Source organism: Plasticicumulans lactativorans (assembly GCF_004341245.1).
Taxonomy (GTDB): Bacteria; Pseudomonadota; Gammaproteobacteria; order Competibacterales; family Competibacteraceae; genus Plasticicumulans_A; species Plasticicumulans_A lactativorans.
This window is the reverse complement of sequence record NZ_SLWY01000002.1, coordinates 57672-259967: the sequence shown is the minus strand read 5'-3', so window position 1 is coordinate 259967 and position 202296 is coordinate 57672. Positions and strand designations below refer to the sequence as shown.

General features: G+C 71.1%; 173 protein-coding genes, 8 tRNA genes and 3 pseudogenes (1 of these 184 cut by a window edge). 60 read left to right on the top strand and 124 right to left on the bottom strand.

The window, feature by feature from the left end; genetic code table 11:
• Positions 1-176: 176 nt before the first annotated feature.
• The 5 genes from kdsA to rdgC form a co-directional block, all read right to left on the bottom strand.
• A complete protein-coding gene (gene kdsA / locus EV699_RS02300) occupies positions 177-1010 on the bottom strand; it encodes a 3-deoxy-8-phosphooctulonate synthase (RefSeq protein WP_132538526.1) in 834 nt (277 codons plus the stop codon).
• The gene (locus EV699_RS02295; RefSeq protein ID WP_207922983.1) at positions 1007-2638 is read right to left on the bottom strand and encodes a CTP synthase; all 1632 of its coding nucleotides are present in this window, start codon (positions 2636-2638) and stop codon (positions 1007-1009) included. The genes kdsA and EV699_RS02295 overlap by 4 nt, the downstream gene beginning before the upstream one ends.
• A gap of 108 nt (positions 2639-2746) precedes the next feature.
• Positions 2747-4132, bottom strand: a complete 1386-nt coding sequence (gene tilS, locus EV699_RS02290; protein ID WP_165903994.1) for a tRNA lysidine(34) synthetase TilS — start codon at positions 4130-4132, stop codon at positions 2747-2749.
• A gap of 26 nt (positions 4133-4158) precedes the next feature.
• Positions 4159-5121, bottom strand: a complete 963-nt coding sequence (accA, locus tag EV699_RS02285) for an acetyl-CoA carboxylase carboxyl transferase subunit alpha (protein ID WP_132538522.1) — start codon at positions 5119-5121, stop codon at positions 4159-4161.
• Between the two features lie 97 nt (positions 5122-5218).
• Positions 5219-6130, bottom strand: coding sequence for a recombination-associated protein RdgC (rdgC, locus tag EV699_RS02280; RefSeq protein ID WP_132538520.1), 912 nt, complete (start codon positions 6128-6130; stop codon positions 5219-5221).
• A 204-nt stretch (positions 6131-6334) separates the two neighbouring features.
• On the opposite strand from rdgC, the gene EV699_RS02275 reads away from it, so the two are divergent.
• On the top strand, positions 6335-6709 hold the full coding sequence (locus tag EV699_RS02275; protein WP_165903993.1) for a phasin family protein: 375 nt from the start codon (positions 6335-6337) through the stop codon (positions 6707-6709).
• A 110-nt stretch (positions 6710-6819) separates the two neighbouring features.
• Here the strand turns inward: EV699_RS02275 and glgC are convergent, their stop codons facing one another.
• The gene (glgC, locus tag EV699_RS02270; RefSeq protein WP_132538516.1) at positions 6820-8112 is read right to left on the bottom strand and encodes a glucose-1-phosphate adenylyltransferase; all 1293 of its coding nucleotides are present in this window, start codon (positions 8110-8112) and stop codon (positions 6820-6822) included.
• Between the two features lie 187 nt (positions 8113-8299).
• On the opposite strand from glgC, the gene EV699_RS02265 reads away from it, so the two are divergent.
• Positions 8300-8497: a helix-turn-helix domain-containing protein gene (locus tag EV699_RS02265; protein WP_132538514.1), complete on the top strand. Its 198-nt coding sequence runs from the start codon at positions 8300-8302 to the stop codon at positions 8495-8497.
• A 65-nt stretch (positions 8498-8562) separates the two neighbouring features.
• Here the strand turns inward: EV699_RS02265 and purL are convergent, their stop codons facing one another.
• From purL to EV699_RS02220, 9 genes and pseudogenes are all read right to left on the bottom strand, one after another.
• Entirely contained in the window at positions 8563-12444 is a 3882-nt protein-coding gene (gene purL / locus EV699_RS02260; protein ID WP_132538512.1) for a phosphoribosylformylglycinamidine synthase, read from the bottom strand.
• Between the two features lie 90 nt (positions 12445-12534).
• A pseudogene (locus tag EV699_RS02255) lies at positions 12535-12675 on the bottom strand (excalibur calcium-binding domain-containing protein); the annotation flags it as partial.
• Positions 12676-12853: 178 nt separating this feature from the next.
• Positions 12854-13714: a prephenate dehydrogenase gene (locus tag EV699_RS02250; protein ID WP_132538558.1), complete on the bottom strand. Its 861-nt coding sequence runs from the start codon at positions 13712-13714 to the stop codon at positions 12854-12856.
• Positions 13715-13797: 83 nt separating this feature from the next.
• A complete protein-coding gene (hisC, locus tag EV699_RS02245) occupies positions 13798-14919 on the bottom strand; it encodes a histidinol-phosphate transaminase (protein ID WP_132538510.1) in 1122 nt (373 codons plus the stop codon).
• A 224-nt stretch (positions 14920-15143) separates the two neighbouring features.
• On the bottom strand, positions 15144-16238 hold the full coding sequence (pheA, locus tag EV699_RS02240) for a prephenate dehydratase (RefSeq protein WP_132538508.1): 1095 nt from the start codon (positions 16236-16238) through the stop codon (positions 15144-15146).
• Between the two features lie 19 nt (positions 16239-16257).
• Positions 16258-17340, bottom strand: a complete 1083-nt coding sequence (serC, locus tag EV699_RS02235) for a 3-phosphoserine/phosphohydroxythreonine transaminase (protein ID WP_132538506.1) — start codon at positions 17338-17340, stop codon at positions 16258-16260.
• Positions 17341-17396: 56 nt separating this feature from the next.
• The gene (gyrA, locus tag EV699_RS02230) at positions 17397-20033 is read right to left on the bottom strand and encodes a DNA gyrase subunit A (protein ID WP_132538504.1); all 2637 of its coding nucleotides are present in this window, start codon (positions 20031-20033) and stop codon (positions 17397-17399) included.
• A gap of 104 nt (positions 20034-20137) precedes the next feature.
• Positions 20138-21187, bottom strand: coding sequence for an S-methyl-5-thioribose-1-phosphate isomerase (gene mtnA, locus EV699_RS02225; RefSeq protein ID WP_132538502.1), 1050 nt, complete (start codon positions 21185-21187; stop codon positions 20138-20140).
• A 129-nt stretch (positions 21188-21316) separates the two neighbouring features.
• The gene (locus tag EV699_RS02220) at positions 21317-22015 is read right to left on the bottom strand and encodes a response regulator transcription factor (protein ID WP_132538500.1); all 699 of its coding nucleotides are present in this window, start codon (positions 22013-22015) and stop codon (positions 21317-21319) included.
• 237 nt (positions 22016-22252) lie between these two features.
• On the opposite strand from EV699_RS02220, the gene EV699_RS20400 reads away from it, so the two are divergent.
• The 7 genes from EV699_RS20400 (at position 22253) to EV699_RS02185 (ending at position 28130) form a co-directional block, all read left to right on the top strand.
• Complete coding sequence (locus EV699_RS20400; RefSeq protein WP_132538498.1) at positions 22253-22810, top strand: OmpA family protein; 558 nt, start codon at positions 22253-22255, stop codon at positions 22808-22810.
• A 129-nt stretch (positions 22811-22939) separates the two neighbouring features.
• Positions 22940-24256 carry a TRZ/ATZ family hydrolase gene (locus tag EV699_RS02210; protein WP_132538496.1) on the top strand — a complete coding sequence of 439 codons (1317 nt, stop codon included), beginning with the start codon at positions 22940-22942 and terminating at the stop codon, positions 24254-24256.
• A gap of 51 nt (positions 24257-24307) precedes the next feature.
• Positions 24308-25021 (top strand): bifunctional 2-polyprenyl-6-hydroxyphenol methylase/3-demethylubiquinol 3-O-methyltransferase UbiG, encoded by a 714-nt coding sequence (ubiG, locus tag EV699_RS02205; RefSeq protein WP_132538494.1) that lies wholly within the window; start codon positions 24308-24310, stop codon positions 25019-25021.
• Positions 25022-25711 carry a phosphoglycolate phosphatase gene (gph, locus tag EV699_RS02200; protein WP_132538492.1) on the top strand — a complete coding sequence of 230 codons (690 nt, stop codon included), beginning with the start codon at positions 25022-25024 and terminating at the stop codon, positions 25709-25711.
• Positions 25704-26423 carry a squalene/phytoene synthase family protein gene (locus EV699_RS02195; RefSeq protein ID WP_165903992.1) on the top strand — a complete coding sequence of 240 codons (720 nt, stop codon included), beginning with the start codon at positions 25704-25706 and terminating at the stop codon, positions 26421-26423. Before gph ends, EV699_RS02195 begins: the two co-directional genes overlap by 8 nt.
• Positions 26424-26462: 39 nt before the next feature.
• Positions 26463-27302: a squalene/phytoene synthase family protein gene (locus tag EV699_RS02190; protein WP_132538488.1), complete on the top strand. Its 840-nt coding sequence runs from the start codon at positions 26463-26465 to the stop codon at positions 27300-27302.
• 84 nt (positions 27303-27386) lie between these two features.
• Positions 27387-28130: a YciK family oxidoreductase gene (locus tag EV699_RS02185; RefSeq protein ID WP_132538486.1), complete on the top strand. Its 744-nt coding sequence runs from the start codon at positions 27387-27389 to the stop codon at positions 28128-28130.
• On the opposite strand, the gene EV699_RS02180 is transcribed toward EV699_RS02185, so the two are convergent.
• The 10 genes and pseudogenes from EV699_RS02180 to EV699_RS02135 all read right to left on the bottom strand — a co-directional run bounded on the left by EV699_RS02180 (position 28099) and on the right by EV699_RS02135 (position 39245).
• Positions 28099-28623: an SRPBCC family protein gene (locus tag EV699_RS02180; protein WP_132538484.1), complete on the bottom strand. Its 525-nt coding sequence runs from the start codon at positions 28621-28623 to the stop codon at positions 28099-28101. The genes EV699_RS02185 and EV699_RS02180 overlap by 32 nt on opposite strands.
• 791 nt (positions 28624-29414) lie before the next feature.
• Positions 29415-30485, bottom strand: a pseudogene (gene rluB, locus EV699_RS20490) (23S rRNA pseudouridine(2605) synthase RluB); the annotation flags it as partial.
• An 88-nt stretch (positions 30486-30573) separates the two neighbouring features.
• Complete coding sequence (gene scpB / locus EV699_RS02170) at positions 30574-31143, bottom strand: SMC-Scp complex subunit ScpB (RefSeq protein WP_132538480.1); 570 nt, start codon at positions 31141-31143, stop codon at positions 30574-30576.
• Positions 31140-31928 carry a segregation and condensation protein A gene (locus EV699_RS02165; protein ID WP_132538479.1) on the bottom strand — a complete coding sequence of 263 codons (789 nt, stop codon included), beginning with the start codon at positions 31926-31928 and terminating at the stop codon, positions 31140-31142. Before EV699_RS02165 ends, scpB begins: the two co-directional genes overlap by 4 nt.
• A 15-nt stretch (positions 31929-31943) precedes the next feature.
• Positions 31944-32957: a tryptophan--tRNA ligase gene (locus tag EV699_RS02160; RefSeq protein ID WP_132538478.1), complete on the bottom strand. Its 1014-nt coding sequence runs from the start codon at positions 32955-32957 to the stop codon at positions 31944-31946.
• A 13-nt stretch (positions 32958-32970) separates the two neighbouring features.
• The gene (locus EV699_RS02155) at positions 32971-33654 is read right to left on the bottom strand and encodes a site-2 protease family protein (protein ID WP_132538477.1); all 684 of its coding nucleotides are present in this window, start codon (positions 33652-33654) and stop codon (positions 32971-32973) included.
• 72 nt (positions 33655-33726) lie between these two features.
• Positions 33727-34803 (bottom strand): TAXI family TRAP transporter solute-binding subunit, encoded by a 1077-nt coding sequence (locus EV699_RS02150; protein ID WP_165903991.1) that lies wholly within the window; start codon positions 34801-34803, stop codon positions 33727-33729.
• Between the two features lie 52 nt (positions 34804-34855).
• Positions 34856-35482 (bottom strand): hypothetical protein, encoded by a 627-nt coding sequence (locus EV699_RS02145; RefSeq protein ID WP_132538475.1) that lies wholly within the window; start codon positions 35480-35482, stop codon positions 34856-34858.
• On the bottom strand, positions 35483-38491 hold the full coding sequence (locus tag EV699_RS02140) for a tubulin-like doman-containing protein (protein ID WP_132538474.1): 3009 nt from the start codon (positions 38489-38491) through the stop codon (positions 35483-35485). It abuts the gene before it with no gap.
• A gap of 118 nt (positions 38492-38609) precedes the next feature.
• Entirely contained in the window at positions 38610-39245 is a 636-nt protein-coding gene (locus tag EV699_RS02135; protein WP_132538472.1) for an L-threonylcarbamoyladenylate synthase, read from the bottom strand.
• Between the two features lie 134 nt (positions 39246-39379).
• Here EV699_RS02135 and EV699_RS02130 point away from each other — a divergent pair, with 134 nt between their 5' ends.
• The 4 genes from EV699_RS02130 to EV699_RS02115 are packed head-to-tail and all read left to right on the top strand — an operon-like array spanning position 39380 to position 41404.
• A complete protein-coding gene (locus tag EV699_RS02130) occupies positions 39380-39934 on the top strand; it encodes a septation protein A (RefSeq protein ID WP_132538469.1) in 555 nt (184 codons plus the stop codon).
• 5 nt (positions 39935-39939) lie between these two features.
• Complete coding sequence (locus tag EV699_RS02125) at positions 39940-40239, top strand: YciI family protein (RefSeq protein ID WP_132538467.1); 300 nt, start codon at positions 39940-39942, stop codon at positions 40237-40239.
• Positions 40236-40517, top strand: coding sequence for a BolA family protein (locus tag EV699_RS02120; protein WP_132538465.1), 282 nt, complete (start codon positions 40236-40238; stop codon positions 40515-40517). The genes EV699_RS02125 and EV699_RS02120 overlap by 4 nt, the downstream gene beginning before the upstream one ends.
• Positions 40514-41404 carry a peptidylprolyl isomerase gene (locus EV699_RS02115; RefSeq protein ID WP_132538463.1) on the top strand — a complete coding sequence of 297 codons (891 nt, stop codon included), beginning with the start codon at positions 40514-40516 and terminating at the stop codon, positions 41402-41404. The genes EV699_RS02120 and EV699_RS02115 overlap by 4 nt, the downstream gene beginning before the upstream one ends.
• 33 nt (positions 41405-41437) lie before the next feature.
• Here the strand turns inward: EV699_RS02115 and ligA are convergent, their stop codons facing one another.
• The 7 genes from ligA to EV699_RS02080 all read right to left on the bottom strand — a co-directional run bounded on the left by ligA (position 41438) and on the right by EV699_RS02080 (position 53262).
• Positions 41438-43837, bottom strand: a complete 2400-nt coding sequence (gene ligA, locus EV699_RS02110) for an NAD-dependent DNA ligase LigA (RefSeq protein WP_132538461.1) — start codon at positions 43835-43837, stop codon at positions 41438-41440.
• A 61-nt stretch (positions 43838-43898) separates the two neighbouring features.
• Positions 43899-44816 carry a cell division protein ZipA gene (locus EV699_RS02105; RefSeq protein WP_132538459.1) on the bottom strand — a complete coding sequence of 306 codons (918 nt, stop codon included), beginning with the start codon at positions 44814-44816 and terminating at the stop codon, positions 43899-43901.
• A 49-nt stretch (positions 44817-44865) separates the two neighbouring features.
• Positions 44866-48369: a chromosome segregation protein SMC gene (smc, locus tag EV699_RS02100; RefSeq protein WP_132538457.1), complete on the bottom strand. Its 3504-nt coding sequence runs from the start codon at positions 48367-48369 to the stop codon at positions 44866-44868.
• Between the two features lie 129 nt (positions 48370-48498).
• A complete protein-coding gene (locus EV699_RS02095) occupies positions 48499-49632 on the bottom strand; it encodes a DUF1513 domain-containing protein (protein ID WP_132538455.1) in 1134 nt (377 codons plus the stop codon).
• Positions 49622-50716, bottom strand: a complete 1095-nt coding sequence (locus EV699_RS02090) for an imelysin family protein (protein ID WP_132538453.1) — start codon at positions 50714-50716, stop codon at positions 49622-49624. Before EV699_RS02090 ends, EV699_RS02095 begins: the two co-directional genes overlap by 11 nt.
• Positions 50716-52095 (bottom strand): di-heme oxidoreductase family protein, encoded by a 1380-nt coding sequence (locus EV699_RS02085; protein WP_132538451.1) that lies wholly within the window; start codon positions 52093-52095, stop codon positions 50716-50718. Before EV699_RS02085 ends, EV699_RS02090 begins: the two co-directional genes overlap by 1 nt.
• Before the next feature lie 9 nt (positions 52096-52104).
• Positions 52105-53262 (bottom strand): imelysin family protein, encoded by a 1158-nt coding sequence (locus EV699_RS02080; RefSeq protein WP_132538449.1) that lies wholly within the window; start codon positions 53260-53262, stop codon positions 52105-52107.
• A gap of 178 nt (positions 53263-53440) precedes the next feature.
• Between EV699_RS02080 and cysZ the strand changes: the two genes are divergently transcribed.
• A complete protein-coding gene (gene cysZ / locus EV699_RS02075) occupies positions 53441-54181 on the top strand; it encodes a sulfate transporter CysZ (RefSeq protein WP_132538447.1) in 741 nt (246 codons plus the stop codon).
• 48 nt (positions 54182-54229) lie between these two features.
• Here the strand turns inward: cysZ and EV699_RS02070 are convergent, their stop codons facing one another.
• Together EV699_RS02070 and EV699_RS02065 are read right to left on the bottom strand one after the other, a co-directional pair.
• On the bottom strand, positions 54230-55603 hold the full coding sequence (locus EV699_RS02070; RefSeq protein WP_132538445.1) for an aspartate aminotransferase family protein: 1374 nt from the start codon (positions 55601-55603) through the stop codon (positions 54230-54232).
• Between the two features lie 19 nt (positions 55604-55622).
• On the bottom strand, positions 55623-57122 hold the full coding sequence (locus tag EV699_RS02065; protein ID WP_132538443.1) for an aldehyde dehydrogenase: 1500 nt from the start codon (positions 57120-57122) through the stop codon (positions 55623-55625).
• Positions 57123-57409: 287 nt separating this feature from the next.
• Between EV699_RS02065 and EV699_RS02060 the strand changes: the two genes are divergently transcribed.
• Together EV699_RS02060 and EV699_RS02055 are read left to right on the top strand one after the other, a co-directional pair.
• A complete protein-coding gene (locus tag EV699_RS02060; RefSeq protein WP_132538441.1) occupies positions 57410-58210 on the top strand; it encodes a gamma-glutamyl-gamma-aminobutyrate hydrolase family protein in 801 nt (266 codons plus the stop codon).
• Positions 58211-58345: 135 nt separating this feature from the next.
• Positions 58346-59725 (top strand): glutamine synthetase family protein, encoded by a 1380-nt coding sequence (locus tag EV699_RS02055; RefSeq protein ID WP_132538439.1) that lies wholly within the window; start codon positions 58346-58348, stop codon positions 59723-59725.
• On the opposite strand, the gene EV699_RS02050 is transcribed toward EV699_RS02055, so the two are convergent.
• From EV699_RS02050 to EV699_RS02030, 5 genes are all read right to left on the bottom strand, one after another.
• Positions 59707-61044 (bottom strand): ATP-binding protein, encoded by a 1338-nt coding sequence (locus EV699_RS02050; RefSeq protein WP_132538437.1) that lies wholly within the window; start codon positions 61042-61044, stop codon positions 59707-59709. The genes EV699_RS02055 and EV699_RS02050 overlap by 19 nt on opposite strands.
• Positions 61041-61700, bottom strand: coding sequence for a response regulator (locus tag EV699_RS02045; protein WP_132538435.1), 660 nt, complete (start codon positions 61698-61700; stop codon positions 61041-61043). Before EV699_RS02045 ends, EV699_RS02050 begins: the two co-directional genes overlap by 4 nt.
• Before the next feature lie 183 nt (positions 61701-61883).
• On the bottom strand, positions 61884-62288 hold the full coding sequence (locus tag EV699_RS02040) for an EF-hand domain-containing protein (RefSeq protein ID WP_132538433.1): 405 nt from the start codon (positions 62286-62288) through the stop codon (positions 61884-61886).
• A gap of 241 nt (positions 62289-62529) precedes the next feature.
• Positions 62530-63300, bottom strand: coding sequence for a GntR family transcriptional regulator (locus EV699_RS02035; protein WP_132538431.1), 771 nt, complete (start codon positions 63298-63300; stop codon positions 62530-62532).
• A 52-nt stretch (positions 63301-63352) separates the two neighbouring features.
• Complete coding sequence (locus EV699_RS02030; RefSeq protein ID WP_132538429.1) at positions 63353-64690, bottom strand: glutamine synthetase family protein; 1338 nt, start codon at positions 64688-64690, stop codon at positions 63353-63355.
• Positions 64691-64958: 268 nt separating this feature from the next.
• Here EV699_RS02030 and EV699_RS02025 point away from each other — a divergent pair, with 268 nt between their 5' ends.
• Entirely contained in the window at positions 64959-66242 is a 1284-nt protein-coding gene (locus tag EV699_RS02025) for an NAD(P)/FAD-dependent oxidoreductase (RefSeq protein WP_132538427.1), read from the top strand.
• A 76-nt stretch (positions 66243-66318) separates the two neighbouring features.
• On the opposite strand, the gene prsT is transcribed toward EV699_RS02025, so the two are convergent.
• The 7 genes from prsT to EV699_RS01990 form a co-directional block, all read right to left on the bottom strand.
• Positions 66319-69108, bottom strand: coding sequence for an XrtA/PEP-CTERM system TPR-repeat protein PrsT (gene prsT, locus EV699_RS02020; protein ID WP_132538425.1), 2790 nt, complete (start codon positions 69106-69108; stop codon positions 66319-66321).
• Positions 69109-69159: 51 nt separating this feature from the next.
• Complete coding sequence (prsR, locus tag EV699_RS02015; protein ID WP_132538423.1) at positions 69160-70515, bottom strand: PEP-CTERM-box response regulator transcription factor; 1356 nt, start codon at positions 70513-70515, stop codon at positions 69160-69162.
• On the bottom strand, positions 70503-72635 hold the full coding sequence (prsK, locus tag EV699_RS02010; protein ID WP_243662524.1) for an XrtA/PEP-CTERM system histidine kinase PrsK: 2133 nt from the start codon (positions 72633-72635) through the stop codon (positions 70503-70505). Before prsK ends, prsR begins: the two co-directional genes overlap by 13 nt.
• Positions 72636-72653: 18 nt before the next feature.
• The gene (locus EV699_RS02005) at positions 72654-74126 is read right to left on the bottom strand and encodes a TIGR03013 family XrtA/PEP-CTERM system glycosyltransferase (RefSeq protein ID WP_243662523.1); all 1473 of its coding nucleotides are present in this window, start codon (positions 74124-74126) and stop codon (positions 72654-72656) included.
• Between the two features lie 127 nt (positions 74127-74253).
• Complete coding sequence (gene dnaQ / locus EV699_RS02000; protein WP_132538421.1) at positions 74254-74994, bottom strand: DNA polymerase III subunit epsilon; 741 nt, start codon at positions 74992-74994, stop codon at positions 74254-74256.
• A 20-nt stretch (positions 74995-75014) separates the two neighbouring features.
• Positions 75015-75494 (bottom strand): ribonuclease HI, encoded by a 480-nt coding sequence (gene rnhA / locus EV699_RS01995; protein WP_132538419.1) that lies wholly within the window; start codon positions 75492-75494, stop codon positions 75015-75017.
• Positions 75491-76240, bottom strand: a complete 750-nt coding sequence (locus EV699_RS01990) for a methyltransferase domain-containing protein (RefSeq protein WP_132538417.1) — start codon at positions 76238-76240, stop codon at positions 75491-75493. The genes rnhA and EV699_RS01990 overlap by 4 nt, the downstream gene beginning before the upstream one ends.
• A gap of 153 nt (positions 76241-76393) precedes the next feature.
• Between EV699_RS01990 and EV699_RS01985 the strand changes: the two genes are divergently transcribed.
• The gene (locus EV699_RS01985; protein ID WP_165903990.1) at positions 76394-77779 is read left to right on the top strand and encodes a transglycosylase SLT domain-containing protein; all 1386 of its coding nucleotides are present in this window, start codon (positions 76394-76396) and stop codon (positions 77777-77779) included.
• 13 nt (positions 77780-77792) lie between these two features.
• Here EV699_RS01985 and EV699_RS01980 read toward each other — a convergent pair whose 3' ends face one another.
• The 4 genes from EV699_RS01980 to EV699_RS01965 are packed head-to-tail and all read right to left on the bottom strand — an operon-like array spanning position 77793 to position 83295.
• Positions 77793-79415 carry an ABC transporter ATP-binding protein gene (locus tag EV699_RS01980; protein WP_132538413.1) on the bottom strand — a complete coding sequence of 541 codons (1623 nt, stop codon included), beginning with the start codon at positions 79413-79415 and terminating at the stop codon, positions 77793-77795.
• Positions 79408-80451 carry an ABC transporter permease gene (locus EV699_RS01975; protein WP_132538411.1) on the bottom strand — a complete coding sequence of 348 codons (1044 nt, stop codon included), beginning with the start codon at positions 80449-80451 and terminating at the stop codon, positions 79408-79410. The genes EV699_RS01980 and EV699_RS01975 overlap by 8 nt, the downstream gene beginning before the upstream one ends.
• Positions 80448-81500: a microcin C ABC transporter permease YejB gene (gene yejB, locus EV699_RS01970; RefSeq protein ID WP_132538409.1), complete on the bottom strand. Its 1053-nt coding sequence runs from the start codon at positions 81498-81500 to the stop codon at positions 80448-80450. Before yejB ends, EV699_RS01975 begins: the two co-directional genes overlap by 4 nt.
• Before the next feature lie 4 nt (positions 81501-81504).
• Complete coding sequence (locus EV699_RS01965) at positions 81505-83295, bottom strand: extracellular solute-binding protein (protein ID WP_132538407.1); 1791 nt, start codon at positions 83293-83295, stop codon at positions 81505-81507.
• Positions 83296-83401: 106 nt separating this feature from the next.
• On the opposite strand from EV699_RS01965, the gene EV699_RS01960 reads away from it, so the two are divergent.
• Positions 83402-84187: an enoyl-ACP reductase FabI gene (locus EV699_RS01960; RefSeq protein ID WP_132538405.1), complete on the top strand. Its 786-nt coding sequence runs from the start codon at positions 83402-83404 to the stop codon at positions 84185-84187.
• Between the two features lie 79 nt (positions 84188-84266).
• On the opposite strand, the gene EV699_RS01955 is transcribed toward EV699_RS01960, so the two are convergent.
• The 20 genes from EV699_RS01955 to uvrB form a co-directional block, all read right to left on the bottom strand.
• Positions 84267-86174, bottom strand: a complete 1908-nt coding sequence (locus EV699_RS01955; protein WP_132538403.1) for a SurA N-terminal domain-containing protein — start codon at positions 86172-86174, stop codon at positions 84267-84269.
• A 190-nt stretch (positions 86175-86364) separates the two neighbouring features.
• A tRNA-Asp gene (locus EV699_RS01950) sits at positions 86365-86441 on the bottom strand.
• 44 nt (positions 86442-86485) lie between these two features.
• A tRNA-Asp gene (locus EV699_RS01945) sits at positions 86486-86562 on the bottom strand.
• A gap of 10 nt (positions 86563-86572) precedes the next feature.
• Positions 86573-86648 (bottom strand) — tRNA-Val (locus EV699_RS01940).
• Between the two features lie 11 nt (positions 86649-86659).
• Complete coding sequence (locus EV699_RS01935; RefSeq protein ID WP_132538401.1) at positions 86660-86932, bottom strand: HU family DNA-binding protein; 273 nt, start codon at positions 86930-86932, stop codon at positions 86660-86662.
• 127 nt (positions 86933-87059) lie between these two features.
• Entirely contained in the window at positions 87060-89498 is a 2439-nt protein-coding gene (lon, locus tag EV699_RS01930; RefSeq protein ID WP_132538399.1) for an endopeptidase La, read from the bottom strand.
• A gap of 153 nt (positions 89499-89651) precedes the next feature.
• Positions 89652-90929: an ATP-dependent Clp protease ATP-binding subunit ClpX gene (gene clpX / locus EV699_RS01925; RefSeq protein WP_132538397.1), complete on the bottom strand. Its 1278-nt coding sequence runs from the start codon at positions 90927-90929 to the stop codon at positions 89652-89654.
• Positions 90930-91149: 220 nt separating this feature from the next.
• Positions 91150-91791: an ATP-dependent Clp endopeptidase proteolytic subunit ClpP gene (clpP, locus tag EV699_RS01920; RefSeq protein ID WP_132538395.1), complete on the bottom strand. Its 642-nt coding sequence runs from the start codon at positions 91789-91791 to the stop codon at positions 91150-91152.
• Between the two features lie 19 nt (positions 91792-91810).
• Positions 91811-93127: a trigger factor gene (gene tig, locus EV699_RS01915; protein ID WP_132538393.1), complete on the bottom strand. Its 1317-nt coding sequence runs from the start codon at positions 93125-93127 to the stop codon at positions 91811-91813.
• Between the two features lie 77 nt (positions 93128-93204).
• Positions 93205-93289, bottom strand: a tRNA-Leu gene (locus EV699_RS01910).
• Positions 93290-93820: 531 nt separating this feature from the next.
• Positions 93821-93897, bottom strand: a tRNA-Pro gene (locus tag EV699_RS01905).
• A 69-nt stretch (positions 93898-93966) separates the two neighbouring features.
• Positions 93967-94287, bottom strand: coding sequence for an integration host factor subunit alpha (ihfA, locus tag EV699_RS01900; protein WP_132538391.1), 321 nt, complete (start codon positions 94285-94287; stop codon positions 93967-93969).
• A gap of 5 nt (positions 94288-94292) precedes the next feature.
• Positions 94293-96671, bottom strand: a complete 2379-nt coding sequence (pheT, locus tag EV699_RS01895; RefSeq protein ID WP_132538389.1) for a phenylalanine--tRNA ligase subunit beta — start codon at positions 96669-96671, stop codon at positions 94293-94295.
• Between the two features lie 37 nt (positions 96672-96708).
• Positions 96709-97725 (bottom strand): phenylalanine--tRNA ligase subunit alpha, encoded by a 1017-nt coding sequence (gene pheS / locus EV699_RS01890; protein ID WP_132538387.1) that lies wholly within the window; start codon positions 97723-97725, stop codon positions 96709-96711.
• 103 nt (positions 97726-97828) lie between these two features.
• A complete protein-coding gene (gene rplT, locus EV699_RS01885; RefSeq protein WP_132538385.1) occupies positions 97829-98191 on the bottom strand; it encodes a 50S ribosomal protein L20 in 363 nt (120 codons plus the stop codon).
• 30 nt (positions 98192-98221) lie between these two features.
• A complete protein-coding gene (gene rpmI, locus EV699_RS01880; protein ID WP_132538383.1) occupies positions 98222-98419 on the bottom strand; it encodes a 50S ribosomal protein L35 in 198 nt (65 codons plus the stop codon).
• Positions 98420-98481: 62 nt separating this feature from the next.
• Complete coding sequence (gene infC / locus EV699_RS01875) at positions 98482-99003, bottom strand: translation initiation factor IF-3 (protein ID WP_132538381.1); 522 nt, start codon at positions 99001-99003, stop codon at positions 98482-98484.
• Between the two features lie 3 nt (positions 99004-99006).
• Complete coding sequence (gene thrS / locus EV699_RS01870) at positions 99007-100932, bottom strand: threonine--tRNA ligase (RefSeq protein WP_132538379.1); 1926 nt, start codon at positions 100930-100932, stop codon at positions 99007-99009.
• Positions 100933-101006: 74 nt separating this feature from the next.
• Positions 101007-101083 (bottom strand) — tRNA-Val (locus tag EV699_RS01865).
• A 71-nt stretch (positions 101084-101154) separates the two neighbouring features.
• On the bottom strand, positions 101155-103191 hold the full coding sequence (gene uvrB / locus EV699_RS01860) for an excinuclease ABC subunit UvrB (RefSeq protein WP_132538377.1): 2037 nt from the start codon (positions 103189-103191) through the stop codon (positions 101155-101157).
• A gap of 207 nt (positions 103192-103398) precedes the next feature.
• Between uvrB and EV699_RS01855 the strand changes: the two genes are divergently transcribed.
• The 3 genes from EV699_RS01855 to EV699_RS01845 all read left to right on the top strand — a co-directional run bounded on the left by EV699_RS01855 (position 103399) and on the right by EV699_RS01845 (position 104916).
• Complete coding sequence (locus EV699_RS01855) at positions 103399-104598, top strand: amino acid aminotransferase (protein ID WP_132538375.1); 1200 nt, start codon at positions 103399-103401, stop codon at positions 104596-104598.
• Between the two features lie 96 nt (positions 104599-104694).
• Positions 104695-104770 (top strand) — tRNA-Asn (locus EV699_RS01850).
• A 70-nt stretch (positions 104771-104840) separates the two neighbouring features.
• Positions 104841-104916 (top strand) — tRNA-Asn (locus tag EV699_RS01845).
• 128 nt (positions 104917-105044) lie between these two features.
• Here the strand turns inward: EV699_RS01845 and asnS are convergent.
• The gene (gene asnS / locus EV699_RS01840; protein ID WP_132538373.1) at positions 105045-106445 is read right to left on the bottom strand and encodes an asparagine--tRNA ligase; all 1401 of its coding nucleotides are present in this window, start codon (positions 106443-106445) and stop codon (positions 105045-105047) included.
• A gap of 125 nt (positions 106446-106570) precedes the next feature.
• Here asnS and EV699_RS01835 point away from each other — a divergent pair, with 125 nt between their 5' ends.
• Positions 106571-107347: a carbon-nitrogen family hydrolase gene (locus tag EV699_RS01835; protein WP_132538371.1), complete on the top strand. Its 777-nt coding sequence runs from the start codon at positions 106571-106573 to the stop codon at positions 107345-107347.
• A gap of 57 nt (positions 107348-107404) precedes the next feature.
• Here the strand turns inward: EV699_RS01835 and EV699_RS20060 are convergent, their stop codons facing one another.
• Entirely contained in the window at positions 107405-107989 is a 585-nt protein-coding gene (locus EV699_RS20060) for a hypothetical protein (RefSeq protein ID WP_132538369.1), read from the bottom strand.
• 127 nt (positions 107990-108116) lie between these two features.
• Positions 108117-108353 carry a sulfurtransferase TusA family protein gene (locus EV699_RS01825; protein ID WP_132538367.1) on the bottom strand — a complete coding sequence of 79 codons (237 nt, stop codon included), beginning with the start codon at positions 108351-108353 and terminating at the stop codon, positions 108117-108119.
• Positions 108354-108496: 143 nt separating this feature from the next.
• On the opposite strand from EV699_RS01825, the gene EV699_RS01820 reads away from it, so the two are divergent.
• The 3 genes from EV699_RS01820 to phaC are packed head-to-tail and all read left to right on the top strand — an operon-like array spanning position 108497 to position 112029.
• On the top strand, positions 108497-109936 hold the full coding sequence (locus EV699_RS01820) for a M48 family metalloprotease (RefSeq protein WP_132538365.1): 1440 nt from the start codon (positions 108497-108499) through the stop codon (positions 109934-109936).
• A gap of 47 nt (positions 109937-109983) precedes the next feature.
• A complete protein-coding gene (locus EV699_RS01815) occupies positions 109984-110961 on the top strand; it encodes a poly(R)-hydroxyalkanoic acid synthase subunit PhaE (RefSeq protein ID WP_132538363.1) in 978 nt (325 codons plus the stop codon).
• 3 nt (positions 110962-110964) lie between these two features.
• Positions 110965-112029, top strand: a complete 1065-nt coding sequence (phaC, locus tag EV699_RS01810) for a class III poly(R)-hydroxyalkanoic acid synthase subunit PhaC (RefSeq protein WP_132538361.1) — start codon at positions 110965-110967, stop codon at positions 112027-112029.
• Positions 112030-112062: 33 nt separating this feature from the next.
• Here the strand turns inward: phaC and EV699_RS01805 are convergent, their stop codons facing one another.
• The 12 genes from EV699_RS01805 to EV699_RS01750 form a co-directional block, all read right to left on the bottom strand.
• The gene (locus tag EV699_RS01805) at positions 112063-112410 is read right to left on the bottom strand and encodes a hypothetical protein (RefSeq protein ID WP_132538359.1); all 348 of its coding nucleotides are present in this window, start codon (positions 112408-112410) and stop codon (positions 112063-112065) included.
• A gap of 90 nt (positions 112411-112500) precedes the next feature.
• On the bottom strand, positions 112501-113001 hold the full coding sequence (gene phaR / locus EV699_RS01800; protein WP_207922982.1) for a polyhydroxyalkanoate synthesis repressor PhaR: 501 nt from the start codon (positions 112999-113001) through the stop codon (positions 112501-112503).
• Positions 113002-113266: 265 nt separating this feature from the next.
• Positions 113267-114448, bottom strand: coding sequence for an acetyl-CoA C-acetyltransferase (locus EV699_RS01795; RefSeq protein WP_132538355.1), 1182 nt, complete (start codon positions 114446-114448; stop codon positions 113267-113269).
• Between the two features lie 365 nt (positions 114449-114813).
• Positions 114814-115578, bottom strand: coding sequence for a class I SAM-dependent methyltransferase (locus EV699_RS01790; RefSeq protein WP_132538353.1), 765 nt, complete (start codon positions 115576-115578; stop codon positions 114814-114816).
• 12 nt (positions 115579-115590) lie between these two features.
• Positions 115591-116721 (bottom strand): flagellar motor protein MotB, encoded by a 1131-nt coding sequence (gene motB, locus EV699_RS01785; RefSeq protein WP_132538351.1) that lies wholly within the window; start codon positions 116719-116721, stop codon positions 115591-115593.
• A gap of 41 nt (positions 116722-116762) precedes the next feature.
• The gene (motA, locus tag EV699_RS01780) at positions 116763-117626 is read right to left on the bottom strand and encodes a flagellar motor stator protein MotA (RefSeq protein ID WP_132538349.1); all 864 of its coding nucleotides are present in this window, start codon (positions 117624-117626) and stop codon (positions 116763-116765) included.
• A gap of 73 nt (positions 117627-117699) precedes the next feature.
• The gene (locus tag EV699_RS01775; protein ID WP_132538347.1) at positions 117700-119700 is read right to left on the bottom strand and encodes an acyl CoA:acetate/3-ketoacid CoA transferase; all 2001 of its coding nucleotides are present in this window, start codon (positions 119698-119700) and stop codon (positions 117700-117702) included.
• A 35-nt stretch (positions 119701-119735) separates the two neighbouring features.
• On the bottom strand, positions 119736-120533 hold the full coding sequence (locus tag EV699_RS01770) for a substrate-binding periplasmic protein (protein ID WP_132538345.1): 798 nt from the start codon (positions 120531-120533) through the stop codon (positions 119736-119738).
• Between the two features lie 10 nt (positions 120534-120543).
• Entirely contained in the window at positions 120544-121929 is a 1386-nt protein-coding gene (locus EV699_RS01765; RefSeq protein WP_207922981.1) for a GntP family permease, read from the bottom strand.
• A 317-nt stretch (positions 121930-122246) separates the two neighbouring features.
• Entirely contained in the window at positions 122247-122987 is a 741-nt protein-coding gene (gene phbB / locus EV699_RS01760; RefSeq protein WP_132538343.1) for an acetoacetyl-CoA reductase, read from the bottom strand.
• A gap of 321 nt (positions 122988-123308) precedes the next feature.
• Positions 123309-124763 (bottom strand): sigma-54 interaction domain-containing protein, encoded by a 1455-nt coding sequence (locus tag EV699_RS01755; RefSeq protein WP_132538341.1) that lies wholly within the window; start codon positions 124761-124763, stop codon positions 123309-123311.
• A gap of 80 nt (positions 124764-124843) precedes the next feature.
• Positions 124844-125740 (bottom strand): LysR family transcriptional regulator, encoded by an 897-nt coding sequence (locus EV699_RS01750; protein ID WP_132538339.1) that lies wholly within the window; start codon positions 125738-125740, stop codon positions 124844-124846.
• Positions 125741-125861: 121 nt separating this feature from the next.
• Between EV699_RS01750 and rapA the strand changes: the two genes are divergently transcribed.
• The 10 genes from rapA to EV699_RS01700 all read left to right on the top strand — a co-directional run bounded on the left by rapA (position 125862) and on the right by EV699_RS01700 (position 140461).
• On the top strand, positions 125862-128675 hold the full coding sequence (rapA, locus tag EV699_RS01745; RefSeq protein WP_132538337.1) for an RNA polymerase-associated protein RapA: 2814 nt from the start codon (positions 125862-125864) through the stop codon (positions 128673-128675).
• 105 nt (positions 128676-128780) lie between these two features.
• On the top strand, positions 128781-129812 hold the full coding sequence (locus EV699_RS01740; RefSeq protein ID WP_165903988.1) for an HD domain-containing phosphohydrolase: 1032 nt from the start codon (positions 128781-128783) through the stop codon (positions 129810-129812).
• A gap of 34 nt (positions 129813-129846) precedes the next feature.
• Positions 129847-132885 (top strand): PAS domain S-box protein, encoded by a 3039-nt coding sequence (locus EV699_RS01735; RefSeq protein ID WP_132538333.1) that lies wholly within the window; start codon positions 129847-129849, stop codon positions 132883-132885.
• 359 nt (positions 132886-133244) lie between these two features.
• Entirely contained in the window at positions 133245-133553 is a 309-nt protein-coding gene (locus EV699_RS01730; protein ID WP_132538331.1) for a DUF485 domain-containing protein, read from the top strand.
• Entirely contained in the window at positions 133550-135247 is a 1698-nt protein-coding gene (locus EV699_RS01725; RefSeq protein WP_424450010.1) for a cation acetate symporter, read from the top strand. Before EV699_RS01730 ends, EV699_RS01725 begins: the two co-directional genes overlap by 4 nt.
• A gap of 108 nt (positions 135248-135355) precedes the next feature.
• Positions 135356-137173 carry a putative nucleotidyltransferase substrate binding domain-containing protein gene (locus EV699_RS01720; RefSeq protein WP_132538329.1) on the top strand — a complete coding sequence of 606 codons (1818 nt, stop codon included), beginning with the start codon at positions 135356-135358 and terminating at the stop codon, positions 137171-137173.
• Complete coding sequence (locus tag EV699_RS01715) at positions 137173-137760, top strand: 3'-5' exonuclease family protein (protein ID WP_132538327.1); 588 nt, start codon at positions 137173-137175, stop codon at positions 137758-137760. The genes EV699_RS01720 and EV699_RS01715 overlap by 1 nt, the downstream gene beginning before the upstream one ends.
• Positions 137757-137990: a MoaD/ThiS family protein gene (locus tag EV699_RS01710; RefSeq protein WP_132538325.1), complete on the top strand. Its 234-nt coding sequence runs from the start codon at positions 137757-137759 to the stop codon at positions 137988-137990. Before EV699_RS01715 ends, EV699_RS01710 begins: the two co-directional genes overlap by 4 nt.
• A 4-nt stretch (positions 137991-137994) precedes the next feature.
• On the top strand, positions 137995-138441 hold the full coding sequence (locus tag EV699_RS01705) for a molybdenum cofactor biosynthesis protein MoaE (RefSeq protein ID WP_132538323.1): 447 nt from the start codon (positions 137995-137997) through the stop codon (positions 138439-138441).
• Between the two features lie 25 nt (positions 138442-138466).
• Positions 138467-140461, top strand: a complete 1995-nt coding sequence (locus tag EV699_RS01700; RefSeq protein ID WP_132538321.1) for a ThiF family adenylyltransferase — start codon at positions 138467-138469, stop codon at positions 140459-140461.
• A gap of 58 nt (positions 140462-140519) precedes the next feature.
• On the opposite strand, the gene EV699_RS01695 is transcribed toward EV699_RS01700, so the two are convergent.
• Positions 140520-141827 carry a DUF1302 family protein gene (locus tag EV699_RS01695; RefSeq protein WP_132538319.1) on the bottom strand — a complete coding sequence of 436 codons (1308 nt, stop codon included), beginning with the start codon at positions 141825-141827 and terminating at the stop codon, positions 140520-140522.
• Entirely contained in the window at positions 141824-142513 is a 690-nt protein-coding gene (locus EV699_RS01690; RefSeq protein ID WP_132538317.1) for an ABC transporter ATP-binding protein, read from the bottom strand. Before EV699_RS01690 ends, EV699_RS01695 begins: the two co-directional genes overlap by 4 nt.
• Before the next feature lie 59 nt (positions 142514-142572).
• Here EV699_RS01690 and EV699_RS01685 point away from each other — a divergent pair, with 59 nt between their 5' ends.
• On the top strand, positions 142573-143334 hold the full coding sequence (locus tag EV699_RS01685; RefSeq protein ID WP_132538315.1) for an outer membrane lipoprotein-sorting protein: 762 nt from the start codon (positions 142573-142575) through the stop codon (positions 143332-143334).
• Positions 143335-143355: 21 nt separating this feature from the next.
• Here the strand turns inward: EV699_RS01685 and EV699_RS01680 are convergent, their stop codons facing one another.
• Together EV699_RS01680 and EV699_RS20475 are read right to left on the bottom strand one after the other, a co-directional pair.
• Positions 143356-144564, bottom strand: a complete 1209-nt coding sequence (locus EV699_RS01680; RefSeq protein WP_132538313.1) for an ABC transporter permease — start codon at positions 144562-144564, stop codon at positions 143356-143358.
• 10 nt (positions 144565-144574) lie between these two features.
• The gene (locus tag EV699_RS20475) at positions 144575-149386 is read right to left on the bottom strand and encodes an efflux RND transporter permease subunit (RefSeq protein WP_132538311.1); all 4812 of its coding nucleotides are present in this window, start codon (positions 149384-149386) and stop codon (positions 144575-144577) included.
• 120 nt (positions 149387-149506) lie between these two features.
• On the opposite strand from EV699_RS20475, the gene rnt reads away from it, so the two are divergent.
• Positions 149507-150151 carry a ribonuclease T gene (gene rnt / locus EV699_RS01670; RefSeq protein WP_132538309.1) on the top strand — a complete coding sequence of 215 codons (645 nt, stop codon included), beginning with the start codon at positions 149507-149509 and terminating at the stop codon, positions 150149-150151.
• Between the two features lie 16 nt (positions 150152-150167).
• Here the strand turns inward: rnt and pip are convergent, their stop codons facing one another.
• The 16 genes from pip to EV699_RS01590 form a co-directional block, all read right to left on the bottom strand.
• A complete protein-coding gene (gene pip, locus EV699_RS01665) occupies positions 150168-151142 on the bottom strand; it encodes a prolyl aminopeptidase (protein WP_243662522.1) in 975 nt (324 codons plus the stop codon).
• Positions 151143-151149: 7 nt separating this feature from the next.
• Positions 151150-151599, bottom strand: coding sequence for a cache domain-containing protein (locus tag EV699_RS01660; protein WP_132538307.1), 450 nt, complete (start codon positions 151597-151599; stop codon positions 151150-151152).
• A gap of 42 nt (positions 151600-151641) precedes the next feature.
• A complete protein-coding gene (locus tag EV699_RS01655) occupies positions 151642-151896 on the bottom strand; it encodes a DUF779 domain-containing protein (RefSeq protein ID WP_132538305.1) in 255 nt (84 codons plus the stop codon).
• 90 nt (positions 151897-151986) lie between these two features.
• Positions 151987-153507 (bottom strand): acetaldehyde dehydrogenase ExaC, encoded by a 1521-nt coding sequence (gene exaC / locus EV699_RS01650; protein WP_132538303.1) that lies wholly within the window; start codon positions 153505-153507, stop codon positions 151987-151989.
• A 258-nt stretch (positions 153508-153765) separates the two neighbouring features.
• On the bottom strand, positions 153766-154572 hold the full coding sequence (locus tag EV699_RS01645) for an ABC transporter permease (RefSeq protein WP_132538301.1): 807 nt from the start codon (positions 154570-154572) through the stop codon (positions 153766-153768).
• On the bottom strand, positions 154569-155744 hold the full coding sequence (locus EV699_RS01640; protein WP_132538299.1) for an ABC transporter substrate-binding protein: 1176 nt from the start codon (positions 155742-155744) through the stop codon (positions 154569-154571). Before EV699_RS01640 ends, EV699_RS01645 begins: the two co-directional genes overlap by 4 nt.
• A 58-nt stretch (positions 155745-155802) precedes the next feature.
• Complete coding sequence (locus EV699_RS01635; RefSeq protein ID WP_132538297.1) at positions 155803-156780, bottom strand: PQQ-dependent catabolism-associated beta-propeller protein; 978 nt, start codon at positions 156778-156780, stop codon at positions 155803-155805.
• Positions 156781-156793: 13 nt separating this feature from the next.
• Positions 156794-157540, bottom strand: coding sequence for an ABC transporter ATP-binding protein (locus tag EV699_RS01630; protein WP_132538295.1), 747 nt, complete (start codon positions 157538-157540; stop codon positions 156794-156796).
• A complete protein-coding gene (locus tag EV699_RS01625; protein ID WP_132538293.1) occupies positions 157533-158261 on the bottom strand; it encodes an ABC transporter ATP-binding protein in 729 nt (242 codons plus the stop codon). The genes EV699_RS01630 and EV699_RS01625 overlap by 8 nt, the downstream gene beginning before the upstream one ends.
• Entirely contained in the window at positions 158258-159013 is a 756-nt protein-coding gene (locus tag EV699_RS01620) for an ABC transporter permease (protein WP_132538291.1), read from the bottom strand. The genes EV699_RS01625 and EV699_RS01620 overlap by 4 nt, the downstream gene beginning before the upstream one ends.
• The gene (locus tag EV699_RS01615) at positions 159013-159993 is read right to left on the bottom strand and encodes an ABC transporter substrate-binding protein (RefSeq protein WP_243662521.1); all 981 of its coding nucleotides are present in this window, start codon (positions 159991-159993) and stop codon (positions 159013-159015) included. The genes EV699_RS01620 and EV699_RS01615 overlap by 1 nt, the downstream gene beginning before the upstream one ends.
• Entirely contained in the window at positions 159990-160562 is a 573-nt protein-coding gene (locus EV699_RS01610) for a rhodanese-like domain-containing protein (RefSeq protein ID WP_165903987.1), read from the bottom strand. Before EV699_RS01610 ends, EV699_RS01615 begins: the two co-directional genes overlap by 4 nt.
• A 5-nt stretch (positions 160563-160567) precedes the next feature.
• On the bottom strand, positions 160568-161521 hold the full coding sequence (locus EV699_RS01605; protein ID WP_132538287.1) for a quinoprotein relay system zinc metallohydrolase 1: 954 nt from the start codon (positions 161519-161521) through the stop codon (positions 160568-160570).
• Positions 161521-162273, bottom strand: coding sequence for a quinoprotein dehydrogenase-associated SoxYZ-like carrier (locus EV699_RS01600; RefSeq protein WP_243662520.1), 753 nt, complete (start codon positions 162271-162273; stop codon positions 161521-161523). The genes EV699_RS01605 and EV699_RS01600 overlap by 1 nt, the downstream gene beginning before the upstream one ends.
• Positions 162274-162275: 2 nt before the next feature.
• Positions 162276-163124, bottom strand: a complete 849-nt coding sequence (locus tag EV699_RS01595; RefSeq protein WP_132538285.1) for a substrate-binding periplasmic protein — start codon at positions 163122-163124, stop codon at positions 162276-162278.
• A gap of 89 nt (positions 163125-163213) precedes the next feature.
• Entirely contained in the window at positions 163214-164989 is a 1776-nt protein-coding gene (locus tag EV699_RS01590; RefSeq protein WP_132538283.1) for a methanol/ethanol family PQQ-dependent dehydrogenase, read from the bottom strand.
• A 383-nt stretch (positions 164990-165372) separates the two neighbouring features.
• Here EV699_RS01590 and EV699_RS19790 point away from each other — a divergent pair, with 383 nt between their 5' ends.
• Positions 165373-165711, top strand: a complete 339-nt coding sequence (locus EV699_RS19790; protein WP_165903986.1) for a hypothetical protein — start codon at positions 165373-165375, stop codon at positions 165709-165711.
• 33 nt (positions 165712-165744) lie between these two features.
• Positions 165745-166662 (top strand): ornithine carbamoyltransferase, encoded by a 918-nt coding sequence (argF, locus tag EV699_RS01580; RefSeq protein ID WP_132538281.1) that lies wholly within the window; start codon positions 165745-165747, stop codon positions 166660-166662.
• Positions 166663-166880: 218 nt separating this feature from the next.
• Here argF and EV699_RS01570 read toward each other — a convergent pair whose 3' ends face one another.
• From EV699_RS01570 to EV699_RS01560, 3 genes and pseudogenes are all read right to left on the bottom strand, one after another.
• Positions 166881-167171 (bottom strand): nucleotidyltransferase family protein, encoded by a 291-nt coding sequence (locus tag EV699_RS01570; protein ID WP_132538279.1) that lies wholly within the window; start codon positions 167169-167171, stop codon positions 166881-166883.
• A 124-nt stretch (positions 167172-167295) separates the two neighbouring features.
• Positions 167296-167535: pseudogene (locus EV699_RS01565) on the bottom strand (site-specific DNA-methyltransferase); the annotation flags it as partial.
• A gap of 103 nt (positions 167536-167638) precedes the next feature.
• Entirely contained in the window at positions 167639-168100 is a 462-nt protein-coding gene (locus tag EV699_RS01560) for a GNAT family N-acetyltransferase (RefSeq protein ID WP_243662519.1), read from the bottom strand.
• A gap of 328 nt (positions 168101-168428) precedes the next feature.
• Here EV699_RS01560 and rsxA point away from each other — a divergent pair, with 328 nt between their 5' ends.
• Genes rsxA through EV699_RS01510 form a run of 10 tightly spaced genes read left to right on the top strand, consistent with a single transcriptional unit; the run spans position 168429 to position 176013 of the window.
• On the top strand, positions 168429-169010 hold the full coding sequence (gene rsxA / locus EV699_RS01555; RefSeq protein ID WP_132538277.1) for an electron transport complex subunit RsxA: 582 nt from the start codon (positions 168429-168431) through the stop codon (positions 169008-169010).
• 3 nt (positions 169011-169013) lie between these two features.
• The gene (gene rsxB, locus EV699_RS01550; protein ID WP_132538275.1) at positions 169014-169550 is read left to right on the top strand and encodes an electron transport complex subunit RsxB; all 537 of its coding nucleotides are present in this window, start codon (positions 169014-169016) and stop codon (positions 169548-169550) included.
• 9 nt (positions 169551-169559) lie between these two features.
• Complete coding sequence (gene rsxC, locus EV699_RS01545; protein WP_132538273.1) at positions 169560-171251, top strand: electron transport complex subunit RsxC; 1692 nt, start codon at positions 169560-169562, stop codon at positions 171249-171251.
• Between the two features lie 27 nt (positions 171252-171278).
• A complete protein-coding gene (rsxD, locus tag EV699_RS01540; protein WP_132538271.1) occupies positions 171279-172316 on the top strand; it encodes an electron transport complex subunit RsxD in 1038 nt (345 codons plus the stop codon).
• A 3-nt stretch (positions 172317-172319) separates the two neighbouring features.
• Positions 172320-172955: an electron transport complex subunit RsxG gene (rsxG, locus tag EV699_RS01535; protein WP_132538269.1), complete on the top strand. Its 636-nt coding sequence runs from the start codon at positions 172320-172322 to the stop codon at positions 172953-172955.
• On the top strand, positions 172952-173653 hold the full coding sequence (locus tag EV699_RS01530) for an electron transport complex subunit E (protein WP_132538267.1): 702 nt from the start codon (positions 172952-172954) through the stop codon (positions 173651-173653). The genes rsxG and EV699_RS01530 overlap by 4 nt, the downstream gene beginning before the upstream one ends.
• Positions 173650-174288, top strand: a complete 639-nt coding sequence (nth, locus tag EV699_RS01525) for an endonuclease III (protein WP_132538265.1) — start codon at positions 173650-173652, stop codon at positions 174286-174288. Before EV699_RS01530 ends, nth begins: the two co-directional genes overlap by 4 nt.
• Positions 174289-174723: a DUF1841 family protein gene (locus EV699_RS01520; RefSeq protein ID WP_132538263.1), complete on the top strand. Its 435-nt coding sequence runs from the start codon at positions 174289-174291 to the stop codon at positions 174721-174723. It abuts the gene before it with no gap.
• A gap of 13 nt (positions 174724-174736) precedes the next feature.
• The gene (locus EV699_RS01515) at positions 174737-175303 is read left to right on the top strand and encodes a sigma-70 family RNA polymerase sigma factor (RefSeq protein ID WP_132538261.1); all 567 of its coding nucleotides are present in this window, start codon (positions 174737-174739) and stop codon (positions 175301-175303) included.
• On the top strand, positions 175300-176013 hold the full coding sequence (locus EV699_RS01510; RefSeq protein WP_132538259.1) for an anti-sigma factor: 714 nt from the start codon (positions 175300-175302) through the stop codon (positions 176011-176013). Before EV699_RS01515 ends, EV699_RS01510 begins: the two co-directional genes overlap by 4 nt.
• Here EV699_RS01510 and EV699_RS01505 read toward each other — a convergent pair.
• Genes EV699_RS01505 through EV699_RS01495 form a run of 3 tightly spaced genes read right to left on the bottom strand, consistent with a single transcriptional unit; the run spans position 176003 to position 178016 of the window.
• Positions 176003-176383: a VOC family protein gene (locus tag EV699_RS01505; protein WP_165903985.1), complete on the bottom strand. Its 381-nt coding sequence runs from the start codon at positions 176381-176383 to the stop codon at positions 176003-176005. The two genes, EV699_RS01510 and EV699_RS01505, sit on opposite strands and share 11 nt — an antisense overlap.
• A gap of 4 nt (positions 176384-176387) precedes the next feature.
• Complete coding sequence (locus tag EV699_RS01500; RefSeq protein ID WP_132538255.1) at positions 176388-177335, bottom strand: patatin-like phospholipase family protein; 948 nt, start codon at positions 177333-177335, stop codon at positions 176388-176390.
• Between the two features lie 18 nt (positions 177336-177353).
• Positions 177354-178016, bottom strand: a complete 663-nt coding sequence (locus EV699_RS01495; protein ID WP_132538253.1) for a fumarylacetoacetate hydrolase family protein — start codon at positions 178014-178016, stop codon at positions 177354-177356.
• Between the two features lie 338 nt (positions 178017-178354).
• Here EV699_RS01495 and EV699_RS01490 point away from each other — a divergent pair, with 338 nt between their 5' ends.
• Positions 178355-179113 (top strand): hypothetical protein, encoded by a 759-nt coding sequence (locus tag EV699_RS01490; RefSeq protein WP_132538251.1) that lies wholly within the window; start codon positions 178355-178357, stop codon positions 179111-179113.
• A gap of 234 nt (positions 179114-179347) precedes the next feature.
• Positions 179348-180244, top strand: a complete 897-nt coding sequence (locus tag EV699_RS01485) for an alpha/beta fold hydrolase (RefSeq protein ID WP_132538249.1) — start codon at positions 179348-179350, stop codon at positions 180242-180244.
• Positions 180245-180251: 7 nt separating this feature from the next.
• Here EV699_RS01485 and EV699_RS01480 read toward each other — a convergent pair whose 3' ends face one another.
• Together EV699_RS01480 and EV699_RS01475 are read right to left on the bottom strand one after the other, a co-directional pair.
• The gene (locus EV699_RS01480) at positions 180252-180749 is read right to left on the bottom strand and encodes a hypothetical protein (protein WP_132538247.1); all 498 of its coding nucleotides are present in this window, start codon (positions 180747-180749) and stop codon (positions 180252-180254) included.
• Between the two features lie 70 nt (positions 180750-180819).
• Entirely contained in the window at positions 180820-181026 is a 207-nt protein-coding gene (locus EV699_RS01475; protein WP_132538245.1) for a DUF1127 domain-containing protein, read from the bottom strand.
• A 121-nt stretch (positions 181027-181147) separates the two neighbouring features.
• Here EV699_RS01475 and gcvA point away from each other — a divergent pair, with 121 nt between their 5' ends.
• Positions 181148-182053, top strand: coding sequence for a transcriptional regulator GcvA (gene gcvA / locus EV699_RS01470; RefSeq protein ID WP_132538243.1), 906 nt, complete (start codon positions 181148-181150; stop codon positions 182051-182053).
• 1 nt (position 182054) lies between these two features.
• On the opposite strand, the gene EV699_RS01465 is transcribed toward gcvA, so the two are convergent.
• Positions 182055-182546, bottom strand: coding sequence for a GNAT family N-acetyltransferase (locus EV699_RS01465; RefSeq protein ID WP_132538241.1), 492 nt, complete (start codon positions 182544-182546; stop codon positions 182055-182057).
• Entirely contained in the window at positions 182543-183340 is a 798-nt protein-coding gene (locus EV699_RS01460) for an MOSC domain-containing protein (RefSeq protein WP_132538239.1), read from the bottom strand. Before EV699_RS01460 ends, EV699_RS01465 begins: the two co-directional genes overlap by 4 nt.
• A gap of 141 nt (positions 183341-183481) precedes the next feature.
• On the opposite strand from EV699_RS01460, the gene EV699_RS01455 reads away from it, so the two are divergent.
• On the top strand, positions 183482-184114 hold the full coding sequence (locus tag EV699_RS01455; protein ID WP_132538237.1) for a response regulator: 633 nt from the start codon (positions 183482-183484) through the stop codon (positions 184112-184114).
• A gap of 9 nt (positions 184115-184123) precedes the next feature.
• Here EV699_RS01455 and EV699_RS01450 read toward each other — a convergent pair whose 3' ends face one another.
• Both EV699_RS01450 and EV699_RS01445 read right to left on the bottom strand, forming a co-directional pair.
• The gene (locus tag EV699_RS01450) at positions 184124-185479 is read right to left on the bottom strand and encodes a hybrid sensor histidine kinase/response regulator (RefSeq protein WP_132538235.1); all 1356 of its coding nucleotides are present in this window, start codon (positions 185477-185479) and stop codon (positions 184124-184126) included.
• On the bottom strand, positions 185476-186639 hold the full coding sequence (locus EV699_RS01445; protein ID WP_165903984.1) for an FIST signal transduction protein: 1164 nt from the start codon (positions 186637-186639) through the stop codon (positions 185476-185478). The genes EV699_RS01450 and EV699_RS01445 overlap by 4 nt, the downstream gene beginning before the upstream one ends.
• Positions 186640-186955: 316 nt before the next feature.
• On the opposite strand from EV699_RS01445, the gene peaA reads away from it, so the two are divergent.
• From peaA to qhpE, 6 genes are read left to right on the top strand one after another with little or no spacing between them, the layout of a single operon-like run.
• Positions 186956-188539 (top strand): quinohemoprotein amine dehydrogenase subunit alpha, encoded by a 1584-nt coding sequence (peaA, locus tag EV699_RS01440; protein ID WP_132538231.1) that lies wholly within the window; start codon positions 186956-186958, stop codon positions 188537-188539.
• A gap of 10 nt (positions 188540-188549) precedes the next feature.
• A complete protein-coding gene (gene peaB, locus EV699_RS01435; protein WP_132538229.1) occupies positions 188550-189983 on the top strand; it encodes a quinohemoprotein amine dehydrogenase maturation protein in 1434 nt (477 codons plus the stop codon).
• The gene (gene qhpC / locus EV699_RS01430; protein ID WP_132538227.1) at positions 189983-190303 is read left to right on the top strand and encodes a quinohemoprotein amine dehydrogenase subunit gamma; all 321 of its coding nucleotides are present in this window, start codon (positions 189983-189985) and stop codon (positions 190301-190303) included. Before peaB ends, qhpC begins: the two co-directional genes overlap by 1 nt.
• A 26-nt stretch (positions 190304-190329) precedes the next feature.
• The gene (gene peaD, locus EV699_RS01425; RefSeq protein ID WP_132538225.1) at positions 190330-191427 is read left to right on the top strand and encodes a quinohemoprotein amine dehydrogenase subunit beta; all 1098 of its coding nucleotides are present in this window, start codon (positions 190330-190332) and stop codon (positions 191425-191427) included.
• A gap of 16 nt (positions 191428-191443) precedes the next feature.
• Positions 191444-193129, top strand: a complete 1686-nt coding sequence (locus tag EV699_RS01420) for an ABC transporter ATP-binding protein/permease (protein ID WP_132538223.1) — start codon at positions 191444-191446, stop codon at positions 193127-193129.
• Positions 193126-193806, top strand: a complete 681-nt coding sequence (gene qhpE, locus EV699_RS01415) for a subtilisin-like serine protease QhpE (protein WP_132538221.1) — start codon at positions 193126-193128, stop codon at positions 193804-193806. Before EV699_RS01420 ends, qhpE begins: the two co-directional genes overlap by 4 nt.
• Positions 193807-193830: 24 nt before the next feature.
• Here the strand turns inward: qhpE and EV699_RS01410 are convergent, their stop codons facing one another.
• The 7 genes from EV699_RS01410 to EV699_RS01380 form a co-directional block, all read right to left on the bottom strand.
• Positions 193831-194892, bottom strand: coding sequence for a porin (locus EV699_RS01410; RefSeq protein ID WP_132538219.1), 1062 nt, complete (start codon positions 194890-194892; stop codon positions 193831-193833).
• Positions 194893-195028: 136 nt separating this feature from the next.
• Positions 195029-196639 (bottom strand): amidase, encoded by a 1611-nt coding sequence (locus EV699_RS01405; protein ID WP_279389392.1) that lies wholly within the window; start codon positions 196637-196639, stop codon positions 195029-195031.
• A 230-nt stretch (positions 196640-196869) separates the two neighbouring features.
• Complete coding sequence (locus EV699_RS01400) at positions 196870-197649, bottom strand: helix-turn-helix domain-containing protein (RefSeq protein WP_132538217.1); 780 nt, start codon at positions 197647-197649, stop codon at positions 196870-196872.
• A gap of 42 nt (positions 197650-197691) precedes the next feature.
• Positions 197692-199026 carry a flavin-dependent monooxygenase QhpG gene (qhpG, locus tag EV699_RS01395; RefSeq protein ID WP_132538215.1) on the bottom strand — a complete coding sequence of 445 codons (1335 nt, stop codon included), beginning with the start codon at positions 199024-199026 and terminating at the stop codon, positions 197692-197694.
• Positions 199023-199361 (bottom strand): hypothetical protein, encoded by a 339-nt coding sequence (locus EV699_RS01390; protein WP_132538213.1) that lies wholly within the window; start codon positions 199359-199361, stop codon positions 199023-199025. Before EV699_RS01390 ends, qhpG begins: the two co-directional genes overlap by 4 nt.
• Positions 199362-199387: 26 nt before the next feature.
• Positions 199388-200911 carry an aldehyde dehydrogenase family protein gene (locus EV699_RS01385; RefSeq protein ID WP_132538211.1) on the bottom strand — a complete coding sequence of 508 codons (1524 nt, stop codon included), beginning with the start codon at positions 200909-200911 and terminating at the stop codon, positions 199388-199390.
• 116 nt (positions 200912-201027) lie between these two features.
• A protein-coding gene (locus EV699_RS01380) for an alpha-2-macroglobulin family protein (RefSeq protein WP_132538209.1) crosses the window boundary here: on the bottom strand, positions 201028-202296 show its final stretch. It continues 3906 nt past the right edge of the window; only the last 1269 of its 5175 coding nucleotides appear in the window; its start codon lies beyond the right edge, outside the window — the gene reads right to left on this strand; its stop codon occupies positions 201028-201030.

Here is a 202296-nt window from a genome sequence, read left to right as displayed (position 1 = left end):
CCCCCGAGGCCAGCTCGATCTCCACCTGCACGGTGGGGTTGCCGCGCGAATCCAGTATCTCGCGACCATGAATCGTCTTGATGGCGGACATGCGAAAGGCTCCTCGGTGTGTTTGTCGTGTGGACGGGCCGGGCGTCACCGGCACGGAGCGAACCGCCCCACGCCGGTGCGCACGGCTAGAGCTGCATTTCCGGAAAGCCGCAGCGCTTCACGGCGCGGTCGAGTTCGACCAGGGTTTCGAGCAGTGCCCGCATGCGGCCGAGCGGCCAGGCATTGGGGCCGTCGGACAGGGCCTGGTCGGGATTCGGATGGGTCTCCATGAACACGCCGGCGACGCCGGCGGCGACCGCGGCGCGGGCGAGCACCGGCACGAACTCGCGCTGCCCGCCCGAGGAGGTGCCCTGCCCGCCCGGCAGCTGCACCGAGTGCGTGGCGTCGAACACCACCGGGCAGCCGGTGTCGCGCATCACCGCGAGCGAGCGCATGTCCGACACCAGGTTGTTGTAGCCGAAACTCACGCCGCGCTCGCAGACCATCACCTGCTCGTTGCCGACGGCCTTGGCCTTGGCGGCGACGTGCTTCATGTCCCAGGGGGCGAGGAACTGGCCCTTCTTGATGTTCACCGGGCGCCCGGCGCGCGCGACGTTCTGGATGAAGTTGGTCTGGCGGCAGAGGAAGGCCGGCGTCTGCAGCACGTCGACGACCGCGGCGACCTCGGCGAGCGGGGTGTCCTCGTGCACGTCGGTGAGCACCGGCACGCCGAGCTCGCGCTTGACCTTCTCCAGGATCTTCAGCCCCGCCTCCATCCCCGGCCCGCGGTAGCTCGCGTGCGAGGAACGGTTGGCCTTGTCGAAGGAGCTCTTGTAGATGAAGGGCACGCCGAGCTCGGCGGCGATCGCCTGCAGCTCGCCGGCGGTGTCGAGCGCGAGCCCCTCGGATTCGATCACGCAGGGCCCGGCGATCAGGAACAGCGGCCGGTCGAGGCCGACCTCGAAACCACAGAGATTCATCGGGTCTCCTTGCGATACGTGGCCGCGCCCTTGACGAACGCCTCGAACAGCGGATGCCCGTAGCGCGGCGTGGAGGTGAATTCGGGGTGGAACTGGCAGGCGAGGAACCAGGGGTGATCGCGCAGCTCGATCATCTCCACCAGGTTGCCGTCGACCGAGAAGCCGCTGAAGCCCAGCCCCGCCTTTTCCAGCAACGGCCGGTAGCCGTCGTTGAACTCGTAGCGGTGGCGGTGGCGCTCGCAGATCTCGTCCCTGCCGTACACCGCGTGGGCGAGCGTGCCGGGCACCAGGCGCGCCGGCTGCGCGCCGAGGCGCATGGTGCCGCCGAGGTCGGAATCCTCGCTGCGCCGCTCGACCGCGCCCTCCTGCGTGGTCCACTCGGTGATCAGCGCGATCACCGGGTGCGTGGCGTTCTTGCGGAACTCCGTGGAATGCGCCCCGTCGAGCCCGGCGACGTTGCGGGCGAACTCGATCACCGCCACCTGCAGGCCGAGGCAGATCCCCAGGTAGGGCACGCGCCGCTCGCGCGCGAGGCGCACCGCGGCGATCTTGCCTTCGACGCCGCGCTCGCCGAACCCGCCGGGCACCAGGATGGCATCCATGCCGGCGAGGCAGGCGGTGCCTTCGCGCTCCACCGCCTCGGAGTCGACGTAGTGGATGCGGACCTTGTGCCCGGTGTGGAAGCCGGCGTGGAACAGCGCCTCGTTCAGCGACTTGTAGGCGTCGACGAGGTCGACGTACTTGCCGACCATGGCGATGTCGATCCCGTCCTGCGCGGCCTCGATCTGCGCGACGACGCGCCCCCACTCGCCGAGGTCGGCGGGGTCGGCGCGCAGGCCGAGCTTCTGGCAGGCGACGTCGTCGAGCCCCTGCTGGTGCAGCATCAGCGGGATGCGGTAGATGGTGTCGGCGTCGACCGCGCTGAACACCGCCTTGGCCTCGACGTTGGTGAACAGCGCGATCTTGCGCCGCTCCTCGGCCGGGATCTCGCGCTCCGAGCGGCACAGCAGGATGTCGGGCTGGATGCCGATCGAGCGCAGCTCCTTCACCGAGTGCTGGGTCGGCTTGGTCTTGAGCTCGCCGGCCGAGGCGATGTACGGCAGGAGCGTCAGGTGCATGAACAGCGCGCGCTCGCGGCCGAGCTCGACGCCCATCTGGCGGATCGCCTCGAGGAACGGCAGCGATTCGATGTCGCCGACGGTGCCGCCGATCTCGACCATGACGACGTCGGCATCGCCGGCGCCGAGGCGGATGCAGCGCTTGATCTCGTCGGTGATGTGCGGGATCACCTGCACCGTGCCGCCGAGGTAGTCGCCGCGGCGCTCCTTGCGGATCACGTTCTCGTAGATGCGCCCGGTGGTGAAGTTGTTGCGCCGGCTCGCCGTCATGCGCACGAAGCGCTCGTAGTGACCGAGGTCGAGGTCGGTCTCGGCGCCGTCCTCGGTCACGTACACCTCGCCGTGCTGGAACGGGCTCATCGTGCCCGGATCGACGTTGATGTACGGGTCGAGCTTGATCATCGTGACCTTGAGGCCACGCGCTTCGAGGATGGCCGCGAGCGAGGCTGCCGCGATGCCCTTGCCGAGCGACGAAACGACACCGCCGGTGATGAAGATGAATCGGGTCATGAGGAGGGTCCAGGCCCGCGCCGGGGCGGGCTCAGAGGGGCTCGGAAGGGCGCCGATGGTAGCGGAAGCGGCCCGCCAATGCCATGCGGCCGGCGCCGCCGCGACGGCTCAGGCGAGGTAGCACGCGCCGTCGAGGCCCGCCGCCGCCGGGTACCATTCGAGCACCCAGCCGGCCTCGCCGGCGCCCGCCGCCCACTCCGCGGCCACGCCGACCCCGGGGATCGCGATCGGCGCGCCGGTCGCCTCGGCGCACAGCAGGGGCCAGGCCTCGCGCCACCACGGCGGCACCCCCGCGGCGTGCAGCCATTTCTTCAGCGGCGCCCCCGCCCGCCGCGCCGGCCGGAACGCCACCGCGCCCACCGCGGCGCGGCTGCGCAGCCACAGCGCGGCGTCGCCGAGGCGCGCGGCGGCCAGGCCGGCGCCGACGGCGCGCCGCAGGCGCAGCTCGCCGACGCCGTCCCGCCGCCACGCCTGCCCGCGCGGCGCGTCCCAGCGCGCCCCGGCGGCGGCGAAGGTGCGCAGCGCCGCCGGCTGCGGGAAGGCGTACAGGCTCCCGCCGTGGCGGTGCAGCTCCCACCCCGCCCAGGCCGACACCGGCTGCGCATCGCGCCGCGCCGCGGCCACGTCGTCGAGCATCGCCTGCAGCTGTGCCGCCGACGGCGCGGGGGCGCCGAGCCCGGCGAGCCACGCCCGCAGGGCCGCACGCGCGCGCAGCGACGGCCATGGCCGCAGCCCCTGCAGCGGCAGCGACGCGCCGGCCCCGAGCGCCGCGAGGTCGGCCGCCGCCTGCGTGCGCAGCGCCTCGGCCGCCTCGGCGCAGAGGCCGGCGGCACGCGCCAGCGTGTGGCCGAGCGCGGGCCAGCGCGCCTGCAGCGCCGGCATCACCGCCGCGCGCAGGTAGCTGCGATCGTAGTCGGGGCAGGTGTTGGCCGGGTCGTCGATCCACACGAGCCCGCGCGCCGCGGCCCATCGATGCAGCTGCGTGCGCGGCACGTCGAGCAGCGGGCGCCAGTGCCGCCCGGTACCGAACGCGGCGTCGCGCGGCATCGCCGCGAGGCCCTGCGGGCCGGCGCCGCGCAGCAGTTGCAGCAGCACGGTCTCGGCCTGATCGTCCTGCTGGTGGGCGGTGAGCAGGGCCGTGGTGGCGTCGACGCCGGCGGCGAGCGCCGCGTAGCGCGCCACGCGCGCCGCCGCCTCCGGGCTCTCGCCGGGACGCGGGCGGGCATCGACGGCGAGCACGTGGCAGCTCACCCCGAGCGCGGCGGCGCGCGCCACGCAGTCGCGCGCCCACGCCGCCGACTGCGCATGCCAGCCGTGGTCGACGTGCACGGCATCGAGCGTGCATCCGGGGAACGCGTCGCGTGCCTGCGCGAGCAGGTGCAGCAGCACGCTGGAATCGAGGCCGCCGCTGAAGGCCAGGCGCAGGCGCCGCACCTGCGGGTGGGCGGCCAGCAGCGTGGCGAGGGCGTGCAGCGGCGCGGCGAGCGCGGACACGCCGTGCCGCCCGCCCGGGAGGCGGCTCAATCCTTCGTGGTGAACTGGCCGTAGCGCATCAGCCGCGCGTAGCGGCGTTCGAGCAGCGCGTCGGCGTCCAGCCGCTCGAGTTCGCCGAGCGCGGCGATCAGCGCATCGCGCACCCGCGCCGCGGTGAGCGGCAGGTCGCGGTGCGCGGCGCCGAGCGGTTCGGGGATGACTTCGTCGATGAGGTCGAGCTTCTTCAGGTGGTCGGCGGTGATGCCCATCGCCGCGGCGGCATCCGGTGCCTTGTCGGCGCTCTTCCAGAGGATCGATGCGCAGCCCTCGGGCGAGATCACCGAGTAGGTGCTGTACTGCAGCATCAGCACGCGGTCGCCGACGCCGATCGCCAGCGCGCCGCCGGAGCCGCCCTCGCCGATCACGGTGCACAGCACCGGCACGCGCAGCCCGGCCATCACGAACAGGTTGCGCGCGATCGCCTCGCTCTGCCCGCGCTCCTCGGCGCCCACGCCCGGGTAGGCGCCGGGGGTGTCGATGAAGGTGACGATGGGCAGCCCGAAGCGCTCGGCGAGCTGCATCAGGCGCAGCGCCTTGCGGTAGCCCTCGGGGCGCGGCATGCCGAAATTGCGCCTGAGCTTCTCCTTGGTGTCGCGGCCCTTCTGGTGGCCGAGCAGCAGCACCGGGCGGCCGGCGAGGCGCGCCAGCCCGCCGACGATGGCGGCGTCGTCGGCGTAGGCGCGGTCGCCGTGCAGTTCCTCGAAGTCGGTGAACACGTGCTCGATGTAGTCGAGCGTGTAGGGCCGCTGCGGGTGCCGCGCGATCTGCGACACCTGCCACGGCGTCAGCGACTTGAAGATGGTCTCGGTGAGCTCCTTGCTCTTGGCTTCGAGCCGCTGCATCTCGTCGGTGATGCAGAGGTCCTGGTCGGTGCAGAGCTTGCGCAGTTCTTCGAGCTTCGCCTCCAGCTCCGCGATCGGCTGTTCGAAGTCGAGGAAGTTCATGTTCATGATCGGATTCGCACGCCCGCGGCTCGAAACGAGCGCGCTAGTGTAGCGGCGTTTCGCCGGGCGACAACCGCCGCGCGGCGCGCCGCCGGGAATGGCGTCAGGCGCGTGGCGCCTCGCCGCCGAAGGCCTCGACCAGCGCCGGCAGGAAGCGCGCGAGCTCGCCGGTCATCAGCGCGAAACGGGCGTCGAGCTCCTCGGCGAGGCTCTCGGCGCGGGTGTCCTCGAGCTGCTCCTGGACCACGTCGAGGAAGCGCAGGCGGCGCACCGCGAGGTCGTCGCCGAGCACGCAGGCGAGGCGCTCGTTCCACTGCACGGCGAGGCGCGTGACCTGCTTGCCGGCGGCGAGGTGGGTCGCGATCTCCTCGCCGGCGAGGTCCTGGCCCTTGCAGCGCACCACGCCGCCCTCCTCGCCGCCGTCGCGCAGCTCGCACTCGTCCTCGAGCACGAAGCCCGCCGCCGGCCCCTCGCCGCGCAGCCAGCCCGTCATCACCGCGCTCGGCGCGACGGCGACGCGCAGCGGCGCCACCGGCAGCGTGCCGAGGGTCTTGCGCAGCGTGCCGGTGAAGTCGTCGACCTGCCTGGGCGAGGTGACCGACAGCACCAGCCAGCCGCCGCGCGGATCGAGGTAGGCGTAGGCGCGGCGGCGGCGCACGAAGGCGCGCGGCAGCAGTTCCTGGATCACCGCGTCCTTGAGCTCGGCCTTCTCGCGACGGCCGAGCTTGCGGGCCTCGCGCTCCTCGAGCTCCTGCACGCGCTCGTCGAGCACGTCGCGGATCACCGAGGCGGGCAGCAGCTTGTCCTCGGTCTGCAGGCAGACGAGCACGTAACCGCCGGCGGCATGCGCCAGCGGCGCGCCCTCGCCGCCGATAGGCGCGATCCAGCCGCGGCTGCTCAGGTCCTGTCCGCCGCAGGGGCGGAACGGCGCGCGCGCCAGCGCCTCGGTGAGTTCCTCGGGGCTCTGCGTGCAGGGTTCGGTGAAGCGTTGCAGGGCCAGGCTCTTGAACCACATCGGACGGGCTACCTCGATCGAAAGGGCGCGCATCATACGGATGCCGTCCCGCCATCGCCAAACCGTCACGCGCCCGCGCTAGTGTCTACCCACCTTTCCAGGCCACTGGAAAATTCCCTGACAGCGATATTGCAAAGCAGCATCGACCTGTCTATGCTGCTCCGCAACATGTTCGATCCACCCCCCCATAGCGAGGATGCAACCATGTCCGACGTGTTCGCCACCGCCCTGGAGCAGTACAAGACCTTCGTCGCCCCCGTCGTCAAGGCCAACAAGCTGGCCGTCGCCGGCTTCGAGAAGCTGGTCGCCTTCCAGTTCGCCACCGCCCAGAGCTATGCCGACCTGTCGCTGGCGCGCCTGAAGGCCGCCGCCGAGGTCGAGGACGTCAAGGGCCTGCAGGCGTTCTACACCGCGCAGCTCGACACCGTCGCCGCGCTGCGCCAGAAGCTGCTCGACGACGCCAAGGCGCTCACCGACCTGGGCAACGGCTTCAAGGCCGAGTTCGACAAGCTCGCCGAGGAAACCGCCGCCGAGCTGCCGAAGGCCGTGCAAGCGCTGGCCCCCCGCCAGGCCGCCTGAGTCGACGCGCCTGCGGGCGCGGCGTCTCCCCAACCGCCGCCCGGCCCCGCCGGGCGGCGGTTTCGTTTTGCGCGCCGCCCGCGCTGCCACGACAGGGGCGGCGCGGGCGCTCAGCGGCGCGTGATGATGTCCTCGGCGCGCACATAGTGCAGCGCCTGCCCGAGCATCTCGGGCGTCACCAGCACCACCCCCTTCGGGCTGACGATGAAGCGTCGCCGGTCGGCCTCGGCGTCGAAGCCGATCTCCATGCCGGTGGGGATCCGGCAGCCGCGGTCGACCACCGCCTTGCGGATCCGGCAATGCCGCGCCACGTCCACGCCCGGCAGCAGCACCGAGTCCTCGATGCGCGAGTACGAGTGCACGTACACCTTCGAGAACAGCAGCGAGTGCAGCACCTCGGAGCCCGAGATCACGCAGCCCCCCGAGACCATCGAGCGGATCGCCACGCCGGTCCGCCCCGGCTCGTGGAACAGGAACTTGGCCGGCGGCAGTTGCGCCTGGTGGGTGAGGATCGGCCACTCCTCGTCGTAGATGTCGAGCACCGGATGGGTCTCCAGCAGCTCCATGTTCGCCTCCCAGAAGGCGTCGACGGTGCCGACGTCACGCCAGTAGGGCTGGCGCCCGGTGCTCGGGTCGCGGAACGGGTAAGCGTGGACGCGGTGCTCGGCGAGCAGCGAGGGGATCACGTCGATGCTGAAGTCGTGCTTCGACTCCGGGTTGTCGGCGTCGCGGATCAGGTGCTCGAACAGGAACTCGGTGTTGAACACGTAGTTGCCCATCGACGCCAGCGCCACGCCGGGGCGGCCGGGGATGCACTCCGGCTGTTCGGGCTTCTCGGTGAAGCTCGTCACGCGGTTGTCGGCGTCGACCGACATCACGCCGAACGCGCGCGCCTCCTCGCAGGGCACCTCGATGCACGCCACGGTCATGTCGGCGCCCTTCTCGACGTGGTAGGCGATCATCGGACCGTAGTCCATCTTGTAGACGTGGTCGCCGGCCAGCACCAGCACGAAGCGCGGCTTGTGGTTCCGGATGATGTCGAGGTTCTGGTAGACGGCGTCGGCGGTGCCCGCGTACCACTCCTTCGAGTAGCGCTGCGAGGCCGGCAGGATCTCGACGAACTCGCCGAGGTCCCCCTTCAGCGAGCCCCAGGCGTTCACCAGGTGGCGGATCAGCGAGTACGACTTGTACTGCGTCAGCACGCAGACCCGGCGGATGCCGGAGTTCATGCAGTTGGACAGCGGGAAGTCGATGATGCGGAACTTGCCGCCGAAGTACACGCCCGGCTTGGCGCGCCAGCGCACCAGGTCCTGCAGGCGCCCGCCGCTGCCGCCGGCGAGGATCAGCGCGAGGGTGTCGCGGGTGAGACGGCTGACGTAGCGTGGATTGATGACGAGATCCATGCCCTTCCCCGGGGTGCTGGTGGGTGGGTCGCGGTGTGGCGGTCGCCGCATCTTAACAACCCTGTCGCCGCATCGCTGCGGGCGCGGGGCGCGGGAGCATGCCGGCGCGCGGCGATTCTGCTAGCGTGCCGCCCTTCGGCCGCCTCCGGGCCGAGCCCGCACGTCACGCCCCACAGGGATCCGTCCGATGCCGCCATCCCCCGACACGATCAAGCCCTCGGCCATGTACTCGCGCGCGAGCGCCGCGCGCCTGCTCGGCGTGCACCAGCACTCTGTGGACGCCTGGATCGCCGCGGGCAAGCTGCACGAAAGCGACCCCGGCTCCCCCTGGCCGCTGAGCGGCGCCGACCTGCTGCGCTTCCTCGACGAGAACGGCGCGGCCTGAGAGCCCGCGCACGCGCGGCGGCGGGGTGGCACGGCCGCCCCTGATGCCGCGGCGCGGCCGGGGCGTCAGCCGAGCCAGCGACGGGCGTTACGGAACATGCGCAGCCACGGCCCGTCCTCGCCCCACCCGGCCGGGCGCCACGAGTGCTGCACGCTGCGGAACACCCGCTCCGGGTGCGGCATCATGATCGTGAAGCGTCCGTCGCGCGTGGTGAGGCCGGTGATGCCACCGGGCGAGCCGTTCGGGTTGGCCGGGTAGCGCTCGGTGGCGCGCCCGCGGTTGTCGACGAAGCGCAGCGTGGCGACCTCCGCCGACAGCACCTTGCGGGCGCCCGAGTCGGAGCGGAACTCGGCCCGCCCTTCGCCGTGCGCCACCGCCACCGGCAGCCGCGAACCCTCCATGCCGGCGAGGAACAGCGACGGCGACAGCAGCACCTCGACCAGCGCGAGGCGCGCCTCGAACTGCTCCACGCGGTTGCGCACGAAACGCGGCCACAGCTCGGCACCGCTGATCAGCTCGCGCAGGTTCGAGAACATCTGGCAGCCGTTGCACACGCCGAGGCCGAAGCTGTCGCCACGCGCGAAGAAGGCCGCGAACTCGTCGCGCGCCCGCGCGTTGAACAGGATCGACTTGGCCCAGCCCTCGCCGGCGCCGAGCACGTCGCCGTAGGAGAAGCCGCCGCAGGCGACCAGCCCGGCGAAGCTCGCCAGGCTGACGCGGCCGTCGATGATGTCGCTCATGTGCACGTCGACCGCGGCGAAGCCGGCGCGGTCGAAGGCCGCTGCCATTTCCACCTGCCCGTTCACCCCCTGCTCGCGCAGGATCGCCACGCGCGGGCGCACGCCGCCCGCGAGGTACGGCGCGGCGACGTCGTCGGTCGGATCGAAGCCGAGCTGCGCGTGCAGGCCGGGATCGGCAGGGTCGCACGCCGCCTCGAAGGCCTCGCGCGCGCACTCGGGGTGATCGCGCAGCGCCTGCAGCCGGTAGCTGGTCTCCGACCACAGCCGGCGCAGCTCGGCGCGCGGGCGGTCGAGCACGGCGACGCCGCCGTGCAGCAGCGTGACGCGGTCGCTGGCGTTGGGGACGCCGATCACGTGGCTGCACGGCCCCAGCCCGGCCGCGGCCAGGCGCGCCAGCACCGCGTTGCGGTCGGCCGCGCGCACCTGCAGCACCGCGCCCAGTTCCTCGTTGCAGGCGGCGGCGAGCGGGTCGTCGCCGAGATCGTCGAGCAGCGCGGTGATGCCGCAGCCGCTGGCAAAGGCCATCTCGCACAGCGTCACCAGCAGGCCGCCGTCGGAGCGGTCGTGGTAGGCCAGCAGCTGGTCGTGGTCGTGGAAGTCCTGTACCGCGTCGAAGAAGTGCTTGAGGTCGGTCGGCTCGTCGAGATCGGGCACGTGCTCGCCGAGCTGCCCGTAGACCTGCGCCAGCGCCGAGCCGCCGAGACGGTTCGCGCCGCGGCCGAGGTCGACCAGGATCAGGTCGGTGTCGCCGCAGTCACGCCGCAGCTGCGGAGTCACGCACTTGCGCACGTCGGGCACCGGGGCGAAGGCCGAGACGATCAGCGACAGCGGCGCGGTCACCCGTCGCGCCTCGCCCTGCTCCTCCCAGCGCGTCTGCATCGACAGCGAGTCCTTGCCCACCGGGATGGCGAGCCCGAGCGCCGGGCAGAGTTCGAGGCCCACGGCGCGCACGGTGTCGAACAGGTGCGCGTCCTCGCCGGGGTGGCCAGCGGCGGCCATCCAGTTCGCCGACAGGCGCACGTCGCCGAGGCGGCGCAGGCTCGCCGCGGCGATGTTGGTGATCGCCTCGCCGATCGCCATGCGCCCCGAGGCCGGCGCGTCGAGCACCGCGAGCGGCGTGCGCTCGCCCATCGCCATCGCCTCGCCGCTGTAGCCGGTGTAGTCGGCGAGGGTCACCGCGCAGTCGGCCACCGGCACCTGCCAGGGGCCGACCATCGGGTCGCGCGCGACCAGGCCGGTGACGGTGCGATCGCCGATGGTGATCAGGAAGCTCTTGTCGGCCACCGCCGGCAGGCGCAGCACGCGCTCGGCGGCGGCGTCGAGGCTGACTCCCGCGAGCGCGAGCGGGGTGCCGGTGACGGCCTCGCGGCGCACGTCGCGCAGCATCTTCGGCGGCTTGCCGAGCAGCACGTTCATCGGCAGGTCGATCGGCGTATTGCCGAAGCAGGCGTCGCGCACCACCAGCTGCTCGCTCTCGGTGGCGCTGCCGAGCACCGCGTAGGGGCAGCGCTCGCGCGCGCAGAGCGCCTCGAAGGTGGCGAGGCCCTCGGCCGCCACCGCGAGCACGTAGCGCTCCTGCGACTCGTTGCACCAGAGCTCGAGCGGCGACAGGCCGGGGTCGTCGCTCGGCACCTCGCGCAGCTCGAAGTCGCCGCCGCGCCCGGCGCCGTGGACGATCTCGGGCACGGCGTTGGACAGGCCGCCAGCACCGACGTCGTGGATCGCCAGGATCGGGTTGGCCTCGCCGAGCGCGACGCAGCGGTCGATGACCTCCTGCGCGCGGCGCTGCATCTCCGGGTTGCCGCGCTGCACCGAGGCGAAGTCGAGGTCCTCGCTCGACGCCCCGGTGGCCATGCTCGACGCCGCGCCGCCGCCGAGGCCGATCAGCATCGCCGGCCCGCCGAGCACGACGATCGCGCTGCCCTCGGGCAGCTCGGCCTTGGCGACCAGCGCCTCGCGGATGTTGCCGAGGCCGCCGGCGATCATGATCGGCTTGTGGTAACCGCGCCGTTCGCCGTCCGGCCCGGTCGCCTCGAAGGTGCGGAAGTAGCCGCACAGGTTGGGGCGGCCGAACTCGTTGTTGAACGCCGCCGCACCGATCGGGCCTTCGAGCATGATCGAAAGCGCGCTGGCGATGCGCCCCGGGCGGCCGTGGTCGACCTCCCACGGCTGCTCGAAGCCGGGGATGCGCAGGTTCGACACCGAGAAGCCGCACAGCCCGGCCTTGGGCTTGGAGCCGCGCCCGGTGGCGCCCTCGTCGCGGATCTCGCCGCCGGCGCCGGTCGCCGCGCCGGGGAAGGGCGAGATCGCGGTGGGGTGGTTGTGGGTCTCCACCTTCATCAGGATGTGCGCCGGCTCGCGGTGGGCGCGGTACTCGCCGCTGCCGGGCTGCGGCGCGAAGCGCTCGGCGCGGAAGCCCTCGATCACCGCCGCGTTGTCGGCATAGGCCGAGAGCACGCCCTCGGGCGCGTGCCGGTAGGTGTTCTTGATCATGCCGAACAGCGACGCCTCCTGCGCCTCGCCGTCGACGATCCAGTCGGCGTTGAAGATCTTGTGCCGGCAGTGCTCGGAGTTGGCCTGCGCGAACATCATCAGCTCGACGTCGTGCGGGTTGCGCCCGAGCCGCACGAAGTTGTCGAGCAGGTAGTCGATCTCGTCCTCCGACAGCGCGAGGCCGAGCCCGCGGTTGGCCGCCTCCAGCGCCGCACGACCGCCGCCGAGCACGTCCACGGCGACCAGCAGGCGCGGGTCCGCGTGCACGAACAGCTGCGCCGGGTCGGCATCGGTGTCGAGCACCGCCTCGACCATGCGGTCGTGCAGCAGCGCCGCCACCGCGGCGCGTTCGCCGGCGGCGAGCGCGGGCTCGGCGTCCACCCACCACGCCACGCCGCGCTCGATGCGCGTGACCCGCGCAAGGCCGCAGGCGTGCGCGATGTCGGTGGCCTTCGACGACCACGGCGAGATCGTCCCCGGGCGCGGCACCACGCGGAAATCCGCCTCGCGGTGCGGCGCCTGCACGCTCGCGCTCGGCCCGTAGTGCAGCAGCCGTTCGAGCACCGTGCGGTCGTGGGTGGTCAGGGCACCGTCGACGAAGTGTTCGAACTCCGCGTACAGCCCGCGCACCGCGGGTACGCGCGCCTGCACGGTGCGCAGCAACTGCTCCAGACGGAAGGCGGACAGCGCGGGGGAACCACGGAAACGCAGCATGGCGGGCTCTCGGGAGACAGGGCCGGGAAGGCCGCGGATTGTAACGGAAGCGCCCGGCAGGCGCCGCTCAGGCGCCGAGCGCATCCTGTATCAGTGGCACCACTGGCTCTCGCACGGAATGCCGTCCCCGTCGCCGTCCATCTGCGTTCCAGGGCAGTTGCGCAGAAAGAAGGTCGCTTCGTCGCACGAGCGCATCTGCGAGCAGTACGTGCGACCGTCACAGCTGAAGGATGGCGTCGTCACACGCTTCAGAACCGGCGCAGCGGCAGGAACGGTCGCTGCCGCTGCGGGCGACGGCGGTCCCAGCAGCACGCGCAGGCCGCCCGTCGGGCGCGAAGTCTCGAAAGCGAACCACGCGCCGCCGCCAACGACGGCAATGGCGATCAGCGTACCCAGCTTCATCGCGCCCTCACTCGCGGTAGAAGTTGTCGCGCGCGTGCTTGGCGCGGCGGAAGGTCTCGAAGACCGTGCGCTCGTCGCCGCGGGCGAGGGCCTCGCGCAGGCGCGTGAGCGTGCCGATGTACTCGTCGATGACCTCGACCAGGCACTCGCGGTTGGCGAGGCAGATGTCGCGCCACATCGCCGGGTCCGACGAGGAGATGCGCGTGAAGTCGCGGAAGCCGCCGGCGGCGAAGCGGAAGATCTCGGCGCGGTCGTCCATGCTCGCGAGCGTGTCGACCACGGTGTAGGCGAGCACGTGCGGCAGATGGCTGGTCGCCGCCAGCACCTCGTCATGATGGCGGATGCCCATTTCGACCACCTCGGCGCCGGTCGCCTGCCACATCGCGCGCACCCGGTCGACGGCCTCCGCGGCGCTCTCCACGTGCGGGGTGAGGATCACGCGCCGGCGCTCGAACAGCTCGGCGAAGGAGGCCTCGACCCCGCTCTTCTCGGTGCCGGCGACCGGGTGGCCGGGCACGAAGCGCTCGGGCAGCGTGCCGAACACGGCTTCGGCGTCCGCGACCACGCAGCCCTTGGCGCTGCCGACGTCGGTGAGCACGGCGTGCGGCGCGAGGTGATCGCGGATCGCGCCGAACACGGCGCGCATCGCCGACACCGGCGTGCCCACCACGACCATGTCGGCGCCGGCGACCGCGGCCGCCGGGTCGTCGGTGTAGCGGTCGATCACGCCGAGCGCGACCGCGCGTTCGAGCTGCTCGACGTTGCGGCCGCAGCCGACCACCTCGCCCACCACCTGCGCACGCTTCAGCGCGCGCGCCAGCGAGCCGCCGATGAGGCCGACGCCGATGACGGCGAGGCGCGGGATCAGGACCTCGGTACTCACGGTAATTCCTCTCGTTGATGCGCCGCGGGGCGCCGGTCGCGGCCCCGCGGCGGGACGGGTGCGGCGGCTCAGGCGGCGAGCACCTCGGCGAGCGCGCGCAGGCACACGGCGTTCTCACGCTCGCTGCCGACGGTGATGCGCAGGAAATCCGGCAGCGCGTAGTTGTCGACCGGACGCAGGATCACGCCCCTGGGTAGCAGCGCCTGGAATACCTGCCGGCCGCTGCGCCCGACGTTCACGCACAGGAAGTTGCCGGCCGAGGGCAGCCAGCCCAGCCCGAGCGCGCGCAGGCCGTCCTGCAGCTGGCGCATGCCGGCACGGTTGAGCTCGACGCTGCGGGCGATGAACGCGGTGTCGTCGAGTGCAGCCGTGGCCGCGGCCAGCGCCGGCAGGCTGACGTTGAACGGCATGCGCGCGCGGTTCAGCAGGTCGGTGACCTGCGGGTGGGCGAAGGCGTAGCCGACGCGCAGCCCGGCGAGCCCGTAGGCCTTGGAAAAGGTGCGGCTGACGACGAGGTTGGGGTGGCGTTCGAGCCAGGCCAGGCTGGGTGCGACCTGCTCCGGCGCCATGTATTCGACGTAGGCCTCGTCGAGCACCACGACGACGTGCTCGGGCAGCTCGCGCAGGAAGCCTTCGAGTTCGGCCGGCGCGAGCCAGGTGCCGGTGGGGTTGTTCGGGTTGGCGATGAAGACGACCTTGGTGCGGCTGCCGATGGCCGCGCGCATCGCCGCCAGATCGTGCCCGTAGGCCATCGCGTGCCCGGCCGGCAGCGCCGGCACCGACACGCCGCGGCCGCCGGCGGTCTGCGTGGCGATCGGGTAGACCGCGAAGGCGTGGTCGGAGTACACCGCCTCGTCGCCGGGGGTCAGGAAGGCGCGCGCGACCAGGTCGAGGATGTCGTTGGAGCCGGCGCCGAGGGTGATGCGCGCGGTCTCGACGCCGTACTTCGCCGCCAGCGCGCGCTTCAGCTCGAAGCCGTTGCCGTCCGGGTAACGGGCGATCTCGGCCAGCGCGGCCTGCGCCGCGGCCAGCCCCAGCGGGCTCGGGCCCAGCGGGTTTTCGTTCGACGCGAGCTTGATCACCTCGGCGAGGCCGTACTCGCGCTTGATCTCGCTCTCGGGCCGGCCCGGCACATAGGGCGACAGGGTGCGCACACCGGGCGCGGCTTGGGCAAAGAAATCGCAGGACATCGGTTCCACCCGTTCTCGATGGTTGGCGCCCGCCGGTCGCGCAGCGCGCCGGCGGATCGGTCAGGTTTCGCGGCGCGCACCGGGAGCGGCGGCAGCGGACGCCCACACTACCCGAGCCGGCCCCGCGCCGAAGCCCCCGCTGCACGCCGCCGCGCGGCCGCGGCGACGCGCCGTCAAGCGCACGCTACGGCCGCCGGCCGCCCGGCGTGCCGCGCAAGCGCGCGTCAGAGCACGCCCTTGGGGTAGGAGCCGAGGATGCGGAACAGGCTCGCCTCCTGCTTCAGCTCGGACAGCGCGGTGGCGACGAGCGGCTCCTCGCAATGGCCGTCGAAGTCGATGAAGAACACGTAGTCCCACATGCCCTTGCGCGAGGGCCGCGACTCGATGCGCGTCATCGTCAGGCCGTGCTCGGCCAGCGGCGCCAGCAGCGCCTGCAGCGAGCCCGGGCGGTTGTACGAGGACACCAGCAGCGTGGTGCGGTCGTCGCCCGACGGCGGGATCGGCTGCTGGCCGATGATCAGGAAGCGCGTGGTGTTGTCCGGCTGGTCCTCGATGTTTCCGGCGAGGATCGGCAGCTGGTAGATGTCGATCGCCCCCTGCCCGGTGATGCACGCCGAGCCGGGCTCGTTCAGCGCGATGCGCGCGGCCTCGGCGTTCGAGGCCACCGGCACGCGCGGCACGTGCGGCAGGTTGAGGTCGAGCCACTCGCGGCACTGCGCGAGCGATTGCTGGTGCGAATAGATGCGCGTGATCGCCTTGACGTCGTCGACGAAGCCGCACAGGTGGTGATGGATGCGCAGCTGCACCTCGCCGCAGATGTTCAGCGAGGACAGCAGGAACATGTCGAGGGTGTGGTTGACCACGCCCTCGGTGGAGTTCTCGACCGGCACCACGCCGTAGTCGACCACGCCGCTCTCGACCTCGCGGAACACCTCGTCGATCGCGCGCAGCGGCACGGTGATCGCGCTGTGGCCGAAATGCTTGAACGCCGCCGCCTGGGTGAAGGTGCCCTCGGGGCCGAGGAAGGCGATGCGCAGCGGGCGCTCGAGCGCGAGGCAGGCCGACATGATCTCGCGGAACAGCCGCCCCACCTCCTCGCTGCTGAGCGGGCCGGGGTTGTCGTCCATCACCCGGCGCAGCACCTGGGCCTCGCGCTCGGGGCGGTAGAACACGGCGTCCTTGGCGCCGCCGAACGCCTGCTTGACCCGCGCCACGTCCTGCGCGCAGCGCGCGCGCTGCGAGATGAGGTCGAGGATCTGGCGGTCGATCGCGTCGATGCGGTTGCGGATCGCCAGCAACTGCTCCTGCTCGGTGGCCATGCGTCGTGCGCCCCCCGTTTCAGCCGTGCCGCTGCGCGAAATCGCGCATGTAGGCGATCAGGGCATCGACGCCGGCCTCCGGCATCGCGTTGTACAGGCTCGCGCGCATGCCGCCGACGATGCGGTGGCCGGCGAGGTTGTGCAGCCCGGCGGCCTGCGCCCCCTGCAGGAAGCGCGCGTCGAGCGATTCGTCGGCGAGGCGGAACGGCACGTTCATCCACGAGCGGCTCGCCACCTCGACCGGGTTGACGTAGAAGCCCGAGGCGTCGATGTACGCGTAGAGCTTGCGCGCCTTGCGGGCGTTGCGCTCCGCCATCGCCGGCAGCCCGCCCTGCGCCAGCAGCCACTCGAAGATCAGCCCGGCGAGGTACCAGCCGAAGGTCGGCGGCGTGTTGTACATCGAGCCGTTCCTGGCGAACACCGCATAGTCGAGCATCGTCGGGCAGGCCGCGCGGGCACGCCCGAGCAGGTCCTCGCGCACGATCACCAGCGTCAGCCCGGCCGGGCCGATGTTCTTCTGCGCGCCGGCGTAGATCAGCCCGAAGCGGCTGACGTCGATCGGCCGCGACAGGATGGTCGACGACATGTCGGCGACCAGCGGCCTGCCACCGACGTCCGGCGGTTCGTGGAACTCGACGCCGACGATGGTCTCGTTCGGCGTGTAGTGGACGTAGGCGGCATCCGGATCGAGCCGCCACGCCGCCCGCGGCGGGATGCCGGTGTAGTGCGTGGCACGGCTGCTCGCGACCACGTTGACGCGCCCGAAGCGCGCGGCCTCCTCGATCGCCTTGTCCGACCAGGTGCCGGTGTCGAGGTAGTCGGCCGAGCCGCCTTCGGGCAGCAGGTTCAGCGGCACCATCGCGAACTGCTGCGAGGCGCCGCCCTGCACGAACAGCACGCGGTAGTCGGCGGGCACGTCGAGCAGCCGCCGCAGGTCGGCCTCGGCCTTCTCGGCGATGCCGACGAAGTCCTTGCCGCGATGCGACATCTCCATCACCGACAGGCCGTGGCCGTGCCAGTCGAGCAGTTCGTCGCGCGCCCGTTCGAGGACGGCCTCCGGCAGCACCGCCGGACCGGCACTGAAGTTGAACACCCTGGTCATCACCGCTGGCCCTTCTGCTGTTGGGGCGACGGCCGCGCACCGGCGCCCGCGGCCCTTCATTTGCCGATGTCGCCGTTCGCCTCACCGGCGGGCTCGCCGTCGAGCGCCGCCTCGTCGTCGCCCTCGGCCTCGACCTTCTCGATCGCGATCACCCGCTCGCCGTCCTGCACCGCGATGAGCTTGACGCCCTGGGTGTTGCGCGACAACCGCGAGATCTCGGCGGCACGCGTGCGCACCAGGGTGCCGGCATCGGTGATCAGCATCACGTCCTGCGCCGACTCGACCTGCAGCGCGCCGACCACGCAGCCGTTGCGCTCGCTGGTCTGGATCGAGATCACGCCCTGGCCGCCGCGCCCGCGCAGCGGGTAGTCCTCCGGCGGCGTGCGCTTGCCGTAACCGTTCTCGGTGACGGTGAGGATGTCACCGTCGGCCCCCACCACCACCAGCGCGATCACCCGCGCGCTGCGGTCGACGGCATCCTCGTCGACCTCGCCTTCCTCGCGCTCCTCCTCCTTGAAGCGGATGCCGCGCACGCCCGCGGTGTTGCGCCCCATCGCCCGCACCTCGTCCTCGGAGAAGCGGATCGCCTTGCCGGCATCGGTGAACAGCATGATGTCGCGCCGGCCGTCGGTGATCGCGACGTCGACGAGCTCGTCGCCGGCGTGCAGGTCGATGGCGATGATGCCGGCGGTGCGCGGGCGCGAGTACTCGGACAGCGGCGTCTTCTTGACGGTGCCGGCGCTGGTGGCGAAGAACAGGAACTGCTCCTCGCCGAACTCGCGCACCGGCTGCACGGCGCTGATGCGCTCGTCCGCGGCGAGCGGCAGCAGGTTCACCAGCGGCTTGCCGCGCGCCACGCGCGAGGCCTGCGGCAGTTCGTAGACCTTGATCCAGTAGCAGCGGCCGAGGTTGGAGAAGCACAGCAGCGTGTCGTGGGTGTTGGCGATGAACAGCTTGTCGATGAAGTCCTCGTCCTTCATCGCCGTGGCCGACTTGCCGCGGCCGCCGCGGCGCTGCGCGCGGTAGTCGGTGAGCGGCTGCGCCTTGGCGTAGCCGGCGTGCGACAGCGTGACGACCATGTCCTCCTGGCTGATCAGGTCCTCGAGCGTGAGGTCGATCTCGGCCGGCTGGATCACGCTGCGCCGCGGGTCGCCGAACGCGGCCTTCAGCGCACCGAGCTCGTCGCGGATCACCTGCATCAGGCGCTCGACGCTGCCGAGGATGTCGAGCAGGTCGGCGACGCGCTCGAGCAGTTCGCGGTACTCGTCGTGGATCTTGTCCTGCTCCAGCCCGGTGAGGCGGTGCAGGCGCAGGTCGAGGATGGCCTGGGCCTGCACCGTCGACAGGCGGTAGCCGCCGGCGTCCAGGCCGAGCCCGTCGGCGAGGTCGTCGGGGCGCGAGGCCGCGGCGCCGGCGCGCGCGAGCATCGCGGTGACCGCGCCGGCCTCCCAGCGGCGGCCGAGCAGCCCCTCGCGCGCCTCGACCGGCGTCGGCGAGCGGCGGATCAGCTCGATCATCGGATCGAGGTTGGCGAGCGCGACGGCGAGCCCTTCGAGGATGTGGGCGCGTTCGCGCGCCTTGCGCAGCTCGTAGAGGGTGCGCCGCGTGACCACCTCGCGGCGGTGGCGCAGGAAGGCCTCGAGCACCTGCTTGAGGTTGAGCAGGCGCGGCTGGCCGTCGACCAGCGCCACCATGTTGATGCCGAACACGCTCTGCATCGGCGTGTGCTGGAACAGGTTGTTCAGCACCACCTCGGGCACCTCGCCGCGGCGCAGCTCGATCACCATGCGCATGCCGTCCTTGTCGGACTCGTCGCGCAGCTCGGCGATGCCCTCGAGCTTCTTCTCGCGCACCAGCTCGGCGATCTTCTCGAGCAGCCGCGCCTTGTTCACCTGGTAGGGCAGCTCGGTGACGATCAGCGCCTGGCGACCGCTGCGCTCGTCGGTCTCGACGTGGTGGCGCGCCCGCACGTAGACGCGCCCGCGGCCGGTCTGGTAGGCGTCGCGGATGCCGCGGGTGCCGTTGATGATGCCCGCGGTCGGGAAGTCCGGCCCCGGCAGGTAGTGCATCAACTCGTTGACGCCGAGCTCGGGGTGCTCGATCAGCGCGATGCAGGCGTCGACCACCTCGCCGAGGTTGTGCGGCGGGATGTTGGTCGCCATGCCGACCGCGATGCCCGAGGAACCGTTCACCAGCAGGTTCGGCACCCGCGTCGGGAACACCGTGGGCTCGCGCTCGGACTCGTCGTAGTTGGGCTGGAAGTCGACGGTTTCCTTGTCGAGGTCGGCGAGCAGTTCGTGCGCGATGCGGCTCATGCGCACTTCGGTGTAGCGCATCGCCGCGGGCGCGTCGCCGTCGACCGAACCGAAGTTGCCCTGGCCGTCGACCAGCATGTAGCGCATCGAGAACGGCTGGGCCATGCGCACGATGGTGTCGTACACCGCGGTGTCGCCGTGCGGGTGGTACTTGCCGATCACGTCGCCGACCACGCGTGCCGACTTCTTGTACGGCCGGTTCCAGTCGTTGCCGAGCTCCTGCATCGCGTACAGCACGCGCCGGTGCACGGGCTTGAGGCCGTCGCGCACGTCGGGCAGCGCGCGGCCGATGATCACGCTCATCGCGTAATCGAGATACGACTGCTTCATCTCGTCTTCGAGATTGACCGGCAGGACTTCTTTGGCGAAATCGACCATGGAGCGGGGTCCTGGAACACACGGGGCACGGGACCGTGGGGGGCCCGCGCGAAGGGGCGGCACTATAGCACAGGCGGCCCCGGCCGGCCGCCGCGGGGGCGACCTCAGCCCGCCAGCAGCGCCGCCATGCCGGCGGCATCGGGGGCGTGCACCACGCCGCGTTCGGTGACGATGGCGTCGATCAGCGCCGCCGGCGTGACGTCGAAGGCCGGGTTCCACGCGCCGGCACCGGCGGCGGCGACGCGCGCGCCGGCGAGGTCGAGTACCTCCGCGGCCGGGCGCTCCTCGATCGGGATGCCGGCACCGTCGGCGAGGCTCATGTCGATGGTCGACACCGGCGCCACCACCATGAACCCCACCCCGTGCTGGCGCGCCAGCACGGCGAGGCCGTAGGTGCCGATCTTGTTGGCGGTGTCGCCGTTGGCGGCGATGCGGTCGGCACCGACGATCACCCAGCGCACCCGCCCCTGGCACAGCAGGTACGCCGCCGCGCCGTCGGCGAGCAGGGTCACCGGGATGCCGTCCCGCACCAGTTCCCACGCGGTGAGGCGCGCGCCCTGCAGCCACGGGCGGGTCTCGCCGGCGTAGACCGCGTCGATGCGCCCGGCGGCATGGGCGGTGCGGATCACGCCGAGCGCGGTGCCGAAACCGCCGGTGGCGAGCGAGCCGGCGTTGCAGTGCGTGAGCACGCTGCCGCCGGCCTCGATCAGCGCCGCCCCCAGCGCGCCCATGCGGCGGTTGGCGGCGATGTCCTCGGCGAGGATGGCGTTGGCCTCGGCCAGCAGCCGCGGGCACGGATCGCCCTCCGGGGCGCGCTCGATGGTCGCGCGCATGCGCGCGACCGCCCAGGACAGGTTGACCGCGGTCGGCCGCGCCGCGGCGAGCAGGTCGAGGTCGGCGCCGATCCGCGCACGCCAGCCGGCCGGGGCCTCGGCGAAGCGTGCACGCGCGGCCAGCACCACGCCGTAGGCCGCCGCGATGCCGATCGCCGGGGCGCCGCGCACGACCATGTCGCGTATCGCCTGCGCCACGCCGGCCGCCGTGCCGAGGCGCAGCCGCCGTTCGACGGCGGGCAGCAGGCGCTGATCGAGCAACTCCAGCGCATCGTCGTTCCAGACCACCGCGCGGATGCGGTCGTGGGCATGCTCGGACATGGGGGCAGTTCCGTTAACGCGAGAGAAACCCGGTTCGCGTACAAAGTACGCCGGTTCCGAAAAGGCGACGGCCCCACCCCACCCGACGGTGGCCGGGGCCGTCGACAACAACAAGCGGGGACGGGCGGTTCAGTTCAGCGGGGGCTCCACGGGTTCGAGCCTGTAGCCGTGCTGATACACCGCCTTCAGTTGCCAGCCGTGCTCGGGGCGCAAATCCAGTTTGTTGCGAATGCGGCTGACATGAGTATCCACGGTACGCGTATTGATGTCGGGGCTGCGCCCCCACACGCTTTCGAGAATGTGGCCTCGCGACAACACCCGCCCGGCGCCGCGGAACAGGAACAGCGCGAGGTCGAACTCCTTCTGCGTGAGCTCGATGGCCCTGCCCTGGAGCGCGACGTTGCGCGTCAGCAGGTCGATCGAGTAGTCACCGAAGTCGAGCACCCGCACGGCGTCGTCCTGCGGGATCGCGCGCCGCAGCACCGCCTTGATGCGGGCGAGCATCTCACCGCGCTTGACCGGCTTGGTCATGTAGTCGTCGGCGCCGGAGTTCAGCGCCTCGACGATGTCCTTCTCCTCGTCCCGACCGGTCACGAACAGCACCGGCATGGGCCAGTCGACGTGCTCGCGGATCCAGCGCAGCACCTGCAGGCCGTCGGTGTCGGGGAGCATCCAGTCGAGCACCACCAAGTCATAGGAATCGCGACCAAGTTCGCGGATCAGGGCCTTGCCAAGGCCGAACACCTGAGTGTCGTGGCCCGCCTCGGCAAGCCACGCCCGCATCATCTCGGCCTGCGCACGATCATCCTCGAGCAGCGCAACGCGCACCGTAGACCTCCCGTTGGAAAGCAGCTAAGAAGCGTTATTTCCGAAACAACACCTTTTGCAATTCTGACACAGAGGTGTATCATTGCAAACTAGGCAGCCTTAAAGTTTCCGACTTAATCGGCCCCTGCTTGGATATACTGGTAGGGAACAACTTTAACCCTTGGACTTCGCTTGAAGTACTCATTCCGGCGGGCTCTCCCACCCGGATTTCGTTTGCGATTCATTGGAGGTTAGACGATGAAACTTGATCTGAACAAACTCGCCCTCGCCGTGGCCGCCGCCGTCGCGATCGCGGCCGCCCTGCCGGCCCAGGCCGCCGATCCGGTCGTCACCGACCCCTACGGCAAGCCGGTCAAGGATCCGTACGGCAAGTGCGTGCTGTCCATCGGCGGCGTCGAGCACCCCGAGTGCGGTGCTCCGCAGATGGTCAAGTCGCCGATCTCGATGAGCCTCAGCGCCGATGCCAACTTCGACTTCAACAAGGCGGTGCTGAAGCCCGCCGGCAAGGCCTCGATCGACAAGCTCGCCGCCGACATCAAGGGCAAGGCCAAGGTCAACAGCATCGAGCTCGTCGGCCACACCGACAGCATCGGCTCGGACGCCTACAACCAGCGTCTGTCCGAGCGTCGCGCCGACGCCGTCAAGACCTACCTGATCGAGAAGGGCGTCAACCCCGCGCTGATCACCGCGAAGGGCATGGGCGAGCGTCAGCCGATCGCCTCGAACAAGACCGCGGAAGGCCGTGCGCAGAACCGTCGCGTCGAGATCACCGTCGACGCCGAAGCGCTCAAGTAAGCGCCTCGCACCGCAACCAGCCCCGGCCCTGCGCCGGGGTTTTTTTTGCCCGTCGGCACGCGCCGGCGGACGGGCGCCCGGGCCGGGAGGATCGCTATACTCCTGCGCTTTCCGGCACCGGAGCCCCGCATGCTCACCATCGACACGCTGCTCTTCCCCCGCTGGATCGTGCCGGTCGAGCCCGCAGGCGTCGTGCTCGAAGGCCATGCGCTCGCGATCGACCAGGGGCGCATCCTCGACGTGCTCCCGGCCGTGGATGCCGCCGCCCGCTACCTCGGGCGCATCACGCTGCACCTGCCCTCGCACGGCCTGATCCCGGGCCTGGTCAACGCCCATGCGCACGCGGCGATGAGCCTGCTGCGCGGTCTCGCCGACGACCTGCCGCTGCACGAGTGGCTCACCGGCCACATCTGGCCGACCGAGGGGCGCTGGGTCAGCGAGGCCTTCGTGCACGATGGCACCCAGCTCGCGATGGCCGAGATGCTGCGCGGCGGCATCACCTGCTTCAACGACATGTACTTCTTCCCCGACGTGACCGCGCGCGCAGCGTCGGCGGCGGGGATGCGCGCCTGCGTCGGCCTGGTCGTCATCGACTTCCCGAGCGCCTGGGCCAGCGGGGTCGACGAATACCTGGACAAGGGGCTCGCGCTGCACGAGAACCTGCGCCACGACCCGCTGATCAGCACCGCCTTCGCGCCGCACGCGCCGTACACCGTGGCGCCGGCGACGCTGGAGCGCGTGCGCACCCTCGCCGACGAGCTCGAGCGGCCGATCCACATCCACCTGCACGAGACCGCCGCCGAGGTCGACGAATACCACGCGCGCCACGGCCGGCGGCCGCTGGCGCACCTCGACGCGCTCGGCCTGCTGTCGCCCGAGCTGCTGGCGGTGCACATGACCCAGCTCGACGACGCCGAGATCGCGCGCGTCGCCGAAACCGGCGTGCACGTGCTGCATTGCCCGGAATCGAACCTCAAGCTCGCCAGCGGCTTCTGCCCGGTCGCCCGGCTCCTCGCCGCCGGCGTCAACGTCGCGCTCGGCACCGACGGCGCCGCCAGCAACAACGACCTCGACATGTTCGGCGAGATGCGCAGCGCCGCGCTGCTCGCCAAGGCGGTCGCCGGCGACGCCGCCGCGCTGCCGGCGGGCCACGCGCTGCACCTCGCCACGCTCGGCGGCGCCCGCGCGCTCGGCCTCGATGCCGACATCGGCTCGCTGCTGCCCGGCAAGTGGGCCGATGTCACCGCGGTCGACTTCGGTGCGCTCGAAGCCCAGCCGCTGTACCACCCGCTGTCGCAGCTCGTCTACGCCAGCGGCCGGCACCAGGTCACCGATGTCTGGGTGGCCGGCCGTCACCTGCTGAAGAACCGCGTGCTGACCACGCTCGACGCCGATGCGATCCACCAGCGCGCCCGCGCCTGGCGCGACACCATCGCGAACGGCTGAGCCCCGCCCCGCCCCGGTCACAGCGTCCGACTCCGTTCCAGGTACCGCACCATGAGCACCGCCCACGCCAACGTCGACGATCGCGAGATCGCCAAGTTCGAACAGCTCGCCAGCCGCTGGTGGGATCCCGACAGCGAGTTCAAGCCGCTGCACGACATCAACCCGCTGCGCCTCGACTTCATCGACCGCCGCGCCGGCCTCGCCGGCAAGCGCGTGCTCGACGTCGGCTGCGGCGGCGGCATCCTCGCCGAAGGCATGGCCGCACGCGGCGCCGCGGTCACCGGCATCGACATGGGCGCCGCGCCGCTCGCGGTGGCGCGCCTGCACCTGCACGAATCGGGGCTCGCCGTCGACTACCGCCGGATCACCGCCGAGGCCTTCGCCGCCGAGCAGCCGGGCCACTACGACGTGGTCACCTGCATGGAGATGCTCGAACACGTGCCCGACCCGGCCTCGGTGGTGCAGGCGTGCGCGCGCCTGGTCAGGCCCGGCGGCCACGTGTTCTTCTCGACGATCAACCGCACGCCCAAGGCCTACTTGTTCGCGATCGTCGGCGCCGAGTACCTGCTGCGCCTGCTGCCGACCGGCACCCACGACTACGCCAGGTTCATCCGCCCGTCGGAGCTCGCCGACTGGACCGAGGCCGCCGGTCTCAAGCTGCGCGAGCTGACCGGCATGCACTACAACCCGCTCAGCCGGCGCTACTGGCTGGCGCCGGGGGTGGAGGTGAACTACCTCGTGCACGCCGATGCGGCCGAGGCGTGAATGAGCGCGCCCTCCCCGACTCCGATCCGCTGCGTGCTGTTCGACCTCGACGGCACGCTGCTCGACACCGCCCCCGACCTCGCCGGCGCGCTCAACGCGCTGCGCGCCGAGGAGGGGCTGGCGCCGCTGCCCTACGCCCGCCTGCGCCCGCTCGCCTCGCACGGCGCCGCCCGCCTGCTCGCCGCCGGCTTCGACCTCGGCCCGCAGCACGCGGCGTTCGAGCGCCTGCGCACGCGCTTCCTCGCGCTGTACCGCGCCATGCTGGCCGAGGCGACCGTGCCGTTTCCCGGCATCGGGGAGCTGCTCGATGCGCTCGACGCGCGCGGGCTCGCCTGGGGCGTGGTCACCAACAAGCCGGGCTGGCTCACCACGCCGCTGCTGGCCGCGCTCGGGCTCGCCGAACGCGCGGCCTGCGTGGTAGCCGGCGACACCCTGGCGGTCGCCAAGCCCGACCCGGCGCCGCTGCTGCACGCCTGCGCGCTCGCCGGGGTGCCCGCCACCGCCTGCGTGTACGTCGGCGACGCCGCGCGCGACATCGAGGCCGGCCGCCGCGCCGGCATGCGCACGCTGGTGGCGCGCTTCGGCTACATCGGCGCCGATGACCGCCCCGAGGACTGGCAGGCCGACGGCGGCATCGACCACCCGCTCGAGCTGCTCGACTGGCTCGCCGGAGCCATCGCACATGGCTGAACCGCGCCCCGACCTGCCACGGCGGCTGCTGCCGGATGCGGTGTTCGCGGCCCTGCCGCCACGTCTGCGCCAGGCGCTCGCCGAGCTCAGCGCGCTCGAACAGCGGCTGCGCGAGACCGCGCCGGCCGAGCGCGCGGCGCTGCTCGCGGGGCTGCCCGCCGGCCCGCTGCACGACTGCACCGAGGGCTGGCCCGACGCGCTGGTGGTCCCGCCGCTGCCCTTCGCCACGCTCGGCGACCTGCTCGCGCACGCGCAGCGCACCTGGGCGCCCTATGCCGCGCTGACGCTCGCCGTGCTCGGCCATGACGACGAGCGCGCGCGCGGCTATGCGCGCGCCATCGCCGGCGCGCTCTACCTGCTGACGCGCCTCGATCACCTGCGCGCCGACTGCCGCGCCGGCCTGCCCTACCTCGCCCGCGAGGACATGGCCCGCCACCGCGTGACCGTCGGCAGCCTCGCCACCGGCCTGCCGGCGCCCACGCTGGTCGACAGCCAGCTCGAACGCGCGCGCCGGCTGCTGCGCGCCGGCTCGCCGCTCGGCCGGGAACTGCGCGGGCGCAGCGGCTTCGCGCTGCGCCTGCTGATCCTCGCCGCCGACCGCTGGATCACCGCCAAGCGCCGCAGCGGCCTCGCCGACCCGCCGCCGTTCTCGGCCTTCGACTGGCTGGTGCTGGCGGCGCACGCCGTGCGCCACGGCTGGCCGCGCGACTGAGGCGCCAGCCCCCGGCCCCGCGCAACGACGAGCATCGCCATGAACCCCGACGATTACTGCGAAGCCAAGGCCGCACCCGCCGGCTCCGATCGCCACTACGCCCTGCTCGGGCTCGGCAGCCGCGAGCGCGCCGCGCTGAACGCGCTGTGGACGCTGGAGCGCGAGGTGCTGGACACCCCGGCCGACTGCCGCGACCCCGGCGTGGCGCGCACCAAGCTCGACTGGTGGCGTGCCGAGCTGGGCCGGCTCGCGGCCGGCGCCCCGGCGCACCCCGCCACCCGGGCGCTCGCGCCGCACCTGCCGACGCGCGGCCTCGACCCGGCGCCGCTCGGCGAACTCGTCGACGCCGCCGGCATCCTGCTCGACTACGACGCCTTCCCCGGCTTCGAGGCCCTCGCCGGCTGGTGCCACCGCAGCGGCAGCACCCCGCTGCTGTTCGCCGCCGAGCTGCTCGGCCTGCAGGACCGTGCCGCCGCGGTGTTCGCGCACGAACTCGGCTTCGGCCTCGCGCTGCTCGCGCGCCTGCGCGAGGTGCGTGCCGACGCGCTGGCGGGGCGCTTCTTCGTGCCCGAGGACGAGATGCGCGAGGCCGGCGTCACCCACCCCGACCTGTACGCCGGCAGCGGCAGCGCCCACACCCGGGCGCTGTTCGCCCGCCAGGGCGAGCGCATCCGGGCGACCTTCGCGCGCGCGCGCGCCGGCCTGCCGGACGGCGAGCACGCGCGCCTCGCGCCGCTGCTGGTGCGCCTCGCGCTCGCCGAAGCGCTGCTCGACGAGATCGAGCACGACGGCTGGCGCCTGCTCGAACACCGCGTCGAGCTGACGCCGCTGCGCAAGCTGTGGATCGCCTGGAACACGCTGCGCCGCGCGCGCGCGTGACGCCCGCGACGGCGCCGCTGGGCTAGAATCCGCGGCCCGATCCGATCCAGCCGCGGCGCCCGTGCGCCGACCGAGAGGCCCGTCATGCAGGATTACCAGCCCGCGCCCGACCTGCTGCAGAACCGCGTGATCCTGATCACCGGCGCCGGCGACGGCATCGGCCGCGCCACCGCCCGCGCCTGCGCGGCGCACGGCGCCACCGTGATCCTGCTCGGGCGCACGCTGAAGAAGCTCGAAGCGGTCTACGACGAGATCGTCGCCGCCGGCGGCCCCGAGCCGGTGCTGCACCCGATGAACCTGCTCGGCACCAACGGCAAGGAGTACTTCGACCTCGCCGACGCGATCGAGGAGAACTTCGGGCGCCTCGACGGCCTGCTGCACAACGCCGGCTGGGTCGGCGCGCTGACCCCGATCGCCAACTACGACGTGGAGCTGTGGTTCCAGGCGATCCAGGTCAACCTGCACGCCCCCTTCCTGCTCACCCACACGCTGCTCGGGCTGCTGAACGCCGCGCCCGACGCCTCGGTGGTGTTCAGCGCCGACGCGGTGGCCGATGCCGGCAAGGCCTACTGGGGCGCCTACGGCGTCGCCAAGGGCGGCACGCAGACGCTGATGAAGATCCTGGCGAACGAGCTCGAAGCCAACACCGCGATCCGCGTCAACAGCGTCGATCCCGGCGTGGTGCGCACCAACCTGCGCGTGCGCGTCTACCCCGGCATCTCGCCCGAGGACTGGGCGTCACCGGAGGCGGTGGTGCTCCCCTACCTGTACCTGCTCGGCCCCGACAGCCGCGGCGTCACCGGCCAGACCCTGCGCGCGCAGGGCTGACGCCACCCCCCTCGCAACGCGCGTGCCGCAGCAGCGGCACGCCGAGCCGGCGCGCGAGCCCCTCGCCACCGGCGCGCATCAGCGCATCGTGGTTCCACACGAACAGCGGGCGCGCCAGCGGTGCGAGCAGGCGCATCCACGGCTTGTCGACGTCCACGCTCCAGGCGTAGCGCACGCAGGTGCCGCCGGCGATCTCGGTGAGCTGCCAGCAGCCGCGGCCGCGCAGATCGCCGCGGGCCTCGCCGGCGAGCAGCCGCGGCGGCTCGACGGCGGTCGAGCGCATCTCGAAGGTGATCGTGTACGGCAGCCGCGTCGCCCAGCGGTAGCGCCGGCGCTCGCCGACGCCGCGGGCGTCGCCGGGGGAGAGGCACTCGACCGCGCGCAGGTACGGCCACCACTGCGGCCAGTGCTCGACCGCCGACAGCTCGGCCCACACCGCGTCGATCGGCGCCGCCAGGGTCCACTCGGTGACGAGTTCGAGGCGTGCGGCCACCGGCGCGGCGCTCAGCGCGGGCGCGGACCGCGCGGCCTGCCCTGGCGCGGACCGCCGCCGTGCGGCTTCGGCGCCGGGCGCGATGCGCGCGGCGGTGCCTCGCCGGCGCCGCCGCGCGGGAGCGAGAGCCGGGTGCGCGGTTCCGGGGCGGCGGCCGGCGCCGGCCGCCCGGCCGCGCGCTCGCGATGTGCCGCCGCGAGCGCGCGCGAACGCCGCAGCTCGAGCGCCTCCGTCCGCGCACCGCGGGTGGGCGGGCGAGCCGCGGTGGCACCGCTGCCATGCGCGCCGCGCCCGCGCGCCGCCGGGGCCTCGCCCGCACCGTCGCGATGGCCGCGCGACGGCGCATGCTCGGCGCCGTGTCGCCGCGCGGTGCCATCGGCGGCACGCGGCGGCGTGCGCTGGCGCCCGGCGTGCGCCGGCCCGGCGCGGTGCGGGGCTGCCCGCGCATCGTCGGCACCGCCCGCCGGGCGCCAGCGCGGTGCGTCGGTGTCGCGCGTGCGCTCGGGTGCCGCGGTGCGCGCGGGGCGCCGCCGTGGCGCCGAGGCGCCGTCGGCACCACCCGCCGGGCGCCAGCGCGGTGCATCGGTGTCACGCGTACGTTCGGGTGCCGCGGGGCGCCGCCGTGGCGCCGAGGCGTCGTCGGCACCGCCCGCCGGGCGCCAGCGCGGAGCGTCGGCATCGCGCGTACGTTCGGGTGCCGCGGGGCGCCGCCGTGGCGCCGAGGCGTCGTCGGCACCGCCCGCCGGGCGCCAGCGCGGCGCGTCGGTGTCACGCGTGCGCTCGGGTGCCGCGGGGCGCCGCCGTGGCGCCGAGGCGTCGTCGGCACCGCCCGCCGGGCGCCAGCGCGGTGCGTCGGTGTCACGCGTGCGCTCGGGTGCCGCGGGGCGCGCGGGGCGCCGCCGTGGCACGTCGGCCTCGGCGCCGGGTTCCGCGGCGCGGCGCGGGCGACCGTCCTCCCGCTCGAAGCGGGCGCGCGGCGCCTCACCCGTCGCGCGCCTGGCCGGCGGCGCCCCGCGCGCCGCGGCGCGCTGCGGGCGCTCGCCGCCGCTGCGTGCCCGCGGCGGCGCAGCGCCGGGACGACGTCCCGGGCGCCCGGCGGCCGGATGCGCCGCGGGCGCCGGGCGCTCCGGCGCCAGCCCCACGCTGAGCAGCAGGTCGTCGAGCTGTTCGGGCGTCAGGTCTTCCCAGCGGCCGGGGCGCAGGTGCCGGGCGAGGCCGACCGGCCCGTAGCGCACGCGCATCAGGCGGCTGACCGTCACCCCCTGCGATTCCCACAGCCGGCGCACCTCGCGGTTGCGCCCCTCGCGCAGCACCACGTGGTACCAGTGGTTGGCGCCGCTGCCGCCGGCGTCACGGATCGCTTCGAAGCGCGCGAGGCCGTCGTCGAGCTGCACGCCGGCGCGCAGCCGTTCGAGCACCTCGGGGCCGACCTCGCCGAGCACGCGCACCGCGTACTCGCGCTCGACCTGCGAGGACGGGTGCATCAGGCGGTTGGCCAGCTCGCCGTCGGTGGTCAGCAGCAGCAGGCCCTGGGTGTTGAGGTCGAGGCGCCCGACCGCGATCCAGCGCCCCTGGCGCAGCGGCGGCAGGTGGTCGAACACCGTCGGCCGCCCTTCGGGGTCGTCGCGCGTGGTGACCTCGCCTTCCGGCTTGAAGTACGCGAGCACGCGCCGCGCCGGCGCATGGCTGGCGAGCCGTACCGGCTTGCCGTCGACGGCGATGGCCTCGCTGCCCTCGGCCTGGTCGCCGAGCTGGGCGACGTGGCCGTCGACGGTGACGCGCCCGTCCCGGATCCACTCCTCGATCTCGCGCCGCGAGGCGAGGCCGGCGCTGGCGAGGAGCTTCTGCAGACGTTCGGACATGGTGGGGACTCCGGGGCGGTACGGACGGGGGGCGCATCGTAAGCCCTTGTCGGCCGCGCTGCCATCGCCGCGTGCCGCACCGCACCACTCAGGCGCCGGGGGCGCCGTAGAGTTCCGCGCCGATGGTGTCGAGATCGCGCAGTTCGGCCAGCGCCGGCAGCTCGGCCAGGCTCCTCAGGCCGAAGTGATCGAGGAACTCGCGCGTGGTGCCGTACAGCGCGGGGCGGCCGGGCACCTCCTTGTGGCCGAGCACGCGCACCCAGCCGCGTTCGAGCAGGGCCTTGACGATCGCGCTGCTCACCGCGACGCCGCGCACCTCCTCGATCTCGCCGCGGGTGATCGGCTGGCGGTAGGCGATCAGCGCGAGCGTTTCGAGCGTCGCGCGCGAGTAGCGCCCTGGCTTCTCCTCCCACAGCCGCGACACCCACGGCGCGAGCCGCTGCGGCACCTGCAGCCGCCAGCCACCGGCCACCTCGACGAGCTCGACGCCGCGGCCGCGGTAATCGGCGGCGAGCTCGGCGAGCGCGGCGCGCAGCGCCTCGGGCGACGGGCGGGCGGTGGCATCGAACAGGCTCTCCAGCCGCGCCAGGTCGAGCGGACCACCGGCGGCGAGCAGCGCGCCTTCGAGCACGATCTTCAGCGGCGGCGCGCCGTTCATCCCCTGAGCCTCACGTAGAGCGGCGCGAACGGTTCGTGCTGGACGAGTTCGAGCAGCGCCTCGCGGATCAGTTCGAGCACCGCGATGAAGGTCACGACCACGCCGCGCCTACCCTCGGCGGGCATGAACAGCGCGGTGAAGGCGGTGAAGCGCACGGCGTCGACGGTTTCGAGGATGCGGCTCATGCGCTCGCGCACCGACAGCGGCTCGGCCGCCACGTGGTGGTGGCCGTGCAGCTCGGCGCGCCGCAGCACCTCGCCGAGCGCCGCGAGCAGGTCGGTGAGCTCGACGCGCGGCGGCGTGCGCACGGTGCCGCTTTCGACCCACTCGGCGCCGGCGGCGAACACGTCGCGGTCGAGCCGCGGCAGCGCGTCCAGCCCCTCGGCGGCGGCCTTGAAGCGCTCGTACTCCTGCAGGCGACGGATCAGCTCGGCGCGCGGGTCGACCTCGGCCTCGCCGCTCGTGCTCGGCGCGCGCGGCAGCAGCAGGCGCGACTTGATCTCGGCGAGCCACGCGGCCATCACCAGGTACTCCGCGGCGAGCTCCAGGCGCAGCTCCTGCAGCAGCGCCAGGTAGTCCATGTACTGCGCGGTGATCGCGGCGATCGGGATGTCGAGGATGTCGAGGTTCTGGCGCTTGATCAGGTACAGCAGCAGGTCGAGCGGCCCCTCGAAGGCGTCGAGGAAGACCTCGAGGGCGTCGGGCGGGATGTACAGGTCCGCCGGCAGCGCGGCGAACGGTTCGCCGCGCACCCGCGCGATCGGCTCGTCGACCGTCAGGCTCACGGCCGCCGCGCGGCCTCAGGCCAGGCGCCGCAACCCCACCGCGGCGCGCAGCCGGGCGAGGAAGGGGGTGGCGATCGCACGCGCCTTGTCGGCGCCCTCCAGCAGGATGCGTTCGAGTCCCTCGGGGTCGGCGAGCAGCGCCTGGTAGTGCTCGCGCGGCCCGGCGAGCACGCCGTTGAGACGCTCGAACAGCACCTGCTTCATCTCGCCCCAGCCGATGCCCTCGGCATAGCGCACGCGCATCGCGGCGCTCTCCTCGGGCGTGGCGAAGGCGCGGTAGATCTGGAACAGCGTCGAGCCGTCGGGGTCCTTGGGCTCGCCCGGCGGCTGCGAGTTGGTGACGATGCGCATGATCAGCTTGCGCAGCTCCTTCTCGGGCACGAACAGCGGGATCGTGTTGTTGTAGCTCTTGCTCATCTTGCGCCCGTCGAGGCCCTGCAGGATCGCGGTGGCCTCGTCCACCACCACCTCGGGCAGCACGAAGTGCTCGCCGTACAGGTAGTTGAAGCGCTGGGCGATGTCGCGGGTCATCTCCAGGTGCTGGATCTGGTCGCGCCCCACCGGCACCTTGTGGGCGTTGAAGATCAGGATGTCGGCGGCCATCAGCACCGGGTAGCCGAACAGCCCCATGGTCACGCCGCGATCGGGGTCGGCGTCGCCGGCGTCGAGGTTCTCCTGCACCGCGGCCTTGTAGGCGTGCGCCCGGTTCATCAGCCCCTTGGCGGTGACGCAGCTGAGCAGCCAGGTGAGCTCGGGGATCTCGGGCACGTCGGACTGCCGGTAGAAGGTCACGCGCTCCGGGTCGAGGCCGAGCGCGAGCCAGGTCGCGGCCACTTCGAGGCGCGACTGCATCACGCGCTCCGGCTCCTGGCATTTCACCAGCGCGTGGTAGTCGGCGAGGAAGAAGAAGTACTCGGCGTCGCCCGAGCGGCTCGCCTCGATCGCCGGGCGGATGGCGCCGGCGTAGTTGCCGAGGTGCGGGGTACCGGTGGTGGTGATGCCGGTGAGGATACGGGTCTGGGTGCTCAAGCGAAGCCTCGATTTATCGCAGCAACAGGAGGACGACGGTCAGGAACAGGCGGTTGACGAGATCGACCAGCGGCCAGATCAGGCGCCCGAGGATGCCGCTGGCCGCGAGGATCAGCACCAGGATCATGCCCTCGCGCTCGTAGCGGTACAGCACCGCCGCGGCGCGCGGCGGCAGCAGCGCGGCGAGCACGCGCGAGCCGTCGAGCGGCGGGATCGGGAACAGGTTCAGCACCGCGAACAGCGCGTTGACCAGGATGCCCGCGGCGCCGACGTAGAACAGCGGCGCACCGGCCAGCGGCAGGAATTGCGCGAAGTACGCGCCGCCCGCCATCACCAGCGCCCAGCCGAGCGCCATCGCCAGGTTGGCGCAGGGCCCGGCGAGCGCCACCCAGGCCATGTCGCGGCGCGGCCGGCGCAGCCGGTGCATGCTCACCGGCACCGGCTTCGCCCAGCCGAACAGGAAGCCGGGCTGGCCAGTGAGCAGCAGCGGCAGGCCGAAGGTCAGCAGCGGCACCAGCACGGTGCCGATCGGGTCGATGTGATGCAGCGGGTTCAGCGACAGCCGCCCCTCCTGCAGCGCCGTGGTGTCACCGAAGCGCAGCGCCGCCCAGCCGTGCGCCACCTCGTGCAGCGTGATCGCGAACAGCAGGGGCAGGATCGAGACGACGAGACGCTGGATATCCGTGAGTTCTTGCATGGCCGCAGTATACGCAGGCGGGTCCGGCGACCGTGAGCGCACGCCGCGGCGCGCGCCGGTGCGCCCGACACCCTATTCGCAGAGTCCGAGCAGGCGCCGGTCCTGGTCACAGGGCCGCCCCGCGCCCTGCCCGGCGCAGTTGGCGAGGATCGGTTCGGTCACCGCGTAGTAGCGCCAGCCGGCGCGCAGCGGTTCGAGCCCGGCGCGCGGCGTCCACGCGACCTGCTTCCACTTCGGGTGGCCCTGCGCGAGCAGCGTGTCGTAGCGGCTGCACAGCGCCCGGGCGAAGGCGCCGATGGCGCGGCGGTTGACCTCCTGCGGGTAGTCGTAGGTGATCAGGTAGGCCTTGACCGCCAGCGTCGGCACGTCGGCGTCGAGCCAGCCGTAGCTCGCGTGCGCGATCTGTGCCGGGTAGTACACCGACAGCGCCTCGCGCAGCGACGGCTCGTCGGGCTTCAGCGCCAGCAGCCGGTAGTGCTTGCGCCCGAGCTCGGCCGGCACGTCGAGCTGCGCGATCGGCTGGCCGGCCACGAACACCACCACGTCGACCTGGCCGTCGCGGTCGAGCAGGCTGTTCAGCGCCTGCTTGTAGCCCTGCGCGGCGTCGGTGGCGGTGGCGAAGTTCACCCGGTTCGGGCGCTCGCCGCCGAACAGCAGGCCGTAGAGCGTGGTGGTCGACAGCGCCGAACCGCTGCCCTCCGGGCCCATGTAGAGCTTGCGCCCGCGGATCTCGTGGATGTAGTGCAGCGGCGAATCCGCCGGGACGACGAAGTGCATCTCCTCCAGGTACAGCGGCAGCACCACCCGCAGCGGGTCGATCAGCGCGCGCGCCTCCTTGTCGCCCTGCGCGGCGAGGGCGACGTAGGCCTGATAGACGTCGGACTGCACCAGCGCGAACTTGACCTTCTCGCGGTAGCGCATGTCGCGCACGTTCTGCACCGAACCGCCCGAACTCAGCACCTCGAGGTTCACGTTCGCGGCGGGGGCGACCAGCGTGGCGAGGTTCTGGCCGAAGGCGAAGTAGGTGCCGGTGCTGCCGCCGGTGACGATGCGGTAGTCGGCGATCGGCGCCGCGGTGGCGAACACCGATGCGAGCAGCGGGACGAGCGTGAGGGCGAGCGCACGGGCGCGGCGGAACAGTCGGTTCATGCGGGGCTCCGGGGGGTGAAGGGGGCGGGAAGGCGCAGCGGCGGCGGCGCGCTCACTCGCAGAGCTTGAGCCGGCGGCGCTCGTCGGCATCGCGCGCGCTGCACGGCGGCAGCCGCGCCGGCGGGCGTGCGGCATCCGCGGCGGGTGGGCGCCGCGCGGCCTCCTCCGCCTGCTGGCGGGCGAGCGCCTCGCGCTGCGCGGCCTCCTCCTGCGCGCGGCGCTCGGCCTCGGCGGCAGTGGCGGCCTGGCGGGCGCGCTCCTCCTCCTGCCGGCGGGCGACTTCGGCCTGCTGCCGGCGCGCCTCCTCCTGCTGCCGGGCGGCTTCGGCCTGCTGGCGCGCGAGCGCCTCGCGCTGCGCGGCCTCGTCCTGCACGCGGCGCTCGGCCTCGGCCTGCCGCGCCTGCGCCGCAGCCTGCGCCTCGGCTGCCTGGCGCGCTGCGGCCGCCTCCTCGTCCGCACCGCGGCCGAGGATCAGCCAGGCACTGCCGGCGAGCACCACGGCGAGCAGCCCGCCGATCACCAGCAGCGTCGCCGACGAGTTCTTCGGCTGGTGCAGGAACAGCGTCCTGCCGCAGCCGGGGCAGACGAAGTCCTGCCCCGGCCCGATCTCGACGACCTTCTTCGCGTTGGCGACCTCGCAGTTGCCGATGTTCGAACAGATGCCCTTGCGTACCGCCATTCAAGCCTCCTCCCGCTTCAGCAGGCGCACCGCACGCCGGCCGGCGTCGACGAAACGCTGATAGACCGCATCCTGGACGTTGCCGCCGCGCTCGGCCTTGACCGCCTCGACGCTGGCGAGCACCGCCTGCGCCAGCGCCTGGCGCGGATCGGCGTGACGCAGCCCGGGGCCGTCGAGCGCCTGCTGCACGGCCTCGCGGAGCGTGTCGAGCTTGTCCAGGTCGAGCGCCTCCCAGGCCTCGACGAAGCGCGCGCCGAGCCTGAGCGGCGCACGATCGAAGCCGTCGGCGTCCTTGCCGAGCAGCAGCACCTCGGCGGCGCCGGTGTCGGGGTTGCGCCCCTCCTGCAGGTAGCCGAGCGCGCGCGCGAGCAGCACGTAGGGCAGGCCCTCGCCGCGGATCTCCTCCACCCCCGGCACGTACAGCGAGGGATAGCGCCCGCCATCGCCCTCGGTGTGCAGTTCGAGCGCGGCACGCCGCGCATCGCCGCTGCCGAGGCGCCGCTCGTAGCGCTCGCGCAGGAAGGCGACCGGCTTCAGGAAGCGCAGCGGCAGCAGGTTGCTCAGCGAGATCAGGCAGATCTCGTTGTCGCGCTCGCCGCCCTCGAGGATCTCGACGTCGCCGCTGCGGGTGGCGCGGAAGTCGTCCTTGAGCCGCGCGGCGAAGGCGCCGTGCTCGCCGGGGCGCGGCAGGATCACGGTGAACTTGCCGAGCGCGGTCGGCACCCCGGCCGGGATGCCCGCCGCCACGCGCTGCTTCTCCAGCGCGTCGATGCGCGTGAACACCCCGGCGCTGCGCGCGAGCTCGCCGACGTACACGCGCAGCGCCTGCGGATCGGCGCCGTAGCGCTCCTCCAGCTTGCCGAGGATGGACACGCCGAGCACGCGGGCGCGGCGCTCGGCGACCAGCGCATCGTGGGCGAGCCGCGCGCCCTCGTCGCAGACCGTTTCCAGCGTGTCGAGCAGCGCCGAGGCATTGACGCGCTGGTTGAACACGCTGAACAGCGGCGTGTCGCCGAGGCGCTCGAACACCGCTCCGCGGGCGCGGCTCGCCTGGGTGCGCTGGGTCTCCTGGTCGAGCGTGAGGGTGCGGGCGATCGCGCGCACGTGCGCCGGGTCGTAGAAGCGGATCAGGTGGCGGCGCAGGTCGCGCTCGGCACCGGCGTCGACGCAGCGCTGTTCGAGCCGCACGCCGAAGCGCTTGAGGGCCTCCTGCACGGTCGCGTGGGCGCGCTCGACCTCGGCGGCGAGCGCGGTGAGCTCGTCGACGATCTCCGCCAGCACCGCCCTGGCGGTGGCGATCGCCACCGCGCGGGTGCGGTTGACGTAGAGCTCCTGCAGGTAGATGGCGTGGGCGTCGAGCACCTTGGCCGGGGAGCCGACGAGCCGGCCCATGAGCCCGATGCCCGCCCACTTGTGGCCGTTCTGGGCGAGCCGCGCCTGCGCCTCCTGTTCGGCCGCGCGCACCTTCGCGAGCGTCGCCTCGAAGCCGTCGTGGCGCTCGCGCAGCGCCTCGACCAGCGCCGCGAGCAGGCGCGCGCAGGCGTACAGCGAGCGCGCACCGATGCGCCACTCGTTGCACAGCTCGCGCTCCAGGCGCAGGCGCACCTCGCGGGCGATGTCCTTGCGGGCCTTGAATCGCGACTGGTAGAACGCCTGCACGCCGAGCGCACGCCAGTCCTCGTCGAAGCGCTTCTGGCACAGCTTGGCGAGCTCGTCGAGCCACGCCGCCTGCTCGAGCGTGCGCACCATGCCCTTGAAGTGCGGCAGCACCGTGTCCCATTCGGCGGCGAGGTTCTGCCACTTCGGCGACACGCCGTCGCCGGGCAGCAGCGGCGTCACCATCAGCAGGTGATCGTCGCCGAGCCCCCAGCGCGCCAGCGCGTCGGCCTGGCGCACCTGCGCGGCGAAGTCCTCGGGGCGCGCCTCCTCGATGAAGCCGGCGGCGTCCTGCCAGTGGTTGTAGGCGAGCTGCAGGAGCGCCTGGCGGGCAAAGCCGAAGCCCAGGAACTCACCGATCTCCTCCTCGGGGATCACCAGGCGCTTGATGCCGAAGGCGAGGAAGCGCTTCGAGCGCTCCGCGCGCCGGCCGCCCGGCGCGGTCTCGGGGGTGCCGTCGCCGTTCTCGGCGTTCTCCATGCGCGCGAGCGTCGCCCAGCCGAGCTGGCGGGCGCGTACGATCTTCTGGTACAGGAACTCGCCGACGATGCCCGGCAGCTCCTGGTCGACGTCGACGGTCAGCCCGTTCTCGTTCTCGTTGCCGAACACGTAGCAGCCGTTGAAGGGGTCGGCGAGGCGCAGGCGCCCCTTCACGCCGAGCACGTCCCAGGGCTGGTACTGCCCGGTCGACAGCGCGTTGAGCTCCAGCAGCGCCGCGTAGCCGTTGGCGTGGTAGTTGCCGGTGTCCCAGTTCGGCGGCGGGTAGGGGTCGGGCAGCAGCGTGTAGGCGAGGATGCGGTAGCGCGCCGACTCCGGGTAGAGCTCGCGCAGCTGCGCGAGCACGTCGATCAGGCTGCCGCTGCCGGTGCCGCCGGCGAGCCCGCAGAGCACGTGGAAGGTGACCTCGGTGATGCCCGAGGCCTGCACCTGGCGCACCTGCGTCTGCACCTGCTCGCGGAAGCGGTCGGCCTTGCAGGCGAACAGGAAGCGCCCGAGGCGGCGCTTCTGCCCGCCGAGCGTGACCCCGACGATGCTGTTGAGGATGTCGCGCCACTGCTCGCGGTCGCCGATCCACGGCCTGATGCCGGGGTAGTTGTCGAGGTTGTCGAGGCGCGCGCCGAGGTCGGCATCGGTGATCAGCAGCTGGCAGGCCGGCGGCAGCTGCGTGGAGACGCCGAGGATTTTCCAGCTCGGATCGTCGACCGCCATCATCTCGCTGCTCGAATCGACGTAGAGGTAGCCGATCTCGACGCCGTCGGGCTTCTCGCGGCGGAACTCCTGGTAGATCAGCTTGCGGAACGCGCGGATGATCTTGCCGCCGGTGCCGCCGAGACCGATGACGATGTGGTTCATGCGCGTGGGGTCCTCCCGTGGTCCGCCGCCGGCGGGGGGTGAAGGGAATGCGGGGAAAGGGGGCGCGGCGGCCACCGCTGCCGCCCGCGGGGGATCTGGCCGGTGCGGGCGCCGGCGCTCAGTCGCCGCCCGGCAGGAACGCGCTGGCGTCGCCGCGGCCCTGGCGCACCAGCACCGGCACGCCGTCGATCAGGTCGAGCACCGTGGTGGGCTCCACGCCGCAGGGGCCGGCGTCGACGATCAGGTCGAGCAGCTTGCCCAGGCGCGCTTCGATCTCGTCCGGGTCGTTCAGCGGCAGTTCGGCGTCCGGCAGCAGCAGCGTGCTGCTCATCAGCGGCTCGTCGAGCTCGGCGAGCAGCGCCGCCACCACCGGATGATCGGGCACGCGCAGGCCGATGGACTTGCGCTTCGGGTTCTGCAGGCGTCGCGGCACCTCGTGGGTGGCGCGCAGGATGAACGTGAACGGGCCGGGCGTCAGCGCCTTCAGCAGCCGGTACTGGCTGTTGTCGACCTTGGCATAGGTGGCGATCTCCGACAGATCGCGGCAGACCAGCGTGAAATTGTGCTTCTTCTCGTCGACGCGGCGGATGCGCTGGATGCGCTCCTGCGCGCCCTTGTCGCCGACCTGGCAGCCGAGCGCGTAGCAGGAGTCGGTCGGATAGGCGATCACGCCGCCGCCGCGCACCACCTCGACGACGCGGCGCACCACGCGCAACTGCGGGTTCAGCGGATGGATTTCCAGGCGTTCACTCATGTCCGTAGCGGCTCGCACGACGACGGCACGCACCTTGCCACCGGCCGCGCGGCGTGGTCAAACCCCACGCGCCGCCGCCCGCGCCGGATTGCGCTAGACTCGCCGCCTTCTTCCGGGGCCCCGCGTACGCATCGATGAGATTTCTATTCGACCTCCTGCCCGTCGTGCTGTTCTTCGCCGCCTACAAGCTCGCCGACATCTACGTCGCCACCGCCGTCGCGGTGATCGCGAGCGTGGCGCAGGTGGCCTGGATCTGGTGGCGCGAGCGGCGCGTCGAGCGCATGGCGCTGGTGACGATGGCGCTGATCGTGGTGCTCGGCGGGGCGACGCTGGTGTTCCACGACGACATCTTCGTGCTGTGGAAGCCCACCGCGGTGAACTGGGCCTTCGCGCTGGTCTTCGCCGGCAGCGCGGTGATCGGCGACAAGCCGCTGATCCAGCGCATGCTCGACGAGCAGATGGAACTTCCCGCGGCGGTCTGGCGTCGTCTCAACGCCGCCTGGACGATGTTCTTCGCCGCGCTCGGCGCGCTCAACCTGTACGTCGCCTTCCATTTCGACCGCGACACCTGGGTGAACTTCAAGCTGTTCGGCATGCTCGGCCTCACCCTCGCCTTCGCGCTCGCGCAGGCACTGTACCTCTCCCGCCACCTCAAACCCGCCGACACCGAACCCCACGCCAAGGAGTGAACGCCATGCTCTACGCCATCCTCGGTCGCGACCGCCCCGGCAGCCTCGAGGCGCGCCTGGCGGCGCGCCCGGCCCACCTGGAGCGCCTGCAGGCGCTGCTCGCCGAAGGCCGGCTGATCCTCGCCGGCCCGCTGCCGGCCATCGATTCGCCCGACCCCGGCGACGCCGGCTTCCAGGGCAGCCTGCTGGTGGTGGAGTTCGAATCGCTCGACGCCGCGCGCACCTGGGCCGATGCCGACCCCTACGTCGCCGCCGGGGTCTACGCCGCGGTCGAGGTGTTCCCGTTCAAGCGGGTGCTGCCGTGAACGAGCGCGTCGCCCGCATCGAGGCGCGCCTGCGCGCCGCGCTCGCGCCCGACGAGCTCGACATCGTCGACGACAGCGCCGCCCACGCCGGTCACGCCGGTGCGCGCTCGGGCGGTGGCCACTTCAACGTCTACATCGTCGCCGCGGCCTTCGCCGGCCGCTCCCCGATCCAGCGTCACCGGCTGGTGCACCAGGCCCTCGCCGACCTGATGTCCAGCGACATCCACGCCTTGAGCATCAAGGCCCTGACCCCCGAAGAACGTTCGAGTCATCCATGAACCTCGCGAAATCCCGGCAACATCCCCTGTCCCTCGCCGTGCTCGGTCTGTGCTCGGCGCTCGCGTTCGGCGGCGTCGCCACCGCGCAGGACGCCAAGCCCGCCGCAGCGACCCCGGCTCCCGCCGCCGCCGCGGCTGCGCCGGCACCGCTGCCCGACCCGGTCGCCGTGGTCAACGGCAAGGCGCTGAGCAAGGCGAGCTTCCAGTACTACGCCGGCCAGCGCGCGCGCCAGCTCGCCTCGATGGGCGTCGACGCCGACAGCGCCGAGGCGCGCAAGGAGCTGGTCGACGAACTGGTGATGCAGGAGCTGCTGGTGCAGGAGGCCGATCGCGCCAAGCTCGACGACGACGCCGAGGTGCAGACCCAGCTCGACCAGTTGCGCCGCAACGTCCTCGCCACCGCCGCGGTGCGCAAGTACCTGAAGGAGCACGAGCCGACCGAAGCGCAGCTGAAGGCCGAGTACGACAAGGCCACGGCGGCGATGAAGTCCAAGGAGTACAAGGCGCGCCACATCCTGGTCGACAGCGAGGACAAGGCGAAGAACCTGATCGCCGAACTGAAGAAGGGCGCGAAGTTCGAGGACCTCGCCAAGGCCAACTCGACCGACGCCTCCAAGGAGCAGGGCGGCGACCTCGGCTGGTTCACCGCCGACACCATGGTCGAGCCCTTCGCCAAGGCGGTGGTCGCGCTCGACAAGGGCAAGCTCACCGAGACGCCGGTGAAGACCGAGTTCGGCTGGCACGTGATCCAGCTCGACGACGTCCGCGACGCCACGCCGCCGTCCTTCGACGAGCTCAAGCCGCAGCTCACGCAGATGCTGCAGGGCAAGCTGCTGAACGACTACCTCGACAAGCTCAAGGCCGGCGCCACGATCGAGCTCAAGTGAGCTCCCGGGGCGGGCGCCCTGCCCGCCCCCGCTTCAGCCGCGGTCGCACTCCCAGCCGGCGAGGCGCTCCAGGAAGGTCGCCTCGTCGAGCACCTCGACCCCCAGCGCCTGCGCCCTGGCGAGCTTCGAGCCGGCCTCGGCGCCGGCGACGACGAAGCTCGTCCTCTTCGACACCGAACCGGCCACCTTCGCGCCCAGCGCTTCGAGCCGCGCCTGCGCGAGCTCGCGGGTCATCGTCGCGAGCGTGCCGGTGAGCACCGCGGTCTGCCCGGCGAGCGGCGCCGCCGTGGCGGCCGTGGCCGGCAGCGCGGCGAGCAGTTCGGCGCGCAGGGCATCGAGCGCCGCGAGCCGCTCGCGCTGCCCCGGCTCGGCGGCGAAGGCGCGCAGCGCCGCGACCAGCTCCTCGGGCAGGCCCGCCGCTGCGCAGGCCGCGTCGGCCTCGGGCGTGGCGAGCTGCGCGAGGCTTCGCAGGTGCGGTGCGAGCTGGCGCGCGCGCGTCTCGGTGAGCCGCGGCACGCCGAGGCCGGCGAGCAGCGCGTCGAGGCCGAGCGCGGCGGCCAGCATCGGCGCCGGCGGGTGCTCGTCCTCGACCGTGACGCCGCGCGCGAGCAGTGCGTCGATCACCGCCTGGTTGCCGGGCTGGGCGAAGAACTCGGCGATCGACGCCGCGACCGCGTCGCCGACGTCGGGCAGGCCGCGCAGCAGCGCCGCCGGCGCGCGGCGCACCCGCGCCAGGCTGCCGAGCCCGTCGGCGAGCGTCTTCGCCGTGCTCTCGCCGACGTGGCGGATGCCGAGCGCGAACAGCAGCCGCGCGAGCCGCGCGCGGCGGCTGGCGTCGATCGCGTCGATCAGCTTTTCGGCCCAGCGCGTGGCGATCCTGCCCTGTTTGACCGTCTCGGGGACCTTGCCGGTGCGCTGCTCGGCGCGCCGCTTCATCTCCAGCAGGTCGTCGACGCTCAGCCGGTAGAGGTCGGCGACGGTCCGCACCGGGCCCTCGAACCCGTCGCCATCGGCGCCGGGTTCGGCGTACAGGCCCTCGACGTACTTCTCGCCGAGCCCCTCGATGTCCATCGCGCGGCGGCTGGCGAAGTGCCTGACCGCCTCGACCAGCTGCGCCCGGCAGGCGAGGCCGCCGCTGCAGCGGGCGATGGCCTCGTCGGCCGGGCGCTCGATGTGCGAGCCGCACACCGGGCAGTGCGTCGGCGGGTTCCACGGCGCGGCAGCGGCCGGTCGGCGCTCGGCGAGCACGCCGACCACCTCGGGGATGACGTCGCCGGCGCGGCGCACGATCACGGTGTCGCCGACGCGCACGTCCTTGCGCGCGACCTCGTCGAAGTTGTGCAGCGTGGCGTTGGTCACCGTCACGCCGCCGACGAACACCGGCGCGAGCCGCGCCACCGGGGTGATCGCGCCGGTGCGCCCGACCTGCACGTCGATCGCCTCGACCGTGGTCAGCTCCTCCTGCGCCGGGAACTTGTGCGCCACCGCCCAGCGCGGCGCACGCGACACGAAGCCGAGCACGCGCTGCCAGTCGATGCGGTCGACCTTGTAGACCACGCCGTCGATGTCGTACGGCAGCGCCGCGCGCCGCGCACCGATCCCGGCGTAGTACGCGAGGCAGCCCTGCGGGCCGTCGACGCGCCGCCGCTCCGGGCACGCCGGCAGACCCCAGCCGGCGAGCCGGTCGATGATCGCCGCGTGGCTGTCGGGCAGCGCGCCGTCGACCACCTCGCCGAGGCCGTAGGCGTAGAACGACAGGCGCCGCGCCGCGGTGATCGCCGGGTCGAGCTGGCGCAGGCTGCCGGCGGCGGCGTTGCGCGGGTTGACGAAGGGCTTGTCGCCGGCCGCCGCCTGGCGCGCGTTGAGCGCATCGAAGTCGGCGCGGCGCATGAACACCTCGCCGCGCACCTCCAGCACCGGCGGCCAGTCGTGCCCGCGCAGGCGCAGCGCGATGCCGCCGACGGTGCGCAGGTTGGCGGTGATGTCCTCGCCCAGCGTGCCGTCGCCACGGGTCGCCCCGCGCACGAACACCCCGTGCTCGTAGCGCAGGCTCACCGCCAGCCCGTCGAGCTTGGGCTCGGCGGCGTAGCCGATGCGCTCGACCGCGATCCCCGCCGCGGCCAGGCGCTCGCGCGCGCGGCGGTCGAAATCGAGCACGTCATCGTCGCTGAAGGCGTTGTCGAGCGACAGCATCGGCAGCGCGTGCGCGACGCTGGCGAAGCCCGCCGCCGGCGCCCCGCCGACGCGCTGCGTCGGCGAATCCGCCGTGACCCACTGCGGGTGCGCCGCCTCGAGCGCGCGCAGCTCGGCCATCAGCCGGTCGTACTCGGCGTCCGACACCTCGGGGTCGTCGAGCACGTAGTAGCGGTACTCGTGGTGGCGCAGCGCCTCGCGCAGCGCCTGCACGCGGTCGAGATCGGTCGGGTCGGGCATCGGCGTCGGTGACGGCTGGATTCGGAGGGGCGCCGCGGCGGGTGCGCGGCCGGGCGTGGCCTCAGGAGAACTCGGGCAGGCGCGACTTGCGCTGGTACTCGACGACCTGCGCGCGCAGGCGGCCGATCGCCTCCGGCCCGAGGCGGTTGCGGCGCTCGTCGCAGAGCGTGCCGCCGAGGCGCGCGGCGAGGCGCCGGGCGTGACTCAGCATCATCTCGAGCGCGGCCAACGGCGCCAGCGCGCCGGGCAGGCGCATGAACAGCAAAAGCCCCGGCGTCTGCAGCGCCTGGATCCGGTCCGGCGGGAAGGCGCCGGGCTCGACCACGTTGGCGATGCTGAACACCGGCTTGCCCTTGACCTCGCCGCTCGGGTAGCCGTCGAACACGCCCTGGGTGCTGAACTTGAGCCCCAGTTCGTGCGCCGCCATCAGGATCTCCATGCCGGTGAAGCGTGCGCCGGGGTCGGCCATCACCGTCAGGATCACGTGCATCGGCTCGGCCGGGCGCGGGCGCGACTCCTCGGCGGTGGCCCCGGCGTTCGCCGCCGGGCGCAGGCGCAGCGGCGGGATCGGCGTCTGCTGCGGCGCCGGTGCGGGCTCGGCGCGCGCCGCGGCCACCTCGGCCGGCGGCACGCTGTCGCTCGCCGGGCGCAGCGGCAGCGCGTCGGCGCCACTCGGCGGGGACGGCTCGGGCTCGCGGCGGATCGGCCGGATCTCGACGTCGACCAGGCGCTGGTGCGCGAACGGGTCGCGCGCGGCCACGCCGGCGAGGTCGCCGAGCGGCTGCGCGTCGGCATCGGCGGCGAGGCCCTCGGCGGTCGGCTCGGCGAGCGCGGCGGCGCGGCGGCGGCGGCGCTCCGCCAGGCCGTCGCGGATGCGCGCGCGGATGCCCCACAGCCACACCAGCGCGAACACCACGCCGCCGAGCGCGAGCACCACCAGGCGCATCTGCTCGGGGGTAAGCTGATTCCACCAGTTCATAACCTTGCTCCCGGGACCGGCGACGCCAGGCGCCACCGCCGCCCCTCGTTCAGACTGCCGCGAGACGCACCGCCTCGTCGACGTCCACCGCCACGATCCGGGACACGCCCGGCTCGTGCATGGTAACGCCGGCCAGGTGATCGGCGACCTCCATCGTGGCCTTGTTGTGGGTGATGAAGATGAATTGGACGCGCTCGGCCATCTCGCGCAGCAACTGGCCGAAGCGCCCGACGTTCGCCTCGTCGAGCGGGGCGTCGACCTCGTCGAGCATGCAGAACGGTGCCGGGTTCAGATGGAAGATCGCGAACACCAGCGCCACCGCGGTCAGCGCCTTCTCGCCGCCCGACAGCAGGTGGATGTTGCCGACGCGCTTGCCCGGCGGCTGCGCCATGATCGCCACGCCGGCGTCGAGCACGTCCTCGCCGGTCAGCTCCAGGTAGGCGCGGCCGCCGCCGAACAGGCGCGGGAACAGCGTCTCCAGGCCGGCGTTGACGCGCTCGAAGGTCTCGCGCAAGCGCGCGCGCGTCTCGCGGTCGATCTTGCGGATCGCCGCCTCCAGCGTGCCCAGCGCCTCGACCAGGTCGGCGTGCTGGGCGTCGAGGTAGCGCTTGCGCTCGCCGACCTCGGCGAACTCCTCGATCGCCGTCAGGTTGACGTTGCCGAGGCGCTGCAGGCGCGCGGCGAGCTCGTCGAGGCGCGCCTGCCACGCCGCCTCGGTGGCGTTCGCCGGCACCTCGGGCAGGATCGCCGCGGGGTCGGCGTCGAGGGCGGCGAGCTGCTCGGCGAGCGCCTGCCGGCGCACCTGCGCCTCGTGGCCGGCGAGGCGCTCGGCTTCGAGCCGCTCGCGCGCGACGCCATGGCGCAGCTCGCAGCCGCCGCGGGCGTGTTCGAACTCGCGCAGGCGCGCGGCGGCGGTTTCGGCGGCCTCGCGCGCCGCGGTGAGCGCGGCCTCGGATTCCAGGCGCTGCGCCAGCCCGGCGTCGAGCTGGGCGGCGAGCTCGGCGAGCGGCGGCTCGGCCGCGGCGAGTTCGGCATCGAGCTGCGCGCAACGTGCCGCGAGGGCGTCGTGCTGCGCGGCGAGCCGCGCCAGCGCCTGCTCGACCGAGGCCAGCGCGGTGCGCCGCGAGCCGAGCTCCACCGCGAGGCGCAGCGCCGCCTCGCGCGTCTCGCGCGCCGCGCCGCGCGCCGTCTCCTGCGCGGCGCGCAGGCGCTCGCGCTCGGCCTGCCGCGCCGTGCGCTCGGCCTCGCCGCCCTGCATCGCCTCCAGCGCCGCTTCGAGGGTGAGCCGCGCCTCGGCGAGCACCTCGCGCTCCTCGGCGGCGTGCGCGCGCAGCTCGTCGAGCTCGTGCTCGATCGCCGCGTGCCGCGCCGCGTTCTGCTCGTTGCGCGCGCGCAGCGTCCCGGCCTGCGCCTGCGCCTGCGCCTGCGCGCGGTGGCCGAGGTTGACCGCCTCCTGCGCCTCGCGGCGCGCCGCCTCGTGCCCGCCGAGCGCCTCCTGCACGGCGTCGAGGTGCACCGCGAGCGCGGCCAGCGCCGCCTGGTCGGCGCCGAGCGCGTCGCGCAGCGCGTGGATCTCGCGCTCGCGGGCGAGCACGCCGGCGTGGGCGTCGCCGCCGCGCTGCGCGCGCAGCCAGCCGCGGCCGAGCCAGGCGCCGTCGGGCGTGACCAGCGACTCGCCGGGGCCGAGGGCGGTGCGCGCGGCGAGCGCGGCGGCGAGATCGGGCGCGGTGCCCACCGCGCCGAACAGGTGCTGCAGCGGCCACGGCGCGCGCACCCGTGCCGCCAGTGCATCCGCCGGCGCCGGCGGCGCCGCCACGGTGGTGGTTTCGAACAGGCACAGGCTGCCGCGCGCGAGCTCGGCGAGCCGCGCCGCCGGGCCGTCGAGCGCCTCGACGCAGACCGCCTCGAGCGCGCCGCCGAGCACGCATTCGACGGCCGCCTCCCAGCCCGGCTCGACCTCCAGGGCCTGCGCCAAGCGCCCCGCCGTGCCCAGGCCGAGCGCGGCGAGCCACGCCGCCAGCGCCTCGTCGCGCCCGCCGAGAGCGGCTTCCTGCAGGGTTTCGAGCGAGGCGAGGCGCCCGCGGCCGGCCGCGACGCGCGCGCGCAGGGTGTCGCGTTCGGCTCCGGCCGCGCGCAGCGCCTCGCGGCCGCCGGCGAGCGCGGCCTCGGCGTCGGCGAGCCGCCGCTGCGCCGCGGCGAGTTCATCCCCCGCCCGCTGCGCCTCGGCGTCGGCCTCGGCCAGCGCCTGCGCCAGGCCGGCGGCGGCGAGCGCGCCGCGTTCGAGCCTGAGCCGCTCGCCGCGCCGCTCGTGGTCGAGCAGGCGCCGCTCGCAGGCCTCGATGCGCGCGCGCTCGACCTCGGCGCGGCGCTGTGCCGCCGCCGCCTCGTGGGCGAAGGCGTCCCAGGCGGCCTGCCAGGCGTGCAGCTCGCGCTCGACCGTGGCGAGCTGCGCCTGCGCGGCCTCGCCGGCCGCGGCGAGCGCCTCGGCGCGGGGCTCGTCCTCGGCGAGCGCGGCGGCGAGCTGGTCGCGCCGGGCGAAGTCGTCGGCGCGGTTGCCGGCGAGCGCGTCGAGCGCGGCGCGGCTGCGCGTCAGCTCCTCGCGGTTGCGGGTGCGCAGCCCGCGTGCGGCTTCCAGCGCCTGCTCGACCCGCGCGAGTTCGGTGGCGAGCGCGAAGGCGCGCGCCTGCGCCTGCTCCACCGCGGCGGAACACGCGGCGTGGTGCTCGCGCCCCTCCGCCAGCGCGGCCTCGACGCCGCGCTGCTCGGCGAGGATCGCCGCGAGCTGCGTCTCGCCGGCGGCGATCGCGCGCTCGCGCGCGGCGAGCTCGACGTCGTGCGCCCGCCAGCGCAGCGCGAGCAGCTCGGCCCGCACCCGCCGCTCCTCGGCGCGCAGCTCGCGGTACTGCTCGGCCTGGCGTGCCTGGCGCTGCAGCGTGACCAGGCGCTTGTCGAGTTCCTCGCGCACGTCGGCGAGGCGCTCGAGGTTGTCGCGGGTGTGGCGGATGCGCGTCTCGGTCTCGCGGCGGCGCTCCTTGTAGCGCGAGATGCCGGCGGCCTCCTCGAAGAAGCCGCGCAGGTCCTCGGCGCGCGCCTCGATCACCCGCGAGATCATGCCCTGCTCGATGATCGCGTAGCTGCGCGGGCCGAGGCCGGTGCCGAGGAAGAGGTCGGTGATGTCGCGGCGCCGGCAGCGGGCGCCGTTCAGGAAGTAGCCGCTCTGGCCGTCGCGGTTCACCTGCCGGCGCACCGCGATCTCGCTGAAGCCGGCCCAGGCACCGCCGAGGCGCCCGAGGCTGTTGTCGAACACCAGTTCGACCATCGCCTGCCCGACCGGCTTGCGCGACGCCGAGCCGCTGAAGATCACGTCGGCCATCGCGTCGCCGCGCAGGCGGCTCGCCGCGGATTCGCCCATCACCCAGCGCACCGCGTCGATCACGTTGGACTTGCCGCAGCCGTTCGGCCCCAGCACGCCGACGAGGTTGCTCGGGAAGTGCACCGTGGTGGGGTCGACGAAGCTCTTGAACCCGGCAAGCTTGATCTTGCTCAGGCGCATGGGCGGGCGGTGGATCGGCGGTTCATGGGGGGCGGAGAATAACCCATCGCGCCGCGCACGGGTCCCCCGTGCTGCACCGCGATAAACGCCGCACCCTCCCCGTCGCCGCGTGCCGGCCGATCCGCGCCCCTAGCCGGCGTGCGGCAGCGCGTACAGGTGGTTGTCCCAGCGCGGGCCGCCGGACAGGGCCTCGGGGGCGTGCGGGGCCGCCGGGTCGATCGCCACCAACTCGCCGAGTTCGCTGCTGACGAGGAAGCGTGCGCCGCCGTCGGCGACCGGCACGCAGGCGACACCGGCGGGCTTGGCGACCTCCACCGCGGCGCGCAGGCGCCCGTCGCCGGCGTAGAGCAGCACGCGGTCGCCGCGCGTGCAGGTCAGCGCCAGCGTGCCGTCGGCAGCGGCGGCGAGGCTCGCGCAGTAGGCGGCCGCGGCGTCGAGCACCGCCGGCGGCGCGGCGCACGCGGCGAGCGTGCCGTGGCGATCCAGCCGCGCGAGCACCGGCACCGCGGCGCCGGCGCTCTGGTGCTGCAGGCCGACCCACAGCGTGCCGTCGCCGCCGAGGGCGAGGTGGCGCAGGCTCTGCTCGCGGTCGTCGAGGCGCCAGCGGCCGAGCACGCGGCCGTCGCGCGCATTGAGCCGCACCAGGCTGGAGTCGGTGGCGCCGGGGTTGAGCACGCGCCGGCCGGTCGCCGGGTCGAGGCGCAGGCCGCCGTTGGCGACGAACAGCGTGCCGTCGGCGAGCGCGAGCAGCTCGTGCGGTTCGACGCCGCCTGCATCCCACTCGGCGAGCGCGGCGAGCGTCTGCGGGTCGCGCACGACGATGCGCCCGCGGCCGCTGTCGACGTCGGTCTCGCCGCTGAAGAGCCGGCGGCCGTCGGGCGCGTAGACGACGTGGCCGCCGCCGTGATGGCCGTCGTCGGTGTCGACGAAGCCGAGCACGCGCTCGCCGGCGAGGTCGATGCGCGCGAGCCGGGTGCCGGGGCGGCGCGCGGCGATCACCACGCGCTCGGGGTAGGCCGGGTGCCAGGCGAGGCCGTGGCCGCGGAACGGCAGCTCCACCCCGAACACGCGGCCGTCGGCGCGCAGCCCGCCGCAGCGGTGGCGCCCGTCGAGCGTGCTCCACGCCGCGAGCACGCCGGCGCCGGCCAGCGCGGCCTCCTGCGCCTGCGCCAGCGGCCAGGCGTGCGCCAGCACGCCGGCGGCGAGGCCGCGCAGCAGCGCGCGGCGCGTCAGGCCGCAGGGCGGCAGCGCGTCAGTCGCCATCGTTTTCGTTGAAGTCCATGGTCACGCCGACGGTCGTGGCGACCTCGGTCTCGAGCAGCCCGCGCAGCGCCAGCAGCGCGTTGAAGGCGGCCTCGATCGCCGCGCGCCGCTCGACCACCGCCGCTGCCAGCGGCTCGGGCAGTGCCGCGACCGCCGCCTGCGCCGCCTGCCCCGCCGCGTCGAGGCGCGCGGCGAGCGCGGCGTGGCCGCCGTCGCGCAGCACCGCGACGAGGCCGGCGTCGCCGCCGGGGCCGTTCAGCACCGCGCGCACCGCATCGAGGTGCGCGAGCAGGCCGGCGCGGGTGGCGCCGCTGCGCGCGGCCTCGAAGCGCTCGGGGGACGGGTCGCCGTGCGCGCCGAGCCCGGCCGGCCGCGCCAGGCGGCGGCCGGCGCTGGCTTCGAGCCCGGCGACCAGGCGGTTGACCAGTTCGCCGAGCGCGGCGCGCTCGGTCAGGTAGGGGTGGCGGGGGTCGGCGCCGAAGTGCCCGGCCTCGGCGATCTCGCGGGCGAAGCGGCCGCGCTGCGGATCCCAGCGCACCCACAGCGCGGCGGCCTCGTGCGCGAGCTCGCGCGCCGCGCCGAGCAGGTAGGCGCAGCGCGCGCCGGCGAGGCCGGCGAGCAGCTCGGCCTCGCCGCGCGCGGGGTCCCACAGCAGGTATTCGAGCGCGGCGAGGCCCTTGCCCTGGGCACCGACGTCCTTGAAGGCGAGCGTCGCCGGCCCCCTGGCGAGGCCCTCGTCGACCAGCCGCGGGCGCACCGGCCAGGCATCGAGCGCGCGCCCCACGCGCAGGTCGAGCGCCGGCCCGAACTGCACCGCGTCGAGCCCGCGCCAGCGCACGTAGGCGTCGCGCCAGGCGGTGCGCGTCGCGGCGAGCTTCGCCGCGTCGGGCCTGCCGGTGCACAGCGCCTGCGCGCGCGCGGCGAGTGCCGCGCCGTCGGCGGCGAAGCCGCGGTAGGCCGGGACGAGCTGGTCGTCGGCGAAGGCGCCGAGCAGCGCGTGCAGGTCGACGGCGCGGGCCGCGGGCGCGGCCAGCACGAGCAGGACGAGCGCCGCCAGGCGGCGGGCGGAGCAGGCACGCGACATCACAGGGCCCTCAGGAAGGCGATCAGGTCCGCGCGCGCCTGCGCGTCGAGCGCCAGCACGCGCCGCTGCGCGGCCTCGGCCTCGCCGCCGTGCCACAGCACGGCTTCCATCAGGTCGCGCGCGCGGCCGTCGTGCAGGTAGTTGGAATGCCCGTTCACCGCCGGGAACAGGCCGATGCCCCACAGCGGCGGGGTCTTCCATTCGCTGCCGCTGGCGGCGAAGTCGGGGCGCCCGTCGGCGAGCCCCGGCCCCATGTCGTGCAGCAGGAAGTCGCTGTACGGCCGGATGGTCTGCCCGGACAACTCCGGGAAGCCCTTCAGCTCGCCGGTGCGGAACTCGGGCGTGTGGCAGGCGGCGCAGCCGAGCGCGTGGAACTGCGCGCGGCCGCGCTGCACCGCCGGTTCATCCCAGTGGCGGAACGCCGGCGGCGCGAGCTGCATCGTGTAGAACACCACCTTGCGCAGATCGGCGGCGTCGATCTCCGGCGTGCCACCGTTGGAGGCGGTGCGGCAGTCGGCCTGCGCACGGGTGCACGGGTGTGTCGGGAAGATCGGGCTGGTGATGCCCATGTCACCGTTGAAGGCGCCGGCCACCTGGTGCGCGACCCCGGCCGAGTTGGCCTTCCAGTCGAAGCGCCCGAGCCCGGTGCGCCGGGTCACCGCGTTCCACACGGGGTTGGGGCGCCCGGAAATGCCGTCGCCGTCGCGATCGTCGGGGTCGGCGTGCGCCAGGATCGCGGCCTCGGGAATCGCCTCGATCAGCCCCATGCCGATCAGTTGCGGGGCGACGCGCGGCGACAGCAGCGTGCCGGGGGCGAGCGGCCCGTAGCCGAGATCGTAGAGTTCGTAGTGCGGCTCGCGCAGCGCGTACGGGGTGCCGTCGGCGAACTGCCCGGGGCGCTCGGTGTAGCGGATGCGCACCCGCCCCTCGGGCCTGACGCCGGGGATGGCGTCGGTGTCGAGCTGGTCGCCGTAGGTCGGCTCGGGGACGACGCCGGCCTGCGGGCTGCCGCGGCCCGGCAGCGACAGGCGGATCAGCAGCGCCATCGGCGCCTCGTCGGGCGCGGCCGGCGGCGCGCCGCGGCCATCGAGGGTGTGGCAGCCCGAGCACGAGCGCGCGATGAAGTGCGGCCCCAGGCCGTCGCGCGCGGTGGTCGAGGCCGGCGCGGCGACCCAGTTCTTCTTGAAGAACGAGTTGCCGATGACGAAGTCGGTGAGGCGCTCCGCCGGCAGGTTGCGCGAGGCGAGCGAGAAGGCGTCGCGCCCGTCCTCGAACACCGTGGTGTCGCCGCCGGACAGCGCCTCGGGCGGCACCGGGGGCGTGTCGGCGGCGCTGGCGGCGGCGCCCGCGAGCGCGAGCAGCGCGATGAGCTTGCGCATGCCGGGCCCTCAGCCGCTGACGTTGAGGCTGGGGATGCCGAGCGCCCTGGCCGCCTGCACCAGGGTCGCGGTCTGCACCTTCAGCGCCTTGACCGTCGCCGCCACGCGCTTGCGCCCGGCGGGGTTGACGATCTCGCGGTCGAACGGCGCGTGGATCGCCGCGGCGTCGACCACCGCGGCGTCGATCTCGCGGCCGAGGCGCTCGGCGAGCGGCGCGTCGACCGTGGCGAGCAGTGCCTGCACGCCGGGGCCTTCGAGCACGCTGCCGTCGGCGCGGGTGTAGCGCCCGCTGTAGACGTTACGGATGCCGCTCGCGTTGGCGACGATGTCGCGGTGGGTGTTGTCGCTGAAGCACGAGTGCTCGTCCTCCTGGTCGCGGTTGTCGAGCGCGACCTCCATGCGCTCGCCGGCGAGCTCGGCGCGCGACAGCGAACCCAGGCCGATCAGGATCTTCTTCAGCGAGGCCCGCGGCGGCTCGGCGACGAAGCGCGCGCGGTAGTTGTCGGCGACGCCCGGCGTCCAGGCGCGGGTGACGCTGTCGAGGTCCGCCACCAGCAGGTCGGCGACGGTCGCCAGGTAGAGCCGGCGACGCTCGGGGTTGGGCGCTCCGCCGCCGTCGACGTAGTCGGTGTAGGGGCGGTTGCCGGGGCCGTCCTTGCTGAAATCCTGCCCCCACAGCAGGAACTCGATCGCGTGCCAGCCGGTCGCGACGTTCTCCTCGCCGCCCTTCTCGTTGAGCCTGGCGAGGTTGTCGGCGCTGATGGTGACGCGCGGGTCGTTGATGATGCCGGCCTTCGGCTTGCCCTTGACGTAGTCGATGTAGGACTCGTCGAGCGGCCAGGCGTTGATGCGCCCCTCGGGGCCGTCCTCGGCGTCGATCGGGCCGGCGTAGAAGCGGAAGGCCTCGGTCTGCCCGTAGGCCTCGCGCGCGGCGAGCCAGGCACGCCGCGCGGCGACGAGCCCCTCGGCGCTCGGCGCGGCAACGAAGCGCTGCACCGCGGCCTGCACGGCCCTGGCGCCGGCGAGGGCATCGCTGTAGTTCGCGTACACGAGTTCCGCGTAGTGCGACACCACGGCCGCCTCGGTGACCGGCGGCGTGGCGGCATGGGTGTTCAGCGCGGCACCGGCGAGGGCGAGCGCGAGCAGGGCGGGACGCAGGGCGAACATGAAACCTCCGACGAGAGCGCTCTGGCACATGCGAGCGATACGAGGCCGCAAACAGTAATGATTCTTATCCGTCCGTACAAGCACCCGTCGCCCGCGCACGGCTGCGGTAGAGTGCGCGGTTCCACGCGCGGCGCCGCCCGGTGCCGCGCTCAACGGCAAGTTCCAGGAGGTATCGAAGATGGTGGGTCCTTTCGTGCGCGGCGCGGGCTACGCCCTGCGCGGGCTCACGCTCGTCGCGCATCCGCGGCTGCGGGGTTTCGTGCTGATCCCGCTCGCGATCAACCTGCTGCTGTTCGGCGGCGGGCTGTGGTGGGGCAGCTCGGCACTGGCGGACTGGATCGACCGCCAGATCGCCGCGCTGCCGGACTGGCTGCACTGGCTGCACTGGCTGATCGTGCCGGTGCTGGTGGTGGCCGCCGCGCTGGTGCTGTTCTACGGCTTCTCGGTGCTGGCGAACCTGCTCGGGGCGCCGTTCAACAGCCTGCTCGCCGAGCGCGTCGAGGATCTGCTGCACCCGGGGCGGGTGCGGCCGGCGGGGCGCTCGCTGCTCGGCGAGGCCAGTGCGGCGATCGGCGGGGCGGTGCGCGCGCTGGTGTACTTCGTCGCCTGCGCGCTGCCGCTGCTGGTGCTGCTGTTCATCCCCGGGCTCAACGCGGCGTTCCCGTTCGTCTGGCTCGCCTTCAGCGCCTGGATGCTCGCGCTGCAGTACCTCGATTACCCGATGGGCAACCACGGCCTCGGCTTCGCCGAGCAGCGCCGCCGCCACGCCGGCAACCGGCGCCTGGTGTTCGGCTTCGGTGCCGGCGTGCTGCTGCTGACGCTGGTGCCGGGGCTCAACTTCCTGGCGATGCCGGCCGGGGTGATCGGCGCGACGCTGCTGTGGGCGGAGAACCCGCAGCCGCCGTCGGCCGGGCGCTGAAACGCGAACCCGCGCCGAGGCGCGGGTCGCGGGTCGCGGTGCGCGCGATCAGTGCACGCCGAGGTCACGCGCGGTGAGGTCGAGGCAGCGGCGTGCCTTGTCGACGAGCTCGTCGATCTCGGCGCGCGTGATCACCAGCGGCGGTGCCACGATCATGCTCTGCGCCACCGCGCGCATCACCAGCCCGTTGCGGAAGCAGTGCTCGCGGCAGGTCATCGCCGCGTTCGCCTCCGCCGGGAAGCGTTCGCGCGTGGCCTTGTTCCTGACCAGCTCGATCGCCCCCATCAGCCCGCGCGTGCGTACCTCGCCCACCAGCGGGTGTTCGGCGAGTTCGCTCATGCGCTCGGCGAAGTACGGCGCGGCGGTGTCGCGCACGTGCTCGACGATCTTCTCCTCGCGCAGGATGCGCAGGTTCTCCGCCGCCACCGCGCAGGCCACCGGATGGCCCGAATAGGTGAAGCCGTGGAAGAACTCGTCGTCGTCGCGCTTCAGCACCCCGGCGACGCGATCACCGACCAGCACGCCGCCGAGCGGGATGTAGCCCGAGGTCAGCCCCTTGGCGATCGGCATCAGGTCGGGCTTGACGCCGTAGTGGTCGGCGCCGAACCAGCTGCCGAGCCGGCCGAAGCCGCAGATCACCTCGTCGGTGATCAGCAGGATGCCGTACTTGTCGCAGATGCGCTGGATCTCGGGCCAGTAGGTCTCGGGCGGGACGATCACCCCGCCGGCCCCCTGCACCGGCTCGCCGATGAAGGCCGCGACCTTGTCGGGGCCGAGTTCGAGGATCTTCGCCTCCAGCTCGCGCGCGCGCGCCAGGCCGAAGGCCGCCGGATCCTGGTCGGCGCCCTCGCCGTACCAGTACGGCTGGCCGATGTGCACGATGTTCGGGATCGGCCCGAAGAACTGCTCGTGCACCACGCCGAAGCCGCCGAGGCTCGCACCGCCGAGCGTCGAGCCGTGGTAGCCGTTCTTGCGCGAGATGACGATGCGCCGCTCGGGCTGGCCGAGCACGCTCCAGTAGCGCCACACCATGCGCAGCACGGTGTCGTTCGACTCCGAGCCCGAGCCGGTGAAGAACACGTGGTTGATGTGCGGCTGGGTGATCTCGGTGAGCTGGCGCGCCAGCTCGATCGCCGGCGGGTGCGAGCACTGGAAGAACTGGTTGTAGAACGGCAGCTCGCGCATCTGCCGCGCCGCGGCCTGCACCAGCTCCTCGCGGCCGTAGCCGATGTTCACGCACCACAGCCCCGACATGCCGTCGAGGATGCGGTTGCCGTCGACGTCGTAGATGTAGACGCCGTCGGCACGGTTGATGATGCGCGAGCCCTTGTCGACGATCTCCTTGAAGGTCGTGAACGGGTGCAGGTTGTGCTGCGCGTCGAGCGCCTGCCATTCCTGGCGGGTGCGGGCGGGAATGCTCATGGTCGTTCTCCCTGCCGGATCAGCCGAGGCGGATCCAGGTGGTCTTGATCTCGGTGTATTTGTCGAAGGCGTGCAGGGATTTGTCGCGTCCCACGCCGCTCATCTTGTAGCCGCCGAAGGGGGTGGTGATGTCGTCGGCGTCGAAGCAGTTGACGTAGACGATGCCGGCACGCAGGCCGCGGGCGACGCGGTGGGCCTTGTCGATGTCGCGCGTCCACACCGCGGAGCCCAGGCCGAAGGGGCTGTCGTTGGCGACGCGCAGCGCCTCCTCGACGCCGTCCACGGTGATCACCGACAGCACCGGGCCGAAGATTTCCTCCTGCGCGATGCGCATGCGGTTGTCGACGCCGGTGAACATCGTCGGCTCGACGAAGTAGCCACCGCTCGCGGCATGCACGCGCCGGCCGCCGAAGGCAAGTTCGGCGCCCTCCTCCCGGCCGATGCGGATGTAGTCGAGCACGCGCGCCATGTGCTTCTCCTCGACCAGCGCACCGAGCTGGGTCGCCGGGTCGAGCGGGTCGCCGACGCGGATGCCGGCGGCGACCTCGGCGATCTTCGCCAGCACGCGGTCACGGATCGGCGCCTCGACCAGCAGCCGCGAACCCGCGGTGCACATCTCGCCCTGGTTGAAGTAGATGCCCCAGGCCGCGGCGGTGGCGGCGGCATCCACGTCGGGGCAGTCGGCGAGGATGATGTGCGGCGTCTTGCCGCCGCACTCCAGCCCGATGTGCTTGAGGTTCGACTGCCCGGCGTACTGCATGAACAGCTTGCCGACCTCGGTCGAGCCGGTGAAGGCGAGGCAGTCGACGTCCATGTGCAGCCCCAGCGCCTTGCCCGCGGCGGGGCCGAAGCCGGGCACCACGTTGAGCACGCCGGGCGGCAGCCCGGCCTCGAGCGCGAGCTCGCCAAGGCGGATCGCGGTCAGCGGCGACTGCTCGGCCGGCTTCAGCACCACCGAGTTGCCGGCGGCGAGCGCCGGGGCGAGCTTCCACGAGGCCATCAGCATCGGGAAGTTCCACGGCACCACCGCCGCCACCACGCCCACCGGCTCGCGGGTGATCAGCGCCAGCGCGTTGGCGGCGGTCGGCGCGATCTCGCCGTAGACCTTGTCGATCGCCTCGGCGAACCACGCCACCGAGCGCGCCGTGGCCGGCACGTCGATGCGCGTGCTGTCGGCGATGGGCTTGCCCATGTCGAGCGATTCGAGCAGCGCCAGCTCCTCGGTGTGGGCGAGGATCAGCTCGGCCCAGCGCAACAGCACGCGCTTGCGCGCGGCCGGCGGCTGGCCGGCCCAGCGGCGATCCTCGAAGGCGGCACGGGCGGCGGCCACGGCGCGGTCGACGTCGACCGCGTCGCACTCGGCGACCTGCGCGAGCACCTGGCCGCTGGCCGGGTTGATCGTGGCGAAGGTCCGGCCACTGGCGGCATCGACGAAACGGCCGTCGATCAGCGCCTGGCGGCGGATGTCGAGTCGCGCCGCACGGGCGAGCCACTCGGCGTGTGTATTCGGTAGGGCCATCGTCCATCCTCCTCGCAGCGGCCGGGGCGCGGCGTTTGCCGCGTCGTTCGGTGTGATCACAAATCGTGGCGACGATGTGATCACAAATCGCGTTGCGGTGTCAATCGTCATCGGGAACCGAAAGCGCCAGAGGCGCCGGGCACGATGCCGCTCAATGCGGCACGATGCCAGTAAACCCGGCGTTGCAGCCGAGCCCTTGGCGGCTCCGCAGCGCGGGCCTGCGTCTTGACGAGCACCCACAATAAGTGATCACATTAACCATCCCGATGAGACGAGAAATTGCAGCGATGTCGCTTTCCCGCCCCCTGATCGGCATCCAGGCCGACGTCCTCACCATCGGCGCCGCGAGCTTCCACGGCGCCGGAGAGAAATACATCAATGCCGTCGCGCACGGCGCCGGCGCGACCCCGCTGCTGATCCCGGGGTTCGGCGAGGGCGCCGAGTTGCGCGCGCTCGCCGAGGTGGTGGACATCGACGAACTGCTCGGCCAGCTCGACGGCCTGTTCCTGCCGGGCAGCCCGTCGAACGTCGAGCCCCACCGCTACGGCGGCGCGCCGAGCCGCCCGGGCACGCTGCACGACCCGAGCCGCGACGCCGCGAGCCTCGAACTGATCCGCGCCGCGCTGCGCCTCGGCGTGCCACTGCTGTGCGTGTGCCGCGGCTACCAGGAGCTCAACGTCGCCCTCGGCGGCAGCCTGCACCAGCACGTGCACGAGCAGCCCGGCCTGCTCGACCACCGCGAGGACAAGGCCGCGCCGCGCACCGAACAGTATGCGCCGGTGCATCCGGTACGCCTGAGCCCCGGCGGGCTGCTCGCCGGACTCGCCGGCGGCGCCGCCGAATGGACCGTCAACTCGCTGCACGGGCAGGGCATCGAACGCCTCGCGCCCGGCCTCGCGGTGGAGGCGGTCGCGCCCGACGGCCTCGTCGAGGCCGTGCGCGTGGCAGGCGCGACGGGTTTCGCGGTCGGCGTGCAGTGGCATCCGGAGTGGCGTTTCGAGGCCGATGCGCTGTCGCGGGCGCTGTTCGCGGCCTTCGGCGACGCGGCGCGCGTGCGCCGGGCGCAGCGCAACGCCGTCGCCCGCTGAGCGGCGGCGTTGCCGGCGATTTGACACCCGCCTCCCGGCGTGACCACCATCGAAGCGATGATGTGATCACGTTGAGCCGAAACGCCCGCCGGCCGCGCAGCGGCCGGGCCGGCGGCAGGTGCAGGAGAGACGGACATGCCGAGCCGCGATGCCGCGGCGATGCGCGACGAGGCGCACGCCTTCCTCAGCCGACACCCCGACATCGAGGTGTTCGAACTGCTGATCCCCGACACCAACGGCGTGCCCCGCGGCAAGTGGGTGCCGCGCAACGCGCTCGCCAAGGTCGCCGACGGCGGCATCCGCCTGCCGAGCTCGATGTTCGCGCTCGACATCTGGGGCAATGACGTGCTCGACAGCGGGCTGGTGTTCGAGACCGGGGACCGCGACGCGCTGTGCCTGCCGGTGGCCGGCTCGCTGAAGGAGGTGCCCTGGCTCAAGCGGCGCACCGCGCAGCTGCTGATGTCGATGTACGAGCCCGACGGCCAGCCCTTCTTCGGCGACCCGCGCCACATCCTCGGCCGCATGGTGGACCTCTACCGGGCGATGGGCCTGACCCCGGTCACCGCGATCGAGCTGGAGTTCTACCTGCTCGACCGCGAGCCCGGCGCCGACGGCCGCCCGCAGCCGCCGCTGTCGCCGATGACCGGCCGGCGCCAGTTCACCACGCAGGTCTACGGCATCGACGAACTGCACGAGTTCGAGGACTTCTTCGACGGCATCTCGCGCGCCGCGACGCTGCAGGACCTGCCGGTCGACACCACGGTCGCCGAGCAGGCGCCGAACCAGTACGAGATCAACCTGCGCCACGTCGCCGACCCGGTGGCCGCGGCCGACCACGCGATGCTGCTGAAGCGCGTGATCAAGGGCGTGGCACAGGCGCAGGGCATCAACGCGACCTTCATGGCCAAGCCCTACGGCGACCTCGCCGGCAACGGCATGCACGTGCATTTCAGCCTGATCGACGAGCACGACCACAACGTGTTCGACGACGGCAGCGCGCAGGGCTCGGCGCTGCTGCGCCACGCGGTCGCCGGGCTCGCCGCGACGATGGGCGAGGCGATGCCGCTGTTCGCCCCCAACATCAACTCGTACCGGCGCTTCCAGAGCGGCAGCCATGCCCCCTCCAACCCGTCGTGGGGCTACGACAACCGCAGCACCAGCCTGCGCATCCCCTCCGGCGAGCGCCACGCGATGCGCATCGAGCACCGCCTGTCGGGGGCCGACGCCAACCCCTACCTCGCGCTCGCCGCACTGCTCGCCGGCGCCTACCACGGCATCGTCAACCAGCTCGAGCCCGACGCCCCGACGATCGGCAACGCCCATGAGCAGCATGCGCCGACGCTGCACGACAACCTCGCCGACGCGCTGATCGACTTCGAGGAGTCGGACTTCGTCGCGCAGTACTTCGGCGATGCCTACCGGCGCCTCTACGCCGCCTGCAAGTGGCAGGAGCTGGCGACCTTCGGCACCCAGGTGACGCCGCTGGAGTACGACTCCTACCTGCGCACCGTCTGAGCGTCCACCGCCGCGGGCGGCGGGAAAACCACCTCGACGCGCAGCCCGCCTTCGGGCCGGTTCGCCAGCGCGAGCGTCGCGCCGTGCAGCTCGGCGATGCGGCGCACGATCGACAGCCCCAGCCCGGCACCCGGCGCGGCCTGGCCGGCGGGCCGGTAGAAGCGCTCGCCGAGCCGCGCGAGCACCTCGGGCGGCGCGCCGGGGCCATCGTCCTCGACCGCGAGGCACCGCCCGGCCACCCGCACCGTCACGCTCGTCGCGCCGTAGCGGTGCGCGTTGTCGACCAGGTTGCGCAGCAGCACGCCGAGCAGCGCGGGTTGCGCGCGGCAGACCTCGGCCCCGGCCGCCTCGACCGCCGGCGCTGCGACGAGCGCCGCCTCGGCCAGCGCCGCGTGCACCAGCGCATCGAGCGGCTGGCACACCCCCGCCCCCGCCGCCATGCGATCGAGGCGCGCGAGTTCGAGCAACTGCCCGACCAGGCGCTCGGCGCGGGCGAGTCCGGCGAGGGCGCGCGCCGTGGCGCGCTCGCGCACGTCGGCGCGCGGGCTGCCGCGCAGCAGCTCGATCTGCAGCTTCAGCGCGGCCAGCGGCGTGCGCAGTTCGTGGGCGGCGTCAGCGGTGAAGCGGCGTTCGCGTTCGAGCGTCGCGCTCAGCTGCGCGAACAGGCGGTTCAGCGTGAGCTGCGCCGGTGCGAGCTCGCTCGGCAGATCGTCGAGCCGCAGCGGATCCAGCCGCTCGGGGCTGCGCGTGCGCAGCTCGGCAGCGAGCCGGCGCAGCGGCGCGAGTCCGCGCCACAACCCCCAGCCGGCCAGCGGCAGCAGCACGGCGATCGCAGCGAGCAGCGGCCGGTGCATGACGTCGACGATCTCGGCGGCGACGTAGTTCTGGGTGTCGCGCGGCTGGCCGGCGACGAGCTGCCGGTGCGCGTTCTGCGCGACGCGGATCTCCCACGCCTCGCCGTCGAGGCTGACGTGCTCGGGCGCCGCGCTTCCCGCCGGCTGGAACGGCAGCGGCGGCTGGCGCGTGCTCGCCAGCAGGCGGCCGTCGAGGTCGTACAGCGACAGCGCGACGGCGTCGTGGTGTTCGTCGTCGTCACAGCGGCTGCTGCCGGCCTGCGCGCCATCGAACAGCGGCAGCGCGCGGCAGACGAGCTCGCTGAGCTGGCGGTCGAGCAGTTCGTCGAGCTCGTGGCGCGCCTGCCACGCGCTCGTCGCCACCGCCAGCAGCCACGCGAGCAGCACGCCGGCGCCGACCAGCGCGAGCAGGCGCAGCAGCAGCGAGCCGCGCAGCGCCGCCGGCCAGGCGTGCACGCGCGTCACGGCGCGAGCCGCCAGCCGAGGCCGCGGATGTTCTCGATCGCCGTCGGGCCGAGCTTGCGCCGCAGCCGCGACAGGTAGACCTCGAGGGTGTTGCTCTCGGCCTCCCCGTCCCAGCCGTACAGGCGCTCCTCGAACTGCGCGCGCGACAGCACCTGCGGCTGTGCCGCCAGCAGCAGGTGCAGCACGCGGAATTCCATCGCGGTCAGTTCGAGCGGCGCACCGGCGCGCGTGACCGTGTGCCCGACCGGGTCGAGCTCGAGGTCGCGCCAGCGCAGCACGTTCTCGACCCGCCCCTGCGCGCGGCGCAGCAGCGCGCGGACGCGCGCCAGCAGTTCGTCGAGCACGAAGGGCTTGACCAGGTAGTCGTCGGCGCCGGCATCGAGGCCGCGCACGCGCTCGTCGGGCGCGTCGCGCGCGGTGAGGATCAGCACCGGCAGGCGCTCACCGTTGCGGCGCAGCGTCTGCAGCAGCGTGATGCCGTCGAGGCGCGGCAGGCCGAGGTCGAGCACCAGCAGGTCGAAGTGCTCGCCGCCGGCGAAGGCCGCGCGCGCCGCCTCGCCGTCGCCCAGCCACTCCGCGGTGTAGCCGGCATCGGTGAAACCGTCCTTGAGCCCCTCGCCGAGCAGGGGGTCGTCTTCAACCAGCAGGATCCGCATCGACACGCTTCCTCCCGTGCACCATCGCTGCGATCAGATTCTCGCGATGACGCAGGCTCATCGCCACCGCCGCGCTCACGTGCACGGCACAGCGTCGGCCATCGCGGGGCGGCGCCCGCGCGCAAACGCGGGCGGGCCCGGCACCGTCGACCGGTACCGGGCCCGCGTGCCCTCAGGCGATGCTCAGGACTTCTTCGGGGTGTCGACCGGTGCCTTCAGCGCCGGCAGGGCCGCCGTGAACTCCTCCCGGCTCAGCTTGCCGTCCTTGTTGGTATCGCGCCTGGCGAACTCGGCCCCCTTGAGTTCGACCGCTTCGTCGGCACTCAGCGCGCCGTCGTGGTTACGGTCGAGGCTGTCGAAACTCGCCGCCGTCGCGGGCGCGGTCTCCGGCTTGGCGCTGCCGCTCGCGGCCGCATCGGCCTTGGGGTGCTTCGGCGCTTCGTCCGGCTTGGCCGCCGTCGGGGCGTGCGTCGCAGCGGGCGCGGCGACGTCGGCCTTCGCCGGCGCATCGGCGGCGGACGCCCCCCCGGCGGCCAGCATCAGCGCAGCGGCGAACAGCACGGACAGGTTCAGCGGTTTGGTGTTCATGGCATCGACCTCGACAGTTGCAGGTGGTTTGGCTTGCAGGTCCGATGACCTGGCACCCAGCCCTTATACAGTTGTCGTGCCATTCATAAAAAATACTTTAAAAACAAAATATTGAATAAAAAAACCGGTGCCGCTGGCGAACCACCCCGTCGCTGCAGCCCGACACCGCCGGGCGGCCTGCGCCAAGCGCCTGATCGGTGGGCCTCGCGGACGTCGCCACCCGGCGACGCGACGTGGGCCGTCACGAACCCTGCGGCTCGGCGGCGTTCGCCGCCGCGCTGCGCCGCGCCAGCCGCGGGCGCTCCGTCCCCACGGCCTGCAGGCTGTTGAGCAGCTCCTCCTGGCCGATCGAGCCCATGCCGTCGCGGATGTCCCCCTCGATCGCGAGGCGCACCGCCAGCGCATCCTTGCGTTCGATGGCGGCGAGCGCCTCGGCGTGGCGGTCGAGCACGTAGGAGGCGCCGATGCGCCCCAGCACCATGCGCATGAACGGGCCGAACTGCAGCCACAGGCTCTCGATCAGCGGGATCAGCACCTGCGAATCGCCGGCGCGGTACAGCGTGAGGTGGAATTCCTGGTTCTTCTCCAGGTACGTGGGCACGTCGCCGGCGGCGAGCGCGACATCGACCTCGGCATCGATGCGCCGCAGTTCGGCGAGGCGCTCGGCGTCGATCGCCGGCAGCGCCCTGATCGCGGCGAGGGTCTCGAGCGCGATGCGCGCCGCGCAGAGTTCGTCGAGCTTGGCCGGGGTCATCCGCGGCACCGTCACGCGGCGGTTGGCGAGCAGTTCGAGCGCCCGCTCGGCCACCAGGCGCCGCAGGGCCTCGCGCACCGGCATCAGGCTGACGCCGAGCATTTCGGCCACGCCGCGGATGGTCACGCTGTGTCCGGGCACGAAGTGGCCGGTCATGATCGCGTGGCGCAACTGCTTGTACACCCACTCCTGAAGCGTATCGTCCTGCGCGCGCTCGGCGGTGGGCAGGTCGGGTGGGGGCAGCTTGATGGCGGACATGTCGGAACTCTCGGCGGCGGAGGCAGGGACGGCGGGGCGGCAGGGGCAGCCTTCAGACGTTCAGCAGCAGGTGCTCACGCTCCCAGGAGCTGATCACGTGCCAGAACGCGGCGTACTCGGCCTCCTTCACCGCGGCGTAGCTGGTGACGAAGCGCTTGCCGAGCACCTGCTTCAGGGGTTCGCAGGCGAGCATCAGGCGCAGGGCCTCGAGCAGGCTGAGCGGCAGCGCCGTGGGCGCCTCGTGCGCGCTGCCTTCGCAGGGTTGGGTGGGTTCGAGCCCCTCGACCATGCCGAGGTAGCCGCAGGCGAGCGACGCGGCGAGCGCCAGATACGGGTTGGCATCGGCGCCGGGCACGCGGTTCTCGACGCGCCGCGAGGCCGGGCTCGCCATCGGCACGCGGAAGGCCGCGGTGCGGTTGTCGTAGCCCCAGGCGACGTTGACCGGCGCGACGTCGTAGCGGTTGATGCGGCGGTAGGAATTGACGTTCGGCGCGACCAGCGCCATCGCGGCGGGGAAATACTTCTGCAGGCCGGCGATGTGGTTATAGAAGAGCGGCGCCGGGTCGCCCTTCTCGTCGCTGAACACGTTCTGGCCGCTGCGCGCGTCCACCAGGCTCTGGTGGATGTGCATCGCGCTGCCCGGCTGCCCCTGCATCGGCTTGGCCATGAAGGTGGCGTAGATGTTGTGGCGCAGCGCCGCCTCGCGCATCGTGCGCTTGAAGCGGAAGGCCTGGTCGGCGAGCGAGAGCGCGTCGCCGTGCAGGAGGTTGATCTCGAGCTGGGCGGCGCCGGCCTCGTGGATGAGGGTATCGATGCCGAGTGCCTGCGCCTCGCAGTAGTTGTAGACGTCCTCGAACAGCGGCTCGAACTCGTTGACGGCATCGATGCTGTAGGACTGCCGGCCGGTCTCGGGACGCCCCGAGCGGCCGATCGGTGGCTCCAGCGGATAGTCGGCATCGTGGTTCTGCTTGACCAGGAAGAATTCCAGTTCCGGCGCCACCACCGGCTTCCAGCCCTTTTCCTCGTAGAGCTTCAGCACCCGCTGCAGCACGTAGCGCGGCGCGAGGTCGACCATGCGGCCATCGTGATAGAAGGCGTCGTGGATGATCTGTGCGGTCGGTTCGGTGGCCCAGGGCACCAGGCAGATGGTGTCGAGGTCGGGGCGCAGCAGGATGTCGCCGTCGGCCTGCACGATCGTCTCGTAATATTCGTCGGGATAGTCGCCGGTGATGGTCTGCAGGAAGATGCCCTCCGGCAGGCGCATGCCCTTCTCCTGGTAATACTTTTCGGCCGGCAGGATCTTGCCGCGCGCGACCCCCGACAGGTCGGGCACGATCGCCTCCACCTCCGAGATCTTGTTGTCCTTGAACCAGGTCTTGATCGAACCCATGCGCCCCTCCACCTTGGCCGCCCCGTCGAAACGGCTCGGCGTCACCATAATGATATTGTGATCACTTTTCAAGCACACCCTGACCGACCAGCATCGACGAAACAGTATGCCATGTGGCGCGATCATGCACGCAGTCGATTGAAAAACAGACGTATCAGGCCGAATACCCGCGCGCGGCGAGACACGCGGCGGCATGCCGGACCGGGATGTTTTGGAATCACATTACAAGCTTGTCCGTCGCTCCATCCTGCACGCCCGGAACCCTGGCATGAACCCTAGCCCGCACGTCGCTTCGTATTACGCCGCAACGGCCACCCCGCTGGCGGCGCTGCCGCCCCTCGACGACACCCTCGCGGCAGACGTCTGCGTGGTCGGCGCCGGCATCACCGGGCTGTCGGCCGCCCTCGAACTGGCCGCGCGTGGCTACACCGTGGTGGTCCTCGAAGCCGAGCGCGTCGGCTGGGGCGCGTCGGGACGCAGCGGCGGCCAGATCCTCGCCGGCTTCGCCTGCGAGATGGCGAAGCTGGAGCGCGCCCTGGGGCGCGACGATGCCCGCCACCTGTGGGCGATGTCGCTGGAGGCGGTCAGCCTGGTGCGGGAACGGATCGCGCGCCATGCGATCGCCTGCGACTGGCGCAGCGGCCACCTGACCGCCGCCATCAAGGCGCGGCACGTGGCGGAACTGCAGGCGTGGATGGGCGAGCTCGCCGAGGTCTATGGGTATCCGCACCTGCGCTGGCTGCAGGGCGACGCGCTCGGCGACGTCGTGCGCTCCGCACGCTACCGCGGCGGCGTACTCGACACCTTCGCCGGACACCTGCACCCCCTCGATTACACGCTGGGACTGGCCCGGGCCGCGCTGTCTGCGGGGGTGCGCGTCTTCGAGGGCTCGCGCGTCACCGCGCTCGAGCACGGCACGCTGCCACGCGCCTGCACGGCACACGGCAGCGTGCGCTGCGAGCACCTGGTGCTCGCCGGCAACGCCTACCTCGGTGAACTGGTGCCGGCGCTGCGCAACAAGATCATGCCGGTGGGCACCTACATCGCCGCCACCGAAGTGCTGGGAGAAACACGCCTGCGCGGCCTGCTTCCGGGCCATGCCGCGGTGGCCGACGCCAACTTCGTGCTCGACTACTTCCGCCCCTCATCCGACCACCGCCTGCTGTTCGGCGGCCGCGTGAGCTACTCGGGGCTGCCACCGCCCGACCTCGCGGCGGGGCTGCACCGGCGCATGCGCCGGGTCTTTCCCGAGTTGGGCGATGTGCGCTTCGACTACGTCTGGGGCGGCATGGTCGACATCACGGTCAATCGCGCACCGCACTTCGGTCGCCTCGACCGCGACAACGTCTACTTTGCGCAGGGCTTTTCCGGCCACGGCATGGCGCTGGCCAACCTCGCCGGACGCGTGCTGGGCGAGGCCATCGCGGGCTCGGCGGAACGCCTCGACGTGTTCCAGCGTCTGCGCCACCGCGATTTCCCGGGCGGGCGCTGGCTGCGCATGCCGCAACTGGTACTGGCGATGCTCTGGTTCCGGCTTCGCGACCTGCTCTAGCCCGGCACGCCGCGCGGCATCGATCGCCACCGCCCATCCGGTCACCTCTCAACCGGATGGGCCGCCCCTCCCGTCATTACAGCGAATCGAGCAACGCCTTGGCGGCCGCGCGCGTCTCGAAGGGGCGCTCGTCGGCGAGCAGTTTCTCGAGTTCGCGCCGCGCCTCCGCCTTTTTACCGGCCTTGGCGAAGGCCGCGGCAAGGTGGTAGCGGATGTCGGGCAGGTGCGGCGCCTGCACCGCCGCCTGCTGCAGCACGTTGATGCCGCGCTCGACCTGCCCGTTGCTGACCAGCACCCAACCCAGGGTATCGGCGATCTCGGGGCTGTCGGGGTTCAGTTCGTGGGCGCGTTCGGCGAGCCCCACCGCGCGCGGATCCTTGGCTTCGTTGTAGAGCCAGGCGAGGTTGTTGATCGCCAGGACGTTGCGGGGACTGGCATCGACGACCGCGGCGTACTCCTTGATGGCTTCGTCGGACTTGCCCTGTGCCTGCAACTGCAAGGCGAGCAACTGGCGGGCGGCGAGATCCTTCGGCTCCTTGGCAAGCCATTCCTGCAGCAGGGCGATGGCGCCGGCGGCGTCGTTGGCACGCGCCTTCGCGACAGCCAGCTGCTGCACCACCATGGCGTTCGGCGCCTTCGCATAGGCGGCGGCGTAGGCCTTGAGCGCTCCCGCCTGGTCACCCAGCTGGTTCGCCAGGTCGCCCTCGTACTTGAGCCCTAGGCTGGACTCGGGGAAGGCCGTCTTGATGGTCTCGACGACGCGCCGGGCTTCATCGGTGCGCTTCTCGCGGATCAGGTACTCGATCTGGGCGACCAGCGCCGGCGCGTACTTGGGATCGTTCGCGAGGGCATTGGCGAGCGCGCGCTCGGCGGCCTTGCCGTCCTTGGCCCGGAACTCGGCCCCCGCGAGCAGCGTCCAGGCCTCGGCCGACTTCGGCTGCTGATCGCTCAGCTTGCGGAAATACACCAGCGCATTGGCCGTCTCGTCGTTGGCGAGCAGCGCGGTGCCGAGCAGCCGCATCACCAGCGGGTTGTCGGGCTGGCTGGTTTCCAGCAGGCGGGCGATGCCGATGGCCTTGGTGCGCTCACCACGATTCAGGTAGCGCTGGGCGAGCGTTCCCCCGACCTGCACGTTGTTGGGATTCTTCTCCCAGGCCTGTTCCAGCCAGCGCTGGGCGTCCTCGGGCTTGCCGGCGGCCTCGGCCAGCGCGGCAAGGCCCAGCAGGGCATTGGCGTTGGCGGCGTCCTTGGTGAGGATGGCCTTGTAACGCGCCTCGGCCGCATCACGATTGCCGGCACGCAGTTCGATCTGCGCGATGTTCAGGTCCGCCACCGTGAACTTCGGCTCGATTTCGAGCGCCTTCTCGAACGCGGCACGGGCGCCGGCCATATCCCCCTTGCCGAGCAGCGCCACCCCCAGCAGGTTGTACGGCATCGGATCCTTGCCGAGCTTGTCGGCGAGGGCGCTCGCCGCCTTCGCCGCCTTGTCGAATTCCTTCGTCTGCAACAGCGTGAGGACCAGCATCACGTCGGCCTGCATCGGGCTCTGCGCGGACTCGGTCACGCTTTCCAGTTCAGCGACGGCCTTCTCGGTGTCACCGCTGGCCAGGTGCGACAGCGCCAGCTGGGCGCGGATCGCCGAGGTCTCCGGCGAAATCTCGACCGCCTTCTGCAGGTACTCGCCACCTTTACGGCTCTCACCGGCTTGCAGATAGGCACTGCCGAGCAGTGCCAGGTACTGCGCATCGTCCCCGGCTTTGGCGAGCCCCCCTTCGAGCGCATCGATCGCCCGCTGCGGGTTCTTGAGCTTCATCTCGACGGCGGCCAGGTATTTGCGACCCGCCAGATTTCCCGGCTGTGCCGCGACGAAGCGGCTCAGATGGCTCTGCGCCTGTTGCAGATTGCCATTCGTGTAATCGAGAACGCCCAGCAGCAGTTGCGACGGCGCATGGTCGGGGGCGAAACGCAGCACATCCTGCAAGGCATCCCGGGCACCGGTGAAATCCTTTTTCTGCAACAAGGCACGTGCGCGCACGAAGTTCGCCTGCGGCAGATCGGAGCGGATATTGCGCACCGCGTTGGCGTCCGCGAGCGCCTTGTCGAATTCGCCCGCCTCGAGCTCCGCCTCGGCCCTGCCGAGCAGGGCACGCAGATCCCGTGGGCGGCGATCGATGATTTGCGTGAAGCCGGCAATCGCATCGGGTAGGCGCTTCTGCAGCCGTGCCAGCTCGGCTTTCATCAGCAGCGCCTCGGCGTTGTCGGGCATCTTCGCGAGCACCTGCTCGACGCGCTGCTCGGCCTCCGGGTAGTGCTGCTGCATCCCGAGGATGCGCACCAGACCGAGCAGCGCCTCGACGTTGTCGGCCTGCAGGCTCAAGGCTTCATTGAGTTTGGTGCTGGCGCTATCGATCCGATTGGCGCCGAGCTCGGCGAGCCCCTGCAATGCCAGCAAGCCGGAACGCACCGCCGGAGGGTCATCGGCTTCGAGCTTCACTTCCTTCAGCAAGCGATCGGTCTGTCCCTGCAGCAACAGCGACTTCGCCAGCGGTACCACCCAATCGGTCCGCGCCGCCCCGAGCTCGCGGGCACGTGTCAACTCCTTCTCCGCCGCAACCCCGTCGCCGGTCAGGATGTAGCTCTGTCCGAGCAACAAACGCGCGCGCGTGTTCTCGGGCTCCTTCTGCAGCGCGTTCTTCAGTTCGATCACGCCCGCGTTGACATCGCCCTTCTGCAGGAATTGCTGAGCGCGTTCGATGTAGGGATCGGCGGCGGGGCCGGCATTCGCGACCGGGTTCGCCAGCATCAGTGCGAGCGCCAAAGCGCCCGGAGCGAACGGGCGGCGGTTAGCGGCAGGAATCTTCACCATGAATGTCCTCTGAGGTCCTTGGGATGGCGGTCACGCACGGGCGAGGGATCGTCAAGTCTTCATGTGGTACTTGTTGAGCAGCGCGTACAGCGTGGGGCGGGTAATGCCCAGAACATCGGCGGCGTGCGACAGATTGCTGTCGGCGTAAGCGATCGCCCGCGTCAGTGCCTGGCGTTCGGCCTGTTCCCGCACGCGGCGCAGATTGAGGGGCATGGCATGCTCCTCGATCGCCTCGAGTTCGAGGTCGGCGGCACTGATCTGGTTGCCTTCGGCCATGATCACCGCCCGCTTGAGCTTGTTCTCGAGTTCGCGCACATTGCCAGGCCACGGGTAGGTATCGAGCGCCAGCAGCGCATCCTTGCTGAACCCCTTGAAACTCTTGCCGAGCTTCTGGCTGAACTGCTCAAGGAAAGCGCGCGCCAGCACCACGACATCACCATCGCGTTCGCGCAGGGGCGGAATGTTGATGGTGATCTCCGCAACACGGTAATAGAGGTCCTCGCGGAAGGTACCGGCCTTGATCAACGCGGTGAGGTCACGATGGGTCGCGCACACCACCCGTACATCGACCGGAATCTCCTCGCGCCCGCCGACGCGTTCGATCACGCGCTCCTGCAGGAAGCGCAGCAGCTTGGCCTGCAACGACATGGGCAGATCGCCGACCTCATCGAGGAAGAACGTACCGCCATCCGCGTACTCGATCTTCCCCTTGGTCTGTTTCGCAGCTCCCGTGAAAGCCCCCTTCTCATAACCGAACAATTCGCTTTCCAGCAGGGTTTCAGGGATTGCCGCACAGTTGATGGCTACAAAGCGCTTGCTCGCGCGACTGCTGAAGTCATGCAGCGCACGCGCGAGCAATTCCTTTCCGGTGCCGCTTTCACCCAGCAGCAGGGTGGTTACATCGGTCGGCGCGATCTTTTCCACCGTCGAACAGATCTTCAGCATCTGCGGACTGCCCGCGATGATCCCACCGAGGGGCGAACTGCGGGAACGTGCTTCGAGCAACCGGTTTTCCCGCTCCAGTTGGTGCAGCGCGTATGCCCGATCGACAATCAACTTCAGCACGTCGGCATCGACGGGTTTCTGATAGAAGTCGTAGGCGCCGAGGGCGATGGCCTTGAGCGCATTGTTGCGATCGTCATTGCCCGTCACCACGATGATCTTTGTCTGGGGCGCGAGCGCGAGTATCTCTTGCAGGACGGCCAGCCCCTCGGACGCATTCGCCGGATCCGGTGGCAACCCTAGATCGAGCGTCACGATCGGTGGCTCGAATCGACGCAGTTGCGCGAGTGCAGTCTCGCGACTGTCGGCCAGCAAGACTTCGTAGTCTTCGAAGCACCAGCGCAACTGGCTCTGCAAACCCGGATCATCCTCGACCACCAACAAGCTACGGTTCAATTCCCGCACAACAAGGCCTCCTCTGCCGCAACCTCGATACTTGCCACCCGGTGGAGCGGCACGCGAATGGAAAACGTGGTACCGACACCCACCGCGCTCTCCACCATGATCTCCCCCCCGAGCGCATGCACGAACTCGCGAGTTTCATATACCCCGACCCCCATGCCTGCATTGCCCTTGGTCGTCTGGAACGGCTTGAACAGCGACTCGCGGATGAAGCGTTCATCCATACCGCAGCCAGTGTCGCGGATTTCGACCATCAGCGTGCCTGCTTCGACATGTGCGTTAACCTCCACCACTCCATCGGCCGGTGTCGCCTCCTGCGCATTACGCACCAGATGGCACAATACCGCGACGAACTTGTCGCGGTTGGCGAACACGCTCGATTCGCCTACCCGAGCGCTCAGCACAGGCACCGGCACACGCCCCGCACTGATCTCCATGACCTCCTTGAGCGCCTCGGCCACCGGGAATACCCGTTGCTCGGCAGGCAATGTCGAGCCCTTGTTCGCCAACTGAGCCAACATGCGGTTCATGCGTGCCGTGGCATTGGCGACGGTCTTGATGGCGTCGTCGATGAATGCCGGGTTCTGTCGATGTCGCTCGGCATTCTTGACCACCAGCGAAAGTTGCGCAGCCACGTTCTTCAAGTCATGCACGACGAACGCCGATAGACGATTGAAAGCCTCGAACTGGCGTGCATCCATCAGCGCCTCGGTGGTATCGAGCAAAGCGATGTAACTTGCCACCTGGCGTCCCGCCGTCTTGAGCAGGTCACGATCCTCCCAATTGATCGATCGCGAGGCACTGGGCCGAGCGAGGAGCGCCAAGCCCTGCAAGCGATCGAGTTGCATCAGCGGCACGATGAGCCAAGCCCGTGGAACATCGTTGATCCAGCCGGGAAGCTGCAACTCAGCGTAGACATCCGGCGCCGATGCGTACTCGTCGAGTTCGACGACCCACTGGCGCCGCTCAAGGAAACGCAGCAGAGGCGAACCCGCGTGCTCGACCTGGATCGTCGGTGCGGACATGTGCCAGGAACTGATCAATGCGAAATCGCCGCGTTCGTTACGCGCCCAGAGAACGCCCCCCGTGCTGTCAACCAGTTCCGCCAGCGCACGAATCGCACGCTCACGCAAGTCATCACCGGGTTCATTCGTCGAGAGGGTACCAATGAACTTCAACCACTCCTCGCGGTAGTCGTACTTGTAATGAAAGAAATGCTTGCTCAGAAAAACCTTGGTATAGGCACGCAGTTGCCCCGAGAACACCATGGCCGCCAGCAGGATCACGGCACCGGCCATGAATACGAGTTGGACCGCCGTCCCCCAAGTGCCACCATACAACCGGATGTAGTAGGCCACGCCGGCCATCACCAGCAGGTACACGCCGGCTCCCAGTACCGATGCCGTGTGCAACGCCATGCGATGTGACACGAACAAATTGGGTGACCAATCGGGATTCCGCAGGGCCGCCACGGCGAACAACGGCACCGCCATCGCATCCACGAAGCCACGCGCCGCCCACATCTGGGCATCCAGTTGGCGGAACAACAACGCATCGGCGTACAGGAAGAAATCGAACGCGAACAGCACCCCGATGCCGAGATAGAAGAACTTCGTTCCCCAGCGATGCTCCGGCCGGGTGTTGCGAAATAACTGCTCCACCAGCACGAGTCCGCCGACGGCCAGTCCCAGGTGGCCGAAAATCGTCAGATCAGCGGTGAACAAAATCCCGAAAGTCTCGCGCAGCACGACGGGCGCGAACTGGACACCTACGAGTGCGGCACTCAGCAGATAAGCCATGGGACGCGCAATTCCGAGCACGCCACCGTGGCGACGCTGCGTGTAGATCAGCGGACGCAGCAACCTGATCAGGGCGAGCAGCCAAAACAGACTTCGGCAAATCTCGAGAAAGACATAAGCCGCCGTTACGGATACCCCCCACGCCAGCATCGCCGCCGTGGTCGACCAGGCACTCATCACGAATATGGCCAACAATAGCCAGCGTTTCGGTGCGGAGCGCGCCGTGGTCAGGAGCCACAAACCGAATACCGCATACAGCACCGCACCGGTGCCGTAACCGAGGACACCCATCAAAGGAACTGCGTTGTCGTTGTAATCGAACACGATGCAGATCCTTTAGAATCAGCGAGCACCCTTCCCCCAAAGAATCACATGGGCCGTCTGCAAAAGCACCATCAAGTCAAGGAAGACACTATAGTTTTTGATATAATACAAATCATACTGCAGTTTCTCCCGCGCATCCTCCTCGGAAGCACCGTATGGATAGCAGATCTGTGCCCAGCCGGTAATGCCGGGATTCACGCGATGACGCATCGAGTAGTAAGGAATGCTCTGCGACAACTCTGCGACGAATTGTGGCCGCTCCGGGCGCGGCCCGACGAAACTCATCTCACCACGCAGCACATTGAACAACTGAGGTAACTCATCGATCCGCGTCTTACGAATGAATGCGCCGACACGGGTGACACGACTGTCATTCTTCTGCGCCCACTGGGCAACACCGTCTTTCTCGGCATCGGTGCGCATGCTGCGAAATTTGATGACCTCGAATACGCGGTCATGACGACCGACACGCGTCTGGCGGTAAAAAATGGGGCCCCGACGACCGGACTCGATCCAGATCGCCAGGGCCGCGACCAGCATGATCGGCCAGGTCAGCCCCAACAGCAGCAGACTCGATACGACGTCGATCAGACGCTTGCTGACAGTTTTCAAGGCCGCCTGATGAAAACCGTCGGAGAAGATCATGGCGCTGGGATGAAGGGAGTCGAGCTGGATCTTCCCCGTCTCCCGCTCGAAGAAGGTGGAGAGATCGGTTATTTCGAATCCGCTGATCTTGCAGTCGAGGATCTGATCGACCGGGAAGCCGCGGCGGCGATCCTCCATGGCGACGACGATCTCGTCGATCTGTTGCGCTTCCGCCAGATCGCGCAGCGTCCCTCGCACCGGTAGCAACCGATCGGCATCGACAGCCACCTCGTCACTCTCGTTCAGGCGTACGAAACCAATGATCTTGAAACCCTTACCTTCGCGGCCGTTGCTGAGCTGCTCGATCTGGCGCGCACGACGTCCGCAACCCAGCAGCAATACTCGACGCTTCAGCATGTCGTAGTCGGAAAGATGGAAGAACCCGTAGCGCGCCAGCGCCACCAGAAGAAATGACACGGCGAACGCGATGCCGAATTCGCCGCGCCCCAAGTAGAGATCAGGAAAAAAGTAATAAATGAGGGTGATGGTGAACAGGCCAAGCAGGAAGCCGACCGCCACGCGGAGCATCATGTCGGCCTTGCCATCCCAGAAATTGCGCTCGTACAAGCCCATCGCGGTCATGATGGACACCATCACCAACATGAACACGAAAGCCTTGCCAAACAAGCCGTCGACGGAAAAGAGCCAACCCTCACTCCAGCTGCGAGCAAACTTACCGAGCGGAATCGACCAGAAGAACACCGAGGCTTCGACCAAGGCCAGCATCAGCAAGGGAAGCGGCACATAATGTCTGAACAGACGAATCATCCCGATACCCCAAGGATCCCAGGCACCAGCGCCGTGGGGACCATCCCCGCGCACCACGCTCACCCGCGCCCAGATCACGCCGACACTCTCAACGGCCCGATCGGACCGGCGTGAGCTTACACCAGCGTCCGAGACGCACATGTCGGCCGGCGCTGTAAAAAACCGTGACTACCCTGCGGGCAGAAGGGCCACGGCCAACACCGCATCAGCCCGACGCCGCGGCTCCATCGAGCTGGCGGGCGAGCGCACCGCCGCCGCAGGCCTTGTCGATGAGCGCAAGCAACGACTGCTGGGCCGCGAGTTCGGCAGCGCTCGCATGAACGATGCGCAAGGGCGGGCGATCGGTGCTGAGAGGGGCCAGCGGCTCTTCGGGATGCTGCTCGGGCTCATCGACGACGACGGGCTCCACGTCGAGGCTCATCGCCACTTGCCCACCGGTCATCGCCAGGTACACGTCGGCGAGGATGCGGGCATCGAGCAAGGCCCCATGGAACTCGCGACGGGTGTTGTCGACTCCGTAGCGCTTGCACAAGGCGTCGAGGGAATTCCGCGCGCCCGGGTGGCGCGTGCGGGCGAGCACGAGCGTGTCGAGCACGGTGCAGTGATCACTCACGCGACCATAGCGGTCGCCGGCCCGCACCAGTTCGCAGTCGAGGAAGCCGACGTCGAATGCCGCGTTGTGGATCACGAGTTCCGCGCCACCGATGAAGTCGAGCAGTTCGTCGACCACGTCCGCGAAGCGCGGCTTGTCGGCCAGGAAGGCGCTGGTGATGCCGTGCACCTCCACGGCACCGGCATCGATTTCGCGCTCGGGGTTGAGGTAGTGGTGGAAGGTGCGGCCGGTGGGGCGCCGGTTGTCGAGTTCGACGCAGCCGATCTCGATGATGCGATGGCCCTGCGCGGCTTCGAGGCCGGTGGTTTCGGTGTCGAGGACGATTTGTCGCATGACGGCTCCGGAGAAGGGGATCAAGGCACCCGCACGACGGCGGCACGGGCGAGCGCATCGACCCGCTCGTTGTCGGGGTCGCCGCTGTGCCCGCGCACCCAGCACCACTCGATGTGATGGAGTGCGCGCGCGCGATCGAGCCGCTGCCAGAGTTCGAGGTTCTTCACCGGCTTGCGGTCGGCGGTCTTCCAGCCATTGCGCTTCCAGCCGTGGATCCAGCGCGTGATGCCGTCCATCACGTAACGGCTGTCGGTATGCAGCTTGATCCGGCTCGGCCGCTTCAACGCTTCGAGCGCCGCGATCACGGCCTGCAACTCCATGATGTTGTTGGTGGTGTGCGCCTCGGCGCCGGTCAGTTCGCGCTCCTGGTCGCGCCAGCGCAGCAGCGCCGCCCAGCCACCGGGGCCGGGGTTACCCGAGCACGCACCGTCCGTGTAGACGACGACGGGCGTGTCGGTAGCCACACCGTCGGTGACGGTGGCATCGAACCGTGTACTCATTTAGCCCTCTTCGATTCCAACAAGCGGCCTTCGACGGCGACAGGGATCAAGCGGCGACGCGAGCGCCAGCGCGGTCGTACCAGCGTGAGCGTGGACACCCGCTTCTTCGCCAGCAGCAGGTAGCCGCACGCACCGAGCGGCGCCGGCCAGGCCGCCGCCAGACGCGGGTGGCGCCCGAGCCAGTGTTCGACCCGCCAGGGCCAATGGCCGTAGAAACGCGGCACCGCAACGACGAAGCCGTGCCGACGCAGCCAGTCACGCACCAGCGCCACCCCCAGCGGCCGCACCCCTGCCGGCAAGGTCCCGGCCGCGGCCCCTGGCAAACGCCACAATCCGCCGTCGAACAGGGGATTGAAGCCGAGGATCACGGCGTGGCCCTCGGCGATCAAGACACGTTCGAGCTCGGCGACCACGGTCTCGGGTGCCGCGACACTTTCGAGGACATGGGGCAGGACCACCAGATCGAGGCTATCCGAGCGCAACGGCCAGGCATCGGGTGCCAGCACCAGCGTGGTCACCTCGGTCCGGGTCAGACCGAGCCGGCAGCGATGACGGATGCTGCTGGCAGCGAGCCAGTCCACGGCCGGACAGACGTCGATGCAGACGGCATGGTAGCCGAACAGCGTCGGCAACACCTGTGCCAGCGCCTCGCGTTCGGCCGCTTCGAAACGGCCGCCGAACGCTTGCCGATACCACGCATCGAGGCCGCCGAGAGCGGTGAATTCGGGCCCACATTCGCTACGCATCCGACTCCGCCACCCCTGTGTCGCCGGTGCATCCGGCCTTGTCACTGCGCACGCGTGCCGTTACAGTCGCGCCACAGAAATTAACATAAGGCCTCAGCCAGCCCTCCGATGCGGCTGACGCGCTTGTCGACCACGCTTACCAGGGCCATGCCGATGACGCGACCCCGCCTCGCGGCCGCTATAGCGGTTGCTTGTTTCATTTCCGGCTGCGCGCAGACGCAGCCCAGCCTCGACGCCGAACGATACACCGGCGCCACCCCGATCGACGGCAACGGCCGCCACAATCTCGACGCGCTCTGGCAACGCCTGCGCAGCGGTTTGAGCTTCAGCGACACCGCCCATCCCGACGTGGAGCGCCAGCTCGGCCAGTTGCGGGCCCGGCACGTGGATGCCGTATCCGAACGCGCCGCACCGTTCCTCGACCTCGTCCTCGACGAAGCGCAATCGCGCGGGATGCCGGCCGAAGTCGCCCTGCTGCCGATGCTCGAAAGCGGCTACCGTCCGCAGGCGGTATCGCCGGGCAAGGCGGCGGGGCTGTGGCAGATCATGCCGGGCACCGCGGATCATCTGGGCCTGCGGCGCAGCGCCGGTTACGACGGCCGCCGGGACGTCAAGGCCTCCACCGAGGCGGCTCTCGATTACCTCCAGGCCCTCAACCGTACCTTCGAAGGCGACTGGCTGCTGACCCTCGCCGCCTACAATTCCGGGCCACGCACGGTGCAGCGCGCGGTCGAAGCCAACCGCCGGCAGGGGAAATCCACCGCTTTCTGGGATCTGGAACTGCCACGCGTGACGCAGGAATACGTGCCGCGCCTGCTCGCCTTATCGAAGATCATCGCCGAACCGGACGCGTTCGGCGTCAAACTGGCGTCGCAGGGCGAGGTGACGGAGCTGGCCTCCGTGGAGATCGGCCCGCAGGTCGACCTGTCGTTCGCAGCGGCAGCGGCGGGTCTGTCGAGCGCGCGTTTCTACGAACTCAACGCCGGCCTGACCCCGGGCACGCGCCAGCTCGACCAGCCGCTGGCCCTGCTGCTGCCGCGCGACAACGCACGCGCGCTGCAGCAGAAGCTCGGCCGCGTGCCCGCGACCCGCTCGGCGCGCTGGGTCAGCTATCGGATGCATGCCGACGACACCCCGGAGAGCCTCGCCGAACGCTTCGACACCAGCGCGACGGCGCTGGTCGCCGTCAACCGCCAGGCCGGCAACGAGCTCGATGCCGGGCAGGAGGTGCTGGTGCCCGTCGACGGCAAGGCCGTGGCGCGTGCGTCCGGGGCCACCACCAGGCCTGATCGCGATGCCGACATCCTCGCCACCGATCAGCCGCTGCGCGAGCGCATCAGCCGCCTGATGACCGTCTCCTACCCGGTGCAACCGGGTGACTCGCTGGCGGCGCTGTCCGAACAGTTCCGCGTGCAGGTCGACGACCTGCGCCGCTGGAACGGCCTCTCCGAATCGACCAGTGCCGAGCAGCCGCTCGAGGCCGGACGCACGATGCTCGTCTATCTCGATGCGCCCGCGGGGGCGCCGCCGCAAGGCTGAGCCCCGCCCCTGTCTAGCGGCGGGCGAGCAGTGCCGCCCGCAGCAGGGCGAGCGTGTAGGGGTGCTCGGGCGCCTCGAACACGGCCTCGACCGGGCCGGCCTCGACCACGCGGCCGGCCTGCATCACGAGGACGCGATGCGCCAGGGCGCGGATCACGCGCAGGTCGTGGCTGATGAACAGATAGCTCATCCCGTGGCGCGCCTGCAGCGTGCTGAGCAGATCGAGCACCTGCTTCTGCACCGTCGCGTCGAGGGCGCTGGTCGGTTCGTCGAGCAGCAGCAAGCGGGGTTCGAGCACCAGCGCCCGCGCGATCGCGATGCGCTGGCGCTGCCCGCCGGAGAACTCATGCGGGTAGCGCCACAGCGCCTCCTCATCCAGCCCGACTTCGCGCAGACCGGCGACGATGCGCGCGCGCCGGGCCGCGGCGTCCAGCGCCGGGCAGTGGATGCGCAGGCCCTCGCCGACGATCCGCTCGACGGTCAGGCGCGGCGACAGCGCGGCGAACGGGTCCTGGAACACCACCTGCATGTGCCGGCGCAGCGGGCGCACGGCGCGCTCGCGCAGGCCGGCGAGTTCACGTCCGTCGAAACGGATCGATCCGCTGCAGTCCTGCAGCCGCAGCAGCGACAGCCCCAGCGTCGTCTTGCCCGAGCCGGACTCGCCGACGATGCCGAGCGTCTCGCCGGCGCGCAGTTCGACGTCGACGCCGTCGACGGCACGCACCTCGCCGCCGCGGCGTCCGAACAGCCCGCGGCGCAACGCGAAGGTGCAGACGATGCCGCGCGCCTCCAGCAGCGTCGCCGCGGTGGCCGGCACCGCGGCGACGAGCCGCGTCGGTTCGGCCGCCACCAGCGCGCGCGTGTACGCCTCGCGCGGCGCGCCGAACACCGCATCGAGCGTCCCGCTCTCGACCACGCGTCCGGCGTGCATCACGCAGACCCGCTCGGCGAATCGCCGCACCAGGTTGAGGTCGTGGCTGATCAGCAGCACCGCCATGCCCAGTTCACGCTGCAGTTGCGCCAGCAGATCGAGGATCTGCACCTGCAGCGTGACGTCGAGCGCGGTGGTGGGCTCGTCGGCGATCAGCAGTTCGGGGCCGCACGCCAGCGCCATCGCGATCATCGCGCGCTGCCGCTGCCCCCCCGACAACTGGTGCGGAAAGGCGTCGAAGCGGCGCTCGGGGTCGGCGATGCCGACCCGCTGCAGCCATTCGACGGCGCGGATGCGGGCGGCACGGCCGTCGAGCCCCAGATGCAGGCCGAGCGGCTCGGCGATCTGCCGGCCGATGGTGTGCAGCGGGTTCAGCGCATTCATCGGCTCCTGGAAGATCGTGCCGATCGCGCGTCCGCGCAGGCGCCGCAGCGTGCCCTGTGGCGCCCCGAGCAGCTCCTCGCCCCGGTAACGGACGCTGCCGCGCGGGTGGCGCGCCAGCGTGCGGTCGAGCAGCCCGAGCACGGCGAGCGCCGTCACCGACTTGCCGGAGCCCGACTCCCCCACCAGCGCCAGCCGCTCACCGCGCGCGAGCCGGAAACCGACGCCATCGACCACGCGACGGTAGTCGCCGTCGCGACCGAACTCGACCGCGAGATCCTCGACTTCGAGCAGCGCCGGGGCGTCGCCTGCGAGCTCAGCCACGCCGGGTATCCGCCGCCTCGCGCAGCGCCTCGCCGATGAAGATCAGCAGCATCAGGGTGCCCACCAGGACACCGAAGGTGGTCAACGACAGCCACCAGGCCTTCAGGTTGTCCTTGCCCTGCGCCAGCAGCTCACCGAGGCTCGGCGTGTCCGGCGGAACACCGAGGCCGAGGAAATCCAGACTGGTCAGCGCGACGATGGCGCCGCTGACGCGAAACGGCAGGAAGGTCATCACCGGCGTCAGGCTGTTGGGCAGCAGGTGGCGGAACATGATGCTGAGGTTCGAAGCGCCGAGGGCGCGGGCGGCGCGCACGTAGTCGAGGTTGCGCCCGCGCAGGAACTCGGCGCGTACGTAGTCGGCGAGTCCCATCCAGCCGAACGCCGCGAGCAGCGCCACCAGCAGCCATACGCTCGGCTGGAACAGCGACGCGAAGATGATCAGCAGGTAGAGCTCAGGCAGCGAGCCCCAGACCTCGCTGAAACGCTGGAAGGCGAGATCGAAGCGCCCGCCGAGGTAGCCCTGCAGCGCGCCGGCCAGCACGCCGATCACCGTCCCGATGGCGGTGAGGCCGATCGCGAACAGCACCGACAGCCGGAATCCGTAGATCAGCCGCGCGAGCACGTCGCGGCCGCGGTCGTCGGTGCCGAGCCAGTGTGCCGCCGACGGTGGCGCCGGATTCGGCTGGTTGCCGGCGAGGTTGATCGTGTCGAAGCGGTAGGGGTTGGGCGCCGGGAGCATGAAGTTGCCGTCGCGGCCCAGGATCTCGCGCAGGTACGGGTCCTGGTAGTCGGCCTCGGTGGCGAAGTCGCCGCCGAAGGTGGTTTCGGGATAGACGACCAGCATCGGCAGATACCACTGGCCCTGGTAGCGAACGAGGATGGGTTTGTCGTTCGACAGCACTTCGGCGCACAGGCTGAGCGCGAACAGCACCGCGAAGATCCACAGGCTCCAGTAGCCGCGGCGGTTGGCCCGGAAGCGACGCCAGGCGCGCTGGCCAGGCGACAGTCCGCGCGACGCTGCGGGCGCCGGGCTCAACGGTCCACCGCTTCGAAGCCGATGCGCGGATCGATCAGCACGTAGCTCAGATCGGACGCGAGCTTGGCGAGCAGCCCGAGCAGCGTGTAGAGGTACAGCGTGCCGAGCACCACCGGGTAGTCACGACGCAGCACCGACTGGTAGGACAGGAGGCCCAGGCCGTCGAGCGAGAAGGTCGTTTCGATCAGCAGGCTGCCGGTGAAGAAGATGCCGATGAAAGCCGCCGGGAAGCCGGTCACCAGCGGAATCATCGCGTTGCGGAAGACGTGGCGGTAGAGCACGGCGCGTTCGCCGAGCCCCTTGGCACGCGCGGTCAGCACGTACTGCTTGCGGATCTCTTCGAGGAAGCTCGCCTTGGTCAGCAGGGTCATCACGGCGAAGCCGCCGACGGTCGACGCCGTCACCGGCAGCACCATGTGCCAGAGGTAATCGCACACCTTGCCGAGCAGATCGAGCTCAGCCCAGTTGTCGGACACCAGTCCGCGCAGCGGGAAGAGGCTCCAGAAACTGCCACCGCCGAACAGGACGAGCAGCGCGAGCCCGAGCAGGAAGCCGGGGATCGCGTAACCGACCAGGATCACCGTGCTGGTCGCCACGTCGAACGTCGACCCGTCGCGCACCGCCTTGGCGATGCCGAGCGGGATGCAGGTGAGGTAGACGATCAGGAAGGTCCAGGCACCCAGGCTGATCGACACCGGCAGCTTGTCGGCGACCAGCCCGAGCACCGAGCGGTGGTGGAAATAGCTCTCGCCGAGGTCGAAGCGCAGGTAGCGGCTCAGCAGGTCGAGAAAGCGCTCGTGCGCCGGCTTGTCGAAGCCGTAGAGCGCCCGGATCTCGGCGAGGCGGGCCGCATCGAGCCCGGCCGCACCGCGATACAGCGAGCCGCCCCCGCTCGCCGCCTCCCCCGCCGCACCGCGGTTCTGCAGTTCGCTGATCAACTGCTCGACCGGCCCGCCGGGCACGAACTGGATCACCACGAAACTCACCAGCAGGATGCCGACCAGCGTCGGCACCATCAAGGCGAGGCGCTTGAGGATATAGGCGAGCATCGGCCTACTTCGCCCACCAGGTCGACAGCGCCCACTCCAGCGGCTGGTAATAGAGCGGCAGTTGCTTCGGCATGCCGAAACGGTCGCGGTAGGCGATGCGGTGTACCGGTGAATGCCAGTTGGGCACCACGTACTCGCCCCACAGCAGCACGCGGTCGAGCGCGTGCGCCGCGGCGACGAGCTGCGCCCGGTCCTGCGCGTACACGAGTTTCTCGACCAGCGCGTCGACCACCGGATCGCGCAGCCCCATCAGGTTGTTGGAGCCTTCCTGCGCGGCCATCGACGAATGCCAGTAACCGATCTGCTCGTTGCCCGGCGACTGCGACTGCGCGTACACGTGCACGACGAGATCGAAATCGAAGATGTCGACACGCCGCTGGTACAGCGAGCCGTCTACCGTGCGGTAATTCATGCGCACGCCGAGGCGCTGCAGATTCTTCGCATACGCGGCGAAGACCCGCTCGAATGCCCGGTTCTCGAGCAAGGCCTCGAATTCCAGGCGCTGGCCGTCCTTGACCAGCACCTCGTCCTGCAAGGTCCAGCCGGCCTCGGCCAGCAGCGCCTGTGCGGCACGCAGGTTATCGCGCAGCGAGCCCGGCGCCTCGGTGCTCGGCGCCCGCCACGGCTGGGTGAACAGGGCCGGTGGCAGTTGTGAACGCAAGGGTTCGAGCAGGGCCAGTTCGGCGCCGCTGGGCACATCGGTGGCGGCGAGCTCGCTGTTGGCGAAGTAGCTCGAACTGCGCCGGTAGAGACCGAAGAAGAGGTTCTGGTTGGACCACTCGAAATCGAAGGCGAGCGCCAGTGCCCGGCGCACGCGCACGTCCCGGAACAAGGGACGCCGCAGATTGAACACGAAACCCTGCATGCCGGCGTTGTTGTGATGCGCGAGTTCGCGCTTGAGCAGTTCGCCGCTGTCGAACTTCGGCCCTACGTAATCGCGCACCCACTGCTTGGCGACGTTGACCTGGGCGAGGTCGAATTCGCCCGCCTTGAAGCCTTCGAGCGCCACCCCCGCATCCTGGTAGTACTCGAAGGTCACGCGATCGAAGTTGTACTGCCCCTTGCGCACCGGCAGGTCGCGCGCCCAGTACTCCGGATTGCGCCGGTACGTGATGCTGCGTCCGAGCGTGAACTTGTCCACCACGTAGGGCCCGCTGCAGAGCGGCGCCTCGAGGACGATGTCGTCGAAATTGCGGCCTTCGACCCAGCGCGCGGCGAACACCGGCATCTGGGCGATGATCAGGTGCAGTTCGGGGTTGACCCGGGCGAAGCGGAAGCGCACGTGGCGGGCGTCCAGCACCTCGGCGGCGGTGACGTCGGCCCAGTAGACCCGGTACTGCGGGTGCGCCTTCGGCCCTTTCAGGGCGTCGAAGGTGGCCTTGACGTCCTCCGCCGTCACCGCCGAGCCGTCGCTGAAACGCGCGCGCGGATCGAGCGTGAAAGTCACCGCCAGCCGATCCGGTTCCAGTTCGATGTCGCGGGCGAGCAGGCCATAGATGCTGAAGGGCTCGTCGCGACTCTGTTCGCCGAGAGTATCGCAGGCCAGTTCGCTCACGCCGGCCGCCGCCGTGCCCTTCAGCACGAAGGGATTGAGACGGTCGAAGCCGCCGATGGCGCCCAGCGTCAGCGTGCCGCCCTTGGGCGCGGCCGGATCGACATAGTCAAAATGCTGGAAATCGGCCGGGTAGCGCGGTGTGTAGCCCAGAGCGACGGCGGGAGCGGCAAGACAGGGACAGGCAGCCAACGACGCCAGGGCAAACAGGGCGCCGGCGCGGGCATGGCGGGCGAAAGCCATCGGCGATCCTTTGTGGGGGGCGATACCGGCGGGTTATGCTTGCGAAACGTCACGAACCGTAACAACGGCCCCGGGCGAAAGCAAGAAACGACAGGAGAGCACCACTATGGGTTTTCTCGCCGGCAAGCGGGCCCTGATCGTCGGGCTGGCCAGCAACCGCTCGATCGCCTGGGGCATCGCGCAGGCCATGCGCCGTGAGGGCGCCGACCTCGCGTTCACCTATCAGAACGAAAAGCTCAAATCCCGTGTCGAGAAGATGGCCGAGGAACTCGGGAGTTCGATCGCGCTGCCCTGCGACGTGGCCGTCGACACCGAGATCGACACCGCGTTCGACGGTCTGCGCCAGCACTGGAGCGATGGCTTCGACATCCTCGTACACTCGGTGGCGTACGCGCCGTCCGATGCGCTCGAGGGGTCCTTCGTCGACAGCGTCACACGGGAGAATTTCCGCATCGCGCACGACATCAGCTCATACAGCTTCGCCGCCCTCGCCAAAGCCGCACGGCCGCTGATGCAGGGCCGCCGCGGCGCCATGATCACGATGACCTACCTCGGCGCGGTGCGCAGCGTACCCAACTACAACGTGATGGGGCTTGCGAAAGCCAGCCTCGAAGCCAACGTGCGCTACCTGGCGGCGGCGCTCGGCCCCGAGGGCATTCGCGTCAACGCGATTTCCGCCGGCCCGATCCGCACCCTCGCCGCCTCGGGCATCAGCGGTTTTCGCAAGATGCTCGAAGCCTTCGAACTGGCGGCGCCGACACGACGCTGCGTCACCATCGAAGAAGTCGGCAACGTCGCCGCCTTCCTGTGCTCCGACCTCGCCTCGGGCGTGACCGGAGAGATCAGCTACGTCGACGGCGGTTTCAGCAACGTCGCGATGGCGAATGTCTGAGGGACGGCACCGCCTCCGCTGATTCCCATGCCCCGGTACCACCGCACGAAGGCGGTGGTACCGGGAACGTCACGACTGCCTACAGACGGTCGACGTGCGACACCACCTTCGACTGGCGCCGCCATTCGTCGACCATCCCTTCGAGCTGAACGGCGCCGATCTGGCCGCGGATGCGATCCGTCAGGAGCTTCGACTCGGCCTCGGCAAGATCGGCCTCGGTCCCCGGCTTCACGGCACTCACCATCAGCACCGCCCGATCGCCGTTGGCCAGGTCGACGGCGGTTGCCGCAGGCTTGCCTTCAGCCGGCGGCGGCAGGCGGAACGCTGCGCGCAGCAGCGCGGGATCGACGCCCGGGGCATTGCGCTGCACCCAGCGTGCGGCCTCGATGCGATAGCCCCCCTCTGCTGCGAGGGCCTGCAACGATTCCCCGCCATGCACCCGCCCGGCGTACGTCCCGGACAACTCATTCATCCGCTGGCGCGCACGTTCCTCCCGCAGATCGCCGAGCACCTGCTCACGTGCCTCGTCGAGCGTGCGCTGGCTGGCGGCCTTGTGGTCGAGCACGCGGACCACGACGACACGGCCGGCATCGATCTGGATGGGCTCGCTGTTGCGTCGGGCGCCCAAGACATCGTCGCTGAAGGCAGCCGCGAGCACCTTGGGATCGGCGAAGATTCCCGTGTCGGCCCCCTGGCGGGACAACCAGTCGCTTTGCGCAACCGTCACGCCGATCGCCTGCGCGGCCGGTGCCAGGGTATCCGGATTTTCGAACACCAGCGTCGAGAGCCGCTCCGCGGCCTCATAGAAACGGCCATCGTTCTGCTGCCGATTGAGCGTACGCACCAGTTCGTCACGCACCTCTTCGTACGGCCTTACCTGTGCCGGCCGGATGGCATCGAGCCGCACCAGGTGGTAGCCGAAATCGGTGCGCACCGGTGCGCTGATCGCTCCCGGCGCGGCCAGACCGAACAATGCCTCATCGAAAGCCGGATCCATCACCCCTTTGGCGAGGGCTCCGAGTTCACCTGCCTCGACCGTCGGATCCCCGCCCTCGCGTATCGAGCGGCTCACGTCGTCAAAGGTCTTGCGCCCCGCCGCGATGTCGTCGGCCAGCCCCTGGATGCGCACGCGCGCACGCTCCACCTGTTCCGCTGACGCATCCTCTGGCAGCCGCACCAGGATGTGCGACGCCACCCGTTCCTCGGGGCGGCTGAAGTTGGCCTGCTGCTCCTGGTAGGCAGCCCGCAACGCTTCCTCGCTCGGCACGACGTCGCCGCCCAGGGCTTCGACATTGAGGTCGATGTACTCCAGACGCACCTGTTCCGGATTGACGTAGCGGTCGCGGTGCTGCTGGTAAAAGGCTTCGATATCAGGCTCGCCCGGTTGCTCGCGTGCGCGGAACACTTCCTTGGGCATCACCAGATATGACACCTCGCGCTTCTGACCGATCAGGTCGACCAGGCGCCTGAGATCGACCGCCGTCAGCATCGCGGAAGCCGCTACCCCCTGCCGGAGCTGATCCGTCGCCAGCGAAGCCCGCAACATGGACTCGAAAGCCGGCACGCTGTACCCCTGAGAGCGCACCGTACGCTCGTAGAGTTCGTGGCTGAAGGAGCCGTTCACCTGAAACGCGGCAATGCCCTTGATCGACGCGTCCAACTGCAAGTCACTGACGCGCAAGCCAGAGGCATCCACGAAGCGCTCGATCAGCTTTTCATCGATGAGCCCATCCATCACTTCACGCTTCAGGCGTCCCTCGTCTACCGCGTCGGCTCCCAGCGCGGCCGCGACGCGTTGACGCTGACGCTGGAGCGCCTGCTGGAACTGCGCCAGCGTGATGGGATCACCGTCGACCGTGGCGGCATCGGTGGTGGGTCCCGAATTGGTGTAGTGGTTAATGCCCCACAAAGCGAAAGGCACGATCAGCAGGCCGATGATGATATAGGCGAACCAACCGGATGCCCGATCTCGAATCGTTTGCAGCATGTATCATCCAATCGCAAGTCATCAACGGAGCGAAACGCTGAACCCAACAGACAACGAGCTCAGCATGAAGGTGCAAGCCTGGCCCGGCTAGCGAGACTCGTCCGTATTGTTGATAGGAGCGTTATCAAAAGCAAAAAAAATCGCCGATATCTTGGATATCGGCGATCTGAGTGTACAGCGTCAAAGCAATTGGCGGAGCGGACGGGGCTCGAACCCGCGACCCCCGGCGTGACAGGCCGGTATTCTAACCAACTGAACTACCGCTCCATGCATGCTACAAGGCACAAATTTGATTCTGAACAGTCAATTTCTGGCGGAGCGGACGGGGCTCGAACCCGCGACCCCCGGCGTGACAGGCCGGTATTCTAACCAACTGAACTACCGCTCCAAAAACTTTTTGGTGGGTGCTGAGGGGTTCGAACCCCCGACCCTCGCCTTGTAAGGGCGATGCTCTCCCGACTGAGCTAAGCACCCGAACAAGGGCATTACTTTAACGCATCTTTAAGTGCCTTGCCAGCCTTGAAGACCGGGTTTTTCGATGCTTTGATGTCGATGACATTACCAGAACGAGGATCCCGCCCGGTCCGTGCCGCACGTTCGCGAACACTGAAGGTACCAAAGCCGATCAGCGTAACCGGGTCTCCAGCCCGGAGCGCGGTCGTCACAGTCGCAAGCACGGCCTCAACCGCCTTACCGGCAGCAACTTTGGAGAGATCCGCCGACTGCGCGACTGCCTCGATAAGATCGGACTTATTCATTATGTATACCTTTGTTTGGGAAACCCTGCCTCGGTCCGTGCATCGCCGTTGGACGCGACGCGTACATCCTCTGCCCCCGGGCCGCGAAGTTTATAGCTTGGTGTTTCGAAGAGTGCAACCGCCGTGCTCAGTGTGCACGCGTCGTCTCAGCAGACGGATTGGCACGCCCTGTCGACTCCGCCACGCCGTCCGTATCACATTTGCCGATACTGTCATCCACGGCTTTTGGCACGGCCAGCAAGGCGGTGTCCAGCACCTCGTCTATCCATCTCACCGGCCGCACATCAAGTTTGGCAAGGATGTTCTTGGGAATGTCGACGAGATCCTTTCGATTCTGCTCGGGGATCAGCACCGTCGTGATTCCGCCACGGTGGGCAGCCAGAAGCTTCTCCTTCAATCCCCCGATCGGCAGCACTTCTCCGCGCAGGGTAATCTCCCCCGTCATCGCCACGCTTGCACGCACGGGGATCCGCGTCAGCGCCGACACCAGGGCAGTACACATCGCCACACCCGCACTCGGGCCATCCTTGGGAGTCGCCCCCTCGGGGACGTGAATATGGATATCGAACTTCTGATAGAAATCCGCATCGATACCGAGTCGTTCGGCGCGGCTACGTACCACGGTCATTGCCGCCTGGATCGACTCCTGCATCACTTCACCCAACTGCCCTGTATGGGTCAATTTCCCTTTGCCCGGAACCAGCGCGGCTTCGATTGTCAGCAACTCACCGCCGACCTCGGTCCAAGCCAGACCCGTCACCTGACCGATCTGATCTTGGTCTTCGGCGAGGCCATAGCGATAGCGCCTGACACCGAGGTACTTATCGATGTTCTTCGCCGTGACAATCACCTGCTTGTCGGCCGCATTCAACAATATGCCCTTCACTACCTTACGGCAGATCTTGGAAATCTCCCGCTCAAGATTGCGCACTCCTGCTTCCCTAGTGTAGTGGCGAATGATATCGCGGATCGCACTCTCGCGAATCTCCAGCTCCCCCGACTTCAACCCACAGGCCTCGAGTTGCTTCGGCACCAGGTAGCGGCGTGCAATATTGGTCTTTTCGTCCTCGGTGTACCCGGGGATCCGGATCACTTCCATACGGTCGAGCAGCGGCCCCGGTATGTTCAGGGAATTCGCCGTGGCGACGAACATCACGTCCGAAAGATCGCAATCCACTTCGAGATAATGATCATTGAACGTGCTGTTCTGTTCCGGATCGAGCACCTCGAGCAGCGCCGACGATGGATCGCCCCGGAAATCCATCGACATCTTGTCGATTTCATCAAGCAAGAACAATGGGTTGCGCGTCCCGATCTTGCAAAGATTCTGCACAATCTTGCCTGGCATCGAACCGATGTAGGTTCGCCGATGACCGCGGATCTCGGCCTCGTCGCGCACACCACCGAGGGACATGCGGACAAACTTGCGATTGGTGGCACGCGCAATGGAACGGCCAAGCGAGGTCTTGCCGACGCCGGGTGGACCAACAAGACAAAGTATCGGACCCTTCAGTTTCTTGGCACGCTGCTGCACCGCCAAGTACTCCAGAATGCGTTCCTTTACATTTTCTAGACCATAATGATCTGCTTCCAGAATCGCGCTGGCCTCGCTCAAACCGGGGCGAATTTTGGTGCGCTTCTTCCAAGGCACCCCTACCAACCAGTCGATGTAATTACGTACGACCGTCGCCTCTGCCGACATCGGAGACATCATGCGCAGTTTGGCGAGCTCGGCATTGGCCTTGGCCTTGGCGTCCTTGGGCATCCCGCTGGCTTCAATCTTGTGTGCGAGATCCTCCAGCTCATTAGGAGCATCTTCGAGATCCCCCAATTCTTTCTGGATAGCCTTCATTTGTTCATTCAAATAATACTCGCGCTGGCTTTTCTCCATCTGCTGCTTGACGCGATTACGAATGCGTTTCTCGACCTGCAGGATGTCGATTTCGCCCTCGACCAGACGCAATAGGTGTTCCAGGCGTGCACCGACGTCTTCAATTTCCAGAATCCGCTGCTTCTCCTCCAGTTTGAGCGCCATATGTGCGGCTACCGTGTCCGCCAGGCGCCCGGCATCTTCGATTCCCGACAGCGAACTCAGCACCTCGGCCGGGATCTTCTTGTTGAGCTTCACGTACTGATCGAACACGCCAAGCAGCGATCGCGTCATTACAGAAGCTTCGCGCTCGTCGTTCACCGTACCGGTAATCGGCTCTATGTGGGCGAGGAAATGCGCTTGCTCGCCCGCGAATGCGACAATACGCGCCCGCGCCGCCCCCTCCACCAGCACCTTCACCGTGCCGTCAGGGAGTTTGAGCATTTGCAGAATGTTAGAAACGGTACCGATCCGGTAGATGTCATCTTCGCCAGGATCGTCGATCTCGGCGCTTTTCTGTGACACCAGAAGAATCCGCTTGTCGGCCTGCATCGCCGCATCGAGAGCGCTGATGGATTTTTCGCGCCCGACGAACAGTGGGATAACCATGTGCGGATATACGACGACATCGCGCAGTGGTAATACAGGCAGTGCCGCAGCCACGGCGTCGTCGGAATGCATGGGATCTTGCTCCATCGTAGGAATCGGCGGTTCGCCCGCAGCAGTCATTGCTGAGGAACAGAAGCGTTACTTCCCATATATGGGCGGGAGCACCCGCAACTTCAAGACATGCCCGCTACCCGAGTTCGGTATAGCGGGCAAACGAAACGCGCTCACCGGTTTCCCGCGTCAGTCGGCCGAAGCCGCACGGCGCGGCGCCGAGTTTTCATACATGATGTAGGGCTTTGCGTCACCGCGAATCACCCCCTCATCGACCACGACCTTGCTGACGCCCTCCAGGCTTGGCAGGTCGTACATCGTGTCGAGAAGGACGTGTTCGAGAATCGTCCGCAGACCCCGGGCTCCCGTCTTGCGCTCCATCGCCTTGCGCGACACCGCACGCAAAGCGTCCTCACGGAACTCGAGCTCACACCCCTCCATGTCGAACAGGCGGGCGAACTGCTTGGTGATGGCGTTCTTCGGCTCCGTGAGGATCCGAACGAGGGCTTCCTCGTCCAGTTCGTCAAGCGTGGCAATGACCGGCAAGCGCCCCACGAACTCCGGGATCAGGCCGTACTTGATCAGATCCTCGGGCTCGACTTCCTTCAGCGACTCACCAATCCCCTTGTTCAAGGTGGCGCTCTTGACCTCGGCCGAGAAACCAATGCCGCCCTTCTCGGAGCGGCTGCGGATCACCTTGTCGAGCCCCGCGAAAGCCCCACCGCAGATGAACAGAATATTGGATGTGTCCACCTGCAGGAATTCCTGCTGCGGATGCTTGCGTCCACCTTGCGGAGGCACCGAGGCCACGGTGCCCTCGATGAGCTTGAGCAGCGCCTGCTGGACGCCCTCTCCGGAAACGTCGCGCGTGATCGACGGGTTGTCGGACTTGCGCGAGATCTTGTCGATCTCATCAATGTAGACGATCCCGGTCTGTGCCTTCTCCACGTCGTAGTCGCACTTCTGCAGCAGTTTCTGGATGATGTTCTCGACGTCCTCACCGACGTAGCCGGCTTCGGTCAGCGTCGTGGCATCGGCGATCGTGAACGGTACATTCAGCAGGCGCGCAAGCGTCTCCGCCAGCAGCGTCTTGCCCGACCCGGTCGGCCCGATCAACAGGATGTTGCTCTTCGCAACCTCGACGTCGTCCTTGCCGCGACGCAGTTCAAGCCGCTTGTAATGGTTGTAAACCGCAACGGCCAAGACCTTCTTCGCCTGGTCCTGGCCGATCACGTACTCGGAAAGCACCTGCTTGATCTCGTGCGGCTTCGGCAGTTTGCTGGCAACGGCCGGGGCCTTCTCCTCCATCTCCTCGCGGATGATGTCATTGCACAGTTCGACACATTCGTCGCAGATGAAGACGTTCGGCCCCGCGATCAGCTTGCGAACCTCATGCTGACTTTTGCCGCAGAAGGAACAGTACAGAAGCTTGCCATCGTCGCTCCTGTCGTTTCGATCTTTGCTCATACGCAGTCCTCACACGGAAGGCTCGCCGGCTCGCCTACAGCGTCGCGAATCCGGCTCCACAAAAGCGCCGCAACCGACAGGACAGCCGCGGAAAGGAGGGTTTCAATGCTACCTGACGGCTTCTATTCAACTACGCCGTCCGCGGCAAGGCAAGGAAACGCCAAGACGCGGCGTGGTGCCGTGCTTCCAGCGGCACCACGCCGCCATGCGGTGGGGGGCTTCAGGCGGGACCAGCGGCAGCACCGCGATGCGCGAGCACGGAGTCGATCAGGCCATAGGCGACCGCGTCCTCTCCTCCCATGAAGTTGTCGCGATCGGTGTCGACAGCGATACGCTCGATGGGCTGGCCGGTGTGCTTCGCCAGCACGCGATTGAGCCGGTCACGAATCAGGAGAATCTCGCGCGCATGAATGTCGATATCGCTCGCCTGCCCGGAGAACCCGCCCAGCGGCTGGTGAATCATGATGCGCGAGTGCGGCAGGCAGTAGCGCTTGCCCTTGGCCCCGCCGGCGAGCAGCAGCGCGCCCATGCTCGCCGCCTGGCCGACGCACATCGTGCTCACGTCAGGCTTGATGAACTGCATCGTGTCGTAGATCGCCATCCCGGCGCTCACCGAGCCGCCCGGTGAATTGATGTACAGATGGATGTCCTTGTCGGGGTTCTCGGCCTCCAGGAACAGCAGCTGGGCGACGACGAGGTTGGCCATGTAGTCCTCGACCGGGCCGACCAGGAAGATCACGCGCTCCTTCAGCAGGCGCGAATAGATATCGTATGCGCGCTCGCCCCGAGAGGTCTGCTCGATCACCATCGGCACCAGATTGAGGGCCTTGACCTGCGTCGCTGAGGAACTCGTCGGGACCATCACTGTACTCACCTCTCGATCAAACGGCCGCGGGCGACTTGCCCGGCCGCATCACCGCATCAAAACTGCTCGGCTGCTCGGTGACCTGGGCGCGCTCCAGCAGCCATTCGACCACCGTATCTTCGAGCGCCAAGGCACGCACGCCTTCGAGCGCCTGCGGGTTCTTCAGGTACCACTGCACCACCTCGTCGGGCTCCTGGTAGGTCGCCGCCATCGCACGCACATGATCCAGCACACGCACACTGTCGAGCTTGATGTCGTGCGCCGCAACGAGGCGCGAAATCAGCAGGCCGAGTGCGACGCGTCGGCGGGCTTCCGTCTCGAAGATCGAATTCTTGATCTTCGCCGCCTCCTCAGCCTCCCCGCTGGCCGCCGGGAAGCCTGCCTGTTGCGCCAGACGATCGATCTCCTCGCTGACCAAAACCTTCGGCAGATCGATCGGATTGGCCGACAGCAGCCCCTCCATCACCTGCCGCTTGACGGCGGCCTTGACCCCCTGAGCCAGCTCACGCTCCATGTTCTCCTTGAGGGTCTGACGCAAGGCATCCACGCCGCCGTCTTCGACCCCGAACGCTTTCGCGAATTCCTCGTCGACCGTCGGCAGGTTGGGCTCGGCAACCGCCGAAGCACGAACGGTGAACTGCGCCACCTTTCCTGCGACCTCCGCGCCGTGGTAATCCGCCGGGAAGGCGACGTCCAGCGTCTTGGCCTCCCCCGTCGTCATCCCGAGCATACCGTCCTCGAAATCCTTGAGCATTCCGCCGGCGCCGATGATCACCGGCACGTCGTCCCCCTTGTTGCCGGGGAAGTCGGCACCGTCGATCTTGCCTTCGAAGGTGATCGTCACACGATCCCCCGACTGCGCGGGGCGTTCGACCGGAACCCAGTTGGTGCGTTGCTTGCGCAACGTCTCCAGCATGGCGTCGACATCGGCATCAGTGACACTGGCCGTCGGACGCTCGACGGCGATCGACTCGAAACCACCGACCTCGATCTCCGGCACGACCTCGAAAGTCGCCACGTACTCGAGATCCTGCCCCTCGACCACCTGCCTGGGCTCGATATGCGGGCCGCTCGCAGGACGCAACTTCCGCTCGCTTACGGCCTCCTGGAAACTCTTCTCGACCATGTCGCCGAGGACTTCCTGGCGAACCTGGGGGCCGTACATGCGCTTGACGACCTTGAGCGGCACCTTGCCCGGACGGAAACCATCGAGCTTCACCTTGCGCGACAGGGACTGCAGACGAGACTCGATTTCCTGCTCGACCTTGGCGGAAGGGACTTGCACGACCAAACGACGCTCGAGACCGCCAAGCTCTTCAACTGAAACCTGCATCTGCACACCTCTGCTACACAAGGAAAAGTAATGGATCGGACCCGGTCACGGTCCGACCTGGGAGATCCCGCTCCGGATGGTGCGAAAGGAGAGACTCGAACTCTCACGGGTTGCCCCACTGGAACCTAAATCCAGCGCGTCTACCGATTTCGCCACTTTCGCAAGGGTTAGGACCCGCCCCGCAACCGCTCCGCCCCCCCTCCGGGTTCGTCGCACATCGGGCGACCCGACATGAACGGCGACGAGCACGAGAACGGCGGGAAGGCGGGCCAAGCGGGGCGCAAGCCTACAAGGGTCTGATTGTCAGTCAACGGGAGTTGCACGCTCGTAGCAGGCCACGCCCAGTCTGATCGCGGAAGCGAATAGTATCCGAAACTCAACAATGCCCGACAAGCCGTCACTGCCTGGCGGGGGTCGACAGACATGTGCACAGCCCCGTTGCCGAATCCGCCGACCACTGTGACGGAGAACCCACCGCATGCCCCGCGCGCACAGGGAGCCCGTGCCCGGACACGTTACCAAGCTCCTTGATACTGGCCGCTCCAGCAACGGCCAAGCGCTTCGCCCCCGCTGCCCGCCACCATTGGGGAGCCGCTAGCACCGGACGTTCACAGGGGAATTCTCAAGAAATTTCATCGAACACCTGTAAAACAAAAAGCCAAACCAGCTAAGCAACTGGTTTGGCTTGAATTTTGGTCGGGGCGAGAGGATTTGAACCTCCGACCACCTGCACCCCATGCAGGTGCGCTACCAGGCTGCGCTACGCCCCGGATTCTTGGCCCATGGTGGCCGAGGCCCCCATGGCAAGGCCGCGTATTCTACGCAGCCACAAGGCCATTTCAAGCCCTGCCGAGCTCGGAGGCGGCGAAGCGCTCGGAGTACTCCTCGACGCGGGTCTTCAGCTTCTGACCGGGGCGGAAGGTCACCACGCGCCGCGCGGTGATCGGAATCTCCTCGCCGGTCTTGGGGTTACGCCCCGGGCGCTGGTTTTTGTCACGCAGATCGAAGTTGCCGAATCCGGACAGCTTGACCTGTTCGCCGTCCTCGAGCGCACCGCGAATTTCCTCGAAGAACAACTCGACGAGTTCCTTGGCTTCACGCTTGTTCAGCCCGAGTTCATCGAACAGCCGTTCGGCCATGTCGGCCTTGGTGAGTGCCATAGCGATCAAGCCCTGAGCGAGGCGCCGAACCGGGAGGAGAGTCCGGCGACGATTCGGGAAATGACGTCATCGACGTCGGGGTCCGTAAGGGTGCGCGAAAAGTCCTGCAGAATCAAGCCTAAAGCCAGGCTCTTCAGCCCCCGATCGATCCCTTTGCCGCGGTACACGTCGAACAACTGGACGTCGCGCAGCCACTCGCCGCCGTAGGTACGGATGCATTCGACGACTGCCGTCGCCGCCACGTCCTCCGCGAGGAGGATCGCGAGGTCGCGGCGAATGGCGGGGAACCTCGACAGCTCCGTGAACCGCGGCAGGCGTGCGTCCGTAACGGCGTCGAGCGCCAGTTCGAACAGATAGATCGGGCCATCGAGATCGAGTGCCTTCTCTACCGCCGGGTGCAACTGGCCCATCCAGCCGATGAGTTCGCCTTCCCACTCGATGCGCGCCCCCTGCCCCGGATGCAGCGCCGGATGCGCTGCTGCCACGAAACGGACGGCGTCGCCACACCCCGACGCTGCGAGCAGGGCTTCGACATCCCCTTTGACGTCGAAGAAGTCGACCGCCCGCGCCGGGACACCCCATTGCTCGGGTTCGGCCGTGCCGCAGGCCACACCGCCGATGCGCCGGTCCTGCAGCAGCGCGGCGTCGGTCTGGACGAAGCGCAGCCCGCTCTCGAACAGGCGCACGCGGCCCTGCTGGCGCTTGCGGTTGTGGTCGAGCGCCTTGAGCAGCCCCGGCCACAGGGAGGTCCGCATCACCGCGAGCTCAGCCGAGATCGGATTGGCGAGCGCCACCGGCGCGGTGGCGGGATCAAGTGCCGCCTGGAAGGCGGGGTCGACGAAGCTGTAGGTAATGGCTTCCTGGTAGCCGCGGTCGACCAGGATCGCCCGCAGGCGGTCGAGCGTGATCCGCGTTTCGGGGATGGGGGCGATCGCGAAGCGGCTCAGCGGGCGATGCAGCGGCAGGCGGTCGTAGCCGCGCACGCGACCGATCTCCTCGATCAGATCTTCTTCGATGGCGACATCGAAGCGCCAGCTCGGCGGCGTGACCCGCCAGCCGTCCGCGACGGAATCGACGCTCATGCCGAGGCGTTCGAGCAGATCGGCAGTCTCGGCGGGCGGGATGTCGATGCCGAGCAGCCGCTGGATGCGGGCCTGCCGCAGCGTCACGACCGTCGCCTGCGGTAGCTCGCCCGCACTGGTGATCTCGGTGAGCGGCCCGGCACTCCCCCCGGCAATGTCGAGCAGCAGCTGCGTCGCCCGCTCCAGCGCGGGCACCTGCAGCGCAGGGTCCACGCCACGCTCGAAGCGGTGCGACGAATCGGTGTGCAGACCGTAGCGCCGGGCACGCCCCGCCAGTGGCCGGGGCGCGAAGAACGCGCTCTCGAGGAAGACGTCCCGCGTGGTGTCGGTGCACCCGCTGGCAACGCCGCCCATGATGCCGGCGAGCGCCAGGGGGCCCTGGCCGTCGGCGATCAGCAACTCGCCGGCCGCCAGGTCGAGCACACTGCCATTGAGCAGTTCGAGGGTTTCACCCGCACGTGAATGGCGCACGACGATCCCCCCCTCGAGCCGGCCGAGATCGAAGGCATGCATCGGTTGCCCGAGTTCGAGCATCACGTAGTTCGTCACATCCACCAGCGGGCCGAGGCTGCGCAGACCCGCGCGACGCAGGCGCTCCTGCAGCCACAGCGGCGTCGCGGCCCCGGCATCGACGCCGCGTACGACCCGGCCGGCGTAGCGCGGACAATCGGCAGCGGCCTCGACGAGCACCGGGAAGGTATCGGCGATGGTGGCGGCGACGGCGGCAACCGGGGGCGCTGCCAGCGCGCAGCGATTGAGCGCCGCGACCTCGCGGGCCACGCCATGCACGCTCAGGCAGTCGCCACGGTTGGGGGTGAGGTCGACTTCGATCACATGGTCGTCGAGCCCGAGGTAGTCACGCACGGCAACGCCGACGGGGGCGGCGGCGGGCAACGCCAGCAAACCGGTGTGGTCTTCGGACAGGCCGAGCTCCCGCGCCGAGCACAGCATGCCGTGGGACTCGACGCCGCGCAGTTTCGACTTGCGGATGCGCAGATCGCCCGGCAGCACGGCCCCGACCATCGCGCACGGCACCTTCATGCCGGCCACCACGTTGGGCGCGCCACAGACGATCTGCAGCAGATGGCCGGTGCCGGCATCGACCCGGCAGACGACCAGCTTGTCGGCGTCGGGGTGTCGCTCCAGCGTCTGCACCTCGGCGACGACGACGCCGTCGAAGGCGGGAGCCACGGGCGTAACCGCGTCGACTTCGAGGCCCGCCATCGACAACTGCGCCACCAGCGCCGGGCGCGACACCTCCGGGTTCACCCACTCCCGGAGCCATTGTTCACTGATCTTCATCGTTCGGTCTCTGGTTCGCGATCGGGCGTTCCGCGCATCAGCGGAACTGCTGCAGGAAGCGCAGGTCGTTCTCGAAGAACAGCCGCAGATCGTTGACGCCGTAGCGCAACATCGCCAGCCGCTCCACGCCCATGCCGAAGGCGTAACCGGTGTAGCGCTCGGCGTCGATGCCGACCTGGGCGTACACGGCGGGGTGCACCATGCCGCAGCCGAGCACCTCGAGCCAGCCCGTGTGCTTGCACACGCGGCAGCCATCGCCGCCGCACATCACGCACTGGATGTCGACTTCCGCCGACGGCTCCGTGAACGGGAAGTAGGAAGGGCGGAAGCGCACGTCGAGATCGCGCTCGAAGAACGCCCGCAGGAAGTCGTAGAGCACACCCTTGAGGTCGGCGAAACTCACGCCTTCGTCGACGAACAGCCCTTCGACCTGATGAAACATCGGCGAATGCGTCAGGTCGGAATCGCAGCGGTACACCCGGCCGGGCGCAATGATGCGGATCGGCGGCTGACGGCTCTGCATCGTGCGCACCTGCACGGGCGAGGTGTGGGTACGCAGCAGACGGCCATCGCCGAAATAGAACGTATCGTGCATCGCCCGCGCCGGATGATGGGCCGGGATATTCAGCGCCTCGAAATTGTGGAAATCGTCCTCGATCTCGGGGCCCTCTTCGACCGTGAAGCCCACCTGGCGGAAGAGCGCCTCGATGCGCGCGAGGGTGCGGCTGATCGGGTGCAGGCCACCCGACGCCTGACCGCGCCCGGGCAGGGTCACGTCGACCCCCTCGGCCGCCAGCCGCTGTTCGAGGGCGCCGGCTTCGAGGACCTGGCGGCGCGCCTCGAGCGCGACCTGCACGGCGTCCTTGGCGAGGTTGATCGCCTGACCGGCTTCCCGTCGGGCATCCGCGGGCAGCGAGCCCAGGGCTTTCAGTCGCTCGGTAAGAACCCCCCGCTTGCCGAGGTAGTGCACGCGTAACTGGTCGAGCGCGGCAAGGTCGCCGGCAGCGGCAGTCGCCACTTCGGCGGTGCGCACGAGTTCCTGCAACTCTTCCACGGATTCACTCCACGATTCGGAACATCACAAAAAAGGGGAAAGGTGGCACGCCCCTTTCCCCTTCTCTACACGCCGCCACCCGTGTCGGGTGGGGCCAAGCGACTCAGGCGATGCCGAGGGCGGCCTTGGCTTTGCTGGCCACCGCGGCAAATGCCGGCTTGTCGAACACGGCCATGTCGGCGAGTACCTTGCGATCGATCTCGATGGCCGCCTTCTTGAGGCCGCCGATCAGGCGGCTGTAGGAAAGCCCGCAGACACGCGCCTGGGCGTTGATGCGAACGATCCACAGGGCCCGGAACTGGCGCTTCTTCTGACGACGGTCACGGTAGGCGTACTGCGCCGCCTTGGTAACGGCCTGCTTGGCGACCCGATACACCCGCGACCGGGCACCGTAGTAGCCCTTGGCCTTGTCGAGCACCTTCTTGTGGCGGGCGTGTGCGGTTACACCGCGCTTCACTCGTGGCATTTCACTGAACCTCTATTCTCGCGATTCGCGTTACGCGTACGGCAGCATGCGGCGCACCATCGGTGCATCCACCGCGGCGACCATCGCGGGTTCACGCAGCTGGCGCTTCCGCTTGGTGGTCTTCTTGGTGAGGATGTGGCGCGCAAAAGCCTGCGAACGCTTGAAACCGCCAGAACCGGTGCGTGAAAACCGTTTCGCCGCACCGCGATTGCTTTTCATCTTGGGCATGATTCAACTACTCCGCATTAGGGTGACTCGATGAACGGAGCCAACCCGCTGCGCACCGAGGCCTACTTCTTTTTCGTCGGCGCGATGACCATGACCATCTGGCGACCTTCCATCTTCGGCCGCTGCTCGACCGAGCCATGCTCGCTCAGATCATCTTCGATGCGCTTCAGCAGGTTGAGTCCAATATCCTGGTGAACGACCTCACGCCCGCGAAACCGCAGCGTGATCTTGGCCTTGTCACCTTCTCCAAGGAAACGGACCAGGTTGCGTAGTTTTACCTGGTAGTCCCCTTCATCCGTGCCTGGACGGAACTTCACTTCCTTGACTTGTATCTGCTTCTGCTTCTTACGGGCTTCAGCCGCCTTCTTTTGCTGTTCGAACCGGAACTTGCCGTAATCCATGATGCGGCAGACAGGCGGCTTGGCAGTCGGAGAAATCTCGACGAGATCAAGTTCCGCCTCTTCAGCCACCCGCATGGCCTGGATCAGAGACATGATCCCGGCCTGTTCGCCGTTCTGGTCGATCAGGCGCACTTCCCGGGCCGTGATCTCGCCGTTGACCCGGTTTTCAGTGTTGGCAGCTATATCTCAACCCTCCAAAACAAAACGGCCGCGATTCGCGATGTCGGCAGCGAGGATGTCCTCGAAGGCCTGAAACGTCATGACGCCCAGGTCCTTGCCTTCACGCGTACGCACGGCCACAGAATCAGTTTCGACCTCGCGGTCGCCGACCACCAACAGATAGGCGACCTTCGACAAGGTGTGCTCGCGAATCTTAAAGCCGATCTTTTCGTTTCTCAAGTCGGCCCGCGCCCGGTAGCCCCGCGCCTGCAAGCGCTCGGCGTAGCGGGACACCGCCTGCGCCTGGCGATCGGTGATGTTCAGGACCACGGCCTGGGTCGGCGCGAGCCACGTCGGCATGGCACCCGCATGATGCTCGATCAGGATGCCGAGAAAGCGCTCCATCGACCCCAGCACGGCCCGGTGCAGCATCACCGGGACCTGGCGCGAGTTGTCCTCGGCCACGTATTCGGCCCCCAGCCGCGCCGGCAGGACGAAGTCGAGCTGCAGCGTGCCGACCTGCCACGACCGCCCGATGGCGTCACGAATCTGGTACTCCACCTTGGGCCCGTAGAAGGCCCCCTCGCCGGGCTGCTCCTCCCATTCGACGCCACAGGCACGCAGCGCCTCGCGCAGCCCCTCTTCGGCCTTGTCCCACACATCGTCGGAACCGGCGCGCTTGTCGGGCCGCAGGCTCAGCTTGACGGCGACATCGGTGAAGCCGAAATCCTCGTACACGCTCATCGCGAGTTCGTTGAAGGCGCGCGATTCGGCGATCACCTGATCCTCGGTACAGAAGATGTGGGCGTCGTCCTGCGTGAAGCCGCGCACCCGCATCAGGCCGTGCAGCGCCCCCGTCGGCTCGTTGCGGTGGCACGAGCCGAACTCCGCCATGCGCAGGGGAAGCTCGCGATAGCTGTGCAGGCCGTGGTTGAAGATCTGCACGTGGCACGGGCAGTTCATCGGTTTCACCGCGTAGTCCCGTGACTCGGAATGCGTGGTGAACATGTTTTCGCGGTAGTTCTCCCAGTGCCCCGACTTCTCCCACAGCGCACGATCGACCACCTGGGGCGTGCGCACCTCGACGTAGCCGCTCCCGCGCAGGCGCCGCCGCATGTACTGCTCGACCTCCTGCCAGATCTGCCAGCCGTTGGGATGCCAGAACACCATGCCCGGGGCTTCGTCCTGGATGTGGAACAGGTCGAGCTGCCTGGCGATGCGCCGGTGATCGCGCTTCTCGGCCTCTTCCAGGCGGTGCAGGTAGTCCTTCAGCGCCTTCTTGTCACTCCACGCCGTGCCGTAGATGCGCTGCAGCATCGCGTTGTTCGAGTCGCCGCGCCAGTAGGCCCCCGCGACCTTCATCAGCTTGAAGGCGCGCAGACGCCCGGTGCTCGGCACGTGCGGCCCGCGACAGAGATCGATGAAATCGCCCTGCCGGTACAGCGAGATCGGTTCGTTCGACGGGATCCCGGCGATGATCTCGGCCTTGTAGCGCTCGCCCTGCTCACGAAAAAAGGCGACGGCCTCGTCGCGCGGCATCTCGGAGCGTTCGACGGGAACGTCCTGCGCAGCCAGCTCCTCCATCCGCTGCTCGATGCGTACGAGATCCTCCGGCGTGAAGGAGCGCTCGAAAGCGAAGTCGTAATAGAAGCCGTTCTCGATGACCGGTCCGATCGTCACCTGGACGGCCGGGAACAGTTGCTTCACCGCGTGCGCGAGCAGGTGCGCGGTCGAGTGGCGGATGATCTCGAGCCCCTCGGCGTCACGGTCGGTGACGATGGCGAGTTGCGCGTCATGCTCGATCCGGTACGCGGTGTCGACCAGGCGGCCGTCGACCCTGCCGGCCAGCGCCGCCTTGGCGAGACCGGTACCGATGGCGGCCGCCACCTCCTGAACGCTGACCGGGTGCTCGAACACCCGCTGATTGCCGTCGGGGAGCGTGATGACCGGCATCTGACTCTCAGCCTCTCGAAAATGCTCGCAGGAAATAAAAAGGGCGTGTCGCCTGAACGACACGCCCTCCGAGTTGGTAGGCGCGATTGGACTCGAACCAACGACCCCCACCATGTCAAGGTGGTGCTCTAACCAGCTGAGCTACGCGCCTTCAGCGTAGGGCGCGGACTATACGGACGCGCCCCGTGCTTGGCAAGCCCTCTTGCCGACACCGCCAAACCGTCAGCCTGCGAGTGCATCCGTCACGTTGAACACGGCGGCGCGAATCCGCCCGATCTCGTCGCGCAGGCGCGCCGCCTCCTCGAATTCGAGATCGCGCGCATGGCGATACATCGCCTGTTCGAGCTCCTTGATTTTCCTGGCGGCACGCTCGGGGGTGAGCAACGGCATCGGCGCCTCCCGCGCGTCCGCCCGGGCCCGCGAACGGGCGGATGCGCTCCCGGCCGCGGGCGCGACAACACCGCCTTCGAGCACGTCGACCACCGACTTGCTCACGCTGCGCGGCGTGATGCCGTGCGCGACGTTGAAGGCCTGCTGCTTGGCGCGCCGGCGCTCGGTCTCGTCGATGGCCCGCTGCATCGACGCGGTAACGGTATCGGCGTAAAGGATGGCCTTGCCGTTGAGGTTGCGCGCCGCCCGCCCGATCGTCTGGATCAGCGAACGATCCGAGCGCAGGAACCCCTCCTTGTCGGCATCGAGGATCGCCACCAGGGAGACTTCAGGCATGTCGAGGCCTTCGCGCAGCAGGTTGATGCCGACCAGGACATCGAAGGTCCCCAGGCGCAGGTCACGGATGATCTCCATGCGCTCGACCGTCTCGATGTCCGAGTGGAGATAGCGCACGCGCACCCCGTGCTCGCCGAGGTACTCGGTGAGGTCTTCCGCCATGCGCTTGGTCAGCGTGGTCACCAGCACGCGCTCGTCCACCGCCACGCGCAGCCGGATCTCCGAAAGCAGGTCGTCGACCTGCGCCCGCGCCGGGCGCACCTCGACCACCGGATCGACCAGGCCGGTCGGCCGCACCACCTGCTCGACCACCTGCCCGGCATGCGCCATCTCGTACGGCCCCGGCGTCGCCGACACGAAGATCGTCTGCGGGGCATGGCGCTCGAACTCGTCGAAGCGCAGCGGACGGTTGTCGAGCGCCGACGGCAGGCGGAAGCCATATTCGACCAGCGTCTCCTTGCGCGCGCGATCGCCGCGGTACATGCCGCCGATCTGCGGCACCGTCACGTGGCTCTCGTCGATGACCAGCAGGGCATCGGGCGGCAGGTAGTCGAACAGCGTGGGCGGCGGCTCGCCGGCCGCGCGCCCGGACAGATGCCGGGAATAGTTCTCGATCCCGGCGCAGTAGCCGAGCTCCAGCATCATCTCGAGGTCGAAGCGGGTGCGCTGCTCCAGCCGCTGCTCTTCGAGCAGGCGCCCCTGCGCGCGCAGTTCCGCGAGCCGGCCGGCCAGTTCGTCCTTGATCGCGTCGATCGCGGCGAGCAGCTTGTCGCGCGGGGTGACGTAGTGCGTCTTCGGGTGCACCGTCAGGCGCGGCACGCGGCGCTTGACCTCGCCGGTGAGCGGATCGAAGTAGGCCAGCTGCTCGATCTCGTCATCGAACAGCTCCACCCGCACCGCGTCGGTGTCGGAGTCGGCCGGGTGGATGTCGATCACGTCGCCGCGCACGCGGAAGGTACCGCGCTCGAGCGCGGTGTCGTTGCGCGTGTACTGCAGTTCGGCGAGCCGGCGCAGGATCGCGCGCTGCTCGATGCGCTCGCCGCGCACCAGGTGCAGGATCATCTTCATGTACGACTCGGGATCGCCGAGGCCGTAGATGCACGACACCGAGGCCACGATGATGGTGTCGCGGCGCTCGAGAATCGCCTTGGTGGCGGACAGGCGCATCTGCTCGACGTGCGCGTTGATCGACGCATCCTTCTCAATGAAGGTGTCGGACGCCGGCACGTAGGCTTCGGGCTGGTAGTAGTCGTAGTACGAAACGAAGTACTCGACGGCATTGTGCGGGAAGAAGCCCCGCATCTCGCCGTACAGCTGCGCCGCCAGCGTCTTGTTGGGTGCCAGGACCAGCGCCGGTCGCTGCATCTGCTGGATCACGTTGGCGATCGTGAAGGTCTTGCCGCTGCCGGTGACGCCGAGCAGCGCCTGGTGCGCGAGCCCGTCGTCGAGCCCACGCACCAAGGCCGCGATCGCGCCCGGCTGATCACCGGCGGGCGAATAATCCGCTTTCAGTTCGAAGGCCCGCTGCTGCATCGCCCCACACCTCATGTCAGCCTGAATTCCGCGACCCGCCGCCGCCCCCCGACCACAGCGGGCACCCCGTCGCCGGACACCGCCCGCCGTCGCACCGCCCGGCGGTCTTCGTTACACTCTGCTGTCGCGACGGGCGCCCGCCGGCGCCGCGGCAACCGCATCCTTCCTCCTCCGCTTCACCTCAAAAACTTTCGCGAGTATCCCGTCATGAGCCTGTTCTCCGCCGTCGAAATGGCACCGCGCGACCCCATCCTGGGGCTCAACGAAGCCTTCGGTGCCGATACCCGTCCGACCAAGGTGAATCTCGGCGTGGGCGTGTACTTCAACGACGCGGGGCGCATCCCGCTGCTGCGGGCGGTGCAGGCGGCGGAACGCGCTCGCATCGAGGCGGCACCGCCGCGCGGCTACCTGCCGATCGAGGGCATCCCGGCCTACAACACCGCGGTGCAGACGCTGCTGTTCGGCGCCGACGCAGCGCTGCTCGCGAACGGCCAGGTGGTGACCGTGCAGGCCCTCGGCGGCACCGGTGCGCTGAAGATCGGCGCCGATTACCTGAAGCGGCTGCTGCCGGACGCCCGCGTGGCGATCAGCGACCCGAGCTGGGAAAACCACCGCGCGCTGTTCGAGGCCGCCGGCTTCGAGGTGCAGAACTACCCGTACTACGATGCCGCCACGCATGGCGTCGACCTGCCGGGCATGCTCGCGTCGCTCGCCGCGCTGCCGCCGCGCTCGATCGTAGTGCTGCATGCCTGCTGCCACAACCCGACCGGCGTCGACCTGACCCTCGAACAGTGGCGCGAGGTGCTCACCGTCATCACCGAACGCGAGCACGTCCCCTTCCTCGACATCGCGTACCAGGGCTTCAGCGAAGGCATCGACGCCGACGCCCATGCGGTCCGGATGTTCGCCGCTGCGGGCCTGCCGTTCTTCGTCTCCAGTTCGTTCTCGAAATCGTTCTCGCTGTACGGCGAGCGCGTCGGTGCGCTGTCGATCGTCACCGGCAACCGCGACGAGGCGGCACGCGTGCTCTCGCAGGTCAAGCGGGTGATCCGCACGAACTACTCGAATCCGCCGACGCACGGCGCCAGCGTGGTCTCGGCGGTGCTCAACGATGCCGGTCTGCGCGCGATGTGGGAGGAGGAACTCGGCGAGATGCGCGAGCGCATCCGCACGATGCGGCTCACGCTGGTCGACCTCCTGGCGCAGCGCGGGGTACAGCGCGACTTCTCGTTCGTCAAGCAGCAGCGCGGCATGTTCTCGTACTCCGGCCTGTCCGCCGCACAGGTGGAGCGGCTGCGCAGCGAGTTCGGCATCTTCGCCGTCAGCTCCGGCCGCATCTGCGTTGCCGCGCTGAACAGCCGCAATATCGGTGGGGTTGCCGACGCGATCGCGGAGGTGCTGCGCTAAGCCGCGCCCCTCGGTGCGCACGCGGCAGCCGGGCCCGACACCGACCGCGGTTGACGCTCGCGGGCGCGCGCCATTAAGATGCGCGCCCTCGGCAAATCCCCGATAGCTCAGTCGGTAGAGCAAGTGACTGTTAATCACTGGGTCGGCGGTTCGAGTCCGTCTCGGGGAGCCAGAATGTCAACGCCACGGCCTGCACTGCGGGCCGTGGCGTACCCCTTACCGAAAGCCTCACCCCCCTTCATTCCCCGATAGCTCAGTCGGTAGAGCAAGTGACTGTTAATCACTGGGTCGGCGGTTCGAGTCCGTCTCGGGGAGCCATCTTCGCCTCACGCGGGTAATCGCAGCAGCGGGCACCCGCGAACACAGCCCGAACGCCGGGAGTCGAAAGGCTCCCGGCGCTCGGCTTTCAGGCGCTCCATCTGCCCGGCGTGCCGCACGGCAGCGGCCTAGAAAGAGGCCGAACCGGGCGTGCGCGGGAACGGGATCACGTCCCGGACGTTGGCGATGCCGGTCACGTAGCTGACGGTGCGCTCGAATCCCAGGCCGAACCCGGCGTGCGGAACGCTGCCGTAGCGACGCAGATCGCGATACCAGCCGTAGGCCTCGCGATCGAGCCCGCTGGCCTCCATGCGTGCATCCAGCACCGCCAGGCGCTCCTCGCGCTGGCTGCCGCCGACGATTTCACCGATCCCCGGCGCGAGCACGTCCATGGCCGCGACGGTGCGCTCGTCGTCGTTCAGGCGCATGTAGAAGCTCTTGATCGCCTTCGGGTAGTTCATCACCACCACGGGCCCGCCCACGTACTCCTCGGCGAGGTAGCGCTCGTGTTCGGACTGCAGGTCGAGCCCCCACGACACCGGGAAGGTGAAGGCCTTGCCGCTGCGCTCCAGCACGCCGATCGCCTCGGTGTAGTCGAGGCGGGCGAACGGCCGCGAGACGATGTTCTCGAGCCGGGCGATGCAGCCGGGAGCGATGCGGTCGTTGAAGAAGGCCATGTCGTCCGCACGCTCGTCGAGTACCGCAGCAAAGATCGCCCGCAGGAGGTCTTCGGCGAGCGAGGCATCGGCGGCGAGGTCGGCGAAGGCGATCTCCGGTTCGACCATCCAGAACTCGGCCAGGTGCCGGCTGGTATTCGAGTTCTCCGCCCGGAAGGTGGGCCCGAAGGTGTACACGCGGGACATCGCGAGGCAGTAGGCCTCGACGTTCAACTGCCCGGACACCGTCAGGAAGGCCTCGCGACCGAAGAAGTCGGCGGCGAAGTCCACCGTGCCGTCGGCGCGCCGCGGCAGGTTGGCCAGATCGAGCGTGCTCACCCGGAACATCTCGCCCGCCCCTTCGCAGTCGCTGGTGGTGATGATCGGGGTGTGGATCCAGCAGAACCCGCGGGCCTGCAGGAAGCGGTGGATCGCCTGCGCCAGGCAGTTGCGCACGCGGGTGACCGCCGCGAAGGTGTTGGTGCGCGGGCGCAGGTGCGCGACGCTGCGCAGGTACTCGAACGTATGCGGCTTGGGCTGCACGGGGTACGACTCCGGGTCCTCGACCCAGCCCAGCACCTCGACACGATCGGCCAGCACCTCGAAGCGCTGCCCCTTGCCGGGCGATGCCACCAGGCGACCGCTGACGCGCACCGCGCAGCCGCTGCCGGCATGCAGCACCTCGGTCGCGTAGTTCGGCAGCTCGCTCGGGGCGATGCACTGGATCGCCGCGAAGCACGAACCGTCCGACACCGCCAGGAAGGACATGCCGGCCTTCGAATCGCGGCGCGTACGCACCCAGCCCTCCACCGTCACCGGGCTGTCGACCGCCCGCCGCCCCTGCAGCAGATCGGCAACGCTGTAATCTTGCATCGATACCTCCGTCGCGGCAGCGGACCTGCCGAAGTCATCGTGCGCCGGCCGGCGCGTAGGCACGGCACGGCGGCACGGGCATAGTGCCGGTCCGACGCCCGCCCGTCGCCACAGGAGCCCCCGCCATGCACGTCATCGCCTGCCAGCTCGACATTCGTTGGGAGGACAAGCCCGCCAACTTCGCGCGCACCCGCGAACTCGTCGCCGGTGTCGCCCGCCCGGGTGCGCTGGTGGTACTGCCGGAGATGTTCGCGACGGGCTTCAGCATGAAGGTCGGCCGCGTCGACGAAGGCGAGGAGCGTCCGACCGAACGCTTCATGGCCGAGCTCGCCCGCGAACTCGGCCTCTACGTCTGCGGCGGCGTGGTCACGCGGGCGGCCGACGGGCTCGGCCTCAATCAGTCCCTCACCGTCGGTCCCGACGGCGCCGAACGGGCACGCTACAGCAAGTGCCACCCGTTCTCCTTCGCTCAGGAAGACCGCTACTACGCCAAGGGCAGCGGCCCCCTGCTCTACCCCTGCGGCGCCTTCACGGTCGCGCCGCTGGTCTGCTACGACCTGCGCTTCCCGGAGGTCTTCCGCATCGGTGCCCGCCGCGGCGCGCAGGTCTTCACCGTCATCGCCAACTGGCCGCAGCGCCGCGAAGGGCACTGGCTGGCCCTGCTGCAGGCGCGGGCGATCGAGAACCAGGCCTACGTGATCGGCGTCAACCGCTGCGGCGACGATCCCTGGCTGCACTACGGCGGGCGCAGCCTGATCATCGATCCGCGTGGCACGGTGCTGGCCGACGCGGGCAGCGAACCGGGCTGCATCGCCGCCGAACTCGACCTGGATGCCCTGCGCGCCTACCGCGCCGAGTTTCCGGCCCTCGCCGACATCCGTCCCGAGTTCGTTCCGGACTGAAGGGAGCGGCGCCCCGGCTCCGCACGCCCCTGGTCGCGAGGCCCCGGCCCCACCGTATTACTCCGCCGGCTTGGGGGTGCGACGACGCGGGCGCGGCGCGGGTTTGGCCGCGGCCGCGGGCGCCTCGGCGCCTGCCTCGCCGGCAGCCGGTTCAGCGGCAGCCGGCTCAGCGGCGGCGGCCGTCGCGGCCGGCTCCGGCGCAGCCGCCGGCGCGGCGGGCTCCGCCGCGGCCTGCACCGGGATCTCCACCGCCGCAGCGGATGCCGCGGGCACCGGCGCCTCGCCCCCCTCGGTTTGGCCCGCGCGCAGCGCGGTGAACATCTCCGCCCACAGGCGATTCTGCGTCTCCATCCATTGCCGCAGGCCCTCCTCGATCTGGCGGCCGATCTCGCCCGCGGCCTCCGGACCACCCGGCTGTCCCTTGACGCGCTCCACCCAGTCCTCCACCCAGGCCGACTGCCGCTCGAGCGTCTCGCGCACCGAACGCTCCCAGACGCTGAGGTTCTGTCGGTACATCTCGCGCCAGGCGGCCGCCGCCTCCTTGCCGGGACCGGCCGTCGCCGTGCCGACCAGTGTTTCCCAGAGACGCCGCTGGGCTTCGGCCCAATCCTTCATCATCGACTCTTCGAGCCAGCCGTGCATGACACCACCTCACCGTGAACAGGACACCGGGGAAATCCGCCGAACGAGTGTAATCCAAGCGTCGTGACCGCGAATGACGCGCCGTGGCGCGCGGCCGCGGGCAGCGGAAGGTGGGCGGAGCGCCGGCTCAGGCGCGCTTGCGGATCACGAACACGTAGCGCCCGTCGCTCGCGCTCGATTCGAGCAGCGTGTGCCCGACCTGGCGGCTGAAGGCTTCGAAGTCACGCACGGAACCGGGGTCCGTGGCGATGACCCGCAGCACCTGGCCGCCGGCCAGGGACGCCAGGGCACGCTTGGCCTTGAGGATCGGCAGCGGGCAGTGGAGCCCGCTGGCGTCGAGTTCGGCATCGACCGATTGGCTCATCGGGGCTCCTGGAGGACGGATCGGCGGTGCCCGGCACTCTAGCGACGGCAGCGCGACGCGGGCAAGCTGCGAGCCCCCGGCGCACCCGGAACCCACCGGGGGCAACTGCCGTCGAACCCGTGCGCACCCCGCCGGAGGCTACCATGTCGAGCCGCACGCCCCTCGTCCTCTGCCTGTGCCTGGCGCTGGTCAACACCAGCACGGCGCAGACCATCGAGCTCCCGGACATCGGCGACCCGTCGCAGCAGTACCTCGGGCCGCTCGACGAATACCGCATCGGCCTGAAGCTGATGCGCCAGCTGCGCGACCGCTCCATGGTCATGGAGGACGTGCAGCTCAACGAGTACCTGAACGCCATCGGCCGGCGCATCGCGGTGGGCGCCGAGGGCGCGGCCAACCCCTTCACGTTCTTCTGGGTACGCAACCCCGACATCAACGCCTTCGCCCTCCCCGGGGGCTTCATCGGCGTCAACTCGGGCCTGCTGCTCGCGACCCGCAGCGAGAGCGAACTCGCCGGCGTGCTCGCCCACGAGATCGCCCACGTCAGCCAGCACCACGTCGCGCGCGCCTACGCCGATGCGCAGCGCATGGCCCTGCCGACGCTGGCGGCCATGCTCGCCGGCATCGCGGTGGCGGCGGCGAGCCGCAACGGCGAAGTCGGAACCGCGGCGGTGGCCAGCGCCTTCGCGGCGAGCAGCCAGCGCAGCATCGACCTGACGCGCGCGAACGAGCAGGAAGCCGACCGCGTGGGCACGCAGCTGCTGCTGCGCTCGGGCTACGACCCCGACGGCATGGCCACGTTCTTCGCGCGCCTGGACCAGGGCTCGGGGGCGGCGGCCCAGGTGCCGGAGTTCCTGCGCTCGCACCCGCTGCCGGTGAACCGCATGGCCGACGCGCAGAACCGTACCGCGAACAGTCCGCGCCCGCGTCGCGGCGACGAGCGCGACTACCGCTTCGCGCGGGCGCGGATGACCGTGTTCGCCAACGACAACACGGTGCGGCTGCTGCGCGCCTACGAGGAAAACCCGGCCACCGAGGGCGACGATGCCGAGCTCTACGGCTACGTCCTCGCGCTGATCCGTGCGAACCGCCTCGACGCGGCGCGGACGCAGCTGGCGAAGCTGCTGAAGCGCCAGCCGGAATCACTGCCGCTGCGCATCGAGGAGGCCGACCTCGCGCTGGCCCGCGGCGACGCCGACGAAGCCTGGCGCCTGTACGAGCGGCTGCGCCGGCTGTACCCGAATGACTTCGCGCTCGCGATGCGCTACGCCCAGGCGCTGACCCGCCGCGGCGACCCACGCCGCGCGGTGCCCGTGCTGGAGGCGCAGTTGCGCCGGCGCTCGGAGGTCCCCGAGGCGCACGAACTCTACGCGCAGGCGACCCAGCAGACCGGGGACGAGGCCGCCACCCATCTCGCGATGGCGGAGTACTATTACCTGACGGGCGACCTGCGGGCGGCGATCGACCAGGCCGAAATCGGCCTGCGCGTCCCCGCCGCCACCCCCGACCAGCGTGCCCGACTGCGAAACCGATTACGCCAGCTGCAGGCCATGCGCGATGCCGACGCGCAGGACGGCCACTGACGGGGGCGGCGCGCGGGCCCATCGCTCCACCACCTTTGGAATCATCCATGTCGAATCACGAACGGCGGGCGATCGATCGTCTCGCCGAGTTGCTCGATCACCACCTGCGCCTGTGGCAGGCGTGGCTGCCGGCCGGGCAGGTCTCCCCCCCGACCTTCGCCGAACTGCTGCGGCACTGGCAGCGTGAGCAGACCGGTACCGAACCGCTGCCCGAGGAGGTCACCCGCCTGCTGGCCCAGGGCGAAGCCTTCGTCCGGCTCGCCGAGGAGAGCGTGCGCCTGCTCGCGGACACCGCCGACACGCCGGCGACGGCGGAGATGCTCGCGCGCCTGCACCAGGCCTTCCCGAACCCGCTGTTCCACAGCGTCACCGCGCCTCCTCCCGACACCCCCGACTGGGAAGCGCTGCGTGAACGGCTTCCCGCCGCGTTCCGCGCCCTGCTGCCCTGGGCGGCCGGCAGCGACTGGAGCGCCGGCAACCCGCTGCAGGCGGAGTTGCGCAAGGCGCTGGGGATCCCGGGCATCGGCCTGCCGGCGGCGGCGCAGGCGCGCTGGACGGAGTTCGCCGAGCTCTGGGCCGAACACCAGGCGGCGGATGCCGCGCTGCGCGAGCACCTGGCGGCGGCGGCGCGCCAGGCGCTGCTCGAACTGCAGCAGCGCCTCGAGGAGCGCCACGCCCACGGCGAGCCGATCACGTCCCTGCGCGCGTTCTACGACCTGTGGATCGACGCCTCCGAACGCGCCTACGCCGCCATGCTGCGCAGCGACGACTACGCGCAGGCGCAGGGGCGGGCCATCCATGCGATGCTGCGCTGTCGGCGTCAGGCGCAGCTGATCGCCGAAGACCTCTGCGCCGCCTTCGGGCTGCCGGGGCGCACCGAGATGGACGCCACCCAGGCGGCGCTGCACGAGACCCGGCAGCGCCTGCGCCTTCTCGAAACCGAGTTCGCACGCCTGCGCGCCGACGGCTACGCGCGCACCCGGCCGCGCACCGAACAGCGGCCCGGCAGCGCTTTCGAGACCTGACCCATGCCGTTGCCCCTGGATGCCGAACGCATCCTCGCCGACGTCGTCGACTACTCGCGCCGCCTCGGTGAAGGCTTCACCCGCATGCACGCCATCGGGCAGGTGGACGTGGGCTGCTGCCCGCGTGACGAGCTGTACCGGGAAGACCGCCTGACGCTCTACCGCTACCGCCGCCCCGACGGCCCCGCCGGGGACACCGAGCCGCTGCTGATCGTCTACGCGCTGGTCAACCGGCCCTACATGGTGGACCTGCAGCCCGACCGCTCGCTGGTGCGGCAACTGCTGGCCGCGGGCGTGGACGTCTACCTGATCGACTGGGGTTACCCGCAGCGTCCGGATCGTTTCCTCACGCTGGAAGACTACGTGTGCGGCTACCTCGACCGCTGCGTGTCGCACATCTGCGAGCGGATCGGCCGTGACACGCTGAACCTGCTCGGCATCTGCCAGGGCGGCGTGCTGAGCCTGTGCTACGCCACGCTGTTTCCGGCGCGCGTCGGCAAGCTCGTGACCATGGTGACCCCGGTCGATTTCCATACGCCGGACAACCTGCTGACCCACCTGGTCCGCCCGCTCGACATCGACCTGCTGGTCGACACTCTCGGCAACGTGCCGGGCGCCCTGCTCAACTTCATGTTCCTGAGCCTGAGCCCGTTCCGCCTCGGCGGGCAGAAGTACGTCCATCTCGTCGACATCGCCGAAGACGAGGCGGCCCTGGCCAACTTCCTGCGCATGGAGAAGTGGATCTTCGACAGCCCCGACCAGGCCGGCGAGGCTTTCCGTCAGTTCGCCAAGGACTGCTTCCAGGGCAACAAGCTGGTGTCAGGCGAACTGCGCATCGGCGACCGGCCCGTCGATCTGGGCCGTCTCAGCATGCCGGTGCTCAACGTGTATGCGACCCGCGACCACCTCGTCCCGCCCGCGGCATCGCAGGCCCTGGCCCGGGCCTACGGCGGCCCTGATTATTCCGAGTTCGCCTTCGAGGGCGGGCACATCGGCATCTACGTCAGCGCGCGTGCGCAGGCCGAAGTTCCGCAGGCCATCGCCGCCTGGCTGCGGCAACACCCCTGAGCGGCTACCACGCGCGGGGCGGCACGGCTAGCGTCAGGCCGCGCGCGTGCGCGTCCCGGCACCCCAGAGGTGCAGCGTGATCATCGAGAGCCGATCGGCGGTTTCGAACAGGATCGCCAGCGCCAGCCGCGCGTCGTGCAGCAGCCGCGCCCGGACGTCACCCGCGATCTCGTGCCAGCATTCCACGGCCTCCCCACGCTGGGCGGCCTCGATGAACCGCTGCAGGCACGACAGCCAGATCGCGGCGTAGGCGCTGACCGCCGCCAGACCGAGAAAGGCGAGTTCCTCCTGCGCACGCCCCGTCGTGGCCTGCGCCGCCTGCACGGGCTGGAGACGTTCCGACCAGGGATTCCCGGGGTCGGGAAGGGTCACGGCGATCATGGCGAAACCTCATCGGTTGTGCACCGCACAATTGCTGCAGTGCAATATAGTCTCGCCAGATGGTCGCGTCAACACGACGCGGCCGAGCGCTCAGCCCTTGGATTCGGGCTTGGTCGTATCGGTGTCGGTGCGAGGAGCGAGCGGGCCTTCCAGGCTCTGCTTGTACAGCCGTTCGTTCATCTTCTGCCAGATCGCCAGATTGTGCTCGGCGAGATCGGAGATCATCGTCAGCGGGTTGGCGCCGATGATGTTGCGCAACTGGTCCCGCATCAGGTGCTGCTGATCGACGAAGGCTTGCAGGCTCTTCTCCAGATAGTTGCCCATCATCCCCTGCAGGGTGTCGCCATAGAAGCGGATGATGTGGGCGAGCACCTCCGTCGTGAAGATCGGATTCCCCTGCTCTTCCTGCTCGCTGATGATCTGCAGCAGGATGCTGCGCGTGATGTCGTCGTTGGAACGCGCGTCCACCACCCGGAACTCGGCACGATCGAGCACCAAGCGCTTGACATCTTCCAGGGTGATGTAGCTGCTGATCGCGGTGTCGTAGAGCCTGCGATTGGGATACTTCTTGATGATCCGCGGATCGCTCATCAGTTTTCCGACCGTAGATTGGGGGGGCGATGCCGGCCCGGCCGGGCCGGCATCGCTGAGCAGAACAAACGACGGTGCCGACGACGCCGGCTTCCGCTGGCGTCGGTCACCGTGTAGCCGTCCGACCCGGGCTGCCACGCACATCGCGCTGCGTCACCCGCGGCCGGCCGCCGGGCCCGTGCATCTCCCGTGGAGGCCCCGTGGGCCCTCCACGGGGCCGGGCCGGCGGCCGGCACTTCGGTGTCGTACACCCGGGCCGACCGGATCAGGCGCGCTCGACGGCCAGCGCGACGCCCATGCCACCGCCGATGCAGAGGGTGGCGAGGCCCTTCTTGGCATCGCGCCGCCCCATCTCGTGCAGCAGGGAGACCAGCACGCGCGCGCCCGAGCAGCCGATCGGATGGCCCAGCGCGATCGCGCCGCCGTTGACGTTGACCTTGGCGGTGTCCCAGCCGAGCTCGCGGTTGACCGAGATCGCCTGCGCCGCGAAGGCCTCGTTGGCCTCGATCAGATCGAGATCATCGATCGACCACCCGGCCTTCGCCAGCACCTTGCGCACCGCCGGAATCGGGCCGGTGCCCATGATCTTGTGATCCACGCCCGCCTTGGCGTAGGCGGCGATGCGCGCCAGCGGCGCCAGGCCCAGCTCCTTGGCCTTGGAGGCCGTCATCAGCACCACCGCGGCGGCGCCGTCGTTGATGCCCGACGCATTGCCCGCGGTGACCGTGCCTTCCTTCTTGAAGGCCGGCTTCAGCTTCGCCAGCGATTCCGCATTGGTCTTGCGGTTCGGGAACTCGTCGGTCGCGAACACCAGCGGGTCACCCTTGCGCTGCGGAAGCTCGACCGGGACGATCTCGTCCTTGAAGCGGCCGGCGTCGATCGCGGCGATCGCCTTCTGCTGAGAACCGAAGGCGAACGCATCCTGTTCTTCGCGGGAGATGCCGAACTTGTCGGCGACGTTCTCCGCCGTGATACCCATGTGGTAGTTGTTGAACGCGCACACCAGGCCGTCCAGCAGCAGGGTGTCCTGCAGCTTCCAGTCACCCATGCGCGCGCCCGTGCGCGAATTCACCAGGACGTGCGGGGCCATGCTCATGTTTTCCTGGCCGCCCGCGATCACGATCTGGTTGTCGCCGTCGCGGATCGACTGGTAGGCCAGGTGGACGGCCTTGAGGCCCGAGCCGCACAGTTTGTTGATGGTCATCGCCGGCACTTCGACCGGCAGGCCCGCGTTGACGGCCACCTGGCGTGCCGGGTTCTCGCCGGCGCCCGCCGTCAGCACCTGTCCCATGATCACTTCGTCGATCTGCTCGGGCTTGAGCCCGGTGCGCGCCAGCAGCCCCTGCACGACCTTGGCGCCGAGCGCCGCGGCCGGCGTGGTCGACAGCGAGCCCATAAAGCTACCGATGGCGGTACGGGCGGCAGCAACGATAACGATATCTTCCATCTCTAAACCTCCGAATGACGTGGGCTCTGGTTATTAGATGCGGCTCATCACTATATGCGGATCGGCGCAGCCCCCATTCGACGGAACGTTTCCATCCCCTGACAGCCGGACCGGAGCATGCCTGTCGGCCGGTGCCCGACGCCGAAGGGTTCGCGCCCTTTCGGGGACGCACGGCAAGCGTGCGCGCCCGGATACTGCGGGCTGGTCACACGGATTGTCAACCGCATTGCACCCGCAGCATCAGGCTCCGCGAGGCGTCCTTCGCAGGGGTGTGGCATCGCCGCAAGTCTTTATTTATGATGAGTTTTTTGCTTGGAGAGGAGACCGTCCGGGACGCCTGAAATCCGCCGCGGCGGAGTGCCGCCTCAGAGGCGATAGACGTAGAGAAACCGCCCCGGCTCGAATTCGACGCAGGTGCCGGGAGGCACGTCGGGCACCGGAAAACTGTGGCTCACGAACACGCTGCCCGGCCGCATTTCCGCCCGCACCTTGAGCCACAGCGCGACCATCGGCTGCGGTGACAGGTACGCGAACACGAGATCGTACGGCGCCAGGTCGAGCGTCCAGAAACTGCCGAAGCGCACCTGCATCCCCGGCCGGGCGAGCGCCCGCAGCCAGGCGATCGCGAAGGCGAGCGGCGCCGATTCGATGCCCTCGCAGCGCGCGGCGGGCCAGATCTTGGCGAGGTGGACGAGGGCGCCGCCGAAGCCGCAGCCCAGGTCGACCAGGCGCGCATCGGGGCGCAGCACCTGCGCGGCGAGGGCGTGCCAGGCCTGGCGCCCCGACAGGTACAGCGGCGCGCGCTCGTGCAGCGCGTTCCAGAACAGCGCGAGCACGAGCACGAAGGCCACGAGCCACAGCACCGGCGGCAGCGCCAGCCGTGCCGCGCCGACGAGTGCCGGCAGCAGCAGCAACTGGATCGGGATCCACCAGCGGGCGAGCCCCAGGCGCACGCCGAACCAGGCGGCGAGCAGGCCTTCGCCGAGCAGCAGGATGTCGAAGCCGACCCCTTGCCCCGCCGCCTTGACCAGGGCCGCCTGCAGCAGCAGCGCCAGCAGCAGGGCCAGGACGTGCGCCAGCAGCGCGCGCGCCACCGGCGGCAGCCAGCGCCCGGCCGAAACGGAACCCATGCCGCGCCCGCGTCAGGGGCTGGCGGGACGCGCCGGCATCGGCGCCGGCTGGCTCGGCACGAGCCCCGGCGGCAGCACCGGCGGTACGGTGATCGGCGTACCCGGTGCCAGCGCCGGTGCCGGCGCCGGTTTGCCGGCACTGCCCTGCGGGGGCAGCGTGCCGTTGGCGGGTGCGGCAGGAGCCGCCGGCGCCGTCGGTACGCTCGGCGCGGGTGCGCCGGCGGGGGGCTTGGGTGCGGCCGAGCGTTCCGGGTTCAGCTGCCCGGGGGCGAGCGGCGCGCTGCCGTCGACGTCCACCGCATCGCCGGTGTTCGCGCGCACGTAGGCCTCGGTCTCGCTGTTCATCACGATGATCGCGATGCGCCGGTTGGTGGGCGCGAGCGGATCGTCGGCGACCAGCGGCACGCTGTCGGCGAGCCCCATCACGCGCAGCATCTTGCCTTCCTGCAGCCCCGCGGCGACGAGTTCCTTGCGGGCGGCATTGGCGCGGTCGGCGGACAGCTCCCAGTTGCTGTAGCCGCGCTGGCCGCCCTGGAACGGGCGTGCGTCGGTATGCCCGCTGACCGAGATCACGTTCGGCAGTTCGTTGATGAGCGGCGCGATCTCCTTGAGGATCTCCTTCGCGTACGGCTGCATCTGCGCGCTCGCGAGCTCGAACATCGGCCGGTTGGCGGCGTCGACGATCTGGATGCGCAGGCCCTCGCGGGTGATGTCGAGCTTGAGCTGGCTGCGGTAGTTGCGCAGCGTCGGGCTGGCGCCGATCAGGCGGTCGATCTTGTCGCGCAGCTCGCGCAGCCGGCCGCTGTCGTCCTCGCGCGCCTTGGCGATGATCTGGCGCTTGCCGTCGTTGGTGCGCTTGACCTGCCCCACCGCGCGCGACAGGTCCTCGCCGCCGCCCTTGATCACCGAGACCGCGTCGCCGGCACCGCTGCCGCCGGACATCGCCACCTTGTAGGGGTTCTGGAAATACTCGGCGATGCCCTGCAGGTCGCCGCTGGTGGTCGAGCCGAGCAGCCACATGAGCAGGAAGAAGGCCATCATCGCGGTCACGAAGTCGGCGTAGGCGAGCTTCCACGCGCCGCCGTGGTGGCCGTGGTGGCCCTTCTTGATCTTCTTGATGATGACCGGTTTCTGTTCCGACACCGCGTGCCCCGCTGCCCCGTCCGCGCCGCCTCAGGCGCCGCTCACTTCGCCTTGCGCGCCGCCGAGATGTGCTTCTCCATCTCGGTGAAGCCCGGCCGCTCGCTCGAGAACATCACCTTGCGGGCGAATTCGACCGAGGCCATCGGGTCGTAGCCGTTCAGGTTGGCGATGAACGCCGCCTTGATCGCCTGGTAGTACTTGGAGGACTCGTCGAGCTTCTGCGTCATCAGGTTGCTGAGCGGCCCGACGAAGCCGTAGGCGAGCAGGATGCCGAGGAAGGTGCCGACCAGCGCCGCGGCGATCAGCTTGCCGAGCTCGGCCGGCGGGATGCCGACCGACTCCATCGTGTGCACCACGCCGAGCACCGCGGCGACGATGCCGAACGCCGGCAGGCCGTCGGCGAAGCCCTGCACCGCCTTCACCGGGCGCTCGCCTTCGTGGTGGTGGGTTTCGATGTCGAGATCCATCAGGTTCTCGAGCTGGTTGAGGTCGATGTTGCCGGAGGACAGCAGGCGCAGGTAGTCGGTGATGAACTCGACCGCGTGATGGTCCGCGAGCACCGACGGCGCCTGCTCGAACAGCTTGCTGTTGTGCGGCTCGTCGATGTCGGACTGCAGCGCGAGCAGCCCCTCCTTGCGGATCTTCGCGAAGATCAGGTAGAGCAGCGTGAGCGTTTCCATGTACAGCGCCTGCGTGTACTTGGCGCCCTTGAAGCAGCCCGCCAGGCCGCTCGCGGTCTGCTTGATCACCGTCATGCTGTTGCCGACGAAGAATGCCCCCACCGCCGAGCCGACGATGATGAGGATTTCCACGGGCTGCATCAGCACCCCCAGGTGCCCGCCGGCGATGATGAAACCGCCGATGATGCAGCCGATGATCACCACGTAGCCGATGATGACGAACATGCTGGACCGTGTGCCCCCCGCAGGGTCTCCCCTTCACGCTGTTTGATCCGCCCGGGCGCGCACGGCCCGCCGGCTAGCCCGCGTCGCGATCCACCGCCGCCTGCAGCCCCGCGCGCGCGGCCTCCATGCTGTCGTACAGGGCCGGTGCGAGCGCGCGCTGCGCCAGCGCATTGCCGAGCTTCATGCGCATGAACGCGTTGGTGGTGTAGCGGGTGACGCCGCTGTAGAAACGCCCGACCACGTCCTTGACCATCTCGACGTAGTCGTCGAGCACCTCGGGCGCGATCGAGAAGTTGTCGTAGTTGACGATCGCGAACACCCGCTGGCCGAGCCCCGCGAGGTGTGCCTCGACCTCGCGGCGGATGGCGTCGACCTCCTGCTGGCTGCGGACATGGTAGCCACCGAAATTCACAAAGAACAGGTTCGCGTCGGCGTCGTAGCTGAAGCGCTGCGACAGCGGCACCTGCAGCAGCTCCGCCCGCAGGCCCAGCGCCGGCGCCTGGAACAGGCGCGCGTCCATCAGCCGCGGCGGGCGCGGCAGCTGCGGCGCGAAGTCCATCAGCGCGAGGATGTCGCGCTCCAGGTCGACGCCGGGCGCGATCTCGGTGAGCACCAGCCCCTCGGCACCGAGCTCGAACACGCAGCGCTCGGTGACGTAGAGCACCGGCTGCCCGCGCGCGACCGCGTGCCGGCCGCTGAAGGTGCGGTGCTCGACCGCGCGCACGAACTTGCGCTCGCGCCCCTCGCGGACGATGCGCAGGCGGCCGTCCTCGATCGCCACCTGCAGCCCGCCGGCGGTGAAGGTGCCGACGAACACGACCTTCTTCGCGTTCTGGCTGATGTTGATGAAGCCGCCGGCCCCCGCCAGGCGCGGCCCGAACTTGCTGACGTTGAGATTGCCCTCGGCGTCGGCCTGGGCGAGTCCGAGGAAGGCGATGTCCAGCCCGCCACCGTCGTAGAAGTCGAACTGCGACGGCTGGTCGACGATCGCCTGGGTGTTGATCGCCGCGCCGAAGTTGAGGCCGCCAGCGGGCAGCCCGCCGATCACCCCGGGCTCCGCGGTGAGCGTGAGCAGGTCGAGCACCTGTTCCTCGTTGGCGACCGTGGCGATGCCCTCGGGCATGCCGATGCCGAGGTTGACCACGCCGTGCGGGCGCAGCTCGAACGCCGCGCGGCGCGCGATCAGCTTGCGCTCGCCGAGCGGCATCGGCGCCAGCCCCTGCATCGGTACGCGGATCTCGCCGGCGAAGGCGGCGTTGTAGGCCTCCGCGAAGGTCTGCATGTGGTGCTCCGGACGCTCGGCGAGCACCACGCAGTCGACCAGCACGCCGGGGATCTTCACCTGGCGCGCGGGCAGGCTGCCGCGCTCGGCGATGCGCTCCACCTGCACCATCACCAGCCCGCCGCTGTTGCGCACCGCGGTGGCGATCGCCAGCGCCTCGAGCGTCAGCGCCTCGCGCTCCATCGTGACGTTGCCGTCGGGGTCGGCGGTGGTGCCCCGCAGCAGCGCCACCTGGATCGGGAACGCCTTGTAGAACAGGTAGTCCTCGCCGTCGATCGGCAGGCGCCGCACCAGGTCCTCGGTGGTGACGGCGTTGATCTTGCCGCCGCCGAGTTCGGGGTCGACGAAGGTGCCGAGGCCCACGCGGGTCAGCGTGCCGGGCTTGCCGGCGGCGATGTCGCGGAACAGGTGCGAGATCACGCCCTGCGGCAGGTTCCAGGCCTGGATGCGGTCGTTCACCGCGAGCTGCTGCAGCTTCGGCACCAGCCCCCAGTGGCCGCCGATGACCCGCGCGACCAGACCCTCGTGGCCGAGGTGGTTGAGGCCGCGCTCGGCGCCGTCGCCCTGGCCGGCGGCGTAGACCAGCGTCAGGTTGCGCGGCGCGCCGCTGCTCAGGAAGCGCTGTTCGAGCGCCACCGCGAGCCCCTCGGCGAAGCCGATGCCGACGAAGCCGCCGGTGGCGACGGTGTCGCCGTCCTTGATCAGGCGCACCGCCTCGGCGGCGCTGACCACCTTGCCCTGGCGCGCGGTCGCGTCGACCGACAGCATCGGGTGTTGGATCGCTGTGTTCATGATGTCTCCTCCGGGTGCGCGGGTGCGACCGCCGCTCAGTAGTTCCAGATCGGGTCCTGGCTGTAACGCCGCCGTTCGTCGGGAATCGGCGCGACGTCCAGGCGCCGGTACTTGCGCAGCAGGCGCTCGAGCGTGCCGTCGGCCTTCACCGCCTCGAACGCCCCGGCCCAGCGGGCGACCTCGGCGTCCGGCAGATCCTTCGACCCCGCCAGCCAGATCTCGCTGCTGCGCACGATCTGCCCCATGTTGAGCGTCGCGAGGTCGCCGCGGACCTCCTTCATCGCGTGGATCACCATCAGGCGCGGTGCCAGCCAGGCGTCGATGCGTCGGTCCTTGAGCTTCTTCGCGTTCAGCCACTCCTCGGGCGCCGGCTCGATGCGCGTGAAGCCGTGCTCGCGCAGCAGCGCCTCGGCGCCGCTGCGCAGCAGCACGCCGGTCGGCCGGTCCCTGGCCTTGTCGAGTGTGCTGACGTCCACGCCCTGGCCGCCGACCAGCACCAGGTCGTCGGTGACGATCTTCGCCAGCCAGCGGTACCTGTCCTCGCGCTCGGGCGAACGGGTGAGCGCGAGGATGCCGATGTTCGGCTCGCTCATCGCGATCTCCTGGGCCCGGAACCAGGGCATGTACTCGATGCTGCCCGAGTGCCCGATACGCTTCGCCATCTCCACGACGACCTCGTGCACCAGCCCCTGGCCGGGGCCGGGAAACTCCGACACCGTCGCCGGCGGCACCTGGAAGGTGTACGGCGGCAGTTCGGCGGCGAGCAGCCGCAGTTCGGCCGCCGCCGGTGCCGCGGCGAGCGTCGCCACCAGCAACATCCACAGTCTGCGCATCGCCGCCGCCTCAGAAGGTGCCGAACAGGGCGTTGAGGACGAGCACGACGACGCTCGCCAGCAGCGCCGACAGCGAGCCGACCACGAACAGATCGAGGTAGGACTCGCGGTGCGTCAACGAGCAGATCGCGAGCAGCGTGATGACCGCGCCGTTGTGCGGCAGGATGTCCATCGCCGCCGAGCCCAGCGCCGCGATGCGGTGCATGATCTCCGGGTTGACGCCCGCCGCCTGCGCGGCGTGCGCGTAGTACTCGCCCATCGCCCCCAGCGCGAGGCTCATGCCGCCCGATGCCGAGCCGGTCATGCCGGCGAGCACGGTGACGACGATGAACAGCGAGGTGACGGGGTCGGAGGCCACCGACTTCAGGCTCTCGCGCACGATGGCGAAGGCCGCGAGGCTCGCGATCACCGCGCCGTAGGCGACTTCGGAAGCCACGTTCGCCATCGGCAGCAGCGAGCCCATCGTGCCCTTGTTGAAGGTGTCGAGCAGGTTGGCGATGCGGTGGCGGTTGAGGAGCGCGACGATCACGATCGCCACCAGCATCGCGAGGATGATCGCCCAGATGCCGAGGACCGCGGACAGCGGGGTGTTCTTGAACTTCGGCGTGGCCAGGTAGCTGGTGTCCAGCGCCGGGATCACGAAGTTGGTGGCGACGTAGTTCAGCGCGATGACGACGACGATCGGCAGCAGCGCGAGCCAGAACGACGGCATCTCCGCCTTCGCGCCCCCCGCGAGCATGTCGTCGTGGTCACCGTAGCCTTCGTTGCGGCTGCGGGCCTGGGCCATGCGGCGGTTCAGCCACAGCTGGCCGAAGGTGAACATGAACAGCGCGGCGACGATGCCGAGCCCGGGCGCGGCGAAGGTGTTGGTGCCGAAGAACGGCATCGGGATGGCGTTCTGGATCGCCGGCGTACCCGGCAGCGCGGTCATCGTGAAGGTGAACGAACCGAGGCCGATCGCCGCCGGGATCAGGCGCTTGGGAATGTCGGCCTCGCGGAACAGGCTCACCGCGATCGGGTAGACCGAGAACGCCACCACGAACAGCGACACGCCGCCATAGGTGAGGATCGCGCACGCCAGCACCACCGCGAGCATCGAGCGCTCCTTGCCCACCACGCCGACGATCTTGTGCGCGATCGCGCGCGCCGAGCCCGAATCGTCCATCAGCTTGCCGAACACGGCGCCGAGCATGAACAGCGGGAAGAACTTGGCGAAGTAGTTGCCGAGCGCCGGCATGAAGGTCTGCGTGTAGGTGGCGAGCAGCGGCGCATCGCCCCAGTTGAAGAGCAGCGCCACCGTGGCGCAGAACGGTGCGATGAAGATGACGTTCCAGCCGCGGTACGCGAGCCAGATCAGCAGTGCCAGGGATAGCACGATGCCGAGAATGCCGATCATGTCTGTTTCTCCCAGTCTCTCGTGGATGTCGACGCCCGCGCGCAGCGGGACTGCAGCCTCATCAACAAACCGCGTGCCACCTCGATACCTGGCAGCAAGAGACTGATGGAGAAGCACTTTTGAAAAGACCCCGGGAATCCGTGCAAGACAGCCGTCCGTGCCGCCGGACAGACGCTGACCGCCATCCCGGAAACTGTAGCCGGCGCCCGGCAGTGTTCCGGACGGCGGGCGGCGGCTGAAAACGAACGGGCCCCGTCACCGGTCGCGGCGACGGGGCCCGGGAGAGGCGCACGAAAACGCGCGCCGCGGCGGCAGGCTCAGTGCAGGTAGAGGCCGCCGTTCACGTAGAGGTCGGCGCCGGTGATGTAGCCGGCGTCGTCATCGGTCAGGAACGCCACCGTGCGTGCGACGTCCTGCGGCGTCCCCAGGCGCCCCACCGGAATCTGCGCGACGATCTTCGCGCGCACGTCCTCGGCGATCGCCATCACCATCTCGGTGCCGATGTAACCCGGCGATACGGTGTTGACGGTCACGCCGTTGCGCGCGCCCTCCTGCGCCACCGCCATCGTGAAGCCGTGCACGCCGGCCTTCGCCGCCGAGTAGTTGGCCTGCCCGAACTGGCCCTTCTGGCCGTTGACCGAGGCGATGTTGACGATGCGCCCGAAGCGGCGCGCCGCCATCTTCTCGAACACCTGCCGGGTCATGTTGAAGACGCTGCTGAGGTTGGTGGCGATCACCGCGTCCCACGCCGTCTTGTCCATCTTCTTCAGCACCGCATCGCGGGTGATGCCGGCGTTGTTGACCAGCACCTCCACCGGCCCGAGTTCGGTCTCGATCTGCTCCACCAGCGCCGCGCACGACGCGAAGTCGGTGACATCGACCGGGTACACGGCGATGTCGTAGCCCTCGGTCTTGCGCTCGGCCTGCCAGGCCCTGGCCTTCTCGGCCTCGGCCGGGTAATACGCGGCCACCACCGTACGCCCCTGGTCCGCCAGTGCCAGGCACATCGCGGTACCGAGCCCGCCGGTGCCGCCGGTCACGATTGCGACCTTACCCATGATCCACCCCTTTCGTTCGTGTTCAGTGTTGCCGGCGGCGTGGCCGCCGGGTACGCGCGACCCAAGATGGTGCTGCACCGCACCATATTAAGACCATCGCGGGCGCGCCGGCGATATCCAGCGCACTGCTGACGGCCTGGATCGGGGTTCCCATGCCGAAGGCAAGCACAGTGCCAATCCGCGGCGAAGCGCCCGGGTGGGCCGGATCCGCGGTGTCCAGGCCCGCGCATCGAGGCTGGCGGCGGCGGTGCGGGCGGGAGGGGTGACGGGGCGGGTGGACGGCTGTCCGACGACGCGGACAGCCAGGGTGGGCTTCGACGCTCAGACCGGGTCGCCGGCGTCGAACTGCGCGAGCTTCTCGTACAGCGTGGCGCGCGAAATGCCGAGGATGCGCGCGGCCTCGACCTTGCGCCCGCCGGCGGCGGCGAGGGCGGCGCGGATCGCGTCGCGCTCGGCGGCGGCGACCGCGGCGGCGAGCGGGCCGGCGCCGGCCGGCGCCGGCGCGGCGGCCGGCGCCGCCGGTGGCCGTGCCGCCGGCCCGGCACCGGCGAGGATGCCGGCGAAATCCACCGCTTCGAGGCGACGGCGGTCGCTCAGCATCGTCGCCCGTTCGAGCACGTTGGCGAGCTCGCGCACGTTGCCCGGCCAGTCGTAGGCGGCGAGCACCTCCAGCGCCGAGGCCGCGATGCTGCGGCGGGGGCCGCCGTTGCGCTCGCCGATGCGCGCCAGCAGCGCGTCGGCGAGCGCCGGCAGGTCCTCGCGCCGCGTGCGCAGCGGCGGCAGCGTGATCGGCAGCACGTTGAGGCGGAAGTACAGATCCGCGCGGAAGCGGCCGTCGGCGACCATCGCCGGCAGGTCGCGGCTGGTGGCGGCGATCACGCGCACATCGACCCGCTGCACGCGGTTCGACCCGACCGGCTCGAACTCCTGCTCCTGCAGCACGCGCAGGAGCTTCGCCTGCAGGTGCAGCGGCATGTCGCCGACTTCGTCGAGAAACAGCGTGCCGCCCTCGGCGAGCTTGAACTTGCCGTCGCGGCCGCGGCGGTCGGCGCCGGTGTAGGCGCCCGGCGCGACGCCGAAGAACTCGGCTTCGAGCAGGCCCTCCGGCACCGCGGCGACGTTCATGCCGACGAACGGGTGCCCGGCGCGCGCCGAGGCGGCGTGGATCGCCTGCGCCACCAGTTCCTTGCCGGTGCCGGTCTCGCCGAGCAGCAGCACCGTGGCCCCGCCCTGCGCGATGCGCCGCGCCTGCCGCTTGACCTCGGTCGCGGCCGCGCTGACGCCGACGAAATCCTCGAAGCGGTAGCGCGCGCGCCGGCTCTCCGACAGTTCGCGGCGCGCGGCATCGAGTTCGGCGCGCAGGCGGGTGAACTTGGTCATCACCGGCTGCAGCGAGCGCGGATCGTCGAACAGCACGAAGCCGACGGCACCGATCACGCGCCCGCCGGCATCGCGCAGCGGCAGCCGGGTGACCACCGGCGAGTGCTCGCCGTGCTGCATGATGTCGAGCAGGATCGGCTCGCCGGTCTCGACGACCTCGCGCATCAGGCTCTGCGGGATCACCTCCTCGACCGGCCGGCCGAGCGCCCACTCGGCGTCGGGCAGGCCGAGGAACTGCGCGTACTGCTCGTTCATCCAGACGATGCGCGCCTCGCCGTCCACCGCCATCGCCCCCTCGCAGGACGATTCGAAGTAGTCGAACAGGTACTGCGCCGCCTGGCGGCGGATACTTTCGGCGTGGTCGAGAAAGCTCGGCAGACGGTGCGCCTGGGCCATGGGGGCTCTTCCGGTGGGGGGCGTCGATCAAGGTAATCCCGCCCGCCACGCGACGGAAGCGCCGGTGCTGGCCGAACCCCTCACGCCGGGCGCAGTGCCGGCAGCGGACATGCCTCCAGGGCGTGCAGGAACCACTGCAGCGCCCGGCCGGCCGGGCCGCGGCGCCAGGCGAGGTGCAGCGTCACCGCCGGCGGCGGCTCGGTCACCGCCTTCGCGACCAGCCCCCCGGCGTCGCGCGCGGCTTCGAACCACGGCCGCGGCACGAAGCCGACGCCGAGTCCGGCGCGCAGCGCGGCGAGCTGGGCCGGGTAGGTGGGCACTCCGAGCAGCTCGCCGAACGCCACGGCGCCGCATGCACGCCACGTCGCCGCGGGTGCGCCGTCGCTGACCATCACCTGGCGGTGCGTGCACCACACCGCGGGGGGCAGCGGTTCGACGATCGTCGCGAGCGGATGCCCGGGGGCGCAGGCGAAGACGAAGTCGACCGTGCCGAACGGTCGCGTCGCCCACGCCGGGGCGGGCGGCCCCGAGGTGCCGATGACGAGATCGGCACGGCCATCGCCCTCGCGCACGCCGGCGCCCCGCTCCTCGATCAGCCACAGGCGGGTCCCCGGCGCCTCGCGGTAGAAGGCCGCGAGCAGCGGCAGCAGCGATTCGGGAGGCAGGAGACGGCCGAGCAGCAGCGCCAGTTCGGCCTCCCAGCCGCCGGCGAGGCGGCGTGCCAGGGCGTCGACGCCGTCGGCGGCGTGCAGCAGCTCCCGCCCCGCCGCCAGCAGCTGCTCGCCGTCGGCGGTGAGCCGCGCCCGGTGGCCGCTGCGGTCGAACAACTGCAGCGCGAGCTCCTGCTCGAGCTTGTGCACGGCGTAGGTGATCGCCGAGGGCACGCGATGCAGGTCTTCGGCGGCCCCGGCGAAGCTGCCGCGACGGGCGATCGCGTCGAGCACGATCAGGGCGTCGAGGGTCAGGCGGGTCGGCATCGCGCATCCTCGGGTCGGCGGGGCGTGCCTTGGTTTAGCCGAGCCCCCGGCGCCGGTCGAGGCCGCACGCCGCGCTGTACTATCATCGCGCCCCTTTGGGCGTGAGGGCGGGAGGCGCGAATTGGACGAGTTCGTCGGCGGCAGTCGCTGGATCAGCGAGACCGAGCCGGAACTGGGCCTGGGCATGGTGTTGTCGGGCGATGCCCGGCGGGTGACGCTGCTGTTCCACGGCAGCGGCGAGATGCGCCAGTACGCGCGCGCCGGCGCGCCGCTGGCGCGCGTGCGTTTTCAGCCGGGTGACGCCGTGCACAGCCACGAGGGCTGGTCGCTGGTGGTCGAGTCCGTCGAGGAAACCGGCGGCCTGTTCACCTACCACGGCGGCGGCCGGCAGCTACCGGAAACGGCGCTGTCCAACTTCATCAGCTTCAGCAAGCCGCAGGACCGCCTGTTCGCCGGCCAGGCCGACCCCGCGGCGCAGTTCACGCTGCGCGTGGCGGCGCTCGAGCACCAGGCGCGCATGCGCGGCTCCGACCTGCGCGGCCTGCTCGGCCCGCGCATCGAGCTGCTGCCGCACCAGTTGTGGATCGCCCACGAGGTCGCCGGCCGCTACGCGCCGCGGGTGCTGCTCGCCGACGAGGTGGGGCTCGGCAAGACCATCGAGGCCGGGCTGATCCTGCACCAGCGCGTGCTCACCGGCCGCAGTGCGCGGGTGCTGGTGCTGGTGCCGGAGTCGCTGCTGAACCAGTGGTTCCTGGAACTGCGGCGACGCTTCAACCTGGCGTTCAGCATGTTCGACGAGGCGCGCTGCATCGCCGCGGCGCAGGAGGCCGGCAACCCCTTCCTGTCGGCCCAACTGGTACTGGCGAGCATCGCCTTCCTCACCGGCTCGGCCGAGCGCCTGGCGCAGGCCGAAGCCGCCGGCTGGGACCTGCTGATCGTCGACGAGGCCCACCACCTCGCCTGGGAAGCCGGCCTGCCGAGCCCGGAGTACGCCACCGTCGAGCGCCTCGCCGCCCGTACCGAAGGCCTGCTGCTGCTCACCGCCACGCCGGAGCAGTTCGGTGAGGAAGGGCACTTCGCGCGGCTGCGCCTGCTCGACCCCGACCGCTTCCACGACCTCGACGCCTTCCATGCCGAGCAGGCCGACTACCGCGCGATCGCCCGCGTGGTCGACACCCTGCTCGCCGGGCAGGCACCGGGCGCGGCCGATGCCGAACTGCTGCGCGGGCGCCTCGGCGAAGCGACGGCGCTCGACGCCCTCGGCGACGCCGATGCCGAGCAGGCCCGCGAGCGGCTGATCGAGCAGTTGCTCGATCGCCACGGCACCGGCCGTGTGCTGTTCCGCAACAGCCGCAGCGCCCTGGCGCAGTTCCCCCGGCGGGTGCCGCACCTGCTCGCCCTGCCCTGCCCGGCGGCCTACGCGGCGCTCGCCCACAGCCCGACGCCGGAGCGCGCGTGGCAGCCCGCCGCGGACGGGCGCCCGTGGTGGCGCTTCGACCCGCGCGTCGACGTCCTGCTCGAACTGCTCGAACACGGCGACAAGGTGCTGCTGATCTGCGCCCGCAAGGAAACCGCGATCGACCTCGACGAGGCCCTGCGCACCCGCAGCGGCGTGCCGGCGGCGCTGTTCCACGAGGACATGCCGCTGCTCGCCCGCGACCGCGCCGCGGCGTGGTTCGCCGACCGCGACGGCGCGCGCGTGCTGCTGTGCTCCGAGATCGGCAGCGAGGGGCGCAACTTCCAGTTCGCGCAGCACCTCGTGCTGTTCGACCTGCCCGCCGATCCCGACCTGCTCGAACAGCGCATCGGCCGCCTGGATCGCATCGGCCAGCGCGGCGACATCCACCTCCACGTGCCCTACCTGCGTGACACCGCCCAGGAGGCGCTCGCGCGCTGGTACGACGAGGGTCTCGATGCGTTCGCCCGCCATGCGCGCGCCGCACCGGCGGTGTACCGGGTCATGGCCGAGCGCCTGCATGCGGCACTCGGCCGTCGCGACGACCTCGCGGCCCTGCTCGCCGACACCCGGGCGCTCGCCGCCGAACTCGGCGCGGCCCTCGAGGCCGGCCGCGACCGCCTCCTCGAACGCCATTCGTACCGCCCGCAACCAGCCGGGGCGCTCGCCGCGCGGATCGCCGCGATCGACGCCGACGGCGAGCTCGAAGGCTTCATGGAGCGGCTGTTCGATCACTTCGGCGTCGATCAGGAAGAGCATTCCGAACACGCGCGGGTGCTGCGCCCCGGTGAGGCGCTGTACACGGCGGCACTCCCCGGACTGGCCGACGAGGGCCTGACGGTGAGCTTCGAGCGCAGGCGCGCCCTCGCCCGCGAGGACATGGAGTTCCTGAGCTGGGAACACCCGCTGGTCAGCGGCGCGTTCGAGCTGCTGCTCGGCAGCGAGCACGGCAACTGTGCCCTGGCCGGCTGGACCGACGCCGCCGGGGATGTGCCCGAGTGGCTCGTCGAAGCCGTGTTCGTGCTGGAGTGCGTGGCGCCGCGGGCGCTGCAGGTCGACCGCTACCTGCCGCCGCAGCCCCTGCGCGTGGTGCTCGACCCGCACCTGCACCTGCGCGGCGACGACTACCCGGCGGCGCGACTCGACGCGGCCACGCGGGACCTGCCGGCGGCGGCGCTGCGCGAACCGCTGGGCGCCCATCAACGCCTGCTGCGGCGCATGCTCGATGCTGCGGCGATCGCCGCCAGCACGCTCGCCGAACAGCGGGTGCAGGCGGCACTGACGCGCATGCAGGCCGAACTGACGCCGGAAGCCGAACGGCTGCGCAGCCTCGCCGCGGTCAATCCGAACGTGCGCGTCACCGAGATCGAGTTCGCCGAAACGCGCATCGCCGAGCTCTACCGGCACATGCACGCGGCCCGCCCGCGCCTCGACGCACTGCGTGTCGTGACCACGATCGCGAGCCCGTCGACAACGTGAATGTTTGTGGAAATCAGGGCTTGGCGCCGCCCCCGTGGCGGCGCCGCCCACCCGCACGGGTATAGTCGCGGTCGCCGGCCAGGCATTCCGGCGAACCACGACACCATGAACATCGTGATCATCGACGACAACCAGATGAACGTTTCGCTGCTCACCCACCTGGTGAAGCGCGTCGACGACGGCCGCACGATCGGCTTCACCGATCCCCGCGCCGGCCTGGACTGGTGCCTGCATCACGACCCCGACCTGGTGATGGTCGACGACCGCATGCCGGAACTCAGCGGGCTGGAATTCATCCGCCAGTTTCGCGCCGGCGCATCCGACAACGTTCCGGTCCTGATGCTCACGGCACCGACCGAGCGGGCCCTGCGCGACCGGGCGCTCGCGGTCGGCGTCACCGATTTCATCGGCAAGCCGATCGATCGCACCGAATTCCTGTCGCGCACCCGCAGCATGCTGGCGCTGAGGCGTTTCCAGAAGGCGCTGACGGAGCGCACCGATGCCCTCACCGATCAGGTCCGCGACGCCAATGCCGAACTGGCAGCACGCGAACTGGCGATCGTCCGCCGCCTCGCCGAGGCGGCGGAAACGCGCAACCCCGCCGCCCGTGGCCGGCTCGCCCGCATCGCCGACTACACCGAAATCATCGCCCGCGGCCTGCTGCTCAACCCCGCGGAGCAGAGGCTGCTGCGCGAGGCCGCGCCCCTGCACGACATCGGCTGCATAACCGTGCCCGAAACGGTACTGGCCCATCCGGGGCCGCTCGGCGATGCGGAACGCGCCCTGGTCGAGACCCATGCAGGCGCCGGCCACAAACTGCTGGGGGGTGCCCGTTCCGCGGTCCTGCGCGCCGCTGCCGACATCGCCCTGCATCACCACGAACGCTGGGACGGCAGCGGCTACCCCCAGGGCCTGCGCGCCGAGAGCATCCCGCTGCATGCGCGCATCGTCGCCGTTGCCGACGTTTTCGACGCGCTGACCTCGGATCGCCCGTACCGCGCGGCGTGGCCGGTCGACGACGCGATCGACTACCTGCGCGCGCAGGCCGGAACGCTGTTCGACCCGGCGTGCATCGCCGCACTGGTCGCCGACCGCCGCGCCCTTGCCGGCGTGCGCATCCGCCACACGGACGCATGACCCATCAGGGTCGGGCGCCGTCTTCCGAGGCTTTATGAAGCTGCTCAACATGCTCTGGCCACGCCGCCTGACGACCCGCCTGACGCTGGCCGCCAGCGTCGTGCTGGTCGCCGCGGTGCTCGCGCAGGCACTGATCACCGCCCACGACCGCGCCGCGTTCTATCTGCAGACCGTGGTCGACCACGGTCGTACCGTCGCCAAGGCCACCGCTGACGCGGCCGCCGAGGCCATCCGCGGCGAGGGCCGCGACGCGCTCGAACGCATCACCCTGGCGACGGCACGCCAGCCTCACGTGCGCCTCGTCCAACTCACCGACAGCGCGGGGGCTCTGCTGGTGCAGGCGGCGACGGTCGGCAGCGTCACGCGTCTGCAGCCGCTGGGGGTCGGCGTGGCACCGCCTGCGACACCACAGGCCCAGGCCGAGGTTCCGACCGTGCCCGATGCCGTCACACCCGCCGTGGTGTGGGCGCCGGTACTCGCCGATCGCCTGCTCGGCTGGGTCCGGCTCGAACTCGATGCCAGCGTCGCGAGCAGCGGCGCCCTCGACTGGGGGCGCACGGCCTGGGTCGCGCTGGGCAGCGCCCTCCTCGGCAGCCTGCTGCTCGGCCTGCTGCTGCGCCGGCCGTTCGCGGCCTTGGCCGATGCCACCGCCTTCGCTCGCGATCTCGGCGATGCGCCGGGCGATCAGTTGACCGTATTCCGTGGCGCGCGCGAGATCGAGCGCCTGGGGTCAGCCCTCAACCAGGCGTCGGAGCGTCTGCGCGCCGGCGAGCACGCGCAGCGACAATCCGCAGAACGGCTGGAGGCGGTGCTGCGCCAAGCCGTGGACGGCGTCATCACGCTGGATGCCGGCGGCCGCATCGAATCGTTCAACGCTGCGGCCGAGCACCTCTTCGGTTACGCCGGCCGGCATGCCGTCGGCCACGCCATCGGTGAACTGCTGCCCGGGATCGAAGCCGGCACCACCCTGCGCAATCGCCGCCTCAACGCACGCCGTCGTGACGGTGCGACGATGCCCGTCGAGGTGTCGATCGGCGTCGCGACCTTCGACGACGACGCCGTCTACGTCGCCATCGTGCGGGATGTCAGCGAAAGGCAGCTCGCCGAGCGCGCCCTGGCGGAAAGCGAAGCGCGCAACAGCGCCATCCTGCAGGCGGCGCTCGACGGCATCGTTTCCATCGACGGGCAGGGCCGCATCCTGCAGTTCAATCCGGCCGCCGAATCCACCTTCGGCGTGCGTCGCCAGCAGGTGCTCGGGCGCGATATCGCCGAGGTCATCGTGCCGCCCGAGTCACGCGAGCGGCACCGGGCCGGGCTCGAGCGCTTCGTGAACGGCGGGCCCGGGCGCCTCATCGGACGCCGTGTCGAAATGGTCGCCCAGCGCGCCGACGGCGCCCGCATTCCGGTGGAGATCGCCCTGTCGGCGATCCAGCTCGAATCGGGCCCGATCTTCACCGCCTACATCCGCGACATCAGCGACCGGCTGCGCGCCGAGACCGCCATCCGCGAGAGCGAGGCGCGTTATCGCCGCGTCGTCGACAGCGTCCACGAGGTGATCTTCCAGACCGATGCCGAGGGTCGCTGGACCTTCCTCAACCGCGCCTGGACCGAGATTACCGGCTTTACGCTCGAAGCCAGCCTCGAACGGCCGATGGTCGACTTTCTCCACCCCGAGGATCGGCGCATCCACGATGCCGCGATCGGCGCGTTGCTGCGCGACGAACGCAAACAGGCGCGCTACGAGGTGCGGCTGCGCACGCGCACCGCCGACTACTGCTGGATCGAAGTGTCGGTCGAACTGACGCGCGGCGCCGAGCACACGCTCACCGGCAGCATCGGCACCCTCAGCGACATCAGTGAGCGCAAGCACGTGGAGGCCGAACTGCGTCGCGCGAAGCATGCCGCCGAAGCCGCCAATCGCGCCAAGAGCGACTTCCTGGCGACGATGAGCCACGAGATCCGCACGCCGATGAACGCCATCATCGGGATGACCGACCTCGTGCTCGACTCGCGGCTGGACGACCAGCAGCGCGAGTATCTGGCCCTGGTCAAATCGTCGGCCGATGCACTGCTCACGATCATCAACGACATCCTGGACCTGTCGACGATCGAGGCGGGCAAGCTGCGCAGCGAGGCGGTTCCCTTGCGCATCCGCGATGTCGTACGCGATGCCGTGCGCATCGTCGCCCAGAAGGCGGAAGGCAAGCACCTGGAACTGATCACCGAGGTGGACGCCGACGTCGAAGACGTCGTGATCGGCGATGCCCCTCGACTCAAGCAGGTGCTGCTGCACCTGCTCGGCAACGCCGTGAAGTTCACCCCCGCCGGCGAGGTCAACATCCGTGTCCGCGCCCAGGAACGAGCCGACAGGGACATGACGCTGCACCTGTCGGTGCGCGATACCGGCATCGGCATCGAGCCCGACAAGCTGTCCGCGATCTTCCAGCCGTTCGTGCAGGCGGACAGCTCGATCACCCGCCGCTTCGGCGGCACCGGCCTCGGCCTGACGATCTGCTCGCGCCTCGTCGAACTGATGGGGGGCCGCCTGTGGGTGGAGAGCGAGCCCGGACATGGGGCCGACTTCCAGATGACGGTGAAGGTCGGTCGTGTGCGCGATCAGGTGACGGCAGCCCCCTCGATCCTCGACGGAACCGGCCTGCGCGCCCTCGTGGCGTACGGCAATGCCAGCGCCCGTCGGGTGCTCGAGCGGATACTGCGCGGCCACGGGCTGCAGGTTCAGGGCGTCGCCGATGGAGCGGCAGCCGCGGCCGCGCTACACGAAACCCAGCACCTGGGCCATCCGTTCGATCTCGTGGTAGCCGACGCCACGCTCATGTCCGGCGGGGACGAACCGGCGCTGGCGACAGCGCTCGATGCCGGTGCCTTGGCGCGCACCCCGCTGGTGCTCGCGGCTGGCAATACCCAGGCCACCAACCCCCTCGTATGCCGCCGCGCGCAGGCGCTCGTCAGCAAGCCGTTCGATGAGACGAGTGTGCTCGAAGCCGTCGCCGCAGCCCTGCAGCCGGTTACCGCAAGCACGCCCTCGGCCGATCGCCCAGAGGGCCACGGCTAGCATCTGCCCCCGGCCCGGTGGCGGGCATCCCCCGGAACACACACCTCGGCAAGCCACCACCACGGGGGGCGGGCCGCAGTCTTTTGCGCAGCCTCCGCCCCGAATTCACGAATCCCCTTGCGCCTCGTCATGGTCGCTCCCGGCCGGGGCTGCTATACATCAAATGGCTTCGCCGGACCGTACTTTACTATCGCGGTCGTTCGGTTAAACTCGCCCTCGGGTTCGTATGCCGTCCCACTATCCATAACGCATTAGACGTATGGAGGATGGGTTTCCACGCACTCAGGAGGGCAAGTGCGTGCAGGGCAACGGAGCCGTCGAGCGACCTTATTCAAATCCATAATTATAGGAATGCGCCCATGCAGACCGATATAGTTCGACAAGTCAAAAGCAACCCCAAATACCACGAACTGGTCTCCAAACGTTCAGCCTTCGGCTGGACATTGGCTGTGGTAATGCTTGCCATTTACTACGGCTTCATTCTCGTGATCGCTTTCAAGAAGGAGCTGCTGAGCATCAAGATCAGTGAAACCGCGGTCATGACGATCGGCATGCCGATCGGCGTCGCCGTCATCGTCAGCGCATTCGTCCTGACCGGCATTTACGTCGCCCGCGCGAACTCCGAGTTCGATCGCCTGACCCATGAGATCGTGGAGTCGATCAAATGAGAATGCGTCATTCGCTGATCACCCTCGCCGCTCTGCTGGGTAGTACCTCGGCTTTCGCCGATGCCGTCAAGGGCCCGATCGAGAAACAGGCGACGAACGTCACGGCGATCGTGATGTTCCTGATCTTCGTCGGGATGACGATGGGCATCACCTACTGGGCGGCCGCGCGTACCAAGACGGCCAAGGACTTCTACACCGGCGGCGGCGGCATCACCGGCTTTCAGAACGGTCTGGCGATCGCCGGCGACTACATGTCGGCCGCTTCGTTCCTGGGCATCTCGGGCCTGGTGTTCTCGTCGGGCTTCGACGGCCTGATCTACTCCATCGGCTTCCTCGTCGGCTGGCCGATCATCATGTTCCTGGTCGCCGAGCAACTGCGCAATCTCGGCAAGTTCACCTTCGCCGACGTGGCCTCGTACCGCTTCGGCCAGACGGAAATCCGCACCATGGCGGCGGTTTCCTCGCTGGTCGTGGTCGCCTTCTATCTGATCGCCCAGATGGTCGGCGCCGGCAAACTGATCCAGCTGCTGTTCGGTATCGATTACTGGATCGCAGTGGTCGGCGTCGGCATCCTGATGATGATCTACGTGGTGTTCGGCGGCATGACAGCGACCACCTGGGTGCAGATCATCAAGGCCGTGCTGCTGCTGTCCGGCGCGACCTTCATGGCCTTCAGCGCGCTGGCGACCTTCGGCTTCAGCCCCGAGGAGATGTTCAAACAAGCCGTGGCCGCGCACCCGAAGGGGCAGGCGATCATGGGGCCCGGCGGGCTCGTCAAGGATCCCGTCAACGCGATTTCGCTCGGTCTCGCGCTGATGTTCGGTACCGCCGGTCTGCCGCACATCCTGATGCGCTTCTTCACCGTCCCGAACGCCAAGGAAGCGCGCAAGTCGGTTTTCTTTGCCACCGGCTTCATCGGCTACTTCTACATCCTGACCTTCATCATCGGCTTTTCGGCCATCGTGATGCTCGGCAAGCATCCCGAGTTCTTCAAGCCGGATGCGTTCGTCAACGGTGTCATAGACAAGGCCAAGCTGATCACGGGCCTGTCCGGCGGCACCAACATGGTCGCCATCCGCCTCGCCGAAGCGGTCGGCGGCAACCTGTTCCTGGGCTTCATCTCGGCGGTGGCCTTCGCGACCATCCTCGCCGTGGTGGCGGGCCTGACGCTCGCCGGTGCATCGGCGATCTCGCACGACCTCTATGCCAGCGTGATCGCACGTGGTCGCAGCAGCGAAGTGATGGAGATGAAGGTCTCGCGCTATTCGACCATCGCCCTCGGCATCCTGGCGATGATCCTGGGCATCGCCTTCGAAAGCCAGAACGTCGCGTTCATGGTGGGCCTGGCCTTCGCCATCGCCGCCAGCGCCAACTTCCCGGTGCTGCTGATGTCGGTGTTCTGGGGACGGATGACGACCCGTGGCGCGCAGGTCGGCGGCTACCTGGGTCTGGCGACTGCCGTGGTGCTGACGGTGATGTCGAAGGCCGTGTGGGTGGACGTGATCGGCAACAAGGAAGCGCTGATCGGGCTCGACAATCCGGCGATCATCTCGATTCCGGTGGCGTTCGTCGCCATCTGGCTGTTCTCGCTGATGGATCGCAGCAAACGTGCGGAGGAGGAGGCGCTGGCCTACGAGGCGCAGCACGTGCGCTGCGAAACGGGCATCGGCGCCGAAGGTGCTTCCGGGCACTGATCGGGCACCCCTCCCCCGGCCGCCCTCCCGGCGGCCGGGGCTGTCGCACCCCATCCCCCGCGGGCCGCGCGCACGTCGGGGGATTTTCTTTGACCGGAGATCGACCGTATGGAGCCACAGGGATTCCTTGCCGGCGTGGCGCCGTTCGCCGCGCTCGACCCGACGATCCTCGCGCACGCTGCCGCCGATGCGGACGTCGTGTACTTCAAGGCGGGCGTCACGATCGGCGACGAGGGGACCCCCGCCGAACACCTGCACGTGATCGTGCAGGGTGCGGTCCAGGAATTCGGCGGAACGGACCCCGTCGCCCGCCACGCCGCCGGTGACTATTTCGACGCCGAGGCGCTGCTGCGCGGCCATCTGCGCTCGCGCTTCGTCGCGCGCGAGGACACGGTCTGCTGCACCCTGCCGCGCGCGACCTTCCTCGCGCTGCTGGCGCACTCGCCGGCGTTCGCCACCCAGGTGTTCGATGACATCGTCGAGCGCGCCAGTGCCGTGCGCGCCGACCAGGCGCATCGGGATCTGGCGAGCTTCATGGTGGCGAAGATCGCCGATGCCTACATCCACCCGCCGCTGATCGTCCCGGCGAGCGCCTCGATCCGCGACGCGGCGATCGGCATGAAGCAGAACAAGGCGACCTCGCTGCTGGTGGACCGTGACGGCGAGATCGGCATCTGCTCCGGTACCGATCTGCGCAACGCCGTGGTCATCGACGGCATCCCGGCGGATCACCCTGTCGGTTCGATCGCGTCCTATGCCCTGGTGTGCCTCGACGCCGACGATTTCCTGTTCAACGCCCTGCTCGCGATGACGCGCCACAGCATCAGCCGCATCGTCATCAAGCGCGACGGGGTCATCCTGGGCGTGCTCGAGCAGGTCGACCTGCTCGGCTTCCTGTCGAGCCATTCACACCTGATCGCGGTGCAGATCGAGCGCGCCTCCTCGCGCGAGGAACTGGCGCTGGCCAGCCGCAATCTGACCGGCGTCATCGAGGCGCTCAACGCCAAGGGCGTCAAGCTCCGCTACATCGGCCAACTGCTGGCCGAACTCAACAAGAAGCTCTTCGCCAAGCTGTTCGCCCTGCTCGCGCCACCGGAACTGATCGCCAACAGCTGCCTGATCGTGATGGGCAGCGAGGGGCGCGAGGAGCAGATCCTCAAGACCGACCAGGACAACGCCCTGATCCTGCGCGACGGCTTCACGTGCGCGGAACTCGAACGGGTGGTGCACGACTTCACCGAGAGTCTCGTCGAATTCGGCTACCCGCGCTGCCCCGGCAACATCATGGTGTCGAACCCCTACTGGACCAAGTCGCTGACGGCGTTCAAGGACGAGATCTTCGAGTGGATCCTGCGGCCGTCGGAGGAAAGCTTCCTGCACTTCGCGATCTTCTACGACGCCATGCCCGTCGCCGGCGACACCACCCTGCTTGCCGAGGCACGCCGCTACCTGTACCAGCAGTTGCGCAGCCACCAGGCGTTCCTCGCGCGCTTCGCCAAGGCGACGGTCGCCTTCGAGACCCCGCTGGGCTTCTTCGCGAACTTCGTGCTCGAGAAGGATGCGCACCGCGACGAACTCGACCTGAAGAAGGGCGGCATCTTCCCGCTCGTGCACGGCATCCGCAGCCTGGCGCTCGAACACCGGCTCACCGAGACCAACACGGTCGAGCGCATCGAGGTCCTGCGTGCGAAAGGCGTGCTCGAGGAGCCGTTCGCGACCGAACTGGTGGAAACCCTGACCTTCCTGTCGACGCTGCGACTCAAGGCCGGGTTGCGCAAGCTCAAGGCCGGGCTGGCGCAGGACAACTACATCAGGCCCGCCGACCTCAACAAGCTCGAACGCGAGATGCTTCGCGACTCGCTCAAGATCGTCAATGAATTCAAGAAGTACGTTTCGTTCCACTTCAAGCTGAACATGGTTTCCTGATGCTCCTGGCCCTGGCCCGACGGCTCCGCCATCCCCCTGCCACGGACCAGCCGTCACGGCAGCACGGGGACACGCCGGACACGGCCGGCGAAGTCGTCTGCATCGACTGCACCGCGACCTCGCTGGATCGTCGCGATGCGCGCCTGCTCGCCGTGGCCGCCGTGCCCCTGCGCGGCAATCGCCTGCTCACCAGCCAGGCCCTGCACCTCAGCGTCGACCCGGCCTGGCCGCGGGCGCTGCCGCCCCTCGACGCGGCCGCGCAGTTGCTGCGTTACATCGGCCAGCGCCCGCTCGTCGGCTACTATCTGGACTTCGACTTCGCGTTGCTCGCACCGCTGTTTTCGGCGTTGCTCGGGCACCCGCTGCCCAACCGCGGCATCGATGTGTCGGCGCTCTACTACGCACGCCGGGTGCGCGGTCGGCCGGTATCCGGCCCCGACGACCTGCGCTTCGAGACGATCCGCCGCGACCTCGGGCTACCCGCCCTCAGCGGCCGCTCGGCGCTGTCGCACGCGGTGCTGGCGGGGCTGATGTACCTGAAGCTCAGCACGCCGGACCGCCCCACTCCTGGAGACGAACCCCCGTGAGCATCCGCATCCGTTATTTCGCCAGCCTGCGCGACCGCCTCGAACGCGACGCGGACCAGCTCGAGGTCGACGAACCGCTGGCCGTCGGCGAGGTCTGGCAGCGCCTCAACCCCGACCTGCCCCTGCCGCCGCAGACGCTCGCCGCGCTCAACCACGAGTACGCCGGCCTCGACGCGCCGGTGCGCGACGGCGACGAACTCGCGTTCTTCCCGCCGGTGACCGGGGGCTGAGCCGATGCGCATCGAACTCCACGCCACGGCCTTCGACCCGTGGGCCGTGCTCGCGCAACACGTCGCGACCGCCGCGCACCTGCGCGGGCGCGGCGGTGCACTCGCCACCTTCGTCGGCACGATGCGCGATCGCAACGACGGCGACCACGTGCAGGGGATGCGGCTGGAGCACTACCCCGGCATGACCGAACGCGAACTCGAACGCATCGCCGGCGAGGCGGCGGCACGCTGGCCGCTGCTCGATGTCGTGCTGCTGCACCGGTTCGGCGAACTGCAGCCGGACGATCCCATCGTGCTGGTCGCCGTCTGGTCCGAGCACCGCGCCGCGGCCTTCGACGCCTGCCGCTTCATCATGGAGGCGCTGAAGTCGCGCGCGCCGTTCTGGAAGAAGGAACGCCTCGCGCACGGCGAGCGCTGGGTGACGACGAACACGCCCGGCACGGCCGGGTGACGCACTGGACCTGAGGAGACCACGGATGCCTGACCGCTTCGCGTACGCCACCGCCTTCAGCCGCAACATCGGCTGGATCAGCGTCACCGAGCAAGCCGCCCTGCGCGGCAAGCGCATCGCGATCGCCGGCCTCGGCGGCGTCGGCGGCAGCCACCTGCTGACGCTGACCCGCCTCGGCATCGGTGCCTTCAACCTCGCCGACTTCGACAGCTTCGAACTGCACAACTTCAACCGGCAGGCGGGGGCCAACCTGCACACCATCGGGCGCCCCAAGCTCGACGTGATGGCCGACCTGGCCCGCGCGATCAACCCCGAGCTGAAGCTGCAGCTGTTCCCCGAGGGCATCGGGCCCGACCTGCTCGACATCTTCCTCGACGGCGTCGACCTCTACGTCGATGCCCTCGACTTCTTCGCCGTCGACATCCGCCGCCAGGTGTTCGCGGCCTGCCATGCCCGGCACATCCCGGCGATCACCGCCGCCCCGCTCGGCATGGGCAGCGCCGTCCTGACCTTCGTTCCGGGGGGCATGAGCTTCGAGGAGTACTTCAGGCTCGACGGCCAGCCGCGCGACGAACAGCTCGCCCGCTTCCTCGTCGGCCTGTCGCCGGCGATGCTGCAGCGGCCCTACCTGGTCGACCCCTCGGCGGTCGATTTCAACGCCGCGCGCGGCCCGTCGACGACGATGGCCTGCGAGCTGTGCGCAGGCCTGCTCGCGACCGAGGCGCTGAAGCTCCTGCTGCAGCGCGGACGCCTCACCGTCGCGCCGCATGGCCTGCACTTCGATGCCTACCGCGAGCGCCTGGTGCGCACCTGGCGCCCGGGCGGCAACCGCAACCCACTGCAGCGGCTGATGCTCACGTTCGCGCGGCGCATGCTCGCCGCGATGCGCGCCCTGCCCCCCTCGACCCCCGCGCCGCGCCTGCCCGCGGCGCTCGACCCGCGCGTCGCGCGCGTGCTCGATCTGGCGCGCTGGGCACCGAGCGGCGACAACACCCAGCCCTGGCGCTTCGAGGCGCGCTCGCCGCTGGTGGTGGTGGTGCACGGTTTCGACACCCGTGAGCACGTCGTCTATGACCTGCGCGGGCGGGCCAGCCAGCTGGCGCTCGGGGGCATGCTCGAAACCGTGGTGATCGCCGCGTCCGGCCAGGGCCTGGCGGTGCAGGTGGAACGCCACCCCGACGCCCCGGAGGAGCGCCCGACCTTCACCCTGAGCTTCCAGCCCGATCCGGCGGCGAAGCCCGACCCGCTCGAAACCGCGATCCTCGCGCGCTGCACCCAGCGCCGGCCGATGCGCCCGACGCCGCTCGCCGACCGCCACAAGGCGGCGCTCGAGGCCGCGGTCGGCCCGAACTACGAAGTGCTCTGGCTGGACGGCTTCGCGACCAAGCGGCGGGTCGCCGCGCTGCTGTTCCGCAACGCGCACGTGCGCCTGACCACCCCCGAGGCTTACCCCACGCACCGCGACATCATCGAGTACGGGCGGCAGTTCAGCGATGACCGCATCCCTGACCAGGCGGTCGGGCTCGACCCGGTCGCCACGCGGCTGATGCGCTGGGCGATGCAGAGCTGGGCGCGGGTGGAGTTCCTCAACCGCTGGCTCGCCGGCACCTGGCTGCCGCGCATCCAGCTCGACTACGTGCCGGCGTTCGCCTGCGCCGCGCATTTCGTCATCGTCGCCCGCCAGCCCCTGCACGGGATCGACGACTACCTCGCCGGCGGCCGCGCGATGCAACGCTTCTGGCTGACCGCGGCGCGCCTCGGGCTGCAGTTCCAGCCCGAGATGACGCCGCTGATCTTCGCCTCCTACGTGCGCGACGGCATCACCTTCACCGCCACGCCGCGCTCGCGCGCCAACGCGCAGCGGCTCAGCGCCGAGTTCGAAGCCCTGGTCGGCGCCCAGAACGCGGCGCAGGCGGTGTTCATGGGGCGGGTCGGTTTCGGCCCGATCCCGCGGGCGCGTTCGACGCGCCTGCCGCTCGCCCGCCTGATGACCGGGACCACCCCCGGAACGACCGCCTGAAAACGCCGGCGGCCGCTGCAGAAGCCCTCCGCAGCGGCCGCCGCAAGCCGCGCCGTGCTCAGAAGCTGTAGCGCAGTTCGCCGTAGACGCGGTCGGCGTCGGTGTAGCGGCCGAACAGGCCCTCGGGCGGGCCGTGGAAGACATCGACGCCGAAGCTCGCCTTCAGGTCCTGGCTGATGTTCCAGGTCAGCCGCGGCCGCAGCATCCAGTCGTTGCGGTTGAGGCTGTGGATCAGGGTGATCTCGGGTTCGAGGCGGTTGTCCCAGGCCTTGGTGCTGTAGTACACGCTGACGCCCGATTCGAGGCGGTCCGGGATCATCGCCTGGTCGTACTGCACGTAGTAGCGCTGGAACGCCTGCAGGTTCAGCCGCGCATCGTTTTCGAGCGAGTAGTCGAGGCTCAGCACGTAGTCGAGGTAGTTCTTCGCCTCCAGGCCGTCGGCGTCCGACAGGCGCAGCACGTCGAAGCGCCGGCCCTGCGTGTAGATGGCCTCGCCGCGGAACACCACGCCGTCGAGGTCCTTCGCAAAGGTCGTCCCCCACTGCTGGATGCGCTGGTGGTCGGGGGTGTAGAGCAGCGTCGGCCCGCTCGACTCCAGCACGATCTGGCGCGAGAACGCCGGCGCCGCGTCCATGCTGCGGTAGTAGAAGCCGGACACGTCCCAGCCGTTGAGCAGGTACGACAGGCGCAGGCCGTAGGCCATGTCGTCGCTGCCGCCGTTCGGCTTGCTCTCCTGGCCGACGCGGTAGCCGAAGCCGGGGATCTGCGGCGGATAGGGGTAGAAATCGGCGCCGCAGTGGAAGCAGTCCCCGGGCTTGCCGATCTCGTCGTAGCTCATCTTCGGGATCCAGACGAACTCGGCGTGCATGTCCTCCTTGAAGTACTCGGCACGCGCCGCCCACTGCGGGATGCGGATGCGGTCGAAGTCCTGCGCGACGAACTCGCGCAGGTCACGCGCCGAGACCACGTCGGCGAAGAACAGGCCGACCATCTCGCCCCAGACGATGTTCTGGCGTCCGAAGCGGAAATCCCAGTCGCCGGCGGAGAGGTCGGCGTAGGTCTCGCGCAGCAGCACCTCGTGGCGCTGGTCCTCGCGCACGTCGGCCGGGTAGTAGTCGGAACTGTCGTAGACCGGGTCGTAGTAGGCCCAGCCGCTGAACTTCCAGCTCAGGCTCTCGTTGAAGGCGCCTTCGGCATTGACGCCCAGCAGGTTGCGGAACTTCGACCAGTGCTCGTCGCCGCTGTAGGTGTAGGCGGTTTCGCTCTGGGCGAAGCCGCCGAAGCGGACCTCGTCGTCCGCCGCCAGCGCCGGCGCCGCGGCCCCCAGCGCGAGGCCGACGGCGGGCAGCCATCGCCGCGCCCTCATGGATTGACCTCCTCGCCGACGATCGCGCCGTCGCTGATGCGGATCAGGCGGTTGGCCATCGCCATCACGCGGGCGTCGTGGGTCGAGAAGATGAAGGTGGTGCCCTGGTGGTCGTTGATCTGTTTCATGAGCTGCAGGATGCCCTCTCCGCTGGCGTGGTCGAGGTTGGCGGTGGGTTCGTCGGCGAGGACGATCTTCGGGTGCGTGGCCAGGGCCCGCGCGATCGCCACGCGCTGGCGCTGGCCGCCGCTCAGTTGCCCCGGCCGGTGCTTGGCGAAGCGGCCGAGGCCGACCATGTCGAGGAAGTACGCCACCCGCTTGCGGCGCTCGGCACGCGGCACCGACTGGATGTTGATCAGCGGGTACTCGACGTTCTCCTCGGCCGACAGCACCGGCAGCAGGTTGAACGTCTGGAAGATGAAGCCGAGGGTGTGGGCGCGCAGGTCGGCGAGCTCGTCGGGGTTGCGCCCGGTGACGTCGCGCCCGTCGATGATCACGCGCCCGCTGGTCGCCACGTCGATGCAGCCGATCATGTTCAGCAGCGTGGTCTTGCCGCTGCCCGACGGCCCGGCGAGCGCGGCGAACTCACCGGCCTCGATCGCCACGCTGACATCGTGCAGGGCGACCACCTCCTGCTCGCCGAGCTGGTAACGCTTAGAGACGTTTTCTATCCGTACTATGCTCATGGTCCTGTCCTTTCCCCGGATCTCCCGCCGTCAACGTCGTCGCCAAGGAGTCTCGCCCGATGAACACGTCGCTGTCGCACCTGCTGCGCGTGGCCCTCGCCGCCGCCGGCCTCTGCCTGCTCACGCCGGCGCTGGCGCAGGAGGTGGATCTCGAAGCCCTGAACCTCGTCGAAGCCGCCGACCGCGTGCGCTTCCCCGCCGAAGGATTCGAGGTCGGTGTGCACATCACCTCGAAGACCGGCACGCGCGATCCCGAGGAACGCGAGTATCTGGTGCGGTCCAAGGGTAACGAAAACACGCTGGTGATCACCACAGCACCGGCCTCCGAGAAAGGCCAGGTGATGCTGATGCGCGACCGCGACCTGTGGATCTACATGCCGCGCCTGTCGCAGCCGGTACGCCTGCCGCTGGCCCAGCGCCTGACCGGGCAGGTCGCCAACGGCGACCTCGCCCGTGCCAACTTCACCGGCGACTACAACGCCCGGCGCGTGCGCGAGGAGGTCATCGACCGCAAGACCTACGTGGTGCTCGAGCTCACCGGCATCGACGGCACCGTGACCTACCACCGCGTGCTCTACTGGGTCGAGAAAGGCACCAGCCGCCCCTACAAGGCCGAGTTCTACGCCGTCTCCGGCCGCCTGCTGAAGACCTGCCTCTACCGCAACTACAAGAGCGTCAACGGCGTCACGCGGCCGACCCAGCTGGTGATGACCGATGCCGTCAAGCGCGGCGACGAGTCGGTCATGGACTACGGCGACATCCGGCTGCGCGAGCTGCCCGACAAGATGTTCACCAAGGACTACCTGAAGAAGCTCGACTGAAGCCGCCACGCGCCGCATCGCTCAGATGCGCCGCAGCGCTTCGACGATCGGCAGGCGCGACACCCGCGCCGCCGGCAGCAGCGCGGCGCACACCGCCGCGACCAGCCCGATCGCCAGCGCCTGCAGCACCGCCACCGGCACCACCCGCACCAGCGCCAGGTAGCCCACGTTGCTGTTCGGCGGCGGCGGCATCGGGATGCCGATGGCGCTGATCAGCTGCGCCAGCCCCACCCCCGCCGCCGCGCCGAGCACGCTGCCGAGCAGCCCGCTGAGGAAGTTCTCCAGCACCAGCAGCCAGAACACGTCGCGGCGGCGGTTGCCGAGCGCGAGCAGCGTGCCGATCTCGCCGGTGCGTTCGAAGATGTTGATGTTGACGCTGTTGGACACGCTCAGCGCCACCATCACCAGGATGATGAGCTGCAGCACGCCGAACTGCGCGCGGTACATGTCGACGGTCTTGCGGTAGAAGTCGGCGAGCTCCTCCCATGAGCGGATCGCGAGGCCCTGCCCGCCGAACGTGTGCCGCAGCTCGGCGAGCACCGCCGGGGTGTCCTCGGTACGGTGCAGCGCCACCACCACGGTGTGCACCGCGCTCACCGCCAGCGCCTCCTGCGCGGTGGCGAGCGGCAGGCGCATCGCCCGCGCGTCGTAGTCGATCGAGAAGCTGCGGAACACCCCGACCACTTCCAGTTCCACGCTGTTCATCGCCCCCTCCGCAGTGGCGAGCAGCAGCGTGACGAAGTCGCCGGGCTTGACGCCGAGCGCGCGCGCCAGCCCCTCGCCGAGCTCGGCGGCGAAGCGGTCGTCGGCGCCCAGGCGGCGGCCGTCGATCAGCGTGATGAAGCCGCCGACCGCCTGCTCCTTCTGCGGCTCGACACCCTCGCCGAGCACCGGCAGCTCGCCGCGGCCGTTGCTGAGGCTGCCGGTCAGGTTGACGCGCAGCATCGCCTCCTTGACCGCCGGCATGCCCTTGATCGCGGCCACCACCTGGCGCGGGTTCTCCACCATGTAACCGTAGGGCTGGCGGCTGCGGTACTCGAAGTAGCCCTCCTTGGCGATCTGCACGTGGCCGAGCCCGGTCTGCACCGTGCTCTCGCGCAGCTGGATGAAGATGTCCTCGACGAAGCCGCCGCTGAGCACCAGGCTGATCACGCCGAAGGCGATCGCACCGAGCGTCAGCGCGGTGCGCAGCTTGTGGCGGCTGAGGTTGCGAAAGGCGAACTTGAGCACGGCGCGTCCCTCAGCGGTTGTGACGCAGCGCGTCGACGATGACCAGGCGCGAGGCCTTCCACGCCGGGTACAGCCCCGACAGCGTGGTGGCGACCACCGCCAGCGCGAAGGTGGTCCAGGCGAGCTCGGGCGTGACCAGGATCTCGGCGACGAAGCCCTTGTCCATGCCCGGCGGCGGCGGCATCGGGATGCCCACCGTCGACAGCACCGCGGCGGCGAGGATGCCGAGCGTGCAGCCGGCGAGCGCCCCGGCGAGCCCGAGCACCAGCGCCTCGAGGCTGAACAGGCGCAGGATCGAGCGCGCCCGCGCGCCCAGCGCGCGCAGCGTGCCGATCTCGCCGGTGCGCTCCATCACGTTCATCATCAGCGAGTTGGAAATGCTGAGCACGATGATCACGGCGATCATCAGGCGCACCACGTTGATCTGGCGCGAGAACAGCTCCGCCGACTTGTTGTAGAAGTCCGACAGCGCATACCACGGCACCGCCTGCAGATCGCCGCCACCGCCACGTTCGAGCCCCTGGCGCAGCTGCGCGAGCACCGCATCGGTGGCGTCGGTGTCGTCGAGCAGCACCACCCAGGTGTGCACCCCCTCCACCCGCAACAGCTCCTGCGCGTACTTCAGCGGCATGCGCAGCGCGATGTCGTTGATCGCCTTGGTCGCCGTCGAGAACAGCCCGGCCACGGCGAGCTCCACCGCGTTGAAGCCGCCGTCCTGCGTGGTGCCGGTCAGCACCAGGGTGTCACCCGGGCGGATGCCGAGGGTGTCGGCGAGTCCGGTGCCGATGATCACCTCGGCGGCATCGGCCGCGCCGAGCCCGCGCCCGGCGACGATGCGGTAGTCGACGCTGATTGCCGCCTCGCGCTCGGGGTCCACGCCCTGCGCGATGTATGGCACGGTGATGTCGCCGTAGCTGACCAGCCCGCTGAAGGCGAGCCGCGGCGCGATCACCTTGACGTGCGGCAGCCCGCCGAGCGCCTTCGGCGGCGTGCCGTCCTGCAGGAAGCCGTAGGGATCGGCGGTGCCCTTGATCAGGTAGTCGTGCCTGACCACCTGGATGTGGCCGAGCTGACCCTGGATCGCCGCCTCGCGCGTCGCCCACAGGATCCACTCGATGAATCCACCGGCGAGGATCAGCGCCACCGCGCCGAAGGCGATCGCGGTCAGCGCCGTCGCCGAACGCTTGCGGTGGCGCACCAGGTTGCGCAGCGCGATGACGACGTCGTAGGCACCGACCGGCGCCCGCTGCGAGCGCGCCACGCGCCGCGCGGCACGCCGCGGCGCCGCCGCCTCGCGCCCCGGCAGCGGCGGCAGGCGCAGCGGCCCCTGCCAGGCGACCGCCGCCGCGCCCGCCGGCGCGCCGGCCACCGCCCCCGTCGCCCCGCGCTGCGCGTCGGCGACCGCGCGCGTCAGCGCGGCCAGCCGCGGGTGTTGCGGCTCAAGCCGCGTCGCCTGCGCCAGGTGGCGCTCGGCGCGCTGGTGCATGCCGAGCTCCCATTCGGTCGCGCGCTGGTAGCGCAGCAGTTCGTCGACCAGCTGCAGGTGCAGCTCCGCGCTCTGCGGCGCGCGCCGCGATGCCTCGTCGAGCGCGCGCACCGCGCCGACGTGGTCGCGCGCGGCGCGGGCGACGCGGGCGCGTTCGAGCAGCGGGCGCAGCGCCGGCTCGGCCTCGGCCAGCGCGGCCAGCGGATCGGGCGGCGGCGCGCTCGGCGCGACACGGCGCCGCCACCAGGCGGCGAGGCGGGTGCCGGAGCCGGCCTCGTCGGCCACCGTGGTCAGCGCGGCGTACAGCGCCGGCACCACGTAGAGCGTCAGCAGCGCGGCGAGCGGTGCCGCCACCGCGAACGGTGCCGCGAACTCGGTCCACACCGCTGTCGCGCCGAAGCCAGCGGCGGCGAGCACGCCGAAGCCGGCGGCGAGCGCCAGCGCGCCGGCGAGCGTCGGCACCAGCCGCTGCCGCGCCGCCGCCACCGCGGCGCGGGCGATGTCGCCACGGCCGTGCACGCGCGCGTTGCCGAGCGTCACCTGCGCGATGAAGGCGTGCAGCGTCAGGCCGAGCAGCGCGAGGCCGAGCGGCGCGGTATGCGCGCCGAGGCTCTGGCGCGTGATCACCAGGCCGGCGACCAGCGCGATCAGCGCCACCGGCACCGCCGCGAGCACCACGAAGGGCTGGCGGTAGCTGCCGAAATGCGTGGCGAGGATCAGGTAGCCGAGGCCGGCGCCGAGCACGAACAGCGCGGTCAGCGCCTGCAGCCCCTGCTGCAGCTCGGCCACCGGGCCGCCGCGGGCGAGCTGCACGCCGGGGAAGCGCGCCGCGAAGTCCGCCTCCCACCAGCGCGTGACGACCTGGTTGGCGCTGTAGGCATTGGTGCGCGAGCGGTCGATCTCGGCCTCGACGGTGATCGCGTGGCGCAGGTCGTAGCGGCGGATGCTGCGCACCGCCGGCCGCGTCTCGGCCTCGACCAGCTCGCCGAGCGCCACGCTGCGTCCGTCGGGGAGCGCCAGGCGCCGGGCGAGGAAGGCGTCGACGTCGTCGCCGGCCTTCCGCCCCGTCACCCGCACCGCCAGCGGCTCGCCGCCGTCGCGGGCATAGGCGACCACCGCACCGCCGCCGAGCAGGCGCAGCTCGCGCAGCAGCTGCCCGCCCGACAGGCCGGCGGCGCGCACCGCGTCGGGCTTGAGCCGCAGCACGCGCTCGGTGAGCACGCCGCTGTCGTCGTCGCCGATGTCGTACACCGCCGGCTGCGTGCGCAGGATGTCGATCACCGCATCGGCGGCGCGGCGCACCTCGCGCGGATCGTCGCCGCGCAGGATCAGGCTGATCGGCCGCGGCGCCGGGCGGCCCTCGTCGTAGCGCACCAGCGCGGTCTCGACCACGCCGGGCACCGCGTCGAGGCGCCCGGCGAGCGCCGCCATCGCGTCGCCGAGCAGCCAGCGCCCGCGCGCGTAGGGCTGCAGCGTCACCACCACCTGGCCGATGTGCTCGGCCTGCACGGCGTCGCGGTCGGTGTAGCGCAGGCCGGCGTAGCTGACCGTGGTCGCCAGTTCCGCGGCGGGCAGCGCCGCGCGCACCACGTCCTCGATCGCCCGCGCGGCCGCCTCGGTCTGTTCGAGGTGGGCGCTGGCGGCCAGCTCGAAGTCGATCGCGAAGCTGCGTGCATCGGCCGGCGCCAGCGGCGCCACCCGCACCAGGCCGCCGGCGAGCGCCCCCACCGCGCCGACCACCAGCACCGCGAGCAGCAGCAGCGGCAGCGCCGGCCGCCGCAGCGTGGCGATCACCAGCCGCGCGCCGGCCTGCATCAGCGCAAAGGCCGCGTGCTCGCGCCGCGCCTGCGCCGGGCGGCGACGTTCGAGGCCGAGGCGCGTCACCACCGCGTGCCCGGGCAGCAGCCAGAGCACGAAGGCGAGCAGCGCGCCGAGCACGAGCGCCAGCACCGACGCGGTGCCCGACCCCGGCACCCCCTGGGTGCGCGACAGCACCAGCGGCAGCAGCGTCACGAACAGCGTCAGCGCCGCGGCGACCAGCGGCGCGGCGGTTTCGCCGACCGCGCCGAGGGCGGCGTCGAGCGCCGTCACGTCGCGGCGCAGCCGGCGGTAGAGCGCGTCGAGCAGGGTCACGACGGCACCGACCAGCACGCCGATGCCGGCGAGCAGCGCGAGCAGCACGCCGACGTTCAGCGTGTGGGTGGTGAAGCCGAACAGCCAGAACGCCGTGGCGACCACGCCGACCACGCCGACCCCGGCGAGCAGCGCGAAGCGCGTACCGAAGACGAACCCGAGCACCGCGACCAGCGCCAGCGCCGCCGGCAGCGCCGTGTGCTCGAGCGTCTCCAGCGCGGCGCGGCTGCCGCGGGTGCGGTCGTCGAGCCATTCCAGGCGCACGCCGCCCTCGCCCCGGCGCGCGCTGAACGCGGCCTGGAAGGCGGCGAGGCGGTCGCCGAGCTCGATCGCGCCGACCTCGGGCTTGCGGTACACCGCCACCAGCACTGCCGCCGCGTCGCCGACGGCGACGCGCTGGCCGGTCTCCTCGAGGCCGCGCCCGAGCGCGGCGACCTCGCCGAGGTGCAGGCCGCGCTTGCGCGCCGCCGGCAGCGGCAGCGCGGCGAGCGCGGCCGCGTCGGCGACCTCGGCGACGCTGTCGACCGGCACCGTCTGCGAGCCGAGCTGCACGCCGCTGCCGCCGCTGCGCGCCAGATGCGCGGCGACGCCGTCGGCGAGCGCGCTCGGCGCCAGGCCGGCGGCGGCGAGCGCATCGGCGTCGAAGCGCAGTTCGAGTTCGGGCGCGCGCGCGCCGGTCAGCGTCACCCGGCCGACGCCGCCGATGCCTCCGAGCTCGCGCACCAGCGCCAGCGCCTCGGCGCGCAGGCGGGCCGGGTCGCCGCCGCCGTAGAGCAGGAACTCCGCGGCGGGGCGCCGGCCGGCGTCGGCGACCTCGTCGAGGCGCGGCCCCTCGACCCCCGCGGGCAGGCGCTCGCGCACGCCCTGCACCGCCCAGCGCAACTCGTCGATGCGGCTCTCGACCACCGCGCGGTCGCGTTCGCGCAGGCGCACCAGCACCCGCGACACCTGCGCGCGGCTGCTGCTCGCGACGTAGCGCACGTCGGCCACGCCGCGCACCGCGCGCTCGATCGGTGTGGTGATGCGCGCCTCGATCTCGGCCGCGGGTGCATCGGCGAGGCGGGTGACGATCTCCACCGCGGTGAACGGCGCGCGCGGTTCGAGTTCGCGCGGCAGTTGCCGGTAGCTCAGCACGCCGACCACCAGCATCAGCAGCAGCGCGGTGTTGGCGAGGAAATGGTTATCGAGCAGTCGACGCAGCATCCTGGCAGGTCTCGGCAGGGGGAACGGCGGACGCCACAGGCGCGGCGCGATCGCCAGATTCTAGTCGGCGGTCCCGCCGCCGCCATCGGCGCCGCGGCGAGCGGTGGTATCCTCGCGCCGATGAACGAACCCTCTCCAAGCTCCCCGATCGCCCGCCGCTTCCGCGGCTTCCTGCCCGTCGTCGTCGACGTCGAGACCGGCGGCTTCAACCCCGCGACCGACGCCCTGCTCGAGATCGCCGCGGTGATCCTGCGCATGGACAGCGACGGGCGCCTGTTCCGCTACCAGACCCTGAGCCACCACGTCGAGCCCTTCCCCGGCGCCAACCTCGAAGCGGCGTCGCTGGCGGTCAACGGCATCGACCCGCACCACCCGTTCCGCTTCGCGCTGCCGGAAACCGAGGCCCTCGGCAACGTGCTGCGCGAGGTGCGCCGCCACGTGCGCGAAACCGGCTGCACGCGCGCGGTGCTGGTCGGCCACAACCCGGCCTTCGACCTGTCGTTCCTCAACGCCGCCGTGCTGCGCTGCGACGTCAAGCGCAACCCCTTCCACCCCTTCAGCACCTTCGACACCGCCACGCTGGCCGGCCTCGCCTATGGCCAGACCGTGCTCGCCAAGGCCGCGCAGGCGGCCGGCATCGACTGGGACACGCGCGAGGCCCACTCGGCGATCTACGACGCCGAGCGCACCGCCGACCTGTTCTGCAACATCGTCAACCGCTGGAAGGAACTGGGCGGCTGGGTGCCCGACGACTCGCGCGGCTGACGCCGCGCAGCACCGCTCACACGCGCTGCAGCAGGTCGCGCGCGGCCTGCACCCAGGCGGCGCGCATCGCCGGCTCGCCCAGCACGTGGCCGACGCCATCCAGGCAGCGCAGCTCCGCCATCGGCCACAGCGCGTGCAAGGCCTGCGCCTGCGCGAGCGGGCAGACGCCATCGTGCGTGCCGTGCAGCAGGATGCCGGGAATGCCGGCGAGCGCAGGTGCGTCGCGCAGCACGCGCCCGGCCTCGATGAAGCAGCCGTGGCGCACGTAGTGCGCCTCGATGCGCGCCTGTGCCAGCGCCTGCGGCGTCGGCGCGGCGGCGGCGGCGGCGCTGCCGACCAGCGCCGCGCCCCAGGCCTGCCAGGCCTGCGCGGCGGCGGCGGCGGTCGCGGCATCGTCGCCGGTGAGGCGACGGTGGAAGGCCGCCACCGGGTCGGCACGCTCGGCGACGGGCAGGTGGGCGAGGAAGGCGTGCCAAGCCGCCGGGCGCTCGCGCGCCACGCCGTCGGCGCCGTAGACCCAGGCGATGTCCTGCGCGCGGGCAAGGAAGGTGCCGCGCAGCAGCAGGCCGCGGCAGCGCTCGGGGAAGGTCTGTGCGTACAGCAGCGCGAGCGTCGCGCCCCACGAGCCGCCGGCGAGCACCCAGCGCGCGATGCCGAGCCGCCGGCGGATGACTTCGAGGTCCTGCAGCAGGTCGGCGGTGGTGTTGGCGCAGAGGCCGCCGAGCGGCGTGGAACGCCCGGCGCCGCGCTGGTCGACGAACACCGCGCGCCAGTCGTGCGGCTCGAACAGCGCGCGCTGCCAGGGCTGGCAGCCGGCCCCCGGGCCGCCGTGCAGGAACACCACCGGCACGCCGTGCGCGTCGCCGCAGTCCTCGACGTGCAGGTAATGGCCGCCGCCGACCGGCTGGCGCCACACCGCCCGCGGCGCCACGACGACCGACGGCAGCGCGGCTGGGGCCGGCCCGGCGGCGGAACCGTCGGCGTTGATCACGGCGCGCTCACGGCCGGTAGTAGCCGACGCCGAGCACCAGGTCGCCGACCCGCTTGACCAGCGAGATCTTGTGCTCGATGCGGTTGGTCTTGCGATCGAGCCAGGTGTACTCGACCGCGCCTTCGCCCTTGGTCTTGGCCACGTCGAGGATCGTCGCCGTGACCGGCGTGCCAGCGGCGTCGCGCAGATCGCGCGCCGGGGAGCCGACCAGCTTCGGGTTGGCACCGCTCGCCCGGTAGGTGCCATCGAGGTCGAAGGCGAACACGTACAGCTCGTCGGCGATAAACGGGCCCTTGGGGTCGTTGTAGGCGGCGAGCGCCGCCTCCGGGCCCTTCGTCTCCAAGTAGGCGACGGCGCGATCGAGCAGCGTGCGGGCGTCGGCGGCGCCGTGAGTCTGCGCCTGCGCCGCGGCGCCGAGGCCGAGCAGCAGGGCGAACAGCAGCTTGCGAATGGTCATGGATGATGCTCCTCGGACATGCGTAAGGGATGCGCCGCGGCCCTAGCCGAGCGGCGCGAGGGTGGCGGGTTCGGCGTCGCCGCAGAGCCGCGAGCGGTTCAGGAAGCGCAGCCCCTCGGCCCCTCCGAGCGCGGACATGCCGACGCGGAACCCGCCGAGCGGGTAGCACCTCGGCGCGCTGCCGTCGCAGCCGCCGCCGGACGGGTGGAGCGTCAGCGGTCCGTGGCGCCCGGCGAGGCGCGCGATCCGTTCGAGCGCAGCGGGCGTGGCGACGACGCGGGGGGCGGGCTCGGGCATGGCGCCTCCTGGAAGTGGAGCCGGCACGCAGGCGTGTGCCCGCGTACCGGCGGGCGGCGGACCGGCCCGCCCGCCGCGGCTGGCACGGCCTCAGAAGAAGCCGAGCGGGTCCTTGCTGTACGAGACCAGCAGGTTCTTGGTCTGCTGGTAGTGGTCGAGCATCATCTTGTGCGTCTCGCGACCGATGCCGGACTGCTTGTAGCCGCCGAAGGCCGCGTGGGCCGGATAGTGGTGGTAGCAGTTGGTCCAGACGCGACCGGCCTGGATGCCGCGGCCCATGCGATAGGCGCGCACGCCGTCGCGGGTCCAGACGCCGGCGCCGAGGCCGAAGATCGTGTCGTTGGCGATCGCCAGCGCTTCGGCCTCATCCTTGAAGGTCGTGACCGACAGCACGGGGCCGAAGATCTCTTCCTGGAAGATGCGCATCCTGTTGTGGCCCTTGAACACCGTCGGCTGGATGTAGTAGCCGCGGCCGAGTTCGCTGGGCAGCACGTTGCGCTCGCCGCCGATCAGGCACTGCGCGCCTTCCTGCTTGCCGATGTCGATGTACGACAGGATCTTTTCGAGCTGGTCGGTGGACGCCTGCGCGCCGACCATCGTCTCGGTGTCGAGCGGATTGCCCTGCTTGATGCGGCTGACGCGCTCGACAGCGAGGGCGAGGAACTCGTCGGCGATCGACTCGTGCACCAGCGCGCGCGACGGGCAGGTGCAGACCTCGCCCTGGTTCAGCGCGAACATCGCGAAGCCTTCGAGCGCCTTCTGGCGGTAGCTGTCGTCCTCGGCCAGCACGTCGTCGAAGAAGATGTTCGGGGACTTGCCGCCGAGTTCCAGCGTCACCGGGATGATGTTCTCGGTCGCGTACTGCATGACCAGACGGCCGGTGGCCGTCGAGCCGGTGAACGCGATCTTGGCGATGCGCTTGCTGGTGGCGAGCGCCGCACCGACCTCGCGGCCGAAGCCGTTGACGATGTTCAGGGTGCCGGCCGGCAGGATGTCCTGGATCAGCTCGGCGAGCACGAGGATCGAGGCCGGGGTCTGCTCGGCGGGCTTCAGCACGATGCAGTTGCCGGCCGCCAGCGCCGGAGCGATCTTCCACGCGGCCATCAGCAGCGGGAAGTTCCACGGGATGATCTGACCGACGACGCCGAGCGGCTCGTGGAAGTGATAGGCGACCGTGTCGTGGTCGATCTCGCCGATCGAGCCTTCCTGCGCGCGGATGCAGCCGGCGAAGTAGCGGAAGTGGTCGATGGCCAGCGCTGTGTCGGCGGCCATCGATTCGCGGATCGGCTTGCCGTTGTCCCAGGTCTCGGCGACGGCGAGCATCTCCTGGTTCGCCTCCATGCGGTCGGCGATCCTCAGCAGGATGTTGGAGCGCTCGGTCGGCGAGGTCTTGCCCCAGGCGTCCTTGGCGCGGTGGGCGGCGTCGAGCGCGAGTTCGATGTCGGCGGCCGACGAGCGCGGCACTTCGCAGAACACCTTGCCGTTCACCGGCGACACGTTCTCGAAGTAGCGCCCGTCGACCGGCGCGATCCACTCGCCGCCGATGAAGTTGCCGTAACGGGCCTTGAAGCTCACCTTGGCGCCGGGCTGGTTGGGCTGCACGTAGATCATCTCGACATCTCCTCTGGTTTATGGATCAGCGCGCCGCGTCCCGCGTCGGTTGCGGACGGGGCTTCGCGAATGGCGCTGGGCCGTATCAAACAAGAGTGATGCCATAATCAATAAATCATTGATTTTTAATGAACAACAAACCTGATCGCGGGCATTTCCGGGTATGCCGGGGGGGTTGTCGCCGCCGCCGAGGCCCGCGGCCGTCCTGCCCGGCGCAGCGGGGCGCGACACCTGTCACGGTTCCGGGACAGCGCCTGCTCAGGCCGGCGGTGCGCGCCGGCCGAGGCCGCGCTGCGGGTCGTAGCCGCGCGCAGCGAGCGCGAAGAACGCCACCAGGCTCGCGCCGACCACCGCATAGGCGATGCCGTCGAAACGCCCGTAGAGCGCGTGGCGGATCGCCTCGACGGCGTGGGTGAAGGGGTTGAGGCGCGCGAGCTGCCACACCGCCTCGGCGCCGGACTCGCGCAGCTTCCACAGCGGGTACAGCGCCGAGGAGACGAAGAACATCGGGAAGATCACGAAGTTCATCGTGCCGGCGAAGTTCTCCAGCTGGCGCACGTACACCGACAGCAGCAGCCCGAGCGCGCCGAGCATCATGCCGCCGAGCACGATCGCCGGCATGGCGGTGAGCCAGCCGGCGAACGGGATGCCGGCGTCGAACAGCCAGGCGATGGCGAGGAAGGCGTAGGCCTGCAGCACCGACAGCAGCGTGCCCGCCGCGAGCTTGCAGAACAGCAGCCAGGCGCGCGGCAGCGGCGCGGTCAGCAGCAGCCGCATCATCCCCATCTCGCGGTCGTAGACCATCGCCAGCGAGCTCTGCATGCCGTTGAACAGCAGCACCATGCCGACGAGCCCCGGCACGATGTACTCGCGGTAGCTGATGTAGGTCTCATACGGCGGCACGATCGCCACGCCGAAGACGTTCTGGAAGCCGGCGGCGAAGACGATCAGCCACAGGCTCGGCCGCACCAGCGAGGACAGCAGCCGGCCGTACTGGCGCAGGTACTTCGCCAGCTCGCGCCCGGCGACCGCCTGCAGCGCGCGCAGCGCGTGCGCCGGGCTCATGGCCGGCACGCCGATTCGGGGCGGTCCGGCCCGAGGGTGTCGAGCGCGTTCACCGGGTGCAGGAAGCCGTCGATCGGCGCCGCCGCGGCCACGCCGTTGCCGTGGGCGAGGAACACCGGCTGGCGCAGCTGCCCGTCCCACGGCCGGAACGACAGCCGCGCGCCCTTGAAGCCGTCGATCACCGCATCCGGGCCGCGCAGCCAGGCATCCATCGCCGCGGCGTCGGCCGGCGCGCGCAACGCCGCCTCCACCACCGCCTTGACCGCCACCCAGGCGGCCCAGTCGGTGCCGGTCATCGGCCGCTGCGCGTGGCGGCGGAAGCGGCTTTCGAGCTGCGGCGCGCCGTTGCGCTCCCAGGCCCAGTGCCAGGCCTCGGCGACCAGCCCGGCCGAGCCCACCACCGGCCGCGGCAGCACCGTGCGGTACTGCGCGTCGCGGGCGAACTCGCCGTCGCTGTCGGCGACGTAGACCGCGTCGTAGTCCTCGCCGGCGCTGAGCAGCGCGATGTTGCCGAGCTCGCGCTCGCGCGGGTCGTTCGACAGCCGGAACGGGCGCTCGGCGGCGAGCTTGAGCCCGAAGCGCTTCGCCGCCGCGGCGAAGGCATCCATGCGCGCGCGGTCGGCCGGCGTCGGCCCGACCAGTGCCAGCACCCTGCGCCATTTGCGTGACACCAGGTACTGCGCGAGCGCGTCGGCAGCCATCGCCTCCGATGGCAGCGTGTGCAGCAGGTGCGCCTGGCACTGCGCGCCGCGCAGCGCGTCGGCGGCGGCGCTGACGTTGATCAGGGTGACGTCGCGCCCGCGCGTGGCGGCGGCGAGCGCGGCGAGCGGCGCCGCCGGCAGGTCGACCAGCACGAAGTGCGCGCCCTGCGCGCGCAGGGCGTCGAGCGCGGCGGCGAGGCCGTCGGCAGCATCGGCCTCGACCGCCACCAGGCGCAGCGCGAGCCCCTGCGCCTGCGCGCCGAAATCCGCCTCGTCGAGCGCCACCTCGGCACCGGCGAGCGGCCGCCCGCCCGGCTGGCCCTGGTAGCGGTGTTCGAGCTGGCGCGCGTCGTAGCGCGCATCGTCGGCGAGCGCGAGGTAGCCGATCAGCAGCTCGCGCGCCCCGGCGCCGGTGGCGGCGAGGCAGAGCAGGCCGGCGAGCGCGGCCCGCCGCAGGTATCCGAAGCACATGGCGGTCACCCCAGGGGCGGTCGGGCAGGGAACGCCGCCGGCCGGGCGGCGGCGGGGTTCAGTCGTCGATCACCACGGTGTGCGGCACGCGCCCGGCGCGCAGCGCCTTGAGCGCGCGCCGCGCCGCGGTGTCGACCACCGAGACGTCGTCGCTGAGGCCGTTGGCGACGAACAGCCGCGCCTCGGCGCGGTCGAGCGCCACCCCCCAGGCGCGCTTGCCGACCAGCACGTAGTCCTGCACCGCGCGGCTGGCGACGTCGACCGCGGCGACGTGGTTGGCGCGGCCGAGCGCGACCCAGGCGGTGCGGCCGTCGCGCGTCATCGTGATGCCGACCGGCGTGACGTCGTCGGCACGGAAACCCTTGGGCTCGAACTTCACCGTGGCGAGCACCTTGAAGCTCGCGGTGTCGATCACGCTGACGCTGCCGCCGAGCTCGTTGGTGACCCACAGCTCGCGCCCGTCGGGGGTGGCGGCGAAGCGGCGCGGGCGCTGGCCGACCACCACGTTGCCGACCACCTTGCCGCTGGCGACGTCGACCGCGTGCACCATGCCGGCGACCTCCGAGCTCACGTACACGGTGCGCCCGTCGCTCGCCGCCAGCACCCCCTCGGGCTCGGCACCGACCTTGACCTCGCGCACGCGCCTGCCGCTGGCGAGGTCGATCACGCCGAGCGCGGCGTCCTCCTCGTTGGAGACGTACAGCGTGCGCCCGTCGGGGCTGAGGTCGAACATCTCCGGGTCCTCGCCGACCGGCACGCGCTCGACCACCTCGAGCCGCGCGACGTCGATCACGTCGACCCGGCCGGCATCGCCACAGGCGACGAAGAGGCGCCGGTGCCCGGCGTCGAACTTCATGTCGCGCGGGCGCTTGCCGGTCCTGATCACCTTGACCACGTCGAACGTGCGGCCGTCGAGCACGGTGACGGCGTGGTCCTTCTCGCTGCTGATGAACACGTAGCCGGTGTCCTTCGCGAGCGCGGGTGCGGCGGCGAGCGCGGACAGCACGGCGAGGACGGCGAAGAGGCGGGTCGGCATCGGGCATCTCCTGCTAGGGCGCGGGCGCGGTGAGGGCGAGGAAGGCATCGGCGAGCGCGGCAGCGCCGGCCTCGGCGCGCAGCCCCGCCGGCGGCCCGGCGTAGCGCACGCGGCCGTGGTGCAGCACCACGACGCGGTCGGCGGCCTCGGCCTCGTCGACCAGGTGGGTCGCCCACAGCACGCCCAGGCCGCGCTCGGCGCACAGGCCGTGCACCTGTTCGAGCAGGTGGCGGCGCGCCGCCGGGTCGAGGCCGACGGTGGGCTCGTCGAGCAGCAGCAGCGCCGGCTCGTGCACGAGCGCGCGCGCGAGCTCCACCTTGCGGCGGTTGCCGCCGGAAAGCGCGCGCGCCGGCTCGCGGGCGCGCTCGGCGAGCCCCTGGCGCGCCAGCTCGGCGTCGATGCGCGCCTGCGCGTGCGCCGGCGCCAGGCCGTGCAGGCGCGCGTGGAAGCGCAGGTTGGCGAGCACCGTGAGGTCGAGGTCGAGCGTCGGCTGCTGGAACACGATGCCGGTGCGCGCGAGCGCCGGCACCGGCGCACGCTGCATGTCGCAGCCGGCGACCTCGACCTGCCCGGCATCGGCGACGAACAGCCCCGACAGCACCTGGAACAGCGTCGACTTGCCGGCGCCGTTGGGGCCGAGCAACGCGACGAACTCGCCGCGTCCGACCGCGAGCGTGACGCCGTCGAGCGCGGTGCGGCTGCCGTAGCACTTGCGCAGGCCGCTGACGGCGAGCAGCGGGGCGGCGTCGGCTTCAGCCATGGTCGAGGCTCCCGGTGAGCAGCCCGGGGTGGGCCGCGAGCAGGTCGGCGGCGTGGCGCGCGACCGCGGCCGGCGCACGCGGGCGCGGCAGCCCGACGCGGTGGTCGAGCAGCACCCGCGCCGGGCGCCCGCCGAGGAACACCACGCGGTCGGCGAGCGCGAGCGCCTCGTCGAGCGCGTGGGTGACCAGCAGCACCAGCGCGCGCGTCGCCTGCCAGTGTTCGAGCAGCAGCGCGCGCAGGCCCGCCGCCACCGGCGCGTCGAGCGACACGAAGGGTTCGTCGAGCAGCAGCCAGCGCGGCGCGATGGCGAAGGCGCGCGCCAGCGCCACGCGCCGCTGCATGCCGCCCGACAGCTCGCCGGGGCGGCGCCCGAGCGCCTCGCCGAGCCCCATCGCCGCGAGCCAGTCGCGCGCGCGCCGCTCGTCGTCGGCACCGTGCAGCACCAGGCGCACGTTGTCGAGCGCCGACAGCCACGGCAGCAGCCGCGGCTCCTGGAACACCACGCCGGGCGCGCCGGGCGGGCGTTCGATGCGCCCGTCGAAGTCGGTGTCGAGCCCGGCGGCGAGGCCGAGCAGCGTCGACTTGCCGCTGCCCGACGGGCCGACCAGCGCGACGAACTCGCCGGGCACGACCGCGAGCCTGAGCCCGGCGAGCAGCGGCTGCGTTGCCCCCGGCCAGCGCTTGGCGCGCACCTCGAGCGCGAGTGCGGCGCCGCTCACCGCCGCCACCCCAGCAGGCGGCGCTCGAGCGGGCGCAGCAGCGCGCCCTCCACCACCAGCACCACGCCAGCGAAGGCGAGCGTGTAGGCGAGGATGCCGGCGATGTCGAAGAGCTGGAACAGCAGGCTCAGCTGGTAGCCGACGCCGCTGGAGCGCCCGAGCAGTTCCACCACCAGCACGATCTTCCAGATCAGTGCGAGGCCGCCGCGGGCGGCGGCGAACACGTAGGGGTAGAGCTGCGGCAGGTAGACGCGGGCGAACGTGCGCAGCCGCGGCAGGCGGAACGCGCGTGCCATGTCGAGCAGCGCGCGGTCGGCCGCGCGCGCGCCCTCGCGCACCGTCACCACCACGGTCGGGATCTTGTTGAGCGCCACCGCCAGCACCGCCGCCACGTCGTTCAGGCCGAACCACAGGTAGCAGAGGATCACCGTCACCAGCGCCGGGATGTTCAGCCCCACCACCAGCCAGGCATCGCAGCAGCGGTCGAGCCGCGGCCAGGCGCCGAGCGCGATGCCGAGCGCGGTGCCGAGCGTGAGCGCCAGCGCGAAGCTCGCCGCCACGCGCGCGAGGGTGACGCCGAGGTGGTACGGCAGCTCGCCGCTGGCGGTGTAGACCCACAGCCGCGCGCCCACCGCGAGCGGCGGTGGCAGCGTCGCCGCCGGCGCGGCGCTGGCGGCGAGCTGCCAGAGCAGCAGCAGCGCGAGCAGCGACAGCGGGCGCAGCGCGCGGTCGATGGCAGCCACGGGCGGCATCAGTCGCGGTATCCGGCCCAGAAGGTGCCGTCGGCGAGACGCGTGGCGTGCCCGACCAGGGCCTCGCCGCCCTCCCCCGCGAGCACGCCGAACAGCGCCGCGGCGCGCTCGCCGTCGGCCGGGCCGACGTGCGCCGGAATGGCCTCGCGGTAGCCGTCGCGCAGCGCGCGGAACTCGGCCGCGTCGGCCGCGCCCAGCAGCGGGCGCAGCGCCTCCCAGGCGGCATCGTCGTCGCGCAGCACGGTCTTGGTCGCACGCACCGCGCGCAGGAAGGCGGTGAAGACCTCGCGCCGCGCCTCGGCGCGGGCGGCGTCGAACACCCAGCCGATCAGCGGCAGCTCGGGCGGCGCGCCGAGCGTGGCGAGCGCGGCGCGCACGTCGGTGAGCCGGCGCATGCCGGCGGCCTCCAGGCGCACGCCGTAGTGCCAGTAGTTCAGCACCGCCGGCAGCTCGCCGCGCAGCAGCAGCGCGTTCAGCAGCGGCGGCGCGGCGTAGGCCGGCTCGGCGAGCGTGGCGAGATCGGCGCCGAGGCTGCGCCGTGCCGCGGCGCGCAGCAGCAGCCAGTTCTTGTCGAGCGCGCCGCCCGCCACCCCCAGGCGCCGCCCGGCGAGGTCGGCGAGCGTGGCGATGCTGCTGTCGGGGCGCACGTACAGCGCGCCGCTCGCCAGCGAATGGGTGACGAAGGCGTAGCCGCGGCCCTCGTCGCGGCTGCGCGACACCCACAGCCAGTCGTCGACGATGAGGTCGACCGCGCCGCCGGCGAGCGCGATGCGGGTCGCCTCCTTGCTCGCGTAGGGCACCACCTCGACCTGCACGCCCTCGCGCGCCGCCGTGCCGAGCGCGGCCATCGCCGCGAGCTCCCAGTGCACCGTGCCCGACTGCATCACCCCCACGCGCAGCCCCTCGGCGGCGCCGGCGGGCGGGACGGCCAGCGCGACCAGCCACAGCGCGAGCCAGGCCAGCAGGCGCCGCGGGCTCACGGCAGCGGCTCCGGCGTCGCCGGCACCAGCGCCCCGCCGGCGGCAACCCAGCCTTCGGTGCCGCCGGGGAACCAGTACACCTGCGTGTAGCCGAGGCGCGCGGCGCGCCGCGCGGCGTTCCACGAGGCCCAGCAGTCCTGGATGCAGTAGAACGCCAGGCCGCGGTCGGGCCGCCCGCCGCTGAGGCGCGCGAGCGTGGCACGCAGGTAGGCCTCGACGGCGGGCGCGAGGGTCTCGAAGCCGACGTTCGGCAGCCAGTACGAGCCGGGGATGTGCTCGCGCGGCGCGCTCGGGATGAACGCCGCGGCGAGCTCGCCGGTGGGTGGGCGCTGCACCGTGGCCATCACGTCGAGCGCCAGCACGGCGCCCTGCGCGAGCAGCTCGCGCAGTTCGGCGGCATCCACGGTGACCGCCTCGGGATGGCGCGCCGGCGTCGCCGCGCGGTACGGCGGCAGGCGGTAGCCGTCGGCACTCATCGTGCCGGGGGCGAGCTCGACCGGGCCGGGCGGGGTCTGCGCGAACGCGGCGGCGCAGGCGGCGAACAGCAGGGCGGCGGAGGCACGCGGCATGGGCATCACTCCGGGGCGCGCGTGCGCGCCAGCGCGGCGCGCTCGATGCGCGGGTAGAGGTGGCTGACCGAGCGCCGGTACTCGGCGCGCAGCAGCGCGAGGTCGGCGAAGCGCTCGGGCAGCGGGGCGTCGAGCAGTTCGGCCATGTCGGCGCCGCGTGCCGCGGCGGCCTCGAAGTGCCCGACCAGCCAGTCGAGGTAGTCGAGATCGTGCGCGAGCACCGCCTGCGCCTGCGCGTCCGCCACCGGCGGCCCGGCCGCCGGCACCAGCCAGCGCGGCGCGAGCGCCTGCAGTTCGAGCAGGCTCGCGCGCCAGGCCGCCGGGTCGGCGTCGGGCGTGGCCGGGGTGCGGCGGTTGAACACGAGCCCGGTGAACAGCGTGCCGGTGTCGACGTCGAACAGCGCGAGGTCGGCCGCGGTGTGGCCGCGCAGCGCGAGCAGGCGCAGGCGGTGGCGGCCGAGCACGCTCTCGCCGGCGGCGACGCTCGCGCTCGGCGGGTAGGCTTCGGTACCGCGCATCGCCGTGCCGACCAGCCGGTAGAGGTTGCCCGCCAGCGTCGCGCCGACCTCGTCGGCGGCGGCACGGGTGCCGGGAAGCGCGTACACCGGCACGTCGGCGAAGGCCTGGTTGCCGAGCATGTGGTCGGGGTGGTGGTGGGTGTTGTAGACCGCCACCACCGGCTCCGCGGTGATGCGCGCGATCGCCGCGCGCAACTGCTCGCCGTAGGCGCGCGACGGCCCGGTGTCGATCACCACCACGCCGGCGCCGGTGACGATGAAGGCGCTGTTGGCGATGTCGCCGCCGTTGGCGGGCGAAAAATCCGCGGTCGCGCCCTCCACCACCCAGGTGTCGGTGGTCAGCGCGCGCGGCTGCAGGCGGTAGTCGAAGTCGGCACCGTGCGCGGCCGCGGCGCACGCCGGCAGCAGCAGCGCGAAGACGCAGGCACGCCACACGGACATCAGTCGACCCTCGCGGCGATCGCGTTGCCGGCGTTGTCGCGGCCGCGCACGACCAGCGGCCCGGCGGCGGCGGGTTCGAGCGTCAACACCGGGTTCTCGGCGAGCGGCTCGAAGGTGTCGAGCACGGCGAGTTCGGCGCCGGCTTCGTCGTAGACGCTCAGGCGCTCGACGAAGAACGCCGGGATGCCGGCGACCAGGCCGGTGTCGTTGGGGTGCTCGATGCGCAGCTTCAGCCGCTGGCCGCCGTCGTGCAGCGGCCAGCGCCGCGCCTCGACGCGGCCGAGGTCGGCGTCGGCCAGCGTCGCGCGGTGCGCCGGCGGCAGCGTGCAGCCGCCGCCGGCGGCGTCGACCCAGGCGCCGCCGACGTGCCAGACGCCGTCGCCGGTCTGCACCGCGACGCGGATCGGCGTCGCCTGCTGCACGCGCACGCGAAAGCCGAGGAACGGCCCGGCGCGGTGCGGCCGGTATTCGAGCACGCGCGGGATCGGGTTGAAGTCGACGAAGGCGAGCACGCGCCGCACGTCGGCGAGCGCCGGCCAGCGCGCCGCCACCGGCACCTGCAGCGAGTCCTCGGCGCCCGGCGGCAGCAGCACCTCGACGCGGGCGTCGAACACCACCGGCTCGTCGTGCAGCAGCGCGTGCTGCATCGCCGGCCACTGCGTCGAGCGCAGCGGGTCAGGCGCCGGCGCGGCGCACGCAAGCGTCGCCGGCAGCAGCAGGGCCGCGGCGAGGACGCCGCGCGGCGCGCGCACCCTCAGCCCCCGCCCGCGCTCGCGATGAGTTCGGCGCCGAGGTGGTAGCGCGCCAGCACGGCCGCCAGCGTGCCGTCGCGGCGCAGCCCGGCCAGTGCCTCGGCGAGCGCACCGCGCAGCGCCTCGTCGTCGGCCTTCACCGCCATGCCGACGTCCCAGCCCAGGCGCTCGGCCTGCGCCGCCGGCAGCGGCGCCACCGCGATGCCGTCGCGCGCCGTGCCGACGCACTGCTCGACCTCGCCGCGCTGCGCCAGCAGCGCCGGCACCTCGCCGGCGCGGAAGGCCGCGCAGGCCTGCGTCGCGCTGCGAAAGTGCACCACCTGCGGGATGTAGGCGCCGCCGGCCGCGCTCAGCAGCAACTGGTCGCCGAGGGTGCGGAACTCGACGCCGACGCGGGTGTGGCGGAAGGCGTCGAGCGAGTCGAGCGTCGGCAGCGCATCGGTGCGTCGCGCCACCGCCAGGTGCTCGCGGTAATACGGCCCGAACAGCGCGACCTGGCGCACCTCGGCCTGCAGCGCCGGGTCGACCGGCACGTGCAGCATCACGTCGGCGCCGCCCCAGCCGAGGTAATGCCCCTTCCACACGCCGTTGCGCAGGTCGTCCTGCACCGATTCGTCCGAGGCGGTGATCGGCTCGAGCGCCAGCGCCACGCCGAGGCGTTCGGCGAGGGCGCGGGCGAGCTCCACGTCGAGGCCGGTGTAGCGGCCGTTCTCGGCGTAGGAGTACGGTGGGAAGTCCTTGTAGACGGCGACGCGCAGCACGCCCTTCTCGCGCACCTGCGCGAGATCGGCGCCCCACGCGCTGGTGACGGCGAGCGCGCACAGCGCGCCCCACAGCAGCGTTCGCTTCATGGCTGGCTCTCCCAGGCTCGGCGCCGGCACCCGGTGGGCACCGGCGCGATGGTTCGGGGGCGCGGCCCGCACGCGGGCCGCGCGTTCGCTCACGCCTTGTGCAGCTTGAACACCCAGAGGCTGCCGCCCTGGTTCAGGTAGTTGACGCGCTTGGCGACCTCGCCGCCCCACAGCGGCACCGCGCCGCCCCAGCCCGAGGGCACGGCGATGTACTGCTCGCCGTCCATCTCCCAGGTGACCGGGCAGCCGACCACGCCCGAGCCGGTCTGGAACTTCCACACCTCCTTGCCGGTGCGCGCGTCGAACGCCTTCAGGAAGCCCTCGGGCGTGCCGGTGAACACCAGGTTGCCGGCGGTGGTCAGCACCCCGCCCCACAGCGGCGCCGGGTTCTTGTACTCCCAGACGATCTTGCCGGTGGCCGGGTCGACCGCGCGCAGCGCGCCGATGTAGTCCTCGTACAGCGGCTTGATGGTGAAGCCGGCGCCGAGGTAGGCCGCGCCCTTCTTGTAGGCGATCGGCTCGTTCCAGATGTCCATGCCCCACTCGTTGGCGGGCACGTAGAACAGGCCGGTGTCGCGGTTGTAGGCCATCGGCATCCAGTTCTTGGCGCCGAGGAAGCCCGGCACCGCGAACACCGACTCGCCCTTCTTGCCGTCGGCGGCCTTGGTCGGATCACCGGGGCGGTTGCCGGTCTCGATCGGGCGGCCGGTCTTCGGGTCGATGCCGCTGGTCCAGGTCTGCTTGGTGACGAAGGGCGAGGCGCTGATCAACTGGCCGTTGGTGCGGTCGAGCACGTAGAAGTAGCCGTTGCGGTCGGCCTTGGCGCCGGCCTTGATCACCTTGCCGTCCTTCTTCAGGTCGAAGGAGACGAACTCGTTGACGCCGTCGAAATCCCACGAGTCGTTCGGCGTGCTCTGGTAGTGCCACTTGATCGTGCCGGTGTCGGGGTCGATCGCCAGCGTCGAGGCGGTGTAGAGGTTGTCGCCGGGGCGCAGGTGCGAGTTCCACGGCGCCGGGTTGCCGGTGCCGATGAACACCAGGTTGGTCTCGGCATCGTAGTAGCCGCCGAGCCAGGTGGCGCCGCCGCCGGTCTTCCACATGTCGCCGGCCCAGGAGGTGCCGGGGGTGCCGGTGACGCCGTTCTCGACCTTCTGGCCGTCCTTGACCATGTAGCCCATGTAGCCTTCGAGCACCGGGCGCGTCCACACCAGCTTGCCGGTCTTGGCGTCGCGCGCGTCGACGCGGCCGACCACGCCGAACTCGCCGCCCGACACGCCGGTGATCACCTTGCCCTTGACGATGATCGGCGCGGCGGTGTTCGAGTAGCCCTCCTTGTAGTCGTCGAGCTTCTCCTTCCACACCACCTTGCCGGTGTCCTGGTCGAGCGCCACCAGCTGTGCGTCGAGCGTGCTGAAGATCACCAGGTTGTCGTACAGCGCCGCGCCGCGGTTGACCACGTCGCAGCAGGGCAGGATGCCGTCGGGCAGGCGGTGGTCGTACTGCCAGAGCTTGGCACCGGTGTGGGCGTCGACCGCGAACAGCCGCGAGTACGACGCGGTGACGAAGATCTTGCCGTTGTAGATCAGCGGCTGCGCCTCCTGCCCGCGCTGCTTCTCGCCGCCGTACGAGAACGACCAGGCCGGCACCAGGTCCTTGACGGTGTCGGCGTTGATCCTGGTCAGCGGGCTGTAGCGCTGGCCCTGCAGGCCCATGCCCCAGCTCAGCACGTCGCCGGGGGTCTGCGCGTCGTTGGCGATGTCCTGATCGGTGACGCCGGCACCGGCCGAGGCGCCGGCGAGCAGCAGCGCGAGGGCGGCCCCGAGCCGGCTCAGGGGCAGGCGGCAGGCGAACGCGGAATCGGTCATGGTTTTCTCCTCTACGGGACGTGCAGTGGTGGGCGTTCCGCTTCTGGTACGAAACGACGAGCGGTTCCCGGTATTGGGCAAGAGCAATGCCAAATGCCTGCACGCGATAAAAAATTCATTATTTATCATACGATTGAATGTATTTTTCGATATTCGACCGAAACTGCGCGGTACACGGGGGCAATCGGCGCACGGTTCGGCATGCCGATACGCTGCGCCGGCGTGACAGGGCGTGACAGGGTGTGTCACGCGCCGTGCAACGGCTCGCCCGCGAGCAACGCTTTTCGTTCCGGTGCACGGGCTTGCGCCCCTTGTAGCGGGTCGGTAACCTCGCCCTTTTTTTTGCGGCGGATGCCCCGCCGCGCGTTGCGGAAGCAGGAGCCATGTCGCAGCACACGATGTCGGCCAACGCACGTCGCCCCGTCGCCCCCGCCGGGAGTGCCGCCATCCGCCTGCACGTCCCCGCCGCGCGCCGTCGCCCCTCTCCGTCCGCCGCCCGCCCGCCCCGCGGCCATGGCGCCCTGCGCGGCATCGAACCCGACCGGCCCTGCGCCTCGCACCCGCACGCGACGCAGGGCTGGCAGATCAACGTCACCGCGGGCTCGGTCGCGCGCCTGCCGCCGCCGCTGGTGATCACCGACGCGAAAGCCGACCGGAACGTCGCGCGCTTCGCAAGCACGGTGCCGGCCCCGCTCCGGCAACCCGAAACCGTCGCCGGCTGAGCGCGCCCGGTGCCGACGAGGAGTTCCTCTCGCATGCAGTCCCGCCATTTCCTGAGCCTGCTCGACTTCACCCCCGACGAGCTCGACTACCTGATCGCCCGCGCGAGCACGCTGAAGGCGCGCCACGCCAGAGGCGAGCGCCACGCCCCGCTGCCGGGGCGCGTGCTCGGCCAGATCTTCGAGAAGGCGTCCACGCGCACCCGCGTGTCCTTCGAGGCCGGCATCGCCCAGCTCGGCGGCTGTGCGATCTTCCTCTCCCCGCGCGACACCCAGCTCGGCCGCGGCGAGTCGATCGAGGACACCGCCAAGGTGCTGTCGCGGATGGTCGACCTGGTGATGATCCGCGCCTACTCGCACGACACCGTCGCGCGCTTCGCCGCGGTCTCGCGGGTGCCGGTGATCAACGGCCTGACCGACCACGAGCACCCCTGCCAGCTCCTCGCCGACATCCAGACCTTCGTCGAGCACCGCGGCCCGATCGCCGGGCGCACCGTCGCCTGGGTCGGCGACGGCAACAACATGTGCAACAGCTACATCACCGCCGCGCGCCAGTTCGGCTTTCGCCTGCGCATCGCCTGCCCGGTCGGCTACGAGCCCGCCGCCGAGCTGCTCGCCGACAACGCCGACCGCGTCGAGCTCACCCGCGACCCGCTCGCCGCGGCGCGCGGCGCCGACCTGGTCACCACCGACGTCTGGGCCAGCATGGGCCACGAAGCCCAGCTCGCGCAGCGCGCCGCCGACTTCGCCGCCTACCGCGTCGACGCCGACGTGATGGCCGCCGCCGACCCGGAAGCCATCTTCCTGCACTGCCTGCCCGCCCACCGCGGCGAGGAAGTCACCGCCGAGGTGATCGACGGCCCGCAGAGCCAGGTCTGGGACGAAGCCGAGAACCGCATGCACGCGCAGAAGGCGCTGATGGAATTCCTGCTGCTCGGCCGCATCGACGACTGAGCGCACACGGCTTCCTGCTGGTACGCCTTTTCCCCTCTCCCCCTGGGAGAGGGGCCGGGGGTGAGGGTTCCTTCAGCGCGCGCAAGGCAATCGAGGGCCGGCCTTCCACCTACTACTGGCTTCGAAGCCCGCCTGATCCAAGGCCTTCCGTATAGACCAGTACCTTCTCGGCAAAGCCGATCATGTCGTCCAGATAAAAGCGCCATTCGCGCACCGCTTCAGACATGGACGGCCTCTCGCTCGATGTAGGGACGAAGCTCCGGACGCAGCGCCTTTTCGGAAACCAGGTCCACCGGACAGCCCAGCGCATCTTCCAGATAGAACTGCACGCCGAAGAAACGCGCAGCGGTGGCAGTGCCGTCGAAGGCCACCAGCACGTCCACATCGCTGTCGGGCCGCGCGGCATCGCGCGCGGTGGAGCCGAACAGCGCCAGCCGGGTAACGCCGTAGCGCTGCTGGAGAATGGGCTTGGCCTGGACGAGTGCCTGCAAGGCCTGCTGGCGGTTCATGAGCGATCCTCCTCGAACCAAGCCCCCTGGCCCGTTGGTGCTGCCTTGCGCTTGCCTCTGCCAGCGACGTCTTCGGGCGCAGCCGGTTCAGGCTGGACCACCGTCAGATTGGTCACGTTGAGGCTGTAGTCGACGGCGCGTAGGTGAAGCCTTCCAGTTTCGCCAAGGCCTCGGCAAGCATCGCCGCGTTGTATTCCGGGTTGATGACCGGATTACCCCAGCGATCATTGACGATCAGCGTAGGGGCGAGCCGGTAGTAGCGGAAACCGCCGCCGCCTTTCCAGCCGACGGTTTCTGTAATGCCCCCTTTATCCTCGCCATCAATGACCTTTTTCAGGCGCGGGATGATATGCGTGTGCCCCAGCCGACAAAGCGGTAGATAAACCCGTCGATGAAGGGCAGGCGAACTCTGCTTACCGGCTCGACCACGGCAGCATCGACAGGCCATCCGCAGAAGAGCCGCTCCCTCACCCCTCCGCGGGCGCCAGCGGGATGCGGAAGTGGTAGCAGTTGATCGCCAGCCCCTCGCGGAAGTAGAAGCGGTGCGTCTGCTCCCGCTGCACGCCCGAATCGAGGTGCAGCTGCCGGCAGCCCTGGGCGCGGGCTTCGGCCTTCAGCCAGTCCAGCAGGACCTTGCCGTAGCCCTGCGAGCGCGCGGCGGCGTCGGTGTTGAGGTCGTCGACATAGAGGATCCGGCCGCAGTACAGCATCTCCATGACGCGGTAGCCGGCCACCGCGCGGACCTCGCCGCCGTCGTAGACGGCCGCCAGCCGATAGCCGTCGCTCTGCATCATCCGCCGGACCGTCCCCAGGTACTCGTCGGCCGGCACGTCGGGGCGCAGCTGGCGCATCACCGCGCGCGTCGCGACGATCTCCTCGTCGGTCGCGGCCTGCTGCACCGTCACGCGGTCAGCGGATGGGGTCGGCATCGTCATCGCTCCTGTGGCACTTCACGGAAGATCGGCCACGGCGTGCCGCGGGCCGCGTAGCAACGATGGAGCGCAAAGGCACAGCAGCGCCGCGATGCGCCCCACCGATGGTCTGCAACATTGCGCCGCCGGCAAGCACCCTCACCCCAGCCCCTCTCCCCGAGGGAGAGGGGTTCATGCCGGTTGCGCCCGATGAGCACGGCCGCCCCGGCGGCTGGAGCGCACCGCGCATTGCTGGTATTTTCCGGCGTCCTTCACGCGGCCGGGCGGGCGCCCGGCCGGTTCTCGATGCCGCGGCCGCAACGGCCGCCGCGCACGGCGGGCAGCGATGAAAGAGTACGCCCTGATCCTGATCGGCACGATCCTGGTCAACAACTTCGTGCTGGTGAAGTTCCTCGGCCTGTGCCCGTTCATGGGGGTGTCGAAGAAGGTCGAGACCGCGCTCGGGATGGGCATGGCGACGGCCTTCGTGCTGACGCTGTCGTCGGCGTGCACGCACCTCGTGCACCGCTACCTGCTGCTGCCGCTCGGCCTCGACTACCTCGACACCATCGCCTTCATCCTGGTGATCGCGGTGGTGGTGCAGTTCACCGAGATGGTGGTGCACAAGACCAGCCCGCTGCTGTACCAGGTGCTCGGCATCTACCTGCCGCTGATCACCGTGAACTGCGCGGTGCTCGGGGTGGCGCTGCTGAACGTGCAGGCGCACCACGGCTTCGTCGAGTCGGCGCTGTACGGCTTCGGCGCGGCGGCGGGGTTCTCGCTGGTGCTGGTGCTGTTCGCCGGCATCCGCGAGCGCATCGCGGTGGCCGACGTGCCGGTGCACCTGCGCGGGCCGGCGATCGCGCTGATCACCGCCGGGCTGATGTCGCTCGCCTTCATGGGCTTCTCCGGCCTGGTGCGGGGCTAGGCGATGCTCGTCGCGATCGTCGCGCTGACCCTGCTCGCCGGGCTCTCGGGGTTGCTGCTCGGCTACGCGGCGGTGCGCTTCCGCGTCGAGGGTGACCCGCTCGCCGACAAGATCGACGCGGTGCTGCCGCAGACGCAGTGCGGCCAGTGCGGCTTTGCCGGCTGCCGGCCCTACGCCGAGGCGATCGCCGCCGGCGCGGCCGACATCGACCGCTGCCCGCCCGGCGGCCAGGCCGGGGTCGAGGCCCTCGCCGCGCTGCTCGGCGTCGAGCCCAAGCCGCTCGACACCGCGCACGGCGTGGAGAAGCCGCCGCAACTCGCGGTGATCGACGAGACGCAGTGCATCGGCTGCACGCTGTGCATCCAGGCCTGCCCGGTCGACGCCATCGTCGGCGCCGCCAAACACATGCACACGGTGATCGCGCAGGAGTGCACCGGCTGCGAGCTGTGCGTGGCGCCCTGCCCGGTCGACTGCATCCACATGGTCCCGATCGCCACCACGCCGGCCAACTGGGCCTGGCCGGCGCCGCGCGCGGCCTGAGCGACGACGATGGGCGTGCTCGACCCGCTGGTGCGGCTGTGGCGCTTCAACGGCGGCCTGCATCCCCCGACCCGCAAGGCGCCGTCGAACGCGCAGCCGGCGCGCGCGCTGCCGCCGCCGCCGCGGCTGCTGCTGCCGCTGACGCAGCACGTCGGCGCCGCCGCCAGGCCGGTGGTGAACCCCGGCCAGCACGTCGGCCGCGGCGAGCTGCTGGCGGCGGCCGACGGCTACGTCAGCGCCGCGCTGCACGCGCCGACCTCGGGCACCGTGGTCGCGCTCGAAGCGCGCCCGATCGCCCACCCCTCCGGGCTCAGCGCGCCGTGCCTGGTGCTCGACGCCGACGACGCCGACGCCTGGGGCGCGCTGCCGGCGCCGCTCGCCGACTGGCGCACCGCGGCAGCGGCGGAGATCCGCCGGCGCGTGCGCGAGGCCGGCATCGTCGGCCTCGGCGGCGCGGCCTTCCCGACCGCGGTGAAGCTCGCCGCCGAGCCGCCGCCGAACCTGCTGATCGTCAACGGCGCCGAGTGCGAGCCCTACATCACCTGCGACGACCGCCTGATGCGCGAGCGCGCGGCGGCGATCGTCGGCGGCGTGCTGATCCTGCGCCACGCGCTCGGCGCCGCCGCCGCGCTGGTCGCGATCGAGGACGACAAGCCCGAGGCGCTCGCCGCGATGCGCGCGGCGGTGGCTGCGAGCGGTGCCGCCGAACTGCGCGTGCAGGCGGTGCCGACGCGCTACCCGAGCGGCGGCGAGCGGCAGCTGATCCGCGTGCTCACTGGGCGCGAGGTGCCGAGCGGCGGGCTGCCGGCCGAGCTCGGCATCGTCTGCCAGAACGTCGCCACCGCGGCGGCGGTGTTCGAGGCGATCACCACCGGGCGGCCGCTGACCGCGCGCTACGTGACCGTCACCGGCGCCGGGGTGCACACGCCGCAGGTGGTGGAGGCGCGCATCGGCACGCCGGTCGCGGACCTGGTCGCGGCCTGCGGCGGCTACACCGCGGCCGCCGCGCGGCTGATCTACGGCGGGCCGATGATGGGCTTCGCGCTCGCTGACGACGGCGTGCCGCTCGGCAAGGGCGGCAACTGCATCCTGGTGGCGGGCGCCACCGAGCTGGCGCCGCCGGCGCCCGCGCTGCCCTGCATCCGCTGCGGCGACTGCGTGCGCGCCTGCCCGGCCGACCTGCTGCCGCAGCAGCTCTACTGGCATGCCCGCGCGCGCGAGTTCGAGCGCGCCGGCGAACTCGGCCTGTTCGACTGCATCGAGTGCGGCTGCTGCGCCGCGGTGTGCCCGAGCCGGCTGCCGTTGGTGCAGTACTACCGCCACGCCAAGGGCGAGCTGCTCGCCGCCGAGCGCGAGCGGCACAAGGCCGACCTCGCCCGCGAGCGCCACGGCGCGCGCCAGGCGCGGCAGGCGCGCGAGGAGGCCGAGCGCGCCGCCCGGCTCGCCGCCAAGAAGGCGCACCCGGCGCCGGCACCGGAGGCCGCCGCGCCGGCCGCGGCGACCGCCACCGCGCCGGCCAGCGTCGCGACCGCGCCGACGGCCGCTGCGTCGCCTGCGCCCACGACCACCGACGACCCGCGGCAGGCGGCGATCGCCGCGGCGCTGGCGCGGGCGCAGGCCAGGCGCGCGCGTGCCGCCGCCGATGCCACGGCTGGCACCAGCACCGACGCCGCGCCCGGCGACGACGACGGCCGCGGCTAGCCGCCGCCCCCACCCGAGCCCCCGCGCATGCTGTTCCCCACCGCGAGTTCCCCGCACCTGCACACCGGCGCCAGCGTCGGTGCGCTGATGCGCCGCGTGCTCTACGCGCTGCTGCCGGGCATCGCCGCCTACGTGTGGCTGTTCGGCCCGGCGGTGCTGGCGCAGCTCGCGCTCGCCAGCACGGTCGCGCTCGCCTGCGAGGCCGCCGCGCTGGCGCTGCGCGGCCGCCCGCTCGCGCCCGCGCTCGGCGACGGCAGCGCGCTGGTCACTGCGTGGCTGCTGGCGCTGGCGCTGCCGGCGCTGGCGCCGTGGTGGCTCACCGCGCTCGGCACGGCGTTCGCGATCGTGGTCGCCAAGCACCTCTACGGCGGGCTCGGCTACAACCCGTTCAACCCGGCGATGATCGGCTACGTGGTGCTGCTGGTGTCGTTCCCGCGCGAGATGAGCACCTGGCCGGGCGCGCGCGAACTGCTCGCGCAGCCCGCCGACCTCGCCGCCAGCCTGCGCCTGATCTTCGGCGCCGGCGGCCTCGACCACGTGCTCGCGCTCGACGCGCTGAGCGCGCCGACGCCGCTCGACAGCCTGCGCACCGGACTCGGGCTCGGCCGCGGCGTCGCCGAGATCGTCGCCAGCCCGGCCTTCGGCGTGCTCGGCGGGCGCGGCTGGGAGCTCGCCAGCCTCGCCTTCCTCGCCGGCGGGCTGTGGCTGTGCTGGACCCGCACCGCCGCCTGGCAGATCCCCGCCGGCATGCTCGGCGCGCTCGCGCTGACGGCGACCGTGCCCTGGCTCGTCGACCCGCAGCACCACGCCTCGCCGGCCTTGCACCTCGCCAGCGGCGGCGCGCTGCTCGGCGCCTTCTTCATCGCCACCGATCCGGTGTCGGCGAGCACCACGCCGCGCGGGCGGCTGCTGTACGGCGCCGGCATCGGCGTGCTGACCTACGTGATCCGCGCCTGGGGTGGCTACCCCGACGGTATCGCCTTCGCCACGCTGCTGATGAACATCGCCGCGCCGACCATCGACGCCTACACCCGGCCGCGGGTGTTCGGCCACGGACCGCGCTGAACGATGCGCCCGGCGCACGCGCTGCTGCGCAGCATGGGGATGAACGCGCTGATCCTCGGCGGCTTCGCACTGGCGAGCGTGGCGCTGGTGGCGGCGACCTGGTTCGCCACCCGCGACACCATCGCCGCGGCGCGCCGCGCGGCACTCGAAGCGAGCCTCAACGCGCTGGTGCCGGCGGCGCGCTACGACAACCACCCGGCCGAGGACGTGCTACGGCTCGCCCCGCCCGGCGCGCCGCCGCTCACCGTGTACCGTGCGCGCAAGGGCGGCGCGCCGGTGGCGGTGCTGGCGACGGTGACCGCGCCCGACGGCTATTCCGGCCCGATCCAGCTGCTGGTGGGGGTGTGGGCCGACGGCCGGCTGGCCGGGGTGCGGGTGCTCGCGCACAAGGAGACGCCGGGCCTCGGCGATGCCATCGAGGTCGAGCGCTCGCCGTGGATCCACGGCTTCGACGGCCGCTCGCTCGACGACCCGCCGCGCGCGCGCTGGAAGGTGCGCAAGGACGGCGGCGACTTCGACCAGTTCACCGGTGCGACCATCACCCCGCGCGCGGTGGTCAAGGCGGTGCAGGGCTTCCTCGACTACTACGCCGGCCACCGCGAGGCACTGTTCGCGCCCGCCACGGAGACCCGACCATGAGCACCCCGTCCGCCGCCGAGATCCTGCGCAACGGCCTCTGGCACAACAACACCGGGCTGGTCGCGCTGCTCGGCCTGTGCCCGCTGCTGGCGACCTCGAACTCGCTGGTCAACGGCCTCGGCCTCGGCCTGGCCACGACGCTGGTGCTGCTCATCACCAACACCACGGTGTCGCTGATCCGCCGCTGGGTGAACCCGGAGGTGCGCATCCCGGTGTTCGTGACGGTGATCGCCTCGGCGGTGACCGCGGTCGAACTCGGCATGCACGCGCTGCTGCCGGAGCTGCACCGGGTGCTCGGCATCTTCATCCCGCTGATCGTCACCAACTGCTGCGTGCTCGGCCGTGCCGAGGCCTTCGCCTCGCGCCAGGCACCGGCGCGCGCCGCGCTCGACGGGCTCGCCGTCGGCCTCGGCTTCGCTCTGGTGCTGGTGACGCTGGGGGCGCTGCGCGAGCTGCTCGGCCAGGGCACGCTGCTCGCGCAGGCCGAAATCCTGTTCGGTGAAGGCGCGCGTGGGCTGACACTGCACCTGCTGCCCGGCGACCGCGGCCTGCTGCTGGCGATCCTGCCGCCGGGGGCGTTCATCATGCTCGGCCTGCTGATCGCCGCGAAGAACGCCATCGATGCCCGCGCACGGGCGCGCCCGCGGCCGGCACCGGCCACGGCCGCCACGGTCGCCGACGGGCACGTGCCGACATGAACGCCGCCGCCCGGCGCGCGTTCTTCACCCGGCTGCGCGCGGCGAACCCGCAGCCGACCACCGAACTCGTCTACGCCTCGCCGTTCGAGTTGCTGGTCGCGGTGATCCTGTCGGCGCAGGCCACCGACCGCAGCGTCAACCAGGCCACTGCGCGCCTGTTCGCGGTCGCGCGCACCCCGGCGGCGATCCTCGCGCTCGGCGAGGACGGGCTGAAGGCGCACATCAGGACCATCGGCCTGTACAACGCCAAGGCGGCCAACATCCTGCGCACCTGCGCGCTGCTGCTCGAACGCCACGGCGGCGAGGTGCCGCGCACCCGCGCCGCGCTCGAGGCGCTGCCGGGGGTCGGCCGCAAGACCGCGAACGTGGTGCTCAACACCGCCTTCGGCGAGCCGACCATCGCCGTCGACACGCACATCTTCCGCGTCGCCAACCGCACCGGGCTCGCCCCCGGCAAGGACGTCGACGCGGTCGAGGCGAAGCTCATGCGGGTGGTGCCGCGCGAGTTCCGCCAGGACGCGCACCACTGGCTGATCCTGCACGGCCGCTACGTGTGCACCGCGCGCCGCCCGCGCTGCGGCGAGTGCCCGGTGGCCGACCTCTGCGACTACCGCGACAAGACCGGGAGCGAGTGAATGTTCGGAACCGACCGCAATGCGCTGCGCCGCTACTACTGCGAAGCCTGGCGCAAGGCCCGCGCCGGCGAAGCGCTGGAGACCCTCGAGGCCGACATCGTCGCCGTGCTGCGCGAGCACCCCGAGTACCACGCGCTGGTCGCCGACCCCGAGCGCGCGCTCGACGCCGAGTACACGCCCGAGATGGGCGCCACCAACCCCTTCCTGCACCTCGGCATGCACCTCGGCCTGCAGGAGCAGGTGCGCACCAACCGCCCCGCCGGCATCCTCGACGTCTACGCCGCGCTGTGCCGACGCTTCGGCGAGGCGCACGCCGCCGAGCACGCGATGATGGAGGTCCTCGGCGAGGCGCTGTGGGAGGCGCAGCGCAGCGGCCGCGAGCCCGACGAGGCGCGCTACCTGGCGCGGCTGCGCCGGCTCGCGCACGGCGCCTGAGGCGGACGCGACCATGCCCCTGCAAGCCCCCGTCGACCCGCTCGAAACCCTGCTCGCGCGCTGCGCGCTCGCCGACCGCGCCGCCTTCGAACGCCTCTACCGGCTGTCGGCGGCGCAACTGTTCGGCGTCGTGCTGCGTATCGTTCCTGACCGCGACCTCGCGGCCGACGTGCTGCAGGAGACCTACGTGAAGATCTGGCAGCGGGCGGGCGACTACCGCGCCGACCTCGCCACCGCGCTGACCTGGATGGCCGCGATCGCGCGCCACCAGGCGATCGACACGCTGCGCCGCAGCCCGCAGCGGCTCGCCGCCGCCGCCACCGACATCGACACGCTGCCGTGGCTCGCCGACGACGCCGAGGGCCCGCAGGACGCCACCGAACGCGCGCTCGGCGAGCAGGCGCTGCACCGCTGCCTCGACGAGCTGCAGGGGCAGCAGCGCCGGGCGATGCTGCTGGCGTGGTTCGGCGGCCTCACCCACGAGGAGCTGGCGCTGCGGCTGCAGACCCCGCTCGGCACCGTCAAGTCCTGGCTGCGGCGCGGGCTGATGCGCCTGAAGACCTGCCTGGAGGGGGCATGAACTACCGCGATCCCGCGCTCTGCGACCTGCTCGCCGCGCAGTACGCGCTCGGCACCCTGAACGGCGGCGCGCGGCGGCGCTTCGAGGGCCTGCTGCCCGGCCGCCCCGACCTGCGCCGGCGCGTGCTGGACTGGCAGCGACGCCTGCCCGAACTGCTCGGTGCCGCCCCGGCGCAGGACCCGCCGCCGGAGCTCTGGCCGCGCCTGGCACAGCGGCTGTGGCCGACGCTGGCGCCGGCCGCGGCCGCGCCGGCGCCGGGCTGGTTCGAGCGCCTCGCCTTCTGGCGCGGCTGGGCGCTCGCCACCAGCCTGCTCGCCGGGGTGTTCGCGCTGGCGCTGCTGCTCGGCCAGCAGACCGAGATCCCCGGCTACGTGGTGATGGTCAGCAGCATGAAGGACCGCACGCCGATGTGGGTGGTCAGCGCCGCGCCGGAGATGGACAAGCTCTACGTCAAGAGCATCCAGCCGATGGACATGCCGGAGACCGCCAGCTGCCTGCTGTGGATCCGCCCCACCGGCTCGGAGCGCGTCTACCCGCTCGGCAAGCTGCCGTGGCGCGGCGACGAGCGCATGCTCAAGGTCGCGCGCGAGCTGCGCCCGATGCTCAAGGGCGAGCTGCTGGTCACCGTCGAGCCGGTCAGGAACGGCATGCCGGAGCAGCCGAGCGTGGCGCCGCAGTACGCCGGCTCGTGGCTGCCGATCAAGATCTGAGCGCCGCCGCCGCGGGCGTGGCCTCGAACAGGCCGATCACGTTGCCGTCGGCGTCGAGCACCTGGGCGTAGCGGCCGTGCCCCGGCACCGCCGTCGGCGCCACGTGGGGACGCGCGCCGAGTGCGAGTGCGCGCGCCAGCGCGGCGTCGAGGTCGTCGACGCACACGTGCACCAGCGTCGTCGCCGCCGGCTGCACCGCCGCGACCTGCAGCAGGCCGACGCAGGTGCCGCCGGCGGCGGGCGTGTACAGCCGGTAGCGCGTGCCGTAGGGCGCGAAGCGCCAGCCGAACAGCCCTTCGAGCAGCGCCGTCGCGCGCGCCAGGTCGGTCACGCACCACTCGACGTGGGAAACGAAGGGCGTCCCGGCCATCGCCTCAGCCGCACCGCGCGGCGAGGAAGGCATCGGCTGTGCGCCGCCCCTCCTCGATCAGCCCGCGGATGAAGCCCGGATCGCGATCGAGCTTGGAGGCGTAGTCGAGTTCGCGCTGCAGGCGGATGCGGCGCACCGCGATCGGCTTGTAGCGGCCGTCGGGGAAGCAGCCGTCGGCGAGCAGTGCGTTGATCTTGTCGATGAAGTGGAGCTCCTGCTCCAGCGACAGGTTGCCGGCGAGCTCATTGCGGCGGTCGGCGATGTCCTCGGGTGCGTGCGGCACCGCGGCGCGCGTGCTCGGGTTGATCTGCACCACCCAGAGCTCGTCGGGACGCGTCTCGGTGAGTTCGCGCACCGGCGGGTTCTGCGAGAACAGCCCGTCCCAGAAGTAGCGCCGGGCGGCGCCCTCGCCGATCGCCACGGCGCGGAAGAAGTCGGGGATCGCCGCCGAGGCGAGCACCGCGTCGGCGCTGACCGCGGCGTCGCGGAACACCGTGAAGGCACCGCTCAGCACGTCGACCGCACCGACGTAGAGGCGCGGCGACGCTGGCCCGAGCAGGCCGGGGATCGCCGCGAAGTCGACCTGCGCGGCGATGCGCTCGCGCAACTGCTGCTGCGCCCAGTCCGGCACCTCGTAGGGCGACAGCTCGGGCAGCGCGACGCGCCCGCGCAGGCGCGAGGTGCCGATGATCCACTCGTTCAGCAGCCAGTCGGGCAGGCTCGCCGCGGCGTTCGACTCCCAGAAGGCGTCGAGCCGGCGCGCGCCTTCGGCACGCTGGCCGAGCAGCAGCCCGAACCACGCGATCAGCGCGCAGATCGCGCCACCCGAGGTGCCGGACAAGCCGACGATGTGCGCGTCGCTCGCGAGCACGCGCTGCAGCACGCCGGCGGTGAAGGCGGTGTGGCTGCCGCCGCCCTGGCAGGCGATCGCAATGCGGGGGATGGCGTCCATGAGCGTCCCTCCCCGCGCTCAGGCGACGCTGGCGGTGAACGTGAAGCGCCCGGCGAGGCGCAGTTCGAGGGCATCGCCGCTGGCGAGCGGGCCGACCCCGGCCGGCGTGCCGGTGAGCACCACGTCGCCCGGCAGCAGCGTGAACACGCCGGACATGTGGGCGATCAGCGCGAACACCGGGTGCATCATCTGCGCGGTGCTGCCGTGCTGGCGGCGCTCGCCGTTGATGCGCAGCTCGATCTCGGTGGCCTCGGGATCGGCGAGCGCCGTCGGCGGCACGAACGGCGACAGCGGGCAGGCGCCGTCGAAGGCCTTGGCGCGCTCCCACGGCTGCCCCGCCGCCTTCAGCTTCGCCTGCACGTCGCGCAGCGTCAGGTCGAGCGCCAGCCCGTAGCCGGCCACCGCGGCGCGCGCCTGCGCGGCATCGGCGCCGCTCAGGCGCGCACCGATCAACACCGCGAGCTCGAGTTCGTGGTGGCACTCGCCGAGCCCCGCGGGCAGGCGCAGCGGCGCGTCGAGCCCGACCACCGCAGTCGCCGGCTTGATGAACAGCAGCGGCGCCTCGGGTACCGCGTTGCCGAGCTCGCGGATGTGGTCGAGGTAGTTGCGGCCGATGCAGACCACCTTGCCGAGCGGCCAGTCGATGGTGCTGCCGTCCACGAAGCGATGCCGATAGTCCATGTACTGCCTCCCAGGGCCCGTGCGTCAGCCGGCTTTACACTGCCGCGACATCGACAGACCGTTGATTCCATTGAAGTTGACGCCGTGTGACCGCTACCGCGACACGCCGGCTGACAGTGCCGAAACGCCGCGCCCGCCGCCCGTGACAATTGCGGCGGACGTCGCGCGGTTTTTTACAGCCTGGCTCGCGCCGCAGCAATCGAATCGCTCCCGGCATCCGGAACGCACATACATTTCTTTTTAATTCAAAAACTTAAAAAACATGGCACGCTAATGGCTTTAAGGAAACCGCAAACAGCGGCACCCGGCCGCCGACGATCCGACAAGGCTGAACGACCATGCGCAGCTCCCTCAACATCCTCGCCCTGGCCTGTGGGCTCGGCCTCGCCCAGGGCGCTGCGGCGATCACCATCGACGGCAACCTGGCGGACTGGGGCCTGCACCGCAACGGCCTGGCGAGCGACTGGGTGCCCGACGCCGGCATCCACTACGTGGTCGACGACTTCACCACGGGCCCCAACAACATCGGCGGCCAGGGCAACGACGTCGAGGCGATGTACCTGAAGATCGACACCGGCACGCTGTACATCGCGCTGGTGACCGGCCACGACCCGGCGACCGTGCAGAACACCACCGCCAAGAAGTACGCGCGTGGCGATCTCGCGATCAACTTCACCGGCCCCGACTACGACGACAGCTTCGAGTTCGCGATCAGCACCGCCACCCGCAACGGCTTCAAGCAGGGCGGGGTGTACGCGGTGTTCAACTGGAACCATGGCCTGGCCCCCGGGCACGCTGACACCGTGACCACGATCGCCCGCGGCCTGCTGATCGGCCAGGCCGAGCTCGCGATCTCGTCGTCCTTCACCGGCATGGGCGAAGGCCCCCAGGGTCACAAGCACTGGGCGTACGAAGCGGCGGTGCCGCTGTCGCTGTTCGACGGCTTCATCGACGAAAAGCTGTGGGTGCAGTGGACCACCACCGGTGCCGCCGACGTGCTGCGGGTCGACCCGCCGCTGACCAGCGTCGACGCCCCGCCGGCACTGGCCCTGTTCGCCCTCGGCGTGCCGGCGCTGCTGCGCCGTCGTCGCTGCTGAACCTCCACCCTCGCAGCGCTCCTGGCAGGAGGCCCGGAACGGTTCGAGAACAAGCCATACGACAAGGTCGAGAAGGTGGGGATCGCTGCGCCGCACCCGCGAGGGTGGCGGCGCTTTCTTTTGTGCGCCGGCGGCGCAGGTGACACGAACGGCCCCCCGTGCCGCAGCGGCATTTGTGTTCGGCGGTCACCGCCACCACACTGGCGGGCCCGTTGCCGCCCGGTGCCGCCCATCATGCCGCGTATCGCCCTGCCCGGATTCGAGGCCCACTACGAACAGGCCGGTGACGGCCCGCAAGCCGTCGTGCTGGTGCATGGCAACTTCGCCTCGTCCCGCTGGTGGCAGGACCTGCTCGACACGCCGCCGCCTGGGCTCTGCCTGTACGCGCCCGACCTGCGCGGCTGCGGACGCTCGCAGCAGCCCGGCGAGGGCTACGAGATGGCGCAACTGGTGCGCGATCTCGAAGCCTTCGCCACGGCGCTGGAGCTGCCGCGCTTCCACCTGGTGGGCCACTCGCTCGGCGGCTCGGTCGCACTCGCCTTCGCCCTCGACCACCCCGAACGCGTCGCCAGCCTGCTGCTGGTGACGCCCGGTCCGGCCGACGGCCTCGCCCAGACCCGTGACGGCATGCTCGTCCACCTGCTCGGCACCGAGCGCATCGCGCACTGGCTGCCCGATCTCGCGCAGCACCGCTGGGTGCTGTCGCACGTGCTGCCACACGTCGCCCCCGGCATCGGCGAACCGCTGCAGTTCGCCCGCATCACCGAGGATGCGCTCGCCACCGACCCGCGCGCGGTCAGCGGCTACCTGATGGCGCTCGCCGAGTGGAACGCGCTGCCGCGCCTGCCGGCCTACCCCGGGCGCGCCGTGGTGCTCATCGGTGAGCGCGATCCGCTGGTGCCGCCGGCGAGCCTGGCCGCCACCATCGAAGCGCTGCCACACGTGGTGTCGGTGCTGTGGACCGGCGTCGGCCATGCGCCGCAGCTCGAACGCCCGGAGGATTTCCGCCGCCTGCTGCTCGCGACCATCGACGGCCGCGAGCCCGAGCCGCTGCAGCCGGTCGCGCTGCACGCGGCGGCGGGCGGCTGGTTCCACGACCTCGCCCGCCGGCTCGGCCTGGGCGGCCACTGACGCGCGCTCAGCCCTCGCGCACCCGCCCGCTGGGCTGCCCGGCGGCGTCGAGCACGCCGTGGCGCCGCAGCCAGGCGCGTGCATCGTCGGCGTCGCGCTCGAACCAGGCCTGCGCCGAGCCCAGCCGGAAGCTGTAGCCCCAGGCGTCCATGTCGGCGCAGGCGCGCGCGCGGCCGAAGCCGGGCACGCGCGCGGCGAGCAGCAACTGCAGGTAGCAGACGCCGTTCTCCTCGTCGTAGTCGCCGCCGGCGTCGGTGTGCAGCACGGCGCGGCGTGGCGCGTCCATGCAGATCCAGTGGCAGCCCTCGTGCAGCGCCGAGTGCACCGGCGTGTCACCGCGCAGCAGCAGGCGGTCGCCGATCAGCCCCGCCTCGGGGTCGCCGAACCAGCTCCCGGGGATCGGCGCGGCGTCGGGCACGCGCTCGATGCGCAGCCCGAACGGCGCGAACACGGCTTCGATGGCGCCGAAGCCGACGTCGGCGCAGCTGAGGACGGGAGTGGACATGGCAGCGACGGCGGGGACGGGGGCGCGATTGTCGGCCATCGTCCCCGCCGTCGCCAGCGCAGCGGGTGGTTCAGGCGCGCCAGAACGGCTTGCGCGCTTCGGCGGCGGCCTCGTACGGCTGCCAGCCGATGTCGTCGAGCATGTGCGCGTCGAGCGTCGCCAGCGCGCGACGCAGGCGCCAGCGCTGCGCCCACAGCCGCAGCAGCGCGGCGGGGCCGTCGGCGGTGGTGGCATGCACAGGGGTGTGGGGGAAGGCGAAACCGTTCGTCGTGGTCATGGCAGTGATCTCCGGAAACGCTCAGGATGCGTTCGATGGGCGCCATTCTTCAGCCTATGCTGCATTGCCACAAACCATTTATGATCATGCGAGCCATGAGCCATACGCATGGGTACGCGAGATGACCCGACGCCTGCCACCGCTGCATGCGCTGCGCGCCTTCGAGGCCGCGGCGCGCCACCTGAGCTTCACCCGCGCCGCCACCGAGCTCTTCGTCACCCAGGGGGCGGTGAGCCGGCAGGTCAAGGCGCTGGAGGACGACATCGGCCAGCCGCTGTTCCGCCGCCTGCCGCGCGGGCTCGAACTCACCGCCGCCGGGCGCAGCCTGCTCAGCGCCACCGGCGAGGCGTTCGACGCCCTCGCCCGGGCGGCGACGCGGCTGCGCGCGAACGCGAACGAGATCCGCCTCAAGGTGCCGCCGACCTTCGGCGTGCGCTGGCTGGTGCCGCGGCTGACGCGCCTGCACCTCGCGCAGCGCGAGCTGCGGGTGCAGGTCACCACCACCTGGCGCCACGACATCGACTTCGAACGCGAGGAGTACGACGCCGGCATCCAGCTCGGGCGCGGCGACTGGCCGGGGCTCGCCGCCGACCTGCTGCAGGTCGAGCACCTGGTGCCGGTGTGCGCGCGCGCGCTCGCCGAGGGCGACCCGCCGCTGCTGGTGCCGGCCGACCTCGCGCGCCACTCGCTGCTGCACCCGACGCCCGACCACGAGGACTGGCGCATCTGGCTCGCCGCCTACCCGGTGGACGGTGTCGACCCCGAGGGCGGGCAGGATTTCGTCACGATGGAGATGGCGATCGCCGCGGCGGCGGCGGGTTACGGCGTCGCCATCGGTGCGCACGAGCTGATCCGCGAGGACCTCGCCGCCGGGCGGCTGGTGCTGCCGTTCGGCCCGCGGCTCGCCGAGGGCGGCGGTTACTACCTGGTCTACCCCGAGGAGCGCCTCCGCGAGGCGCGCTTCGAGCGCTTCCGCAGCTGGCTGCTCGCCGAGGCCGCCGCCGACCGCGCCGCCCTGCGCGACTGAGTCACAGCCGGCGGCCGAGCAGCACCAGGTCGCGCTCGACGCCGTCGAGTTCGGCGACCGCAGGCAGCAGCCCCCAGCGGGCGAAGCCGCGGCGCGTGAACAGGCCGAGGCTCGGCGCGTTGTGGCCGAACACGAAGGCGAGCACGGTGCGGATGCCGCAGGCCGGGGCGCGGGCGAGCAGCGCATCGAGCAGCGCCCCGCCGACGCCCGTCCCCTGCGCCGCCGGCGCGACGTAGACCGCGCACTCGACGGTCGCGTGGTAGGCCGGGCGGCCGTAGAACGAGCGCAGGCTGCCCCAGCCGTGCAGCGTGCCGGCGTCGCCCTCGGCGACCAGGCACGGCCGGCGCGCCGGGTCGAACTCGGCGAACCACGCCGCGCGCGCCGCGACGCTGACCGGCTCGGTGTCGGCGGTGGCCAGGCGGCCGGGGATCGCGGCGTTGTAGAGGTCGACGATCGCCGGCAGGTCCTCGGCGCGGGCGTCGCGCAGCGTCATGCCAGCACCTCGACCGCATCGCCGACGCGCAGGCGGCCGGGGCCGGCGTGGATCACGTTCTGGCCGAAGATCACGTGCGCGCCGTCGCGGCGGTACTTCAGCAGCGTCGCCATCGGCTCGCGCCCGCGCTCGCCGGTGGCCGGGTCGATGGTCGGGATCGCGCAGCGCGTGCACGGCTTGACCACGTGCAGTTCGATGCCGCCGGCGCGCAGCCGCCGCCAGCCGTCCTCGGCGTGGGCCTCGGCGCCGCCCACCACCAGGTTGGGACGGAAGCGGATCATCCCGATCGGCGCCGACAGCCGCGCGTTGAGGCCGTCGAGCGAGGCGCTGCCGATCAGCAGCAGCGGGAAGCCGTCGGAGAACGCCGCCTCGGCGCCACCCACGTCGTAGGCCGGGTCGACCGGGCGGCGGTGCCCGGGGCCGAGCTCGACCAGCCGCGCCGGCACGTCGAGCACCTCGGTGAGCCAGTCCGCGGCGTCGTCGCCGGCGTCGCTGGCGCGCACCGTGTCGCCCCACACCTGCACCTCGCGCAGCGGCCCCTCGCCGCCGCGCGGCACCGTGAGCGGCTCGAGGCCGGGCGCGACCAGCGTCAGCGTCGCCGCCGCCAGCAGCGGCTCGATCAGGCACATGCGCGGCAGCTGGCGCTGGGTCAGGAAGCGCCCCTGGGCGTCGACCACCATCCAGCGGCGGTCGTCCTCGATGCCGTAGCGGTCGAGGTCGGCGACGGTGAGCGGCTGCCCGCGGCAGGACTTCACCGGGTAGCGGAACAGGGCTTCGATGCGCAGCGCGGACATGCGGGCCTCTCGGGGACACGGCGGGCGGAGGCGGGACTGTAGCCGAGGCCGTCGCGGCGCGGCCAGCCGCCGCCGGCGTGATGGCGCGCGCCGGCGCGGCTATAGTCGGGCGGGATCACCCCAGCTGTGGCAGGCCGCGCGATGAGCGAGTCGTATCCCGAGGGCAAGGCGCTGGTCGTCGACGACCATCCGCTGGTGCGCGAAGCGCTGCGCGGGGTGCTGGAGGCGCTGTTCCGGCCGCTCGAATACGCCGGCGCGGGCAGCCTCGACGAGGCCCTGGAGCGGGTCGAGGGCACCGACTTCGACCTCGTGCTGCTCGACCTGCACCTCCCCGGCGCCGACGGCCTGTCGGCGCTGCTGAAGCTGCGCTGCGCGGCGCCGGCGACGCCGATCGTGATCGTCTCGCAGTCCGACGACGCCGAACTGATGCACAGCGCGATCGCCTGCGGCGCCGCCGGCTTCATCCCCAAGGCGCTGCCGCGCGAGCAGATCGAGGCGGCGCTGCGCCGCGTGCTCGCCGGCGACGTGTTCCTGCCCGCGGCGCCCGACGCCGCCACCCCGCCCGCGCTGCACAGCCTGACGCCGCGCCAGCTCGCGGTGTTCGACCTGATGCTGCAGGGCCACTCGAACAAGCTGATCGCCTACACGCTGCAGATCAGCGAGTGGACCGTGAAGGCGCACGTCAGCGCCATCCTGCGCGCGCTGCAGGTCACCAACCGCGTCGAGGCGGTGCTCGCCGCCAGGCGCCTCGGCCTCGGCGGGCGCAGCGGCTGAGGCCGCGCCTCAGCCGGCGCGGCCGCGGCCGAGCATGAAGCCGAGCAGCGCACGCAGCCGCGCCGGCTGCAGCGGCTTGTAGAGCAGCCGCGCGCCGCAGCCGCGCACGCGGGCGGCGAGCTCGGGCGCGCGGTTGCTGGTGACGATCAGCACCGGACAGCGCCCGGCGACGCGCGCCGCCGCCTGCAGGCCGTTCTCCTCGCCGTCGAGGTGGTAGTCGGCGATCACCGCGTCGGGCGCGAACGCCAGCGCGTGCTCGAACTCGACGAGCCCGCCCGCGGCCTGCACCCGGCACTGCCAGCTCTCCAGCAGCGCCTCCAGGCTCTCGCGCGAGGCGCGGTCGTTTTCGAGCAGCAGGATGCGCCGGCCCTGCAACTGCTCGCCGCCGGCCGCGGCGGCGCCGCTCGCGGCCGCCTCGCGCAGCGCCAGGGCGGCGTCGCCGCGCGGCACCATGACCCGGAACACCGAGCCACGCCCCGGCTGCGAGCGCACGTCGACCGGGGCGTCGAGCATGCGCGCGATGCGCTCGACGATCGCCAGCCCGAGCCCCAGGCCGACCTCGTCCTGCCGGTGCGCGTCGGGCAGCTGCTTGAACTCGCGGAAGATCTCGCCGAGCTGGTCGGCCGGGATGCCGGGGCCGGTGTCCCAGACCTCGATCGCCAGGCGCGCGCCGCGCCGGCGCACGCCGAGCAGCACGCGCCCGGCGCGGGTGTGGCGCACGGCGTTGCCGAGCAGGTTGCGCAGGATGCGCTCGAGCAGGTCGGGGTCGGTGTGCGCCACCGCGCGGCTCGGCCGCGCGCGCAGGCGCAGGCCCTTGGGCTGCGCGCGCAGGCCGTACTCGGCGGCGAGGCGCTGCAGCAGGCCGTCGAGGCGGACGTGGCGGCGGCGCACCTCGATCACCCCGGCCTCCAGCTTGGCGATGTCGATCAGGCTGTTGAGCAGCCGCTCCATGGTGCGCAGCGAGGCCTCGATGTGCGCGAGCGCCGGGTCGGCGACGCGCCCGCCGAGCACCTCGAGCATCAGCCGTGCGGCGTTCAGCGGCTGCACCAGGTCGTGGCTGGCGGCGGCGAGGAAGCGGGTCTTGTTGGCGTTGGCGCGGTCGGCCTCGGCCTTGGCCTGCTGCAGCGCGTCCTCGACGTGGCGGCGGCGCTCGATCTCCTCGCGCAGGCGGCGGTTGACGTCGACCAGCTCGGCGGTGCGGGTGCGCACCACGTCCTCGAGCATCGCCGCGGTCTCGAACAGCGAGTAGTCGGAGCGCTGCGCGGCCATCTCGCGCTCGGCGCGGTCCATCAGCGCGGCGTTGACGCGGTTCAGCCGCTCGACCTCGGCGAGGAGCGCGGCGACGCGCGGGTCGCCCGTGCTCACGCCGGCGCCCCGAAGGCCACGCCGGTGAAGGTCTGGTTCAGGTGCATGGCGTTGAACTGCTCGCCGAAGCTGCTGAAGCCGACCGCGCGCACGCGCTGCAGCAGCGCCGCCACCGCCGCGGTGTGGCCGTCGCGCTCCATCTCCAGGTGGCGGAAGGCGCAGTTGAAGCCGAGCGTCAGCAGCGGCGGGCCGATGAAGCTCTCGACCTCGTCGAAGGTCGCGCGCAGGTCGTCGAGCATGTCGCCGCGGCTCGCCAGGCGCAGCACCACGCCCTCGTCGATCGCGCAGCCGAGGGTGATCGAGCCGTCCGGGTGGGCGTTGGCGAGTGCGCGCACGTGGTGCGAGGAGCCGATCCGCACCAGCAGCGGCCAGGCCGCGAACACCTCGTGGTCGAGCGCCTCGACCGGGCAGCCGAGCAGGCGCGCGTAGGTCTCGGCGGCGGGGCGGCCGTCGAGCTCCATCACCCGCCGGCTCGCCGGGTCGGCGCGCGTCACCACCGCGCGCTGCTCGGTGGCGCTGAAGTGGTGGGTCGAGAACAGCCGGAACGGCAGCCGCGAGTGCACCAGCACGAGCACCGCGCTGTCGGCGTGGAAGGCGCCGGCGGCGTAGATGAAGCTGCGCTCGAAGGCGAGGTTGTCGCCGGCCGAGCCGCCGACCAGGCCGATGCCGCCGAGGCAGGCGCTGAGGCTGCTGACCACGCGCTCCTCGGCGCCGCTGAGGCCGTCGACCAGCAGCAGCGCGAAGCAGTTCTCCGGCGTCAGCGCGCCGACCTGCGCGCCGAGGCGCCGGCGCAGGCGCTCGACCACCCGGCGCCCGTCGAGCAGGCGGAAGCCGCCGAGCTCGCCGAGGCGTTCGGCGACCGCGGTCACCGCGTCGCGCCCGAAGCTGATGCCGCTGATGCCGCTCGCCGGGTAGGCGCCGGGGGCGATCACCCCGGCCGAGGTGCAGCCGAGCGTCGCCGCCGGCAGCGCCCGGGCGAGCGCGCCGGCGAGTGCGTCGAAACCGTAGAAGCCGGCGCAGAACACCAGCGTCAGCGCGGCGTCGGGGCGGGCGATGCGCGCGGCGAGTTCGGCGACGGCGCGCGCCGGATCGGCGTCGAGCGACAGGCCGTGGCGCACCGGGTCGGCGGGCGCGCTTGCAGGGGGGGCGGACAGCGACATGCCGTGCTCCTCGCGCGGCGGGGGCGGTCGCCGCAGTGTAGGCCCGCCGCCGCGGTGCCGGCCACGCCGGCGGCCTAACACTTTCCGGTGATGCCGGCGCAGCACCGGCACCGATTCGGCTACATAGAAAGGCAGACGCGCGGCGCACACCGACCGCGCCGAAGACGAGCCGGCACCGCGGCGCCCGCGGCAGCCGGCCACCACCCGGAGCGAGAGCACCCTGCCGGCCCGCGGGGCACCGCACCCCGCGCCGCGGCGCGGGGCCGTGCCCTGCCGCCGCCGCACGGTGGCCGTTCCCACGAGAGGAGACGCCTCGATGAAGCACCGCATTCCCTGGTCGGCCCTGTCCGCCGCCGTCCTGCTCACGGGCGTCGCCGGTGCGGCCCCCGTCGACGGCCGCCAGGTGCTCACCAGCACCTGCGCCGCCTGCCACACCCCCGGCGCCGACGGCAAGCAGCCGCGCATCAGCGACATCCGCAAGACGCCGGAAGGCTGGGACATGACCATCGCGCGCATGCAGGTCTGGCACGGCGTGCAGATCAGCGCCGAGGAGCGCCGTGCGCTGGTCAAGTACCTGGCCGACACCCAGGGCCTCGCGCCGAGCGAGACCGCCGCGTTCCGCCAGGGGCTCGAACGCCGCCCCAACGTCGCCGACCACCCGCCGAACGACAACCTCGCGCAGATGTGCGCGCGCTGCCACAGCTTCGCGCGCGTCGGCCTGCAGCGGCGTGACGAGGGCGAGTGGCGCAAGCTGGTCAACACCCACCTCGGCCAGTTCCCGAGCATCGAGTACTCGCTGTACGGGCGCGACCGCGACTGGTTCCGGATCGCCAGCACCGAGACCGCCGCCGAGCTCGGCAAGCTGTTCCCGCTGCAGACCGAGGCCTGGACGACGTGGCACGCGCACGCGCCGATCGACCCCAGCGGCCGCTGGCGCATCGCCGGCGAACGCCCGGGCAGCGGCCGCTACAGCGGCGTGCTGACGGTGCAGAAGGCGGCGGCCCCCGACACCTACGCCGCGCGCTACGAGATCGAGTACGCCGACGGGCGCACGCTCACCGGCGAGAGCCAGGCGCTCGTGTACACCGGCTACGAGTGGCGCGAGCAGGGCAGGCTCGGCGACGACGCGATCCGCTCGGTGTACGCGCTCAGCGAGGACGGCAACGGCCTCAGCGGGCGCTGGTTCGTCAAGGACGCCGACGAGCGCGGCGGCGAGCTGCACGGCACGCGCATCGTCGACGGCCGCGCCGGCATCGTCGCGGTCGAGCCGCCGTTCGTGCGCGCCGGCGACACCGTCGAGGTCACCGTCGCCGGCTTCGGCCTCGCCGGCACCCCGACGCTGCCGGCGGGCGTGCAGCTGGTCGGTGCCGCGGCCGGCGGGCCCGAGCGCCTGACGCTCAAGCTCAAGGTCGACGCCGGGGCCGCCGACGGCTGGCACCCGCTCAAGCTCGGCGCCGCCGAGGCCAGGCTCGGCGTCTACCACAAGATCGACCGCGTGCAGGTCGAGCCGGCCTACGCGGTCGCGCGCGTCGGCGGTGACGGGGGGCCGATGCCGGTGGTGCCGGCGCAGTTCCAGGCGATCGCCTGGCTCGACGGCGCCGACGGCAAGCCCGGCACCGACGACGACGTGCGCCTCGGCAGCGTGCCGGCGAGCTGGCGCCACGAGAATCATGGCGAGGCCGCCAAGGACATGCAGGACGCGCAGTTCGCCGGGCGCTTCGCCGAGGCCGGTCTGTTCCAGCCGGGGCCGGCCGGGCTCAACCCGCAGCGGCGCTTCCACACCAACAACACCGGCGACCTCACGGTGACGGCGACGGTCCAGGACGGTGCGCAGACGCTCGAAGGCCAGGCACAGCTGATGGTCACCGTGCAACGCTGGAACAACCCGCCGATCAAGTGAGGCACCGCCGATGAGCACGCTGAGTCTGCAAGCCGACAACTACCACGAGGTGCGGGTCTCCGGGCGCCGCGTCCTCTTCCACATCCCGACCACCGCGCTCTACGAGCTCGACGAGGTCACCGGTGCGGTGCTCGACCTGTTCCGTGAGCACCCCCAGGTCGGCGCCGAGGACGTGCGCCGGCGCTTCGACGGCGCCTTCCCCGCCGAGCGTGTGGTCGAGGCGCTGTGCGACCTGCGCGACCTGCAGATCGTCGCCGACCCGGCGCGGCGCGCCGAGGCGACGCCGCTGCCGGCGCCCGAGCGCTTCCCGCTGTCGACGCTGGTGCTGAACGTCAACACCGGCTGCAACCTGAGCTGCACCTACTGCTACAAGGAGGACCTGGCGACGCCGGCCAGGGGCCGGAAGATGGACCTCGCCACCGCCGAGCGCAGCATCGACCTGCTCTTGCGCGAGGGCGCCGAGCACGACCGCGTGACGGTGGTGTTCTTCGGCGGCGAGCCGCTCAGCAACCTGCCGATGATCCGCGGCGCGGTCGACTACGCCGAGCGCCGCGCCGCCGCCGCCGGCAAGCGCGTCGACTTCTCGATCACCACCAACGGCACGCTGCTCGACGAGGCCACCATCGACTACCTCGACGCCCACGGCTTCAGCGTCGCGGTGAGCATGGACGGGCCGCGCGCGCTGCACGACAAGCGCCGGCTGACGGTGGGCGGGCGCGGCACCTACGACACCGTCGCGCGCAAGGTGCGCATGCTGCTCGACCGCTACCGCGCGCGCCCGGTGGGCGCGCGGGTCACGCTGACCTCGGGCGTCACCGACGTGGTGGCGATCCACCAGCACCTGCGCGAGGAGCTCGGCTTCCACGAGGTCGGCTTCGCGCCGGTCACCTCGGGGGCGGTGACGCAGTTCAACCTCGGTACCGACGAACTCGCCGAGGTCTTCGCCGGCTTCAGGGCGCTCGGCGAGCGCTACCTCGCGGCGGCGCTCGGCGGCGGCAACACCGGCTTCTCCAACATGCACCAGATGATGACCGACCTCTGGCGCGGCACGCGCAAGGCCCTGCCCTGCGGCGCCGGGGTCGGCATGCTCGCGGTCGACAAGGACGGCGAGCTCAACCTCTGCCACCGCTTCACCGGCTCGTCGCTGCCGACCTTCGGCAACGTCACCGACGGCATCGCCCGCGAGCGCCTCGGCAGCTTCATCGCCCAGGCCGCCGACCGCAGCGGACGCGGCTGCGCCACCTGCCACATCCGCAACCTCTGCGCGGGCGGCTGCTACCACGAGTCCTACGCCCGCTACGGCGATCCGCTGAAGCCGACCTACCACTACTGCGACCTGATGCGCGACTGGATCGATTTCGGCATCGACGTCTACACCCGCCTGCTCGCCGGCAACCCGGGGTTCTTCGAGCGGCACATCGAACCGCGCCGGAGGAGTCACTGATGAAAACGCTCAAGCCGATGAACCAGAAGGCCGACCTGCTCGACGACGCGATCGCCCAGGGCCAGGCCGAGGACGTGTTCCTGATGAGTTCGGTGGTCGGCTGCACCACCACCACCGATCCGGGCTGGGAGGTCGACGCCTTCGGCGGCGTCTCCGGGCTGTGCCAGCCGATGGAGGCCGACCTGTACGGCTGCACCGACCCCTGCTGGTGGCCGGCGCAGACCGCCGACTCGCTGAACACCCACCCCAAGTGGACCGCCGGCGCCGACGCCGCCGAGCAGGACTGGCGCAAGCTGCAGGCCGTGTTCCCCGAATCGTGAGTGGCGAGCGCCCGAGGACGACACCGATGAAGAAGACCCATGCCCTGCTGCCGGCCGCGCTGCTCGCGGCACTCGGCGGCCTCGCCGGCGGCACCGATGCCCACGCCGCCACCTACCTGCTCACCGCCGCGCGGCCCAACCAGCTGGTGCTGGTCAACGCCACCGAGCGCAAGGTCGAGCGCACCTACCCGATCCCCGGCGACGGCATCCCCAGCGTGGTCGCGCTGTCGCCGGACTCGTGCATCGCCTACGTGCTGACCAACCGCTGGGAGAGCGTGTCGGGCATCGACCTCGACACCGGCAAGGAGGTGTTCCGCGCCGACATGTCCGAGCCCGGCCTGCGCGTGAAGACGATGTTCGCGATGACCGTCAGCGCCGACGGCAAGGAGCTCTACGTCCACCAGATCCCGACGCGGCTGAAGGCCACCGAGTACCAGGTGGAACCGACCCGCATCGCGGTGTACGACACCGCCGCCGGCCTCGGTGCCAGGCCGAAGAAGACCTTCCCGGCGCCGCGCAGCATCGTCCAGCTGCTCCCGGCCCGCGACGGCGGGCGCGTCTACGCACTCGGCCGCGAGCTGTTCGCCTTCGACACCCACACCGGCCAGCTCGCCGAGACGCTGCCGCTGCAGTCGTGGAAGCAGCCCAACCTGTCGGCGCCCGACGTGCTCGCGGTGTGGCCGCAGTGGGAGCAGAGCGGCGTGTTCGCGACGCCCTACTACGCGGCGCGCACCGACCTGCCGGCCGACAGCCCCGAAGCCTTCCGCACCGGGCTGCTGACGCTCGACCTGAAGACCGGCGCGATGAAGGCGACCGACTTCGAGCCCACCGCGGTGGTGATCTTCTCGTCGGTGATCAACCCGGTGAAGCACGACGAGGCCTTCAGCGTGTACACGCAGCTGAGCAAGATCGACCTCGCCGGCGGCCGCGTCGCCAAGCGCATCGACCTCGAGCACACCTACTACTCGATCAACATGTCGGCCGACGGCAAGGAGGTCTACGTCGGCGGCGCGCTCGGCGACATCGCCGTCTACAGCAGCGACACGCTGGAGAAGCTCGCGACCATCCCGCTGCCCGGCGGGGTCAACATGAGCACCGCGTCGATGCGGGTGGTGCAGCGCTGATGCGCCGCGCGGCCGCATGAGCGCGTCCGTGGCGATGCCGCTGCCGGCGGCGTCCGGCCCGCGCGCCACCCTCGCCTGGCTGGGCGGGCTGCTGGCGCCGCGCCGCGCGCTGCTCGGCGGCGTGCTGCTGCTGTCGATCGGCGGTGTCGCGCTGGGGCTCGCCCAGCCCTGGCTCAGCAAGCTGCTGATCGACGACGGCCTGCTCGCCCGCGACTACCGGCTGATCGCCGCCATGGCGGCGCTGATGGTGGCGGCGGCGCTGCTCGGCACGCTGGTCGAGGCCGGCAACCGCGTCTGCTACCTGCGCCTGTCGGCCTCGGTGCTGTTCACGCTGCGCGAGGCGGTGTACCGCCACCTGCAGGGGCTGTCGCCGAGCTACTACGCGCGCACCCGCGCCGGCGAGCTGCTGGCGCGCCTCGACGGCGACGTCGCCGAGGTGCAGCGCTTCGCCATCGACGGCCCGCTGGCGCTGGTCAACGGCGTGGTCGCGCTGCTGCTGTCGGTCGCGGTGATGCTGCAGTTGAGCCCCGAGCTCAGCCTGCTCGCCGCGACGGTGATCCCGCTGGAGGTGTGGTTCCTGCGCCGCCTGCGGCCGCGGCTCGAAGCGCGCACGCGCGCGCTGCGCGACCGCGGCGCGGCGGTCACCGCCTTCCTGGTCGAGACGCTGCAGGCGATGAAGTTCATCCAGTCGAGCGGCGCCGAGGCGCGCGAGCACGCGCGCCTGCGCGCGCTCAACGCCGACTACCTCGCCGCGCTGCAGGAGCAGCAACTGCTCGGCCTCGCCGCCGCCGGCGTGCCGCGCCTGCTGGCGGCGTTCGCCACCGCCGCGGTGTTCGCCTGGGGCGGCTACCGCGTGGTCGACGGCAGCCTGAGCGTCGGCACCCTGCTCGCCTTCTCCGCCTACCTGCTGCGCGCCACCGGCCCGGCGCAGACCCTGCTCGGGCTCTACCTCGGCCTGCAGCGCGCGCGCGTGAGCCTCGAGCGCGTCGGCGAGCTGCTGCAGCAGGCGCCGGCGGTGACCCCGCCGGCACACCCCGTGCCGCTGCCGGCCGACGCGCGCGGCGCGCTCGACATCGACGGCGTCGACTTCGCCTACGCGGCGCACGGCCCGCTGCTGCTGCGCGGCGCCCGCCTGCACGTTGCGTCCGGCACCAAGCTGGCGCTGACCGGCGCCTCGGGGGTCGGCAAGTCGACGCTGATCGACCTCCTGCTGCGCCACTTCGACCCGCGCGCCGGACACATCCGCCTCGACGGGGTCGACCTGCGCGAGCTCGACCCCGCCGAGCTGCGCCGCCGCGTCGTGGTGGTGAGCCAGGAGGTGACGCTGTTCGCCGGCAGCCTCGGCGACAACCTCGCCTACCTGCGCCCGCAGGCGAGCCTTGACGAGCTGCACGCCGCGCTCGCCGCCGCGCGCCTCGACGGCCTCGCCCTCGACACCCCGGTCGGCAGCGGCGGCGGCGGGCTCTCCGGCGGTCAGCGCCAGCGCCTCGCGCTCGCGCGTGCGCTGCTGCTCGACCCGCTGCTGCTGATCCTCGACGAGGCGAGTTCGGCGCTCGACGCGGCGACCGCGCGCGAGGTCGCCGCCGCCGTCGACGCGCGCTTCGCCGACCGCACGCGGCTGGTGATCGCGCACCGCCTCGACACCGTCGGCGCGGTCGACGCGGTGGTGGAGCTGCGCGACGGCCGGCTGGTGGCCGGGTGAGCGCGCCGCCGCCGGGCGCCGGCGTCGCGGTCGGGCTGATCGACAGCGGCCTCGCCCCGGCGCTCGCCGCGCGCGCCGCGGCCGACGTCGCGGTGCAGGTCGACGCCGACGGCCAGGCGACGATCGGTGCCGCGCGCGCCGACGCGGTCGGCCACGGCAGCGCGCTCGCCGCGCTGCTCCTCGCCGCCGCACCTGCGGTGCGCCTCTACAGCGTGCAGGCCTTCGCCGCGGCCGGGCCGGGTTCGGCCGCGGCGGTCGCGGCGGCGCTCGACTGGCTGGTCGCGCAGCGCGTGCGCGTGGTCAACCTGAGCCTCGGCCTGCGCGCCGACCGCCCGCGGCTGCGCGCCGCGGTGGCGGCGGCGCAGGCCGCCGGCGTGCTGCTGGTCGCCTCCAGCCCGGCGCGCGGCGGCCCGGTGTATCCGGCCGCCTACCCCGGGGTGCTGCGCGTGTGCGGCGACGCGCGCTGCGCCGACGGCGAATTCTCGGCGCTCGGCGGCCACCCCGCCGACATCGGCGCGAGCCCCGCCGGCGGTGGCGCGAGCCTCGCCTGCGCGCGCGTCAGCGCCGCCCTCGCCGCGCTGCTCGCCGCCACCCCCGACATCGACGCCACGGCGTTGCGCCGCGCCCTGCAGGCGCGCTGCCGCTTCCACGGCGCCGAGCGGCGCCACGGCGACTGAACCGCGGCGCTGCCCGGCGCGCGCTCAGAAGTCGTGGCGGATGCCGAGCGCGAGGTTGGTGTACTCGTCGGTCAGCCCCACGCCGTTGCCGAGGATCGGGCCGCCGATCTGGGCGAAGGCGTTGTCGCCGTATTCGAGGTAGAGCCGCGTGCGCTTGCTCAGGTTGTGCTGCACGCCGACGCGCCAGGTGTCGTGGCGGCTGTCGTCGCGAATCTCGACCTCGTCGAGGTCGAAGCGCGACCAGCCGGCGCGCAGCGTGGTCGCGCCGATGCTGTACTCGGCGACCAGCTCCAGCACGCTCGGGCGGGTGTCGTCGGCGCCGATGCGCGCGACGTCGGCCTGGTGCCAGGCACCGGTGAGGCTGACCGGGCCGGTCTCGTAGCTCGCCGCCAGGCCCCACACGCTGAAGCCGCCGGCGTAGTCGTCGCGGTACGCCGCGCCGAGCGTCAGCCCGCCGTTGCGGTAGGCGAGCGCGAGGTCGTAGAGGTCGATGCCCGACTTGTCCTCGGTGTCGATGCGCACCCCCGGCCCGACCCCCGCCCACGCCGCCATCGGTGCGTTGCGCAGCAGCGCGCTGCCCGGGCCGCTGCCGTTCGCGACCACCGCGAGGTAGCCGGTGAAGCCCTTCCACTCGGGCGAGGTGTACATCAACGAATCGGTGATGCGGTGCGGCACGCCCAGGTAGTAGTAGCCGAGGGCGAAGCCGTCGCTGCGCCAGCGCTCGGCGAGGCCGACGGTCAGGTAGTAGGGGCTCAGCTGGTTGCCGAGCGTCAGCGTGCCGAAGCCGCCCTTCAGGCCGACCCAGCTGGTGCGCTCGTTGAACGGGCTGCCGCTGCCGGTGCCGTCGGCGTTGACGCCGAACTCGTACTGGTAGACCGCGCTGAGGCCGCCGCCGAGCGCCTCGTCGCCGCGCACGCCGAAGCGCGAGGCATCATTGCGCACGTCCCAGAAGCGCGTGTCGGCGCTGCGGTTGTGGGTGTAGTTCACGCCCAGGCGGATGCTGCCGTAGAGCGTGGTGTCGGCCGCGGCGGTGCCGGCGGCGCACAGGGCGCCGCCGAGCGCGAGGGTGTTCAGCAGGTTCTTCATGGTGGTGCTTCCTCAAGGGGGATGGGCCGAAGGACGCCCGCGGGCTGCCTGCGCAGCCCGTGGCGGGGGGTCCGGCCCGGGGGTGCCGCCGGCTTGTCCCAGCCGGTCGGCGTGGCGGTGGCGGAGCGGCGTGCGCTCAGCCGGCGAGCGCGCCCGGCGGGCGCTTCTGCACCCACTGTGTCGCCTGTTCGTAGGCGCGGGCGAGCTGCAGCACGGCGAGGTCGGCGTGCGGCCTGCCGATCACCTGCAGCCCCATCGGCAGCCCGGCGGCGCTGAAGCCGACCGGCACGCTGATCGCCGGCAGGCCGGCCAGGGTCACGCCGGTGACCACCTCCATCCAGCGGTGGTAGGTGTCCATCGGCCGACCGGCGACCTCCTTCGGCCAGTGGACCCTGGCGTCGAAGGGGAACACCTGGGCGGTCGGCAGCAGCAGGTAGTCGTAGGTCTGGAACAGCTTGCCGAGTGCCTGGTACCAGGCGCTGCGCGCGGCCGACGCCTTGTAGACGTCGACCGCCGAGAGCTTGAGGCCGCCCTCGACCTCCCACTGCGCCTCGGGCTTCAGCAGCTCGCGCTTGGCCGGGTCGGCGTAGAAGTCGCCGAGGCCGCCGGCGACCAGCCAGTGGCGCAGCGTCAGCCAGGTCTGCCAGACGCGCTCCATCGCGAAGTCGGGCTTCGCCTCCTCGACCGTGCAGCCGACCGCCTCGAAATCCTTCAGCGCCGCGCGGCACAGCTCCAGCACGCCCGGCTCCATCGGCAGGTAGCCGCCGTAGTCGCCGAGCCAGCCGACGCGCGTGCCCTTGAAGTCGCGCGCGAGCGACTGCGCGAACACCGCCGGGTCCTGCTCGATCGCGAGCGGGGTGCGCGGGTCGAAGCCCGCCTGCACCGACAGCAGCAGCGCGAGGTCGGTCACCGTGCGCGCCATCGGCCCCTCGTAGCCGAGCTGCTGCACGAACACCTCGGCGGTGGGGCCGAACGGTACCCGCCCCTGCGACGGGCGGAAGCCGAACACGTTGTTGTAGGCGGCGGGGTTGCGCAGCGAGCCCATCATGTCGCTGCCGTCGGCCACCGGCAGCATGCGCAGCGCCAGCGCCACCGCCGCGCCGCCGCTGCTGCCGCCGGCGATGCGCGTCGGGTCGTAGGCGTTGACGGTGGTGCCGAACACCGGGTTGTAGGTGTGCGAGCCGAGGCCGAACTCGGGGGTGTTGGTCTTGCCGATGTAGATCGCGCCGGCCTTCTTCGCGCGCTCGACGATGATCGCGTCGGTCTTCGGCACGTAGTCCTTGAACAGCGGCGAGCCGAAGGTGGTGCGGATGCCCGCGGTCGCCGCGAGGTCCTTCGCCGCCTGCGGCAAGCCGTGCATCCAGCCGAGGTACTCGCCGCGCGCGAGCTGGCGGTCGCGCTCGTCGGCCTGCGCCAGCAGCGCCTCGGGGTCCTGCAGCGAGACGATGGCGTTGGCGCCGGGGTTCACGCGCGCGATGTGGGCGAGGAAGGCCTGCATCACTTCGCGGCACGACACCTGCCTGCTGCGGATCGCCGCGGCGAGGTCGACGGCGTCGAGCATGACCAGCTCGGCGGGCCTGCCGGCGGTGGCGCCCGCCGCGCGCGCCGGCGCGGCGCCGACCAGGCCGCCGAGCGCAGCGGCGCTGAGCACGGCGCCGGAGGCGAGCCCCATGCGCACGAGGAAGTCGCGGCGGTTCAGCGCCGGGCCGGCCGGCAGGGTGGAATCGGAAGGGGTGGCGGAAGGCATCGGTCGGGCTCCTCGGTGGCCGGGGGCGGCTGTCGTCCGGCCGGGGCCGGGGCGATGCCGCGCGCATCTGTCAGGGGTCGCCGCTGCGGGGGCGGCGACGCTGCTGCGAGGCCCAGACTAGGGGCTGCGGGAGGGGGCGACAAATCGCACGGTTCCACCTGCCGGAACCATTCATTTCCCTTTTCGATCAGCTATCTGAAGAACACGCACGAAGGCCGCCAAAGGCCCTTTCAGGGCTGCTCGTCAAGCGCCTGGCGCAGTCCCGCGACGGCCCGGGCGAGGGCCTCCAGGTGGGCTTCGGCGACGGCATCGACGCTCGCCTGCGCCGACGGCCAGTGCAGCGCCACGGCGCCGATCGTCGCCGCCCCCAGGCGCAGCGGCAGCGCCAGCGCGCGGATCGCGAACGGCGGCTGCATCGGGTACTCCCAGTGCCCCTCGGTGCGCGCGCCGTAGCCGGCGCGCCGCACCGCCTCGCGCACCGGCCCGGCGTGCGCGGGGTCGACGCCGCGGCGCGCGAGCAGCGCGGCGAACGCGGCGTCGTCGAGGTCGCCGAGGCAGGCCTTGCCCATCGCCGAGTGCAGCAGGCTCGACCTGAGCCCGACCAGCGGCAGGCGCGGCGGGTACAGCGGGCGCAGCGCCGCCGGCGCGTAGCTCTCGACGATGCCGAGGCCGGCGTCGTCGAACAGCGCGAGGTCCGCGGTGCAGCCGCTGCGCTCGCCGAGCTCGATCAGCCACGGCGCGGCACGCTCGACGACGCCGTGGACGTAGCGCCGGCGCGCGTCCACCGGCGTGCGCGTGCGCGCCGGGCGGTAGCGGCGGTCCGCGAGGCCGCGGAACAGCCAGCCCTGCTCGACCAGCGTGCGCAGCAGGCGCGACACCGTCGGCTTCGGCAGCCCGGTCAGGTAGTGCAGTTCCTCCAGCCCGAGCTCGCCGTGCTGGTCGATCAGCGCGAGCAGGGTGAGCGCGCGTTCGACCGAGCGCACCCGGTCGCCATCGTCGGCAGCCGCCATCGCAGGGCCTCCGCTACAGGTGGGAAGGGCGCCGGCGCGCCGTCAGTCGCCGGCGGCCACCGGCGCGTGCGCGCGCAGCCACGCCAGCGCCGCGTGCACCGCCGCCGGCGCGACGCCGAGGCGTTCGGCGTAGCCGGCCACGAAGCCGGGCCCGCCGGCCGCCCCGCGCCACGCCTGCCACAGCGGCACCAGCGGCACGCCGGCCACCTGCCAGACGCCGCGCGGCTGCTCGGCGGTGACGACGACCGCGTCCTCGACGATGAAGCCGTCGCGCGACACCGGCCGGCGCACGATGCGCGCCGCGCCGGCCGCGGCCGGCGCGTGTGCCGGCTCGGCGTCGGGCCAGCGGCTGCGCGCGGCCCAGAACGGCGCCTGCGGCCAGCGCCGCTCCAGCGCGTAGAAGTCGCGGCCGATGCGCGCCTTGCGCAGGCCGTCGCCGGCGACGCGCTCGCGGTGGAAGGCCATCGCCGCCGCGGCCTGCTGCGGGCGCCGCAGCAGGGTGTTGATCACCGCGACCGCGGCGAGCCCCGCACCGACCGCCTCGAACACGCCGTGCCCGGACAGCGGGTCGATCGCGAACGCCGCATCGCCGAGGCGCAGGTGCGACGGCGACACCAGGTCGTCGCTCAGCAGCGTCTGCGCCTGGCGCGCGTGCACCTCGCCGAGCGGCGTGGCGCCGGCGAGCCGCGCGGCGAGCGCCGGCACGCGCCCGAGCAGCGCGGCGTGGTGCGCGGCGAGCGTCGAGCGCCCGGGCAGCGCCGGGGCGGTGTCGAGGAAGAACTGCAGCACCGCCTCGCTGCCGTCGCCGGCGAACCACGCCCAGCCGGCGTCGAAGGTGTCGATCGCGCTCGCCGCCGGGCGCCCGGCGGGCAGGCGGTAGCGCCGCGCCAGCGCGGTGGTCGGCGGGCCCTGCAGCAGCGGCTGGCGCGGCGCGGCGCGCCCGCGCGCCTCGACCAGGAAGCGCGCGCGCCAGCCCGCCGCCTGCGGTGCGCCGGCCACGCCGACGTGCCAGCCGTCGGCGCGGTGCTCGACGTGCCCGGCGCGGGCGCCGAGCACGCGCACGCCGGCGTCGGCGGCGTCGCGCTCCAGCGCGGCATCGAAGCGCGGGCGGTCGGTGATCCACTCGCGGTTGCCGCCGAAGGCCGCGCCGTTCCATTCGGCGTCGCGGCGGATCTCCACGCCGACCGCGGCGAGCGCATGCACGCAGCCGGCGTGGCGCAGGCCGTCGAGCGCGCGCCCGGCGAGGCCCTCGAACGCCGCCGGCCGCCGCCGCCGCGTCAAGAGCAGCACGTCGAGCCCGTGCGCGGCGAGGCCGCGCGCGACGACCACGCCGGCCGGACCGCCGCCGAGCACCAGCACGTCGGCGATCGCGCTCATGCCGCGCCCTCCCCGCCGGCGCCCGGCAGGCGCCGCAGCAGCACCAGCTCCTGCGCGCTCAGCGGCTCGGCGCGGCAGGCGAAGCCGTCGGCACCGGCGACGTCGATCAGCAGGCGGTGGCGGGCGAGTGCCGCGTAGCGCGCCGCCGCGACGTAGCACGGCACCCCGGCCGCGCAGCCGAGCGGCACGTGTCCGGGGCCGGGCGTGAAGCCGCCGCCGACCGCGTGCAGCCGGCCGTCGGCATCGAGGACCAGGGCGCCGGCGCCGCCGTGCAGCCGCAGCGCGGCCACACGGGCACGGGCGGCGGCACTCAGCACCACGCGCGCGGGCGTCATCGGGCGGCGGCGGACGCGTCCGCGCCTCAGCGGTACAGGCCCAGCGCACCCGGGCGGTGGCTGGCGATCACGTTCTTGATCTGCTGGTAGTGATCGAGCATCACCTTGTGCCCTTCGCGGCCGATGCCGGAGCGCTTGTAGCCGCCGAAGGCCGCGTGCGCCGGGTACAGGTGGTAGGCGTTGTTCCAGATGCGCCCGGCCTGCAGCCCGCGGTTCATCGTGTGCAGGATGTCGGTGTCGCGCGACCACACCGCGGCGGCCAGCCCGTATTCGCTGTCGTTGGCGATCGCCAGCGCCTCGGCGACGGTCTCGAAGCGGGTCACGCCGACCACCGGGCCGAAGATCTCCTCGCGGAACACGCGCATGCCGTTGTGGCCTTCGAGCACCGTCGGCTGCACGTAGAAGCCGTCGTCGAGCCCGCCGCCGGGGTGCGCCCGCGCGCCGCCGGCGAGCACGCGCGCGCCCTCGCCGCGGCCGATCTCGATGTAGCCGAGGATCTTCTCCAGCTGCTCGCGCGAGGCCTGCGGGCCCATCACCGTCTGCGGGTCGAAGGGGTTGCCCTGGCGGATGCGCCCGACGCGCTCGAGCGCGCGCTCGAGGAAGGCGTCGTAGATCGAGGCGTGCACCAGCGCGCGCGACGGGCAGGTGCACGCCTGGCCCTGGTTGAGCGCGAACATCACGAAGCCCTCGACGGCCTTGTCGAGCAGCGCGTCGTCGGCGGCCATGATGTCGGGGAAGAAGATGTTCGGCGACTTGCCGCCGAGTTCGAGCGTCACCGGGATGATGTTCTCCGAGGCGTACTGCATGATCAGCCGCCCGGTCGAGGTCTCGCCGGTGAAGGCGATCTTGGCGATGCGCGGGCTCTGCGCCAGCGGCTTGCCGGCCTCGACGCCGAAGCCCTGCACGACGTTGACCACCCCCGGCGGCAGCAGGTCGGCGATCAGCTCCATCATCACCATCAGGCTCATCGGCGTCTGCTCGGCGGGCTTGATCACCACGCAGTTGCCGGCGGCGAGCGCCGGGGCGAGCTTCCACGCCGCCATCAGCAGCGGGAAGTTCCACGGGATGATCTGGCCGACCACGCCGAGCGGCTCGTGGTAGTGGTAGGCGATGGTGTCGGCGTCGATCTCCGACAGCGTGCCTTCCTGCGCGCGCGCGGCGGCGGCGAAGTAGCGGAAGTGGTCGATCGCGATCGGCAGGTCGGCGCCCATGCTCTCGCGGATCGGCTTGCCGTTGTCGAGCGTCTCGACCAGCGCCAGCGTCTCCAGCGCGTCCTCCAGGCGGTCGGCGATGCGGTTGAGGATGCGCGCGCGCTCGGCGACCGGCGTGCGCGCCCAGCCCTCGCGGGCACGGTGGGCGGCGTCGAGGGCGAGCTCGACGTCCTGCGCGCCCGAGCGCGCGACCTCGCACAGCACGCGCCCGTCGATCGGCGTGGCGTTCTCGAACCAGCGCCCCTCGACCGGGTCGACGAACGCCCCGCCGATGAAATTGCCGTAGCGCGCACGCAGCGCCACGCGCCGCCCGATCTTCTCGATGGCCTGTTCGATCATCTGCCTTCCCCGTGGTGGCGGGCGCCGCCGTCGGCGCCCTTATTGGTTGCCGCGCACCTTAGCAACGGCGTCCGGGGCGCCTGTATTGCACTTTGCGGGGGGGCGGGCCGCGCGCCTCACTCGATCTTCACGCTCCCCGGCGCACCGCGGCCGCGCACCTCGGGGCGGTACATGTCCTCGGCGAACACCGCCGGCACGCGGAACTCGCCCGGGGTCACCGCGCGCACCAGGTAGGCGAGCGTGAAGCGGCGCTGCTCGCCGAGCTCGAGCGCGGCGACGTAGCGGTCGTCGCGCAGCTCGACGTGGCGCGGCTCGGCGAGCGTCGGCAGCCACGCCAGCTCAGTCGCCGAGCGGTTCGGGCCGAGGCGGGCGTTCTCCAGCTCGAAGCCGGCCGGCAGCAGGTCGACCACCAGCGCCTGCACCGCGGCGTCGCCGGCGGCCTCGCCGCTGATCACCGCGACCAGCGTGCTGCCGGCCTTGACCGCGCCGGCGGCGAGCGGCTGGCCGTCGAGGCCGTAGAACTGGCGGGTCACGGCGATCCCCTCGGCCGCCGCCGGGCGCTCGGCGGCGGGCACGCCGCTGCGGGTGGTGCGCAGCCACGCCGCGGCGCTGCCGGCGTTGGCGAGGGTGACGCCGCCGGCGAGCGCCGCGGCGTCGGCGACCACGCGCGCGCGGCCGCCGGGGGCGGCGAGCGGCTGGCCGTCGCGGGTCACCGCGAGGGTCCCGGTGCCGGCGCCGAGCGCCTGCGCGGCGAGCAGCAGCCAGGCCTGCTCCTGCGTGCTCAGGTAGCGCTTGCGCGCGCTCTCGGCAGCGAGCTCGTTCGCCAGTTCGGCGCTGCGCGGCCCGTCCACGCCGGCTTCGAGCGCGAGCGCGAGCAGCGCGGCACGGTCGCGCAGGCCGCTGCCGTAGTCGCCGAGCCCGGGCTCGCGGGCATCGATCGCGAAGGCGCGCTCGAACGCCGCCTGCGCCCGCTCGCGCTCGCCGTAGCGCGCCAGCGCCGCGCCGAGCTGCGCGGCGGCCTGGCGCGACGGCAGCCTGGCGAGCCAGGCATCGGCGAGGTAGCGCAGCTCGCCGGCACGCGCCGCCTGCGCGCGCGCCAGCACGTAGGCGGCGTGGGCGCGCGCGGCGAGCGCGCGGGCGTCGGGGTCGGCGCCGTCGGCGAGGGTCGCGTGCAGCGCGTCGAGCGTGCGCTTCAGCGCCGCCTCGGGCACCAGGTAGTCGAGTTCGCGCGCGCGCACCAGGAGGTCGCCGACGTAGGCGGTGAGCCACGGGTCGGCGTCGTCGAAGGCGCTCCACAGGCCGAAGCCGCCGTCGCTGCGCTGCTGCGCGAGCAGCCGGCCGATGGCCTCCTGCACGCGGCCGCGCAGCGCGGTGTCCTCGCGCTC

Coding starts and splice junctions, on each gene's coding strand:
- nth (WP_132538265.1), top strand. CDS start 173,650: ATGAACGCCGCCGCCCGGCGCGCGTTCTTCACCCGGCTGCGCGCGGCG.
- rplT (WP_132538385.1), bottom strand. CDS start 98,191: ATGCCACGAGTGAAGCGCGGTGTAACCGCACACGCCCGCCACAAGAAG.
- EV699_RS01640 (WP_132538299.1), bottom strand. CDS start 155,744: ATGTGCTTCGGATACCTGCGGCGGGCCGCGCTCGCCGGCCTGCTCTGC.
- EV699_RS20475 (WP_132538311.1), bottom strand. CDS start 149,386: ATGCTGCGTCGACTGCTCGATAACCATTTCCTCGCCAACACCGCGCTG.
- EV699_RS02275 (WP_165903993.1), top strand. CDS start 6,335: ATGTCCGACGTGTTCGCCACCGCCCTGGAGCAGTACAAGACCTTCGTC.
- EV699_RS02090 (WP_132538453.1), bottom strand. CDS start 50,716: ATGTCGCGTGCCTGCTCCGCCCGCCGCCTGGCGGCGCTCGTCCTGCTC.
- asnS (WP_132538373.1), bottom strand. CDS start 106,445: ATGCAAGATTACAGCGTTGCCGATCTGCTGCAGGGGCGGCGGGCGGTC.
- EV699_RS02195 (WP_165903992.1), top strand. CDS start 25,704: ATGGCTGAACCGCGCCCCGACCTGCCACGGCGGCTGCTGCCGGATGCG.
- EV699_RS01630 (WP_132538295.1), bottom strand. CDS start 157,540: ATGGCTGAAGCCGACGCCGCCCCGCTGCTCGCCGTCAGCGGCCTGCGC.
- EV699_RS01605 (WP_132538287.1), bottom strand. CDS start 161,521: ATGTCCGTGTGGCGTGCCTGCGTCTTCGCGCTGCTGCTGCCGGCGTGC.
- EV699_RS01410 (WP_132538219.1), bottom strand. CDS start 194,892: ATGAAGAACCTGCTGAACACCCTCGCGCTCGGCGGCGCCCTGTGCGCC.
- EV699_RS02060 (WP_132538441.1), top strand. CDS start 57,410: ATGTCGCTTTCCCGCCCCCTGATCGGCATCCAGGCCGACGTCCTCACC.
- rdgC (WP_132538520.1), bottom strand. CDS start 6,130: ATGTGGTTCAAGAGCCTGGCCCTGCAACGCTTCACCGAACCCTGCACG.
- mtnA (WP_132538502.1), bottom strand. CDS start 21,187: ATGTCCGAGCATGCCCACGACCGCATCCGCGCGGTGGTCTGGAACGAC.
- rsxA (WP_132538277.1), top strand. CDS start 168,429: ATGAAAGAGTACGCCCTGATCCTGATCGGCACGATCCTGGTCAACAAC.
- phaR (WP_207922982.1), bottom strand. CDS start 113,001: ATGAGCGATCCGCGGATCATCAAGAAGTATCCCAATCGCAGGCTCTAC.
- purL (WP_132538512.1), bottom strand. CDS start 12,444: ATGCTGCGTTTCCGTGGTTCCCCCGCGCTGTCCGCCTTCCGTCTGGAG.
- EV699_RS01445 (WP_165903984.1), bottom strand. CDS start 186,639: ATGTCGCTGTCCGCCCCCCCTGCAAGCGCGCCCGCCGACCCGGTGCGC.
- EV699_RS01645 (WP_132538301.1), bottom strand. CDS start 154,572: ATGAGCCCGGCGCACGCGCTGCGCGCGCTGCAGGCGGTCGCCGGGCGC.
- EV699_RS19790 (WP_165903986.1), top strand. CDS start 165,373: ATGTCGCAGCACACGATGTCGGCCAACGCACGTCGCCCCGTCGCCCCC.
- EV699_RS01990 (WP_132538417.1), bottom strand. CDS start 76,240: ATGCGTAGCGAATGTGGGCCCGAATTCACCGCTCTCGGCGGCCTCGAT.
- EV699_RS01690 (WP_132538317.1), bottom strand. CDS start 142,513: ATGAGCATAGTACGGATAGAAAACGTCTCTAAGCGTTACCAGCTCGGC.
- EV699_RS02135 (WP_132538472.1), bottom strand. CDS start 39,245: ATGAGTGAACGCCTGGAAATCCATCCGCTGAACCCGCAGTTGCGCGTG.
- argF (WP_132538281.1), top strand. CDS start 165,745: ATGCAGTCCCGCCATTTCCTGAGCCTGCTCGACTTCACCCCCGACGAG.
- cysZ (WP_132538447.1), top strand. CDS start 53,441: ATGGTGGGTCCTTTCGTGCGCGGCGCGGGCTACGCCCTGCGCGGGCTC.
- EV699_RS01560 (WP_243662519.1), bottom strand. CDS start 168,100: ATGCCGACCCCATCCGCTGACCGCGTGACGGTGCAGCAGGCCGCGACC.
- EV699_RS01820 (WP_132538365.1), top strand. CDS start 108,497: ATGTCGAGCCGCACGCCCCTCGTCCTCTGCCTGTGCCTGGCGCTGGTC.
- phbB (WP_132538343.1), bottom strand. CDS start 122,987: ATGGGTAAGGTCGCAATCGTGACCGGCGGCACCGGCGGGCTCGGTACC.
- ubiG (WP_132538494.1), top strand. CDS start 24,308: ATGAGCACCGCCCACGCCAACGTCGACGATCGCGAGATCGCCAAGTTC.
- EV699_RS01510 (WP_132538259.1), top strand. CDS start 175,300: ATGAACTACCGCGATCCCGCGCTCTGCGACCTGCTCGCCGCGCAGTAC.
- EV699_RS02150 (WP_165903991.1), bottom strand. CDS start 34,803: ATGAACCGACTGTTCCGCCGCGCCCGTGCGCTCGCCCTCACGCTCGTC.
- qhpC (WP_132538227.1), top strand. CDS start 189,983: ATGAAAACGCTCAAGCCGATGAACCAGAAGGCCGACCTGCTCGACGAC.
- EV699_RS02265 (WP_132538514.1), top strand. CDS start 8,300: ATGCCGCCATCCCCCGACACGATCAAGCCCTCGGCCATGTACTCGCGC.
- EV699_RS02085 (WP_132538451.1), bottom strand. CDS start 52,095: ATGCGCAAGCTCATCGCGCTGCTCGCGCTCGCGGGCGCCGCCGCCAGC.
- yejB (WP_132538409.1), bottom strand. CDS start 81,500: ATGCTCGCCTATATCCTCAAGCGCCTCGCCTTGATGGTGCCGACGCTG.
- EV699_RS02185 (WP_132538486.1), top strand. CDS start 27,387: ATGCAGGATTACCAGCCCGCGCCCGACCTGCTGCAGAACCGCGTGATC.
- EV699_RS01520 (WP_132538263.1), top strand. CDS start 174,289: ATGTTCGGAACCGACCGCAATGCGCTGCGCCGCTACTACTGCGAAGCC.
- EV699_RS02155 (WP_132538477.1), bottom strand. CDS start 33,654: ATGCAAGAACTCACGGATATCCAGCGTCTCGTCGTCTCGATCCTGCCC.
- exaC (WP_132538303.1), bottom strand. CDS start 153,507: ATGATCTACGTGCAGCCCAACCAGCCCGGCGCCAAGGTGAGCTTCAAG.
- EV699_RS01815 (WP_132538363.1), top strand. CDS start 109,984: ATGTCGAATCACGAACGGCGGGCGATCGATCGTCTCGCCGAGTTGCTC.
- EV699_RS01620 (WP_132538291.1), bottom strand. CDS start 159,013: ATGCCGCCCGTGGCTGCCATCGACCGCGCGCTGCGCCCGCTGTCGCTG.
- qhpG (WP_132538215.1), bottom strand. CDS start 199,026: ATGAGCGCGATCGCCGACGTGCTGGTGCTCGGCGGCGGTCCGGCCGGC.
- EV699_RS01475 (WP_132538245.1), bottom strand. CDS start 181,026: ATGACCACGACGAACGGTTTCGCCTTCCCCCACACCCCTGTGCATGCC.
- EV699_RS02115 (WP_132538463.1), top strand. CDS start 40,514: ATGAACCTCGCGAAATCCCGGCAACATCCCCTGTCCCTCGCCGTGCTC.
- EV699_RS02210 (WP_132538496.1), top strand. CDS start 22,940: ATGCTCACCATCGACACGCTGCTCTTCCCCCGCTGGATCGTGCCGGTC.
- ligA (WP_132538461.1), bottom strand. CDS start 43,837: ATGCCCGACCCGACCGATCTCGACCGCGTGCAGGCGCTGCGCGAGGCG.
- EV699_RS01530 (WP_132538267.1), top strand. CDS start 172,952: ATGAGCACCCCGTCCGCCGCCGAGATCCTGCGCAACGGCCTCTGGCAC.
- EV699_RS02140 (WP_132538474.1), bottom strand. CDS start 38,491: ATGAACCACATCGTCATCGGTCTCGGCGGCACCGGCGGCAAGATCATC.
- smc (WP_132538457.1), bottom strand. CDS start 48,369: ATGCGCCTGAGCAAGATCAAGCTTGCCGGGTTCAAGAGCTTCGTCGAC.
- EV699_RS01795 (WP_132538355.1), bottom strand. CDS start 114,448: ATGGAAGATATCGTTATCGTTGCTGCCGCCCGTACCGCCATCGGTAGC.
- EV699_RS01595 (WP_132538285.1), bottom strand. CDS start 163,124: ATGAAGCGAACGCTGCTGTGGGGCGCGCTGTGCGCGCTCGCCGTCACC.
- EV699_RS01465 (WP_132538241.1), bottom strand. CDS start 182,546: ATGACGCTGCGCGACGCCCGCGCCGAGGACCTGCCGGCGATCGTCGAC.
- gcvA (WP_132538243.1), top strand. CDS start 181,148: ATGACCCGACGCCTGCCACCGCTGCATGCGCTGCGCGCCTTCGAGGCC.
- glgC (WP_132538516.1), bottom strand. CDS start 8,112: ATGGATCTCGTCATCAATCCACGCTACGTCAGCCGTCTCACCCGCGAC.
- EV699_RS01405 (WP_279389392.1), bottom strand. CDS start 196,639: ATGCCTTCCGCCACCCCTTCCGATTCCACCCTGCCGGCCGGCCCGGCG.
- EV699_RS01700 (WP_132538321.1), top strand. CDS start 138,467: ATGCCTGACCGCTTCGCGTACGCCACCGCCTTCAGCCGCAACATCGGC.
- rpmI (WP_132538383.1), bottom strand. CDS start 98,419: ATGCCCAAGATGAAAAGCAATCGCGGTGCGGCGAAACGGTTTTCACGC.
- EV699_RS01985 (WP_165903990.1), top strand. CDS start 76,394: ATGACGCGACCCCGCCTCGCGGCCGCTATAGCGGTTGCTTGTTTCATT.
- EV699_RS01730 (WP_132538331.1), top strand. CDS start 133,245: ATGCAGACCGATATAGTTCGACAAGTCAAAAGCAACCCCAAATACCAC.
- EV699_RS01660 (WP_132538307.1), bottom strand. CDS start 151,599: ATGACCATTCGCAAGCTGCTGTTCGCCCTGCTGCTCGGCCTCGGCGCC.
- EV699_RS01655 (WP_132538305.1), bottom strand. CDS start 151,896: ATGCCCGAGCCCGCCCCCCGCGTCGTCGCCACGCCCGCTGCGCTCGAA.
- EV699_RS01725 (WP_424450010.1), top strand. CDS start 133,550: ATGAGAATGCGTCATTCGCTGATCACCCTCGCCGCTCTGCTGGGTAGT.
- EV699_RS01750 (WP_132538339.1), bottom strand. CDS start 125,740: ATGCCGACCCGCCTGACCCTCGACGCCCTGATCGTGCTCGACGCGATC.
- EV699_RS01735 (WP_132538333.1), top strand. CDS start 129,847: ATGAAGCTGCTCAACATGCTCTGGCCACGCCGCCTGACGACCCGCCTG.
- clpP (WP_132538395.1), bottom strand. CDS start 91,791: ATGGTCCCGACGAGTTCCTCAGCGACGCAGGTCAAGGCCCTCAATCTG.
- EV699_RS01775 (WP_132538347.1), bottom strand. CDS start 119,700: ATGAACACAGCGATCCAACACCCGATGCTGTCGGTCGACGCGACCGCG.
- peaD (WP_132538225.1), top strand. CDS start 190,330: ATGAAGAAGACCCATGCCCTGCTGCCGGCCGCGCTGCTCGCGGCACTC.
- EV699_RS02055 (WP_132538439.1), top strand. CDS start 58,346: ATGCCGAGCCGCGATGCCGCGGCGATGCGCGACGAGGCGCACGCCTTC.
- scpB (WP_132538480.1), bottom strand. CDS start 31,143: ATGAACGGCGCGCCGCCGCTGAAGATCGTGCTCGAAGGCGCGCTGCTC.
- EV699_RS01420 (WP_132538223.1), top strand. CDS start 191,444: ATGAGCGCGTCCGTGGCGATGCCGCTGCCGGCGGCGTCCGGCCCGCGC.
- EV699_RS01955 (WP_132538403.1), bottom strand. CDS start 86,174: ATGCTGCAAACGATTCGAGATCGGGCATCCGGTTGGTTCGCCTATATC.
- motA (WP_132538349.1), bottom strand. CDS start 117,626: ATGTTCGTCATCATCGGCTACGTGGTGATCATCGGCTGCATCATCGGC.
- thrS (WP_132538379.1), bottom strand. CDS start 100,932: ATGCCGGTCATCACGCTCCCCGACGGCAATCAGCGGGTGTTCGAGCAC.
- EV699_RS01515 (WP_132538261.1), top strand. CDS start 174,737: ATGCCCCTGCAAGCCCCCGTCGACCCGCTCGAAACCCTGCTCGCGCGC.
- EV699_RS01790 (WP_132538353.1), bottom strand. CDS start 115,578: ATGGGTTCCGTTTCGGCCGGGCGCTGGCTGCCGCCGGTGGCGCGCGCG.
- EV699_RS01825 (WP_132538367.1), bottom strand. CDS start 108,353: ATGAGCCAATCGGTCGATGCCGAACTCGACGCCAGCGGGCTCCACTGC.
- EV699_RS01855 (WP_132538375.1), top strand. CDS start 103,399: ATGAGCCTGTTCTCCGCCGTCGAAATGGCACCGCGCGACCCCATCCTG.
- EV699_RS02295 (WP_207922983.1), bottom strand. CDS start 2,638: ATGACCCGATTCATCTTCATCACCGGCGGTGTCGTTTCGTCGCTCGGC.
- EV699_RS01935 (WP_132538401.1), bottom strand. CDS start 86,932: ATGAATAAGTCCGATCTTATCGAGGCAGTCGCGCAGTCGGCGGATCTC.
- gph (WP_132538492.1), top strand. CDS start 25,022: ATGAGCGCGCCCTCCCCGACTCCGATCCGCTGCGTGCTGTTCGACCTC.
- serC (WP_132538506.1), bottom strand. CDS start 17,340: ATGACCAGGGTGTTCAACTTCAGTGCCGGTCCGGCGGTGCTGCCGGAG.
- dnaQ (WP_132538421.1), bottom strand. CDS start 74,994: ATGCGACAAATCGTCCTCGACACCGAAACCACCGGCCTCGAAGCCGCG.
- EV699_RS01500 (WP_132538255.1), bottom strand. CDS start 177,335: ATGGACGCCATCCCCCGCATTGCGATCGCCTGCCAGGGCGGCGGCAGC.
- EV699_RS02145 (WP_132538475.1), bottom strand. CDS start 35,482: ATGGCGGTACGCAAGGGCATCTGTTCGAACATCGGCAACTGCGAGGTC.
- pheA (WP_132538508.1), bottom strand. CDS start 16,238: ATGGCCACCGAGCAGGAGCAGTTGCTGGCGATCCGCAACCGCATCGAC.
- EV699_RS02025 (WP_132538427.1), top strand. CDS start 64,959: ATGAACCCTAGCCCGCACGTCGCTTCGTATTACGCCGCAACGGCCACC.
- EV699_RS01705 (WP_132538323.1), top strand. CDS start 137,995: ATGCGCATCGAACTCCACGCCACGGCCTTCGACCCGTGGGCCGTGCTC.
- EV699_RS01740 (WP_165903988.1), top strand. CDS start 128,781: ATGAACATCGTGATCATCGACGACAACCAGATGAACGTTTCGCTGCTC.
- EV699_RS01755 (WP_132538341.1), bottom strand. CDS start 124,763: ATGGCCCAGGCGCACCGTCTGCCGAGCTTTCTCGACCACGCCGAAAGT.
- EV699_RS02105 (WP_132538459.1), bottom strand. CDS start 44,816: ATGAACTGGTGGAATCAGCTTACCCCCGAGCAGATGCGCCTGGTGGTG.
- EV699_RS01390 (WP_132538213.1), bottom strand. CDS start 199,361: ATGACGCCCGCGCGCGTGGTGCTGAGTGCCGCCGCCCGTGCCCGTGTG.
- peaB (WP_132538229.1), top strand. CDS start 188,550: ATGAGCACGCTGAGTCTGCAAGCCGACAACTACCACGAGGTGCGGGTC.
- EV699_RS02080 (WP_132538449.1), bottom strand. CDS start 53,262: ATGTTCGCCCTGCGTCCCGCCCTGCTCGCGCTCGCCCTCGCCGGTGCC.
- peaA (WP_132538231.1), top strand. CDS start 186,956: ATGAAGCACCGCATTCCCTGGTCGGCCCTGTCCGCCGCCGTCCTGCTC.
- tig (WP_132538393.1), bottom strand. CDS start 93,127: ATGCAGGTTTCAGTTGAAGAGCTTGGCGGTCTCGAGCGTCGTTTGGTC.
- EV699_RS01400 (WP_132538217.1), bottom strand. CDS start 197,649: ATGGCGGCTGCCGACGATGGCGACCGGGTGCGCTCGGTCGAACGCGCG.
- EV699_RS02070 (WP_132538445.1), bottom strand. CDS start 55,603: ATGAGCATTCCCGCCCGCACCCGCCAGGAATGGCAGGCGCTCGACGCG.
- EV699_RS02040 (WP_132538433.1), bottom strand. CDS start 62,288: ATGAACACCAAACCGCTGAACCTGTCCGTGCTGTTCGCCGCTGCGCTG.
- EV699_RS01835 (WP_132538371.1), top strand. CDS start 106,571: ATGCACGTCATCGCCTGCCAGCTCGACATTCGTTGGGAGGACAAGCCC.
- rnhA (WP_132538419.1), bottom strand. CDS start 75,494: ATGAGTACACGGTTCGATGCCACCGTCACCGACGGTGTGGCTACCGAC.
- EV699_RS01965 (WP_132538407.1), bottom strand. CDS start 83,295: ATGGCTTTCGCCCGCCATGCCCGCGCCGGCGCCCTGTTTGCCCTGGCG.
- pheT (WP_132538389.1), bottom strand. CDS start 96,671: ATGAAGATCAGTGAACAATGGCTCCGGGAGTGGGTGAACCCGGAGGTG.
- accA (WP_132538522.1), bottom strand. CDS start 5,121: ATGAACATGAACTTCCTCGACTTCGAACAGCCGATCGCGGAGCTGGAG.
- EV699_RS01385 (WP_132538211.1), bottom strand. CDS start 200,911: ATGATCGAACAGGCCATCGAGAAGATCGGGCGGCGCGTGGCGCTGCGT.
- EV699_RS01455 (WP_132538237.1), top strand. CDS start 183,482: ATGAGCGAGTCGTATCCCGAGGGCAAGGCGCTGGTCGTCGACGACCAT.
- EV699_RS02125 (WP_132538467.1), top strand. CDS start 39,940: ATGCTCTACGCCATCCTCGGTCGCGACCGCCCCGGCAGCCTCGAGGCG.
- EV699_RS02030 (WP_132538429.1), bottom strand. CDS start 64,690: ATGGGTTCGATCAAGACCTGGTTCAAGGACAACAAGATCTCGGAGGTG.
- EV699_RS02095 (WP_132538455.1), bottom strand. CDS start 49,632: ATGGCGACTGACGCGCTGCCGCCCTGCGGCCTGACGCGCCGCGCGCTG.
- EV699_RS01610 (WP_165903987.1), bottom strand. CDS start 160,562: ATGCCGCGTGCCTCCGCCGCCCTGCTGTTCGCCGCCTGCGCCGCCGCG.
- EV699_RS01480 (WP_132538247.1), bottom strand. CDS start 180,749: ATGTCCACTCCCGTCCTCAGCTGCGCCGACGTCGGCTTCGGCGCCATC.
- EV699_RS01460 (WP_132538239.1), bottom strand. CDS start 183,340: ATGTCCGCGCTGCGCATCGAAGCCCTGTTCCGCTACCCGGTGAAGTCC.
- EV699_RS01495 (WP_132538253.1), bottom strand. CDS start 178,016: ATGGACTATCGGCATCGCTTCGTGGACGGCAGCACCATCGACTGGCCG.
- rsxG (WP_132538269.1), top strand. CDS start 172,320: ATGCGCCCGGCGCACGCGCTGCTGCGCAGCATGGGGATGAACGCGCTG.
- rnt (WP_132538309.1), top strand. CDS start 149,507: ATGAACGAACCCTCTCCAAGCTCCCCGATCGCCCGCCGCTTCCGCGGC.
- rsxD (WP_132538271.1), top strand. CDS start 171,279: ATGCTGTTCCCCACCGCGAGTTCCCCGCACCTGCACACCGGCGCCAGC.
- EV699_RS01570 (WP_132538279.1), bottom strand. CDS start 167,171: ATGAACCGCCAGCAGGCCTTGCAGGCACTCGTCCAGGCCAAGCCCATT.
- EV699_RS02190 (WP_132538488.1), top strand. CDS start 26,463: ATGAACCCCGACGATTACTGCGAAGCCAAGGCCGCACCCGCCGGCTCC.
- gyrA (WP_132538504.1), bottom strand. CDS start 20,033: ATGGTCGATTTCGCCAAAGAAGTCCTGCCGGTCAATCTCGAAGACGAG.
- ihfA (WP_132538391.1), bottom strand. CDS start 94,287: ATGGCACTCACCAAGGCCGACATGGCCGAACGGCTGTTCGATGAACTC.
- EV699_RS01960 (WP_132538405.1), top strand. CDS start 83,402: ATGGGTTTTCTCGCCGGCAAGCGGGCCCTGATCGTCGGGCTGGCCAGC.
- phaC (WP_132538361.1), top strand. CDS start 110,965: ATGCCGTTGCCCCTGGATGCCGAACGCATCCTCGCCGACGTCGTCGAC.
- kdsA (WP_132538526.1), bottom strand. CDS start 1,010: ATGAATCTCTGTGGTTTCGAGGTCGGCCTCGACCGGCCGCTGTTCCTG.
- EV699_RS01590 (WP_132538283.1), bottom strand. CDS start 164,989: ATGACCGATTCCGCGTTCGCCTGCCGCCTGCCCCTGAGCCGGCTCGGG.
- EV699_RS02130 (WP_132538469.1), top strand. CDS start 39,380: ATGAGATTTCTATTCGACCTCCTGCCCGTCGTGCTGTTCTTCGCCGCC.
- EV699_RS01490 (WP_132538251.1), top strand. CDS start 178,355: ATGCGCAGCTCCCTCAACATCCTCGCCCTGGCCTGTGGGCTCGGCCTC.
- EV699_RS01485 (WP_132538249.1), top strand. CDS start 179,348: ATGCCGCGTATCGCCCTGCCCGGATTCGAGGCCCACTACGAACAGGCC.
- EV699_RS02035 (WP_132538431.1), bottom strand. CDS start 63,300: ATGTCCGCCATCAAGCTGCCCCCACCCGACCTGCCCACCGCCGAGCGC.
- EV699_RS01695 (WP_132538319.1), bottom strand. CDS start 141,827: ATGAGGGCGCGGCGATGGCTGCCCGCCGTCGGCCTCGCGCTGGGGGCC.
- prsT (WP_132538425.1), bottom strand. CDS start 69,108: ATGGTGAAGATTCCTGCCGCTAACCGCCGCCCGTTCGCTCCGGGCGCT.
- rsxB (WP_132538275.1), top strand. CDS start 169,014: ATGCTCGTCGCGATCGTCGCGCTGACCCTGCTCGCCGGGCTCTCGGGG.
- EV699_RS01770 (WP_132538345.1), bottom strand. CDS start 120,533: ATGCGCAGACTGTGGATGTTGCTGGTGGCGACGCTCGCCGCGGCACCG.
- EV699_RS01685 (WP_132538315.1), top strand. CDS start 142,573: ATGAACACGTCGCTGTCGCACCTGCTGCGCGTGGCCCTCGCCGCCGCC.
- EV699_RS02045 (WP_132538435.1), bottom strand. CDS start 61,700: ATGCGGATCCTGCTGGTTGAAGACGACCCCCTGCTCGGCGAGGGGCTC.
- EV699_RS20400 (WP_132538498.1), top strand. CDS start 22,253: ATGAAACTTGATCTGAACAAACTCGCCCTCGCCGTGGCCGCCGCCGTC.
- clpX (WP_132538397.1), bottom strand. CDS start 90,929: ATGAGCAAAGATCGAAACGACAGGAGCGACGATGGCAAGCTTCTGTAC.
- lon (WP_132538399.1), bottom strand. CDS start 89,498: ATGGAGCAAGATCCCATGCATTCCGACGACGCCGTGGCTGCGGCACTG.
- rsxC (WP_132538273.1), top strand. CDS start 169,560: ATGGGCGTGCTCGACCCGCTGGTGCGGCTGTGGCGCTTCAACGGCGGC.
- EV699_RS20060 (WP_132538369.1), bottom strand. CDS start 107,989: ATGCACGGCTGGCTCGAAGAGTCGATGATGAAGGATTGGGCCGAAGCC.
- uvrB (WP_132538377.1), bottom strand. CDS start 103,191: ATGCAGCAGCGGGCCTTCGAACTGAAAGCGGATTATTCGCCCGCCGGT.
- hisC (WP_132538510.1), bottom strand. CDS start 14,919: ATGTCCTGCGATTTCTTTGCCCAAGCCGCGCCCGGTGTGCGCACCCTG.
- EV699_RS01635 (WP_132538297.1), bottom strand. CDS start 156,780: ATGCCGACCCGCCTCTTCGCCGTCCTCGCCGTGCTGTCCGCGCTCGCC.
- EV699_RS01715 (WP_132538327.1), top strand. CDS start 137,173: ATGCTCCTGGCCCTGGCCCGACGGCTCCGCCATCCCCCTGCCACGGAC.
- EV699_RS02065 (WP_132538443.1), bottom strand. CDS start 57,122: ATGGCCCTACCGAATACACACGCCGAGTGGCTCGCCCGTGCGGCGCGA.
- EV699_RS01505 (WP_165903985.1), bottom strand. CDS start 176,383: ATGGCCGGGACGCCCTTCGTTTCCCACGTCGAGTGGTGCGTGACCGAC.
- EV699_RS01805 (WP_132538359.1), bottom strand. CDS start 112,410: ATGATCGCCGTGACCCTTCCCGACCCCGGGAATCCCTGGTCGGAACGT.
- EV699_RS01765 (WP_207922981.1), bottom strand. CDS start 121,929: ATGATCGGCATTCTCGGCATCGTGCTATCCCTGGCACTGCTGATCTGG.
- EV699_RS01720 (WP_132538329.1), top strand. CDS start 135,356: ATGGAGCCACAGGGATTCCTTGCCGGCGTGGCGCCGTTCGCCGCGCTC.